Genomic DNA, 222,538 nt, shown 5'->3' with positions numbered 1-222,538 from the left:
GAAGGCCAGCACCACCGCCCTGCTGCTGGCTGCGGTGGTGAGCGCGGCCCAGGCAGGCCGCCCCTGCGAGGAAAAGCCGCTCACCCGGCCGCAGATCGAGCAGGGCATGGCGCTGGCCCAGCTCACGGCCCAGCGTCTGGACGCCAGCGGCGCGCAGGTGCTGGTGCTGGCCCGCGCGGGGCAGGACCTCTCCAAGTACGGCCTGCAGTGGTCCCACCTGGGCCTGGCCTACCGAAGCGAGCAGGCCGGCAAGCCCGTGTGGCGCGTGCTGCACAAGCTCAACCACTGCGGCACGGCCGACGCGGCCATCTACCGCCAGGGCCTGGGCGAGTTCTTCCTGGACCGGCCGCACCGGTACGAGGCCGCCTACGTCGTACTGAAGCCCGCGCTGCAGCAGGCCCTGCTGCCGCTGCTGCAGGATCCCCAGCGCCTGCTGGCGGTGCACGAGCACCGCTATTCCATGGTGGCCTACCCCTGGGCCACCCGCTACCAGCAGAGCAATCAGTGGGTACTGGAGTCCATCGCCCTGGCCACCGACCCCACCCTGCAGGGCCGCGCCCAGGCCCAGGCCTGGCTGCGCGCCCAAGGCTACCAGCCCAGCGACCTTCGCATCTCCACCCTTTCCCGGCTGGGGGCGCGCGTCGGCATGGCCAATGTGGCCTTCGACGACCACCCCAACGCCAAGCGCTTTGCCGGTCATATCGAGACCGTCACCGTCGATTCCATGTTCGCCTGGCTGCCCCGCGCGGGACTGGGCGAAGCCGCCGTCCTCATCAAGCCTTGAAGAAGTCCGCCATGTCAGACGCCCACGATCAAGCCCACGGCAACCAGTTCAGCCTGCTCGCCCAGCGCCGCTTCGCGCCCTTCTTCTGGACGCAGTTCCTGGGCGCGGGCAATGACAACCTCTTCAAGTTCGCCTTCACGATGCTGATCACCTACCAGCTGCAGCTCTCCTGGCTGCCGCCGGCGCAGGCGGGGCTGGCCATCGGGGCGCTGTTCATCCTGCCCTTCGTGCTCTTCTCGGCCACCAGCGGGCAGCTGGCCGACAAGCTCGAGAAGGCCGGCCTAATGCGCCGCATCAAGGAGCTGGAGATCGCCATCATGGCCCTGGCCGCCTGGGGCTTCTGGACGGCCAACGTACCCGTGCTGCTGGCCTGCGTGCTGCTGATGGGCCTGCATTCCACGCTCTTCGGCCCGGTCAAGTTCGCCTACATGCCCCAGCACCTGGACGAGCGCGAGATCACCGGCGGCAACGGCATGGTGGAGATGGGCACCTTCGTGGCCATCCTGCTGGGCAATGTGGCGGGCGGCCTGCTGATCGCCACGCCCGAGGTGGGCCGCCATCACGTGGCCCTCACCGCCCTGGGCCTGGCGGTGCTGGGCCGGCTCACGGCGCAGATGATTCCCCACAGCCCGTCCACGGACCCGAGCCTGAAGATCAACTGGAACCCCTTCACCGAGACCTGGCGCAACCTGGCCCTGGCGCGCGAGCAGCTGGCGGTGTTCCGCTCGCTGCTGGGCATCTCTTGGATGTGGTTCTTCGGCGCCGTCTTCCTGGCCAACTTCCCGGCCTTCGCCAAGGAGGTGCTGCACGGCAACGAGCAGGTGGCTTCGCTGCTGCTGGTGGTGTTCTCGGTGGGCATTGGCACGGGCTCGCTGCTGTGCGAGATGCTCTCGCGCCGCCATGTGGAGATCGGCCTGGTGCCGTTGGGCGCCATCGGCATGAGTGTCTTCGCGCTGGATCTCAGCGCGGCCTCGCAGGGCCTGCCGCCGGTCGCGCAAGCCCTGACCCTCTCCGAGTTCCTCGCCCAGCATGCGCACTGGCGCATCCTGATCGACCTGTGCCTGATGGCCCTCTTCGCCGGGCTGTACAGCGTGCCCATGTACGCCCTGATCCAGATGCGCTCGCAGCCCAGCCACCGGGCGCGCATCATCGCGGCCAACAACATCCTCAACGCCCTCTTCATGATCGCCAGCTCCCTGATCTGCGGCGTGCTGCTGGGCGCGGGCCTGAGTCTGCCCCAGCTCTTCGGCCTGTTGGGCCTGGCCAATGCGGTGGTGGCGCTGTACATCTTCCTGGTGGTGCCGGAGTACCTGCTGCGCTTCTTCGCCTTCTGCCTCTCGCGCCTGATCTACCGCTTCAAGCTCAAGGGTGACGAGCACATCCCGCTCAAGGGCGCGGCCGTGCTGGTGTGCAACCACGTCAGCTTCATCGACGCCGTGCTGGTGATGGCCGCCAGCCCCCGCCCCATCCGCTTCCTGATGGACCATCGCATCTTCCGCATGCCGGTGCTGGGCTGGCTGTTCCGCCTGGCCAAGTGCATCCCCATCGCCCCGCAGAAGGAGCACCCGGCCATCTACGAGGCGGCCTTCAAGGAAGCGCAGGCCGTGCTGGCCGACGGCGAGCTGCTGGGCATCTTCCCCGAGGGCGGCATCACCCGCGACGGCCAGCTGCAGCCCTTCAAGGGCGGCATCATGAAGATCCTGGAGGCCCAGCCCGTGCCCGTGGTGCCGCTGGCGCTGCAGAACCTGTGGGGCTCCTACTTCTCCCGCATCGAGCAGGGGCAGGCCATGGTGCGGCCCTTCCGTCGCGGGATCTTCAGCCGCGTCGGGCTGGTGGCCGGGCCGGCGCTGGCGCCTGAGAACGTGACGCCGGAGGGGCTGCAGGCGCAGGTGGAGCGGCTGCTGGCTGTCTGATGGCATCGGCTGGCCGCGGCGTCGAGACGATGCCCGACACCCGGCCAGGCAAGTCCTGATCTCAGACCTGTTTCAGGGAGACAAGAGCATGCGAACACTGGTGCTGGTACTGCTGTGGCTCGGCGTTGCCGGATTCGGCCTGATGACTCTGTGCAGCGGCGTCTTCCTGCCCATGGCCCCGGCCATCGCCCTGCCCTTCGGCCTGGTCGCCGCCGGGCTGGGCTGGGTCTGCTGGGCCAAGGCGAGCGCCCTGAGTCGGCGGGATCCGCCCGATCACGGCCCGGCGACGCCCCCTCCGCAACCGTGAGGCTGCTCGCCGAGTCCGCCGACGCTGCTGCCCGGCTGCACGGCCTGCTCGAGTTCACCGCCATGGCCCTGGGCGCCGCGCTGTACCGCCACGCCCGTCAACGCAGCGGCCTGCCCGCCATGACGGCCAAGGGCAGCTTCGCGCTGATGGTGGGGCTGCTGGTGGGCGCCGGGCTGGGCAACAAGCTGGTGTTCCTGGTCGAACGTCCCGACTACTGGCTCGCCTTCTGGCAGGGCGGCCAGCCGATGCGGCTGGGCCAGTCCCTGGTCGGCGGGCTGCTGGGCGGGCTGATCGGCATCGAGCTGGCCAAGGCGCTGACCCGCCAGCCGGCCTCCACGGGCGACCTGATGGTGGGGCCTCTGGCCATCGGCATTGCGCTGGGCCGGGTCGGCTGCTTCCTGGCGGGCCTGCATGACGACACCTACGGCCTGCCCAGCACCGTGCCGTGGGCGCTGGACCTGGGCGACGGCCTGCCGCGGCACCCGACGGCGCTGTACGAGATCGCCTTCGTGCTCACGCTGGCCGCCCTGCTGCACCGCTGGCGGAATCGCCTGGCGCTGGTGCCAGGTCTTGCCTTCAAGGGCTTCCTGGCCGGCTACCTGCTGTGGCGCTTGCTGATCGACGGACTCAAGCCGGTGCGCGTGCCTTATGCGCTGGGCCTGAGCGGCATCCAGTGGGTCTGCCTGCTGGCGCTGCTGTGCTATCTCCCCTTCGTGGCCCGCGCCGCCCTTCGGCTCCGCAAGACTTCGCGATGACACGCAAGACCCGACCCTACCTCTTCTACGACACCACCCAGTCCGTCTGCACCCAGTGCCTGCGGCCCGTGGAGGCCAAGATCCTGATCAAGGACGAGCAGGTCTTCATGGACAAATGGTGCCCCGCCCACGGCACCGAGCGCGTGCTGATGGCGGACGACGCCGCCTACTACCGCCTGTGCCGCGAGGTCTTCGTCAAGGCGCCCGAGATGCCGCAGCGCTTCGCCACGCCCATGCAGCACGGCTGCCCCTACGACTGCGGCCTGTGCCCGGACCATATGCAGCACAGCTGCCTGTCCGTGGTCGAGATCACCGACCACTGCAACCTGCGCTGCCCGACCTGCTATGCCGGCTCGGGCCCCGAGCGGCTGACGCACCGCAGCCTCGAGGAAGTGATCGCCATGCTGGACACCGTCGTGGCCAGCGAGGGCGAGGCGGACGTGGTGCAGATCTCCGGCGGCGAGCCCACCCTGCATCCGCAGCTCTTCGAGATCCTGGACGCCGCGCGCGCCCGGCCCATCCGCCACCTGATGCTCAACACCAACGGCCTGCGCATCGCCCAGGAGCCGGGCTTTGCCGAGCGCCTGGCGGCCTATGCGCCGGGCTTCGAGGTCTATCTGCAGTTCGACTCCCTGCAGCGCGATCCGCTCCTGGACCTGCGCGGCGCCGACCTGCGCCGCATCCGCGCCCAAGCCCTGGAGCGGCTGGAGGCCGTCGGCCTCTCGACCACGCTCGTCATGACGGTCAAGCGCGGGGTGAACGACGAGGAGATCGGCGACATCATCCGTCACGCCAGCACCTGGCGCTGCGTACGTGGCGTCACCCTGCAGCCGGTGCAGAACGCCGGCCGCGTCGAGGCCTACGAGGCGGCGCGCCACCGCCTGACGGTCAGCGAGATCCGCCGTCGCATCGTCGAGCAGTCCGGCGTGTTCACGGCCGCCGACGTGGTGCCCGTGCCCTGCAACCCGGACACCCTGGCCATGGCCTACGCCCTGCGCGGCCCCGGGGGCTCGCTGCAGCCCCTGACGCGCTTCCTGGACCCGCAGACCCTGGTCGAGGGTGCCGCCAACACCATCGTGTTCGAGCGCCAGCCGGATCTGAAGGCGCAGGTCTTCAAGCTCTTCTCGACCCAGCATTCACCGCAGTCCCAGGCCAGCTGCCTCAGCGAGCTGATGTGCTGCCTGCCGCAGATCTCGGCCCCCGCCGACCTGAGCTACCGCGACGTGTTCCGCGTGCTGATCGTGCAGTTCATGGACGCGCAGTCGCTGGACATCCGCGCCCTGAAGAAAAGCTGCATCCATATGGCGCAGCCGGACGGCCGCATGATTCCCTTCGAGAGCTACAACCTCTTCTACCGCGACGGGCTGGAGGCCGACCTGCTGGCGCCGATCCGGGCGGAGCTGGCGGTCCAGCACGCGCAGCGGCGCGCGACAGGGCTGCAGCCGGTGCAACCCCCTGCCCGGCGCCAGGCCTGAGCCTGCCGGCGGCAGACCTGCTGTTGCCCGGTGCGCACGGCCGCGGGGCTGCCGGGGCACATACTGCCCCGCGCCCTGGTCAGAAAAGTCGCGCTTTTAGGGGGCCGCGCCCTGGCGGCCGCACCGCTTTGACGCATCATGGCCCTCTCAAGAGCCGCCACCGAGGTGATGCATGCCCCGCGCCACGCTTCCTGATGCCTCCCGCCGCGCCCTGCTGCGCCAGCTGGGATCCACGATGAGCCTCGCTGCCCTGGGCGCGCCCGCCCTGGCCCAGGACAAGGTCTACAACTTCTCCCCCGTCAACCAGGCCGGCATCCCGCTGATGGCGGGCTACTGGAACCCCATCATTGCCTATGTGTCGGAGAAGAGCGGGGTGAAGCTGGTGCTGAAGCTGGGCCGTACCTCGGCAGACACCACCAGCTATGTGCTGGCCCAGGAGGTGGACTTCGTCTTCAGCAACCACCTCTTCAGCCCTGAGCGCGAGCAGCTGGGCTGGCGGGTCTTCGGCAGGCGCATGACACCGCCCATCCACGGCCAGATCATCGTGCCGGCCGATTCACCCATCAAGGACCTGGCCCAGCTGGAGGGCAAGGATGTCGCCTTCCCAGGGCCCGAGGCCCTGGTGGCCTACAAGTTTCCCTATGCCCAGTTGCTGAGCCGCAAGATCAATGTGCGCGTGGTCTTCGGCGGCAACATGGACGGCGCGCTGACCCAGCTCTACAGCGGCAAGGTGGCGGCCTGCGGCGCCAATTCCCAGCTGGCGGAGAGCCACGCCCGCCGCGAGGGCAAGGCCTACCGCGTGCTGTGGAGCTCGGACGCCCTGCACGACCTGGCCCTGATGGCCTCGGCCCGCGTGCCGGAAAAGGACATGCAGGCCGTGGCCCGCGCCTTCGTCAACATGCACAAGGACCCGCGCGGCCAGGCCATTCTGGAGCAGGGTTCGCAGGCCTTGGGCCTGACGGGCGATGCGCATTTCATTGCCTCCGATGGCAGCGAGTACGCCGCCTACCGCCGCTTCTACCAGACCGCCCCCGCCCAACTGCGCTGAGCCATGGCGTTTCGCCTCGGCGCCCTGCTGCCCCAGAGCCTGGTGGCTCGGGTCTTCCTCCTGCACTCGGCCGCCATGATGCTGTTCGTGGGCCTGGGCTTCGGCGGCTTCGTCTGGTACACCGCGCGCAGCAGCATGGGCCAGGCCATCATCGAGGTCGATGCGCTGGCCGCGGTGATCAGCCCGGCGGTCGGCGAGTCCGCGGTGATCGGGGACTACGACACCATCAAGCGCCAGCTGGAGCGCGCCATCGACCACCCGGCCCTGGACCGGGCCCGGTTCATCGACATGAAGGGCGCCCTCATCGACGTTCGTCGCCAGGAGCAACCTGGACTGGGCGCCCCGGCCTGGCTGATGCAGCGGGTGAACGAGGAGCTGGTAGATGCCAACCTGCCCATCAACGTGGGCGGGCGGGACTACGGCGTGCTGCGCCTGAGCTTCCACACCCGGCATGTGGCAGGCGAGATCTGGCATCAGGGCCTGCTCGCCCTGGCCCTGGCTCTCAGCGCCCTGGCCAGCGGCGTGGTGCTGGTGTGGTTCCCGCTCAAGCGCTGGCTGGGGAACCTGGGCCGCATCCAGGCCTTCGGCCAGCAGCTGCAGACCCAGGGCGGCGCGCTCGCCAGCATGGCGGACGACATCGCCGCGCCCCTGGAGTTCCGCCAGACCTTCGAGATCCTCAACAAGGCTGCCGCCTCCCTGCAGGCCGAGCGCGCGCAGGCGGCGGTGACGCTCTCCGCCATCGCCGACGGCATCGCCACCACCAATGCGCAAGGCGAGCTGGTGCTCGTGAACCCGGTGCTGGCGGACTGGTTGGGCAGCAGCCCGCAGACTCTGCTGGGCCGCAGCCTGCGTACCCTCTTGCCCCACCTGCACATCGAAGGCGACGACGGCAATGAGACCGGCGGCCTGATGGTGCTTCAGCGGCCGCAAGGCGAGCCGCTCATCGTGTCGGTCAGCCGGTCCTCGGTGCGAGCGGGCGACGGCCAGATCGCCGGCTGGGTCTACGCCCTGCGCGACGTCAGCGAGGAGCAGCGCCTGGCCGCGCAGCTGCAGGAGGAACTGGCCGCCCGCGCGGCCGCCATGCGCTCAATGCGCGAGCTGCTGGAGCAGCACCGCAGCCGCGGCAATCTCTCCCACCTGCTCCAGCTGCACGACGCGGCACCCTCTGAGATCGCCCATCTCTCGCACCTGGTGGCCGACCTGGTCCAGCAGCTCAGCAGCCAGTCAGCCCAGTTAGAGGCCATCTTCGCGCTGAGCCCGGACGCCTTCGTGGCCTTCGATGTCGATGGCACGGTGCACTACGCCAGCCCCGCCTTCGAGACGCTCACCGGCTGCGAGATCGCCGACATCCTCGGCCTGGATGCCGCCGGGCTGTCCCGCGCGCTGCAGTCGCGCTGCGTGGACACGCAGACCGCGCTGGCCATCGACCAGCTGGCGGACCGCCGCCAGTCCATCGAGCTGAGCCAGCCGCGCGACCGGGTGCTGGAGCTGGCCTTGCACCGCGGCAGCGGCAGCGCCATCCGCCAGGTGCTGCACATCCGCGACCTCAGCCACCAGGTCGCACTGGACCGGCTCAAGAGCGAGTTCGTCACCACGGCCGCCCACGAGCTGCGCACGCCCATGACCAGCATCTACGGATTCTCCGAGCTGCTGATGATGCGCACCCCCTCGCCGGACCGCCTGAAGGACATCCTGGGCCGCATCCACCGCCAGAGCGAGGCGATGATGCACATCCTCAACGAGCTGCTGGACCTCTCCCGCATGGAGTCGCGCCGCGGCAAGGACTTCCTGTACGAGCAGCTGGCCCTGGCCCCGGTGCTGGCCGAGCTGGTGCAGGACTTCCAGCCCGCCGATGGGCGCGAGCCGCCTCGCCTGGAGTTCGCTCCGGACATCACCGGCGCGCAGGTCCGCATCGACCGCGCCAAGCTGCTGCAGGCCCTGCGCAATGTGCTGTCCAACGCCTACAAATACTCGCCGGAGGGCGGCGAGGTGCGGGTGACGCTCTCACGCGCCGGACGCGAAGGCGGCAGGCCCTGGCTGGAGATCGCCGTCCAGGACCAGGGCATCGGCATGACGGCCGAGGAGCTGGCCCACGTCAGCGAACGCTTCTATCGCGCCGACAAGTCAGGGGCGATCCCGGGCACCGGCCTGGGCATGGCCATCGTCAAGGAAATCATCGAGCTGATGGAGGGCCACCTCTCGCTGAGCAGCGAGCCGGGCGTGGGCACCTGCGTGACACTGGCCCTGCCGGAACGCTCGCTCATCGCATGAGCCAGCTGGGCACCGCGCCCGCGGCATGACGACGCTCAGGACGAGGCGCCCCCATGCATCATGGCCCGCCACTGCTGGCGCCAGCGCTTGAAGTGCTGCTTCAGCTGGCGCTTGAGGGCCCGTGCCTGGCGCCACAGCAGCGTGGCGTGCAGCCAGTCCAGCACACCCTGCTTCCAGGCCGTCCAGCGGCTGTAGAGGCGGGCGAACCAGGGCAGAACCATCAACGCGGGCTGGGTCAGGTGGAAGAGGCGGGCCAGCAGGGCGGTGCCACCGAACTTGACCGACAGGATCAGCAGCAGGCCCAGCACCGCACGGCCCGAGGCCATCAGCCAGACCGCCAGGAGCTTGACGGGAATCGCCAGCAAGAAGGGCAGGGCCAGCACCACCAGGGCCGGCTTGGGCGGCAGGGCCCGGATGCGATCCTCCAGCCACCTCAGCGGCGGCCACTGGGCCAGCCAGGCCATGAAGCGCTGCAGGGGCACCCAGCCCCATTCCTCGAAGAGGATGATCACGGCCATCAGCAGACGGCCCAGCCAGCGCAGCGGTGCGATCAGCAGCTTGAGCATGGCCTCATGATGCGCCGCTGGGCGCCCTCTGCCAAAAGCCATGCGCGCATCGAGGAGAGACGCTCATGGTGGGCTGCCGGGCCGCTTCAGACGCCGCGCGCGCGATCCGCCGCGAAGCGGGCGCGGAAGCCGTCGAAGTCGCCGGCATCCAGCGCGTCGCGCACTTCCTGCATCAGGTTGAGGTAGTAGTGCAGGTTGTGGATGCTGGTGAGCATGGGGCCCAGCATCTCTCCGCAGCGGTCCAGGTGGTGCAGGTAGGCGCGGCTGAAGCCGCCGCTGACCGTGCCGTCGGCATTCCTCACGCCCTTGCAGGTGTAGCAGCTGCAGGTCTCATCCACCGGGCGCTCGTCGCTCTTGTAGCGGCTGTTGCGCAGGCGAAGGTCGCCGAAGCGTGTGAAAAGATGGCCGTTGCGTGCATTGCGGGTGGGCATCACGCAGTCGAACATGTCGATGCCCTGGCGCACGCCCTCGACCAGGTCTTCCGGCGTGCCCACACCCATCAGGTAGCGCGGCTTGTTCTCGGGCAGTTGGTGGCCGGTGTGGTCCAGCACGCGCAGCATGTCGGCCTTGGGCTCGCCCACCGATAGGCCGCCAATGGCATAGCCGGGCAGGTCCAGCTCGACCAGACCGGCCAGGGAGTGGTCGCGCAGGTTTTCGTACATGCCGCCCTGGACGATGCCGAACAGCGCGTTGGGGTTCTGCAGGCGGCTGAACTCGTCCTGGCAGCGCTTGGCCCAGCGCAGGCTCATCTCCATGGACTTGCGGGCCTCCAGCTCGGTGGTGATGTGGCCCTTGGTCTCATAGGGCGTGCACTCGTCGAACTGCATGACGATGTCGGAGTTGAGCACCGTCTGGATCTGCATGGAGATCTCGGGGGTCAGGAAGAGCTTGTCGCCGTTGACGGGCGAGGCGAACTTGACGCCTTCCTCGCTGATCTTGCGCATCTCGCCCAGTGACCAGACCTGGAAGCCGCCGGAGTCGGTGAGGATGGGCTTGTCCCAGCGCTCAAAGCGGTGCAGACCGCCGAACTGCTTCATGATGTCCAGGCCCGGCCGCATCCAGAGGTGGAAGGTGTTGCCCAGGATGATCTGCGCGCCCATCTCCTCCAGCGAGCGCGGCATCACGCCCTTGACGGTGCCGTAGGTGCCCACGGGCATGAAGATGGGAGTCTGGACCACGCCATGGTTGAGCGTCATGCGGCCGCGGCGGGCGCGGCCCTCGGTCTTGAGGAGTTCGAACTTCAGCATGGCGCGATTGTCGCAGGGGTGGTCCGGGGCGCGGCAAGCGCGGCCCGGACCGGGGTCACCCGCAAATGAACGGGGGTGACTATCCACACCCGGCCGCCGCTCCTACACTGCGTGAATCAGGGAGACACCCGGCGGCGACCTGCGGCTCGCGGCCCTCATGGCGGTGCGCGTTCATGTATCTGCTGTCCTTTTCTTCCCTGACTGCGCTGGCGCTGGCGACCCTGTCGGCCCTGCTGGCGCCCGGCGCATCGGCTGCAGCGCCCACGATGTCCACGACGGCCGCCCCACCCTGCGGCCCCTACACCCTGGCCTTCTACGAGCTGGGCCTGCTCTACCACCATGACGCGGCGGGCGGCTTCTCCGGCATCGACAAGGACGTGGTGCAAGCCCTGCAGGCACGAAGCCGGTGCAAGTTCAGGACGCTGCTGGATTCGCGGGTGCGCATCTGGGACCGCATGGCGGCCGGCAGCCTGGATCTCAGCGTGTCCGGCATCCCCACGCCGGAGCGCGAGCGCTTCGCAGACTTCGTGCCCTACTTCCAGACCCGCAACTTCGCCCTGATGCGCAAGGAGCTGGCTCAGCGCCTGCCAACGCCCGAAGCCTTCCTGGCGGACAGCACCCGCCGCGTTGTGGTGGTCAAGGCCTTCAAGCACGGCCCGGGCTTCGACAGCTTCATCGGCCAGCTGCGCGAGCAGGGCCGCCTGGTCGAGGCGGCGGACTTCGACACCGTGCTGCGCCTCTTCCTGGCCGGCCGGGCGGACCTGATGCTGGCCCTGCCGACCGCCTGGAGCCCCATGCTGCAAAAGCCTGCGCTGATGAGCCAGCTGAGCGTGCTGGACTGGGCGCCGCAGGACCGCGTCGTCCACGGCCTGATCATGTCGAGGGCACGGCTGCCCGAGACCGAGCGCCAGCACCTGCGCCAGGCGCTGGAATCGCTGGTCGCCGACGGCAGCATCGACGCCATCTTCCGCCGCCACGTGGGCGAGCGCATGGCCCTGGAGATGCGCCTGGACCTGCCGCCCCCAGGCGCGGGGATGCGCAAGGGCAAGGCCAGCGAGCCCGGCAGAGGGACAATGCCCTGATGCCCTTCAGCCTGGCCTCCACCGTCCACAGCGAACTGCTGATCAAGAAAAGCCGCTTCATCGGCTGTGTCGAACCCTGTGCCGACCGTGCCCTGGCTCTGGGCCGCGTGGCCGAGCTGAGGCAGCAGCATCCAGGCGCCGCCCATGTCTGCTGGGCCCTGTTGGCCGGAGGCCAGTCCGCGGCCAATGACGACGGCGAGCCCGGCGGCACCGCCGGCCGCCCCATGCTGGACGTGCTGCGCCACCAGGACCTGGAGGGCGTGCTGGCCACCGTGGTGCGCTACTTCGGCGGGGTCAAACTGGGCGCGGGCGGCCTGGTGCGGGCCTACACCGACAGCATCGCCCAGGCCCTGCTGCAGGCCCAGAAGATCCCCCGCGTGCGCCAGGCCCGCCTGCGCTGCACCCTGCCCTATGCGCTGGAAGGGCTGCTGCGCCGCGAGATCGAGCTGGCGCAGGCACAGCTGCTGGAGGTGCAGCACGGCGCCATGGTGGAAATGAAGCTGAGCCTGCCGGAGCCCCACGCCGCCGCCTTCCAGGCCCGGCTCAACGACGCCTGCCAGGGCCGCCTGGGCTGGCTGCAGCCGGACGACACGGCCTGAGCGGGCCGGCGCCCCGGTGCCCGCATGGTCCGGCGATCAGCCTTCGCGCCGCTCCAGCAGCATCGCGTCCCCGTAGCTGAAGAAGCGGTAGCCCTGGGCGATGGCATGGCGATAGAGCGCCATGACGGGCTCATAGCCCGCGAAGGCCGAGACCAGCATCATCAGCGTGCTCCTGGGCAGGTGGAAATTGGTCACCAGTCGGTCCACCACGCGAAACTGGAAGCCCGGCGTGATGAAGATGCTGGTCTCGCTGGCGCCCGGCTGCAGCGTGCCGCTGCGGGCGGCGGACTCCAGCGCGCGCAGCGTGGTCGTGCCCACGGCCACCACCTTGCCGCCGCGAGCGCGGGTCCGGGCGATGGCCTCCACCGTGTTCGGGGGCACCTCGAAGCACTCGCTGTGCATCTGGTGTTCGGCGATCTTCTCCACGCGCACCGGCTGGAAGGTGCCGGCGCCCACGTGCAGGGTCACATGGGCCGTGTCAACGCCACGGGCGGCCAGGGCAGCCAGCACGCCTTCGTCGAAATGCAGAGCTGCCGTCGGGGCGGCCACCGCGCCGGGCTGGCGGGCGAAGACGGTCTGGTAGCGGCGCACGTCGTCAGCGCTGTCCTCGTGGCTGATGTAGGGCGGCAGTGGCACGTGGCCGTGCTGCTCCAGCAGCTCGAAGGGATCGCCCGAGAGGCGCAGGTGGAAAAGCCCCTTGTCCGGGCCGCAGCGGCCCAGCACCTCGGCGTCGAAGGCCCCGGCGAAGCGCACCACGGCACCGGGCTTGGGGCTCTTGCTGGCCCGCATGTGGGCCCAGACTTCGCGGGTGCCGGGCAGCACGCGCTCGACCAGGGCCTCCACCGCGCCGCCGCTGGCCTTGGCGCCGTACAGCCTGGCCTTGATGACCTTGGTGTCGTTGAATACCAGCAGGTCGCCAGGATTCAGCAAACCAGGAAGCTCGCGGAACACGCGATCCACCGGGGGCAGGCAGCGCCCGTCCAGCAGGCGCGAGCCGCTGCGTTCGGACGCCGGATGCTGGGCGATGAGTTCAGGAGGGAGTTCGAAATCGAAGTCGCTGACGCTGAATTCGCGCGCCGCGGCGGGGGGGAGACTGCTCATGGACTTGAGGGCCGGACAGACCCGTACCAATCAGGTGACGAAGGCATGGATTGTTCCATGCCTTCAAGCAGGCACCGCACCGGATGGATGCAGCAGGATGCTCAGTAGCCGCCCGAGCCCGTCGCCAGCACAGCTCCATGGTGGCCCATGGCCCAGACCGTGCGGCTGTCCAGCACTTCCAGGCGGAACAGATGCTGCTTGGTGCCGGCATCCTGACGTTCCCAGGTCTTGCCACCATCGCGCGTCGATAGCAGCAGACCGTAACGGCCGGCCGCCCACCCGTGCAGGGCATCGGCGAAGCGGATGTCCAGCACCTCTTGATTGGCGTCCGCCGCCGTCAGGGCCGCCGACGATGTCCAGGTTTCGCCGCCATCAACGGAGACCAAGGCCACACCCGGGCCCGCGGCCCAGAACTGCTTGTCGTCGATCGCGTGGAAGGCCAGCAGCGAGCGCTTGACCGGCGCATTGCGCTCGACCCAGGTCTTGCCGCCGTCGTCCGACTGCAGCACACGGCCCTGTTCACCGATGGCGGTCAGGCGTCCGGCGGCGTTGCGGTGCAAGGCCGTCGGCTGGTTGAGAGGCAACTCCAGCGCCGCCCAGTGCTGACCGCCATCGACGCTGGTCAGCACCGTGGAGGTCTTGTTGCTGGGGCAGACGTACACATCGTCATAGAGATAGACCGCACAGGCAGGCGGAACGACCCACTGGAACCTGTCGTCCTGGACGCGAATCTGGCCCCAGCGCAGGGTCGGAATGCCGGTCGGCACCGCCCAGGACTGGCCACCGTCGGCACTGATCCACAACTGGCCGCCGCCATCCACCAGGCCCAGCCGCTGGCCACCCAGTCGTGCGAGGGAAGCGGGCGACATCGACGTACCCGACCGGATATCCGCGGTCGCCTTGGGCCGTGCAGACCAGCTCTGGCCACCATTGCCGCTGCTGTAGAAGAGCCCATCGGCACGGAACATCAAGCCCTGGCCAGCGTCGTCAAAGCTGACCGTGCTGATGGCGCTCGACCACGGCTTGGTTATCGTCCGGATCGAGCGGCCGTCCGCAGACAGCATCAGGCCAGTGGCGCCACTGCTGGAGACGAAGAGCAGGGCACCGTCCGGCAGGCGGTCAACGCGCGCGACGTCCCGGGTGTCCGTGAGACCGGCCTGGGCGATCGGTACCGGGAGGGTCTTCCAGGACGCCCCCTGGTCCTCGGAAACCAGATACTGCCCCTCGCTGCTGGAGGCGCATGCCAGGCGGACGCCGTTCGATCCGCAAGGGGGCTGAAGCAGGGGCTGCTGGCCGGCGGTACCGTCCCACTTCGCTGCCTGCCAGCTTTTGCCGCCGTCCACGCTCACGAGGGGCCTGCCGCCCGACGCCACGACCAGACGCTTGCCGGCATCGGACCCTGCCAGCAGAGTGGCGGGCCAGTCCTGCTCCTTCGATTCGGCGGGTGGCGCAGCGTCCAGCACCTGCCATGTCAGCCCGTCATCCACGCTGCGGTACAGCATGGGGCGCGGCACGATCTGACCAGGACCTCCGTAGGCGTAGCTCGTCGCCAGGACGACGCCACCGGCCGACGATATCCGCACCGAGGTGTTCAAGGCCGGGTCGCCGCCCAAGCGCGCGATCTGCAACACGCGCGTGCTGACCCCGCTCACCAGGTCCAGGCGCACGAGGAAGTCGCCGTCGAGGCCGAGGACAGTGCCCTGCTCGGTCACGAACTCATTCCGTCCAGCGAATGCCCTGGACCAGGTCTTGCCCGCGTCGCCGCTGTAGCGCAAACCACCGAATGCCGCGCGGACCAGCAGGCCGCCATTTCCGTAAAGGTGGGCAATTTGGAAATCAAGCCCATTGAGGCCGGCATAGCCGGTGAAGCCATTGCTGAACACGCGGCCCGTTTGGATCACTGCCCAGGTCTTGCCGCCGTCACCCGTGTGCAGCAGAACGTTTTCGTCTTTCGCCCACAGCAAGCCAAATGCCCACACATCGCTGGCGGACGCGGCCTTGACTGCCACCAGGCGCATCTCCCCGTTCATGAACTGGCGGGTCCACGTGGTGCCACCGTCAAGGGTCTTGTAGATTTCGCCGGACTCACCGACCCTCCAGCCGGTCTTTTCATCGGCGAAGGCCAGGCCGTAGCTGGGATTGCCGATCGACTGGGGTTGCTGCCAGCACCAGCCCTTCTCTTCGGCCTTGCTGCAGTCCAGCCCCTTGACGATGCCCGGGCGGCTCAGCGCAATGGAAGTCTTGTACTGGCGGGTCTGGCCGGCCTCGTTGCTGAGCGTCAGGCGGATTTCGTAGTCCCCCGCCTTGCCATAGTTGTGCCGGGGCGCCAGCTCGGTACTGGTGCTGCCGTCGCCAAACTCCCAGCTGGCCTTCAGGCCGCTGGCGATGGCGGCGCTGGTGCCCAGCGAGACCGCCTGCGCCACGTCCCCATTGGCAGGGGCGGTGATCGACAGCCCGGGCAGGGGCGTCACTGGCGCCGGGCCGGAATCCCCGCCACCGCCGCATCCGACCAGCACGAGGCCGGCGAACAGCGCAGCAACGATGGGGGTCCTGGATCGAACCGATGCTTCAACCAACATGCCTGCAATCCTCCTCTTTCTTGGAATATCCTCACCCGCATGGCGCAGGCACGATGGCTCTGCCGCTCGATCCGAGCTCGAAGTTGCGCGGATTCTATGAGGCAGCATCAGGCCGCCATCACCACACGTTGGGGGACAACAGCCCGACGTCTCGCGTCATCGCACACTTGACCCGCATCAACGCGCGCGCGCCCCGACAGTGCAACGATGGCCTCAAGGAGCCCTCACCATGAGCACATCCCTGACGCCTGGCCAGAAAGGCCTTCTCGAGACCACCCTGCTCGCGCAGCGCAGCCGCCTGGAGACGGAGCTCAAGCTCCAGCTGGGCGGCGAGGACCGCGTCACCCATGCCCGCGAGCAGCTGCTGCAGGACACCGACGGCGAGACCGCGCACGAGGCCGACCGCGAGGTGGACCTGGCCCGTAGCGATGCCACGCTGCAGGCCCTGCGCGAGGTCAATGCCGCCCTGCAACGCCTGCAGGAGCCGGACTTCGGCCACTGCGCGGACTGCGGTACCGCCATCGCCTTCGATCGCCTGCGCCTGAGCCCGCAGGTCACCCGCTGCATCGAGTGCCAGTCGGCCTCAGAGGCCCGCGGCGGCGGCGGCCACCACGCCACGCTCTGAGCTCAGTTCCCGTTTCTCTCCACTTCCATCCACAGGAGCCCCGCATGAGTCTTTTCCACGCCGTCGTCTGGTTGGACCACCACAGCGCCAACATCCTGCAGTTCGACGCCGAACACGTCCAGGCTGAGAAGGTCAAGGCGCACACGCACCACACCAAGCAGCACGGGAGCACAGTGCGCAGCGAGCATGAGTTCTATGCCGATGTCTGCACGGCGCTCGCCGGCATTGCGGAGGTCCTGATCGTCGGCTCGTCCACGGCACAGGCGGACTTCAGGCACTACGTGGAGAAGCACCGCGCCACGCTGCTGCCGTCCATCGTGGGCTACGAATCCGTCGATCATCCCAGCGACAAGCAGCTGGTCGCCCTGGCCCGCCAGTACTTCCTGAAGCACGACCGCATGGCTGGCGTGCCGACCCCGACCTGAACGCCCCGCGCCTCTCCCTTTGCAACGCCCTGGCCCGCCAGGGCGTTCTTCATGGCCGGGGGCCGGACAGCAATTCCATGCGCTGGCGCTGGCGAAGCCGCATCTGCTCGATGTCCAGCTCGCGCAGCTGGGCGCGCAGCTGCCGGCGCTCCTCGTCTGTCTTGGCTGCGGCCAGGTCGCGCTCCAGGCGCTGCATCTCTCGGTAGAGGCGATCCAGCTGCTGGCCCAGTTCATGCACGCTGCGGCCGGCGCCGTAATAGCGCTCGAAGTCCTCGCCCTCCGGCTGATCCGCGCAAACGCCCCGGTAGAACTCGCCCTTCAGGCCCAGCTCCCAGCCGCGGACGGGGCGGCAGTAGCGTCTCAGGCCCTCGGACCAGCCCGCCTGCCAGCGGGCGGCGTCGGGGCTGATGCCCACCTTGGCGCAGGCCTGCGTGTGGTCCTCGATGCGGTCGCGGACCTGGCCGTCCCGGCCGTCCTGCACCCCCTTCTGGTACCAGTCGGCGCGCTGGCATTCGCTCTCGCTCATGCTGGCGCAGCCGGCCAGCCCGGCCAGCAACAGTGAGGCCATCCCCCGTCCCACAGCGCGTGCTCCGTTCATTCCTCGGCTCCTGATCGTCCTGCGAATCCTGCAGCGACGCATCTTCGCCGATTCCCGGCCCGCTGCGGTCCTGCGGCTTAGGCAGAATGCCGGCCATGTCCACCGCGCCCGATCCCGCCCCCCCCTCGACCGCCGCCCCCCAGCCTGCGCCGGTCAAGTCCGGCCCTAAAAAGGCGATGGAGAAGCTGGGGCTCAAGCGCGACATCGATCTGGCCCTGCACCTGCCCCTGCGCTACGAGGACGAGACTCGCCTGGTCCCCATCGCGGAGGCCGGGGAAGGCCAGACCGTGCAATGCGAGGGCGTGGTGCGCGAGTGCCGGGTGGAGCTGCGCGGCCGCCGCCAGCTCATCGTGCGCCTGCAGGAAGATGCCGCCGAAGCATTCGGCCGGGCTCGCGCGGCCGAGCTGACTCTGCGCTTCCTTCACTTCTACCCTTCGCACCAGAAGAGCCTGGCCGTGGGCACGCGCTTGCGAGTGCGGGGGGAGGTCCGGGGCGGCTTCTTTGGCCGCGAGATGGTGCACCCCACGTTCCGGACGGTGGACGAGGACACGCCTCTGGCCACCGCGCTGACGCCCGTCTACCCCACCAGCGCCGGCCTGCCGCAGGCCTATCTGCGCAAGGCCATCGCTGCAGCGATGAAGCGCGCACCTCTGGAGGAGGTCCTGCCTGCCGGCACCGTGCCCAGGCCCCTGCCCTCGCTGCGGGAGGCGCTGGATTACTTGCACCACCCGCCGCCCCTGGCTCGCCTGGGCAGCCTGGAAGACCACAGCCACCCAGCCTGGCAGCGCCTCAAGTTCGAGGAGCTGCTGGCTCAGCAGCTGAGCCAGATGAAGGCCCAGCGCGAGCGCGCCCGGCTGCGCGCGCCCATGCTGCCCGCGCGTCCGGGCGGCCTGCAGGAACGCCTGCTGGCCGCCCTGCCCTTTGCGCTGACCGGGGCGCAGCGCCGGGTCTGCGAGGAGATCGCGCACGACTTGGCACGCCCCCAGCCCATGCACCGCCTGCTGCAGGGCGATGTGGGCTCCGGCAAAACCGTGGTGGCAGCCATGTCCGCCGCCATCTGCATCGCCGCGGGCTGGCAGTGCGCGCTGATGGCGCCCACCGAGATCCTGGCCGAGCAGCACTTCCGCAAGCTGATCGGCTGGCTGGAGCCGCTGGGCATTCAGGTCGCCTGGCTGACGGGCTCCGTGAAGGGCAAGGCGCGGCAGAAGATGCTGGACGCCGTGGCCGACGGCAGCGCGCAGCTGGTGGTGGGCACACATGCGGTGATCGAGGACAAGGTGCAGTTCCGCTTCCTGGGCCTGGCCATCGTGGACGAGCAACACCGCTTCGGTGTCGCCCAGCGCCTGGCCCTGCGCAAGAAGCTGGAGTCGTCCACCGGCGAAATGCCGCCCGGCTATGGCGACCACGTGCCGCACCTGCCCGCCCAGCGATCCGGCATCGAACCGCACATGCTGATGATGAGCGCCACGCCCATCCCGCGCACCCTGGCCATGACCTATTTCGCGGACCTGGACGTTTCCACCATCGACGAGCTGCCGCCGGGGCGCAGCCCCATCGTGACCCGCGTCTTCGCGGACGGCCGGCGCGACGAGGTCATTGCCAAGATCGCCGACGCCGTGGCCGAGGGGCGCCAAGCCTACTGGGTCTGCCCGCTGATCGAGGAGTCCGAGGCCCTGGACCTCAAGAACGCCACCGAGACCCACGCCGAGCTCAGCGCCGCGCTGCCCGGACGCATGATCGGCCTGCTGCACGGCCGCATGCCGCCGGCCGAGAAGGCTGCGGTGATGTCGCTGTTCGCCTCGGGCGAGATGCAGGTGCTGGTCGCCACCACCGTGATCGAAGTGGGCGTGGACGTGCCCAACGCCAGCTTGATGGTGATCGAGCATGCCGAGCGCTTCGGACTCTCTCAGCTGCACCAGCTGCGCGGCCGCGTGGGGCGGGGCTCGGTGGCCAGCGTCTGCGTCCTGATCTACACCGGGCCGCTGTCGCAGACCGGCAAGGAGCGCCTGCGCGCCATGGCCGAGACCACCGACGGCTTCGAGATCGCCCGGCGCGACCTCGACATCCGCGGCCCGGGCGAGTTCATGGGCGCGCGCCAGAGCGGTGCCGAGCTGCTGCGCTTCGCCGACCTCCAGGAGGACGCCCCGCTGCTGCAGGCCGCGCGGCGCCTGGCGCCCCAGTTGCTGGACGCGCATCCAGCCGCCGCAGCGAAGCATGTGGACCGCTGGCTGGGCAGCAAGGCGGAGTTCCTCAAGGCCTGACCCGCGCGTCGGAGGTCAAGACCTGACCCCGGACCTCGAACACCTCAGCGACAGGCCTCGCGCGACGGCGTGCCGATCCGGTGGCCGTCGCTGAGCGTTTCCAGGAAGCACTGCAGGTCCTGCAGGTCCGCGGAACTCATGCGCGGCGTGGCGCTGCCAAAGGGCGCCTGCCGGTTGACGTTGCCGCGCAGGGCTTCGGGCAGGTCGTCGAAGCGCTGGACCACGCCCTTGACGGTGGGATACCAGCGGGCCGGGTCGCTGTCCCGCGTGTTGTAGAACTCCAGCACCTGGGCCAGCGAGCTGAAGCGTCCGTTGTGGAAGAAGACCGGGCGCCGCGCGACGTTGCGCAGATTGGGCGTGCGGAAGGCGCCGCAGTAGGCCGGCACGTTCAAGTCCTGGCGCTGAGGGCCGCACAGACCCAGGTCGAAGTGAGCGGGATCGCGGTTGGCCGGCAGCTCGGCGTTGCGCGGCACGCCCAGCACCGCATAGCCGAAGTTGGTAAAGCGCGGCTGCTGGCCCGAGCTGGTCACGATCTCGTGGCAGCTCATGCAGTTGCCCTTTTCGGGATCGCGAAAGAGCTGCAAGCCGCGCTGCTCAGGCGGGCTCAGCACTTCAAGGCTCTGAAGGACGCGGTCGTACTTACTGTCAAAGGGATGGAACTGCGCGCTCTCGCGCTGGAAGGCAGCCAGGGCTTGCGTGGCCTGCGTCAGCTTGAGCTCATCGTCGGCCGTCTCGCCGAAGACCTGCACGAAGAGCGGCGCATAGGCGGCCCGACGCAGCTTGCCCGCCAGGATGGCAACGCTGCCGTTGTCCATCTCCAGCGGGTTCAGGAAAGGCAGGCGGGCCTGCGCCTCGAGGTTGGCGGCGCGCCCGTCGCTCATCAGGCCGCCCCGCAGACTGGCCAGGCTGCCGTCGGCCAGGCTGAAGGCGGGCACGCCGTCCAGGTAGCGCAGGGAGGGGGAGGCGCGCAGGCCGAACTCGGTCTCGAAGGCGCCGCCCACCTGAACGGCCTGCGCATTGGAGGGCCCGTGGCTGAAGGCGGGATCGTGGCAGGTGGCGCAGGACATGCGCCCCGAGCCGCTGAGATTGCGGTCGTTGAAGAGGCGTTCGCCCAGCTGGACCCTGGCCTGGGCCTGGGCCGCGGCGTCGGGCGGGCTGCCGCTGCCGGCGCTGCCACCACCCGCCCCGCCGCCGCCACAGGCCGACAAGACCGCCAAGGCGGCCGTCGCGCAGGCATGCAGGACCAGAGGCGGGATGCAAGGCCGGATGCGGTGGAGGTTGCGGGTTTGCATGGCGCGCATTGTGGTGCGGCTGTGCGCCGGCGGCTGCCTTCCTAGGGAAATTACTCAGCGTCCCTTCGCACCAGGCCGCGTCCAATCCGCGAAACCTGATGTACCTGTGTCCATCCGACCGAGCGAGAGGATCCCATGGCACGACAAGAACAGCGCCGCCGCCTGCTTCTGGGCGCCGGCATGGCCGGCCTGCTGCAGGCCTGCGGCGGCGGGGGTGGATCATCCAGCCCCTCACCCGCGCCCACGCCAAGCCCGACGCCTACGCCTACGCCCACACCGACACCGACGCCAACCCCCACGCCCACCAGCGATCCCGCCTGGGCCTTCTACGGCGGCAACGCCCAGCACACGGCGCAGGCGGGCGTCGCCACGCAGGCGCTGCAGCGCGTGCTCTGGACCCTGCCGGTGGACCGCCAGCCCCCCTACCGCGCCGGAGGCTTTCTGCTGATCCACTACGGCACGCCGGTGATCAGCGCCGCCAACACCGTGATCGTGCCGGTCAAGACCAGCACCGCAGGCGACTTCATCATCGACGCGCGCAAGGGCAGCGACGGCAGCAGCCTCTGGACCCTGGCCACCGACTACGTCCTGCCCGGCAGCAGTTGGACGCCGGCCTTCAACATCGCCCTGGATCGGCAGTCCCGGGTGTATGTGCCGGCCAAGGGAGGGCGGCTGCTGCTGCGCGACCAAGTGGACCAGGCCAGCGGCACCGTGCGCACCCTGGCCTTCTACGGCAATGCCGCCTATGACAGCGCCCCGGCCAGCTTCGACAGCACCGTGCTGATCAACACCCCGCTGACCCTGGGGCCGGACGGCGCGGTCTACTTCGGCTTCATCGCGCGCGCCGGGGCCCCGCTGGGCTTGCGCGGCGGCATCGCCCGCATTGCGGCCGACGGCTCTGGGAGCTGGAAGGCCGTGGCTGAGCTGTCGGGCAATGCCCTGATCGTGCAGCCCGCGATGAACGCGGCACCGGCGCTGTCGGCCGATGGCCGGACGCTCTATGTGGCGGCCAACACAGACCCCGCCCTGGGCAACCAGACGGGCTGCCTGCTCGCCCTGGATGCCACCACGCTGGCCCTGAAGAAGCACCTGCCTCTGCTCAACCCGGCCACCGGCCAGCCGGCGCGCGTCAGCGACAGCAGCACCGCCTCGCCCACCATCGGCCCCGATGGCGACGTCTTCTACGGCGTGCTGGAGAACTCCCGCCTGGAGCACAACGGCCGCGGCTGGCTGCTGCACTTCGACGCCACGCTCGCCCTGTCCAAGACGCCCGGCTCCTTCGGCTGGGACGACACCCCCTCCGTGGTGCCCGCCGCCGCCGTGCCCGGCTATGCGGGGGCCTCGTCCTACCTGCTGCTTGTCAAGTACAACAACTACTATGGCATCGGCTCCGGCGACGGCCAGAACCGCATGGCCCTGCTGGATCCGCAGGGCACGCGCGCCGATCCCATCACGCCTTCGGTGACGGTCATGAAAGAGGTGCTGAGCATCCTCAGCCCGACGGAGGACCCCGAGACCCCCGGCGGCGTGCGCGAATGGTGCGTGAACTCCGCGGCGGTGGACGTGGCCGGCCGCGCCGCCCTGGTCAACTGCGAGGACGGCTTCCTCTACCGCTGGGACTTCCGCAGCAATACCTTCAGCGAGTCCGTGCGCATGAACGCCGGCGTGGGGCAGGCCTACACGCCCACGCTCGTGGGGCCGGATGGGCGCGTGTACTCGATCAACAACGCGCAGCTGCACGCTGTCGGCCGCTGAGGGCCGCCCGGGCCACGCGGCTTCAGCGCAGGCGCTGCACCCAGTAGACCAGCACCTCCTGCTGCGGCTGGATGTCGGTGGCGCCGTAGTAGTAGGTCGGCTGGCCGTTGATGGCGTAGACCGTGCTCATGCCGGAGATCACGCGCCCGAAGACGGTGTAGCCGGGCTTGCTGGGGCTCTCGTAGTCCAGGGCTCTGCTGTTGTCGATCACGTTGATGAAGAACTGCGAGGTCGCGCTGTTGGGGTCGGTGCGGCGAGCCATGGCCACTGTGCCCACCAGATTGCTCAGGCCGTTGTTGGACTCGGAAACGATGGGCGCGTAGGTCGGGGATTTGACCCGCATGCCCGTGGTGTAGCCGCCGCCCTGGATGACGAAGTCCCGATCGACATGGTGGAACAGCGTGTTGCTGTAGAAGCCGTCGGACACATAGCGCAGGAAATTGTTGACCGTGACGGGTGCATAGCCCGGGTAGAGCTCGATCACCATCTCGCCACTGCTGGTGAGCATGCAGACGGTGGGATAGCTGCTCTGCGCCGCCGCGGCCAGGCCAGTGCTGCTGCAGCTCATGGTGGGCGGATAGGGCTGGGGATTGGGCCGCGGATAGGGGCTGCCGCCATTGCCGCCGCCGCTGTGGTACTCCGCGCCGCCGCCGCAGGCGCTCAGGATCAGGGCAGCGGCCGCCACGGCGGTGCGCAGGATCAGGGTGCTCATCGGTTCGTCCTCCTGGTTGGAAGGCTCAACGCGGCAGGCCGCCTGCCCGATGACCGCGCCCTGCCGCTGCTCGCACAACAGTCAGCGCTGCCGGCAAGGCTTGCTGACCGGCCCAGGGATCGCGGCCAGCCCTTCACCTTCCCGCTGGGAGCGGGCGAGGGCGTGCCGGGCACGTAGATCGACGGCAAGCGCACCCTGGTCATCCCGGCCAGCCAGGCCTATGGCAGCGCCGGCAGCCGCAACGGTGTGATCCCGCGCCGAATGCCGCGCTGGTGTTCGTGGGGGAGATGCTGGGCGTCCGTGATGCCCCGACTCGAGGCCTGACTCAGGCTTCGATGTTATCGATCAGGCGCGTGCTGCCCAGCCGGGCGGCCGCCAAGGCCACCAGAGGCTGACCTTCCTCGGGTGCGCCCAGGTCATGCTGACGGCGCAGCACTACGTAGTCGGGCTGCCAGCCGGCATCGCGCAAGGACTGCATCGCAGCGGCCTCCATCGCCGGCAGCTCGCGCTCGCCGGCCTGCCAGCGGGCGATCAAGGCCTTCAGCGTGCGAGACAGCAGCAGGGCGTCGGCCTTCTGCGCATCGCTGAGATAGCCGTTGCGTGAAGACAGGGCCAGGCCGGCCTCGCTGCGGCAGGTCTCACCGCCCAGGATGCTGATGGGCAACGCCATCTGCTGCACCATGCGGCGGATCACCATCAGCTGCTGGTAGTCCTTCTTGCCGAAGACGGCGAGCTGCGGCTGCACGATGTTGAAGAGCTTGGCGACCACCGTGCAGACGCCGGTGAAGAAGCCGGGCCGGAAATGGCCTTCCAGGATATCCGCCAGCTCGGCGGGCGGCTGGATCTTGTAACCCTGGGGCTCGGGGTAAAGCGCCTTCTCCGAGGGCGCGAACACCAGGTCGCAGCCCACGCCGGCCAGCAGCTCGCAGTCGCGCTGCAGGGTGCGGGGGTATTGGTCGAAGTCCTCGTGCGGCGCGAACTGCAGCCGGTTCACGAAGATGCTGGCCACCACCACGCCCTGCGGCCCCACGGCCTCGCGGGCCTGGCGCACCAGGGACAGATGCCCCTCGTGCAGATTGCCCATGGTGGGCACGAAGGCGACAGGGCCACGGCCCTGCAGGGCGGCGCGAAGGCCGGCGATGTCATGGTGGGTCTGCATGATCGGGAGCGTACTCGGGTCAGGCACCGGTTCAGAAACCGTGCACGGCGTCTTCCGGGAAGGTCCGGGCCTTCACCTCGGCGACATAGCGCTGCACGGCCTCCTGCACCGAGGCGGCGCCCTGCATGAAATTCTTGACGAAGCGGGGCTTGCGGCCCGGCGTGATGTTGAGCATGTCGTGCAGCACCAGGACCTGTCCCGAGCAGCCCACGCCGGCACCGATGCCGATCACGGGGATGGGCAGGCTCTGGGTGAGCTCGGCGGCCAGGACCGAGGGCACCATCTCCAGCACCAGCATCTGCGCGCCGGCCTCGACCAGCTCCTGCGCATGCGCGCGCAGGCGGGCGGCCGAGGCCTCGTCCCGGCCCTGCACCTTGAAGCCGCCCAGGGCGGTGACGGTCTGCGGCGTGAAGCCCAGGTGGGCGCAGACAGGGATGCCGCGCTCGACCAGGTAGCGCACCGCCGGGGCCGTCCAGCCGCCCCCTTCCAGCTTGACCATGTGGGCGCCCGCCTTCACGAGGGCTGCGGCGCTGTGCCAGGTCTCGGCCAGCGTGCCCTGGTAGCTGCCAAAGGGCAGGTCGCCGACGATGAAGGCTGTCCGGCGGCCGCGCGCGACGCAGCGCGTGTGATAGACCATCTCTTCCAGCTCGACCGGGGCGGTGGTGGGCTGGCCCTGCAGCACATTGCCCAGGGAGTCCCCCACCAGCATGACGTCCACACCGGCCTCATCCTGCAGATGGGCGAAAGCTGCGTCATAGCAGGTCAGCATGGCGATCTTCTCGCCGCTGGCGTGCATGTCCAGCAGGCGCTGCAGGCTGATGGGTTTGCGCTCGGTCGTCATGGCGTGAAGCCCTCACGGTTGAAAAAGCAGCGGCAGTGTAGCGGGGCGCTGCGGGTTTGCACCGAGCCCGGCAGAATGTAGGGCTCATACCCTAAGAGCCTCAGGAGATCGATAGCATGACCCTCACCGAGCTCCGCTACATCGTCGCCGTGGCCCGGGAGCGCCATTTCGGTCGTGCGGCCGAGGCCTGCTTCGTGTCCCAGCCCACCCTCTCGGTGGCCATCAAGAAGCTGGAAGAGGAGCTGGACGTTAAGATTTTCGAGCGCGGCGCCAGCGAGGTGACGGTCACCCCCCTGGGCGAGGACATTGTCCGGCAGGCTCAGTCGGTGATCGAGCAGGCCAGCGCCATCAAGGAGATCGCCAAGCGCGGCAAGGACCCGCTGGCCGGCGCCTTGCGCCTGGGCCTGATCTACACCATCGGCCCCTACCTGCTGCCCGAGCTGGTGCGCCACACCATCGAGCACTACCCGCAGATGCCCCTGATGCTGCAGGAGAACTTCACGGTGAAGCTGCTGGAGATGCTGCGCACCGGCGAGCTGGACTGCGCCATCATGGCCGAGCCCTTCCCCGACACCGGCCTGGCCCTGGCCCCGCTCTATGACGAGCCCTTCGTCATCGCCGTGCCCAGCAGCCACCCGCTGGCGCTACGCGAGTCCATCAGCGCCGAGGAGCTGAAGGCCGAGACCATGCTGCTGCTGGGCACCGGTCACTGCTTCCGTGACCACGTGCTGGAGGTCTGCCCCGAGTTCGCCCGCTTCTCCAGCGACGCCGAAGGCATACGCAAGAGCTTCGAGGGCAGCTCCCTGGAGACCATCAAGCACATGGTGGCCTCGGGCATGGGCATCACCGTGGTTCCGCTGCTGAGCCTGCCCAAGGAACCCAGCCCGCACCTGCGCTACGTTCCTTTCAGCGCACCAGTGCCCAGCCGGCGGGTGGTGCTGGCCTGGCGTCGCACCTTCACCCGCTACGAGGCCATCGCCGCGCTGCGCAATGCGGTCTACGCCTGCCAGCTGGAGGGTGTAGCGCGGCTGTCCTGAGCGCCGGGGCGGCGCAAGAAGCGGGTCGTCGGGCGGCGCCTCGCTGGCCAGAATGGGCCCATCGCCTGCCAGCCTTCCCTGCCATGGACACGCCCCTCCTGCCCCCACTGACCGCCCTGACCGAGCCCGCCGTGACGGATACCGACCCCCAACGCTACGCCCGCATCCGCCAGGCCATCGAGACCATCGCCAGCGGCGCCCAGGCACCCAGCCTGGAGGCGCTGGCCCGGGCGGCCGGCCAGAGCCCTTTCCATTTCCAGCGCAGCTTCGTGCAGCTGGCCGGCATCAGTCCCAAGGAGCTGGCTCAGGCCCTGAGCCTGGAACGTGCCAAGAGTGCCCTGCAGCAGGCCGCGCCGGTGCTGACGGCGGCGCTGGACGCCGGGCTCTCCGGGCCCTCGCGCCTGCATGACCTCTTCCTGAGCCTGGAGGGCCTCACGCCCGGCGAGTTCAAGGCAGCTGGCGCCGGGCTTGACATCCGCTGGACCTGCTTCGACAGCCTGCTGGGCCCGGTCTTCCTGGCAGCCTCCCCGCGCGGCGTGCTGCGCATGGCCTTTCTTCAGGACGAAGTCCCCCGACAGGCCCTGGCCCACGCGCAGGCCGAACTGCCGGCGGCCCGCTGGCAGCATGACGACGCCGGCCTGGCCGAGCTGGCGGCCGAGGTGCAGCGCCGCCTGTCCGGCGCCGCACCGCAACGGACCATCGGCCTGTTGATGAGCGGCAGCCCGCTGCGGCTGCAGGTCTGGCGTGCGCTGCTGCAGGTGCCGCAGGGCCAGGTCCGCTCCTACACCCAGCTCGCGCGAGCCGCTGGCGCCCCACATGCCGTGCGCGCGGTGGCCAGTTGCGTGGCGGCCAACGCCATCGCCTACCTGATTCCCTGCCATCGGGTGATCCGCGCCAACGCCCAGTTCGGCGAATACCGCTGGGGGTCACTGACCAAGCGGGCCTTGCTGGGACTGGAGCTGGCGCGCCACAGCGGCTGAGTCCGCCGGCGCCGAGTCGGCAAATTGGCGACAGGCGCTGGCCGCGCCCGGCTATGCTTGGCGCCATGAAAGGCCATTCTGGGGCTCCCCGGGCGACAGTGCAGGCACCATCCTCGCCACGGGAGCGACTGCAGCCTGCGCGCCGCCTGTGCCTGCTGGCGCCACTGGGCCTGTGGATGCCCCCCCTGGAGGGCTGGGCGCAGACGCCTGGAAGCGCGCTGCGCATGGCCTTCGGCGAGCGCATCCCGCCCTTTTGCTTTCCCCAGACGCAGTCCGGCATCGAGGTCGATGTCTTCCGCGAGGCCCTGGCTTACAAGGGCTTTCACCTGAAGCCGCTGTTCTATCCCTTCGCCCGGGTGCCTCGGGCCTTCAAGACGGGCGAAGTCGATGCCACCATGACCGACCTGGGCGAAGACCTCGGCGTCCACGGCGGTCACTACGGCGACAGCGCCGTGCTCTACGACAACGTGCTGATCAGCCTGCAGTCGCGCCGCCTGCGCATCCAAAAGCCCGAGGATCTCGCCGGGCTGAGCGTCATCTCCTTCCAGGGGGCCCTGCGACGCTTCCCGGACTGGCTGGAACCGGTCCACCATGCGGGTCGTCTGGTGGAAATCAACGACCAGGCCCTTCAGGTGCGCACCCTCATGCGCGGCCGCTATGACCTGGTCCTGTCGGATCGCAGCATCTTCCGCTACTTCAGCCTGCAACTGCAGCGCGAGGGCGAGACCCTGCTGCCGGTGACCGAACACGTTTTCACCGTGGCCAATCCCAACGACTACCGGCCGGTGTTCCGCAGCGCCCGGGTGCGGGACGGTTTCAATGAGGGCCTGCGCTGGCTGCGCAGCACCGGGCGCCACAAGGCCATCTACGAGCGCTATCTCAGCGAGTGAAGCCTGAATTGTGAGCTTGCGCTCACCTTCACTGCATCCCTTGATAAACTTGGGGCTGCCTGCGCACTCCGCTCAGAGAACTTGCACCGAACCGGCACGCACGCGGGCCTCGAACTGCACCTGCACGGCTTCCCATTCCTCATAGGTGGAGTCCGAGACCTCCAGGCCGTCAATGCCTTGGCCCGGACGCAGCGGCCGCGCCAGCAGGCTCAAGGCTTCGCGTCCGACCCGGGTCCAGCCCCAGCTTTCGCCGAAGGCGCCCTTGGTAGCGGGGGTCTGTTTCGTGACGGTAGCGAAGCGGGATGCAGTGGCGTGGAACATGGCGACCTCTCGTATTGCAGTGCACGAAGTGTCCGGTTCGAGGACTGTCATCCCCCATCCCACTGAAGTGGCCCCCAGCCCCCCCCATTGGGGGGAGATGTGCGATCCCGCATTCGCTTGTTGAACGAGGGTGAGGCGATGGGCTCGCGGCACACCGTTGTTTGCAGGTGCTTGCACGGGCAGCAATTTACTGTACATTCATACAGTACTCAAAAAGTCTAGGCAAGGAGTCGCGCCATGCATCTGGATCTCAACAATCCCCGCAGCATCGTCAGTTGGTGGCAGGTCTACCCGGAGCGCCACGGGCCTCAGCTGAGCGCCCTGGCCCGGCTGCAGCCGCAGTTTGCCGCCAGCATCCGCGAAGCCCGCCGCCTGATCGATGACGACCCTCTGCTGGCCGAGCGCCATGCCGCCGCCCGGCGCCAGCAGGCCCTGGCTCGAGGCTGGGTCCCCAGTGCCGAGGACCGCGAGCTGGACCAGGTGGCCGACAGTCAGTCTCTGGACGAGGAGGGGGCCCGCCTCGCCCCGCCCGGGGCCGAGGAACCGGCTGCGGCCGGTGCCTGGCACTGAAGCCAGATGCTGAAATCCGGCGGCGAGCCACTGGCCGATCCCCAGCCCGGCCGAATCAGGCCAGGTCGAAGCGGTCCAGATGCATCACCTTGGACCAGGCCGCTCCGAAGTCCCGCACGAACGCCGCCTGGGCGTCACTGCCGGCATAGACCTCGGCCAGAGCCCGCAGCTGGGCATTGGAACCGAAGACCAGATCCACGGCGGTGGCCGTCCAGCGCCGCTCGCCGCTGCGGCGGTCGCGACCTTCCAGCCGGTGGGGGTCGGCGGCCGAGCGGGCCCATTGCGTGCCCATGTCCAGCAGGTTCACGAAGAAGTCGTTGCTGAGCACGCCCGGCCGCGACGTCAGGACGCCGTCGGGACTCTGGCCATGGTTGGCACCCAGCACCCGCAGGCCGCCCAGCAGTACGGTCATCTCCGGCGCGCTGAGCGTCAGCAGCTGGGCCCTGTCGATCAGTAGCGCCGCCGCCGCCTCCTCCAGCCCCGGCCGGACGTAGTTGCGCCAGGCATCGGCGCGCGGCTCCAGCACGGCGAAGGAGGCGGCGTCGGTCTGCGCGGCGCTGGCATCGGTGCGGCCAGGACGGAAGGGCAGGCTCAGCGCCTGGCCTGCATCGGCGGCGGCCTTCTCAACGGCGGCGTCACCCGCCAGCACGATCAGGTCCGCCAGCGAGACCCGCTTGCCGCTGGCCTGCCGGGCATTGAAGCTTTCCTGGAGAGCACCCAGGGTGGCCAGCACGCGGGCCAGCCGTTCCGGCTGGTTGACGGCCCAGTCCTTCTGCGGCGCCAGGCGGATGCGGGCGCCGTTGGCCCCGCCGCGCTTGTCGCTTCCGCGGAAGGTGGCGGCCGAGGCCCAGGCGGTACCGACCAGTTCCGCCGTCGTGAGTCCGGAAGCCAGCACCTGGGCCTTGAGCGCGGCCACGTCCTGCGCATCGATGAGGGCATGGTCCACCGCGGGCACCGGGTCCTGCCAGATCAGCGTTTCCTGCGGCACCAGCTTGCCCAGGTAGCGGGCGCGCGGGCCCATGTCGCGGTGGGTGAGCTTGAACCAGGCGCGGGCGAAGGCGTCGGCAAAGGCCTGCGGGTCCCGATGGAAGCGGCGGGCGATCTTCTCGTAGGCCGGGTCGAAGCGCAGGGAAAGGTCCGCCGTGGTCATCATGGGTGGATGCTTGCGGCTGGGGTCGTGGGCGTCAGGGATCAGGTGCTCGGGCCTGACGTCCTTTGCCACCCACTGGTGCGCGCCGGCCGGGCTCTTGGTCAGGGCCCACTCGTAGCCGAAGAGCATCTCGAAGTAGCCCATGTCCCAGATGGTCGGATTGGGTTTCCAGGCGCCCTCGATGCCGCTGGTGGTGGCATGCACGCCCATGCCGGAGCCGAAGGCATTCTTCCAACCCAGGCCCATCTCCTCCAGGGCCGCGCCCTCCGGCTCCTTGCCCACCAGGCCCGGATCGCCCGCGCCGTGGGCCTTGCCGAAGGTGTGGCCGCCGGCGATCAGCGCCACGGTCTCCTCGTCGTTCATGGCCATGCGGGCGAAGGTCTCGCGCACGTCTCGACCGGAGGCCACGGGGTCGGGATGACCGTTGGGGCCCTCCGGGTTCACATAGATCAGGCCCATCTGCACGGCGGCGAGGGGATTGGCGAGCTCGCGCTCGCCGCTGTAGCGCTGCTCGGCCAGCCAGGTGGTCTCGGGGCCCCAGTCGATGTCCTGCTCGGGCTCCCAGATATCGGCTCGGCCGCCGCCGAAGCCCAGGGTCTTGAAGCCCATGGATTCCAGGGCGACGTTGCCGGTCAGCACCAGCAGGTCGGCCCAGGAGAGCTTGCGTCCGTACTTCTGCTTGACGGGCCACAGCAGGCGGCGGGCCTTGTCCAGGTTGCCGTTGTCCGGCCAGCTGTTGAGGGGGGCGAATCGCTGGGCGCCGGTGCCCGCGCCGCCGCGGCCGTCAGCGATGCGGTAGGTGCCTGCGGCATGCCAGGCCATGCGAACGAACAGCGGGCCATAGTGCCCCCAGTCCGCGGGCCACCAGTCCTGGGAATCGGTCATCAGGGCCTGGAGATCCGCCACAACGGCGTCCAGGTCCAGGCTCTTGAATTCGGTGGCGTAGTCGAAGTCCTCGCCCAAGGGGCTGGACTTGGTCGAGTGCTGGTGCAGGATGCCCAGCTGGAGCTGGTGCGGCCACCACTCGCGGTTGCCCTTGGCTCCGGCCAGGGACTGGGTGGCGCCGGCACGGGCGGCCGCGGCAAAGGGGCACTTCATTTCGCTCGACATATGCATCTCCTCGGTCATTCAGGCAGACCTGCAGTCTAGGAACGCCGATTGCACTGGGCAATTCAACGATGCCAATCGCCGTGATAGCGAGGTTCAACACGCCCTGTCCAACGCCGCAGCGCTGTTGCCTGATCGGCCGGGGCATGCTCGGTGCTGAAAGCGTCAATAACTGCGAGCGTCGATGACCTCGCGAACCAGACCCAGGGCCCGGCGCAGCTGCGGCAGGGCCACGGACCCCAGGGCCAGGCGGATGGCATGGGGCACAGCGGGGCCGGTCGCGTAGGGCTCGGCGGTCGATACTGAAACGCCCAGACGCAGCAGATCCATGGCCACCTGGTCGGCCCTCACGTCCTCGCCCAGGGGCAGCCAGACGAAGTAAGAGCTGGCATGCCCGCGGCGCTTCAGCGGCCCCAGCAACTCGGCCGCCAGCGCCTGGCGCTCGCAGGCGTCCTCGCGCTTGCGGGCTTCCAGGCGCGCCACGGTGCCGTCCTCCAGCCAGGCGCAGGCCAGAGCGCTGGTCAGGCCGGGCGTGCTCCAGCTGCAGGCGCGCAGGGCACGTTCCAGGCGCGGGACCAGCGCGGCCGGCAGAGCGACGAAGCCGGTCCGCAGCCCCGCGGCAACGCTCTTGGACAGGCCAGTGACGTAGACCGTCGCTTCCGGCGCCAGGGCCGCCAGCGGCGGCGGCGACTCGCCGGCCAGGTAGGCATAGGCGCCATCCTCGATCAGAAGCAGGCCCTCGCGCCGGGCCAGGGCGACCAGCTCGCGGCGGCGCGTGAGGCTCATCACCCAGCCCAGCGGGTTGTGCATCGTCGGCATGGTGTAGACGGCCCGCACGCGGCGGCGCTGGCAGGCCGCGGCGAGGGCGTCCAGGTCCGGCCCCATGCCTGCGGCCGGGATGGGCAGCAACTCCAGGCGCAGGGCTTCGGCGACCAGCTTGAAGCCTGGGTAGCTGAGGCAGTCCACGGCCACGACCTCGCCCGGCTGCAGCAGGGCCAGGCCTGTGAGCATCAGCCCGTGCTGGGCGCCTTCCACCCACAGCACCTCGGTCCCTGAGACCGAGAGTCCGCGCTCCGCCAGGTGACGGGCGGCGATCTCGCGCTCGTGGGGCCGCCCACCCAGGGGCTGGTAGCGCAGCAGGGCGTCCAGGTCCCCGCCCTGGGCCAGCTGGCGCAGGGCGCTGCGCAACATCTCCGCCTGGCCGGGCAGCGAGGGGTAGTTGAAGCTGAGATCGACCATGTCGGCCGCCGAGGCCAGCAGGTCCACGCCCTGGCCGGGCGGCAGGGCCATCTCCTTGACGAAGGTGCCGCGCCCCGTCTCGCCGCTGACCAGACCCATGGCCTCCAGTTCGGCATAGACGCGACTGGCCGTCACCAGGGCCAGGCCCTCGCGGGCAGCCAACTGGCGGTGCGTGGGCAGGCGGCTGCCCGGGGTCAGGCGACCGTCGCGGATGTCAGCGGCCAGTTGATCGACCAACTGCTTGTAGCGGGCGCGGGGCATAGGGCGGCGTATCCATGACAATTTTTTGATTGTATTGATTTGCCTGCCTAGCATGCGCGACAAACCCCGCCGGACGCTCCGGCGGATTCTGGAAAGCGGGCAGCAGGGAGTCATCCATGGCAGCACAGGGAACACAGGCCAGGTCGGGCAGCGGCTGGATCCACGGCTTCATCGGCATGCTGATCTTCAGCGGGTCGATGCCCGCCACGCGCGTGGCGGTGGCGGACTTCGACCCTGTGTTCCTCACCGTGGCGCGCGCCAGCCTGGCCGGCGCGCTGGCCCTGCTGGCGCTGCTGCTCACCCGATCAGCCCGGCCCACACGCCTGCAGTGGCGCGCGCTGGGCGTGGTATCTGGTGGCGTGGTGCTGGGCTTTCCGCTGCTGACGGCCCTGGCGCTGCAGCAGCTCAGCTCGGCCCATGCCCTGCTCTTCCTGGGCCTGCTGCCGCTATCGACCGCGGGCTTTGCCGTGCTGCGCGGCGGCGAGCGGCCCCGGCCGGCGTTCTGGCTCTGCGCCGTGCTGGGCAGCAGCCTGGTGGTGGGTCACGCCCTGAGCCGCGGCCCGGTGTTGCAGGGCTCGCTGATGGCGGACGGGCTGATGCTGGCGGCGGTGCTGGTCTGCGGCCTGGGCTATGCCGAGGGAGCCCGTCTGGCGCGCACCCTGGGCGGCTGGCAGGTGATCTGCTGGGCCTTGGTGCTGGCACTGCCCCTGAGCGCGCTGGGCGCCTGGCTGACGCAGCCGGCGAGCTTCAGCGGCGTCCGTCACAGCGCCTGGCTGGGCCTGGCCTACGTGAGCCTGTTCAGCATGCTGATCGGCTTCGTGTTCTGGTACCGCGGCCTGGCCCTGGGCGGCATTGCGGCCGTGGGCCAGTTGCAGTTGCTGCAGCCCCTGTTCGGCCTGGTGCTGGCGGCCTGGCTGCTGCAAGAGGCCGTCAGCGCGGGCATGCTGGGTGTGACGGTGGGCGTGCTTGCGTGCGTGGCCGTGGCGCGGCGGCTGGAGACCTGAGCGCGGCGCTCAGGTCTGGCGCGTCACTGCGCCGTACAGCGTGCCCAACGCCAGGCCAAGCAGGCACAGCCCCATCACGCCCGACAGCACGACGGCGCCTCGGCCCCCCCCCTCCCGCTGCCAACGCCGCGAGCCCAGGCAGGCCAGCAGCACGGTGCCATACACGACGATCTGGTTGCCGGCAATGATGCCGCCCAGCAGCAGTCCCTGGGCCGCCAGGCCGCGCTCGCTGCTGCGCAGGAAGCCTGGGAAGACGGCCAGCATGAAGGCATAGGCCTTGGGATTGAGCAGGCAGTTGGCCATGCCGCTGAGGAAGATGCGGCCGGGAGATTGCGCCGGCATCGGCGCCGGCACGGGCGCGGCAGCGGCTGCGGGCACCGCACGCCAGCCCAGCCAGGCGCCGCGCAGCATCTGCAGGCCGATCCAGCCCAGGTAGAGCGCCCCGGCCCACAGCAGAACCTCGAAGGCACCCGGCAGCAGCATCAGCAGGGCGGACAGGCCGCTGAGGTTCAGCAGCACGTGCACCACCCCGCCCGCCACGATGCCGCCCAGGGCCAGCAGGCCGGCCCGGGCGCCGGACTGGAGGGCGTGGCCGGCGATATAGGCCATGTCCATGCCTGGCAGCACGATGATGCCCAGGGTCAGAAGGAAGAAGAGCCAGAGGCTGTGCGAGGCATCCATGGGGGACTCCGGGGAAATCTGTGAGACGGTGCGGAAGGAATGACGCCACTGTAGAGTCGATACAGGACAGAGTTCACCCTGATTCAAAACGCTCGCTCCACATGCCTCGTGCCTCGATCCCTACGCCCCCCACCGGTCACCCCGCCGGCCGTCTGCTGAGCCTGCTGGAGCTGCTGCAGTCCCAGCGCCAGCGCAGCGGCCCCGAGCTGGCCGCGCTGCTGGGCGTGGACGCGCGCACGCTGCGGCGCTACATCGCCCAGCTGCAGGCCCTGGGCATCCCCGTCCACAGCCAGCGAGGCTGCGATGGCGGCTACGGTCTGCGCCCCGGCTACAAGCTGCCTCCGCTGACGTTCAGCGCCGACGAGGCCCTGGCCCTGGCCATTGGCCTGCGCGCGGCTCGCGAGCTGGGCCTTCAGGGTGCCCTGCCCGCCATCGCCAGCACCCAGGCCAAGCTGGACCGGGTGATGCCCGAAGCCCAGCGCCAGCGCATCCAGGCCGTCAACACCAGTGTGGCCCTGGACCTGGGCCGCGGCGGCAGCCAGGGCTCCGCGGGCCATGAGCTGCTGACGCTCAGCGCCGCCGCGGCCTCCGGCCAGCGCGTGGCCCTGCACTACCGCGACCGCGACGGCCAGGGCAGCGAACGTGAGCTGCACCCTTACGGCATCGCCTGGCGCAGCGGCACCTGGTACCTCGTGGCCTGGTGCCGTCTGCGCAAGGACCTGCGCAGCTTCCGCCTGGACCGTATCGAGCAGGTCCGCGCCCTGCCAGCCAGCTTCGCCCGGCCCGAGGGCTTTGACGTCCTGGCCTACCTGGACAGGACCCTGGCCCGCCTCCCCCGCCGTCATGCGGTGGACGTGCTGCTGGGCGGCCCCGGCGAGCCGCCGCCGACCATCGATGCCAGCCTGGGCGAAGCCGAGCCACTGCCCGAGGGCTGGCGCCTGCGCGCACAGGTCGATGACCTGGACTGGATGGCCCGCGAGCTGGCCCGTCAACCCTGCAGGGTGCGCGTGCTGGCCCCGCGCGCGCTGCGTGATCGGCTTGCCGCGCAGGCACGCCGCTTGCTCATCGATTGCACCGATCTGGGCCTCTGACCCCCCTCGCAGCCCCCCCATTTTCGGGCGTGCATTCGTGACATCCGCCACTGGCCCTGTCAGCCCCTGCGATTGACGCTGCACAGGGCCCGGACCTAACTTGTTTGGCACGCACGGGACGCTCCGTGCTGTGTCCAAGGGAGTCCGTCATGATTCAACTCGCCCACCTACAGATCGGCACCCGGCTGAGCATTGCCTTCGCCCTGGTGATTTCGCTGCTATTGCTGATTCTCGGCGTCGCCTACCAGGTGCTGTCCCGCTCGGGGCTGACCATGGAACGCCTGGTCGATGACCGCTATGCCCAGATCGCCCTGAGCAACGAGATCAAGGACGTCGGCGACAAGGGCATCATCACCGTCGGCCGCCTGCTGCTGACCGAGGAGCCCGAGCGCACGAAGCAGTACATGAGCGAGTACGCCGCCCTGCGCAGCCGCAACACCGAGAACTTCAAGAAGCTCGAGAGCCTGCTGAACAACGACACCAGCAAGGCGATCTTCAAGGAGCAGAGCGAGGCCCGCCAGGCCTATGGCGCCGCGCTGCGCAAGGTCTTCGACCTGCTTGCCGCGCGCCAGCGCGAGGCTGCGCTGAGCCTCTACCAGGGAGACCTGGTGGGGCTGCAGGTCCGCTACTACGCACTGATCGACAAGATGGTCGAGTACCAGGCCCACAGCATGGTGGCCGACGTGAACGAGGCCAAGAGCGACGCCGCCCGCGCCCGCCTGGAGATGGCAGGCATCACCCTGCTGGCCGTGCTCTTCGCTGGCGGCACGGCGGTGACCATCACCCGCTCCATTACCCGGCCCATCCGCCATGCCATTGAGCTGGCGGAGTCCGTGGCCGCTGGCAACCTGACCTACCACCTGCGCGTGGAGCGCAAGGACGAGGTGGGCCGCCTGATCGCCGCCCTGCAGCGCATGGTGGACAGCCTGCACCGCATCGTCTCCGAGGTGCGCAGCGGCGCAGACACCATCGCCACCGCCGCGCTGCAGGTGGCCGACGGCAACCAGGACCTCTCGGCCCGCACCGAGCAGCAGGCCAGCGCGCTGGAGCAGACCGCATCGGCCATGGAGCAGCTGACCTCGGCCGTCAAGCTCAGCGCCGACTCCGCCAGCCAGGCCGACCGCTCGGCCCACAGCGCCTCCGAGGTCGCTCTGCAGGGAGGGCAGGTGGTAGGCGAGGTCATCAGCACCATGAATCAGATCGCCGGGGCATCGCGCCGCATCGTCGAGATCATTGGCGTGATCGATGGCATCGCCTTCCAGACCAACATCCTCGCGCTCAACGCCGCCGTGGAGGCAGCGCGGGCGGGCGAGCATGGCCGAGGCTTCGCCGTGGTCGCCACCGAGGTGCGAAACCTGGCCCAACGCAGCGCCGTCGCGGCGCGCGAGATCAAGGGCCTGATCGACAACTCCGTCGAGCAGGTCGATCGGGGCAGCCGCATGGTCGAGCATGCCGGCCAGACCATGCAGCAGGTGGTGGACAGCATCCAGCAGGTCAGCCGCGTCGTCGCGGACATCAGCCGCAGCAGCCGCGAGCAGAGCCTGGGCATCGAGCAGGTCAACGATGCCATCGTGCAGATGGACGACAACACGCAGAAGAACGCCGCCATGGTCGAGCAGAGCACGGCCTCGGCCCGCTCGCTGCAGGACCAGGCCCACCAGCTCAACGACATGGTGCGGACCTTCGCCCTCTGAAGGCCGCTGAACAGGGAGAGAAAACCATGAGCACCACCCTGCCGCTGCCGCACCCCGAATGGGCGCGACGCAGCCGATTCCATCTCGCGGGCGAGGCCCTGCAATCCCGGTCGCAGCCGGCCGGACCGGCGGCTGATCCGCTGCGGGTGCAGGCCTATGTCGAGCAGGTGCGTCGCGAGGGCCACCGCCACGCCCCGCTGGATCCCCTGCAGGCCAGCCCGCCGCTGCCCGCCGAGACCCTGCATGCCGCCGCCTTCGGCCTGGAGGGCGCGCAAGACCTGCCCCCCGCGTTGGCCGCACAGTGGGGCTGCGCCCAGGTGGCCGGCCTGCAGCGTCGCCTGCTGTCCCTCTATACCGGCGCGCTGAGCCTGGACTGCTCCGCCCTGCGCGACGACACGCGGCGCCACTGGTTGCATTCACGCTTCGAGGCCGCGCCCCCGGCGACGGACCGTGCCCAGGGCCTGCAATGGCTGGAGCGCCTGATCGAGGTCCAGGCCTGGGAGCAGTTCCTGGCCCAGCGCCTGCCGGACGAAAAATGCTTCTCCATGGCTGGCTGCGAGGGCCTGGTCCTGCTGCTGGACGCCCTGTGCGAGCAGGCCGCGGCCCACGGCGTCCAGGCCCTGGAGATGGGCATGCCACACCGCGGCCGCCTGGCCGTGCTGGCCCTGCTGCTGGGCCAGCCCGTGGCCGAGATCCTGGAGGCGCTGGATCCCGCGAGCCGCCGCCCGCGGCCCGACCTGGCCTACCACCAGGGCGCCGAGACCCGCCTGGACACGCCACACGGCGCCCTCTCCCTGCGCCTGGCGCCCAATCCGTCTCACCTGCAGAGCATCCAGCCCGTGGTGCTGGGCCGCACGCGCGCCCGCCAGGACGAGTCTCAAGGCCTGCCCCGCGCCCAAGCCGCCCTGGCCCTGCTGCTGCATGGCGACGCCGCCTTCGATGGTCAGGGCATCGTGGGCGAGAGCCTGCTGCTGTCCCGCCATCCGGCCTACGAGGTCGGGGGCTGCATCCATGTGCTGATCAACAACCAGGTCGGCTTCACCACCCCCCATGCCGCCGACCCGCTGCACCAGCGCTATGCCAGCGACGCCAGCCGCGTGATCGATGCCCCGGTGCTGCGCGTGCGAGCTGACGCCCCCGAGCAACTGGCCCGCGCCGCCGAACTGGCCCTGGCCTACCGCATGGCCTTTGGCGCGGACATCGTGATCGATGTCATAGGCTTCCGCCGCCTGGGCCACTCGGAGCACGACCAGCCCATGCTGACCCGCCCACAGCTTCAGCGCCTGGCTGAGGCCCAGCCCACGGCCGCCGAGCAGTACGGCGCCGAACTGGTCGCCAGCGGTCGCTGCGAGCCACAGCAATGGCTGGCGTTGCGCTCGCAGGCGCCGCTGCGGGCCCTGGCCCGATTCGGGCGCCTGGCCCGCGAGCCCGTGCGCCCCCAACCGGCGGTCGCCGAGGCCAGGCCGCCGTATGACGCGCGGCCGGCCCTGCCCGCACTGGACTCCACCCAGCTGCAAGCGGCCCTCACCCGGCTGCGTACCGTGCCCGAGGGCTTCGCCCTGCACCCACAGCTGGCCCGCCTGCACCAGCGCTGGGAAAGCCTGGCGCGCCAGGAGGCTGGTGCGGTGGACTGGTGCCTGGCCGAAAACCTGGCGCACGCCACGGTGCTGGCCAGTGGCCAGCCCATGCGCCTGGCCGGCATGGACGTCGAACGCGGCACCTTCATGCACCGCCACGCCGTGTGGCATGCCCAGGGCGACCGCATGGACCGGCACGTGCCCCTGCAGTCGCCCAGCCGGGGGGCCGCACGTTTCGAGATCGTCAATTCGCCGCTCAGCGAGGCCGCGGTGCTTGGCTTCGAGTACGGCTACAGCCTGCAGCGCCCCGAGGTGCTGACGCTGTGGGAGGCGCAGTTCGGCGACTTCGTCAACGGCGCCCAGATCTATCTCGACCAGTACATCGCCTCCGGCGAGGCCAAGTGGGGCCTGGCCTCGGGCCTGACCCTGCTGCTGCCGCATGGGCACGAGGGCGTGGGACCCGAGCACTCCAACGCCCACCTGGGCCGCCTGCTGCAGCTGTGCGCCGAGCAGAACCTGCGCGTGGCCTGTCCGTCCGACAGCGCCCAGTGGTTCCACCTGCTGCGTGAGCAGGCGCGGGCGCAGCCGCGCCGGCCGCTGATCGTCTTCACGCCCAAGAGCCAGCTGCTGCAGGACCCGCTGAGCCACGCTCCGCTGGAGCGCCTCATGGAAGGTGGCTTCCGGCCGCTGCTGCGCGTGCTGGCGGCGCCCGAGCGCTGCCAACGTATCTGGCTCTGCAGCGGCAAGCTGCGCCACGAGCTGGCCCGCGCCCTGCGCGATGCCGGGGACCCGTACACGGCGCTTTGGAGCCTTGAGCAACTCTATCCCCTGCCCGACGAGGCGCTGCGCAGCGCCCTGGCCGAGCTGCCGGAAGTGGCCGAGCTGCTGTGGATCCAGGAAGAGCAGCGCGCCCAGGGCGCCTGGCCCTTGCTGCGCGAGGCGCTGGAGGGCGTCTGCCCGCCCGGCGTGGCGCTGCGCTGCATCAGCCGGCCGGACCGCGCCGCAGGGCCCTGCGCCTCGCCGCGCCAGCACCGGGCGGAGCAGCAGTGGCTGTGGACGCAGGCCCTGGTCCGCTGAGGGCGATCCTGGTTGGGCAAGACCTGACCCCAGCTTGTGCAAGACCTGGCTCCGGGCATCGAGCTTGCCTATGACGGCCATCAAGCGAGCCAACTGGCCCGCCGGCCTGCGCTGCGGTAGATTGCGACATCGCCCCCACAACAGACGCGCCCCAGCGACCACCAGGAGGACCCATGGCCAAGAAGCCCGCAGCTGCATCAAGCACAACACCCAGCCTCAACATCGGCATCTCCGACAAGGACCGCGCCGCCATCACCGCCGGCCTGTCCAAACTGCTGGCCGACACCTACACCCTGTACCTGACCACGCACAACTTCCACTGGAACGTGACCGGCCCCATGTTCAATTCGCTGCACGCGATGTTCATGGGCCAGTACACCGAGCTGTGGAACGCCGTGGACCCCATCGCCGAGCGCATCCGCTCCCTGGGCCACGTGGCACCGGGCAGCTACGCGCAGTTCGCCAAGCTCAGCAGCCTCAAGGACGCCCCCGCCACGCCGCCCAAGGCCCTGGCGATGGTGCGCATCCTGCAGGAGGGCCACGAGGCCGTGGCGCGTACGGCTCGCAGCCTGTTCCCGGCCGTCGAGAAGGCGTCGGATGAACCCACCGCTGACCTGCTCACCCAGCGCATCACCGTGCATGAGCAAGCCGCCTGGATGCTCCGCAGCCTGCTTGAAGACGCCTGAGCACGCGGCTCAGGCCTTGCCGGCCAGTTGCCACACGGCATGCAACTGCACCAGCCCCGCCCATCCGTGAGGAGACACCGCCTCCCGAGGGCGCGGGCGCCGGCCCGCCTGGATCCGGGACCGCCCCACCCCCACTGAATCCTGCCCCCAGGCCATCGTCGGCATCTGGCCGGTGCAAGCACGCGCGCCGCCCCCTGCGGGAGGCCTGACCCAGGCGCTCCTGCGCCCTCTCCGCGACGCCGTCAGGCCGTCTTTGATCGCCGGCATGGGCCAGTCGTTCCGCGGTGACGCCTGCGCCGCCCCTGCAGCCCTCCCCGGGCCCGGGCTTTCGGTCCGCGCCCGTGCTGAACCGCGCCCCGTGGCGCCAGCGCGCCGGTGCCAGGTCTGGCATCCCATCCGATCGCCCTGGCGAGCGCCAACGCGCAGGCCAAGGCTGGGTTGATTTATGTAAATGCGAATTAGACGCATTTCCTGTTACCATTTCTAGACACGGTCCCTGGCGAGCCCCATGGGCGCGCCTCATCCAAAGAGCCCCCCTCACGGAGCATTTCTTGAAGTCTCGAATCAATCCCGCCCCCGCACGGCTGCTGACGCTCACGACGCTGGCCATTGCCACCGGCGCGGTGTTTGCACAGGCGACACCGCCGGCCAAGGTGCCCGAAGCCGCCAGCGGGGGCTACCAGTTGCCCGCCATCCGCGTGGACGTCAAGCAGGGCAGCGAGTACGCGCCGGCGGCATCCAGCAGTGCCACCAAGACAGCCGCGGCCTTGCGCGACGTACCTCAGGCGGTGAACGTGGTCTCAGAGGAACTGATCCGCGACCAGGCCGCGCACTCGCTGCAAGACGTGCTGCAAAACGTGCCAGGCGTGGGCCTGAGCAGCGGCGACGGCCAGCGCGACCAGGTGACGATCCGCGGCTTCACCGCCATCTCCGACCAGTTCGTCGATGGCATCCGCGACGACGCCCTCTACTTCCGCGACTTGTCCAACATCGAGCGCGTCGAGGTCATCAAGGGCCCGGCGGCGGTGCTCTACGGCCGCGGTTCCTCGGGCGGCCTCATCAACCGCGTGACGAAGAAACCCCAGCCCGGCAACTTCGGTGAACTGACGCTGAACCTCGGCAGCAACGAGCTCAAGCGCGTCGCGCTGGACGCCAACGTCCAGGTTGGCGACGGCGTCGCGCTGCGCCTCACCGGCGCGCACGAGGACTCGGGCAGCTATCGCGACCAGGGCTTCGTGCGGCGCACGGCGGTCGCGCCTTCGCTGGCCGCCAAGCTCGGCGCAAGCACCCGGCTCCTGGTGCAGGCCGAGCACGCGACCGACAAGCGCATCACCGACTTCGGCATCCCCTCCTACAACGGCCGGCCCGTCGACGTCGCGCCGAGCACCTACTACGGCTCGGGCGACGCGCGCCGCGACGACACGAGCACCTCGCGCGTCTCTTCACTGACCGTCACGCTCGACCACCGCTTCAGCGAGTCCTTGTCGCTTCGCAACGTGACGCGCCGCTACACCTACGACCTCGATCGCAACAACACGCAGCCCAGCGGCACGGTCGATGCGACGACGATGACCGTCAGCCGCAGCCGCGGCCAGGTGTCGCGCGAAGAGAGCGGCTGGTTCAACCAAACCGAACTCAGCCTGCGCCAGACGCTGGCCGGCCTGCAGCACGACTGGCTGGCCGGCATCGAGATCGGCCGGCAGAACAAGGACCAGAACTTCATCAGCCAGAACAACATCGATCGCGTGCCCCTCTTCAACCCGGGCAGCGTGTTGCCGCCGGCGATGTCCGCGGCGACGCTGGCAGCGGCCAACCCAGCGCACAGCGTGTTCGACGTGGCAGGCGTCTACCTGCAGGACCAGCTCACGCTGTCGCCGCGGTGGAAAGCCCTGCTGGGCCTGCGCTACGACACCTTCGACCAATCGACCGCCTTTGCGCGCACCGGTGCGCCGCTGTCCCGCAAGGACAAAACCTGGAGTCCTCGCGCCGGCCTCCTGTGGCAGCCGAGCGACTGGGCCTCCCACTACCTGTCCGTCAGCAAGTCCTTCCAGCCCTCGGGCGAGAACTTCGCCCTGGCGGCCAACAATGCCAACAGCGACCCCGAGCAGACGCGCAACGTCGAGGTCGGCAGCAAGCTCGACCTCTTCGACGGTGCACTGGCTGTCACCGCTTCGCTGTTCAACCTTGAACGCACCGGCATCAAGACCAACGCCCCGGGCAACCCAGGCGTGCTGATCAACGTCGGCGAGCAGCGCACCCACGGCCTGGAGTTGACCGCCGCCGGCCGCCTGCCCCAGGGCTGGGACGTTTCGGCCGGCTATGCCTACCTCGACGGCCGCATCACCCGCTCCAACGCCAGCCAGGCGTCGCCGCAGACGCCCGTCGAGCAGATCCCGCTGCAGGGCAAGCGGCCCAGCCTGACGCCTCGCCACTCGGCTTCGCTGTGGGCCGTCAAGCAGCTGGGCGGCGGCTTCAGCGCCGGCGGCGGCCTGCGCTACTCGGCCGATCGCTACGCCTCGGCGAGCAACGCCGTCGTGCTGCCGGGCTACGTGACCGCGGACCTGGCCGCCTACTACCGATCGCGCGCCTTCGACATCGCCCTCCACCTGAAGAACGCCAGCAACCGCCGCTACATTGTGTCGGCCCATGGCGCCGTCGATAACCTGCTCGTGCCAGGCGCGCCGCGCGCGGTCGAGCTGTCGGCGACCTATCGCTTCTGAGCGAGGACGAGCCGGCACCCCGTGCACGGCAGCCCCAGCCCATGCATGGGGCGGTCTATCATGCCGCCCCCATGACGCTAGCAAATGACGCACTCGCGCCGCCCCACCCACCCGCGGGCGGCATCTGCCCGAACTGCCAGGATGCCTGGGCCTCTGCTCGGCCCCGTCACTGCCCGGGTTGCGGGCAGGAAACCGATCTGCGGGTGCCCACCTTGGCCGATTTCCTCCGGGAGTTCGGCGGTCATCTCCTCGCCTCGGACGGCGCCTTGCGGCGCACGCTGGGCGCCTTGTTCAGGCCTGGCCAACTGACGCTGGCCTACCTGAACGGGCAACGACGGCGCTACCTCACTCCGCTGCGCCTGTTCCTGAGCATCTCGCTGCTGAGCCTGTTCCTGTTGCATTGGCTGCGTCCCCCAGTGCCCGCCGCCCCTCAGACCTCTGCCGGTCACGGCACTGCCGCTGCGCCCGACAGCCACGTGCTGGAGGGCGTCGGCATCAAGCTGGGTGTCGTCAATGGCGAGATGGTCTGCGAGCAGATTCCCACCGAGCGTTGCAACTACTGGCGTCGACGCCTGGCTGCGGATCCGGAGCTGCTGCAGGACCTGGAGCGCACGAGCAGGTCCTACAGGCAGGCCACGCGCCAGACCATCTTCCTGGCGCTGGCGCCGTCTCTGGCCCTGCTGCTGCGGGCCGCGTACTGGCGCCGACGCCTCCCCTTTGGCGTCCATATGGTGACCGCCCTGCACGTGCACTGCGGCTGGCTGCCCGTGCTGACGGTACTGGTGCTTTTCAGCCGCTGGTGGCCGAGCATCGACCTCCCGGCGGGATTGCTGGCGGCGTTCACCGGCTTGGGGTTCACCGCTGTGTCATTGCAGCGCGTCTATGGCGGCCGTCGATGGGCCACCGGCCTGCGCATGGGCGTTCTTACCCTTGGCTACCTGCTGGCATTCGTGCTGCTTGCGGGTGCGGGTGCGACCTGGTCCCTCCGACAAACCTTGCTGTGAACCCAAGGCCTCGCTGGCCTGTCGCCCAAAAAGCAAGAAGGGGTCCTGTGGACCCCATTTTCCTGACGCAGACCGGCTTGTCTCAGAGCACGGCCAGCAGCCCGGCAACGCCCAGACCCAGCGCTGCCAGCGCGTCGCCCGCGATCAGACCGCCGCCGACCAGGGAGGTCGAGCTCATGTCGGACGGCAGCTCTTCCTCGCCCGGCTGGGGCCTGGGCTTGGGCGCGAAGGTGTTGATCGCGCTGGAGATCACGCCGCCCGCAGCGAACCAGGCCGAGGTGTGCAGGTTCACGAAACCACCGAAGGACGAGGCATAGGGGCTGGGCAGGACTACGGCATCCAGCATGAAGTCCGTGCCGAAGCCCAGACGCGAGCCGGCCGCGAAGCGCTGGTAGGCGCCGTTGGCCTTGATCCACTTGCGCAAGAACTCCGTCACCAGGCCGATGGCGATGCCGATCAGGATGGCGTCGGTCTGATAAGGCTTGGGATCGGTCAGGCTGCGCAGGGCGCCGACGAACTTGTAGGTCATGGCCGAGGTCCACTGGGCTGGGGCCTGGTCCTTGCTCATCACGGTCTGGTCCAGGTTCAGCACCGGGTAGGCCGTCATGAAAAGCTTGGCGATGGCCACCGCCATCACCGCGCCCAGCAGCAGGCCCACAACCTGGAAGCGGAACTGCAGGGTCCGGTTGGAGCCCAGGCGCCAGCCGGTGGAGCGGTCCTGCTGCATGTCGCCGGCCACACTGGCCGAGACGAAGACGACCATCGCCGCCATCAGGCCCAGCATCGGGTCCTTCAGGCCCAGGCTGGCCAGCACCAGCACCGTCACCACGAAGGAGGAGGAAATGGGGTTGGAGTCCGTCAGCCCCAGGGAGATGCCGCAGACGATGACGAAGAGGTAGCACAGGGCCACGGCAAGCAGCATGAAGCCCAGGGGCTCATGGAAGAACTGCACGCCGCAGATCACCGTGGCCACGGTCCAGACGCCCACCCAGGCGAGCAGGCGCGGCAGGCTGGCGCGCGGGCCAGTGCGCTGCTCGTCGGGCACGACCACGCGCTCGCCGGGCTGGGCCAGGCGGCGCACGACCCGGTAGAAGATCAAGGCCAGGTCGATGATGGCCGCGCCCAGGATCATGCCCAGCGCAATCAGGAAGGCGATCTTGCGGAAGGGCTCGCCCTCGTGCAGCCAGCCGATGCTGATGAAGTAGGGCGTCAGCGCCCAGAACACGGCGCCCGCCACGATGGCCGGGATGCCCACGCGGGCGCCCACGATCAGACCGGCGCCGAAGGTGGAGGTGGAGAGCTCGATAGCCCCCATCCAGGCCACCTTGACCGCCGCCACGCCCCCGAACAGGCCGGCGCCCATGCCGCCGAAGAGCCGGGACACGGACTGACGCAGCAGCACCGGATCAGTCAGCGCACGCAGGATATTGGCCACGGCCAGCCCGGAGGGGAAGGTCAGCTGCATGCGCTCGACCAGGATGGGCGTGTAGAGCATGCCGATGCCGGCGGCCATCATGCTGATGCACAGCATGTACAGCACCAGCTGCCAGTCGGGCACCTGGGGCATGCCCATCCAGGTCATGGCCTGGATCAGGGTGCTCATGGCCATCATGCCGGCGACGGACGCTGCGGTGGTCTGGATGTAGTTGGCGCCATGGCGGCCCTCGGGGCCGTAACCGTAGGTGATCACCGAGCCGAGGATGCCGGCCAGCACCTGGCCGCCGACGAAGAAGCCGATGGAGAAATTCATGAAGGCGGCCGTGATGCCGCCCAGAGGGCCAAGGATGAACATGCCGACCGCGGCCAGCAGGGTGTAGTAGCCCCAGCTGCCGACGGGCGGCAGCCAGGCCCAGCGCCGGGTGTCGGGCTGGATGAGAGAGGAATTGGACATGGTGCTTCCGGATTGGGGAATGGCCGCGACTGTAATCGCCATGTAAGCCCGTCACCATGGGTCTTCCACCCCCCCTGCTCCGGTCCGGAACGCCGCCCTGATCTGCCGCAAGAACCCGCCTGCCAGGCCGGCAGGCGGGCTCGGCAGCGGCTCGGATCAGGGGTAGCTCAAGGTCAGCGTGTAGCGCTGCGTGGTGCTGCTGCCCGAGTAGGAGATCACCTTGATGTAGACCGTCTGCGCGCTGCTGCCGTTCGTGTAGGTCACGCTCTCGCTGCTGCTGCTGCCTTCGGAGGCGACCAGCGTCGTGCCGCTTCCGTTGACGATGTAGAGGTCGTAGTCGGTCGTGGAGGGGCCGACCATGTCCACACGCAGCTTCTGGCCTGCGGCCAGGTTCAGCTTGAAGAAGTCCTTGTCGCTGCTGCTGCCCATGGTGCCGCTGAGAGTCGTCTGGCCGCTCACCACGTTGGCGCTGGCGATGGTGCCGTTGGACTCGGTCTCGTTGAGCGTGGCGCCGGCATTGCTGACGCTGAAGCTCACGCTGGAGGACGCACCGACATTGCCGGCCGCGTCATAGGCGCGGGCCACCAGGGTGTGGCTGCCGTTGCCCAGCGTCGTGGAGTCCAGCGCCAGGCTGTAGGGAGCGCTCGTGTCGCTGCCCTTGACGTTGCCGTCCACCACGAAGTCCACGCGGCTCACGCCGACGTTGTCGCTCGCGGTGGCGGATAGCGTGAGGGTGCCCGCCGTGCCGCTGACCGCTGCGCTGGCCGTCGGGGGCGTGGTGTCCGCCGTGCCGCCGCCGGAGGTCTGGGTGACCCAGATGGGCGCGGACCACAGAATCTTGCCGTCGTCCTGCGTCACCTTGGCGTAGTAGAAGTGCTCGCCCACGGCTGGCGTGACGGTGGCCGTGGCGGTGCTGGCCAGCGTGCTGACCGTGCCGTTGCGCCTGGGCACGCCTTCGATGATCTGGACGCTGGCCACGCTGCGGCCCGCGCTGTTGGCAAAGCCCACGCTCAGCTGCAGCGGTCCGCTGTTGCTGAAGCGCTCGCCCATCAGGTGGCCGTTGGCCTGGAGCACCAGCTGCGAGTTCTTGTCCATGGTGGCGAACACGCGGCGGGCCTTCAGCGCATCCAGAAAGGCCGTGCGGCCCAGGGTCGTGCCGTTGGGGATCAGCACACCGGTGCGGTTGGTGTAGGACTTGCCCCAATTCGCGCAGTGGTTGTCCTGGTTGCTCGCCGGCGCGACATGGAAGCCCCGCTCCAACAGCAGGTTGAAGGCATCTTCGTAGCTGCTGCGGCCGGTTTCGGTCTCGCTGGTATTGCTGGAAAAGGCCGAGGTGTTGAGGATCTCGGTCAGCACCATGACCTCGTCACCGTCGGCGCTGTAGGCCAGGGCCGTGCCGTTGATGGCGAACTGCCCGGAGGTCTCGGGATGGTTGAACTGGCCGATCAGCCCCTGGCTGCGCATCACCCCGTACAGCGCGGCGTAATCGCTCTTGGCAACGTAGCGGTCGCCGAAGAGCTCGTTGCTGCCGCTGTATTCCCAGGCCAGGAGCTCGTTGCTGTTGAAGATGTTGAGGTGGCCGCCATTGTTGATCACGCCCCACTCCATGCCGTACAGCGCCAGGAAGCCCGGATTGGCCGCGTTGAAGCTGCTGGCTGCCGAGAGGCCGGCCTGGTAGCGGCTGCGCGCGGTGGCGGGGCTGGCGGAGGTATTGGTACCGGAGGAGCCGTCGAAGTAGTGGTTGTGCTCCGAGGTCATCAGCACGTCCAGGCCCGCATTGCGGCCATAGACAAAGGCATCGGTCGGGCCGTAGGCACCGGTCTGTGCAGGCTGGGACGAGGTGCAGCTGCCCACCGCGCCGCCGCCGTCAGAGTCATTGGTCTGGCTGTGCAGGTTGGCGTAGTAGACGGTGAAGGGCAAGGCGCCGGTCGCCGCGACCGACTGGATGCGTGCCCGCTGCGACTCACCCGCCTCTGGTGCGGTGCGCAGGGGCGTGAAGGCCGGCATCTGCGGGCCGGCCGGACGCCCGACCTGGAAGCCCCAGCGCTGCTGCACCTCATGACCCTGGGCCCGAGCCCAGAGCGCAGCGCGGCGGGCCTCGCCGCTCGACGGCGCAGCCTGCGCCACCTCGCCAGGCACCGCGACGGCGGTCAGCCGCGCCTCGTAGCGGCCTTCAGGCAAGACCTGACCCTGGGCATCCATCCCATCCCAGGCCTGCACCAGCGTCAGGGGGCGACCACCCCAGACCGCCTCGCCGACCAGCACGCGGCGCTGCTGCTGGCGCTCGTCCACCAGGGCGATCTGCCAGGCAAACACCTGCCCGGGCGCCATGCCCGGGTAGCTGAGATTCACCGCCAGCTCGCGCGCCGCCTGGCCGTTGGCCGTGCGGTACGGCAGGTAGAGGCTGGCATCGAATTCGTGGTGATCCGGAAACTTGGCGGCCGGATTGACCAGGCCCTGGGCCTCCGCCTGCATCGCCGGCAGTGGCGTGCTGCCGCCCGGGGATTCGCCCGAGCAGGCACTCAGCAGGGCGGCCGCGAGGGTCACCGGCCACAGGGCAAAGCCCCGGATTTGAGAGGGCAAAGGTTTGCGCATACGTTTGCGCACGCAGGCGACCGCAGTCGCAGGGACGGATTTCATGGGAACCGGGCCTTCCGTTGTTGTCTAGGGTGGGTGCCGGCGTCCTCGGCGCCGACGGGCCGGACTGTGCGCGGAGCACGTACCGGGATCAATGAGGGTTTGCAGAGCCAGTGCATTCACCAATTCGTCAAGAAGTGAACGGCGTGCTGGTGCCGCCTTTCATGCGCCGCCCGCACTTAACCAAACTCAAGTTGCGCCTCCGGGGTTCCCCCTAGGCTGGTGACTGGTCGGGGTCGTGAGCCCGGCTCCGATGGAGGTCCCCGATGCGATTGAATGAACCCGTGACGCAGCGAGAGCACCTGTTCCAGGACGAGTTGCTGGTGTCCACCACCGACGCCCAGGGCCGCATCACCCACTGCAATGCCGCCTTTTGCAGAGTCAGCGGCTACAGCTACCAGGAGCTCATCGGCCAGCCGCACAACCTCGTGCGCCATCCGGACATGCCGGAGGAGGCCTTCAAGGACATGTGGTCCACCATCGGCCGCGGCCGCCCTTGGACCGGCATCGTGAAAAACCGGCGCAAGAACGGCGACCACTACTGGGTGCGCGCCAACGTGACGCCTATCGTGGAGCACGGCAAGCCGGTGGGCTATTTGTCGGTGCGCGAGGCGCCGACGCGACAGGAGATCCAGGACGCCGAGCAGCTCTACGCCCGACTGCGCGAACAGCAGCGCAGCGGCGTGCGGCGCATCCGGCTGCATGCCGGCCGGGTACGCCGCAACGGCCTGCGTGACATGCCTGCCCGCTGGCATCGGCTCAACATCACCCAGCGCCTGATCGCCGGGCTCACAGGCATCGGCCTGGGCACCGCGGCCGTGGCCTGGCTGCTGCCGTCCTGGGGGGCCTGGGCGCCGGCGAGCGCGGCCTTGCTGGGCAGCGTGTGGCTGGTGATCTGGTTCCAGATTGACATCCAGCGGCGCCTGGACGAGGCTGAGCAGGCCGCCAACCGCATCGCCAGTTGCAGTCTCATTGACCGGGTGGGCAATGTGCATCCGCATCCGCTGAGTGGCATCACCCGCGCATTGAGCCAGATCCAGATCAATCTGCGCGCCGTGATCGGCGACGCCCGCGAGGAGGTGCTGGGAACGGTGCAGACCACGACCGAGCTGGCGCGTGCGGGACAGGATCTGTCGGACCGCACCGAGAACCAGGCCAGCGCCGTGCAGCGCTCGGCGGCCAGCATGGAGCAGATCGCCACCACGGTGCGCCAGACGGCGGACACCGCCAGCCAGGTGGCCGAGCAATCCGCCTCGGCCTCCGGCGCGGCCCAGCGCAGCGGGGACGCCGTGGAGCGCGTCAACAGCGCGTTCACGGCCATCGAGGCCTCGTCCCAGCGCATCGGGGACATCGTCCAGGTCATCGAAGGCATCGCCTTCCAGACCAATATCCTGGCGCTCAATGCCGCCGTGGAGGCCGCCCGTGCGGGCGACACGGGCCGCGGCTTCGCGGTGGTCGCCAGCGAAGTGCGCGCCCTGGCCCAGCGCAGCGCCACCGCGGCCAAGGAGGTGCGCCAGGTGATCCAAGCCTCGGTCGAGCAGGTCTCGCAGAGCGCTCGGGAAATGGATGAGGTCAACGAGACCATCCGCCGCACCGTCGGCGAGGTGGACCGCGTGGGCACCATGATGAACGAGATCCGGCGCGCCACCATCGAGCAGTCCAGCGGCATTGCCGAGGTCAACACGGCGGTGTCCACGCTGGACCGCATGACCCAGGAGAACTCGGCCATGGTCGAGCAGACCACGGCTGCGGTGCAAGCCCTGCTCCAGCGCTCGGACTCGCTCAAGCGCTCGCTGGCCGTATTCAGGGCCTGAGAGTAGGCGGCCGGCGCGTCCTGGCACCTTTTGGCCGCGCGCATGTCGTCCTTGGTTTGGTGGCTTCGCCGGCGCAACGCTGTTGCATGGCGGCCGGACGCCAGGCGCCTGAGCCGCCCGCCTGCACCAGGAATGCCGTGCAGACACGACGCTTCTTCACCCTGCTCTGGCGGGTCAATGCCCTGATCATCCTCGTGGTCGGCCCCCTCGCGTCCGCCCTCCTGGCAGCCGCCGGCTATCTGCTGCTCAAGGACGCAACGCGGACACGGCATATCGACGATGTGGCCAGCACGGCGCTGGGCGACGTCCGGGACAGCCGGGCGGAGCTCGGTGCCTTCGGCCCCATCCACGGCAGTCCGCTGCTGCGCGCGCCCCTGACCGTGCAGCAGACCTATGCGCTGGGCTCGGGCTCCAAGGAAGCCGGCTCCGTGCGGAACTATCGCTACGTCGATCCATCCCGGCGCTCGGCCCACTGGCTGCTCCCGTCAATGGACAGCGTCATCCTCAGTTCGGAAGCGCTGCCGTCCAATGAGTACGAGAGCAAGACGCGGCAGGCCGTCGCCTATGTCGATGTCACCGTCAGCGCAGACAGCAGCGGCGACGATCGGCTCTCGGCCTCGGACGCCCAGCAGATCGCGATGTCGGCGCCGGACGGCAAGGGCTACCGACTGCTTGCCGACAAGGCAGACCGGCTTCTGGACGCCAGGCTCCTGGACAGAGGCCGGCTGTTCATCCTGCATGCCAAGGGCAAGAAGCTGACGGCCATCGAGCTGAATGCACGCGATCTCTCGTCGCAGGTGGTCAGCTACGAGCTGCCGGCCTCGATCAGGTAGCGGGCAGCCGCGCCTCAACCGCCTCTGAGAGCGCAGGCCGGGCCTTCACAGGCAAGACCTGACCCTCCGTGGATGGCTTGTGCGCATGAGCGCCGGAACCGGTGAAGTCCGCGGCTCACCGCAGCGGGCATCGCGGAGCGCCGCCCGCTTCAGCGCTCCGACACGCTCAATCGCCCGCCGGAGGCGTTCCGGGCCTGAGCCGCCGTTGCGCCTGCCGGCGCGGCAGTGCCAGCGCGGGCCCGCCGCAGCAGCGCGCAGGCCAGCTCGCCCACACGGGCCAGGGCCTGGGGATGACGGTCGGTCCAGTCGGCGCCCACACCGATGCGCAGGCAGTTCCGGAAGCGCTCATGGGCGCTGAAGAGCCGCCCGGGCGCGACGAGGATGCCCTCGGCCTGCGCCGCCTCGAACAGGGCCTGCGCATCCAGGCCCCGCGGCAGCTCCACCCACAGGAGAAAGCCGCCCGGCGGATCGCTGACCCGGGTGCCGGCCGGGAAGTGCTCGGCCAGCAGGCTGCGGGCCTCGCCCAGGCGGGCGGCGGCCCAGGTCCTCAGCTGGCGCATGGAGGCGGTGTAGCCGGCCTGAGCCAGCAGCTCGGCCACGGCCAGCTCCAGAACCGCCGTTTGGGCGCCCTGCACGCTCTTGAGCTCGCGCAGGCGCCCTGTCCAGCGCCCGGCCTCCACCCAGCCCAGGCGCAGGCCCGGCGCCACGGTCTTGGTGAAGGAGTCGCAGAGCATGACGTGGCCGGTGCTGTCGAAGCTCTTCACCGTGCGCCGGAGTTCGTCATGGAAGACCAGGTCGTTGTAGACCGCATCCTCGATGACGGCGAAGTCATGCTGGCTGGCCATCTGCGCCAGTCGCCGCCGCTCCGTCAGCGGCATGCAACTGCCCAGGGGGTTGCTCAGCGTAGGCACCACCAGCACGGCCTTGACCGGCTGGGTGTCCAGGGCCAGCTGCAGGGCGTCCAGCGACAGGCCGTGGCGCGGATGGGTGGGAATCTCCAGCGCCCGCAGGTGCAGGCTCTGCAGCAACTCCAGGAAGGAGTAGTGCGTGGGGGATTCGATGGCCACCACGTCACCGGGCTGGGCCACCGCGCGCAGGCACAGGCTGATGGCCTCCATGCAGCCGGAGGTGAGGGTGATGCGCTGCGGATCCAGGCTGCAGCCCAGGCCCAGTGCATAGCGGGCCAAGGCCTGGCGCGCCACCTCGTGGCCATTGGGCCCGGGGTAGTCGCACAGCAGATGGCGGTGACGCTGCACGGCGCGCACCAGGGTGCGCCGAACCCGCTCCATGTCGAGCATGGACGGGCCCGGCGTGCCGCTGCTGAAGCTCACCAGGCCCTGCCTGTCCGGGATGCCCAGCAAGCGCTGGCCCAGCACATCGACCTGCACCGCATGGGCCCGCCGCGGCACCCGGGCGACGGTGGGCTCGGGCAACTGCGCCGAGCGCTGCTGGGCCACGAAGAAGCCCGAGCGCGGCCGGGCGACGACCAGGCGCGCGTCCTCCAGCCAGTGGTAGGCCTGCACCGCGGTGCTGAGCGCCACGCCGTGCTGGCGTGCCGTCTCGCGCACCGAAGGCAGGCGCTGCCCGCGGGCCAGGCTGCCCTGGCGGATCGCCTCGGCCAGGGCCTGGGCGATGCGCAGGTAGAGGGCGCCCGCCTCCTGCGCGGCAGAGGCGGCCAGGGTGCCAGGCTTGGGCATCGCTGCAGCAGTCATCCGGCCATTTTGTACTGGCTTGCCCAGAATCGGGTAGTACAGATGTCTGCCGCCTCAGCCCATACAGATGGGCCGACGGGGGCGCTGTCCTGGTGGCACTGGGCCGCCCCTGTGTCTGGCGCCAGGGTCTGGCGAACGCGACAGTGAGGCCATGGACACCACCTTGCCTTCCCCCACCGCCCTGCCCTCGACCTCCCCGACTGCCGCCCCCCGGCCCGGCAGCCAGCTGCTGGTGCTGGACGCCAGCGGCCACAGCCAGGCCCTGGACTGCCCCTCCGGCGGCGAGCTCCGCATCCTGCAAGGGCGGGTGTGGATCAGCCGTGAAGGCCACGCCGAGGATCTGTTCCTGGACAGCGGCGAGCTGCTGCGCCTGAAGGACGCGGCCCGCCTGCACCTCAGCGCCGAGCGGGCGGCGCCGGCCTGGGTGCGCGTGTCGCCCGAGTGAAGCCGGCCCCTCGCCTGCGATAATCCGCGCCTTCCCCAAAAAAGGTCTGGCCGGCGCGCGGTGTCCTGCGCAGTGGGCACGGACTCCCGAACCCATGTCCACCGAGTTGTCGACCCGTATCGAGACGGAAGTGCGCCGCCGCCGCACCTTCGCCATCATTTCCCACCCTGACGCGGGCAAGACCACGCTGACGGAAAAGCTGCTGCTGTTCTCGGGCGCCATCCAGATCGCCGGCTCGGTGAAGGCGCGCAAGGCCAGCCGCCATGCGACCTCGGACTGGATGGAGATTGAAAAGCAGCGCGGCATCTCGGTGGCCTCCTCGGTCATGCAGATGGAATACCGCGACTGCGTGATCAACCTGCTGGACACCCCCGGCCACCAGGACTTTTCGGAAGACACCTACCGCGTGCTGACCGCCGTGGATGCGGCCCTGATGGTGATCGACGCGGCCAACGGCGTCGAGCCCCAGACCCGCCGCCTGCTGCAGGTCTGCCGCGCCCGCAACACGCCCATCCTCACCTTCGTGAACAAGATGGACCGCGAGGTCCAGGAGCCGCTGGCCCTGCTGGACGAGATCGAACGCGAGCTGGGCATGGCAGTTGTGCCCTTCACCTGGCCCGTAGGCATGGGCAAGCAGTTCCATGGCGTGATGGACCTGCGCCAGCAGCGCATGCGCGTCTTCGCCCCTGGCGAGGACCGCGTGGCGGGCGACGAGGAGGTGCTGGAAGGCCTGGACAACCCCGCCTACGCCGATCGCTTCGGCATGCAGTACGACAACGCCAAGGGCGAGATCGAACTGGTCAACGAGGCCGCACCGACCTTCGACCTGGAGCAGTTCCTCACCGGCAAGCAGACGCCCATGTTCTTCGGCTCCGCTGTCAACAACTTCGGCGTGCAGGAGGTGCTGGACGCGCTCGTGGAGCTGGCCCCGGCCCCCGGCGATCGCGGTGCCATGCAGCGCGTGGTCAAGCCCGAGGAGCCCAAGTTCAGCGGCGTGGTGTTCAAGATCCAGGCCAATATGGACCCGGCCCACCGCGACCGCATCGCCTTCCTGCGCGTGGCCTCGGGCCACTTCGAGCGCGGCATGCGGCTCAAGGTCGTGCGCTCGGGCAAGGAGCTGCGCCCCAACACCGTGGTGAGCTTCCTCTCTCAGCGCCGTGAGCTGCTGGACGAGGCCTTTGCCGGCGACATCATCGGCATCCCCAACCACGGCGTGCTGCAGCTCGGCGACACCATCACCGAAGGCGAGGCCCTGCAGTTCACCGGCCTGCCCTTCTTCGCGCCGGAAATGTTCCGCTCGGTGGAAGTGGCCGACCCGCTCAAGACCAAGCAGCTCAAGGCCGGCCTGCAACAGCTGGGCGAGGAGGGCGCGATCCAGGTCTTCCGCCCCGTGGCCGGCAGCGTGCTGCTGCTGGGCGCCGTGGGCCAGCTGCAGTTCGAGGTGGTTGCCCACCGCCTGGAGCACGAGTATGGCGTCAAGGCGCGCATCACGCCCAGCCGCTTCCAGGTGGCGCGCTGGGTGACCTGCGACGATGAAGCCGAACTCAAGCGCTTCATCAACGCCAACGACTTCCGCATGGCCCATGACGCCGTCGATGCGCCCACGGTGCTGGTGGAATACGCGCCGGAGCTGCGTGCCATCGAGGCCAACTGGCCCAAGATCAAGTTCCACGCCCTGCGCGAGCACGCGGGCCTGGTGTTCCAGCAGCGGCTGGACGGCTGAGCGCGTCGCGCCCGCCGGAGCAAGGGGCTGCCGTGGCAGCCCCTTTTGCATGGCGGCCTGCCGCCTCAGGCCTCAGAACTGGTATTGGAGGGCCAGGTAGTAGGCGTTGACCTTGCTCTTGCCATAGCGCTCGGCCCCCAACTTGAAGGCCCAGCCGCTGCCCAGGCCGTAGCGCAGGCCGGCACCCAGGGTCGGATCGGTCACGGTGTCCAGGCGGCGGCCGGTGGTGGAGCCCACCATCTTCGTGCGGCCGATGCCCGCGCGACCGAACACGCCCCAGCCCTCGCTCAGCGCCAAGGTGCCTTCCACGGCCAGGCCCACGTGCCGGTCTGGGATCTGGTAGGCGTCCGTACGGCCGAAGAGCTCGGGAAAGCGGATGAAGCTCAGCTCGCGCGTGAAGCCCTCCACCGCCAGCTGCTCGTTGACGCGCCAGCCCACGGCCAGGCCCAGCGACGGGTCGGCGCCCTCCTTGTAAGCCGGCCCGCTGCCATCGGCCTTGCCAATGGTCAGGCCGAGGTAGACGCCAGGCTCCGCCGCCTGCACGGCGCTCGACAGGCCCGCGCCGAAGGCCAGGCTGGCCACCGCCAGCAGCGGACGCCATGTTCTGCTCATCATTGTGCTCATCGTGAGTTTCTCCCCCTGTTGGATGCCGGTCGCGAGCATAGGGGCCTCCAGGCGATTGCGGGACCCATCCCTCTTTGGTCGGGCGCACAACGCACGGAAGGGGCGCCGCAGCGTCTGGCGCTCGCGTACCGACATGGCTTGGCGCGCGGGCCTCTCGCAGATTGAAGGGGCAGGCCCGGCCTTGCCAGCTAGGCGCGCGGGCGTGAGCCCTCAGTCCGCCTTCCAGTCCTGCTGCCCGTAGCGGGACAGGATGCGCGCCAGGCGCTTGCTGCGCCGCAGCTCGGCAATGCCCTGGTCGAAATGCTCGACCAACTGCGCGGCATTGGGCAGGCGCGGACTGAAACCCACATAGACCGGCGAGGCCTGCTGGCAGCCGGCCTCGCGGATCTTGTCCTGCAGGCGCAACTGCCGGATCAGCATGTGCATCACCGCCGCGCTCTCGATGACGCCGTCCAGGCGCCCTCGAGCCAGGTTGCGCGCATTGACCTCGGCAGGGTTGGCACCGCGGGTCATCACCACGCGGGCCTTGTTCTCGGGCCGATTGATCCACTCGCCCAGAGCAAACTCGTACTCATAGCCGGACACCACGGCTACCTGCCTGAGCCCGTCAAGGTCCGAGGCCTGGCTGAAGCGCAGGGGGTTGCCGGCGGCCACGTAGAGGCAGTCAGCGGGCTCGCCCACCGGCTCATGTCCGATCAGCAGGCCCAGACGCAGCGCCTGGTCGCGCGTCAGCTCCAGCGCGATGGCGGCCTGGCCTTCGCGCACCTGCTGCAGGGCGCGGTCCCAGGGCACGATCTGGTACATCAGCTGCCAGGAGGGCGGCGGGAAGACCTCGCGCAGCATCTCCACCACATAGCCCGGCTTGTCACTGTCAGGCTGGCAGTTGAAGGGGCACCAGGGGTCGGACAGTGCCAGCAAGACCTGGCCCCCCGCACTGGAGGCTCCGGGGGACGGCCCCGACGGCACGGCCTGCGCACAGGCGCCCGAGCTTCCGGCCAGCAGTGCGCCCAGCAGCCACAGACAACGCCCGACAGCACGCAGGTCCAAAAGCTTCTCCTTGGCCGACCCGGGAGGCCGACGCCGCCGCCCCATTCTTGATGACTCGCCCTGCGCAGGCAAGCGCAGCGCAGCGTCAGGCGGGCACTTTACTGGGCGATCGTGAATACAGCCATGAACACAACCGTTTGCAAGCACCCAGGGGACGGTCGCCCGCCCCCCTGGCCGAACTCAGAACTTGGAGCTGTAGTTCGCCGGCAGCCAGGTGTAGCCCTTGCCATCGGCGCGCAGCTTGCCAATGCCGGGGAAGCTCACATGGGCCACGGCCACGTAGTAGCCCTTGGCGGCAGCCTCGGCATAGGCCTTCTTGCGCTGGGGGGCGGCGGCCTTGGAGTCGGTGTCGAACTGGATGGTCACGCTGGGATCGGGGAACTGCACCGCGGCCACGTGCATCAGGTCGCCCCAGAAAGCCATCTGCTGGCCCTGGCTCTCGACGACGTAGATGCTGTGCCCAGGCGTGTGCCCAGGCGTGGGCACGGCGCGGATGCCCGGCAGCAGCTCGGTCGGGCCGCTGAAGGGCTTGAAGCGACCGGCCTCCACGTAGGGCTTCAGCGACATCTGAGCGCCCTCGAAGCCACTCTTGGCGTCAGCCGGGGCCTTGTCCATCCTTTCCTTGCTGAGCCAGTAGTCGGACTCATGCTGGTCCGCGCGCACGATGGCATTGGGGAAGGCCGCCTTGCCAGCCGAGAGCAGGCCGCCGACGTGGTCGCCATGGAAGTGGGTGATGTAGATCTCATCGACCTCCTCCGGCTGGTAGCCGGCCGCCTTCAGCTGGGCCAGCAGGCGGCCCAGAGTGGGGCCGAAGAGGCCGGCGGCACCGGTGTCGATCAGGACCAGCTTGCTGCCCGTGTTGACCAGGAAAGCGTTCACCGAGGTCTCCACCGGCGCCTTCAGGTAGGCGCGGCTGAGGGCCTTCTCGACCTGGCCGGGCTTGGCGCCGGTCAGCAGCTTGTCCACCGGCAGGTCCACCGTGCCGTCGTTGAGCGCGGTGACCTCGAAGTCACCCAGGGCCAGGCGGTAGTAGCCCGGTGCCTGGCTCTTCTGCTGAGGGGCGGCCGCCAGGGCCGGCAGCGTGACGGCCAGGGCCAGGCCCAGGCCCAGGCAGATGCGGGACAGTTGCGGGATGGTTGCGCGTGCGCTCATGAAGTACTCCGTTGTTGGATGCGGCCCGGGCCTCTCGCCCTCGCGGCAGGCCCGCGGACGGGTGCAGGCCGCTCTGCGGCGCCCGGCATGTCCTGGCGGTAGGGCAGCATAGCGGTGCCGCATGCCGCCCGCAGCGCCAGGGGCATTAGCCGTCGCCAGGCCGGGTGACAATGCCGGCATGAGTTCCGCCGTCCCTTCCCGACTGAGCATTTACCTGAACCTGATCCGCTGGGACCGGCCGGCCGGCTGGCTGTTGCTGCTGTGGCCCACGCTGGCCGCCCTGTGGATGGCGGCGGACGGCTTTCCCGGCTGGCACCTGCTGGCCGTGTTCACCGCCGGGACGGTGCTGATGCGCTCGGCAGGCTGCTGCGTCAACGACGTCGCCGACCGCGACTTCGACAGGCACGTCAAGCGCACCGCTCAGCGCCCGGTGACCAGCGGCGCGATCTCGGTGAAGGAGGCGCTGGGCGTGGGCGCCGTGCTGGCCCTGCTGGCCTTCGGCCTGGTGCTGACGACCAACGCGCCCACCATCCTGCTGTCCTTCGCGGCCCTGGCCGTGACTCTGCTCTACCCCTATGCCAAGCGCGTGGTGAACATGCCCCAGGCCGTGCTGGGTGTGGCCTTCAGCTTCGGCATCCCCATGGCCTTCTCGGCGGCCCTGGGCGGCAGCGAGTGGAGCCTGGGCGCGATCAACGCGGCGGTGCCGAAGTCGGCCTGGGCGCTGCTGGTGGCGAACCTGTTCTGGGTGCTGGCCTACGACACCGAATACGCCATGGTCGATCGCGACGACGACCTCAAGATCGGCATCAAGACCAGCGCCATCACCCTGGGCCGCTTCGACGTGGCGGGCGTGATGGCCTTCTACGCCGTCTTCCTGGCGGCCTGGGCCTTCCTGGGCCTGCGCCTGGGCCTGGGCCCGCTGTTCCTGATGGGCCTGGCCGTGGCGGCCGCCCAGGTGGCCTGGCACTACACGCTGATCCGCGAGCGCAGCCGCGAGGGCTGTTTCCGCGCCTTCCGAGCCAACCACTGGGTGGGCTTTGCGATCTTCGCCGGCACGGTGGCCGACCTCGGCATGCGCTGAGCGGCCCCGGGGTTCAGTCGAAGACCGAATTCAGCACCGCAGCCACCACCAGGGTGGTCACGGCCACCAGCACCAGGTCCTTGCCGCACACCTGCCACTCGTAGCCGGGGTAGTGCGGCAGGCGCTGCTGCAGGGCCGGCGGCGGCAGGCGCTTGGCAATGCCCGGAGGCAGGGGCTTGCCGCGCGCCAGGTTCTTGCGGATGCCCGGCGGCAGGTCCGCATAGCGCTCGCGCACGCCGGCCTCGCGCACCCACATGCGGGCATCGCCCACACTGATGTTGACGCTGACCAGGCCGCCGGCGTCGCCGCGCACGCTCACGCTCGTGCCGTCGGCGCGCTCGTCACGGTCCTCGTGCTTGCCGCGCCCCTTGCCATGACCGCGGCCCTCGGGCGGATTGGCGAGAGCGGGCAGGGTCAGGGTGGAGAGCAGCAGGGGCAGCAGGTGGCGACGTTGCATGGCGACTTCCTTTCTTGTGAAGCAAGAGCCCGGGGCCTTGGCACACCGGATGCGCGCATTGTGGCCTGCCGCAAGCCACCCGGCTGATCCAGCCCCGTCGCACGGCCTCGCCCGCGCGGCGACCGGCAGGAAGTGGCAGGAAGCGGCAAGACAAGCCACCCCCAGTCATGGCGCTGCAAGGCCCTTGTGGCACCATGAACTGCCCATGAACGCCCGCCCTGATCGCCCCTGCCCCCGTCCGGGCCTGAGCCCGCCACGCCGCCATGCGACCCGCTGGCGGGCCAGCGTCCTGACCGCGCTGGCCCTGGCGATGGGACAGCCCGCCGCGGCCGCGCGCGACGAGGCCCCAGCGGCGCCCAGCACCGTGCGCATCTGCGACGACGCCAATGAATGGCCGCCCTACACCTTCGCGGAACGCCGGGAGGGACAGCCCACGGGCCAACTGCTGGGTTACTCGGTCGAGCTGATCCGGCTGATCCTGGAGCGGCGCGGTGTCAGCTTCGCTATCGAGCTGCTGCCCTGGAAGCGCTGCCTCATGGAGGTCCGGGACGGCACCCGCTACCAGATGCTGCTCAACGCCTCGGCCACCCCCGAGCGAGAGCGCGATTACCTGATCTCCAGCGCCTATCACCAGACACACAGCTACGTGTTCTTTGACCGCAAGCGCCATCCCGGCGGCCTGGGCCTCCGGTCCAAGGCGGACCTTCAGCCCTTTGTGCTGGGCGGCATCCGCGGCTATGCCTATCCCATGCTGGACGATGCCCAGCGCGAGCGCATGCTGCGCACGGGCAGCTACCCTGCCCTCTTCCGCATGCTGCAACTGGGGCGGGTCGATGTCCTGGTGGAGGACTACGAAGCCATGCGCGGCCTGGAACGCACCGGCACTCTGGGCTCCCTGGCCGCCGCCGGCATTGCCAGCGAGCCCCTGCCCGGCACCGCGCCCCTGCAGTACCACATGATGTTCAGCCGCGATCCCCGTGGCAGCGCCCTGCACCAGTTGGTCAACGAGGAGCTGGCGCGCCTGCAGCAAAGCGGTGAGCTGCAGCGGCTGCAGCAGCGGCATCTGCCCAAGGTGCCGTGAGGCGCCGGACCCTCAGCGAGGCCGCTTCCCCGGCTTGAACCCCGCCACGCCCGGCACGAACAGCTCCATCACCCGCAGCGGCGCCCCGCCCCGGCGAAAGACGGAGTTGCGGGACCAGAGCATCTGCGCGGGTGGCGGCTCGCCCGTCGCGGCCAGCCATTGGCGTGCCATCTGGCGGCGGGTGTGCCCGAAGCGCGCCAGGCGCCGGGGCTGGAGTTCACTGCGCTGGATGCGCGGGTCCTCGTAGAGCAGGTGGGCCAGCGGTCGCGAGCCCAGACCCTTGAGCGCCTTCCAGGGGCCGGCCAGCGAGGACTGGTGAAGGGCCGAGCGGGCCCAGACCAGGGGCTGGCCATCGACACGCAGGAGCACCTCGCGCACCACCGTGCAGCCGCGCCGCGGCAGCCCCAAGGCCTGGCGCTCGGCCGTCCGCAGCGGCGTCACACCCTGACGCAGCACCTGCACCTCAAAGCGCTGGCCCAGTCGGGCCAGGCGGCGGCTGAGGCTGCCGGGCGCGCGCAACCAGTCGCGCAGGGAATGTCGGGAAGCAATGCCCATGTCAGACGGCAACAGGGTGCCGGGCGGGATCGGCCGACCGGCGGGAGAGTTCGGGATTGGAGCTCACGGCGCGTGAGTGTAGGGCCGCGCCAGACGTGACGACGGCGACGCGGCAGGCCTCAGCGCTGGCGAGACTCGATGAAGGCCAGCGTGGCGTCCACCATCTCGGCGTCCTGCCCCCAGAAACCGTGAGGCGAGCGGCCCTCGCAGGCGTCCGGGCCGCTGACCGGGCCGGCCCCGCCGCTGATCAGCTGCGTCCGGGCCGCGGCACCGATGCGCTGCGCCACCCGCGCCTGGCCGCTGGGCGGCGAACGTGGGCAGCTGTCATCGACATGGCCCAGCAGCAGGGTCGGCTGCCGGATGCGTTCCAGCGGCAGGTCGAAGACATGCTGCCTCGCCCAGGACCTGCGCGCCGTCACGCTGGCACCGACGCTGAGCACCGAGCTCAGCACCAGGCCGTCCGGCGCCGCTTCCCCCGCAAGGCGCGCGGCGGCGTTGACGGCCGAGATGCTCCCGCGGCTGGTCCCCAGCAGCCAGACCTCGCGGGCACCCTGGCCGCGCAGCCAGCGCACCACGCGGCCGATGTCCTCGGCATGCGCCGGCTCGATACGAAAGCCCGCCAGGCCCTCGTCGCCGCGGTAGTCGGCCGGCGCGTCCAGCGTCACCACCTCATAGCCGCGCGCCTGGAACAGCGGACGCGCCCGCAGCAGCGCGTTGCCCTTGAGTTGGGTGGCGCAGCCCGTTGCGTCCAGTCCCACATGGCCGTGGCCACCGGCCAGCAGGACGAGGCTGATGCCGCGTGCCGGCTCGGCCGGCGCACTGATGGCGATAGGCAAGACCTGACCCTCATGCCCGCCAAGCTGCTGCAGGCTGCCGCAGTCGGCCGCCGCCAGGAGCGGCAAGGCCAGCCCTGCCAGAACAAGCGATTTCATGCGCTGGCCTTCTCCCGAGATCAGGCCGCCCCCGTGGAGGCCGGCGCCGCTGGCAGGGAGGGGGCGAACTCTTCGCCAAGCTCGCGGGCACGCTGCTGCGCGGCCTTCACCGCCTGCACGATGGCCGGACCCACCCCGGCCGCCTGCATCGCGCTGAGCGCGGCATAGGTGGTGCCGCCCTTGGAGGTCACGCGCTCGCGCAACACGCTGGGCGATTCGCCCGACTGCAGGGCCAGGGCGGCGGCCCCGGCACAGGTGGCCAGGGCGAGCTCGCGGCCCTGGGCCTCGCTGAGGCCCATGTCCTGCGCGGCCTGCACCAGGGCCTCGACCACATAGAAGAAGTAAGCCGGTCCGGAGCCGGACAGGGCCGTCACCGCGTCCAGGTCGGACTCCTGCTCCACCCACACCGTCCGGCCCGTGGGCGCCAGCACGGTCTCGACCTGCTGGCGATCCTCGGCCGTCACCGCGGCCCGGGCGAAGAGGCCGGCGATGCCCTGGCCGATCAAGGCCGGCGTATTGGGCATGCTGCGCACCACGCGCTCGCTGCCGGTAGCGCGGGCGATGGCGTCGGAGCGGATACCCGCCATCACCGAGAGCTGCAGAGCGTGTCCCAGCAGGCCGGCGCAGGGCGCGGCCGCCTCGGCGAAGAGCTGGGGCTTGACCGCCCAGACCACGAGGCTGGCCCGGGCCAGCGAGGCATCCGGCGCCGCCAGGGCCTGCAGGCCCAGCTCGGCGGCCAGCTTCTGCCGCTGAGGCTCGTAGGGCTCGACGACAAGTAGGGATGCCGGCGTGCGCCCGGCACGCAACAGGCCGCCCAGGATGGCGCTGGCCATGTTGCCGCCGCCGATGAAGGCCAGTGTGTTGTTCATGGATGCGGTTTCAGCGAGTGGAGGAATGAAGAGACCCGGCGCCCTGCAGCGCTGCGCCGGGCCAGTGTAAGAGGAGCGTGGCAGGAGCCCGCAAGGGGGCCGCGGGGCGCAAGAAGCACTGCGCCCCTGGGGATAACGTCGGCTTGGCAGGGACGGGCCGCGTGCTTAAGCTCGCACCCGGAGTCACGAGAGGAGACCAAATGAAGACCAATCAAGCCCACCCCCCGCCCCTCATGGAAACCCTGGCGCACTACCGCGAGCTGCCAGCGGAGGAGATGAAGGCCCGCGCGCAGGCGCATTACGAACAGCAGAAGCGCCGCCGCACTGTGCGCGACTTCGACAGCCGCCCAGTGCCCCGCGAGGTCATCGAGGCCTGCCTGCTGGCCGCCGGCACCGCGCCGTCAGGCGCCAACCAGCAGCCCTGGCATTTCGCGGTGATCGGCGACCCCGCGCTCAAGCGCCAGATCCGCGAGGCTGCCGAGGAGGAGGAACGCGCCTTCTACAACGGCCGCGCCCCCGAGGAATGGCTGCGCGCCCTCGCCCCGCTGGGCACGGACCCGAACAAGCCCTTCCTGGAGGAGGCGCCGCTGCTGATCGCCATCTTTGCGCAGAAGTACGGCGTCGATGAACAGGGCGAGCGCTTCAGCCATTACTACGTGCCGGAATCGGTGGGCATCGCCACCGGCTTCCTGATCAGCGCCCTGCACGACGCCGGCCTGGCCACGCTGACGCACACGCCCAGCCCCATGGGCTTCCTGAACGGCCTGTGCCGGCGCCCGGACAGCGAGAAGCCGGTCATCCTGCTGGTGGTGGGCTATCCGAAGGCCGGCTGCCAGGTGCCGGTGCATGGCGGCCTCAAGAAGCCGCTGGCGCAGATCAGCACCTGGCTGTAAGCCCGGTCTGTCTGCCGGGGGCCGCGCCCCTGGCAGGAACAGGCAAGACCTGGCCCTGGCGGGCGCGCCTCAGTGCATGCCCGCCAGCAGCGCCGCGTTGCCGCCAGCGGCCGCGGTATTGATGGTGAGGGTCTGCTCGGCCGCGAAGCGGTACTGCTGGCGCGGGTTGGCGGCATCGGCGGCGGTGACCAGGGGCAGGATGGCGCCCTGGCGCTCGGCCAGACGGCGCAGCACGGCGCGGGCCAGGGCGATGTCGTTGGCAGCCACCACCACGCCGGCCAGGGCCGGTGCCCCCAGCAGGCCATGGGCCAGGTCCGCGGGCAGCACGGCCACGGCGGTGCCGGGCACGCCGGCCTGCACCAGGCGCTGGCGCAGGGCCTCGCAGCGGCCGTTGCCGACCAGTGCGACGGCATTGCCCGCCACCAGCGCGCCACCCAGGGCGGCGGCGATCTGGGCATCGTCCGCACCCTCGCTGAGCACGGCGAAGACGCCGCGGCCATGCAGGCGCAGCTCGTTGCTCTCACCCGTGGGGCCAGGCAGGATCTGGTCCCGCAGGCCATGCTCGGCCTGCTGAGCGTGGGCGCGCAGCACGGCGGCCACGGGGCCCTCGGCGCCGTCAGCGGCACGGCGCAGCACGGCCACGCGCTGGGTCAGATCCACCGAAGCCCAGGTGGCCTGCGCGGCCTGCAGGGCGGCCAGGCGGCTGCTGAGCAGGCTGGCGTCGGCACTGCCGGAGATCAGGCCACCGCCCACCGTCGGGGCCGTGCCGGCCTCAGCGCAGAAGCGGTGCAGGTAGTGCCGGCCGCCGGCCTTGGGACCGGTGCCGGACATGCCTTCGCCGCCGAAGGGCTGCACACCCACCACCGCGCCGATGATGTTGCGGTTGACGTAGACATTGCCCACGCGGGCCTTCTCGGCCAGGCGCAGGGCACGGCTGTCGATGCGGGTCTGGATGCCCATGGTCAGGCCGTAGCCCAGGGCGTTGATCTGCTCCAGCACGCCGTCAACCTCGCCGCTCCAGCGCAGCACATGCAGCACCGGGCCGAAGATCTCCTGGCCCAGGTCGGAAACCTTGGCAATCTCGAAGGCCACCGGGCGGATGATGCGCGGCAGCTTGTCGTGCACCGGCGCCTCGGCGATCAGGCGAGCCTCGCGCTTGAGGCGCTCGACATGGCCGGCGATGTTGACGAAGGCCTCGTCGTCGATCACCGGGCCCACGTCGGTGGCCAGCTCGGCAGGCTGGCCCACCCACAGCTCCTGCACCGCGCCCTTGATCATCTCGATCACGCCATCGGCGATGCTCTCGTGCACGCACAGCAGGCGCAAGGCAGAGCAGCGCTGGCCGGCGGAGCGGAAGGCGCTCTGCACCACGGCATCGACCACCTGCTCGGGCAGGGCGGTGGAGTCCACCAGCATGGCGTTGAGGCCGCCGGTCTCAGCGATCAGCGGGACGATCTCGCTGCCGTCCTTGGCGGCCAGGGTCTTGTTGATGATCTGGGCCACGACAGTGGAACCGGTGAAGCACACGCCTGCGGTCAGCGGATGGGCCACCAGACCGGCACCGACAGTCTCGCCGGCGCCGTGCAGCAGCAGCAGGGCATCGGCGGGCACGCCGGCCTCATGCAGCAGCTCGACGGCCTTGAGCGCGACATAGGGCGTCTGCTCGGCGGGCTTGGCCGCGACGGCATTGCCCGTCACCAGGGCCGCGACGACCTGGCCGGCGAAGATGGCCAGCGGGAAGTTCCAGGGCGAAATGCAGACGAAGACGCCCCGGCCCTGCATCTGCGGCGCTTGGGCCTCGGCCTCGTCGGCGTAGTAGCGCAGGAAGTCCACCGCCTCGCGGACCTCGGCCACGCAGTCGCCCTGGGTCTTGAAGGCTTCCTTGACCAGCAGGGCGCAGAACTCGGGCAGGCGCGCCTCCAGGGCGTCGGCGGCGCGGCGCAGGATGGCGGCACGCTGGGCCACGGGCGTGGCATTCCAGCCCTTGAAGCCGGCCTGCAGGCGCTCCATGGCCGCGGCGATGTCCGCCGGCGTGGCTTCGGCCACAGGGGCGATCGTGGTCCTCTCTAGCGCCGCCATCAGGGGCTGGCGCTGGTCCAGGGCGGTCAGATCCACGCCCTTGGAATTGGCACGGCCGCGGCCGGACTCATCGAGGTAGAGGTCCAGGGGCATGGGCAGCGCGCTGCGTTCCTGGACCTGCGCCAGCGGCGATCCCAGCAGTTCCTGCACGTTGACAGTGGGATCGGCCAGCTGGTGGACGAAGGAGCTGTTGGCGCCGTTCTCCAGCAAGCGGCGCACCAGGTAGGCCAGCAGATCGCGGTGCTCGCCCACGGGGGCGTAGACGCGGCAGGGGATGCTGGCATCCTTCAGCACTTCGCGGTAGATGCCCTCGCCCATGCCATGCAGGCGCTGCATCTCGAACTTGGCACCAGCCGTGCGGGCCATCCGCACGATGGCGGCGATGGTGCCGGCATTGTGGCTGGCGAACTGCGGGTAGATCACGTCGGCATGCTGGATCAGCGCCTGGGCGCAGGCCAGGTAGCTGACGTCGGTGTGCTGCTTGTGCGTGAAGACCGGGTAGGCGGCCAGGCCGTTTTCCTGGGCGCGCTTGATCTCGCCGTCCCAGTAGGCGCCCTTGACCAGGCGCACCATGAACTTCAGGCCGTGCTTGCGGGCAATGGCGGCCACCTCGTTGACCACGGCCAGAGCCCGTGTCTGGTAGGCCTGCACGGCCAGGCCGAAACCGCGCCACTGCGGGAAGTGCGTGGCGATGCGGGCGGACAGAGCGTCCAGCACGTCCAGCGAGAGCTCCAGGCGATCGACTTCCTCGGCGTCAATGGTGAGGTTGATGTTGGCCTGCGCGGCCTTTTCGATCAGCACCCACACGCGCGGCAGCAGCTCGGCGAACACGCGCTCGCGGTGCAGCACCTCGTAGCGCGAGAACAGGGCGCTGAGCTTGATGGAGATGCCGTCCGAGCTCTCCGGTGACTCGGCCTTGCGGCCTGCGGCGATGGCCTCGATGGCGTTGACATAGGCCGCGTGGTAGCGGCGAGCGTCGGCCTCGGTGCGGGCCCCCTCGCCCAGCATGTCATAGCTGAAGCGCAGCTGGGACTGCACGCGGCGGGCATCGTCCGCCTCCTTCATCGCTTCCTGGATGTTGCGGCCCAGCACGAACTGGCGGCCCAGCAGCTGGATGGCGCGCACGGTGGCAGCCACCACGGTCTGCGCACCCAGGCGGGTCAGCAGGCCGCCCTGGCCTTCGTTCTCAGGCAGGAACTTCTTGGACAGGGAGATGGCCGTGGCCGACAGGCTGGCCAGCATCTTGTGCGGGCCCTCGGAGCCGCCCTCGAAGCTGCCGCGGCCGAGCTGGTCAGCCGTCAGGGCGATGGCGGTGGGAGCGTCCGGCACGCGCAGCAGGGCCTCGGCCAGGCGCATCAGGGCCAAGCCCTCGCTGCTGGTGATGGGGTACTCGCGCAGCAGGGACTCCATGGCCCAGAAGGGTGCCGGGTTGTTGCGCACCTGGTCCACCCAGGGCGCGGCGGTGGCGATCACCGCGTTCCAGTCCAGGCCCTGCCCCAGGCTGGCCACCAGGGCCTTCACCACCGGGATTTCCTCGCGATAGGGATCCGGCAGGCGGGCGTGTTCGGGCAGAAGAGTGAAGGCGGTCATGGAGATCCCCTTTTAAACGCGGTCGAATTAGTGAAAGCCTGAACTTTATGCAGGTTGGAGCTGAATTAAATTCAGAACATCAACGCAGCTACAGTGGGAAATTCATATGGCCAGCACCGACACCGGTCTCGACACCATCGACGCCCGCATTCTGCGCGTGCTTCAGCAAGATGGGCGCATCTCGAATCTGAAGCTGGCCGAGACGGTGCACCTCTCCCCGACGGCCGTGCTGGAGCGCGTCAAGCGCCTCACCCGCGAGGGCTACATCCTGGGCTACGAGGCCCGCCTGAACCCGGCCAAGCTCGGGGCCTCGATGATGGTCTTCATCGAGATCCTGCTGGACCGCACGGTGCAGGACGTGATGGACAACTTCAAGGCTGCCGTCCAGGCCCGGCCCGAGATCCTGGAATGCCATCTGGTGGCCGGTGGCTTCGACTACCTGCTCAAGACCCGGGTGTCGGACATGAGCGCCTACCGCGAATTCATTGGCAGCGTGATCTGGACCCTGCCCGGCGTGCGCGAGACCCGCACCTACGCCGTGATGGAGGAGGTGAAGAACAGCACGGCCCTGCCGATCTGAAGCGCGCGCAAGCGCACAAGCCCCGGTCGGGCTGGCTATATTCAGGAAGCCCCGCCCGCCTGCTGCGGGGGGCAGGAGGCAAATAGGCATGCGTTGGGATCGCGCAGAAAGGCCTGGCCTCGCAGGCCGGGCATCGCTCATGGCCGCGGGCTTGATCAGCGTCTTTGCGCCGGGATCCGAGGGCGCCCGGGCCCAGGTGCCGGACGCCGGCAGCCCCGGCACGCTGCAGCTGTGCGCCGAAGACGAGAACTCCTACCCCTGGCTACTGCGCGACCGCAGCGGGCTCAACATGTTGATGGTGCGCCTGCTGGGCCAGCACCTGGGCCTGCGCTTCGAGGTCGCGCTGCTGCCCTGGCGGCGCTGCCTACTCTCCCTGCAGGAGGGCGGCGTGGACGGGGCCTTCAAGGCCAGTTTCCAGCCCGAGCGCCTGAAGGTCGGCCGCTACCCCATGCGGGGCGGGCAGGTGGACGCCGAACGCGCCATGCTGGAGGAGAGCTACCACCTCTACCGCCTCAAGGGCAGCGCCGTCAGCTGGGATGGGCAGCAGCTGAGCCAGCTGGACGGGGCCGTGGGCGCCCAGGCCGGCTTCTCCATCGTGGCCTGGCTGCGCCAGCAGCAGCTGCCCATCGAAGCCTCGGCCAAGGCGCCCGATGCCATCCTGGGCATGCTGCAGCGCCGCCGCCTGGGCGCCGCGGCGCTGCAGACCAGCCAGGGCGACTACGCCCTCAGCCGCAACCCACAGTTCGCCGCGCAGATCGAGCGCCAGGGCCCGCCCCTGGTCAGCAAGCCCTATTACCTGATGCTCTCGCATGCCTTCGTCAGGCAGCACCCGGCCCTGGCCGAAAGGATCTGGGACGGCGTGGCCGCGGTGCGCGAGTCCGCCGAGTACCGCCAGGCCCTGCAGCAGGCCCTGGCCAGCGGCACGCCGACGCCCTGAGCGCGGGAGCAAGCCGGCAGGCGGCGACCTCTTGACGCTTCACACCTAGCGCGTCGGGAGGGAGAAGCGGTAGTCCAGGCCCAGGGTCAGGTTGCTGGCGCTGAAATGCCCGCCAGTGTCTCCACGACCCAGGGTGCGCCCGAGCGAGGCGTTCAGGGCCAGGCGCTCGTCGATGATCCAGCGCAGGCCGGCGCTGGCCTTGGCCACCTTGCCGTGCACATTGGCGCCGGCCATCAGCTGGCCGAAGGCCTGGAAGCGGTCCTCGCGCGCGAGCGCCGTCTGCAGGCCCAGACCGGCCAGGATCTCGGCATAGCCGGGATAGCCCAGGTAGGCGTTGTAGGCGCCGGAGGCCTGCAGCGGCAGGTACCAGTGCGGATCCAGGGGCAGGTCCAGTTGCAGGCCCATCATCTGCAGCGCCGGGCGCGCCTGCTCCCGGTAGCTCAGGTGGAAGGCGGTGTGCTGGAAGACCGACAGCCGCAGGCCCTGGTAGCGCGCCGGCCCGACGGCATCGCCGGACTGCCCGGAGCGCAGGTGCCGGGTCAGGGCCAGGCCGAAGGTCTGGTTGCGCGAGCTGCCTCGGGGCGCCGTCATGTAGCCCAGCGTGAAGGCCAGGCCCAGATCGCGGTCCAGCGCGTACTCCAGGCCCAGCCGGGGGTAGACCAGCAGGCCAGAGGCCGTGTCAATGACATCCGGGGCATAACCTCCAGAGCCCAGGCCCAGCTGGCCGTAGAGTGTCAGCGCGGGCGAGAGCCGCCAGCGCTGGCCCGCACCGCCCAGCAACTGGTTGTACAGGGGCATGCCGCGCCAGCCCATGCCCAGGGAGGCGAACCAGTAGCTGTCCTGCGCAAAGAAGTGGGCGAACTGCAGCTCGCCCAGCCCCACCGTGTGCTTGTTCGAGCCCCGCGGGTCCTGCTGGCGGTAGTTGTCCAGCGACAGCGTCAGCATGCTCTCGCCCATCTCATGCCCAGCGCGCTGGTCGTCTTCCCTTGCCAATGACTGCCCGTGGCCTGCATAGGGGCCGGTGAGGTAGCGGAAGGGGAACTCGATGAAGACATTGGCCTGGCTGCCGTCGATCAGCGACTTGCGGAACTTCAGCCTCGACACGCTGGCCCCCACCGAGAAGTCACCGAAGTCGTAGCCCAGGCCCACATGGCCCTTGACGAAGCCGCCGCTGCCCGAGAGCAGCTTGCTGTGCTCGACGCTGCGCCCGCCCCCACCCCCGCCCGCGGACAGGCCTGCAGTGAGGTACCAGGGCCCCGCCAGCGGATAGCGGGCCAGCACGCCGAGATCGGCTGCGACAAAGCCGCCGTACTCGCCCTTGAGCAGCGGCGCGTAGAAACCCGCGCCCACCTTGACGCCCTCCATCACCTGCTGGTGGAAATGAAGGCCCATCAGGTCCAGGGGATGGTCGCCGGGCACGCTCACGCGCTGGTACTCCAGCCTCAGGGAAGCCTCGCTGGCCTGCAGGCTGCCGGACCCCGCGCGCTCGGCACGGGCCTCCCCGCACAGGCCGGCCAGGGCCATGCCGATGCAGCAAGCCAGCAGACAGGGTGACAGTGAGCGAGCCATGCAGTCCATCCGTGCTTCGGGACAGGCCGGCGGGCTGCTGCCCTGTCTGGGGGGCAGGTGGGGCCGGCTGTCGGGGATTCAATAAAATTTGCCCGCGATGGTAAGGGCTAGGCGACCACTTGCGCAGCCCGGTCTCACATCGCTTGGCGATGCCATCGGACGAGATAACTTTCATGATCAACGCCCTTATCACTTCAGGGGCGCACCGTGCAAGACGCCATGACAGACGGGACACCCGAGCCCCCGGGGCCACCCGGCGCGCGCGAGTGCGGCTGGTTCGGGTCCAGCCTCGAGTTGCTGGAGGGGCTGGAGGTGATGGAACTGGGTGTCGGGCTGCTGGCCGCAGCCTGGTTCGGCGCCGAGGCAGAGCCGGGCTGCGGTAAGGGCTGCGGTAAGGGCTGCGGTGACGGCTGAGGCGGCGGCGTTCTGGCGGGGTCTTCAGGGCTGTGGGCCGTAGACCAGGCGTGGCCAGTCCTGCCGCTGCAGGTCCTGCAGCACCTGGCGCGCCGCGGCCTCGGCGCGCTGGCGCTTGGCCTCGGTCAGCAGGTTCGCGCTGCGGTAATGGCCATAGACCGCACACTGGGTGCGGTCGAACAGGGCCACCTCCTCGGTGTTACCCAGCACTTCACGGAGGATCCAGGCGCTGGCATGCCAGGCCTGCAGATCGTTCAGGCCATGGCCTCGCTCAAGGACGTCACGAAGCCCCGGTCTGCCCAGATCGCGAACTCGGGCCCATTGGCCCTGGGATTGCCCACCACCCCGACCGCCACAGGTAACCGGCCGGCGAGCGGACGCTCAGGCAGGGCCAGCTCGAAGTACTCGATCGGCCGCGTGCCGGCCTCGCGCAGTGAGCGCGCCAGCTCGAAGCCTTCACCCGGCGCGCAACAGCCGCTGAGCTTCTGCAGCTCGACCCCTTGCTCCGGCGGCACTGCCTTCGCAGTGCGCATGTTCAGCTCGGCCAGCTCCTGCGCACTCACGCCGGGGGCCGAGGCGACGGCCGGCCTGCTGCTGGCCGTTCGCAGCGTCTCGAACGACGCCCTGGCCGACCGCACCTGCGCGCAAAGAACATTGATGCGCAAGGCGATGGTCCGATCCCGTACCGAAGCCGTCGGCACAAGGGCCGCCTGGTACCAGTCCAGGGCCGGACGAGCGCGGACGAGCGATCAGGCCACCGCCTGCCGTCCCCGACGCCTCCTGTCCCGCCTGCCGCGCCGGCTGCGGAGTGGATGCAGGCAGAGAGAGGAGAACACTCAGCGCCGGCCGCACGGTGCCCGCGACAGGCCCTGTGCCCAACGCCGGGGTACAACGGCGCGCTCGGGCGTGGCAATCATGCGCACGGCAAGAAAGCAGCCGCCTGCCGCGGCCAGCAGGGCCAGCCAAACGCCCCAGGGCGGACGTTGCTTCAGTTGGCCTTGCATGAGTCGATACCCAGCAGCACACCTTCGGCCTTCGCCTCAATGCCTGCGAGGCGGCAGGCCGCGGGTGGGATGGCGGGGTAGAGCCACGACATGGTGGGGAAGGTGCCCTTCACCGTGGCATGGCAGCAGCTGATCATCCGGGCAATGTAAACCTGCTCCGGTTCGACGCCCTTCGGGCACGGCAGTTCCAGACCTTTGGCACTCTTCAGCGCGTCCTGCTTGAAGCCGGCTTCTGTCGCACTGGAGCCGCCGCTGCCAGTACCGCCACCATTGCCTGTTCCATCCACCTCGACCGTACAGGCAAGCTTGCTCTGGCGATCCACCGGACCGTTGGGGCTCGGCGCGCCGCTGCCGGCGCCATGGCGGCTCCGGAGGCGCACCGGGACGAGTCGCTGATCAGCGGCAGGATTCTTTTCATGGAGTTCTCCCTCGAATGGTCATTGAGAGGGCAGAGCTGTGCGCATCCGACGGGCTGTTGGACTGGGGGTGCCAGGCTGGCGTCCAGAGAGAGCCCAGTGCCGGGCGATCTGTGCCCAAGATGGGCGCCCGGCCGGCTTCAAGACAGGGGGCCCGGCTCAGTTCGCCTTGCTGTAAATGAGGCACAGGCTATCCTGTGTGCGGGGCAGCACCGGAACGGTCTTCATCGGCGGGTCTCACGGCACCATGGAGCCGGACCGCTTGGAGGCGGGGGCGCCATGCGCCTCGGCCATCCTGGGGCTGCGGCTTCCGACTCTACTTTGAAAGGCCCGCAATCCTGGGAAACGGGGCGACGGCGACCTCTGCGTGCCATGACATGCGTCGCTGCCCAAGGGGGTGTCTTGCGCAAGACCTGACCCCAGCTGCCGCGCCCTCAAGCCCGCTGCAAGGCCTTCACCACCGCCAGCTTGGGCTCCGCGGCCACGGGCTGGGCCAACTCGAAGGCGTCGGCAGGCATGGGACGGCCGTAGTGCCAGCCCTGGGCCCAGTCGCAGCCCTCGCGGCGCAGCCATTCGGCCTGCTGGGCGGTCTCCACGCCCTCGGCCAGCACGTCCAGGTTCAGGCTGTGGGCCAGCACGATGACGGTGCGGGCGATGGCGGCGACGTTGTTGTCCTCGCCCAGTTCCTGCACGAAGCTGCGGTCGATCTTGAGGGTCTGCACCGGCATGCGCTTGAGGTAGGCGAGCGACGAGTAGCCTGTGCCGAAATCGTCGATGGCCACGCGCACGCCACGGTCGGCCAACTGATTGAGCAGGCGGATGGCCTGCTCGGCGTCCTCCAGCAGCAGGCTCTCGGTGACCTCCAGCTCCAGCGCCGTGGCCGGACAGCCGGTGCTCATGAGGATGAAGTCCAGGGCCAGGATGAAGTCCGGCTGGCGCAGCTGACGCGCCGAGACGTTCACCGCCACCTGCTGCGGCTTGCCGGGCTGGCCCTGCCAGCGCGCGGCCTGGGCGCAGGCCTGCTCCAGCACCCAGCGGCCGATGGGCACGATGAGGCCGGTGTCCTCGGCCAGGGGGATGAATTCGGCCGGTGAGATGGGGCCGCGGGTCGGATGGCGCCAGCGCAGCAGGGCCTCGGCGCCGATCAGCTGACCATCGGACAGCCGCACCTGGGGCTGGTACTCCAGGCGGAATTGCGCCGCCTCGTTGGCCAAGCGCAGGGCGTGCGTCAGCTCGAAGCGCTGCTGCACGGCCTGGGTCAGCTCGGGACGGTAGGACTGCACGCTGTTGCGCGCATGGACCTTGGCACGGCACATGGCGGCCTCGGCATTGCGCAGCAGCTCGTCGACCGTCTGACCGTCAGTGGGGAAGAGCGCCAGGCCGATGCTGGCGCCGATGTTGAAGCGCTGCAGGCCCACATGGATGGGCTCGTCCATGGCCTGGACCAGGCGGTCGCCCAGGCGCAGGGCGGCGGACTCGTCATCCAGGCCGCCCAGCACGATGGCGAATTCATCGGCCCCCACGCGGGCCACGGAGTCGCTGGCACGCACCACGTTGACGAAGCGCTCGGCCGCCGTGCGCAGCACCTGGTCGCCCGCGGCATGGCCGGCGATGTCGTTGACGTCGCGGAAGTCGTCGAGGTCAATGAAGAGCACCGCCACCTTGCCCTGCGCACGCTGGGCCTGGCCGATTTCGCGCTCGATGCGGTCGCGCATCAGGGCCGAGTTGGGCAGGCCGGTGAGGCGATCGTGCAGGGACTGGTGCAGCAGCTCGGCCTCGGTGGCCTTGATGCGGGAGATGTCGGTCAGCACGCTGAGGTACTGCAGGCCCTCGCCCCCTCCGGCATCGGAATCGACGCGAACGACGGTGGCCCAGACGGGCACGGGGTCGCCGCTCTTGTGGCGCACCAGCAGCTCGCCACTCCAGTGGCCCTGGCTCTCGACCTGGGCGTGCAGGGCCAGCAACTGCTCGGGGTCCTGCTCGCCGTCGCGCCAGAGCTGGGGCACCTCGCCCAGCAGCTCCTCGCGCTCGTAGCCGCAGATGCGGCTCAGCGCCGGGTTGAGGTCCAGCACCCGCAGTTCCTCGTCACAGACCACGATGCCCTCGCCACAATGGGCGAAGACGGTTTCGGCACGGCGTGCCTTCTCGCGCGCCAGCTGCAGTTCGGTGACGTCGCGGCCGATGGCCATGCGGCCGAGGAAGTCCTCGCCGTCGTGGATGTCCACCTGGACCACGTCCAGGCACTGGCGCTCGCCATTGGGCCGCTGGTACCAGCTCATCTGGCGATCGCGCTTGCGGGTCCATTCGACGCTGACCCCGGCTTCATCGTCGCGCCGGCCCAGCAGTTCGGCCTCGCTGCGCCCCACCGCTGCCTCGAAGGCGGGATTGCAACCCTCGTAGGCCCCCCAAGCGTTCTTGGAGAACATGGGGTCGGGCACGGCGTTGAGGAAGGCCCGCAGGCGGGCACGATCCTGGCGCAGGCGGCGCAGCTCCTCACGCCGACGCTGAAGGCGCTGGCGCTGATGCAGGAAGAGGGACAGCACGCCACCCAGGGCCAGGCCGCCGGCCACGCAGGCCAGGCCCAGCCACAGCACGGGGTCCCGGGCATTGAGATCGTTCCAGCTGGGCAGCAGGCCACCTTGCGCGTGGGCGCACAGCGGCAGGAGCAGCGGGCTCGCCATCAGTGGGCGGCGACGCAGAAAGCGCATGGAGCGGCAGACCTTTCGCGAGTTCCGTCAGCCCCTGGGCCGCGGATCGCTTTATTCATCGGATCGAGCGCCTTCTTAAAGCACGGGACGCCCCCTCTGGACGTGACTGTCAGGCCAAAGTGATCCGAACGGCACGCCGTTTAGGGTTTACCGGGAGCGCATCACTCCGGCATCAGCGAAAAGTTGCACGCTTGGCCGCGGGCGCTGGCCACCGCGGTCGCGGTCACAGCCGGGCAGCGAGCTCCACGCCCTGACGAATGGCACGCTTGGCGTCCAGTTCGCCAGCTTCCAGGGCGCCGCCGATCAGGTGCACGCGGCGGCCAGCGGCTTCCAGCGGCGCCTGCAGCTCGCGCACCGGCTCCTGGCCAGCGCACAGCACGATGGTATCGACTTCGATCAGCTGCAGATCCTCGCGCTTCTCGCCGTAGCTGACCCACAGGCCCTCGGGCGTGATGCGCTCGTAGTTGACGCCGGCCACCATCTCCACGTTCTTCATTTTCAGCGCGGCGCGGTGGATCCAGCCGGTGGTCTTGCCCAGCCCGGCGCCCAGCTTGCCCTTCTTGCGCTGCAGCAAAGTGATCTGGCGGGTCGGTGCCTCGGGCGCTGCGCGCAGCAGGCCGCCGCGCGTCTCGGCCGGATCGCCCACGCCCCAGTGGCGGCGCCAGGCCTGGGGGTCCAGGGCCAGCGAGTGGCCCGCCTCCAGCAGGAACTCCGACACATCGAAGCCGATGCCGCCCGCGCCGACCACGGCCACGCGCACGCCCACGGGCTTGCGCTGCAGCAGCACGTCCACATAGCTCAAGACCTGACCCCGTGCCTCGCCCTCGGCCTGGCCCTCGATGCGCGGATTGCGCGGCGCGACGCCGGTGGCGAGCAGGATCTCGTCGTATGCCTGCAGATCGTCCAGGCCCACGCGCCGGTTGAGGTGTAGCCGCACACCGGTGGTCTCGATGCGGCGGCGGAAGTAGCGCAGGGTTTCGTTGAACTCTTCCTTGCCGGGCACGCGGCGGGCCAGGTTGAACTGGCCGCCCAGTTCCGCCCCGGCCTCGAACAGATCGACCGCATGGCCGCGCTCGGCCAGGGTCGTGGCGGCGGCCATGCCGGCCGGGCCGCCGCCCACCACGGCCACGCGCTTGCGCGGCTGCTCCTTCTGCAGGGGGATCACGCGCAGCTCGGTCTCGTGGGCCGCGCGCGGATTGACGAGGCAGCTGGCGATCTTCTGCTGGAACGCATGGTCCAGGCAGGCCTGGTTGCAGGCGATGCAGGTGTTGATCTCGTCGGCGCGGTTCTGGCGGGCCTTGCGCACGAAGTCGGCATCGGCCAGGAAGGGGCGGGCCATGCTGACCATGTCGGCGCTGCCCTCGGCCAGCACCTGGTCGGCCACCTCGGGGGTGTTGATGCGGTTGCTGGTGACCAGGGGCGTAGTGATGCCCTCGGAGCGCAGCTGTTCGCGCAGCTTCTTCGTCACCCAGGCGAAGCCGGCACGCGGCACGCTGGTCGCGATGGTGGGCACACGGGCCTCGTGCCAGCCGATGCCGGTGTTGATGATGTCGGCGCCGGCGCCGGGCAGCTCGCGCGCCAGCTGCACCACCTCCTCCCAGCTGCTGCCGTCGGGGATCAGGTCCAGCATGGAGAGGCGGTAGATGATGATGAAGTCCCTGCCTACGGCCTCGCGCATGCGGCGCAGGATCTCCAGCGGCAGACGCATGCGGTTCTCGTAGGGCCCGCCCCAGCGGTCCTGGCGATGGTTGGTGTGGTTCACCAGGAACTGGTTGATGAAGTAGCCCTCCGAGCCCATCACCTCGACGCCGTCATAGCCGGCCTCTCGGGCCAGCTTCGCGCAGCGCACGAAGGCGCGGATCTGGCGCTCGATGCCCCGCTCACTCAGCTCCCGCGGCGTGAAGGGCGAGATGGGCGACTGGATGCGCGAGGGCGCCACGCACAGCGGGTGGTAGCCGTAGCGGCCGGTGTGCAGAATCTGCAGGGCGATCTTGCCGCCCTCGGCATGGACCGCATCCGTGATCACGCGGTGGCGACGCGCCGCGCCGCTGGTGGCCAGGGTACCGGCAAAGGGCTTGGCCCAGCCTTCGATGTTGGGGGCGAAGCCGCCGGTCACGATCAGGCCCACCTCGCCGCGCGCCCGCTCGGCGAAGTAGGTCGCCATGCGCTCGAAATGCTTGCGGGAATCCTCCAGGCCCGTGTGCATGCTGCCCATCAGCACCCGGTTCTTCAGCTGGGTGTGGCCCAGGTCCAGCGGGGCCAGCAGATGCTCGTAGGCCATGGCGGTCTCCTTCATGCTTGTTCTTGCGCAGGGGCGGGCCACCGCTGGCGGCCCGAGGTCGCGGCTGATGCTAGCAGCGGCCCCTGTGCGCCCCATGGCGGGCAACCCTGCTTTGGAGAGCCGGCTCTAGGCCCGGCACCCGGCTTGCCGCCGGACGTGCGAAGGCTGCAAATCTTTACGGAATGCCCCTCGCCCGGGCTCGCCGACAGCATCTGGCCATCTCATTACAATCGCCCGCAGTCGACGCCGGCAGCCCCGGGCTGTCGCATATTCGATTCATGCGTGCCCCTGGGGTGCGAACGGAGAACTGGAGCGTTTGATGAGATTCACTCGATGGGCGAGCGCGATCGCCATGATCGGCACCCTGGCGCTGAGCGCCTGCGGCAGCGGCGGCGGTGGCAACGACGGCAACACCAATGTGCGCCTGCTGAATGCCAGCGTGGGCTACTCCTCCCTGGACCTGAAGGTCAATGACACCAAGGTGAGCTCGGGCGTCAACTTCGGCACCGTGTCCAACTACGGCAGCATCAGCACCGGCAGCAACACCTCCGAGCTGCTGGTCGCGGGTTCCAGCACCCTGCTGTCCACTCCGGGCCTGAGCAACCTGATCAAGGACGGCCACTACACCCTGATCGCCTTCGGCAACACCGGCTCCATGTCGACCCGCCTGCTGAACGAGTCCGAGACCGAGCCGGCCTCCGGCAGCACCAAGCTGCTGACGCTGAACCTGGCAGCGGATTCCGGCACTGTGGACGTCTACGTGACCGCCCCGGGCGCCCCGCTGACGGACGCCACTCCGGTCGCCTCGAACCTGATCCCCGGCAACGGCGACGCCTACCGCACCATCACCTCGGGTACCTACCAGATCCGCGTCACCGCGACCGGCAGCAAGACCGACCTGCGCCTGGACATCCCCAGCGTCACGCTGGACTCGACCAAGGTCAACACCCTGGTGCTGACCAGCGCCGGTGGCGGCGTGATGGTCAATGGCCTGCTGCTGGCGCAGCAGGGCGCCGTGACCAAGTACACCAACGGCCTGGCCAAGGTGCGCGCGATCACCACGCTGCCCCGCGGCGTCACCGTGACCGCCAAGCTGAACGGCTTCGCCTCGCTGGACAACTACGGCTCGCCCTCCCAGTCCCCCGCCTACAGCGACATCACCGTGACCAACGGCGTCAAGGTCGATTGGATCGTCAATGGCGTGACCCAGCCCTCCAAGCAGATCGCGCTGGAGAACAGCGCCGTCTATGCCATGCTGATCTGGGGTGACACCTCGGCCCCGACGCTGACCGTGCTGAAGGAAGACAACTCGCTGCCCTCGACCGCCAACACCGCCAAGGTGCGCGTGCTCAACGGCGTGCCCGGCTTGACCAACGTGGCCCTCTACAACAACACGGCCCCCGTGATCTCCAATGTGGCGCCCGGTTCCCTCTCGGCCACCACCAACGTGAGCGCCGGAACCAACGGCACGGAGGTGCAGGTGGAGATCCGCGCAGGCGCACCGACGGTGTTCAGCGAAAAGAAGACCATGTCCGCCGGCAAGATCTACACCGTGATCCTGAGTGGCAAGCTCGGCGCGATCGAAGGCAACATCATCGAGCAGTGATCTGACACTCGGTCGCCAAAAAACCCCCTGCGCCTCCCGGCCAGGGGGTTTTTTCTTGGGCGATCGGCAGCGGCGAGGCGCGCTGCTGACAGCATCCGGCCGCCCGCGCTGGCAAGATGCCGGACATGCCCACCACCTCCCCGTCCTCCCGGCTGGCCCTGATCGCCGGGCTCCTGGTCATCCTGGCCTGGGGCCTCAACTTCCCCCTGCAGAAAGCCCTGCTGGCCGCCATGGGGCCGGGCGGCTTCCTGTGCCTGCGCTTCACCCTGATGCCCCTGCTGGTGACCGGCCTGCTGCTGTGCCGGCACGGGCTGCACTGGCCGCGGGTCTCGCGCCAGGACGCCTGGGCCCTGGCACGGCTCGGCCTGCTGGGCCAGGGCCTGCACCTGGTGCTCTCCAGCTTCGGCGTTCACTGGTCCACGCCCTTCTCCAGCTCGGTGCTGCTGGCCTGCGGGCCCATCTTCACGCTGCTGATCCTGCGGGCCTACGGCCTGGAGCGCCTGCGGCGGGCCCAGGTGGTGGGCATTGCCCTGGCCGTGACCGGGGCTGTGCTCTTCATGTCGGACAAGCTGCTGGCGGCCAACTGGCGGGCTGGCGGCGGGGACCTGGTGCTGCTCGTCGCCGCAGCGCTGTTCTCCTACTACACCGTGGCGGCCAAGCCCCTCATCGAGCGCCATGGCGCCGTGCTGGTGATGTGTTACGCCAGCCTGGCGGCCACGCCGCCAGTGCTGCTGTACGCCGTGCCGGCGGCGCTGCAGACCGACTGGAGCGCCGTCACCCCCGGGCTCTGGCTGGGCGCGCTGTGGGCCGTGGTGGGTATCGGCTTCGGCAGCTGGCTGGCCTGGGGCTGGGTCAATGCGCAGCGCGGCGTCGCCCGCACGGCCCCCCTGATCTACCTGATGCCGCCCATCGCGGGCCTGGCCGCCTGGGGTGCGGGAGGCGAGCACTTCGGTGCGGCCAAGCTGGTGGGCGCCGCCCTGACCCTGGCCGGCGTGGCCTGGGCCCAGTTCGCGCCGCAGGCCAGCGCCACGCGCCAGGCGGCCGACGCCCAGACCCCCGTGCTGGATTGAGACGGCCCGCATATGGCCCTGGGCACCCCGCATTGGCGCCGTCTGCGCGAGATCTGGCGCAGCGCCGGCTGGCCCTGCCAGGACCTGATCGAGGTCGAGCTGCTGGCGGCAGGGCTGCTGGAGCGCATCAGCGAAGGCCCGCGGGAGCGGCTGCGGGTCACCGACGCCGGCGTCCAGGCCCTGGCCACCTCGCTGGACCGCAATCGCCGGACCCGCGACGCCCATGAGCGGCTCGTCGGCCGCGTGGCCCTGGAGCTGCAGCGCGCAGGGCGTGTCGTCTGGCGCGGGCTGAGCCTGCGAGCCGGGCTGCCCGGCGAGGAAGCGCCGCCGGCCGAGGCCGGCACGCTGATCGACGCCGAGGCACCGGCGCGCGCGCCCCGGCCACGCTGGGTCAATGCCATGCCCGATGTCTTCTCCCTGCGCCACACCACGGTGCCGGACTACCTGGACGTGGCCGTGCACGAGATCAAGGTCAGCCGTGCCGACCTGCTGGGCGAGCTGCGGCGTCCGGCCAAGTCCCAGGCCTACCTGGCACTCAGCAGCCAGTGCTGGTTCGTGCTGAAGGCAGGCATCGCCGAGCCGCAGGAGATCCCGCCGGAGTTCGGCGTGCTGTTGGCCCATGCCCAGCACCTGGAACTGGCCCGGCCGGCACCGCGGCGCCCGCACCAGCCCGACTTCGCCACGTGGATGGCCCTGGCGCGCCATGCCTGCGAGCCGCCTCCCGAGGACGAGGCTCAGGGCCTCCTGGGCGAGCCCGAGCGCGAAGACCCTTAAGAAAACGCTCATCTGCCCCGCCCACCATGAGCCCATTGGAAGACACCGCTGGAGATCCTCATGGACATCACGCAGAACACGTCGCCGGGCGCCGGAACGCCGGCCGCGACGCCCCCGGCGCAGCGCCGGGTCATCGACGCCCCGACGCGCCTGGTGCACTGGGCCCTGGCCCTCAGCTTCGCAGGCGCCTATGTGACCGCCGAGCAGGAGGCCTGGCACGGCTTGCACATCAGCTTCGGCTACACCGCCCTGGGCCTGGCCCTGTGGCGGCTGTTGTGGGGCCTGCTGGGGCCGCGGCGCAGCCGGCTGGCCGCCCTGGCAAGCCGTGTCCGCGGGGCCTGGCAGGGGGGGCTTGAAGCCGGACGCCTGCTGGGAGCCGGCCAGGCTGCAGCCGCCCTGAGCCTGCTGGGCCTGGCCCTGCTGAGCGGGCTCAGCGGCCTGGCCCTGGACCAGGAATGGCTGGGCGAGGCCCTGGAGGAACTGCACGAGGCCAGCGGCGAGCTCATGCTCTTCGTCGTGCTGCTGCACCTGGGGCTGCTGGCGGGGCTGTCGCTGCTGCGCCAGCGCAATGCCTTCGCGCCCATGTTCAGCGGCCGCCAGGCGGGCTCCGGCCCCGACCTGGTCCGGCACAGCCTCTGGCCCCTGGCGCTGGGGATCTCGACGCTGATCGCTGCCTTCTGGGCCTGGCAATGGAACAGCGGTGCGCTCGCCCGCGGCGAGGAGCGGCACGGCGGCCATGAGCGGCATTCGGTGCATGATGGGCGGGATGGCCAGGGCGAGCACCACCGGGGCCGCTCGCACGATGACGACGACTGAGCACGCCACCCGCCGAGGACGCTGACGCCATGCGCATCCTGCTCGCCGAAGACGACACCCTGCTGGGCGACGGCCTGCGCGCCGGCCTGCGCCAGTTGGGCCTGCAGGTCGATTGGGTGCGGGACGGCGCCGCCGCCGAGCGCGAGCTGCGGGCTGAGCCCTATGCCGCGGCCGTGCTGGACCTGGGCCTGCCGCAGCTGGACGGCCTGGAGGTCCTGGCCCGCATCCGCGCCGCTGGCGTGCAGCTGCCGGTGCTGGTGCTGACCGCGCGCGATGCCGTGCCGGACCGCATCCGCGGCCTGGACCAGGGAGCCGACGACTACGTGGTCAAGCCCGTGGACCTGCACGAGCTCGCCGCCCGGCTGCGCGCCCTGGTTCGCCGTGCCCATGGCCAGCCGCAGGAACGCCTGCAGGTACAAGACCTGGTACTGGACCCCGCCGCGCGCAGCGTGCAGCGCGCCGGCCAGCCCGTCAGCCTGGCCACCCGCGAGTTCGACCTGCTACAGCTGCTGATGCTGTCGGCCGGGCGCGTGCTCTCGCGCGAGCAGCTGGAGCAGCAGCTCTACGCCTGGGGCTCCGAGGTGGAGAGCAACACCATCGAGGTCCACATCCACCACCTGCGAAAGAAGCTGGGCCCCGGCCTGATCCAGACGGTGCGCGGCGTGGGCTATCTGCTGAGCCGGGATCCGCTGCCCTGAAACCCATGAGGCCCCTGTTCCATCCCCGCTCCCTGCAGGCCCGGCTGCTGGCCCTGGTGCTGGCCCTGGTGCTGGGCCTGTGGGCCCTGAGCAGCCTCAGCACCGGCCTGGACGCCCGTCACGAGCTGGACGAGCTGCTGGATGCCCACCTGGCCCAGGCCGCCGCCCTGCTGGTGGCGCGCCAGTCCGGTGTGCCGCACGAGGACGGCCCCTCCGGGCACAGGGAGCTGCGGCCTGAGGCGCCCAGCCTGCACCGCTATGCCTCCAAGGTGGCCTTCCAGGTCTTCCACGAAGGTCAGTTGGTGCTGCGCTCTGCCAATGCGCCGACCACGCCCCTGCTGCCCCTGTCCGACGCCGCGGGCTTCCGCAACGTACAGCGCGAGGGCCGGACCTGGCGCGTCTTCGCGACCCAGGGGGCGGAGGGCGACATCCGCGTGCTCGTGGGCGAGCAGCTGCAGTCGCGGGCCGACATCCTGCGCGCCGTGCTGCGCGGCATGCTGTGGCCCCTGCTGCTGGCCCTGCCCCTGCTGGCCCTGGGCCTGTGGTGGGGCGTGCACCGTGGCATGAGCCCCCTGCGCGAGCTCGGCCGCCAGCTGCGCGCCCGCTCCGCCGCCGAACTCCAGCCCCTGCAGCTGCCGGCCGCGCCACTGGAGATGCAACCCCTGCTGGAGGCGCTCAACACCCTGTTCGCCCGCATCCAGGCCCTGATGGAGAGCGAGCGCCGCTTCACCGCCGACGCCGCGCACGAACTGCGCACCCCCATTGCCGCCATCCGCACCCAGGCCCAGGTGGCGCTTGCGGCCGGCGAGGACGAAGCCACCCGCACCCATGCCCTGCAGGCCACGCTGGCGGGCTGCGACCGCGCCTCGCGCCTGGTCGAGCAGCTGCTGACCCTGGCCCGCCTGGAGACCGGCCGGGCGCCCGCGCTGCAGCCCCTGGATCTATCGGCCCTGGCGCGCCAGTCCCTGGCCGAGCAGGTGCCGCGCGCCCTCCAGGCCCGCCAGCAGCTGGCCCTGGACGGCGCCGACACGCCTCACCTCGTCAAGGGCGACGGCACCCTGCTGGCCGCCCTGCTGCGCAATCTGCTGGACAACGCCCTGCGCTACAGCCCCAAGGGCGCCCGGATCCATCTGCGGCTGGCCCGGGAAGGTGGCGAGCTGCTGCTGTGCCTGGAGGACAGCGGCCCCGGCCTGGATGACGAAGCCCTGGCGCGCCTGGGCGAGCGCTTCTTCCGGCAGCTGGGCACCGGCCAGGACGGCAGTGGCCTGGGCTGGTCCATCGTGCGCCGCATCGCGGCCGTGCATGGGGCCCGCCTGGCGGTCGATCGCAGCCCGGCACTGGGCGGCCTGCGCGTGCGCCTGCAATTGCCCACCTCGCCCTGAGTGCGCTGAGCCCCCTGGACGTCGCAGCGCCCATGCCCTTTGGATGTGCTGCACCGGCTTGCCAGAATGAGTGGTCCCTGAAGTACGTTCCCGTGCCATGTCCCCCGTTTACACCCTGCTTCGGCAGACCCCCAGCGTCCAGACCTACCGCCACCTGCGCCAGCAGGCCGGCTTGAGTGACAAGAGTGACACCGCAGCGGCCCGCGGCCTGCGCCAGACCCTGTTCGCGGTACAGCTGCTCCTGGGTCAGGAGGTGGTGGCCATGGGCCGCGTCATCGGCGACGATGGCTGCTTCTACCAGGTGGTGGACATCGCCGTGCTGCCGGACCACCAGGGGCGCGGCCTGGGCAAGCGCGTCATGGCGGCCCTGTGCGAGTGGCTGCATGCACGCGCGCCGCGCACCGCCTACGTCAGCCTGATCGCCGACGGCGAGGCCCACCGCCTCTACGCCCAGTTCGGCTTCCAGCCCACGGCGCCGGTTTCGATCGGCATGGCGATGAAGCTCTGAGCCGGCCTGCCGGCGGGCGATATGCCCTTTGCGCAGATCGCCCGGACGAGCCCGCATAGGCAGGGCCCGAGGCTTGGGTTCACAATGCGCCCTTCTTCACCCGACAACGGCCCTCCACGAGGGGGCTGCATGAACGCATGAAGCTCACCGCCTCCCTGCGCCCCAGCGCCCTGGCCTGCGCCGCCCTGCTGAGCCTGGCCGTCTTCAGTTCCATTGCCACCCTGCCCGCCAGCGCCGCCGCGCCCACCGCCAGCAGCGTGGCCTGGCAGGAAGCCGCCGGCGACGCCGACATCGAGAAGGCCTTCGCCCAGGCCCGCAGCGAGAAGAAGCCCGTGCTGCTGTACTGGGGCGCCAAGTGGTGTCCGCCCTGCAACCAGCTCAAGGCCACGCTGTTCAACCGCCAGGACTTCATCGAGCAGACCCGCAGCATCGTCGCCGTACACCTGGACGGCGATGTCCCCGGCGCGCAGAAGCTGGGCACCCGCTTCAAGGTGCGCGGCTATCCCACCCTCATCCTCTTCAGCAATGACGGCCAGGAACTGACCCGCCTGCCCGGCGAGGCCGACGCCGTCCAAGTGATGAAGGTGTTGCAGCTGGGCCTGGCCGGCGGCCGCCCGATCAAGTCCGTGCTCGCCGACGCCCGTGCCGGCAAGAAGCTCAGCGCGAACGAGTGGAAGCTGCTGGGCTTCTATTCCTGGGAGACCGACGAGCAGCAGCTGGTGCCCGCCGCCCAGCGCCCGGCCCTGCTGGCCCAGTTGGCCGCCGCGGCGCAAGGCGTGGACGCCGAGACCGGCTCGCGCCTGTGGCTCAAGGCCCTGGCCGCGAATGAAGACGGCAAGAGCCTCAAGGTCGATGCCGCCCTGGCCGAGCGCGTGAGCAAGGTCCTGGCCACTGCCGCCGAGGCCCGTGCCCAGACCGATGCCCTGAGCTATGGCGCGCCCGAGATCGTGCGCAGCCTGGCTCCCAAGGCCGGCCCCGAGCGCCAGGCCCTGCTGGGCCAGTACGAGGCCGCGCTGAAGCGTCTGGAGACCGACGCCAGCCTCTCCCGCGCCGACCGCCTGGCCGCGCTGAGCGCCCGCGTGGAGCTGGCCCGTATCGACCTGCCCAAGGACGAGCGCCACCCCAAGCTGAATCCCGCCCTGCTGCAGGAAGTCCGCGACACCGCCGCCCGCCTCGACAAGGAGATCACCGACGGCTACGAGCGCCAGGCCGTGATCACTGAGGCCGCGGGCCTGCTGGGCCTCTCCGGCCAATGGGAGCAGAGCGATGCCCTGCTCAAGTCCAGCTTGTCCAAGAGCCACTCGCCCTACTACCTGATGAGCATGCTGGGCGGCAACGCAAAGAAGCAGGGCAGGAAGGACGAGGCCCTGCGCTGGTACGAGGAGGCCTTCAACAAGAGCGAGGGCCCCGCCACGCGCCTGCAGTGGGGTGCCAACTACCTGGCGGCCCTCGTGGAACTGGCACCTCAGGACGCCGCCCGCATTGAGAAAGTGGCCGGCCAGCTCTTCGCAGAAGCCGAGAAGGACAAGGGCGCCTTCTACGAGCGCAGCGCCCGCTCGCTGAAGAAGGTCGGCAATGACCTGCAGGCCTGGAACAAGGGCGGCCAGCACGAGGCCAGCCTGGGCAAGTTGCGTGGCCAGCTGGAGGGCGTGTGCGCCAAGGTCGATACCGCCGACCAGCAGCGCGCCACCTGCGAGGGCCTGCTGAAGCCTGCGAAGAAGGGCTGATCGTCCGGCATCCACCTGCAAGAAAGGCGCCTCGCAGGAGGCGCCTTTTTCATGCGCGCTGGATTACTTGAGCAGGCCCTCGGCCTTCATGGCCTCCTGCACGGCCGGGCGTGCCGCCATGCGGGCCCGGAAGGCGCCCAGCTGCTTCAGCCCGCTGATGTCCACGCCCACGTACTGGCCCCAGTTGCTGATCACGAACAGGTAGGCATCCGCCACGCTGAACTGGCTGCCCAGCAGGTAGTCACGCCCCTCCAGCTGGCTGTCCACCCAGGCCAGGCGCTTTTGCAGGGCCTCGCGGAACATGGGCTTGGCATCTTCGGGGGTGGCCGGGTTGAACAGGGGCGAGAAGCCCTTGTGCAGCTCGCTGGTGATGTAATTGAGCCATTCCTGCAGGCGGTAGCGGGCCCAGCTGCCATTGGCCGGAGCCAGCTGCTTTTCAGGCACCAGGTCGGCCAGGTACTGGACGATGGCCGGGCCTTCGGTCAGGCGCTCGCCGTTATCCAGTTCCAGCACAGGCACCGAGCCCTTGGGGTTGATGGTGAGGTAGTCCGTGCCATCGGCCAGCTTCTTGGTCTTGGTGCTGGCCAGCACGGCCTCGAAGGGCAGACCGGATTCGCGCAGCACGATGTGCGGGGACAGCGAGCAGGCGCCGGGGCTGTAGTAGAGCTTCATGCAGGTTTCCTTCTGTCAGGGAGTGCCGGCCACAGGCCTGGCACGGGAGGGAACGACAGGAACGATACGCCAACGTCCGGTCTCCGGCAGAAGGCCTGCTCCAGCAGGAATCGGCCAAACCTGCTACCCACACTCAGCGGCGCGCGCGCGAGTGCCCCGGCAAGGCGGATCAGTAGCTCCAGGACTTCATCACGGCCTGAAGATCGGCTTCGGTGAAGCAGCCCTGGCTCGTGTCGCCGGCAGACGATCGCAGCTGTACCACGTGCAAAGCCCGCAGGACTGGGACGGCCACTGCGAGCGGCAGCGCCGCACATCCCTCACCAGCAGGCTGGGGCTCATGACGGACTCGATCACCACCCTGCGCTGCGAATGCCGCAGCGGGGAGCGCACGGCCGATCTCAGCATCAGCGACGAATGGCGCCCCGCAGCCGGCCCGGTGCGGATCGATGGGCAATCCTGGCAGCTCGAGCTTCAGGAGGTGCCGGGCTACGAGGTCCTCGCCAGCCCCTCGCCCGGCTTCCTGATCCGGAGCCAGGACGAGGCGCTGGTTGCCGCCATCGAGACCCTGCATCCGGGACGCAGCTGGCACCATCCGGTGCTGCCGGCCTTCGCACGCGAGCCGCTGGCCTGCCGCGCAGCAGGCCTTCTCCTGAGCTACCCCGACTGAGCGCTCGGCAGGCCGGCCATCTGAGCTGGATTTCCGGCCAGTCAGCGCGCGGCTCCGCCATTCGCCGCACCGGCAGTGCCCTCTGCGTATCGTCTTCTGATAATCGCCTCCATGCAAACAGGGTCCCCAGGGACCTCGGAGGAAGACGATGACGATCTGCCGAACACGGCATGGGGGGCGAATCGCCGTGCTGGTCAGCCTGCTGGCGTTGCTGATGGGTGCCCACCACAAGGCCGAAGCGGCCACCACGGGCTGCCGCATCGAGGGCCTCCCCAACGAGTTGCAATGCGGCGTACTCAAGCGCCCCCTGGACCCGGCCCGCGCCGACGGCCCGCAGATCGAGATCCACTACCTCGTTGTGCCGGCCATGGCCCGCAACAAGCAGCCCGACCCGGTGCTGATGCTGGCGGGCGGCCCCGGCCAGAGTGCCATTGGCGTGGCCCCCATGGTGATGAACCGCCTGGCGCGGCTGAACAACCGGCGCGACCTGGTCTTCATCGACCAGCGCGGCACCGGCAAGTCCGCCCCCCTGCAATGTGCCGATGAATCCCGGCTTTCGCTGGCCGAGGTCGCCGACGAGGCGGCTAGCCTGCGCCGCATCGAGCAGTGCCGCGAGCAGCTGCAGAAGCTGCCCCATGGTGACCTGCGCTTCTACAGCACCACGCTCGCCATGCAGGACTTCGACGCCGTGCGCGCCGAGCTGGGCGCCGAGCGCTGGAACCTGATCGGTGGCTCTTACGGCACGCGAGCCGCCCTGGAGTACCAGCGGCAATTCCCGCAGCGGGTGCGCCGCACCGTGATCGACGGCGTCGCACCGCCGGATCTGGTCCTGCCCGAGAGCTTGTCCGCCGATGTCCAGGCCGCCCTGGACGCCGAACTCAAGGCCTGCGAGGACGAGCCCGCCTGTGCGAAGCGCTATCCCCAACTGCGCCAGCAATGGTCGCAGCTGCTGGCCTCGCTGCCGCGCACGGTGTCAGTGAGACATCCGCTGACGAACGAACCGGAGTCCTTCACCCTGACCCGTACCCAGATGCTGCGCACCATCCGCGGCCCGCTGTACGTGCCGTCCATGACCTCCCTGGTGCCGGCTGCCATCCAGGCCGCCACCAAGGGCCAGTTCGAGGCCCTGGCCGGCCTCGGCAGCATGATGGGCAGTAACAAGGGCACGCGGCTGGCCCTGGGTATGCATTTCTCGGTGATCTGCGCCGAGGATGCGCCTCGCATGGGCAAGGGCAGCGAGGCGCCGGGCCGGGACACCGGCCGCGTCGATGCCGAGCTGTACGAGCGCGTCTGCAAGACCTGGCCCCGCGCCGAGGTGCCGGCCGCCTTCTATCAGGTGCCGCCCGCCCAGACTCCGGTGCTGCTGCTTTCCGGTGGCGCCGACCCGGTGACCCCGCCGCGCCACGCCGAGCGCATCGCCAAGCTGCTGGGCGCCAAGACCCAGCACATCGTGGTGCCGCAGGCCGGCCATGGCGTGATGAGCCTGGGCTGCATGGGCGAGGTGCTGTACCGCTTCATCGACGCCAAGACAGACGCCGCCGCCCTGCCTCAGGACGCCGGCTGCGCTGTGAAGATCCCCAGGCCGCCCGCCTTCCAGCCCATCATCCGCACGGAGGTGCAGCCATGATCCGCATCGAACGACTTTCCAAACAGTTCATCGCCCAGGCCGGCGGCAAGACGCTCTTCAAGCGCCCGCCCAAGCGCGTGGTGAAGGCCGTGCATTCGCTGGGCTTTCATGCGCCGGACGGCCGCATCACCGGCCTGCTGGGCCCCAACGGCGCCGGCAAGACCACGACCCTGCGCATGCTGGCCGGCCTCTTCCCGCCTGACGAGGGCAGCCTGGAGGTCGATGGCATCGACGTGCTCAAGAACCCGCGCGCGGCCCTGGCCCGCATGGGTATCCTGGGCGACGCCCATGGTCTGTACCCCCGCCTGACGGCCCGCGAGAACATCATCTATTTCGGCCGCCTGCAGGGCATGGACGGCGAAGCCGCGAATGCCCGCGCCGATGCGCTGGCCGAGCTGCTGGACATGCGCCGCATCCTGGACCGCCGCACCGAGGGCTTCAGCCAGGGTGAGCGCATGAAGACCGCGCTGGCCCGCGCCCTGGTGCATGACCCGGCCAACATCGTGCTGGACGAGCCCACCAACGGCCTGGACGTGCTGGCCACGCGGGGCTTGCGCGATGCCCTGCGCCATCTGCGCTCCCCGAGCGGCGGCAGCAAGTGCATCGTCTTCTCCAGCCACATCATGCAAGAGGTAGAGCAGCTCTGCGACCACGTGGTGGTGATGGCACGCGGCCGCGCCGTGGCCCAGGGCAGCGTGCCCGAGCTGCTGGCACAGACCGGCGAGACTCGCTTCGAGGAGGCCTTCGTGAAGCTGGCCTTCAGCGACCACACCGCCGACGACACCACCGAGGAGGCCCTGGCATGAGCGAGAACCCGAGCCCCGTTTCCAAGGACCTGCTGATGAGCCCCACACGCCCTCCCCTGTCCTTCCTGGCCCATGCCCGCATCGTGCTGTTCAAGGAACTGGTCGATGCGGTCCGTGACCGCCGCACCCTGCTGCGCATGCTGGTGCCGGCTGTCCTGATGGGTCCGCTGATGCTGATGGCACTCTCCGGTCTGATCGCCTCCCTGGAGGAGCGCGCCGAGAAGCGTGAGCTGATGGTGGCCGGCCTGGAGAACGCCCCCACGCTGGAGAACTACCTGCAGCGACAAACCTACACGCTCAAGGCCGCCCCCTCGGACTATGAGAAGAAGCTGCGCGCGACCCAGTTGCTGGAGCCGGTGCTGGTCATCGGCAAGGACTTCGAGAAGCAACTGCTGGAGGGCGAGCGGCCCACGGTGGAGGTGGTCAGCGACAGCGCCAACCAGCGCGCCCAGGTGGCCGTGGGCAGCGTGCAGCGCCTTCTGCGCGGCTTCAACCAGGAGCGCGCGGGCCTGAACCTCGCCCTGCGCGGCATTTCCCCCGAACTGCTGCAGCCCGTGGCCATCGAGGAGCGCGACCTGGCCAGCACTCAGGCCCGTGCGACCCGCATCACCAGCATCGTGCCCATGTTCATCATCATGGCCGTGCTCTATGGCGCGCTGACTGCTGCGCTGGACAGCACGGCCGGCGAGCGCGAGCGCGGTTCGCTGGAGCCCTTGCTGATGAACCCGGCCTCGCCCCTGGCCCTGGTACTGGGCAAATGGGGCGCGGTGGCCCTGTCCGGGGTGGCCGTGGCAGCGCTGTCCAACCTGAGCTTCCTGCCGGCGCAGTACCTGATCCAGAGCGACAGCCTGCAGGCCATGTTCCAGTTCGGCTGGGGCGAAGCCCTGCGCTGCCTGGCCGTGCAGCTGCCGCTGGCCGCTGGCGTGGGCGCCCTGCTGATGGCCATGGCCGTACGCACCAAGACTTTCAAGGAAGCCCAGGCCAGCGCCACCCTGGCCATGACCCTGATCAGCCTGGCACCCATGGTGGGCCTGATGAACCCCGGCGGGGAAGCCGCTTGGTATTACTGGGTGCCCGGCCTGGCCCAGAACACCCTGATGCTGCAGGTTCTCAAGGGCGAAGGCCTAAGCCTGGCCAAGGTCCTGCCCTCGGTGCTGGTGTGCGGCGCCATGACCCTGGCCGGCCTGCTCTTCATCGCCCGCTCGATGCGGCTGGCCGTGGCCCGCTGAACCCCTTCAACCCAAAAAGCACAAGGCGCCTCGCTGGAGGCGCCATTTTTTATGGGGCGACGAATTGAATGATGCTCAGGATCAGTGCATCAGCCCGAGCGCCCGGTGCACTTCCTGCTGCCAGGGCAGGGCATGGACGATCTCGTTGAGCTGGCGTGCGGAATCGACCGGCGCCAGCACCTCGCCGCGCGGGTTCAGGAACTGCAGATTGGTCACCAGCGACATGGGATCCACCATGGCCACCACCCCGACCGGCAGGCGGACCCAGTCCCAGGCGACCCCGGCCGTGCCATGCTGCCACTCGCCTTTCCAGAGCGTCTGGCCCATGGCCGGATGATCGGCATCGCCCGGCACCAGAACACGGGTGCTCAGGTGGGCGAGTTGCAACTGCGGTGTGGCGTCCGTCGCGCACAGCAGGCGGGGCCAAGCGTAGACAATCCAGGCAGGTGTCATCGACAGGACTTGCTTGTTGTGGAGGATGACGGTCGGTGCTGCGCATCATCCTGTAAGCGCCGTCTTCTGGGACCTGCAAGTTGTTGCTAGCTGTAAACCCTAGCGGAACAGGCCCCTCTAGCGCTGACAATTCCCAGACAACTCCAATCTTCCCGAGGGATCCCCGGCCTCATGCTGCAAGGCAGTTTTCAATCGGTGCTGGAAGCCAAGAATCGCGACGAGTTCCGCGAGGAAATCGTGCGGTTTGCGCAGAACCTGGGGTTTGAGACCGTTACCGCGACCGTGGTCCTGGATCGCGGTCCTGGCAATGCCGAGTTCATGTCCATCGACAATGCGCCGGTCGGTTTCAACGAAATTGCATACGACCCCTCGCTTGGCAAGTTAGATCCGGTGATGCAGCACGTCAAGCGTCACAGCGTGCCCATCATCTGGAGCCAGTTCACCTACGTTCAGCATGGGCGCGGCGATCTGTGGGAAGAACAGGCCCGATTTGGATACTGCAGCGGCGTGTGCCTCGCCCTGCACCTGCCCGAAGGCCGCCACTTCATCATGGGCGTTGACCGGCGTGAATCTCTGCCCTCGGACCATCAGCAACTGACGCGCGTGGTGGCGGACCTCCAGCTGTTCGCTGTCCATGCCCAGGAAGCGGCCTGGAATGTGTTCCTTCCCGAAGGTGCCTCTCTGGACCAGCAGCTTCCCAGCCTCACGCCCCGCGAGCTGGAGTGCCTGCGCTGGACCATGGAAGGCAAGACGGCCTGGGAGGTCGGCGGCATCCTCGGTATCAGCGAGCGCACGGCGGTGCTGCATCTCAACAATGCAATGCACAAGATGGATTGCAACAACAAGCATCAAGCCGTTCTGAAAGCCCTGCGCCTGGGGTTGATCCGCTAAGTATCATCCCTAGGATGTAATGTGTGACAGTGGCCGCAGAAGGCTTCCAGTGATTCAATTGGCCAAACTAGCTTCCTATTGGAGCCAACTGGAGATTACTCATGAATACTTTCCAACAACTGAGCGCAAGCGAACTGGAGTGGGTTGCCGGTGGTGAAGACCCCTCGCCCAAGGGCACCTGGCTGACGACCGGGCAGGATCCTTCGCCCAAAGGCACCTGGCTGGTGGCCGAGCAAGACCCCTCGCCCAAGGGCACCTGGCAGACGTCTGAGGAAGACCCGTCGCCCAAGGGCACTTGGTAAGCCGCCCTATGAAGTCCCCCCTAGAGGCTGGCATTTGCCAGCCTCTCGTCTTTTTGCCTCCCTGCTGAACCATGTTCCCGAGTGCCCGCCGGCGCGGCGTGATCCGGCGCTGGGTGGCGAGTCGGCTCGGCCTGAGGCTTCTGGCAAAACCTGCCCCTTCCCGGCACAACGCCCTGGCCTATATCGCCGGCCACCATGGCCTTGCGGCCAAGGGCCTGATCGAGGCAATCCCGGACAGCGGTGGCCTCGAGGCGCTCTGCTTGCAGGCCCTGGGCCTGGGCCTGAGGAGTCGTGTCGTGCGCCTGGAAGCCGGCTCCCTGAACAGGCTTCAGCTGCCCTGCCTCGTCCAGCACGAGCAACTGGGCTGGATGCCTCTCGTCGCCGTTCACGAAGCGCACGTCACCGTGCAGCACCCGCTGCAGGGGCGCGTCAGCCTGCCGCGCGATGCCTGGGCCATGGCCTTCATGGGCCTGGCACTGGAGTTTCGCCCCGCTCCCTAGGCAAGCCTGGGCGTGGCGCCAGGACCGCCCTCCGGCCGGGCCGCATCCCTGAAAGCTCGAGCGATGGTCCGGCGGTGGGGCCGGATCAGCTCGTCGGCGGCAGAGGCGAGGTTTGTTCCTCCATCCAGCCCAGCCAGCGCATGGCCTGCTCGCGGCTTTCTCCGCACATCAGCTCGGAAGGCTGCAGGGAGCCACAGACCGCGGGCCGTTCCGGCTGGCCGAAGATCTTGCAACGGTCCTCTGCATCCAGTTGCACGCAACGCACCCCGGCTGGCTTGCTGATGCCATTCACCAGGGGCATGCCGGGAATGGGCGAGCTGATGGAAGGCGCGATGCAGCAGGCCGCGCAGCGAGAACGGCACTGCATCAGCCCTGCTCCGGCTGCAGGCGCAGCGGGCAGGCCCGCGCAAGCTGATCGGCCAGTTGGGCGCGCAGAGCGCGCAAGTCCTCGAGCCGAGCATCAATCTGAGCCAGCTTGCCCTGCAGCAGGGCCTGCACCTGGCCCGCGTCCAGCCCGCCGTCCTGCAGGGCATCCATCTGACCCAGGACCTCGCGAATCTCCACCAGGCTGAAGCCCAGCCCCTGGGCCAGGCGGATCAAGGTCAGGCGCGCCGCCGCTTCCGGACCATAGCGGCGGTAACCCTTGGCGGTACGCAGGGCATGGAGAAGGCCCTGGCGCTCGTAGAAGCGCAGGGTGTCGTGGCTGAGGCCGCTGAGTGCGGCAAGTTCGCCGATGAGCATGTCCGGGCAGAGGAAGCAATGAAGCGAAGGGCTTGACCCTGGAGTGTAGTCAAGGCCTGAGCATGGCGCTTTCCACTCCTGCATCCCCCGCCATGTCCACCCCCCTCCTCATCACGGGTGCCAGCGGCCAGATCGGTCGCTGGCTCCTTCATGCGCTGCTGCGGCTGGAGCCCGCCCGGCCCCTGGTTCTGGCCCTGCGTGATCCCGCCGTGCAGTTGGAAAGCCTCCGCCGCTGGCTATCCGGGCGCGGCATTGCCGGGCCAGGGCTGGCACGCCTTGCTGCGCATCCCTACCGGCTGGAAGACACCGCGAGCGCACGGGCGCTGGTGCGGGAGCTGCGCCCGGATACCCTGCTGCATTTGGCGGCCCGCTTCGAGTGGGGGCTGGATGCCAACGAGGCGCGACGCGCCCAACTCCAGGCCACCGAGGCCCTGTGGGAGGCCCAGACCGATCCCCAGGGCCATGCCGGTCGCTTCGTGGCCCTGGGCGGCTACATGACCCAGCACCGCCCACAGTTGGACAAGTTGGGCATCCATGTCGGGCGCCCGGTGGACTGGCAGCGCATCTACCGCCGCATCGGCGGCTATGAGGCCAGCAAGCTGGAGACACAGTTCCACATGAGCGCCCTGGCTAGGCGTCTGGGGCGTCCCTGGCTGTGCGTGCATCCCGCCACCGTCTGCGGGCATTCAGTCGAGGGCGAGTTGCCTGCGCATGCGGCGCTGTACGCCCTGTGTCGACAGTTGCTCCGCGGCCGCCTGCAGGCACTGCCGGGATCGCCCCGACACCAGCTGCCCCTGGTCAGCGTGGACCAGGTGGCGGGCTTCCTGGCTCGTCTGGCGCTGGACCCGCAGGTCCGGTCCGGTGACTTCCTGCTGATGGACCCAGCCTCGCCGCCCGTGCATGACTTGATCCGGAAGCTGGCGGGGGCGCTGGGCGTGCGAGCCCCTCGTCTGGCCCTGCCTCTTGCCGTGATGCAGGGCTTGCTGCGCGTGCCCGGCGTTGCCGCCTGGAGTGGCGCCTCTGCCGAAGGCCTGGATTTCCTGATCCAAGACCCGGACTTCAACACCGGGCCGGCCGAGGCGCTGAGCCAGCGCTGGGGCTTGCCCCCGACACCCCTGCCACAGGCCCTGGCCGCCACGGCGCGCTTCGTCGCCCGGGACTGCGCACGCCAGCCGCCCGGCACCCGGGTCGCCTGAGCTCAAGCTGTAGCATGGATCAGGTCGAGAGCTGCCGTCGGTCATCGGCTGCCGCGGCCCGGGGATGATGGCACCTCGCTCGCACTTATCCACAGGCGCCGGTAAAATCGCGGCCCTTCCTCGCTGCTGATCTCGGGCCCCACGCCACCAAGGCGGCTGCGGGCCCCTGCCCTTGCCATGCTGTATCCCAAAGAGTTCGACGTCATCGTGGTCGGTGGCGGTCACGCCGGTACCGAGGCTGCCCTGGCCGCAGCCCGCATGGGCGTGCGCACGCTGCTGCTGACCCACAATATCGAGACCCTGGGGCAGATGAGTTGCAACCCGTCCATCGGCGGGATCGGCAAAGGGCATCTGGTCAAGGAGGTGGATGCGCTGGGCGGTGCCATGGCCGCTGCCACGGATGAATCCGGCATCCAGTTCCGCATCCTCAACGGCTCCAAGGGGCCGGCCGTGCGGGCCACCCGCGCTCAGGCCGACCGTGTGCTCTACAAGGCTGCCATCCGCCATCGCCTGGAGAATCAGCCGAACCTCTGGCTGTTCCAGCAGGCAGTGGACGACCTCATGGTGGAGGGTGATCGCGTGGTCGGCGCCGTGACCCAGTCCGGCCTGCAGTTCCGCGCACGCGCCGTGGTACTCACGGCCGGCACCTTCCTGGACGGACGCATCCACATTGGCCTGGAGAACTACAGCGCCGGTCGCGCCGGTGATCCGCCGGCGGTGAGCCTGTCCGGTCGCCTGAAAGAGCTGAGGCTGCCGCAGGGCCGGCTCAAGACCGGCACCCCGCCGCGCATCGACGGCCGCAGCATCGACTTTTCCAAGTGCGCCGAACAGCCCGGCGACCTGGACCCCATCCCCGTGTTCAGCTTCATGGGCTCGGTGGACCAGCACCCGCGTCAGCTGCCTTGCTGGATCACCCACACCAACGAACGCACGCACGCCATCATTCGGTCGGGCTTTGCCCGCAGCCCCATGTTCACCGGCGTGATCGAAGGCGTGGGACCGCGCTACTGCCCCTCCATCGAGGACAAGATCAACCGTTTCGCCGACAAGGACTCGCACCAGATCTTCCTCGAACCCGAGGGCCTGAGCACGCACGAGTTCTATCCCAACGGCATCTCGACTTCCCTGCCCTTCGACATCCAGCTGGCGGCCGTCCAGTCCATACCAGGCCTGGAGAACGCGCACATCCTGCGCCCCGGCTATGCCATCGAGTACGACTACTTCGATCCGCGCGAGCTGAAATCCAGCTTCGAGACCCGGGCCATCCAGGGCCTGTTCTTCGCCGGCCAGATCAATGGCACCACCGGCTACGAGGAAGCAGCCGCCCAGGGCCTCTTCGCCGGCATGAATGCCGCCCTGCAGGTGCAGGGGCGCGAGGCCTGGCTGCCGGGTCGGGAGCAGGCCTACCTGGGCGTGCTGGTCGATGACCTGATCACCAAGGGCGTGACCGAGCCCTACCGCATGTTCACCAGCCGGGCCGAGTTCCGGCTCCAGCTGCGCGAAGACAATGCCGACATGCGTTTGACCGAAATGGGCCGCGAGCTGGGCCTGGTGGACGATGCACGCTGGAACGCCTTCAATCGCAAGCGCGACGCTGTTTCACGTGAAACAGAGAAGCTGAAGAGCACCTGGGTCCACCCCGGCATTCTTCCGGCCGCGGACGCCGAGCGTCTGGTCGGCAAGGCCCTGGAGCGTGAGTACAACCTGGTCGATCTGTTGCGCCGTCCTGGCGTGGGCTATGACACCGTGGTGAACGTCGCGGCGATTGCCCGACCCGAAGCGGGTGTTTCACGTGAAACGCTGACGGACGAGCTGGGCGTCACCCTGGCCGAGGCGGTGATCGAACAGGTAGAGACCAGCGTCAAGTACGCGGGCTACATCAGCAAGCAGAGCGAGGACGTCGCCCGAGCGGCCCATTTCGAACACCTGAAGCTGCCTGAGGACCTGGACTACGCCCAGGTCACCGCCCTCTCCTTCGAGGTGCGGCAGAAGCTCAACAAGCACCGACCCGAGACCTTGGGCCAGGCCTCGCGCATTTCGGGTGTGACGCCGGCCGCCATCTCCCTGCTGCTGGTCCACCTCAAGAAGGGCCGCTTCAAGGGCTTCGTGGACGAGGGCAAGGCCTGCGCATGAGCCCGTGGCAGTCACCTCGGACAAACCTCCTGCGCACAACGCCTCCGGGGGGGCGGCGGTGAATCGCACACCCCATCTGGCCCGGTCCGCCCAGCCGGTGCTCGACGTCCAGCAAGGGGCGTTTGATGACCGTCTGTGCGCCCCGATGCCAGAGGCCGAGGTTGTGCCCGCGGCCGGGCCCCAGGTGGTGGACGGGGTGGGACAGCGGGGCCTGCCGGTGCCGTGGGTCCAGCCTCTGGAGCCGGGCGGCCCCATGGATGGCCCGGGCGTCGAGATCGCAGCGAGCCTGGATCGGCGGCCCAATGAAGCCCGACTCCCTAAGGCCATGCCCAACGCCTCCGACGTGCCGGCCCTGGTGCAGACCCTTCAAGGGCTGGACCGCCGGCAGCCCATCCTGGCCGGACTGCAATCCAATTGCTGCATCGAAGCCACGGCCCTGGGCGCCCCCGCCCCTCCCTTGGGACTTCAACCCTGGGTGATCCAGGATGCCCATCACACGGGGCCGGGCCGAGGGCTCAGCACCACAGCCCCACGTCATCTGATCTCGGTCCAGCTGGCGCAGGCCGGCGCCCGCCTGGTCGATCTCCCCACCCTTCTCCAGGCCTGAGCCTGTCTTCGCATGAGTTCGAACGCCCTCCTTGCCCCCTTGCGCGATGCCGCCCAGACTCTGGAGCTGAACCTCAGCGAGACCCAGCTCCAGCAGTTGCTGGACTACCTGGGACTGATTCAGAAGTGGAACAAGGTCTACAACCTGACCGCCGTGCGCGATCCCCAAGCCATGCTGGTACAGCACCTGGTGGACAGCCTCAGCCTGGTCCCCGCCCTGCGTCGTCACCTGGCCGCGCAGCCGGGCCAACGCTTGATGGACGTCGGCAGCGGCGGCGGCCTGCCGGGAGTGGTGGTGGCCATTTGCGAACCCGGCCTGGACGTCAGTTGCGTGGACGCCGTGGCCAAGAAGGCCAGTTTCATCCAGCAGGTGGCGGCCGAGCTGCGCCTGCCGAATCTGCATGGCCTTCATTCCCGCGTGGAGGCCCTGAAGGCCCTGCCCTTTGACGTGATCACCTCACGGGCCTTCGCCTCGCTGCAGGACTTCACCACCCTCACACGCCAGCACCTCAAGACCGGCGCCATCTGGCTGGCCATGAAGGGCCAGCATCCGGACGAGGAGATCGCCGCCCTGCCCCAGGACCTCCGGGTGTTTCACGTGGAACAACTGCAGGTGCCCGGCCTGGACGCCCAGCGCTGTCTCATCTGGATCAAAACCGCCGCTTAAGCTCGGTGCCCGTCACCATCCCAAGTACGATAGCCACCCGAGCACAAAACCCCTGCCAACGCATCGTCAGCCCGGCAGCACGCGCGGATCCCGCGCAGCTCGCCGCGCGTCAAAAGGGGGGGGAGCCTTCATGAAGATTTTCTGCGTAGCCAATCAAAAAGGTGGGGTCGGCAAGACCACCACCACCGTCAATCTCGCCGCAGGCCTGGCCAAGGTCGGGCAGCGGGTGCTGGTGGTCGACCTGGACCCGCAGGGCAATGCCACCATGGGTTCCGGCGTGGACAAGCGGGCGCTGGAGCTGAGCGTCTATGACGTGCTGCTGGAGTCGGCCAGCATCGCCGAGGCACGGCAGCGCAATGAGCAGGTGGGCTACGACGTGCTGGGCGCCAATCGTGAGCTGGCCGGCGCCGAGGTCGAGCTGGTGGAGCTGGAGCGGCGCGAGCGCCGTCTCAAGGCCGCATTGAAGGCCGCCGAGGGCGACTACGACTTCGTGCTGATCGACTGCCCGCCCTCGCTGTCCATGCTGACGCTGAACGGCCTGTGCTCAGCCCACGGCGTGATCGTGCCCATGCAGTGCGAGTACTTCGCGCTGGAGGGACTGTCGGACTTGGTCAACACCATCAAGCAGGTCCATGCCAACCTGAACCCCGACCTGCAGATCATCGGCCTGCTGCGCGTCATGTTCGATCCCCGCATCACCCTGCAGAACCAGGTCAGCGAGCAGCTCAAGGCGCACTTCGGCGAGAAGGTCTTCGACACCGTCATCCCTCGCAACGTGCGCCTGGCCGAGGCGCCCAGCTATGGCCTGCCGGGGGTGGTCTTCGATCCCTCGTCCAAGGGTGCGCAGTCCTTCGTCGAGTTCGCCCGGGAAATGGTGCGCCGCATCTCGGCGATGTGACATGGACGCCGCCGAGCGGGCTGAACTGGGACGGCAGGCCGAGCAGGCCGGCCTCAACGCCACCTCGCCGCCGCAGGAATCGCGCATCGAGGGCTGGTTGATCCGGCTCTCGCCGGGACAGGCCAAACGCGCGCGCTGCATCAATGCCCTCGCCTCAGGCGAGCTACCCGTCGAGGACCTGCTGGCCCGCTGCGCAAGCAGCTTCCATGCCGCCGGCCTGCCTCTGATCGTCCGCATCACCCCTTTCACTCAACCGCCCGAGTTGGACGCTCTGCTGGCCGCCAAGGGCTGGCCCAGCTATGACGCCGCCGAGGTCCTGGTGCGGCCCCAGCTGGACGACGTCATGGGCTGGCCCCTGCCCGGGGGTCAGGTCTTGCATCCGGTGGACGCCCTGGACTTCGCCCGCCAGATGGGCGAGTTCAAGGGCAGCAGCGAGCGCGAGGTCCAGGCCCAGGCCGAGCGCCAGTCACAGTCCCCCGTGCCCTACCAGGGCTTCTGGCTGCGCCGCAACACCATCCGCGGCTGGGAGCTGCTGGCCTGCGGTCAGATCGCCCGCGAAGGGGACTGGGTGGGCCTCTACGACATCTACACCCCCGCGCCCTTTCGCGGCCAGGGCCATGCCCGCAGCCTGTGCCTGGCCCTGCTCCAGCAGGCCTGCGCACAGGGCGCACGCCGGGCCTATCTGCAGGTGGGCGAGGCCAATGCGCCAGCCCTGGCCCTGTACCGCGGCCTCGGCTTCCAGCACGCCTACCGCTACCACTTTCGCAGTCCGCCGCAAGACCTTGGCTGAGCCCCACGACCCAGGGGGGCTGCACATTCACATGGTTACATCATGTCGAAGTGTGCTGGGTAGCATGCCGCAGCATCGCCACCCCCACGAAAGACGCTGCCGATGCGCCTCCCCAGCCTTCCCCGCCCGACCGGCCTCGCTCTGCTTTTGGGCCTGGCCCTGAGCACCTCCCCGGCCCAGGCTGCTGCGCCCAGGGCTGACGTGCCCGGGTCCAAGGACCACCCGGTCCTGCAACGTTTCAGTGGCAGCCTGCTGGTGGGTTATGCCCAGCAGGACTGGGACCAGCGCCAGTTTCCGGACGCAAGAGGCGCCGCCAAGGACGACAACCGCTTCGCCAACCCGGTCAGCTTCGAAGGCAAGGTGACGCGGCTGTTCTACCTTGCGCCCCTGGGCAAGAGCCCGCTGGAGGTCTTCCGCAACTACCAGCAGGCCCTGACGGCCGCCGGATTCAAGACCACCTGGACCTGCGAGACCGAGGCCCAGGGCTGCGCCCGCGCCTACTTCGCGTTGGACGGCTACGAGCGCGCCAAGGGCATGCGCTGGGCCGAGGGCGACCTGCCCGGCACCGATGCCGACTACAAGGGCAGCAGCTGGAACCTGGAGATGTCGGTGAGCTACGAGCAGGGGCGCATGCTGGTGGGCTCGCTGTCCGCCGGCGGCCGCAGCCTGCAGGTTTTGCTCTACACCTCGGTGGCCGACAACGCCCATACCGGCCGCACCGCCACCTACATCGAGATCGTGGAGCCCAAGGCCATGCCCACGGGCCAGGTCACGGTGGACGCCAAGGCCCTTAGCCAGGGTCTGCAGGCCGAGGGCAGGATCGCGCTCTATGGCCTCCTCTTTGATACCGGCAAGACCGAGGTCAAGCCCGAGAGCCAGGCGCAGCTGGACCAGATGGTGGCGGCCCTGAAGGCGCAGCCCGCGCTCAGGGTGCTGATCGTCGGCCACACCGACAACGTCGGCGGCATCGACGCCAACCTCGCGCTGAGCCAGGGCCGGGCCCAGGCCGTCGTCGCGGCCCTGGTGCAGCGAGGCATCGCGGCCGGCCGCCTGCAGGCGCGCGGCGTCGCCAGCTTCGCACCGCTGGCCAGCAACACCAGCGAAGACGGCCGCGGCCGCAACCGCCGCGTGGAGATGGTGCTGCAGTAAGCAGCACACCGCACAAGTCCACCCCGCCACGGAGACCGGCCACGGGCTCCACGACACCCGATTGCAGGAGGAGACTCCCATGGCATCTATCCGCACCCTCAGCACCGGTGCCCTGCTTGTGCTGGGCACCGTCCTGTCACCCCTGCCCTCCCTGGCCGATGCGCCGACGGCCGACGCGCCGGGCAGCAGCGACCACCCCGTGCTGCGGCGCTTCGGCGGCAGCCTGCTCGTGGGCTTCTCCCAGCAAGACTGGGAGCAGCGCTTCTTCCCCGACGCCAGCGGCGTGGCCAGGACCGGCGACCTCTTTGCCAACCCGCAGCCCCTGGAGGGCAAGGTCACCCGCCTGTTCTACCTGGCCCCGCTGGACAAGGGCCCGCTGGAGGTCTTCCGCAACCACCAGCAGGCCCTGCAGGCCGCCGGCTTCAAGACCGTCTGGGCCTGCGAGAGCAAGGAGCAGGGCTGCGTGAAGGCCTATTTCGCGCTGAACAAGAACGACCGCCTGCGCGGCATGGTCTGGTCCAAGGGTGACCTGCCCAATATGACCAACCCTTCCGGTGGGCGCTTTTCCCTGGAGTCCAGCATCAGCCCCGAGGGCGGCCGCATGCTGGTGGGCCTGTTGAGCCAGGGCGGCCGGACCCTGCACCTGATGCTGTACAGCTCCATGGCCCAGAACGCCTACACGCACCGCACGGCCACCTATATCGAGATCGTCGAGCCCAAGGCCATGCCCAACGGGCAGGTCACGGTCGATGCCGGCGCCATCGGCCAGGGCCTGAAGACCGAGGGCAAGGTCGCGCTCTACGGCCTCTTCTTCGACACCGGCAAGAGCGAGGTCAAGCCCGAGTCCCAGGTCCAGCTGGCCGAGATGGCCCAGGTGCTCAAGGCCGATCCCAAGCTGCGGGTCTTCATCGTCGGCCATACCGACAACGTCGGCAGCTTCGAGGCCAACCTGCTGCTCTCGCTGGCCCGCGCGCAGGCCGTGGTCGCCGCCCTAGGCAAGCCGCCCTACGGCATCGAAGCCGGCCGGCTCAGCGCCAAGGGTGCGGCCAACATCGCACCCCTGGCGTCCAATGCCGATGAAGACGGCCGAGCCCGCAACCGGCGCGTGGAGATGGTGCTGCAGTAAAAGGGTTCATGCGGAGCGCTCAGGCATCCGCGGCGGCCAGCTGTCCTTTGCGGATGGCCTCCCGGTTGGCACGGACAAATGCCAGACGGTAATCCTTGTTGGTAAAGGCGAGATGCATGGCCTCGATCGTGCCATCGACGAATTGCCGCTTCAGCCGACGGATTCGCACCGGCTGGTAATAACTGCTCTGGGGCGCCTGTGCCCTGTGGCGCCGGAACCAGGCCCAGCTCAGGCCCAGTCCTGCCAGGGCGGAAACCAGGAAGGGATGATCGGCCAGGAAGCCCGTCTTGGTCGATCCCATCGATGCCCACATCAGCAAGACGGTGGCACAGGCGCCAGCCATCATGCCGGTGATCAGCGCCTTGTTGCCCAAGGACAGCGGCCGGCGATGAAGGCTGTCCACGCAATGCGTGCAACTTGACACGGGCAAGGCAAAGCTGATCTCGCTGCCACCCAGCAACAGGAAGCGGGTCACCTTGGTGTTCTGCTCGGCCACGAAGACCTCGCTGCGGGTGCCGCAATTGGCGCAGACATCCTCTGGAAACTGAAGGCTGAAGCCCTCCACAAAGGACACCGGGCCCAGATTCAAATTCATAGCTACTCCTGCGTTCAGGCAGCGGCATCGGCTCCCTTAGCGCCCTACTCGATGCACGGCCCGGCATCCGACTGGCCGGGCCAAGGCGTGAATTATCCGGAGATGCACCTCAACTGATACTGAGTGCTAACCCAAAATCCGAGAGCGGGCAGGCTCCGGACCTGGCCGACATCAGGGCAGGGCAAGCGGTGGCCGCAATGCGTGTCTCAATCGCGCGGACGCCAGACCTTCATCAGGATGTATCGAGTGAAGCCAGGAACGAAGTCGTGGATGTGGGCGATGCAGGCATAGCCCAGGTGCTCATAGATCGCGGCAGCGTCGTCCAACAGGGTCTCGATAAGGGCGTCCCGGCAGCCGCGCCGCAGGGCCTGGGCCTCCAGCCGGCGCAGGGTGTCGCCGCCCAGGCCCTCGCCCCGGTGGTCCGGGTGGACCCACAGGTAGTCGATGTAGAGCCGTTCGAACTCGGTGCGGCCGCAGGCGCCGGCCAGCAGTGCGCCCTGCCCGTCGTAAAGGACGCAGGCAATGTCCCGGGCATCGCTGCCTTGGGCCTGTTGCCTGCCGTGCAGAATCACGCCCTCGCGCAAGGCCTGCAGGTGCGCAGCCGGCACCTCGTCGTCGGTGCACCAGCGCATGGCGTTCTGGCTCAAACCAGCCCCAGGGTCTCGTCCACGCCCAGGTGCACGTTCATGCTCTGCACCGCGGCGCCGCTGGCGCCCTTGCCCAGGTTGTCCAGGCGGGCCATGACGAGGATTTGCGTGCCGCTGCCGAAGACGAAGAGGTCCACCCGGTTCGTGTCATTGCAGGCCTGGACATCGAAGAAGCCGCCGGCCAGGGTGTCGGCATCGCGCAGGGGCATCACGCGGACGAAGCGCTCGCCCTCGTAGTGCGCAGCCAGCGCCTCGTGCACCTGCTCAGGGCTGGTGTTCGCTCGCAGCTGCTGCAGGTGCAGGGGAACGGTGACGGCCAGGCCCTTGTAGAAATCGGCCACGATGGGCATGAACACGGGCGCCGTCTTCAGGCCGGTGTGGGCCATCATCTCGGGCAGGTGCTTGTGGGCCAGGCCCAGGGCATACGGACGCGGCGACTTCAGCTGCGCGTTGCCGCCGGCCTCGTACTCCGCAATCATGCCCTTGCCACCGCCGGAATAACCGGTAATGGAGGTGGCCGAGATCAGGGACTCAGGGGCCAGCAGGCCGGCGTCCACCAAGGGCCGCACGGCCAGGATGAAGGCACTGGCATGGCAGCCCGGGTTGGCAATGCGCTTGGCGCTGCGGATGGCTTCGCGCTGGCCCTTGCACAGCTCGGGCAGGCCGAAGGTCCAGCCCGGCACGGTGCGGTGGGCGGTGCTGGCATCGATCAGGCAGGTGTTGGCGTTGCTGATCATGGCCGCCGCCTCGCGCGAGGCGGCATCGGGCAGGCACAGGAAGGCCACGTCGGCGGCATTGAGCAGACGGGCGCGCTCGGTGGCGTCCTTGCGCTTGTCGGCATCAATGCGCAGCACCTCGATGTCGCTGCGCTGGGCCAGGTACTCATGGATGCGCAGCCCCGTGGTGCCTTCCTGTCCATCCACAAACACGGTGTACGTCATGAGATCTCCAGCACAATCAATGGGAACAATCCGACAGCATAAGGGATGACCCGGGCCCTCGTCCGCCAGGGACCGGCACCATCCTTCGCCCCTGATGATGCCCCTGCCCTCCTCCGGTGCCTGCTCCGGCACCACCCCTCCCGTCTACCTGCTGCCCGGCTGGCTCAATTCCGATCCCGACCATTGGCAGAGCCGCTGGGAGCGGCAGCTGGGCCATGTCCGCATCGAGCAGGCCGACTGGGAATGGCCGCGCCGCGGCGACTGGATGGCGCGACTGGACGAAGTGCTGCTGGCGGACCTTCGCCTGGCGCGGACGCCCGCCGTGCTCGTGGCCCACAGCCTGGGCTGTCAGTTGGTGGCCGCCTGGGCGGCGCATTCGCAGCACACGGACCGCGTGAGCGGCGCCCTGCTGGTGGCCCCGCCCGACACCGAGCGCGAGGACATGCCGCCCCAGCTCCACAACTGGCGGTCCATCCGCCGACCGCGGCTGCCCTTCCCCGCCATCGCCGTGGTCTCGACAGACGACCCCTACTGCTCAGCCGAGCGCGCCAGTCAGATGGCCGCCGACTGGGGCGCCCGCCTCGTGCTGGCAGGGCCCCGCGGTCATCTCAACACCGCCAGCGGCCTGGGCGACTGGGCCGAGGGGCAGGCCTTGCTGGCCACCTTGTGCAGCGAGGCACGCTGAGCAGCGCGGCCGCGATCAGCCGTCGCGCTCCGACCAGACCCAGCCGCTCACCCCGGCGCTGAGCCCCAACGCGCAGGCCAGCACGACGCCCAGCGCCGGCGTGAGCTGGCCTTGCGCCCCGCCCGCCAGGGCCTGGGGCAGCAACCCCGTGCCGACCAGCTGCCAGACCAGCAGACCGCCCCCCAGGCCAGCCCCCCACACAGGCGCCATGGACCGCCTGCGGTAGCGGGCTGGGTCGGGCAGGCGCTGCATCAACGCCGCACTGAAGCCCTCATCCGGCACCGGATCCAGCCAGGCACTGGCCAGCCAGGCCTCCAGCTCGGACTCGTCCTGTGCCGTCAGAGGAGGCAGGTCCTCGGCGGGCGTGTTGTCCGGTTTGTTCATGGCCTCGTCTCCTTCCAGTCCTGCAGCCAGGCGCGCAGGCGCTGTTTGCCGCGTTGTACATGCGATTTGAGCGTGCCCAGGGGCAGGCCCATCACCTGGGCCGCCTCCTCGTGGCTCAGCCCCAGCTCGGCGCAATGCATGAGGGCCTGGCGCTCTGGGCGAGGCAGGCGCTCCAGGGCCTGCTGCAGGTCCAGGCGCAGGGCCGGCGAGGGTCCGGGGTCTGAACCGGCCGCGCCTTCCAGGTCGGCCTCGTCATCCAGATCCAGTTGGTTCTTTCTGCGCGACTCCAGGAACACGGTGTAGGCCAGGCGGAACAGCCAGGTGGCGAAGCGGGCCTCGCCACGGTACTGGTCCAGCTTGCGCCACAGGCGGAGAAAGACCTCCTGCGCCAGCTCGTCCGCCTGGGCAGCATCGCCACGGAGCAAGCGGCGCAGCTGGGCACGCACCAGGCCCTGATGGCGCCGCAGCAGCTGCTCGAAGGCCTGCGGCTCCCCGGTGTCCAGCACCCGGCGCACCAGGAGCCGGTCCAGCCGGTCCAGCCGGTCCTCCGGGTCCAGGGGCTCAGCCATCGGCACGCTGGCCGCGCTGGCCCAGCCACCAGCTGGCGAGGTAGCCCAGGCCGACCATCAGGGGCAGGCAGGCCAGACCCCACAGTTCGCCCAGGCGGCGGCCCTCGCTGTACTCCAGCGGCAGCAGCTGCAGGCTCAGCCAGACACCCACGGCCGCACTCACCAGCACCAGGCCGCGGCGGCGGTCCGCCTCGGCCGGCGTGGGCTCCTTCAGCAGCTCAGGAGGCAGGGGCTGCTGGCGATCGGCCAAATCCAGGAGAAAGCGGTAGCGCTGCTCCTTCTGGCGGGTCTGGTGCCGCATCAGGCGAAGAAGCAGGATCACCGGGCCGATGATGGCGCCCAACGTCACCACAATCATCCCCAGGCCCATCAGCAACTCATTCACGTTGTCCATCGTCGGATTCCTTTTTCATGTCCAGGTCAGGCCCCTTCCGGCCAGACCGCGGGTTTGGGATCAGAGCCCCAGCAGTTGCAAGACTTTCTCCAGATCACCGAGGAGCTCTTCCCGCTCGCCCGGCATGGCAGACGGTGCCTTGGCCAGCACCAGATCCTTCAGCGCCCGGCCATAGGCCATGCGTCGCGCCTCAGGCGCCTTGACGCGCTCGTCGGGCTGGACGCCATCCCCTTCCCAATTGCCACCCGTGACCGGACTCACCGAGCGCGCCAGCGAGACCCAGAGCCTGAAATGCGGATGCACCGTACGGAAGGTGCCCGGATTGGCACCGCCGCCGCTGGGCTCGCCCACCACCTTGGCGCGGCCGGCCTGCTGCAGGTCATAGGCCAGATGCTCGCCGGCCGAGAAGGTCTTGCTGCTGGTGAGCACGTACAGCGGCACGCGGGCCAGGTCCGGCCCGGGCAGGCCGGCCTGGGTCATCAGGGCTTCGTGGCTGGCATCTCGGGCACGGACCATGGCACTCAAGGCCGTCTGCGGTGGCAGGAAGTGGCTGGCCAGCCATTGCACCATGGCCGGGCTACCGCCGCGGTTGCGACGCAGATCCAGAATCAGGGCATCGCTGTGGGCCAGCACCTGCAGTGCGGCCACCAGGGTGGGCGCGCAGGCTTCGGGCGGGGCCATGGCATCCACGCGCAGGTAGCCGATGTTGCCGGGGTAGTGCTCCACGCGCTCCACGCCGCAGTTCAGGTAGCGCATCACCTCGGGCGGCGGACCGGACGGGGCCTCGTCGGCCTCCTCGGCATCGGGCGGCAGGGCCTCGGGGCTGTAAACCAGCCGCGCATGGGCATCCTGCAGCTGGGTCTGCAGCAGCCGGGTCCAGCTCTCCGCCAGCGCGGGCCCTGTCAGCGCCCCGTCCTGCGGCTTTAGAGCTGCCAGCGCGGCTGGCACCCGGGACAGGTCGTGATAGTCCTGCTTCAGGCGCAGGCCGATCTGCTGGCCCAGGACCGCCTGCTCCGCGGGGGCCAGGACCAGGGGCGCACCGGCAGCCGGTGCGGCCATGCTCAGGGGACTCAGCATCAGCACGGCAGCCAGGGCCAGGCCTTGTAAACGGGTTTTCATCATGCAAGCGCTCCTCGCTCCAGGGCCCCGCCACATGGGGGCCTCATCTGCTTGGATGCAGGGAACATCGATCTGGATGCAGTCCGCCGAAAAAATTCCTCTCGGGGCGTCCCAGGAGCGGCAACGGCACTTTGCGACAATCCGCCCCATGGTCACGAAAAAACCCAAGGGCCTCGGCATGGGCCTGGAAGCCCTGCTCGGCCCCAAAGTCTCTGAAACGCCCGCCGCGCGCGAAGGCGTGCCCAGCACCCTGCGACTGGAGCAGATGCAGGCCGGCAAGTACCAGCCGCGCACGCGCATGGACGAGGGCTCGCTCTACGAGCTGGCCGAGAGCATCAAGGGGCAGGGCATCATGCAGCCCATCCTGGTACGCCCCATCAGCGCCGAAGCCTCCAAGGATGGCTTGGCCCGCTACGAGATCATCGCGGGTGAACGCCGCTTCCGGGCCGCCAAGCTGGCCGGTCTGCGCGACGTGCCGGTGCTGGTCAAGGCCGTGCCGGACGAAGCCGCCGCGGCCATGGCCCTGATCGAGAACATCCAGCGCGAGGACCTCAACCCGCTGGAGGAAGCCCAGGGCCTGAAGCGCCTCACTGACGAGTTTGGGCTCACTCACGAGCAGGCCGCTCAGGCGGTAGGCCGCTCGCGCAGCGCCGCCAGCAATCTGCTGCGCCTGCTCAACCTGGCCGAGCCGGTGCAGGCCATGCTGATGGCGGGTGACCTCGACATGGGCCATGCCCGCGCCCTGCTGGCCCTGGACGGCGCCCACCAGATCACCAGCGCCACCGAGATCGCCGCCAAGAAGCTCAGCGTGCGCGAGGCCGAGAAGCTGGTGCAGCGCCACCAGGGCGCCGGTCGCCAGGCACCCTTGCTGCGCGTCAAGGGTGACAAGAGCCGGGATGTGCTGCGCTTGGAGGAAGAGCTGTCCGATCTGCTGACCGCACAGGTGGAGATTCGCGTGAAGAAGAAGACGCGGCGCGGCGAGTCCGGCGAGATCGCCATCCAGTTCAGCTCGCTTGACGAGCTCAATGGCCTGATCGAGCGCCTGCGCGGTCCCCAGTGAGCGATCCCTACGACTGGTCGCGCCCATGCCCCCAAAGCCGTGCCCTATGCACGGCTTTTTTTCACGCCTTTCGGCACGCGACGCCCTGCCCGCGCATCATGCGGGGGTCTATGCTGTAAACGCGCCCCCGCAGGACGGCGTTGCGAAGTCATCGTGAAAGGACTACAAGTGAAACCGAGAGGGGTCAGGTCTTGTGTCCTTCCTTGCCGCGACAGGCGGCGTAGGATGGGAACAGACGCCCCGATTGCAGCAGGCAGGTACCGAGAAGCCGCCCCGCAAGCGCCTTTTTCGACGACTGCCGGATCCCCCGCTGCAGGAAGCTGCTGACCAGCGCTGATGCTCGGAAAGCTCTGATGACGCCTTGCCCCAGGACGTCACCAGAACTTCCCAGACGATGCCGGATGTCATATGCCCGGCATCGCCTCCAACGGACACAGGAGGTCAGCATGGACGTGATCAGCAACTACACCGCCCGCTACGAGCGCAGCCGGATCGAAGAGCTCTCGCTCGAAGAGTACCTGGCCGAGTGCAAGAACAATCCCCTCGCCTACGCGACCGCCGCCGAGCGCATGCTCAAGGCCATCGGCGAGCCGCAGATGGTCGATACGCGCAACGACCCTCGGCTCTCGCGCATCTTCGCCAACAAGACCATCAAGCTCTACCCCGCCTTCGCCGAGTTTTACGGCATGGAGGAGGCCATCGAGCAGGTCGTCAGCTATTTCCGCCACGCCGCGCAGGGCCTGGAGGAAAAAAAGCAGATCCTCTATCTGCTGGGCCCGGTGGGCGGCGGCAAGAGCTCCATCGCCGAGCGGCTCAAGCAGCTGATGGAGCAGGTGCCCTTCTACGCGCTGAAGGACTCGCCGGTGAACGAATCCCCGCTGGGCCTCTTTGACCCGGTGGAGGACGGCCCGCTGCTGGAGAAGGAATTCGGCATCCCCAGCCGCTACCTCAACCGCATCCTCTCACCCTGGGCCGTCAAGCGCCTGGACGAGTTCGGCGGCGACATCCGCAGGTTCCGCGTGATCAAGCGCTATCCAAGCGTGCTCAAGCAGATCGGCGTGGCCAAGACCGAGCCGGGTGACGAGAACAACCAGGACATCTCAAGCCTGGTCGGCAAGGTCGATATCCGCAAGCTGGAGACCTACGCGCAGGACGACCCCGATGCCTACAGCTACAGCGGCGGCCTGTGCCTGGCCAACCAGGGCCTGCTGGAGTTCGTCGAGATGTTCAAGGCGCCGATCAAGGTGCTGCACCCGCTGCTGACCGCCACGCAGGAAGGCAACTTCAAGGGCACGGAAGGCTTCGGTGCCATCCCCTTCGACGGCATCGTGCTGGCGCACAGCAACGAGAGCGAGTGGAAGACCTTCCGCAACAACAAGAACAACGAGGCCTTCCTCGACCGCATCTACATCGTCAAGGTGCCCTACTGCCTGCGCGTCAGCGAGGAGGTGAAGATCTACGAGAAGCTGATCCGCGGCTCCTCCCTCGCCGAGGCCAAGTGCGCCCCGGGCACGCTGAAGATGATGGCGCAGTTCGCCGTGCTGACCCGGCTGAAGGAGCCGGAGAACTCGACGCTGTACTCCAAGATGCAGGTCTACGACGGCGACAACCTCAAGGACACCGACCCGCGCGCCAAGAGCCTGCAGGAGTACCGTGACTACGCCGGCGTCGATGAGGGCATGAACGGCATCAGCACGCGCTTCGCCTATAAGATCCTTTCCAAGGTCTTCAACTTCGACCCCAGCGAAGTCGCGGCCAATCCAGTGCACCTGATGTACGTGCTGGAGCAGCAAATCGAGCGCGAGCAGTTTTCGGGCGAGCTGGAGCAGAAGTATGTCGGCTTCATCAAGGAACAGCTGGCGCCGCGCTATGCCGAATTCATCGGCAAGGAGATACAGACGGCCTACCTGGAGAGCTATTCCGAGTACGGCCAGAACATCTTCGACCGCTATGTCACCTACGCCGACTACTGGATCCAGGACCAGGAGTACCGCGACACCGACACCGGCGAGGTCTTCGACCGCTCGGCCCTCAATGCCGAGTTGGAGAAGATCGAGAAGCCCGCGGGCATCAGCAATCCCAAGGATTTCCGCAACGAGATTGTCAACTTCGTGCTGCGGGCCCGCGCCAACAACGCCGGCAAGAACCCGGCCTGGACCAGCTATGAGAAGCTGCGCACGGTGATCGAGAAGAAGATGTTCTCCAACACCGAGGAACTGCTGCCCGTGATCAGCTTCAACGCCAAGGCCAGTGCCGAAGAGGCCAAGAAGCATGAGAACTTTGTGCAACGCATGGTCGATAAGGGCTACACGGCCAAGCAAGTGCGCTTGCTTTGCGAGTGGTACCTGCGCGTCCGCAAGAGTAGCTGAAGGACCCCCCTACGCGCTGCGCGCGCCCCCTCGAGGGGGCGGGCCCGAAGGACCGGCGAAGCCGGATCCTCGGGCCCCACTCGGGAAGGCGGGCTGAGCGAAGCGAAGAAGGAAGCACATGCTGCAGCAGATCATCGATCGACGGCTTTCGGGCAAGAACAAGTCCATCGGCAATCGCGAGCGGTTTCTGCGTCGACACAAGGACCAGATCCGCGAGGCGGTGCGGCGGGCGGTGGATGGGCGCGGCATCCGGGACATGGAGCGCGGCGAAGACGTGCACATCCCCAAGAAGGACCTCAGCGAGCCCGTCTTCGGCCATGGCGAGGGTGGCACCCGCGAGGTGGTGAGGCCGGGCAACCGGGACCACGTCAAGGGCGATCGCGTGCCCAAGCCCCAAGGCGGTCAAGGCCAGGGCCAGGGCAGCCAAGCCAGCGACTCCGGCGAGGGCGAGGACGACTTCGTCTTCCACCTCAGCAAGGAAGAGTTCATGCAGGTCTTCTTCGACGACCTGGCCCTGCCCAATATGGCCCGCACCACCCTGGCCGAGACGCCGGAATGGAAAAGCCACCGTGCCGGCTTCACCAACGACGGCACGCCCACCAACCTGCACGTGGTGCGCTCCATGCGGGGCGCCCTGGGCCGCCGCATCGCCCTGGGCATGGGTAAGCGGCGCGAGCTGCATGAGCTGGAAGAGCGCCTGGCCCTGCTGCTGCGCGAGCTGCCCGAGCATCCCGAGAACAAGGCCCTCATCGAGGACACCGAGGCCCGCATCGCCCTTCTCAAGGGCCGCATCGAGGCCATCCCCTTCCTCGATCCCATCGACCTGCGCTTCCGTTCCCGCGTGAAAGTGCCGGTGCCCACCACGCGCGCGGTGATGTTCTGCCTGATGGACGTCTCCGGCTCCATGGACGAAGCCCGCAAGGACTTGGCCAAGCGCTTTTTCATCCTGCTCTACCTCTTCCTGACCCGGCACTACGAGAAGATCGAAGTGGTCTTCATCCGCCACCACACACAGGCCCAGGAGGTGGACGAGCAGAACTTCTTCCACGCCACCGAAACCGGCGGCACCGTGGTGTCCTCGGCCCTGGTGCTGATGGAGCAGATCATCCGCGAGCGCTACTCGCCCTCGGAATGGAACATCTACGGCGCCCAGGCCAGCGACGGCGACAACTGGCATCACGACAGTGGCCGCTGCCGCGAGCTGCTCACCGAGAAGATCCTGCCCCTGTGCCGCTACTTCGCCTATGTGCAAGTGGCTGAAGCCGAACAGAATCTCTGGGAGGAATACGCCAAGCTGACTGATGAGGTCCCGCAGTTCGCGATGCGCAAGGCCGTGGAGGTGAACCAGATCTACCCGGTCTTCCGCGACCTGTTCAAGAAGGAAGGAGCCTCCGCATGAACCGCTCTCCCGATCTTGAGAACCGTCGCAGCACCGGCCTGGCCGCCGACCGCCATGAGTGGGGCGGCCGCCGCTCTCCGCCCCCCCTGCGCCACATGAAACCTCTCGAAAAGCGACCGGACCACCCCCTGCCTGCGCCCAGCGACTGGACCTTCGAGCTGATCCACGACTACCACGAGGTGATCCGCCAGACCGCCGAGCGCTATGGCCTGGACACCTACGCTAACCAGCTGGAAATCATCACCGCCGAGCAGATGATGGATGCCTACGCCTCCGTGGGCATGCCGGTGAACTACCGCCACTGGAGCTATGGCAAGGAGTTCATCGCCACCGAGCGCAACTACAAGCGCGGCCAAATGGGCCTGGCCTACGAGATCGTCATCAACTCCGATCCCTGCATCGCCTACCTCATGGAGGAGAACACCATGGCCATGCAGGCCCTGGTGATCGCCCATGCCTGCTACGGCCACAACAGCTTCTTCAAGGGCAATTACCTCTTCCGCATGTGGACGGACGCCTCGTCCATCATCGACTACCTCGTCTACGCCAAGAACTACGTGGCCGAATGCGAGGAGCGCCATGGCCTGGATGCGGTGGAGGCCGTGCTGGACTCCTGCCATGCGCTGATGAACCACGGCGTGGACCGCTACCGGCGGCCTGCCAAGCTCTCGCTGGCCGAGGAGCGCAACCGCCTCAAGGACCGCGAGTCCTATGCCCAGCAGCAGATCAACGACCTCTGGCGCACCCTGCCCCGCCGGGCCGACAAGGACGCCGAGGCTCAGGCCGCCCGCCGCTTCCCCGAGGAGCCGCAGGAGAACCTGCTGTACTTCATCGAGAAGAACGCCCCCCTGCTGGAGCCCTGGCAGCGCGAGATCGTGCGCATCGTGCGCAAGATCGCCCAGTACTTCTATCCGCAGCGGCAGACCCAGGTGATGAACGAGGGCTGGGCCACCTTCTGGCACCACCGCCTGCTCAATCAGATGTACGACGACGGCTACCTCACCGACGGCATGATGATCGAGTGGCTTAAGTCGCACACCAACGTCATCGCGCAGCAGCCCATGGCCAACCTGAACCCCTACGCCCTGGGCTTTGCGATGTACACCGACCTCAAGCGCATCTGCGAAGCACCTACCGCCGAAGACCGGCAGTGGTTCCCCGACATCGCCGGCAGCGACTGGCTGCCCACGCTGCAGCACGCCATGCGCAACTTCAAGGACGAGAGCTTCATCGGCCAGTACCTGAGCCCCAAGCTGATGCGCGACTTCAAGCTCTTCGCCATCCTGGACGACGAGAAGGAGAAGGAATACCTGATCTCCGCCATCCACGACGAAAGCGGCTACCAGCATGTGCGCGAGGCCCTCTCCCGCCAGTACGACCTCTCCACCCGCGAGCCCAACATCCAGGTGTGGAACGTCAACCTGCGCGGCGACCGCTCCCTGACCCTGCGCCACACCCAGCACCTGGACCGCCCGCTGCACGAGGGCGCCCAAGAAGTGCTCAAGCACGTGGCCCGCTTGTGGGGCTTCGGCGTGCAGCTGGAAAGCGTCAACGGCAAGGGCGAGGTGAGCAAGCGCTGGACCGTGCCGGCGCCGGCACATTGAGCTGGGCCCGATCGCGCCTGGGCAGGGGCGCCCGGGCCGCGCGGGCCTGCACGCTGGCCTTGCTGGCCTGGAGCCTGCATGCCGGGGCGGCCGCGCCGCCTCTGCGCCTGCTGGTGACCACCGGCGCCAGCCTTCCGTTTGCAGACATCAGCCCCGGCAGTGCCGAGGCCCGCCTGCTGGGTGGCATCGTCCATGACTGGGGCCTGGCGCTGGCGCAGCGCCTGGGGCGGGAGCCCCGCTTCCTGCTGATGCCTGCTCGCCGCGTGGGTCAGCAGCTGCGCGAAGGCAGCTTCGATGTGCAGTGCTTCGAGAACCCCCAGTGGTACGGCCCACAGGACGAGGCCTGGATCGAATGGCTGCCGCGACCGCTGATGGAGGTGGTCGAAGAGCTGGTCAGCATGCCTGGCACGCCCCTGGTCCGGCATCTCGAGCAGTTGCAGGGCAAGACGGTGGGCGTCGTGACCGGCTACCGCTACCCACTGCTTGACCCGCTTTTCGAGGCGGGCCGCATGGAGCGCAGCCTGGCCCACAACGAGACCCGCCTGCTGCAGATGCAGCGCCTGGGACGGGCCGACTACAGCGTGATCAGCCGCCTACAGCTCGACTACGCCCGTGCCACTGACCCCAAGCTGCGCACATTGATCGCCTCGCCGCTGGTGGTGTCGCGCACGGCCCTGTACTGCCTGCGTCTGCGCAGCTCACCCATCCCGCTGTCCGAGCTGGCCGCGGCCCAGCAAGCCTTGCTGAACGAAGGGCGGCTGGAGGCGATCCTGCAGCGCTACCGCTAGCGGCTCGCCTGCCCGGAGAAGATCTTGCCCGGATTCATGATGTCCATCGGATCCATGGCCCGCTTGAGCGTGCGCATGAGGTCCACGGCCTCTGCCCCTGCCTCATCGAGCAGGAAGTCCTGCTTATGCAGGCCAATGCCGTGCTCGCCCGTGCAGGTGCCACCCAGGCGCAGGGCGCGGGCCACCATCTGTGCAGAGAGTCGCTCGGCAGTTTCGCGCTCGGCAGGCAGTTGCGGGTCGATCAGGTAGCCCATATGGAAGTTGCCATCGCCCACATGCCCAACGACGAAATAGGGCAGGCCCGAGGCCAGCACCTCGGCCACCGATTCGTTGATGCTCTCGGCCAGGCGCGAGATGGGCACGCAGGTGTCCGTGGTGACGCAGCGGCAGCCCGGCTTCATCTGCAAGGCCGACAGATAGGCATGGTGACGAGCCGTCCACAGCCGTGTGCGGTCTTCGGGCGTGCTGGCCCATTCGAAGTCCTCGCCGCCGAAGTCGCGGGCCATCTCCTGCACAGCGCCGGCCTGCTCAGCGACGCCGGCCGCCGAGCCATGGAACTCCATCAGCAGCATGGCGGATTCGCGCAGGCCCAGGTGGTCATGCGCATTGACGGCACGCACGGTGTTGGCGTCCAGCAGCTCGCAGCGGGCGATGGGCACACCCGTCTGGATGATCTGCATGGTGGTCTGCACGGCCGCATCGATACTTGGGAAGAAGCAGATGGCCGCTGACACCGCCTCCGGCAGCGGATACAGCCGCAGCGTCAGCTCCGTGATCACGCCCAGCGTGCCCTCGCTGCCCACGAAAAGCCGGGTGAGGTCATAGCCCGCGCTGCTCTTGCGCGCCCGCGAACCCGTACGCACAACACTCCCGCCCGGCGTGACCACGCGCAGGGCCAGCACGTTCTCGCGCAGCGTACCGTAGCGGACGGCATTGGTGCCGCTGGCCCGCGTGGCCGCCATGCCGCCCAAGGAGGCATCGGCGCCCGGGTCGATGGGGAAGAAGAGCCCCAGGTGGCGCAGCTCGTCGTTGAGCCGGTGGCGCGTGACGCCGGGCTGCACCGTCACCGTCAAGTCCTCGGCCTGCACGGCCAGGATGCGGTTCATGCGGGACAGGTCAAGGCTGATGCCGCCCTGCACCGCCAGCAGGTGCCCCTCCAGCGAGGTGCCCGCGCCGTAGGGGATCACCGGCACCGCATGCTGCTGGGCCTGGGCCAGCACAAAGGAGACCTCCTCCTCGCTCTCGGCAAAGAGGACCAGTTCCGGGGGCTCCACGTCGAAAGGGCTCTCGTCGCGTCCATGCTGCTGGCGCACGGCCAGCGATTCGACGCAGCGCACCCCGAAGCGTTCGCGGCAGGACTGCTTCAGCGCCTGCGGCACGGCGCGGCGCGGGCCCTCCAGGGCTGCGGGCAGTGAGGCGTGGGACATGGGCGGAACTCCGGCTTGGCGTCAGGGGTCATTCTAGGAAGCACTGCTGAACCCGGCCTGAACAGCCCGGCTGCCAGGATCGATGTGCGAGGGACCTGCGTTGGCGCAAGCGCGCGAGCTTGAAGCCCCGGCCCACCCGTGCCACCATGGTCGCACGCCACCTGCACGAGGAGCTTCCATGAGCACATCGAGTTGGATCCTGCTGATCGCTGTCGTGGCCCTGGCCCTGCTGGGCCTGTGGCGGCGGGACATGCTGGCCCTGCTGGTCCAGAACATCATGAACGCCTTCCGTGCGCCCGCCACCCCCGCGGCGCCGCCCGGCCATGAGCCCAAGCCCCACGGCGAGGGCGCTCATGGACATTCGGGCCGCCCCCAGCGACCCGACTTTCACCGCAGCGGACGCAGGGGCTAATCCAGGGCCGTCGCTGGACTGAGGCAAGATGCGGGCCTCATCAACAAGACTCGCCCGCTGTCATCATGGCCAACCGACTTTCCCAGATCGCCACCCGCACCGGAGATGACGGCACCACTGGCCTTGGCAACGGCGAGCGCGTGCCCAAGGACCATCTGCGTGTCCAGGCCATGGGTGATGTGGACGAGCTCAACTCCAACCTCGGCGTGCTGCTGGCCGAACCCCTGCCTGACGATGTCCGCGAGCTGCTGATCACCATCCAGCACGAGCTCTTCAACCTGGGCGGCGAGCTGTGCATGCCCGGCTACAGCCTGCTCAAGGACGACGCCGTACTGCGCCTGGACGAGGCCCTGGCCCACTACAACGCCGCCCTGCCCCGGCTCAAGGAATTCATCCTGCCCGCCGGCACCCGCGGCGCCGCCATCGCGCATGTGGCCCGCACCATCGCCCGCCGTGCGGAGCGGGCCGTGGTCCATGCCCTGCACCAGGGCGAGCAGATCGAGGCCGCGCCGCGCCAGTACCTCAACCGCCTCTCCGACCTGCTCTTCGTGCTGGCCCGCGTGCTCAACCGTGCCAATCTGGATGGCAAGGGCGGCGACGACATCTACTGGCACAGCGAGCGCCTGCAGCGCCAGCAGAACGAGCCCGAGCAGGCCTGAGCCTGGCGCTACCCCTCTACTTTCTGCTGCGAGGCAGGCGCTGAAGCGCCTGTCGCAGGCGTTCCTCGTAGGCCTCGGCCAGGGCAGCCGGGGCCGTCACCTGCACCTCGCCGGCATGGCGCAGGAGGTCCATCAGCAGCTCCGTGGCATCCACATAGGGCACGTCCAGCTCCCAGCGGCCATCTGCCAGCCAGCGGCTCTGCTGCGCGGGGTGCCATTCCTCGCTTGACACCCATTGCGCCGCCTCAGCGCTGAAGACCAGGCGAGCCTGCTGCGGCCGGCCGCCGGCGAAAATGCCGTAGCCCTGGTCCAGCTCGGCCTCCAGCTGTCGGACCGCAACGGCACGTGCCTTGTCCTGCGTGGCCTCGGCAGCCTCCACCGCATCCAGCGCAAAGCGGCGCAGGCCCTCGCTCTGGTGGCACCAGGCGTCCAGATACCAGGTGTTGCGATAGTGCACCAGGCGCTGGGGCGACACGACCCGCTCACCCAGCGAGCCCGCCTGCCCTCCACGCCCCCTCTTGCGGTAGGACAGGCGCAGGCGTTGACGCTTCACCAGGGCGCTGCCCACGGTCTCGAAATGCTCCGAGGGCACGCGCCGCCGGGCCGTGGAGATGAGCTTGACCCGCCGCGTCAGCTCGCGCGACTCGGCCTCATCGCTGCCCAGCATGCCGCTGAGCTTGTCCAGCATGGGCTGCAGGTGGCGCGTCAGCAGGCCGTTCTCGTCCAGGCTGGACAGCAGCTGATTCATGGTCAGCAGGGCATGCAGCTCCTTCTCGCTGAACCACACGCCCGGCAGCTCGTGCTTCTGGCCGCGCCAGTCCTGGCTGAAACGGTAGCCGTTGTCCAGGGCGTCGTACTCGATGGGCGCGTCCATGCGCTCGCGCAGGTACTGCAAGTCGCGCTTGAGTGTGGCCGGCGAGACCTCCAGCGCCTCCAGCAGCGTCGCGAAGCTGACGCACTCCTGGGCGCGGATCAGCATTTCGATCTTGTAGAAGCGTTCGGTGCGGTCCATGGCCTGCAGCCCTCCCTGTCGTGGTTTTCCCCCGGTCTCCACCAGGGATCCAGGTAGCTCATGCCTTGAGCTACCTGCACCGCACACTGTGCCACAAGGTCGCTGACAGATTTGTGGCGGCCAGCACTCCCAACCCTTGCAGGAGATGACCATGGCCCAGCTCAGCGTTTCGACCCTTCCCGCCGCCCCGGCCCAGCTCGACCTGGCCATGGACGAGGCTCCCGCACTGCCTGCCGGCAAGCAGGTGGGCTTCGAGCTCGGCTGGGACCATGCACGTCACGGCCTGGCGCCGGCGGTGGAGCACCTCTTCAGCGCCTCCCCCCTGCGCCAGGGCTGGCAGGCCGGCCAGGCCACCTTCGGACATCGCACGCTGAAGGCCGGCGGCCACACCCAGCGCTGGCTGCAGCTGCGCACCCACGCCTGGTCCCGTGGCCGCAGCTTCGAGACCACCCTGCTCACGCCCAACTACCTTCAGCAGCTGGACACCGGCCACTGCCCCATCAGCCGCCAGCCCCTCAACGACATCCCTGGCGACGCCTGCCAGCGCAGCCTGGACCGCGTGCGCGACGACGCCGGCTATGCCGCTGGCAACCTGGCCATGATGAGCCGCCAGGCCAATGCAGCCAAGGGTCGTCGGGACTTCGCCGCCCTGCAGGCCGCGGCACAGAGCTTGCAGCAGGGCCCCATCCGCCAGATGGGCGGGCTGGACGCGAAGGCCTGGCAACGTCTGGCCTTGCTGAGCAGCTTCGTGACGCCCCTGCCACATGAGCAGGCCGCCGCCCTGCCCCTGCACCTGCTGCCGCCCAACCGCCTGCGCCTCTTCAATCCCATCCAGGCCCTGCAGGCCCTGGTGACCCGCCAGTTCGCCACGCCCGGCTGGAGCCAGCGCCTGGCGCGCCTGGAAGCCCTGCTGCCTCAGTCGGATCTGCAGGCGGACTTCAACCGCTTCGTGCTGGCCTTCGTGCCGCGGGTGCTCCAGCAGCAGCAACTGCAGGCGCCGCAGGACATCCGTCAGGCCCTGGAAGACGCCTGGGACCACGAGCTGGTGCAGCGCCGCTGGACCCGCTTCGCCCTGCGCCTCACGGCCGCCCAGGCCGAGCAGCTGGTACAGCGCGCCGCCGCCAAGCGCCTGTGCCCGGTGCATGTCCAGCAGCATGAGGTGCCTGCGGCGACCGAAGGCTGGGGCCTGGCCTGAATCCGGCACCAGCCCCTGCCGACGAGCGCTCGCCTGAGCATTTCTTGCGCAGCGTCATTCCCATGTCATCCGATGCTGGCACAGTGCCGGCCGTCGACTCACCGGCCCCGTGCCGGTGCCAGACGGAGCAATACTCTCGCTCTTGCCTTATCGGCCCCGCCCGGCACATGCCCGGCGGGGCTGTTTTTTTATGTGCCGACATCGTCCCTGCTGCCCTCATGCCGGGGGGCCGCAGCGGTTGACGCCCGGCGCCGTCCCGCGAATGATGCGGCGTTGGCGCCCAAGCGCCCTGAGCATCACACCAGGAGACATCAGACATGCAAAGAGTGGCCATCGTGACAGGCGGCACCCGCGGCATCGGCGCCGCCATCGCCCTGGGCCTGCAGGCCGCGGGCTACCGCGTGGCCAGCGTCTATGCAGACAACGAGGCCGCCGCCGAGGCCTTCCATGCCCGCAGCGGCATCCCCGTCTTGCGCTGGGATGTCTCCGACTACGAAGCCTGCGAGCGCGGCGTGGCCCAGGTGGAGGCGCAGCTGGGACCGGTGGACGTGCTGGTCAACAACGCCGGCATCACCCGAGACGGCATGCTGCACAAGATGACCCTGGCACAGTGGCAGGCGGTGATCAACACCAACCTGAACTCAGTCTTCAACATGAGCCGCCAGGTGATCAACGGCATGCGCGAGCGCGGCTTCGGCCGAATCATCAACATCGCGTCCGTCAACGCCCAGAAGGGCCAGCTGGGCCAGACCAACTACTCGGCCGCCAAGGCCGGTGAAATCGGCTTCAGCAAGGCCCTGGCCCTGGAGAACGCCAGCAAGGGCATCACGGTGAACGTGATCTGCCCAGGCTATATCGCAACGGACATGGTCAAGTCCATGAAGCCCGAGGTGGTCAGCAGCATGATCCTGCCTCAGATCCCGGTGGGCCGGCTGGGCACGCCGGAGGAGATCGCACGCTGCGTATGCTTCCTGGTGGCTGACGAAGCCAGCTTCATCACGGGCGCCACGCTCAGCGCCAACGGCGGCCAGTACCTGGCCTGAGGCGTCGGTCAGCGGCACTCAGGCCGGCAGGCCCTTGCTGAAGCGTTCCAGCGAGCCCGCGGAATCCTGCAGGGCCACGTGGTAGCCCCGCTCCTGGAACCACAGGGCCCAGTTCCGGGCCAGCTGCCGGTCAGGCAGCCAGGGGCCGGTGCGGTCGATATGGACACGGTTCGCGCGGCGTTCGTAGAACACCACGCGCCACATGCTGCCGCCGGAACTGAAGTTGTAGCTGCTCATAAGCGGGCGTGAATCTATCAGATCGCACGGACCCGCATCGGCGCTCAGCTTCTCGATTCGTCAACCCATTCACGCAGCGTGAGCACGCGCAGTCCCGGGTAGCGCTCGGCCTGCCGCGCGACATGGCTTCGCAAGGCCGCTGATTCGCTCAGGAGCAGACCCGCGCCCGCCTCCGAGGCCAGGCTCAGCGCCAGCAGCGGCCCCTGCGGCAGGCGGGCGGCGACGCGCCCTTGCAGGGGCCTGCAGACCTGCGCATACGGCAGTACATCGGCCAGCAGCTCCTGCTGCTGCGCGGGCATGAGCTTCAGCATCGGTGCAGCCAGGCTCAGCATCAGCAGCCGGGCGGTTTCAGCACACACCAGCAAGGGCAGGCGGCCGTCCTGCCAGGCCTGGCGCAGCAGCGCGCCCTCGGCATCGTTGTGCAGCAGGGCCTGCAACAGCAGGGCTGTGTCCAGCACGGTGCCTGAGGGCCGGGTCTTGCGCGAACGCGCAGCGGGCTGGCCCCTGCCTGCCCTTCCCCCGCCCGCCTTCATGCGACGCGACGCGCACCCGCGCTGCTACGGGTGGCCCGGCTGCGCGAGGTGGCGGCCGCGACGGGCTTGCTGCGCTTGGCAGGAGCACTTGATGGTTTTGCAGCGGTCTTGCGGACAGGCTTGGCGACCGCACCCGACGCCCGGCGGGTACTCGATGGTTTTGCACGCAGTCCGGCGGCCGGCTTCTGGCCCGTCTCGATGGTTCTGGCGCCCGTGGAGGCCTGCGTCTTCCTTGCCCCCGTTTTCTTCGCCGCCGTTTTTTTCGGGGTGAGGGTACTCAATGGTTTTACCGCCTTGGCGCCGGCTGCCTTTTTGGGGGTCTCAATGGTTTTGGCAGCCCCCATCTGTGTTTCGGCCCAGCTCAGGGCGGCCTGCAGCGTTTTTGGCGAGAGGGCCAGTTCGGCCAGCTTGGCCCTCAGGGCGTCGCCTCGCTGGATTCGCACGGGGGTCAGCACGATCTGACCGCCCCGGGTCTGCACGTCGAAGTACTGCACCGGCCCCAGGGGCTCGGTCACGCTCTTTGGCAAAGTCAGTTGATTCTTGGCGGTAATCTTCGCGAGCACTTTATGGAAATTCTGAAAGTAAGGAACTCTTACTTTACCCTGGATCACGCACTGAGCCACTGAACTGACCATTCCATCAAGGAGCCTGGCAAGGACGATGAACACGGGGATCTCTCGACAAGACCTCGTTTTCCATGCTGTGACGACTCGCGCAGGAATAGGTGCAGCAATGACAGGGCAAGTCATCACGAAACGGGACGCCGACCGCAGGACGATCGCCATGGGAGAGAACAGGCCACGGTCTCTTGCCGTCCCTCCCGCCTGGGATGGGCTGCCCATGGACAGGCGCTGGGTCGCAACAGAAGTGAATCTCGCGCCAAGGACGCTGAACCATTGAGCTAGGCAGTGGCCGAGTCGCAGACCTGATCGTGCTCGAAGGGATTGAGGCTGGAGGCCGTCAATGGCCCGGGCAGGCCGTCGCTCATGCCTCGGGGGCACCGCGCGGGCATGCGGCAGCGCCATCGGCACAGGAAGGCGCGAGGGGCCAGGGAATCAGGGGAATCCTGCGCATCACGCGGGCTGCAGGCGGCAGCATCGAGAGGTCGGCCCCTGCAGCCTGTGCCTCAAAAGAAGCGCGCTGCTTCATCGTCAGATCATCGCCACTGCCGGCGATCTGCTGCAGCACCGACTCTCACGAGCAGGCGCTGCAGGCTTGTGTCTCAGACCAGGGAGCGGTGCAGGCGCAGCTCTTCCAGGCGCACGGAGCCCACTTCGGTGGTCTTGGTGGTGTTGAGCTCGCGCTTGAAGCCGGCCAGCTCGAAGAAGCGCAGGGCACGTTCATTGCGCAGATAGGTCCACAGCGTGACCTTGGTGCAGCCTTCTTCCTGCAGGCCGTCGCGGGCGGCATCCCACAGGGCCAGGCCCACGCCCTTCTCCCAGTGCTTGGGCGCCACGTAGAGGGCCCAGATCTCGCCGGTGCTGGAGGGCGTACCCTTGTCGCGCGAGCGGTCGAAGCCGACAAAGCCCATCATCTCGTTGTCGATGTGCGCGACCATCACCTGCGGCTCGCACAGGTCAATAGCTTCGCGCCAGAAGGCCTGGCGCTTCTGCACGGACCAACTGTCCAGCACGGACACCGGCAGCAAGTCCTTGTAGGCGTCCTGCGCAGCGGCAACGTGGATCTCAGCAATGGCCTTGGCGTCACGCAGTGTGGCCGGACGGACCTGAATACTCGACATACAAAGAAACCAGCGGCAAATGAAAGACGAAGGGCGGGATTGTGGCGGGGAAATCCCGAAATACGGCCGCTTGACAAGGCGATATTTTCAGGCGCGTTTTGGCGCAAAGTCCGCAGCCACGGGGCTTTGGCGTGGATCCGAGACCCTGCAAGCCGCTCAGGCCTGCAGCGGCAGGGCCAGCTGGGCCCGCTTGCGCCAGACGTTGGCGTAATCGCTCACGCAGCGCTTCAAGGCCGCCTTGTTGGCCTTCTGCAGCCGGGCCAGCAGCTCGTGGCGCACGGGAGCCAGGCCCAGCTCCAGCTCGAACTGCTGCTCGATGTCCCGCTCCATGCGGATCAGGAGGTGCGCCGTGGTCTTGGCATCGGCCAGGGCACGGTGGGCACGGCCCATGTCGGGCAGCTCGTGCCAGCGCGCCAGCTGACCCAGCTTGCAGGAAGGCGCCTCGGGGTACAGGCGCCGGGCCAGCAGCACGGTGCAGGCAAACTCGTGGGCCGGATCCGGATCGACCTCGGCCTTGCGCATCTCGAACTGCCAGAAGCCCCGGTCAAAGCCAGCGTTGTGCGCCACCATCGGGCAGCCGCGGGTGAAGGCGGCCACCTCTCGCATCACCTGCTCGGCCGGCGGCGCGCCTTCCAGCATCTCGTTGCTGATGCCGGTCAGCTGTTCGATGAAGGGCGGCACATGCACGCCCGTGTGCATGAGGCTCTGGTATTCGCCGACGATGCAGCCCCCCCGCACCAGCACGGCAGCGATCTCCGTGGCCCGCCCGCCATTGCCAGGGCCCAGGCCGGAGGTCTCGAAGTCAATGACCGCGACGGTCTCACTCACGCCCAGAATTCCGTTCACAAGCAGCGCTGCCTTCAATCGCCCGAGCCGGATGCCAGGGGCGGGTACTTCTGCGCATTGAGGGCCAGCTTGCGCTGCACCGCGGCGGGGATATCGACCTGGCAATGATCGGCGATCTGCAGCAGGTAGAGCATCACGTCGGCAATCTCCTCGCTCAGATGCACCCGCGTCGCCTCATCCAGGGCCTGGGACTCTTCGGCCGTCTTCCACTGGAAGATCTCCACCAGCTCGGCCGCCTCCACCACCATGGCCATGGCCAGGTTCTTGGGTGTCTGGTAGGGCTCCCAGCGGCGTTCGGCAGCAAAGGCTCGCAGGCGGGCCTGGAGATCGGCAATGTTCATCATGGGCCGCGAGTGTGCACGCTGGCTCCGCCTGCGCCAAGCCCGGCGGGCGGTTCAGGGAACGTCGTGCAACAGCTGATGATTTTTTGCCGGGCTGATATCAACAAGACAAGGAAGAAATCTTTACTTGGTAGTCTTAGTAGAGGGACGCATGTGCTGTGGATAAGTCAATATTTTTTTTGAAAATCAACATCTTGCGTTCTAAACAAGCTTGTGGTCGGCGCCCGGGTTTACCGCCGGACGGTTTGACAACAACTGCACCGACCCGGCCCGCTCCTGTGCATAAGCCCCGCCTTGCTAAAAAGTTGTCCACAGCCTTGTGCCTTTACAGCGGTCCGCCTCCTGCGCTAGGCCCCTCGAATCTGCAATTCCACGTACAGATTTGTGCGATTTAGGGGCGCACCATGAACGCATCAACCCGATTCACGAGGTGCTGCGATGGCGACCGTGTCCAAACCCCCCTTCTACAAGTCCCTGTACCTGCAGGTGATCCTGGCGATCCTTGTGGGTGTCTGCCTGGGACATTTCGCGCCCGAGACCGGCGCGGCCATGAAGCCGCTGGGCGACGGCTTCATCAAGCTGATCAAGATGCTGATTGCGCCCATCATCTTCTGCACGGTGGTGGTGGGCATTGCGGGCATGGAGGACATGAAGAAGGTCGGCAAGACCGGTGGTCTGGCCCTGCTGTACTTCGAGATCGTCTCGACCCTGGCCCTGGTCATCGGCCTGGTGGTGGTGAACGTGTTCCAGCCCGGCGTGGGCATGAACGTGGACCCGGCCCACCTGGACACCAAGGGCATCGCCGCCTACACGGGCCCGGGCAAGATGCAGAACACCACCGAGTTCCTGCTGGCCATCATCCCCAGCAGCATGTTCGACGCCTTCGCCAAGGGAGAGATGCTGCAAGTGCTGCTGGTGGCCGTGCTCTTCGGCTTCGCCCTGCACCGCTTTGGCGGCCGCGGCACCCTGGTGTTCGACTTCATCGAGAAGAGCTCGCACGTGCTCTTCGTGATCGTGGGCTACATCATGAAGCTGGCCCCCGTGGGTGCCTTCGGCGCCATGGCCTTCACCATCGGCAAGTACGGCCTGGGCTCGCTGGTGCAGCTGGCCAAGCTGATGGGCAGCTTCTACCTGACCTGCCTGCTGTTCATCTTCATCGTGCTGGGCAGCATCGCCCGCGCGCACGGCTTCTCGATCCTGAAGTTCATCAAGTACATCAAGGAGGAGCTGCTGATCGTGCTGGGCACGTCCTCGTCGGAATCGGTGCTGCCGCGCATGATGGCCAAGATGGAGAACCTGGGCGCCAAGAAGTCCACCGTCGGTCTGGTCATCCCCACGGGCTACTCCTTCAACCTGGACGGCACCTCGATCTACCTGACCATGGCCGCGGTCTTCATCGCGCAGGCCACCAACACGCCCATGAGTCTCACGCAGCAGCTGACCCTGCTGGCCGTGCTGCTGCTGACCTCCAAGGGCGCGGCCGGCGTGACGGGCTCGGGCTTCATCGTGCTGGCAGCCACGCTCTCGGCGGTGGGCGGCGTGCCGGTGGCCGGCCTGGCGCTGATCCTCGGGATCGACCGCTTCATGAGCGAGGCCCGCGCGCTGACCAACCTGATCGGCAACGGCGTGGCCACTGTGGTCGTTGCCAAGTGGACGGGTGACCTGGACACGGCGCAGCTGCAGGCCCGCCTCAATGCCGAGACCGAGCAGGAAGCCGAGTCTCCCGAGGCCGTGCTGGACCAGAAGACGGCACACCTCTCCGCCTGAGCAGAAGCGGCGTGCGCCGCACCATGCAAAAAGCCCCGGGCCATCGGCCGGGGCTTTTGTCGTTCTGGGCCTGCGCCCGCGCTGAATCGGCCGCGCAGGCGGGGTCTACGCGATGCCGACCACCTTGTGCATCTGTACCGACAGCCGCCACTGCGGGTGGCTCATGCAGTAAGCCACCGCCTCGCGCGTGTGCTGCTTCTGCAGGATGGAATCGAGGGGCTGCAGGAAGAAGTGCTGGAAGTCCAGCTGCTCGAAGCGCTCGGGCATGGCCAGGGGCTGCGGGTAGACCAGCTTCAGCTCATGCCCCTTCGTGAGCACGATCTCGGCATCGGCCTTGGGGCTCACGCAGATCCAGTCCAGGCCTTCCGGAGCGGGCTGCGTGCCGTTGGTCTCGACGGCGATCTCGAAGCCGCGCGCGTGCAGGGCCTCGATCAGGGGCGTGTCCAGCTGCAGCAGCGGCTCGCCGCCGGTGCACACCACGTAGGGTCGGCCCAGGCGCTGGCCTTGCGCGTCGCGCGGCCAGAGGCTGTCGATGGCATCGGCCAGGGACTCGGCGCTGGTGAACTTGCCGCCGCCCTCGCCATCAGTGCCCACGAAATCGGTGTCACAGAAATTGCAGACGGCGCTGGCGCGGTCCTGCTCGCGGCCGCTCCAGAGGTTGCAGCCCGCGAAGCGGCAGAACACGGCCGGGCGGCCGGCTTGCGCGCCTTCGCCCTGCAGGGTGTAGAAGCGTTCCTTGACGGCGTAGGTCATCGCAGCGGCCTCAGACGGGAATGAGCTCGTCGGCCGCGGCGGCGCTCACCAGCGCGCCCGAGCCCCGGGTCTCGTAGAGGTCCACGCGATCGATCTGGGGCAAGACCTGGCACCCCTCGCGCAGGATCCAGGCGGCCAGGGAGGCAGTATCGCTGTCGGCCAGCGAGGGGATCTCGTGCAGGGGGTGGTGGTCCAGGGCCTTGAACAGCGGATTGAACAGTGTCTTCACGTCGCCGAAGTCCACCGTCCAGCCCATCACCGCGTCCAGCGGCGCCGAGAGGTGCAGGCGCAGCGTGAAGGTGTGGCCATGGATGCCGCGCTGCGGATGGCCGTCCGGCGCGCGCTTGAGCTGCACGGCGCTGTCCAGGGTCATCTCCTTCCAGATGCGGTAGTTCGCGCCATCGAAGTTGGCGCCGCTGGAGCCCGTCTCGTAGACCGTCACCCAGGACAGCTCGGGCAGCTGCGGCCGGATGCGTGCCCACAGCCAGGCGGAGATCACCTCGCTGGTCGGGTTGTGCAGACCCTCGATCTCGTTGAGACAGTGGTAGTTGAGCTGGGCATGGAAGGGGGCCCAGATCTCGTCGAGGTGGTCGTAGTCGATGCTGAGGTCGCGCTCGCCCAGGTCCTGGTTGGCATGCAGGATGACCTCGAAGCCATGGCCGTGCATGCGACCGCACTTGTGGCCCAGGGGCACATTGGGCAGCTGGTGAGCGGCCTGGAAGCGGTAGCGTCGCCAGACATGGGCCTTGCCGGAGACATCCAGGTCCACGCCCGAATGCGTGGTGCTCTGAATGCCCACCTGCTGGATGCCCGGCACGCCGAACTCGGTTTCCAGACGCCGGCGGATCCAGCGGGCGATGTTCTCGTCCGTGGGGTTGTCGATCTGCTCGTTCAGGAGGCCGTGATCCAGGGGCGCCACGCAGGCGGCCAGGCGCTCGCGCAGCGCTTCCACCTCGCCGCCCGGGAAGGGCGCCCAGCCGGAGGGCAGATCGGCCCGCACGGTGGCGAAGTAGCTGTGGCCATGCAGGCCATGGGCGCGGTGCGAGGCCGGCAGGGCCGGGATGCGGCAGGCGGATTCAAAGCCCGCCGAGGCGCAGAAGAGCGAGGTGGTGTTCATCAGGAAGATGCCAGCGAGGTGGCAGGAAGCGGGCTAAAAGCGGGCCGGAAACGGTCTTGAGGCCCGCCGGAAGGCCAATCCCCGATTTTTTCACGTCCCGTCTTTCAACAACAGTAGTTAAAGATCTTTATCTGGTAGGAGTAGTAGAGGGCGGCAGTTTCTGTGGACAAGTTCTCAAAGCCCTTTTGCGACAAGCACTTGCATCGCCCCAAAGCCTGTGCGCGCCACCCTGGATTGCGTCCGCGCCGTTCGACAACAACTTCCGCATTCCGCCCCGGCCTGTGGATAAGCAGGGGCTTGTTCAAGAATTGTCCACAGCCTTGTGCCTTGACCCGCCTGCCCCGCCCGGGCATCGTGCCGCCCGGGGCAGCGCAGGGGAGGCGTGCAAAGCGAGGGGGTCAACGACATGGCCCTGGCCCCGTTCTCTTTCCCGAGCCTGGCCGCCTACGAGGCATACCGCCTGAAGTCCGCGGATGATTCTGGCTGCCAGGCGGCCTTTCGCTATGCCGAGGAGACGCGCTGCCTCCGAAGCTACGAGAGGACCTTCTTCAGGGCGGTGCTGGCCTGAAGAGGCAGCGCACCTCGCAGGCCGTGGCCTTTGGCGAGGCCTTCGCCGAGGACTACCGGGCGATCGATGTGCTACGCGAGCACTTCAGTGACCCCGAACGGGTGGAGCGGGTCGCCGTCGTGCGCTCAGCCGAGGCCGGTACCTTGCTGGCCCCGCGAGCACCCTGCTCATCGCCGCAGCCATGGGGCTGTGCGGCCTCTATGCCGCATCGGCGCTGGGCTGGCTGCGCCGTCTGCCCCTGCTGCGCACCGGCCTGGCTGCGATGGCGGCGGTGTGCCTGCTGCGCGCGCTGCTCCTGATTCCACTGGCCTGGTGGCATCCGGCCCTGCTGTCCACCTTCGAGGTGACGGCGGCATTGGTGTGGGGCCTGGCCGGGCTGGGCCTGGCCCAGGCTTTCCGGATCTCATGCTCATGCAAGACCTGACCCCAAGCCAAGGACCCGCCATGGCCGCGACGCCAGCCGGCGGCGGCTGTCACTGTGGTGCGGTCGTGCTGCAGATCCGGGGCACCCTGCGCCCCCCGATCAACTGCCATTGCGGCCTGTGCCGGCGGCTGAGCGGCGCCGCCTTCACCACCTGGCTCAGCGTGCCCGTGGAGGTCTTGCTGGTGCAGGGCGAGGCCGAGCTCGTCAGCTACCGGCCGACGCCGAATCTGCAGCGGCTCTTCTGCCGCCACTGCGGCACTCATGTGCTGACACGCGACGCACGCTGCCAACATATCGCCGGCCTGCCAGCCGGTGTGATGGCCGATGCAGACGTGCCGGCACCCAGCGGCGAGTACTTCACCAGCCACAAGGCGCCCTGGTACAGCCTGCCGGCCTCGGCGCCCTGTTTCGGGGGCAACACGGGTGTCGAGCCCCTCCCGCGCCCATTCGATGCCGGTGGCACCCGATCCCGGGACGATGATCATTGCCATGTACTGATGCCCTGACTGTCGGCACGACGCCTTCACCTGGTCCGACAAGTGGCAGGCCCGCAGGTCGCTGGCCTGCCCCGCCTGTGGGGCCTGCAGTTGGACGTCTGAGCCGCCCGCGGACGGCTGGCTTGTGCTGGCGATCCTGCTGGCCCTGTGCGCAGGCATGGCGGCCCTGGCCTTGCAGTCGGTGTTGCCCTGGATCGCGGGCCTGGGACGTGCATCGGCGACCCCTGCAGGCGAGGCCACCGCTGTCTGTCCCCCCTCCCAAACGCGCCGGCGCCTGGGGGGCATTGGATCTGCTGATCCTGCACATCTGGTGGCGTTGAGGCGCGATGCCTTCCGCGCTCTCCCACCCCGCGGTGCCCCTGGTGCTTGCCCTGGCCCTGGGGCCGGCCCGCGTGCCGCCCCGGCTACTGGTGGCGCATCGTTGCGGCCATCATTCCGGATGCCGATGCCCTGGGCCTTCGCCTGGGCATCGCCTACGAATCCGGCCTGGGCCATCGAGGGGCCAGTCATTCCCTGCTGATCGCTGCCTTGATGGGCCTGCTCGCGGCAGGAGTGGCACCTGGGCTGCGCTGCGGTCGCTGGGCCGCCGCGCTCTTCGTCGCCGCCTGCGCGGCCTTGCATGGCCTGCTGGACATGGCCACGAACGGCGGTCATGGCGTCGCGCTCTGGTGGCCCTTCAGCGAGGAGCGCCTGTGGTGGCCCGAGCGCCCCATCGAGGCCTCGCCTCAGAGCCTGCGCCGCTTCTTCACGTCGCAGGGCGGGGCGGTGATACTCAGCGAACTGCGCTGGTTCTGGGCGCCGGCCGCCCTGCTGGGCCTGTCCGGCTGGTGCTGGCGCCGGCGTGTTTCGAGGACCTCACGATGACATCGTTCCATCATCAGCGCCTGATTCCAGCCACGCCCGCGCAGGTCTTCGCTGCAGTTGCCGACCCTGCACGCCTGGCGCGCTGGTGGGGCCCGGCGGGCTTTCGCAACAGCTTCCAGCATTTCGACTTCCGCGTCGGCGGGCGCTGGCAGTTCACCATGCGCGGGCCGGACGGGCGGGACTATCCCAATGTGTCGGAGTTCCTGCACATCGCGCCTGACCTGGTGAAGCTGCGTCATGTCTGCGCGCCCTTCTTCGAGCTGAGCATGGGTCTGCAGCCGCAGGGCCAGGGCACACTGGTGGACTGGCTGCAGGTCATCGACGACCCCCAGGCGGCGGCGGCGGTGCGCGCCATCGTCGAACCGGCCAATGAACAGAACCTGGACCGCCTGGCCGCCGAGCTGGCGTCCGGTGCCGATCCTGCCTAGGATCCGGCCGATTCCTGCGTGAGCCCAGCGGCCACGCTACCCCTGACCCTGCAAAGGAGCATTGCGATGAAACGAGTGACCGGCCTCGGTGGCCTCTTCTTCAAGGCACAGGACCCCAAGGCCCTGGCGGCCTGGTATGAACGCCACCTGGGCATGAAGGTGGAGCCTTGGGGCGGCGTGGTGTTCCGCTGGTCCGACGATCCCGCCGGCGCCGAGGGCACCACCAACTGGAGCCCCTTCGCTGCCGATAGCGGCTATTTCGCCCCCAGCACCGCACCCTTCATGATGAACCTGCGCGTGGCCGACCTGCACGCCCTGCTGGCTGCCCTGCGCGCCGAGGGCTGCCAGGTGGAGGACAAGGTCGATGAGTCCGAGTACGGCAAGTTCGGCTGGGTGATGGACCCGGAGGGCAATAAGGTGGAGCTGTGGGAGCCGCCGGCGGGGTGCTAGGGCTCTCATCATTGATGAGTAAACCAGGGCAGGATGTCTGCTGCCCGTTTGTAACGCAAGAAGGGGCCCTGAATGCCTGATGTCTCCAGAATTCTCCTGCTGCTGCTCTTCAGCGTCATCTGCACCAGCAGCCAGGCCTTTCCACAACAACCGACAGACAGTCGTGCCGGCTGGCCCTGCGTGGCGGGGCCGGAGGGCAAGGTGCGCCGGGCCCGGGTCGAACAGGGTCTGCTGCCGTCCGTGGTGTTCGCCGGCGAGGGCAGGCCCGCGGAGGTGACGCAGCGCATGGCGGGGCATCGGGTGCCGGCTCTGTCCGTCGCGGTGATCCATCAGGGCCGCATGGACTGGAGTGCAGCTTGGGGCGAGCGCTGGCGCGGCGGGCCTGCCGTGGCCTGCAACACGTTGTTCCAGGCGGGATCGCTGGCCAAGCCGGTGACGGTGCTGGCCGCGCTGCGCATGAAGGAGCGCGGTCTGATCGACCTCGATGCCGACGTCAATGCCCTGCTGAAGTCCTACCACTTGCCGCCCGGCGCGCAGACCGAAGCCAATCCCGTCACGCTGCGCCACCTCCTGAGGCATACCGCTGGCATCACGCCCGGCGGCTATGACGGCTATGCGCAGGGTCAGGTCTTGCCCAGCGATCTGCAGACCGTGAACGGCACGCTGCCCAGCAATGCACGCAAGGTGGAGGTGCAGCTCGCACCAGGGACGGCCCTGCGCTACTCCGGTGGCGGTTATACCGTGGCGGAGATCGCGCTGCAGGACCGCCTGGGGCAGCCCTTCGAGCGCCTCATGCGCGAATGGCTGCTCGCACCGGCCGGTATGAGACAGGCGGACTTCACGCAGCCGCTGCCCAAGGCCGGCAAGGCCCGGGCGGCGCATGGGCATCGGTCCGACGGGAGCGAGGTGCCCGGCGCCTGGCACAACCATCCCGAACAGGCCGCTGCGGGCCTGTGGGCTACCCCCAGCGACATGGCGACCTTCCTGATCGAGATCGGCAAGGGCTATCGCGGCGAGAGCCGGGTCTTCAGTGCGGCTCTGGTCCGTGAGCTGATGTCCGAGCCCTCTGAGGGCCATGTCTATGGCTTTCGCTTGTCGAGCGAGGGGAACCAGCGCTTTATCACCCACTACGGCGGCACCTTGGGCTACCGCGTGGGCATGACCCTCAACCTGGATACCGGCGATGGCGCGGTATTCATGAGCAACGGCGATGGTGGCATGGACCTGGGTCTGGAGTTCCTGGGCGCCGTTTCGCGCACCTATGGCTGGCCAGTGTTCCGCGAGCTGCAGGTCGTCAGGGCCGTGCAGCCGGAGGCCACGCTGCGAGCTCTGGCGGGCCGCTATGTGTTTGCCGAGCAGGGATGGAGGATTTCTGTGGTCTACGAGAAGGACGCCTTGACCCTGGTGTTTCCCAATGGCGATCGCTATGCCATGGCGCCCGTCGAGGGCGGGCCCCGCGACTTCATCCATCCTGCGACCCGCGTGCGCGCCAGCTTCGAGGGCGAGCTCTCGGACCCGCAGCTGCAGCTCTATGGGCAGACCGGCCGCCGCGAGGCGCATTGAGCACGCCTTCGGCCCCTTCCCCTGCGAGACGCTGGAGCGAAGCCCATATGAACAGGACCCGTACCCCTCACCCAGACCCGCGTCCTGCTGGCCGCCCCCGAGCTGACCAGGTCCATGGACTTCTACCGCGAGGTAATGGGCCCTGCTGAGTCGGGACAGCTTCCAGCTGATTGATGGTACCCCTGGGCCGCCTACTGCTGGCGGCGCAGGCCTGGACGCTGGTGCTCAGCTGGGCGGCCCTGGGACTGTCGGTGCCGGCGCTGCTGTGGTTGGGAAGGCGGCTAGAGCGCCGGTCCTCCTGAAGCTGCGGACGCCCAAGGGGGAGCCGAGGGTCAGGTCTTGCCTGGCGACCCGGCCGGCGGACAGGTGTCGCTCAGACGTAAAGCGCCGCCTCCAGCCCCGGCTCGCACTGCGGCCACAGGGCCAGGCCGCCGGCCAGGGTGTAGGCGGCCTCGTGGCCCAGGCGCCGCAGGGCGCGGGCGGCCTGCTCGCTGCGGTTGCCGCTGCGGCAGAAGAAGACCACCGGCGTCTCGGCCGGCAGTGCCAGCCATTGCGGCAGGTGGTCCACGAGGATGGACAGCGGCACCGCCTGCAGCTGCACCTCGCCCAGCTCAGGCAGCAGGCTCAGGCGCTGCTCGTAGGGCTCGCGCACGTCCACCAGCAGGGCCTCGGGATGCTGGCGAAGCAGCTGGCGCAGGCCTCGGGCGTCCAGATCCGGCGCGGCCTCCGGGCCGCTGCAGACGCGGGCGCCGCAGGCCATGGTCTGGTATTCGGTCAGGCCAAGGCCGCGTTCGAACTCGGCCTTGGCGCAGGCCAGGCCCAGGGCGTCCATGCTGCCGTTGAGCGCGCCGGCCAGCAGGGGCTGGTGGGCGGCCTCGATGCCCAGCGTCGTGGCGAAACGATTCTCGTAGTCATGGCCCGGGGCCAGCAGGGTGCCGGGCTGCAGGGTGTCGGCCAGGCGGCGCAGGGAGTCGCGCAGGGCCAGGGGTTCGCTGACCGGGAAATCGGTGCGGCCCAGAGCTCCGGGCATGACGGTGTCGCCCACGAAGGCCACGCGCACCTGGCTGCCTTGGCCGAGCAGGTAGGCCGTGGAGTCCGCCGTGTGGCCGGGCAGGGACAGGCGGCGCAGGGTCTGGCTTCCCAGATGCAGGGTGTCGATGCCCAGCGGCCAGCCCAGGGCATCGATCTCGGCATGCAGCAGGCGGTCCGGCAGGGCCTCGCGCAGGGCCTGGCCGGAGGAGGCATGGTCGCCGTGGCTGTGGGTGTCCAGCACGGCCAGCAGGCGGTAGTCCTGGCAGCGCAGCAGGCGCTCCAGGCGCTCGTTCAGCTCGGGCAGGGGGTCGATGACGATGGCCGTGCGGCTCGCCGGATCGGCCAGCAGCCAGCAGCAGGCGCCATCCACCACATATCGGGTGATGGGGGTCAGCGGCGTGCCTTCGTGGGCCACGGTGCCGGTGAGGCAGCTCTCGCGCAGGGACTCGCCGCAGGCCTGGATGCGGGCGCAGGCCTCGACGATCAGCTGCTCATCCACCGCAGGGCCGAAGGACAGGCGAACCGCGGCTGCCGTCTGCCACTCAGGCAGGCCCATGGCCTGCAGCACGAAGCTGGGCTGGGCCTTGGCCGCGCTGCAGGCCGAGCCCCCGCTGACACGCACATCGGCCGCGTCGAAGAGGTCCAGCAGCAGCTTGGAGCTGAGGCCGGGCACGGCGAAATTCAGGGTGGTCGGCAGGCTCAGGTCCAGCGGGGCATTGAAGACCAGGCCGGGGAAGGCCTGCAGCAGGGTCTCGGCCAGGCGGTCGCGGTAGCGGGTGAGCGTGGCGCTGTCGCGGAAGGTCTGACCGTCTTCCAGGGCCGCGAGCACCGCGCCCAGGGCGGCGATGCCGCTCATGTTCTCGGTGCCAGAACGCAGCGCGCCTTCCTGGCCGCCGCCGGCCAGCAGGGGCGTTACCGGCGCGCCCTCACGCACATAGAGCAGGCCAATGCCCTTGGGCGCATAGAGCTTGTGGCCGCTGAAGGGGGCGTAGTCGATGCGGCGGCTGGCCAGGCGCATCTCCAGCTTGCCCAGACCCTGCACGCCGTCCACCATCCAGAAGGTCCGGCTGGTACCCAAGGCCTGCTCGATGCCGTCGAGGTCGCTGACCACGCCGGTCTCGTTGTTGGCGGCCATGGTGCAGACCAGGCCGGCGCGCGGCGCCTGCAGGCTGAGCCAGGCAAGGTCGTGGCGGCCGTTGCGGTCCACGGGGATGGCGCGCACCTCCAGGCCCAGGCCCAGCAGCTCGTTCCAGTGCTTGAGCGCCTCGGGCACAGCCTTGTGCTCGGTGGCGCCGTACAGCAGCAGGCTGCCGATGGTCTCGCCCGCCTCACGCCGGGTGCGCAAGGCACGCAGGGCCGACAGCACCGCCGTCTGGATGCCCTCGGTGGCGCCGCTGGTGAAGAGCAGTTGGCCGGCCCCGGCCCCCAGCAGGCGCTGGGCGCGGGCCCGCACGGCGTCCATCAGCGCACGCGCCTTGAGCCCGGTGCTGTGGATGCTGCTGGGATTGCCGAAATCCTCGCTCATGGCGGCCAGGGCGGCGGCACGGGCCTGAGGCAGGACGGGCGTGGTGGCGTTGGCGTCGAGATAGATTTCCATGGGCACGTGAGCAAGGCGGGGCCGGAGGCGATGGGCACCGATTCTCCGCGAAGCGCGGCCGGCTTGACATGGGTCAGTTGGCGGCAGGGTCACGCTACCGTCCTGGAGAGGGCTCTCCAGCGGGCCGCAGCCGGGTGGCGGGGCTCCTACAATCCGGCCCGCTCCCCGGCGCCGCGCCTGCTCTGCTCTTGCACTGTGGCGCACGAGGAGGTCCATACTCCCCCTGCCTTATTCACCGGAATCCGCCGTGTCCGACCGCCTAGCCATCTTGTTCCAGTACCTGCTGCCCAAGCAGGCCCTGACCTCCCTGGCCGGCCGTGCGGCCAACGCACGCTGGGGCGGGCTGACCACCGCGGTGATCCGCCGTTTCATCCAGCGCTATGGCGTGAACATGGCCGAGGCGGCCAATCCGGACCCGGCGGCCTATCCGACCTTCAACGAGTTCTTCACCCGCGCCCTGCGCCCGGGCGTCCGCCCGCTGGCCCTGGCCCAGCTTCTGTGCCCGGTGGACGGCGCGATCAGCCAGTTCGGCCGCATCGAGCGCGACCAGATCTTCCAGGCCAAGGGGCATCACTTCAGCACCACGGCCCTGGTGGGCGGCGACGCCGCCATGGCCGCGCGCTACGAGGACGGTCACTTTGCCAACATCTACCTGAGTCCCAAGGACTACCACCGCATCCACATGCCCTGCGCCGGCCGCCTGCTGCGCATGATCCATGTGCCGGGCGACCTGTTCTCGGTGAACCCCGTGACGGCGCGCGGCGTGCCGGGCCTGTTCGCCCGCAACGAGCGCGTGGTGTGCGAATTCGAGCGCCCCGACGGCGAACGCTTCGTGATGGTGCTGGTGGGTGCGACCATCGTCGGCTCCATGGCCACGGTCTGGCATGGTGTGGTCAATCCGCCGCGGCCCGGCCAGGTGCGCGAGTGGCGCTATGAAAACCAGCGCATCGAGCTGGCCCAGGGCGCCGAGATGGGCCGCTTCCTGCTGGGCTCCACGGTGGTGATGCTCTTCCCCAAGGGGCCGCTGAAGTTCAACCCCGCCTGGCTGCCGGCCGGCCCGGTGCGCCTGGGCGAGGTGATGGCCGACTGAGGTTCAGCGCTGCGGGGACTCGATGCCCACATAGCCCTGCGGCGTGTAGCGGGCGCCCTGCACGGCCTCGGGCGCGAACAGGGCGTCGAGCCGGGCCAGCTGAGCGGCGTCCAGTGTGCGGCGCGCGCCGTCCCAGTTGGCCTGCAGATGGGTCTCGCGGCGCATGCCGGGGATCACATGGGCATGGGGCTGGCGGCTCAGGATCCAGGCCAGGGCCACCTGCGCCGGCTTCATCTGCCAGCCCTCGGCCAGGGTTGAAAACTCGGCCACCAGCGCACGGTTGTGAGTGCCTGCTTCGCCGCTGAAGCGCGGCAGCTGGCGGCGGAAGTCCTTCGCGTCCAGCTGCTCGGTGGGCGGCAGCTCGGCGCTCAGCAAGGCCCGGCCCAGGGGGCTGTAGGCCACGAATGCCACGCCCAGGGCCTGGCACAGGGGCAGCATTTCCGCTTCTGCGCCACGCTCCCATAGCGAGTATTCGTTCTGCAGTGCCGCCACCGGGTGCACGGCGTGGGCACGGCGCAGGGTGTCCGCCGAGACCTCGGACAGCCCGATCGCGGCGATCTTCCCGGCCGTCTTGAGGGCCACCAGGGACTCCATCAGCGCCTCGATGGGCACGGCCGGCTCGCGGCGGTGCACGTAGAACAGGGGCAGGCAGTCCATGCCGAGGCGGCGCAGGCTGGCCTCGCAGGCGCTCTTCACGTAGTCCGGCGAGTTGTCGATGTGGCGCTCGTAGGTGCCCGGTGTGCGGCGGATGCCGAACTTGGTGGCCACGCAGACGCCGGCCCGTTCGCCGGGCGCCAGGCCGGCCAGGAAGCGGCCCAGCAGGGTCTCGTTGTGGCCTGAACCGTAGGTGTCGGCCGTGTCGAAGTGCCGCACGCCGCGATCGTAGGCCGCGCGCAGGGTGCGCAGCGACTGTTCGTCGTCGCTGGGGCCGTAGAACTCGCTCATGCCCATGCAACCCAGGCCCATGGCGGGCAGCTGAAATCCGGCGAGGGGGCGAAGCCATGTCATGGGGTGGTCCTTTGCAGATGTGGAGGTGAATAGAAGGGATGCCGGCATCTTCCCCGCTGGGCATTGTTCAGACAATCCACGCAGTGCTTCACGGGATGTGCATCTGTGATGAACAATCCGCCCATGAACACACACGCCCCGGACCTGGGTCAGATCCGTCTGCTGCTGGCCGTGGCCGATGCCCCGGGCTTTCGCCGGGCGGCCCTGCAGCTGGGCCTCAGCCCCTCGGCCCTGAGCCAGGCCATCAAGCGCCTGGAGGCCCGGCTGGGCCAGCCCCTGCTCCTGCGCAGCACCCGCAGCGTGCGGCTCACCGAGGCTGGCGAGCGCCTGTGCACCGCCGCCCGCGAGGCCCTGGGCCAGTTGGACCGTGCCTGGCAAGACCTGACCCCCACCGCCTTGGGCCCGGCAGGGCTGCAGGGCCGCCTGCGCCTTTCGGTGCCGCGCAGCGTGGCCCGGCTGATGATGGCGCCGCTGCTGGCTGCCTACTGCCGCCGCCATCCCGGCGTGCAGCTCGAACTCTGCACGGATGACGCCCTGCTGGACATCGTGGCGGCCGGCTTCGACGCCGGCGTTCGCTTCAGCGAGCGCCTGCCGCGCGGCATGGTGGCCCTGCCCCTCAGCGCACCGCAGCGCTTCGTGGTGGTGGGCCGCCCGGACCTCATCGCCATGGCCGCTCCGCCCAGGCAGCCGCAGGACCTGGCCCGCTGGCCCGGCATCCGACAGCGCTTTGCCAGCGGGGCCCTCTTTGAATGGGAGTTCCAGCAGGGTGGAGAGACACAGCGCTTCATGCCCGCCGGGCCCCTCACCGTTGACGACCAGGCCGTGGCGCTGGCGGCGGCGCTGGAGGGTGCGGGCCTGGCCTATGTCTACGAGCGGCTCGCCAGCGAGGCCCTGGCGCAGGGCCGCCTGCAATGTCTGCTGCCCGAGTACTGCCCGCCAGGGACGGCCGTGGAGCTTTACTACCCGGGGCGGCGCCAGGCCAGCCCGGCCTTGCGCGCCCTGATCGAGCTGGTGCGCGAGACGGCTCCGCGGTCCTGAGGAGGGCTGCGGACTCAGTGCAGGGCCGGGCTGTGCCGCGGGCTGTCCTTGCCGCTGGCCTGCAGCAGGGCCGTCGCCGCCGCGGGCTCCAGTGGCCGGCCCAGCAGGTAGCCCTGCAGATGGGTGGCGCCCAGGCGCTCCAGGGCGTCGGCCTGCTCTTGCGTCTCCACCCCTTCGGCCACGATCTCCAGATTGAGGCTGCGGCCCAGCGCGCAGGTGGCCTCGACGATGGCAGCGGCCTCGGGGCGCGGCAGGGGCTCGACCATGCTGCGGTCCAGCTTGAGCGTGCGGATGGGCAGCTTGCGCAGCATGGTCAGCGAGGACTGGCCGGTGCCGAAGTCGTCCATGGCACAGGGCACGCCGGCCGCGCCCAGCTGCTCCAGCTGGCGCAGCACCTCGTCCAGCTGCGTCATGGCGGCGGTCTCGGTGATCTCGATCTCCAGCAGGCCGCGCGGGAGGCCGCTGCGGGCCAGGCGCTCCAGCAGCCGGTCCGCGAAGCGCGGCTGGGTGAACTGCACCGGCGAGACATTGATGGCCACAGGCAAGACCTGACCCTGCTCGTGCCAGCGTTGCAGCTGCTGCAGGGCGATGTCGATGATCAGCTCGCCCAGCTGGAGGATCTGGCCGGTGCGCTCTGCCGCGGGGATGAAGTCGACCGGGCTGATGCGCTGGCCGTCCGGTCGCTGCCATCGCACCAGGGCCTCGAAGCCGCTGAGCCGCCGGCTGCCGCATCGGAACTTGGGCTGATAGACCAGCTGGAATTCGCGTTCGCGCAGGGCCTTGTCCAGCAACTGCTCGGCTTTCAGCATGGAACTGGCGCGGCGGTCCAGGGCCGGGTCGAAGAGGGCATGGGCGCTGCCGGGGATCTGTTTGGCGCGGTGCATGGCGGACTCCGCAGCGCGCAGCAGAGTCGCAGCGTCGCTGCCATCACGCGGGGACAGGGCCAAGCCCACGGACAGATGCACGGTCAGCTCCTGCTCGTCCAGCCTGAGCGGCTGGCGCGTGGCCTCCAGCAGCCGACGGGCCAGGGACTCGGCCTCGGCGGGCTGCTCCAGTCCCTCGACCAGCACCAGGAACTGGTCCTCGCCCAGGCGGCTGACGCTGGACGGCAGCGCGCACTGCTGCATGTGCTCCAGCAGGCGCTGCCCCAGGGCGTGCAGCAGGCGGTCACCGAACTCGGGACCCAGGGTCTCGTTGATCAGCTGGAAGCGGTCCACGTCGGCCGACATCAGCAGCAGGGGCGTGCCTGCCTGGGTCAGCCGGCCCAGGATCTCGACGGCATGGTTGCGGTTGGGCAGGCCGGTCAGCTCGTCGAAGTGGGCCTGGCGGCGCAGGGCCTCCAGGGCCTCGTGGCGCGCGGTCTCGTCCAGCATCACGATCAGCTCGGCCGGGGCGCCGTCCCAGACCAGCTGGCTGGAGAGCCCGCGCAGGTAGAGCGGGCGCCCGTCCTGGCTGAGGCGCGGACCTTCCCAGTCGATGCGGGCTTCAGGGTCGGCCAGCACGCGGGCATGTCGGCCCTGCGAGCCCTGGGTCTGCTCGGGCAGCGCCAGCTCCTGCAGCATGTCGCTCTGGCGTGCCTGGGCCAGGCTGGGGAAGCCGAACATCTGCAGGGCGGCTGGATTGGCATAGAGCAGGCGGTGCTCGCGCAGGACGGCCAGACCCTGCAGGGAATGCTCGGCCAGGCGCGAGAAGCGCAGGGCCTGGTCGCGGGCCTCCTTCTGCGCGCCCGCCGCGGCCACGATGATCAGCGTCAGGCACAGAAGGGTCTGGACGATCAGGCCGCTGGCATGGGTGACGGCAGACTGGCTCAGCGGATGCAGCAGAGGCCCGCTGGCATGCACGGCGGCCGAGGCCACGAAGAGCAGCATCATCACGCGCTCGGCGAGGCGCGGGGTCCAGCCTATCCAGGCCGCGCAGCACAGATTGCCCAGGCACAGCACCGCGGCCGCGAAGGCCACGCCCCAGGGCTTGTGCTGCAGCGCCAGGACGGCGATGCCCACGCTCATCACGATCAGCAGCCCGGCCCAGAAGCGCCCGGGCCAGGGGCGGTGGCGGTACAGCGCGCTGCCCTTCATCAGCAGGTACAGGGAGGTCATCACCGCGGCCGCGGCCAGGCTGGCCAGCAGATCCAGCGCGGGCCCGGGACCCACCACCGGCGCCAGGCCCACGCCCAACGCCAGGCCCATGCCCAGCAGCACCGCGCTGCGGCCCCACAGCAGCACATGCTCATGGCGCGGGTTGAGGCGCCACAGCACGATCAGGGTGACGCCCAGCATCAGCTCCAGGAATGAACTCAGCAGCACCAGCAAATTCATTGGCGCAGGCTCCCTGAGCCCCGCGTCGCGCAGGGCGGTCTTGCCGGATGCTACCGTTTGCAGTGAGGCCTTGAACACAGGGTTGAGGGGACTGTTGCACCAGGGAGCCAGGCCCCTGGGGGCCGGGCGATGGCCTTGTCGCGGCAAGCTGTGACAATAGCCCCCTCCCGGGGCCTTTGGCGCCCCCGCAAGACTGCAACAGCTGCCCACCATGACCCAGCGCGTCCTCACCGGTATCACCACCACCGGCACCCTGCACCTCGGCAACTACGTCGGTGCGGTGCGCCCAGCCATCGCGGCCAGCCGCGAGCCCGGCGCCGAGAGCTTCTTCTTCATGGCCGACTACCACGCGCTGATCAAGTGCGACGAGCCGGACCGCATCGAGCGCTCACGCCTGCAGATCGCCGCCACCTGGCTGGCCGCGGGCCTGGATACCCAGCGCGTGGTGTTCTACCGCCAGAGCGATGTCCCCGAGATCCCCGAGCTGACCTGGCTGCTGACCTGCGTCACTTCCAAGGGCCAGATGAACCGTGCCCATGCCTACAAGGCCTCGGTGGATGCCAACGTGGCCGCCGGCGAGGACCCGGACGCCGGCGTCACCATGGGCCTGTACAGCTATCCCATCCTGATGGCGGCGGACATCCTCATGTTCAACGCCCACCGCGTGCCCGTGGGCAAGGACCAGGTCCAGCACATCGAGATGGCGCGCGACGTCGCCCAGCGTTTCAACCATCTCTTCGGCAAGGGCCAGGACTTCTTCGTGCTGCCCGAAGCGCAGGTCGATGCCGAGATGGAGCTGCTGCCGGGCCTGGACGGCCGCAAGATGAGCAAGAGCTACGACAACGTGGTGCCGCTCTTCGAGGGTGGCGCCAAGGGTCTCAAGGAGGCCATCGCCCGCATCGTCACCGACTCCCGCCTGCCCGGCGAGCCCAAGGAGCCCGAGGGCACGGCCCTGGTCCAGCTCTTCGACGCCTTCGCCACGCCCGAGCAGCGCGCCGCCTTTCGCGCCGAGCTGCGCGCGGGCCTGGGCTGGGGTGAGGCCAAGCAGCGCCTCTTCGCCCAGATCGATGCCGAGATCGGCCCCATGCGCGAGCGCTACGAGCAGCTGATGGCCAATCCCGAGCGCATCGAGGAGATCCTGCAGGAGGGCGCCGCCAAGGCCCGGGCCATCGCCGCGCCGCTGCTGGCCCGGCTGCGCGAGGCCGTGGGCCTGCGCCGCTTCCAGCCCCTGCAGGCGGTGGCCGCGCCGGCGGCCAGGGTGAAGTCCGCCCTGCCCGTCTTCAAGCAGTACCGTGAAGCCGACGGCCAGTTCTACTTCAAGCTCAATGCCGCGGATGGCCAGCTGCTGCTGCAGAGCCAGGGCTTCGCCCAGGGCAAGGAGGCCGGCCAGTGGGTGGCCCGCCTCAAGCGCGAGGGCGCGGCGGCCCTGGCCGAGGCCCCGGTGCAGCGCGGCGAGGTGGACGAGGCCCTGCTGCAGGAGGCCCTGGCCGCCCTGCAGGCCGCTGACGCTGCCTGAGCCCGGCCCCAGAGCCTGTCCCTTGGGGCAGGCGTGCCACGATGTGCTGGCGTTGTGGCAGGTTTACCGCACGATGAGTGCGCCAGACACCACAAGCCTGCAGTTTCGAGCGGTGCGTCCAGAACAAGTGCGAGCAAACCCGCTAGGCTGTTCGAGGGCGGGTGGCTAGTCTTTGCTATCAAGCTCGACAAGTCGATCAATAGCAGGAGACAAACCCATGAGCGTCATTGCCCCCGACACCCTGGCCCTTCAGTGCCTCTACCGCTGGGAGCGCGAAGCCGCCACCCGCGTGGCGCTGACCCAGCCCATGGGTGCAGGCGAGCTGAAGGACTTCACCTGGGCCGAGGTGGCGGATCAGGTCCGTCGCATGGCCGCCCACCTGAAGTCGCAGGGCTGGCCCCAGGGCTCCAAGGTCGCCATCCTGTCCAAGAACTGCGCCTGGTGGCTGATGAGCGACCTGGCCATCTGGATGGCCGGCTACGTCTCCGTGCCCCTGTACCCCACGCTGGCGGCCGAGACCGTGCAGCAGATCCTCACCCACAGCGAGGCTCGCGCCTGCTTCATCGGCAAGCTGGACGGCTGGGAGGGCATGAAGCCCGGCGTGCCGGCCGGGATGCCGTGCATCAGCTATGCCCTGTCGCCGGACGACGCCCGCAAGAGCTACGAGGGCTGGGACGCCATTGTGGCGCGCACGGCACCGATGCAGGGTCAGGTCTTGCGCGACGCCAAGGAACTCGCGACCCTCATCTACACCTCCGGCACCACGGGCCAGCCCAAGGGCGTGATGCACAGCTTCGGCAACTTCGCCTGGGCGCTGACGGCGGCCCTGGGTCGCTTCCCGATGTCGGCCTCGGACCGCCTGCTGTCCTACCTGCCCCTGGCCCACGTGGTGGAGCGCGTGCTGGTGGAGCACGGCTGGCTGCGCACGGGCATGCACGTCTACTTCGCCGAGTCCCTGGACACCTTCAATGCCGACGTCTGCCGTGCGCGGCCGACCATCTTCTTCTCCGTGCCCCGCCTGTGGGTCAAGTTCCAGCAGGGCGTGCTGGCCAAGATGCCCGAGCAGAAGCTGGAGCGCCTGCTGCGCATCCCGCTGCTCAACGCCCTGGTGCGCAAGAAGATCCGAACGGCCTTGGGCCTGGATCAGTGCCGCATCGCCGCCGGCGGTGCCGCACCCATGCCGGTGGCCCTGCTGAACTGGTTCCGCCACATCGGCCTGCCGGTCAACGAGGGCTATGGCATGACCGAGAACCTCGCGATCAGCAACATCACCAAGCCCGGTATCGACATGACCGGTACCGTGGGGCCGGCCTATGACGGCGTGCAGCTGCGCATCGACCCGACCAATGGCGAGCTGCTGATGCGCAGCCCTGCCGTCATGCTGGGCTACTACAAGGAGCCGGCCATGACGGCCGACGTGCTGGACGCGGACGGCTGGCTGCACACCGGCGACAAGGCCAGCATTGATGCCCAGGGCCTGGTGCGCATCACCGGCCGGGTGAAGGACCTGTTCAAGACCAGCAAGGGCAAGTATGTGGCGCCGGCCCCCATCGAAGACCGCCTCACCATGCACCATGCCGTCGAGGCCTGCGCCGTCACTGGCGCCAACCTGGGCCAGCCGGTGGGCATCGTGATGCTCTCGCCGGACGCCGCCCAGCGCACCGGCAGCGAGGCCGACCGCCAGCAGCTGTTGGCCCAGCTGACCCAGCACCTGGACGACATCAACGCCCGCCTGGACCCGCATGAGCAGTTGGACTGCCTGATCCTGGTGAAGACGCCCTGGACGGTGGACAACGGCTTCATCACCCCGACCTTCAAGGTGCGCCGCAACCGCGTCGATGAGGTCTTCGGTCCCAAGCTGGAAGCCTGGGTCGAGGAACGTCGCAAGATCATCTTCGGCGACTGAAGGCCGCGGCTCTCACGCTGCCTGTGCCGCCGTAGGCGCGGCCGGCGTGAACTGGCCGGGCCAGCGCCGCTGGCGCCAGCGCATCAGCGGGCGTTCGATGGCGTGGTACAGCAGCCCGCCCAGGGCCACGCTGGCCAGCGCGGTGATCCCGAAGGCGGCCCAGTCCGGCAGCTCCTGCAGCAGCGGCTTCATCACATGGGCCAGTGGCTTGTGCGTCAGGTAGAGGGCATAGGACCACAAGGCCAGCGAGCGCGCGCCCGGCACGCCGCGCCGCGCCAGCGCATGCCCCGGTGCCAGGCAGGCCAGCAGCAGCAGGGCATAGGCCCAGGCCATGGCGCTGTAGCCGATGGCGGTCATGAACCAGCCCCAGCTGTCGTCCGGCAGCACGTAGTTGTGAACCGCCACGGTCCACATGAGGCCCACGGCGCTCAGGCCCAGGGCCAGCAGCAGGCGGCCATGACGCATCAGCCGTGCCCACAGCCGCGGATGGCCGTGCTGCAGCAGGGCCAGGGCCAGGCCCGGCAGGAACTCGTCGGCGCGGCCCAGGGTGGCGTAGTAGATGTTCTGGTAGTAGCCGACGATGTCCGCATCGCGGCGGCCGTAGATCGTCCATAGGTGGTGGCGCCAGGCGATGGCCGTCAGCGTGAGACCGGCGATGCCCAGCCAGATCTGGCGCCGGCTCAGGCGCAGCGCGCGGGCCACCAGCAGGGCCACGGGCAGGACCAGGTAGAACTGCTCCTCGACGCAAAGTGACCAGGCATGCGAGAAGGCCGTGCCTGGCGCCAGCTGGATGTTCTGCGTGAAGCTCAGGAAGCGCCACAGCGGCGGCAGCTCGCGCCCGCCGAGCTGGCCGGGCAGCAGGAAGAAGGCGGCCAGCACGAGCCAGTACAGCGGCCAGGTCCTCGTGGCGCGCCGGGCATAGAAGCTGGCCAGGGCGAGCTGCTCGCCCCGCGCCAGGCCCGCCATCAGCTGCTCGCCGATCAGGTACCCGCTCAGTACGAAGAACAGGTCCACCCCGCTCCAGCCGACATTGGAGAACCAGCCGAGGTCCGGCGCGCGGCTCACGAAGACGCGGTAGTGGAAGCAGAAGACGAGCACGATGGCCAGGGCACGCAAGGTGTCCAGGCCGGGGGCGCGTGGGTGGGTGCCAGGAGGGGCGCTCAGCTGGGTCATGAAGTGATCGAGAGGGGATGCGAGGCTGCGGATTGTGTGCAGCCCCGCCCCTTCAGGCGCGCCCTTGGCGCGTTACGCTTGTTGCAGCGCCGCCGTGGGTGCCGGCCGGGGTGCGCCGGGATAGCGCTGGTAAGCCAGGAAGACCTGGTCCAGCACCCAGCCCTCGGACTCGTACAGCGCCTGCGCCCGCGCATTGCTGCGGGCGGTGGTCAGGTCCAGGCGGGCCACGCCACGCTCCAGGGCCAGGTCTTCCGCCGCGCGCAGCAGGGCGCGGCCGATGCCAAGGCGCCGGGCCTCTGGGGGCACGAAGAGGTCGTAGAGGCTGAAGATGGGCTGGGCTTGCACCGAGCAGAAGGTGGGGTAGAGCTGGCACAAGCCCAGTCCCCGGCCCTCGGGACCTACGGCCAGCAGCAGCACGGACTCCCCGCGTCGCAGCCGCTCCTCGAGGAAGCCTCGGGCCAGGACCAGGTCGTCCGGCTGTTCGTAGAACTGCCTGTAGGCGTTGAACAGTGGCGCCAGGGTGTCCAGGTCCTCCAGGCCGGCGAGGCGGACGCGGGGCTCGCTCACGCAGCGCTCTCGGGCAGGTGGCAGACGGCCTCGATGTTGTGGCCGTCAGGGCAGCGCACGAAGGCGCCGTAGTAGTCCGGGTGGTAGTGCGGGCGCAGGCCCGGGGCGCCATTGTCAGTGCCGCCGGCGGCCAGGGCGGCCTGGTGGAAGGCGTCCACCTCGGCCCGCGTGCCCACCCGGAAGGCGATGTGGATGGGTGGCTGGTTGGGCGTGCCGCGGCTGATCCAGAAATCGGGCTTGGGTGGCTCGCCGAAGCCGGCGACATCGGTATGCCCGGTGACGTCGGCCGGGAACTCCAGCAGGAGTTGGTAGCCGATGGGGGCCAGGGCCTCGCGGTAGAAGGCCTTGCTGCGTTCAAAGTCGCTGACGACGACGCCGGTGTGGTCGATCATGGGGAACTCCCTTGTGGATGGATGGGGTCTAGAGCGGGCGCTGCATGAAGCGCCAGCCGGACTGCAGCGGGGCGGGCACCTCGGTGCCTGCATGGGGCGCACAGTCCTGGAAGCCCTGGCGGGCATAGAGCGCCTGGGCCTCCTGCATGAAGGGGGCCGAGTCCAGGCACAGCTGCCGGTAGCCGAAGGCGCGCGCATCCTCCACGAGCCGCTGCATCAGCAAGGTGCCCAGGCCCAGGCCGCGCAAGCCGGGGCGGAGGTAGATTCGTTTGAGCTCGGCCCGCTGCTCGTCCAGGCGACGCAGGCCGCCCATGCCGGCCATGCGCAGTGCATGCCCGCTCCCATCGGGCACGGTCAGCAGGTAGAAGCAGCCGGCGGGCGGGAGATCGCCGCAGACCTTGTCCAGCATCTCTGCCGCATAGTCGGCCACCGGGCGCTCGGACAGGGCCGCAGGCAAGGCGCCGAAGTGCTGCTCGATGCCGGTGAAGACCCAGCTCATGTATTCGGTGTTCAGCGCCAGCAGCTCGGCGGCATGCTGGTCCAGCCGGGCGGGAATGAGCCGGGGGGCGGCGGTGGAGGCTGGGCTGCTGCACATGGGCGCGCAGACTACGGCATGAGCCCGCCCCGGCGCAAGCACCGCGGCGTCCCGCGGCCGCAAAGCGCACGGGCGGGTCTGCGCCTGCCTGGGCGTGGCGCCTCAGGCCTCGCGCTGCGGCGCGCTCCGCCGCGCCAGGCGAAGGCCTAGCCAGCAGCTCAACGGCCAGCTCAGCAGCCAGGACAGCCAGTACCAGTGCGGCCAGCCCTTGCTCCAGTTGGGGATGGTGGCCGCAATGCCCATCAACTCCCCCAGCACCATGAACCACAGCACGTGGCGGCCCGGCAGCCTCGGCGCATGGCGGGCACACAGCCAGGCACAGAGGATGGAGATGCCGATGAAGAGGCCGGTGCTGGCCATCAGCGAGGTCTCGGAGGGGATGCGGCCCTGAACGAAGTCCCCCGGGAAGAGGGCCGACAGCAGGGGATCGGTGGCCAGGACCAGCAGCACCGACAGCACATAGCAGCCAAGGACCAGGGCCAGGGACTTCAGCATGGGATCTCCTCAGGCAGGCGGGACGCCTGCCCCGCAACGGGCCTGACGATAGCAAGCATCGCCAGGCCCGCACCCTCGGTGCTAACCCCCGCACGCCCTGCCTATGTTGGTCTTAGACTGGTATTTAATTGGCAATAACGGAGAGACTTCATGCAGAGGCGCCAGACCCTTGCCTGGGCCGCCGCTTCGGCCGCAGCCTTCATCCTGCCTGGCTGTGGCGGTGGCGCGAGCTCCCCCACCCCGGCCCCGCCACCGGGCCCCACGACCACGCCCATTCCGGCCGAATGGCAGGCCCTCAGCCGCCAGGTCCAGGGCCAGCTGCTGCTGCCCGGCCAGGCGGCCTACGAGCAGGGGCGGGTGGCGGCCAATGCCCGCTTCGACGATCGCCGGCCCCAGGGCCTGCTGCGCTGCGCCGTGGCGGCCGACGTGCAGGCGGGCCTGGCTCATGCGCTGAGCCAGCGCCTGCCCTTCGCTCTGCGCAGTGGTGGACACAGCTACGTGGGCAGCTCCGCGGGCAGCGGTCTGGTGATCGACCTGGGACCCATGAACAGCGTGCGCCTGGAGGGCGAGGTGGCCGTCGTGGGCGCGGGCGCCACCCTGGCCGATGTCTATGGCAACCTCATTCCCCTGGGCCGGTGCGTGGCGTCGGGCAGCTGCCTGAGCGTGGGCATCACCGGCATTGCGCTGGGCGGTGGTTTTGGCGTCATCGACCGTTCGCAGGGTCTGGCCTGCGATCAGCTCCTGGGCGCACAGCTGTTGACGGCCGATGGCCGCCTCCTGGACTGCGACGCGCAACACAACGCAGAGCTGTTCTGGGCCTTGCGCGGAGGCGGCGGCGGGCACTTCGGCGTGGTGACGCAGCTGCGCCTGCGCACCCATGCCACGGGACCGCTGCAGCTGTTCCTGGCCGACTTCCCGCTGGAGGCCCTGCCCGCTGCCCTGGCGGCCTGGCAGGGCTGGCCGGCCCAGGGGCTGCCGGACGCGATCTGGTCGCAGCTTGTGTTGCCGGCGGGCAGCCCCCAGTTCCGCATCTGGGGCGTGGCAGCAGGCGATGCGGCCCCGCTGCAGCCGTACTGGAGCGCCCTGCTGCAGCGCATCGGCCGCTCGCCGCAGGCCCAGCAATGGCAGGCCAGCAGCTATGGCTCGGTGATGATGGGTGCCTGCCAGAGCTACAGCCTGCCGCAATGCCATTTGCCCAGCCAGCGCGAGGGCGGCCTGCTGGGCCGGGTCTCGATGACGGCCAGCTCCGATTTCTTCGACAGGCCGCTGGACGCTGCCGGCATCGCGGCCCTGTCTGACGGCGTGGCGGCCCGCCAGGGCACGGGCGTGGCGGTGCTCAACCTGATGGGCGGCGCCATTGCGCGCGTGGCCCCGCAGGACACGGCCTTCGTCCATCGCCAGGCCCTGTTCAGCGCCCAGTACCTCTGCGAGTACCCCGCCGGCACGGCGGAAAGCACCCTGGCCGGCGCCGAGCAATGGGCCCAGGGCATGCGTGATCGCATGAAGGCCTGGAGCAGCGGCGGCGCCTATGTGAACTATCCCAATGCCCTGCAGACCCGGGCCGCCGAGGCCTGGTATGGCGCCAACCTGGCGCGGTTGCAGGCGCTCAAGGCGGCGGTCGATCCGCAGGGCGTGTTCGCGCCGCTGGAGCGGGCCTGATCGCACAGCGCCCAAGGCCGGGTGTGCGAATGGCGCCTGCATGACGAAGCTCCCCTGTAAAGTCTGTCATTGGTAGTCACTTGAACAGTTATTAGCCAGCGCCCGCTTGAGTGATCGACGCTGGGCGACAAGCCGCAGCAAGACCCGGCACCTGCATCAACCATCAAGGGGGAGAGGCATGGGCGAGGTCGCACCGCTACTGGATTTCCGCAGGCGAAAGGCACCGGCCTGGGATGTCGATTCGACAGACATCCACAAGCTGCAGGTCATTCTCAAGACCATCGAACGTTGCAACATCAACTGCAGCTACTGTTACTACTTCAACGGTGGAGACGATTCCTACAAGAGCCGACCCGCCGTCATCAGCAAGGACGTGGTGGAGCAGGTGGCGGCATTCCTTGCCCATGGCGTCACCGACCTCAGGATCCAGGTGATCGAGGCGGTCTTCCACGGCGGTGAGCCACTGATGCAAAGCCGTTCGCGCTTTGACCACATGTGCAGCAGCCTGCGCTCGGCCTTCAGCGGGCTCGACGCAGAGCTGAGGCTGGGCATCCAGACGAACGGCACACTGCTTGACGAGGCATGGTGCGAATTGCTCGCCCGGCATCGGGTGACCGTCGGCATCAGCATCGATGGTTCGAGGCTTGTCAATGACAGGCAGCGCGTCGATCACAAAGGCAGGGGTACCTATGACGATGTGGTCAAAGGCATCCGCTGCCTCCAGTCATACGCCGCCAGACATGGTGTGAGCTTCGGGCTGGGGAGCCTCACGGTCGTGGATCCCCGGCTGGACTGCGGGGAAATCTACCGGCATCTGGCCGGCGACCTGGGGTTCGACAACGTGAGCTTCCTGCTGCCGGACTGCTCGCATGACAGCTTTGACGAAGCAGGGGCTACGCCGGCGGAATTCGGCCAGGCCCTGACGGACATCTTCGATGCCTGGGTTCAGAACCCCTCGGCAGAAGTCAGGAACATCTCGACCTTCCTGGATTTCTTCAGAGCAGGCCCGAAAGCTGATCAGGCGCAGGGCGCGGAAGGGAGAAACGTGTCCGGTCGCGAACGATCCTACCTGGGCAACCAGATCATCGTGATCAATAGCGATGGATGCCTGTCCATCGACGATTCCCTGATGCCGGCCCTGCGCTGGTGGCAAAGGACACCGAAACAGGCCATCTCGCAGGTGTCGCTGCGCGAGTGGCTGGGCAATGCCGTTTTCGCCGAGTTGCAGGCCGGCGAGCGCAACCTGCCGGATGAACGCCAGGCCTGTGCCTGGAGAGGAGGACCCTGCCAGGGCGGTGATCTTGAAAACAGATTTTCAAGCGCCCTTGGATTTGACGCGCCCTCAGTATTCTGCGAAGGCATGAGTAAATATTATGAGCATGTCGCCGCCTATCTGGTTTCCAACGGATATCCGGCCCAGAAGATAAAAGAAAAGCTCATGCGGCAGTCGTTCTTGGGGGCGGCGTGGGAAATTCATCAACACGGAGGATTGATAGATGAAGAAGATTTCTGATCTGAGCCTGGGCCAGGAAGCAGATGCCGGCAGCGCCTTCGGTGGCGTTCTGGAGGCAAAGCTGCTCTCCCTGCCTGAAATTGAATGCGTCGCGGGCGGAGAAGGCACCGGGACCTGTGGTCCTGGCACCCCGAGCTATGGCTCCTCGGGCGGCAGCTTCGTCCAGGCCGGCGGCCAATTCCAGCAAACGGGTGGCTCGTACAACATGCGCTGCACCCCTGCGCCCAATGGATCGGGCGCGCTCTGACTCCATTGAACCTCCGGCCGGCGCGCATTGCCTGCTGGCCCGGGGATTTGTTCCGATTTTTAATCCAGTCAAGGGATTGTCAGATGGAAAAAGCAGAAGACTTGAATTGCCAGGACAAATCATCCCATCGCCAGACCTTCGGGGAATTTCTGGTCGCGGAACTCCTGACGGCGCCCGAAGTTGACCATGTTTCGGGTGCCGGATGGTATACCCAGGTCACCCCGACCTACTCGCAAAGTGGCCCTGTATATTCACAGGTCATTCGCCCCTGAATCCGGGTGCGCATATGCCATGGAAAGAGGCCCATGCCATCAGGTCCATGGGCGGCGGGGACCTGATGACCGAGTGGTACAGGACCTTTCTCGTCTGCATGCTCCTGGCGCTGCTCACAACAGCCGCCCGGGCTGACTGTGCGAGCCGCCATCTGGGCGACGTGCGTGTCAAGGTCGCGATGCGAGAGGGCGCCGTACAACTCGCCTTCGAGTTGCCGCAGGCCTCCTCCTGCCTGCGATTCAAGTCAGGAGGTCGGCTCCGCCTGCTCAACTGGCATATCCACGGTGCCGGGCGTCTGTCCAGCGCCGGGGACATCCTCCAGTGGGAGCAGCCCGTGCGATCCTTCGAGGTGCGCGTCTCCCCTTCTGCCCTGAAAGATGGACAGCTCGACCGGACCTACACGCCCGTGATGCCGCTGGGCGATGGCCGGGCGCTTGCGGTCTACAGCGACTACCTGCTGCTGGACCCCGCCTTTGGGCGGACGACGATCGAATTCGAGGGGCTGCCGGCCCGCCAGGGCCTGATGCAGGTCGGGCACCAGCGGCTGACTTCGGAAGATCCTCCCGGCTTCTTTCTGCTGGGATCACCGTCGGTCGAACGTTTCGGCGATGACGCCCTGATCGTGGACCAGTCGCTGCCCGCGCCGCTGATGAAGCAGATCCGGGCGCTGATGGACCAGGGCAGCCGGCAACTGGCCAGCCTGCCGCGACCCGGCGGCCCCATCAGCATCCTGGCCATGGGCGGTGGCGGGCAAGGCAAGCCTTCCTGGCGCGGGGATGTCAGTCCCGGCCTCATTCGGCTGGGTTTCTATGGCCAGGGTTGGGGCAGCGCGGACCCGGCACTTGCGCGCGTCGTCGCGAAGTTCGTCCTTCACGAGCGCTTCCATCTGCACAACATGCGACTGCGATCGGGGGCTCCGGCCGGTGTCTTCCTGCTGGAAGGCGGGGCGGACGCTGTAGCGCTGGGTCTGCAGCATCAGCAGGGGCAGCTGGATGATGCGGCCTACCTGGGCCAGCTGAACCTGTCGCTGCAGCAGTGTCAGTTGAGCACCGGCAGCACGCTGCGCGACAAGGAGTTCCTGGGTGGTGACCTGCCCTACCACTGCGGCCTGGTTCTGGTGTCCCTGGCCTCCTGGGCAGCCTCGGGCTCCGTGTTGGACAGCCGCCAGCCCGCCCGGCTGTGGCAGGCCACCCTCAAAGCGGTCGGAGACGGACCCTATGACTGGCATGACTTCCTGGCCGCCGCGCGCCAGACAGCGGTGCCCGGGCGGCAGGGCGTGATCGAGCTTCTGGAGCAGCTGGTGCACGACCGGCTCACCTTGCAGGATGCGCTGGCCGCGCCCGCCTGGCGGGGCCTCCTGCAGCCGGCCTCACAAGGTGAGCACGAGGTGCCGGCGCTGTCGTCCGAGTTTGCGAGCCGCACGCTGATGAGCCTGCTGGAGCGGCAGTGCACCGGCCCCTACGGTTTCCATCTGGAGGACGGCATCTTCACGCTGGATACGGCGCAGGCGCGCTGCAAGGCGGCATGGCCTGACCGCTTCCCGGTTGCCCGGCTGAACGGGCTCGACTTCGTCCGCCAGGGCTGGCAAGCAGCGCAATCGGTCTGGCAGTCCTGCAAGGAGAAGGGGGAGGTGCAGATTGCGGATGCGCAGCAGGCCCGGACCCTCACTCTGCCCTGCCCCGACATCGGCGCCGTGCCTCGCCTGTACCGGCTCGTTCCGCCCGAAGCGCCGGCCTCCGGCCCGACCTGAGGCAGGCCCCGTGGGCTCAGCCCTCCTGCCAGCGCGCCTTGCGCTCCGCCGTGTAGTCCCACCAGGGCCGCGGGTCCTCGCCATCCATGAAGCGGGTGACGGAGATGAAGACGTCGATCACGCAGGGGTCGTGGCGCTGGCCCGTGCGCTGGCACAGGGCGGTGTAGAGCTGGTAGGGGTCGCGGCCCTGCAGTTGCGCGGGCTGCTGGATGCCCAGCAGCAGCAGGTCGGCCGCCATGGCCGGCCCGACATTGGGCAGGTCGGTGAGGCGGCGCAGGCGCTGGCGATCGACTTTGGCGGGGTGCATGGCATGCTTCAGACGAGGGTGTCCGGATCACCCCACAGGGCCTTCTGGTAGGCCTTGATGCGCGGGGCCAGCAGCTCGGCGCGGGCCAGGCTGTCCGCGGGCCAGAACTTGCTGCGGTCATAGTACTCGGGCACGGCCACCGCGCCCGGCGGCAAGGTGAACCAGGGCTGCTTGCTGCTGGTGAAGATGTGGATGTCCGGCGGCAGGAGATCGGGCTCGTCCAGCGTGCCCACGCGCAGGAACTTCACCAGGGGGCCGGCGCCGGCATAGTGGCTCCAGACGGCGATGAGGCACTGGGGGCAGCGGGCGATCTGCTGGCCGGCGCCGCTTTCCGAGGGCGTGGCCACGAGCTCGGGCGCCAGGCCCAGGCTTTCAATGCGCTCCGCCTCGAGCAGGGCGTTGAGCGCGAAGGCGCTGCCGCTTTCGCGCTGGCACCAGCGGCAGTGGCAGCAGTGCACGAACAGTGGCGCGCCCAGCACCCGGTAGCGCACGGCGCGGCAGTCGCAGCCGCCTTCGAGGGGATAGGCAGTGGGGGGATTCAAGGGGCTGGCCTCCTGGTCCATTGCAGTACTGCTGCTGATATCGGCCTTGCGTGCCCGCAGTTCAGGGCTCGGCGGGCCAGTGCCGTTCGTAGATGGGCCGCACGGCGGGATGCTGCTCGACGCGCTGCCGCGGCTTCACGCGGGTCAGGGCCTCCAGCTCGGACTTCGGGTCCCAGGACGCGGAACCGGAGCCGGGGTATCCGAACAGGACGTGCATGGTCTCTCCTTGCCTGAGTCGCTCAGACGCCGCCGCCCTGTTCCCAGCCCCCGTCCTGGGGCCGGGAATGGCTGGCGGGCGCCTCCTGGCCGTCAACGGGGGCCACCCGCGGCAGCTCGATGACGAAGCGGGTGCCCTCGCCCATCACGCTCTGCACACGGATGCTGCCGCCCAGCAGGGTGTGGACGATGTTGTAGCAGATGTGCAGCCCCAGCCCCGAACCGCCCTGGCCCAGCCGGGTGGTGAAGAAGGGCTCAAAGATGCGGCGCAGGTGCTCGGGCGGGATGCCGCCGCCGTTGTCCGTGAACTCGATCAGCACGCGATCCGCGCCCTGGGCCTGGGTCAGCAGGCGCATGTGGCCGCCCTTGCGGCCCTCGAAGCCGTGCAGCATGGCATTGAGCACCAGATTGCTGACGACTTGCCCCAGCGGGCCGGGAAAGCTGTCCATGTCCAGACCGGGCTGCAGCTGCAGGCTGATCTCGTGCTCCTCGCGCCGGATGCGGGTGGACAGCGTCATCACCACCTCCTCGACGGTCTGGGCCAGGTCGAAGCGGCGGCGCTGGTCCGAGGTCTGGTCCACGGCCAGCTGCTTGAAGCTGGCGATCAGGTTGGCGGCCTGCTCCAGGCTGTGCAGCAGCAGGGTGGTGGACGCCTCGCTGCCTTCGCAGAACGCCTGCAGCTCGCTGCGGCGCAGGCCGCCGGCATCAACGCGCCGCAGGAAGCCCTTACTGGCATCGCGCAGGGTGCTGGCCATCAGCAGGCTGTTGCCGATGGGCGTGTTGAGCTCGTGCGCCACGCCGGCCACCAGCGAGCCCAGGGCCGCCAGCTTCTCCTGCTCCACAAGGCGGTCCTGCGCCAGCTGCAGCCGCCGGTAGGCCTCGGCGTTGTCGTAGGCCACCGCCGCGTAGGCGCCCAGGGTGCGCAGGATGTCCAGGTCGGCCAGGCCGAAGGCCTTGGGTACCTCACTGAGCACGGCGATCACGCCCATCACCCGACCCTTGAGCTGCATGGGCACGTAGAGGCCGGAGCGCGCCTTGCTGACCGGCCGCCCGTCGGCCAGGCGCGTGTCCTCCTGGCCGGTGATCTGGCGCACATGGCTGTCCAGGCGGCGGATGTCGTGCGGGAACTCGTCGATCATCAGCTCGCGGGCTTGCAGCACGCACTGGGTGGAAGGCTGGTCCAGGGCGCAGAGGCTGCGCTGGTAGGGCATGAAGGGCTGGCCGTCCTGCATGACGAAGTCGAAGTCGATCACGCCAGCGTCCCAGTTCACCCGGCCCACGCCGAACACGTTGGCGTTCATCAGCTCGCTGACGTGGGCGTAGAGCGTCTGCTGGATGGCGGGCAGCTCGCGGGTGGCGGTGATGTCGCGGCCGATCTCGCTGAGCAGGGTGATGCTGCGCCGTGCCTTCTCGGCGGCCTCGCGCTGGGCATCGGCCTGCTGCTTCTCGACCTGCAACTGGCGGCCCTGCTCCACCACTTCCTGGGTGCGCTGCGCCACCTTGGCCTCCAGGCTCTGGCGCGCGGCACGCAGCTTGGCAGTGCGCCAGTGGTAGGCCCAGGCCATCAGGGTCAGCAGGACCAGCAGCACAGAGGTGCGCCACCACCAGGTGCGCCAGAAAGGGGGCAGGACCTCGATCTCGATCAGGACCTGCGAAGGGCTCCAGACGCCGTCCGGATTGGCCGCCCGCGCCAGCAGTCGGTAGTGGCCCGGATCGAGGTTGGTATAGGTGGCCGTGGCCTGCTCGCCCCGGCCCTGGATCCAGTCGCGGTCGAAGCCCTCCAGGAACCAGGCATAGCGGTTGCGGCGGGGATCGGCGAAGTGCAGGGCCGAGAGCTCGAAGCTGACCATGGCCTCCTCATGGCCCAGGCGCATGTGGCGTGCGGCATGCAGGGGCCCGGCGATGCCCACGTCATGCAGGCTGAGGCTGGCGCTGGAGCCCACCTGCTGCGCACGGCTGGCGCCGCCCGCGTTGGCGCCGGGCAGCAGGCTCTGGTTGTAGAGCCGCAGGTCCGACAGCACCACGCCGGGCGCCTGCGGGTTGTCGCGCAGCTGGGCGGGATGGAAGCGGATCACGCCTGTGCTGCCGAAGAAGAGGCTGCCGTCGGGCCCGCGCGCCGCCGCGCCGAAGTTGATGCCACCGCCGAAGCGCGAGCGGCCCGGGTAGCGCCGGGCGCGCTGCTGGTCCGGCAGCAGCTGCACGAGGCCGTCGTCGGCGCCCAGCCAGATCTCGCCGTCCAGGCTGTCCTGTATGGCGTCGTAGGAGCCTGGGCCCAGGCCCGGCGTGGCGGACCAGTCCCGCAGGCGCCAGCCCCCGGCGTCCTGGCGCAGTTCGTGCACGCCCTGGTTGCTGCTCAGCCAGATGCGGCCCCGCACATCCTGGCGCAGGGCGTGCACGGCCAGCTTCTGGGGCTGGCTCAGGACCGCGTCGGGGGCGAGCACGAATGCGAAGTCATCGGTTTCAGGCCGGTACAGGTAGAGCCCGCCCTTGGTGCCTATCCACAGCCGCCCCTCGCGATCCTCGAGCAGGCAGTCGATGGTGTCGTGCTGCAGCGCGTGGGCCTGGCCGGGCCGGGCGCTGTAGCGGTGGGCGCGCAGCGTGCCGGGCTCGATGCGCAGCAGCCCCGACGCGCTGCTGGCCCACAGCCGGCCCTGGCGGTCCTGCACCAGGGCGCTGATGGAGGCGGCGGCCGGCGTGGCGGCCTCCAGGGCCACGGCCTGGCTGCGCCGCGCGCGGGTGTCGTAGCGCATCAGGCCGCCGTCGCCGCCTGCCCACAGCAGGCCGTCGCGGTCACGCAGCAGGGTCTTGATGTTGTGCAGGGGCAGCTGGGCGGGCGGGATGCGCTCCACCTCGCCACTGGCCAGGTGCAGGCGGTTGAGGCCGCCGCCGTAGATGCCCACCCAGATGTGCTCGGCATCGTCCGGTGCGAAGGCCATGGGCGAATCACCGCTGAGGCTGCGTTCGTCGCCGGGCACGTGGTGGTAGCGCAGGAAGCCGCCCGAGCGCAGGTCGGCCAGGCTCACGCCCTTGCCCCAGCTGCCCACCCACAGCACGCCGTCGCGGTCGATCATCAGCGAGGCCACGCTGTCCGAGGCCAGGCTGTCGGGCACGGCGGGCTGGTGGCGGTAGCGGCGCAGGCCCTGGCCGTCATCCCGCCACTGGAAGAGGCCCTGGTGGTCGCCCATGCCGATCCAGACACCGCCCTCGCGGTCTTGCACCAGTGCGAAGACGGTGCTGCGGGGCAGGTCCAGCGCGGACAGCCGGGGCTCGGGGTGCGCGGTGCGGCCGTCCGGGTCCAGGGTCCAGACCTGGATGCCGCCGGAGAGACCCACCCACAGGCGGCCGCCCTGGTCCATCAGCAGGCTGCGCGGCAGCAGCTCCGAGGCGGGACGGCCCTGCGCCATGGGATGCTTGCTCAGCTGCAGTCGCTGGCGCAGCTGGCCCTGTGCGTTCACATGCAGCAGCCAGTCTTCCTGCGCAAACCAGACACCGCCCTGGCCATCACCCAGGAAGGCCCGCACCCGGCCTGCGGGCAGGGGCAGCTCGGCGGGCGGTTCCCAGCGGCTGAGCTGCTCGCTCTGGCGGTCCAGGAGATAGAGACCGCCGACCAGGGCCGTCCACAGCTGCGAGCCCGTGCGCGGCGCGAAGCCCAGCACGCGGCGCTGCTGCAGGGCCAGGCCGGCCGGCAGGGCCAGGCGGTGGATCTTCTCGGTGGCCAGGTTCAGGCGGTCCACGCCGTCGCTGGTGCCGACCCACAGGCTGCCCTGGCCGTCGTCCAGCAGGGCATGGACGAAGGGGTGGCTGAGGGTGTCCGGCTGTTCCGGCCGGGCCGGGAAGGTCTGGACGTGGCGGCCGTCGAAGCGGGCCAGGCCGCTGGTGGTGCCCAGCCAGACGAAGCCGCGGTGGTCCTGGAGGCTGACGACGACCGCATCACTGGGCAGGCCGTTGCCGGAGTTGAGGGCGGTGAAGGGCAGCGCCTGCAAGGAAGCCGCCAACACCAGGGCGGGCAGCAGGGCGGCTGCCAGCCCGATCAGGGCGATCCGGGCCCCTGTCCTCTGAACAAGCCCAAGCCAAGACACCACAAGCCGACCCCTGCTGCGAGCAGCCCCCAGGGTAACGAATGCCCGCCCGGCTGACCAGCGGGCACAACACCGCCCCCATCGAATCGGTGGGTCGGCCGCCGACGCGAGCGTTGCCGGTCGCGGGTTCAGGGGCTGACCCAGTCCTGCGCCTGCCCGGCCGTCATGCCCTGGTGATGGCTCAGGTGGACCCGCCCCCGGAACCAGCGTTCCCAGCCGGCGGCGCGCAGGCGGTCCAGCACGGGGCCCTTGAGCTCGCTGAGGTCCAGGCGCAGGCCCTGGCGCAGCAGGCTCTCGTGCAGCTCGCGCAGCGCCTCCAGGCCGCTGTAGTCGATGCCGTTGACCGGCGACATCTGCAGCACCACGCGCCGCGTGCCCGGGTGCTGGGCGAGTTGGGCCTGGACAACGTCGGCCAGGCTGCGGGCATTGGTGAAGAGCAGGCTCTCATCGATGCGCAGGCCCATCACCTCGGGCAGGACCTCCACTTCGTGGCGATCGACATTGCGGTAGTGTTCCGTGCCGGGCACTCGCCCCACCAGCGCCACGTGGGGGCGCGCGGTGCGTTGCAGCAGCAGGGCGATGGAGCCCAGCACGCCCAGGCCCAGCGCGGCCGCCACGCTGACGTTGAGCACCAGCAGGGTCACGGCCAGCATCAGCAGGCCCTCGGCGCGGGCATAGCGCCAGGCCTCGAGATAGGGCCGCCACTGCAGGCCGGAGAGCACGGCCACGAGGATGGTGGCCGCCAGCACGCTGCGCGGCAGCCAGGCCAGGGCGGGCGCCAGGCTCAGGGCGGCGGTGCCCATCAGCAGGGCCGCCATGACGCTGCTCATGCGGCTGCGGCTGCCGGCGTCGTACAGCAGGGCGCTGCGCGAAAAGCTGCCGGCCACCGGCATGCCTGCGCTGAAGGCCGCGGCCAGGTTGGCGCCGGCCAGGCCCATCAGCTCGCGCCGCGCGTCCACGCGCTCGCCGCGGCGCCGCGCCAGGGCCTCGGCCACCACCAGGCTGCTGACGTAGGCGATCAGAGCGATCAGCAGAGCGCCCGGCAGCAGGGCCAGCCACAGGGCGGGATCCAGCGGTGGCCACTGCAGGTGCGGATGCAGGGCCGGCAGCGCGCCCACCAGGGGCACGCCCAGGCCTTGAGCCTGCACCAGCCAGGCCACGCCCAGGGTCAGCAGCAGGACCACCAGTGGCGCCAGCCGGGCCCAGAGCCCGCGCAGCAGATGCCGGCCCAGCAGCAGCAAGGCCACCGCCGCCAGGCCAAAGCCCAAGGTGGGTGCATGCCAGCGCCAGCCGCTGCCTGCTGCGCTGGCGAGCAGGGCTGGAAGCTCGGAGCCCTGGGCCGGGCTGCCCAGCAGGGCGGGCAGCTGGCTCAGCGCGATGGCCAGCGTGGCACCGGTCTCGAAGCCATGCAGCACGGGCACACTCATCAATGCGGCCAGCGCATCCAGGCGCAGCGCCGCAGCCGCGGCCATCAGCAGGGCCGATTCGGCGGCCAGCACCAGGGCCGCCTGGCTGGCGCTGTAGCCCGCCGGTGCGGCGGACGTGGCCTGCGCCACCATCAGCGCGACGATGGCCACCGGGCCCACGCCCAGGTAGGGGCTGGAGCCCAGCAGGGCATAGGCCAGCAGGGGCAGCAGGCTGGCGTAGATGCCCACCTCGGCAGGCAGTCCGGCCAGCAGGGCATAGGCCAGGCTCTGCGGGATCAGCAGCACGCTGACGACGGCAGCGGCGACCAGGTCTTCCCGCCAGGGGCCTCGGGCGTAGGCGCGCAGCGTCTCCAGCGGCTTCACAGGGCGTCGTTCACAGGGCGTTGAGGGGGATCTTCAGGTAATGGACGCCATTGGACTCGGCCGCGGGCAGCTGGCCGGCGCGCACGTTGACCTGCACGGAGGGCAGCAGCAGCAGGGGCATGGCGAGGTTGCGGTCGCGGGCCTGGCGCAGGGCGATGAAATCGGCCTCGTGGACGCCCTCATGCAGGTGCACGTTGTGGGCGCGCTGCTCGTCCACCGTGGTGATCCAGCAGGGTGGCCGGCTGTCGGGCGGGTAGTCGTGGCACAGATGCAGGCGTGTGTGGCCGGGCAGGCTCAGCAGGCGGCGCACGGAGCGGTAGAGCGTCGCGGCGTCCCCGCCAGGGAAGTCGCAGCGGGCGCTGCCGTAGTCGGGCATGAACAGGGTGTCGCCGATGAAGACGTCATCGCCCACGCGGTAGCTGATGCAGGCCGGGGTGTGGCCGGGCGTGTGCATCACCTCGACCTCCAGGCCGCCGATGGCGAAGCGCTGGCCGTCCTCGAAGAGCTGGTCGAAGGGGCTGCCATCGACGGGGATGCCGGGGTCGTTGAACAGGCGGCGGAAAACCTGCTGGACCTCGGTGATGCGGGCGCCGATGCCGATGCGCCCGCCCACGCGCTGCTGCAGCCAGGGCGCGGCGCTGAGGTGGTCGGCGTGGCAGTGGGTCTCCAGCAGCCAGTCCACCGTCAGCTGCTGCTCGCGCACCCAGGCGACGATGAGCTCGGCGCTGAGCGTGCTGCTGCGGCCGGCCTTGGGGTCATAGTCCAGCACCGGGTCGATGATGGCGCAGCGCCGGCTGTGCGGATCGGCCACCACATGGCTCACCGTGTGGGTGGCCGCGTCGTAGAAGGCGTGAATCTGGGCCTGGATCTGGGGTTGAGGCATGGCGGCTCCTGCAGGGCCCGGGCAGTATAGGTCGGGCCTCTGCGCGCAGGCCCCGCCCTGCCGCTCAAGTGCTGGCCGGGCCCAGCACCTGCAGCAGTTGCACGCGCGAGGAGATGCAGGCGGCGTCGAAGTCGGCCTGGATCTGGGTCAGGGCCTCGGTGTCGTGGGCGTCGATGGTGGCGATGCCGATGGCGCGGTTGCGGCCCTGGGCCTTGGCGGTGTAGAGCACCATGTCGGCCCAGTTGACCGCCTGTTCCCAGTGCAGGGACAGGCCCGTCGGCGGCAGCGGGAAATGCGCGAAGCCGACCGAGACCGTCACATGCAGGGGGCCGTCGGGCGTCTGCACGGTCTCGCCGCCCACGGCGAAGAGGATGCGCTCGGCCATCTGCTGCAGCTGGGCTGGCGGCACGCCGGGGATGAAGACCAGGAACTCCTCGCCGCCCCAGCGTACGACGAGATCCTCTTCGCGCACGGCCTGGCTGATGCGGCGCGACACCTCGCAGATGACCGCATCCCCGGCCGAGTGGCCGTGCTCGTCGTTGACGTGCTTGAAGTGGTCGATGTCCACCATCAGCAGTGCGCCGTTGAAGGTGTTGGCGGCGTGCTGCTCCATCACCGCCATGAAGTGGCGGCGGTTGGCGAGGTTGGTCAGCGGGTCGCGCTCGCTCTGGGCGCGCAGCAGGGCCTCGTTGGCCTTGAGCTGGCGGTTGGCCAGACGCACCTTTTTCAGCATCACCACCAGCAGGGGTAGCAGCAGGGCGGTCAGCAGGGCCAGGGCCATACCCACGCGCTGGGCCAGCACGCTGTTGGAGACCTGGCGGGCCTTGAGCTCGCCGTCGCGCTGCAGCAGGGTCAGCTCGGCGCTCTTGCGGTCGCTGTCGTAGCGCAGCTTGAGCTCCTCCAGCTGGGCCTTGCGGGAGGCTTCCTGCACCTGGCGGCTCTGCTCGCGTTCGGCGACCAGGGCCTTGAGCGCTTCGGCCCATTGGCCGCTCTCGGCCCAGGCATCGGCCAGCTCCTCCAGCTCTTGGCTGCGCACGGCGGCGCCGATCAGATCGGGGCGCATCGCGTCCAGACGCCGGCGCTCCTGGCGGGCCGCATCGAACTGATGCAGCTGGATCAGGGCCACGCTCATGTTGTGGCGCACGGTGCGCTCCATGCGGCGGTCCTGGAATTCCTCCAGCGCGGGCAGGGCCAGGCGGGCCGCGGCCAGGGCGCGCTCGGGCTGGCGGGCGCTCAGGTAGAAGTCGGCGAGGTTGCTGCGTACCACGGCCTCGACACGGCGGGCACCTGCGCTGTGAGCCAGGCTCACAGCTTCCTCAAGCGCGCGCAACTGGGCGCTGCGATCCTTGCGCGCGACGGCGATGCCGCCCTCGTAGACCTTGATGCGGGCCAGGGTCGGCAGGTCGGCCTGGGCGGCCTGCAGGGCCTGTGCCAGATGCTGGCGGCCGGCCTCGACCTGGTCCTGCTGGTGCTCGGCCACGGCCAGGCGGCCGAGGCTCAGGGCCAGCAGTCCCGGCAGCTTGAGCTGGCGGGCCACCGCGACGTGGCGCTCCAGCACCGTGACGGCGCTGGCGCCGGCACCGGTGGCCTCCTGGTTCAGGGCGAGCAGGCGCAGGCCCAGCCAGGTGGCGGTGGCATCGCAGCCCGCCTCCACGCTATCCCGCAGCTCGCTCTCTTTGCGGGACCACTGGCAGGGCGGATGCAGCAACTCCAGCCCCTTGCGCGCCAGCTCGCTGGCGGCCTGGGGATGATCCCGGCGCTCCGCCACCATGGCGCGGATCAGCTGGGCGTGGCCTGGGAAGTCCTGGTCCAGTTGGCGCGCGAGCCCCTCGGCCTCGCCGGCGCCCTGGCCCGAGGTCAGCGCGGCCGCCAGCGCGAGGGTCAGCTCCGCCTGCAGGGGCGCATCCCCCGCGGACTGGGCCTGCTGCACCATCGGTCGCAGCGAGCGTGCGGCCTCCACCGGGTGGTCGTAGGCCAGCAGGGTCAGCAGCAGGGCCTCGCGGCGCAGTTCGGCACGGCTGGAGGGCGCGGCGCTGGCGGGCGCCGGGGCTGCCAGGGGGCCGGTCGCCGGGACGATAGCCGGTCCGGGCGCCGTGCTGGCGGTGCCGGAGGCCAGGGCCAGCAGCAGGGGCAGCAGGCGCTTCATGTGCGGGGCTCCGTCCATTGGGCGGGGCCGGCCTGCGTCGAGAGCCGGACCTTGCCGTCATGCCAGGCGGCTTCCATCTGCTCGGCCAGGCGCAGCAGGCTCTCGCCGTCGCTGGCTTCGGCCCACTGCAGGCCGTAGGCCTTGTTGCGGCCATGGGCCTTGGCCATGTACATGAGGGTATCGACCATGTCGATGGCGCGCTCCCAGTGCAGGGACACGCCGTGCGGCTCGATGGGCAGGCTGGCGAAGCCGATGGAGGCCGTCACCGGCACGGTGTGGCGCTCATGGGTCACGGGCTGGCCGCCGATGGCCTCGAGCAGGCGCTGGCCCATATGCTGGGCGAAGATGGGGTCGCAGGACTTGATCACGATGAGGAATTCCTCGCCGCCCCAGCGCACCACGAGGTCGTCCTCGCGCAGGGCCTGGCGCAGGCGGCGGGAGACCTCCACCAGCACGGTGTCACCGGCGGCATGGCCGTACTGATCGTTGATGCGCTTGAAGTGGTCGATGTCAATCAGGAAGACGCTGCCACGCAGCAGGTCCCGCTCCTCGCGCTGGCGGATGGCGGCCTGGAAGTGGCGGCGGTTGGCCAGGCCGGTCAGCGGGTCGCGCTCGCTCTGCACCTTGAGCCGCTCGTTGGTGCTCTGCAGCGCCAGGTTGGTCCGGCGCACGCGGCGGTAGGCCACCAGCAGCAGCGTGCCGGCCGCCAGCACACAGCCGCCCATCAGCAGCCAAAGGCGGAACTCCAGCTGGCTGGCGCGCAGCTGCTCGTTCTTGAGGCTCATGTCGCGGTTGAGCAGCTCGAACTCGCGGCTGCGGCGGTCTGCCTCCAGGGCCTCCTGCGCCTCCAGCACGGTCTTGCGGAGGTCGTCGCGGTAGAGCTGGCGGCGGAACTGGCGTTCTTTCATGTAGGCCTGGACCGCCTCCTGCGTCAGGCCCACGTCCTGCAGGGCGCGGCCGTACTCCTCGTAAAGGGCGTCCAGCCCGGTCGCCGAGCCGGCGTCGGTGACCAGTTTGAAGCCGGTCTCAACCTCCTGCCGGCCCTGGGCCACCTGCCCGATGTGCATCAGCGCGATGCCCAGGTTGTGGCGCGCCAGCGATTCGGCGAACACGTCCTTGCGCTTCTGCGCCAGTCGCACGGCCTCGGTGGTCAGGGCGACGGCACCGTTCCACTCGCGCTTGCGCAGGAAGTCGTCGGCCCGGTTGGCCAGGGCGTTGGAGATCAGGTCCTCGAGGCCGGTCTCGCGCGCAGCCTCCAGCGCCGCCTGCGAGCTGCGCTCGGTGATGGCGCGGTCGCGGTCCTGGAAAATGGAGCCCCGGCTGACCTCGATGAAGTAGCGCAGCAGCGGGTTCTTGTCGTTGAGGGCGAGCTGCTCGGCCTCCTCCTGCGCCTTGACGGCCTGCTCGAACTGCTCGGCGGCCGCGTAGGTGCCGGCCAGCTGCAGGCGCGCGAAGATGCGGCGCGAGGGCGAAGCAGCGGGCCCGTCCGACAGCTCCAGGACCCGATGGGCGGCGCGCAGGGCGCGGTCGAACTCGCCTTGGTCGGTGAACATGCCGCCCTGCATGCCGTAGAGCGTCAGCAGCAGTCGGGGCGGCTGGCCACTCTCGTCCAGCTTGTCCATGACCGACAGAATCTTCTTGAGCTTCTGGCCCTGGCCCGACAGCGCCGCGCGGCGTGCCTCAATCACGGCCAGGGTCAGGCGCACCGTGGTGGCGACACGCGGGTCCTCGCGGCCCGGCCAATGCTCCAGCTGCTGGCGCAATTCCTCATAACGCTCGGCTTCATCGACCCGCGCCACGACCACCGCGCGCAGCCCCAGCACCTCCAGGCGGGCGGCGCTGCCTGGGGGCAGCTTGGCGGCCATCGCGCGGAGCTCGTCGTCCGTCTGGCGCGGATGCATGCGGATGGTCAGCTCCATCTCGTCCAGCCGGGCCAGCAGTTCGGGCGAGGGCGCATCGTCCCGGGCGCTGCTGTGGCCATCGGGTTGGCAGGCGGCCAGGCCGAGCACGAGGAGACCCATCGCCAGGCCAAGGCGCCAGCGTGGGGGGGCGGAGCGTGAGCGTGTTCTCATCGGCTGGGCGTTGAGCCGATTTAACGCTGAGAGCGGAGCTTGGACGAGGGCCGGCATCGCGTTTTAGTCAAAAAAATACGCAGACATCGACAATCAATGGTGCGGTCGGCGGGGTGCCAGCAGCAGGTTCAGCAGCAGGGCGCCGAAGGTGGCAGTGCCGATGCCGCCCAGGGCGAAGTCGCCCAGGCGCAGGGTGTAGTCCCCCGTGCCGATGATCAGGGTAATGGCCGCCAGCATCAGGTTGCGGTGCTGGCTGAAGTCCACCCGGTTGTCGATCCAGATCTTGGCGCCGGCCACGGCGATCAGGCCGAAGACCACGATGCTCACACCGCCCATCACCGGCAGCGGGATGGTCTGGATCAGGGCGCCGAACTTGGGCGAGAAGCCCAGCACGATGGCCAGCAGGCCGGCTACCACGAAGACGGCGGTGGAGTAGATGCGGTTGGCGGCCATCACGCCGATGTTCTCGGCATAGGTGGTGACGCCCGTGCCGCCGGCGGCGCCGCTGAGCATGGTGGCCAGGCCATCGCCCATGAAGGCGCGGCCCATGTCGCTGTCGATGTCGCGGCCGGTCATCGCGGCCACGGCCTTGAGGTGGCCCAGGTTCTCGGCCACCAGGATCAGGGCCACCGGGGCGATCAACAGCATCGCGCCCGCCTCCAAGCGCGGGCTGGCGAAATGAGGCAGGCCGAACCAGGCGGCTTGCGCCACGCCGCTGAAGTCCATGGGCTTGCCCAGGCCCAGGCCATTGGTCAGCAGGGCATACAGCACGCTGGCGACCAGCAGGCCCGCCAGGATCAGCAGGCGCTGCAGCAGGCCGCGGCTGCGCACGGCGACCAGGGCCACGCTGAGGAAGGTCAGGGCCTGCATCCAGGCATCGAAGGGCGTGGGCGCCATGTTCTTGATGGGCACGCTGGCCAGGTTCAGGCCGATCACGGCCACGATGGCGCCAGTCACCACCGGCGGCATCAGGCGCTCGATCCAGCCGGTGCCCAGCCACTGGACCAGCGCCCCGATCAGGAAGTACAGCGCTCCGCAGGCCACGATGCCGCCCAGAGCCAGGCCGATCTGGGCATTGGCCCCGCTGCCGCCGTATCCGGTGGCGCTGATCACCACGCCGATGAAGGCGAAGCTGGAGCCCAGGAAGCTGGGCACGCGGCCGCCCACCATGAAGAAGAAGATCAGGGTGCCGATGCCGCTCATCAGGATGGCGACATTGGGGTCGAAGCCCATGAGTAGGGGCGCCAGCACGGTGGCACCGAACATGGCCACCACATGCTGCAGGCCCAGGGCGATGGTTTGCGGCCAGGCCAGACGTTCATCCGGGGCGACGGCCTGCCCGTCCAGGGCAGCGACCTCACGCCATTGGGGGATCCAGCTCACAGCGCGCTCCTCTCAGGCTGCTTTTGACTTCTGAAGCTCGGAATTCCCCGGCCCCTTGAGTCAGGGGAGTGTGGCTTCCGGCACCTGTGCGCGCAGTGTAGTGAGCGGGGGCAGGGCCCCGGCTTGGGCTATATCCCTATATGGGGCGACCCCCGCCGCGGAATGTTGCACATTTTGTAACGATTTGCCGGTATTGCGGACGCGGCAATGCCGCGGATATATCGCCAGGGTCCCGGGAGGAGCCGACAGGGTCAGGTCTTGTCGGCTTGAGCCGCCTCGGCCAGCCAGGTGGCCACCTGGCGCTGCACGGCCGCGTCGTCCAGCAGGCGGCGGTGGCCCAGGCCGTCGGTGAGTTGCAGCCTTGCGCGAGGCAGGGCCGCGGCCAGGGCCTCGCTGCAGGCGGCTGGCGCGGCGCGGTCCTGGCGGTCGTGCACCAGCAGCACGGGCAGCTGCAGGTGCTGGCCCAGCCAGGCCGGCTCGAAGCCCGCCAGGCCGGGTCGGGCTCGTGCCTCCAGGGCCTGGCGCAGGCGATCGCGCACGGCCAGCCCCAGGCCGAAGCTGGCCACGAAGCCCTCCAGCAGCATTCGCGGCGGCGCGGAGCAGGCCAGCAGCGCCAGGCGCTGCACCGGCAGGCCGCGGGCCACGCCATGGGCGGCGGCCAGGGCGCCGATGGAATGCGCGGCGATGCCCAGCCAGGGGCCCTGCTCGACCGTCAGAACCTGCAGGGCGCGCTGCCACTGGGCGATGTCGGTCCGCGTGCCGCTGCTGCGGCCATGAGCCGGCCAGTCCAGCACATGGGGCGAGAGGCCCGCATCCCAGCAGGCCTGGGCCAGACCTCGCATCTGCGCAGCCTGGCCGCCCCAGCCGTGCAGCAGCAGCACGCGCGGGCGCTTCGCTCCGTCCGGCCGGTGCCACAGCTGAAGGCGGCGGGTCTCGAAAGGCAGGGTCAGGCCTTGCCAGGGCGCCATCGAGGGGCGGGGCTGCAGCAGGCGTGGCGGCAGGGGGGTGTCGAAGAGGCGCAGGGCCAGTCGCGCCGCCTGCAGGGGCGCGTGACGCTGCAGCAGGTCCAGGCCGGCGCGCAGGCCCTGAAGCACGCGGCCCTGGGCGTAGAAGCGCTCGACGGCAGGGCGGCTTTGATGGGGCGGGTGAGGCTGCTGGATCTGGCTCATGGGCTCACCCCAGAAAGAAGTCGCGGTTGCGGGAGGGAATCGCGCGCCAGAGGCGCAGCAGGCCTCGCCAGCCGCGCCACATGAGGCCGGCCAGCCCGCACAGGGCCAGGATCAGAAGGGGGCTGAACATGGTGTCGGCCTTTCAAAGTATTTCGCACGGTCGTGCGAAGTTTGGGAAAATGAAGCGCAGTGCATGGGGAGCGTCCGGCTCAGGTCCGGGGTGGGCGCAGGCCCTGCATGAGTCGCTGATAGGCGGTCCAGCCGCGCTCGGCGGCCAGCGGATTGCGCAGGAAACGGGTCTCGCGCACGACGGCGGTAAAGACGGCGTCAAGGTCGAAGACCAGCTGCTCGGGGTCGAGGTCCTCCTGCAGATGGCCGCACTCGACGGCTTGCAGCACGCTGCGCCTGAGCACCTGGCGCCAGCGCTTGACGCCGGACAGCAGCATGTCCCGCAGCGGGCCTTCGCGATCATCGAACTCGAAGGCGCCGGCGACGTAGAGGCAGCTGCCGCGGTGACCCGGTTGGCAGGCGCGGGCCAGCCAGGCGCGCATGATGGCGTCCAGGCGCGGCAGGCCGCGGGGCTCGCGCAGGGCGGGCACCAGGATGTCCTGCTGGAAGCGGCGGTCGAATTCGTCCAGCACCGCCTTCTGCAGGGCCTCGCGCGAGCCGATGCGCGAGAACACGCCGCTCTTGGACAGGTTCAGGCGCTTGGCGATCTCGCCGATGGACAGGCTCTCCAACCCTTCCAGCGCGGCCATCTCCAGCGCCACGTCCACGATGGCGGTCTGGGTCAGCTCGCTGCGTTCGGTCTTGGCTTCCATGTCTGCGAATTTAGCACGATCGTGCGAAATTGCAAGCGACCTCACCTCCTCCGGGGTTTTGCGACACTCGGGCCCTCCGTCCTTGCCCCCCGCCCTGCCATGCCTCTCCTGGCCGCCGCCGACTACCAGCCCGCCCTGAAGGCCCTGTTCGACCGCACGGCTGCCGCGCTGCAGGTCCTGCTGCCTGGCGCGCGGGTCGAGCATGTGGGCTCCTCCTCCATTCCCGGCGCCTGTTCCAAGGGGGACCTGGATCTCTGCGTGCTCGTGGCACCGGGGGCGCATGCGCAGGTCGTGGATCTGCTGTGCGGCCAGGGCTTCGAGATCAAGCAGGGCACCCTTCGCACGCCTGAGCTGTGCATGCTGCAGGCGCCACCGGAGTGGGCGCGGGGGCATGACCTGGCCCTGCAGATCGTGGCGCTGGGCTCGACCTTCGAGGACTTCCTGCGCTTTCGCGACGCCCTGCGCCGCGAGCCGGCCCTGGTCGCGGCCTACAACGCCCTCAAGCGGGCGCACTGGGACCAGGGTGAGGACGCTTATCGTGCGGCGAAGGCCCGATTCATTGAATCCGTGCTGGCGCGGCCGGGCGACTGCCTATAGTCCGCCCCGCGCCGACTGTTCGGCGGGATGGATGCCATGAGTGAAGCACAAGCGGTGGCGCCGCGCCAAGACTGGGCGGCCTTCGAGAAGCATGCCGGCGGCGTGGTGCTGGCCCTGCGCGAGCTGGGCCGCGCCGTGGACGCCTCGGGCCTGGACAAGCGCCTCAGCGAGCTGCTCAAGGTGCGTGTGTCCCAGCTCAACGGCTGCGCCTTCTGCCTGCAATACCACCTGAACCTGGGCCGCCAACTGGGCCTGGCTGGCCTGCAGCTGGACCAGCTGGCCTGCTGGCGGGATTCCCCGGCCTTCGCGCCCCGCGAGCGGGCCGCCCTGGCCTGGGCCGAGGTGCTGACGCTCCAGGCGGCGCATCCGGATGCCGAGGCGGCCTATGCCGCGCTGCAGGCGCAGTTCAGCGCCGTTGAGATCGCCAACCTGACGGCCGCCATCGGGCACATCAATGCTTGGAACCGCATCGCGGGCGGGCTGCGCTTCACGCCGCCGGCGCCCTGAGGGGCAGGCCGGGAAGTCAGGCCTGGCGATCAGGTGGGCGGCGCGGGCGGTGCGCCCTCGATGTCGATGAACTCCCACCAATGCAGCCAGAACAGCGGCCGGCGGTAGCCCTGCACCCAGGGCTGGGCGAGGTCGGTGACGTAGCGATGGCCGCGGTATTTGTAGGGCATGTAGGCCGTGGCCAGGCGCTTGCTTTCTTTGAACAGGGCCTGACGCTGCGGACCGTCGGGCAGGCCGCCGGCCTGGTCGAAGAGCCGGTCCATGGCTTCCAGACGGAAGCGAGCGAAGTTGGAGGCACCGATGTGGCCGCTGTGGAAGCTGGCCAGCGCGTCCTGCGCATCGGGCTTGGCGGCAGAGAGGGCCAGGCTCCAGATCATGTAGTGACCGGCACGCAGGGCCTTGAAGTTCTCAGGCCACTTGCCAGTGCGGAACTGCACACGCAGGCCCACGGCGGCGAGGTTCTTCTGCCAGATCTCGTCGATCTGGCGCTGGAAGCCGTCGGGCGTCGTGAGGCTTTCCAGGATCAGCTGGCGGCCGTCCGGGTCCTCGCGCCAGCCGTCGCCGTCACGGTCGCGGTAGCCGTACAGGTCCAGCAGGGCCTTGGCGCGGGCGGGGTCGAAGTCGCCCATCTCGCTCTTATAGTCGGCATCGAAGGCGGTGGTGTGGGGGATGTAGGGTGACTGTGCCGGGATGGCCTGGCCGCGGCGCGCCAGGTTGATCTCGCGCCGGCAGTCGGTGGCCAGGGCGATGGCGCGGCGCAGGGCCACGCGCGACGGCGTGTAGCCGCCCACCACCGGGTCGTCCATGTTGAAGACGGTGAACAGCACGTCGGCCAGCAGGGCGCGGTAGGCCTGGATGCCCTGGCGGGCCAGGTTGGGCGCGAGCCGGCCCTGGGGCAGGGCCTGCTGGATGAAGTCCTCCGGCGTGCGCTCCAGGAAGTCGAACTGCCGGTTGAGGAAGGACAGCCAGCGCGGCTGGTTCTCCTCGATGATGGCCACCTGGACCTGGTCGATCATGGGCAGACGCCGACCCTTGTAACGGGCCAGCAAGGCCTGACCCTCCTTGTCGTCCGGCGCAGGCTGGGCGTTGTAGTAGCGCTCGCGATAGCCCGGGTTGCGGTCCAGGGTGATCAGCGAGCTGCGCCGCCAGGCGCTCAGCACGAAGGGGCCGGTGCCCACCGGGTGCTCCATGGCCTGGCCCGGGTAGGCCTCGATCACTTCGCGGGCCACGGCGCCATAGGTGTCGATCTGGGCAAAGACCTCCATGAGCCGCGGCCGCGTCTCCTTCAGGCGCAGCTGCAGGGTGTAGCGGTCCAGGGCGCGCAGGCCCTCGATGGGCTTGTCGTAATCGAAGGCCGCCTTGCTCTTGAGCAGGGCGGCGCGGTACTCGGCCAGGCCCAGGATGCTCAGCTCCTCCACCTCCGACCAGGAGGGTGATGCCACCTCCGGATCGGCGAAGCGCTTCCAGCTGTAGACGAAGTCCTCGGCCACCAGTTCGCGGCGCTGGCCTTTGAAGGCGGGGTCGGCGGCGAAGTAGATGCCCGGGCGCACCCGCATGGTCCAGACCCGGAAGTCCTCGCTGACCTCGGGCATGCCCTCGGCCACCAGGGGCTTGAGGCGGGCCGGACGGGCCAGGTGGTCGTAGGTGTACAGGCCCTCGAAGATGTGGGCCGTAATGATGCGGGAGTAGATGTCGCTGATGCGGGCCGGGTCGAAGCCGGTCTCGGCGATGCGGAAGGCGTAGCGCAGGACCTTGGGCGGTGCGGCGCTGTTGGCGGCGGCATCGGCGGCCGGGGCGCCGATGCCCAGGCTGGCCAGGCTGCCCAGGGCCAGGAGTTCTCGGCGGGAGGGGCCGCCCGCTGGGGCGCGGAATGTCATGGGCGCAGTGTCGCGGAAGGCCCGGCTCCTAAGAGCACGTATTCACCCCTAGAGCGCTCCGGTCCGCGAGGAGGCAGGGGCCGCGGTTTGGCACGGGGTGCAGGGGTGTTGTGGGGCCGGCTCAGGGGCGGGCACGGGCCTGCTGCTCGACGTCGATGTCCACGAAGGCCCAGAAGTCGCGCATGTAGATGTTGCGGTCGTAGCCGATGACCCAGGGCTGGGCCATGTCGGTGTAGATGCGGTGCACCTCGGCCTTGAAGGGCATGTAGGCCACGAGCAGGCGCTGGGCCTCGGCCATCAGGGCCTGGCGCTCCGGTCCGTTGGGCAGGCGCTTCTGCTTGTCGTAGAGGGCGTTGTAGGCCGGCAGGTCGAAGCGCGACTTGTTGGACTGGCCCTTGTTGGGCCCGTAGGCCAGGCCCAGGAAGGAGTCTCCGTCGGGTGCCGTGGCGCTCCAGCCCAGGCCCCACATCTGCAGTTTGCCGGCATTGGAGGCCTTGAGGTTCTCCGGCCACTTGCCGAAGCGGAACTTGATCCGAACCTGAATGGCGTCCAGCGCCTTTTGCCACAGCTCGGCCAGGGCGCGCTTCTCGCCGTCGGGCTCGGTGGTGTACTCGATGACCAGGGGCGAGCCGTCGGGGAGGTCGCGCCAGCCGTCGCCGTCCTTGTCCAGGTAGCCGTAGAGGTCCAGCAGGGCGCGGGCGCGGCCGATGTCGTGCTGGCTCATCTCGGAACGGAAGGCCGGGTCGTAGCCAAAGGTGCCGGGCGGCACCGGCCCCTGCGCCGGGACGGCCTGGCCACGGCGGGGCAGGCGGATCACCTTGTCCAGGTCCACGGCCAGGGCGATGGCGCGGCGCAGGGCCACCTTCTCGGGCGTGTAGCCGCCCACCACCGGGTCGTCCATGTTGAAGTAGGAAAGGAAGAGGTCCGCCCGCGCATAGCGCACCGCCTGAATGCCGCGCTTGGCGAGGTTGGGCGCGAGCTTGTTCTTGGGCATCACTAGGGGCATGAACTCCTGCGGCACATCGTCCACCAGGTCGAACTCATTGCGCAGGAAGGACAGCCAGCGCGGCTGGTTCTCCTCGATCACCGAGATCTCCACCCGGTCCACCATGGGCAGCTTGCGACCTTTGAGGCGGGCGGCGGCCTCGACCATGCGGGTGTCCGCGGGGTCAGGTGTTTCCTCGTAGAAGACGTCCCGGAAATTGGGGTTCTTCTCCAGCACGATCAGGGAGCTGCGCCGCCAGTCGGCCAGGCGCCAGGGGCCGGTGCCCACGGGGTGTTCCATGGTCTTGCCGGGGTAGGCCTCGACCACCTCGCGCGCCACGGCGCCCAGCATGGCGTCGGCGAAGTTGTTGATGAAGCGAGGGTCTCCCAGCTCGGTGCGGACCTGGAAGGTGTAGCGGTCCAGCAGCTTGAGCGCGGGCACCTCGCGGTCATAGTCGAAGGGGGTCTTGTTCTTGAGCGCTTGCCTGCGCAGCTCGGACAGCCCCGGCAGCAGGGCGTTCTCCAGGACGTAGAGGTTGCTGCTCTTGTTGGCGGGGTCGTAGTGGCGCTTGATCGAATAGATGTAGTCGGCGGCGGTGAGTTCGCGCTTGCGGCCCTTGAAGGCGGGGTCGTCCGCGAAATGGATGCCGGGCTTGATGCGGAAGGTGAGGGTCTTGAAGTCGGCGCTGATCTGCGGCATTGCCTCGGCGGTGGCGGGCTTCAGCCGCACCGGGCGGGCCAGGTAGTCGAAGCGCAGCGGGGCGTCGAAGATGCCGGCGGTGATGGTGCGGGAGTAGAGGTCGGAGACCTGGGCGGGGTCGAAGCCGGTCTCGGCGACGCGGATGGCGTAGCGCAGCACCTTCATCGGGGCGGTGCCCTCCCAGGCGGTGGGCACGCCGGGCGCCGGGGCAGCGGAGGGCGCCGTCGGCTGGGCCTCCGCGGACGCGACCGAGCCCATGGCACCCATCAGCAGAGCAACAACAACTACAGCGCGCATTCTTGGCATCCCTCGAGAACCGGCGTGCGGGGCACGGCAAGCCCGGCACGGGCTGGCGATTGTGACGCGGAAAAGCCCGGCAAAGCCCTGGAATTCCCCTAGGAAAAATCCGGCATCGCCTCCGCATAAACCGGCATGGGCAGGGCGCGGGGCCTGCACTAGACTGCGCCCGAAGCCCGAGCGGCCAGCGCCCGCCGCCCGGTCCCCTAACGAGCTCTGGCCGCCGCCAGGGTTGGCAGTCCGATTTGGAGACCGACAGCCATGACGGCTTATCTCTTGCGGCGCCTGTGGCAAATGATCCCTACCCTGCTGGGGGTCGTGCTGCTGGTGTTTTTCCTGTTCCGCTGGTTCGGCGGCGACCCGGCCGAGATCCTGGGTGGCCAGAATGCGTCCGCCGATCAGATCCAGGCCATCCGCGAGCAGTTGGGTCTGAACCGGCCGGTGTGGGAGCAGCTGCTGATCTTCCTGAAGCAGATCGCCACCTTCAACTGGGGCCACAGCTGGGCCACGAACGAGTCGGTGGCCACGCTTTTCGCGACCCGCATGCCGGCCACGCTGACGGTGATGCTGCCCATCCTGTGCCTGGAGGTGCTGCTGGCCATCCCCTTCGCCCTGGCCGTGGCCGCCGTGCGCGGCTCGCTGACGGACCGCGCGGTGATGGTGCTCAGCACGGTGGCGGTGTCCATCTCGCTGTTGGTCTACGTGATTGTGGGCCAGTACTTCTTCGCCTTCCGCCTGGGGCTGTTCCCGGTGCAGGGCTGGAGCAACAGCACCTGGACCAATCTCACGACCTACGCGCCGCTGCCCGTCATGGTGGCCGTGGCCGTGGCCCTGGCGCCCTACACGCGGCTGTACCGCAGCTTCTTTCTGGACGAGATCGGCCACGACTACGTGCGCACCGCCCGTGCCAAGGGCCTGGCCGAGCGCCGCATCCTGCTGAAGCATGTGCTGCGCAACGCCATGATCCCCATCCTCACCAACATCTCCGTGGCCCTGCCCGGCGTTTTCGTGGGTTCCTTCCTGCTGGAGGTCTTCTTCTCCATCCCGGGCCTGGGCCGCGAGCTGCTGCTGGCGGTGAACCGCAGCGACTACCCCGTCATCCAGGCCTTCGCCATCTACCTGGCCATGCTGACCATGGTGATCAATCTCCTCACCGACCTGCTCTACAAGGCCGTTGATCCTCGGGTGGTCCTCAAATGAACGCCACTGTGAACGCATTGCCCGCGAATACGAGCGCGAGCGCCGGTTCGCGCGGCTCCCAGGGTGTCTGGTCCGCAGCCTGGCGGCGCCTGCGCGGCGACCGCCTGGGCATGGCCTGCTTGTGGGTGGTGGCCGTCTTCCTGGGCCTGGTGCTCGCCACCGGCCTGGGGCTGATCGCCTCGGGCTGGCAGAAGGAGGTCGGCGTGCCCAATGCGCCGCCCAGCTTCATGGGCCCGGCGCCCGCCGAGGCCAGCCAGGCCGCGCAGGGCCCCAGGGGGCCGAACGTGGACCTCTCTGACATCGACCCCCTCGCCCCGCGCTACGCCGAGTGGGAGGCCAAGGCCCGCAGCTTCAAGACCGAGGACCTGGTCAAGCAGGAGACCCTGCCCTTCGGCGGCGACCGCCTGGGCCGCGACGTGCTGTCCAAGGTGCTCAAGGGGGCCGAGGTGTCCATCATGGTGGGCGTGCTGGCGGCCCTGGTTGCCACCCTGATAGGCACGGTGCTGGGCGCCCTCTCCGGCTTCTTTGGCCGGCGCGTGGGTGACTTCCTGGAGTGGGTCTACAACGTCTTCACCGCGGTGCCCGACATCCTGCTGATCTTCGCCTTCGCGGCCATCTTCGGCCGCGGCGTGCTGCCGGTGGTGATGATCCTGGGCCTGGCGGGCTGGACCGGCGTCTACCGGCTGGTGCGGGCCGAGTTCATCAAGCATTCCAGCCGGGAGTACGTGCGCGCCGCCGAAGCCATCGGCGCCTCGCGGAGCTCGCGCATGTTCCGCCACATCCTGCCCAACGTGTCCCATGTGACCCTGGTGCAGCTGTCCCTGCTGGTGGTGCGCTTCATCAAGAGCGAGGTGATCCTGTCCTACCTGGGCCTGGGCGTGAGCGTGGACCAGGTCTCCTGGGGCACCATGCTGGCCGAGGCCCAGAGCGAGCTGATCCTGGGCTACTGGTGGCAGCTGACGGCGGTGGCTGTGTGCATGGCGGTGTTCGTGACGGCGTTTGCGCTGTTCACCGATGCCTTGCGCGATGCCCTCGACCCCAAACTTCGCGGTCTCGAGTGACCCGCTGGAACCACTGACATGCTACTGAGTATCCAAGACCTCCAGGTGGCCTTCCGCATGGGCAAGGTGCGCGGCGAGGTGCAGCGCCAGCAGGCGGTGAAGGGCATCAGCTTTGACGTGCCCGAGAACAGCACCGTGGCCCTGGTGGGCGAGTCGGGCTCGGGCAAGAGCGTCACGGCCATGTCCATCCTGAACCTGCTGCCGGACAACGCCGAGCGCAGCGGCCGCATCCTCTTCCAGGGGCGCGACCTGCTGCAGAGCTCGCAGCGCGAACTGCAGGCCCTGCGCGGCCGCGAGATCGCCTGCGTGTTCCAGGACCCCATGAGCTCGCTCAACCCGGTCTTCACCGTGGGCGACCAGATCATGGAGCCGCTGATGCTGCATCTGGGCATGAGCCGCAGGCAGGCGCTGGCCCGCGCCGAGGAGCTGCTCAACGAGGTGGGCATCCCCGACCCCAAGCGCCGCCTGGCGTCCTATCCGCACGAGATGTCCGGCGGGCAGCAGCAGCGCGTGATGATCGCCCTGGCTCTGTCCTGCGGGCCCAAGCTGCTGATCGCCGACGAGCCCACCACCGCACTGGACGTCACCATCCAGCGCCAGGTGATGGAGCTGCTGGCACGGCTCAAGGAGGCTCATCGCATGAGCCTGCTCTTCATCTCGCATGACCTGGGCGTGGTCGGCGAGATCGCGGACCGGGTGGTGGTGATGCGCCACGGCCAGATCCGCGAGCAGGCGCCGGTGGCGCAGATCTTCCAGTCTCCGCAGGACGCCTACACCCGCGCGCTGCTGGCCTGCCGCCCCTCGCTGCAGGACAACCCGGCCCGGCTGACCGTGATCGACGATCACATCGCCGGCCGCGCGGCGCGGCAGGTCGCCTCGATCAAGGACCCCGAGGCGCCCGTGATCCTGGAAGCGCGCGGCCTGCGCAAGAGCTTCTTCTTCCGCGAGGGCCTGTTCGGCCGCAAGGAGTTCCAGGCCGTCAAGGACGTCAGCTTCCGCCTGCGCAAGGGCCACACCCTGGGCGTGGTCGGTGAGTCCGGCTCGGGCAAGACCACCATGGGCCTGACACTGCTGCGCCTGCACGAGCCCACCGCCGGCGAGGTGTTCTTCGAAGGCCGCGACCTGCTCAAGCTGAGCGCCACCGACTGGCAGCAGATGCGCCGCCGCATCCAGGTCGTCTTCCAGAATCCCTATGCTTCGCTGAACCCGCGCTTCACCATCGCCCAGACGCTGGTGGAGCCCATGGAGATCCACGACATCGGCGCCGATCACGAGGAGCGCCTGGAGATCGCCGCCGGCCTTCTGAAGAAGGTGGGCCTGGACGACTCCGCCCTGCCCAAGTACCCGCACGAGTTCTCGGGCGGCCAGCGCCAGCGCATCGCCATCGCGCGCTGCCTGACGCTCAAGCCTGAGGTGCTGGTGCTGGACGAGGCGGTGTCGGCACTGGACGTCTCCGTGCAGGCTCAGGTGCTGAACCTGCTGAAGGACCTGCAGGACGAGTTCGGCCTCAGCTACATCTTCATCAGCCACGACCTGGCCGTGGTGCGCTTCATCTCGGACGAGGTGCTGGTGATGCAGCATGGGGACGTCGTCGAGCAGGCCGAGACCTCGCAGCTGCTGGCCGCGCCCAAGCAGGACTACACACGGCGCCTGCTGGGTGCGGTGCCGCGCGGCTACCAGGGGGCGGGGCAGAACGCCTGATCCTTCCGGCGGCGCGGTCTGTCCTGCCGTCGGGGCAGTTCGTCGCCTGGGCTGCCGTGCCGGGCCCCGCTGGCCCTACAGTCGCGTCCATTCCAAACAAACTTCCCCGAGGACATCCATGAAGCGCATTGCCACCCTGGCCACCGCCACCCTCGCCGCCCTGCTGTGCACGGCCTGCGTCATCGCCCCCAACAGCGAGCGCGTCATCAGCGACCGCGAGGCCCTGACCCAGATGAGCGAGCAGGCCATCAAGACCTGCGGTGCGGGCAACGTCAAGGACGTGACGCACAAGAGCTTCACCTGCAAGTAAGTCCTGCTCCCGAGCCTGTCACGAGCCAGGCCTATGATGCCCGCATGCAAAGCCATGTGAACGCCAACGGCCTGCGCATCGCAGTCGATGACCAGGGGCCCCGCGGGGCCCCTGCGCTCTTGATGATCATGGGACTGGGGATGCAGCTGATCGCTTGGCCCCAGGGCCTGATCGACGCCCTCACGGCGCGGGACCTGCGCGTGGTCCGCTTCGACAACCGCGACATCGGCCTCAGCCAGCACCTGGACCACCTGGGCCTGCCCCACGTCGGCTGGGCTTCCTTCAAGCACCTGCTGCACCTGCCCGTGCGCAGCCCCTACAGCCTGGCCGACATGGCCCGCGACGCCCTGGGCGTGATGGACGCCCTGGGCTTGCCCCGCGCCCATGTCTGGGGCGCCTCCATGGGCGGCATGATCGCCCAGCACCTGGCGGACCAGGCGCCGCAGCGCGTGCAAAGCCTGACCCTCATGATGACCACGGCCGGTGCCCGCCACCTGCCCGGCCCCACCTGGCCGGTGCGCCAGGCCCTGCTGGCCCGCCCGCCCCGGCGCGACGAGGCCACGCTGCAGGCCCATTTCGCGGCCCTGTACCGCCTGATCGGCAGCCCGGCCCACCCGCCGGCCGATGGCTGGCTGGAGGCGCGCGTGCTCGAGGCCCTGCGCCGCAGCGACCACCCCCAAGGCATGCTGCGCCAGCTGATGGCCGTGGTGGCCGATGAGGACCGCACGCCCCTCGTGACCCGAGTCCAGGCGCCGGCCCTGGTGATCCACGGCGATGCGGATCCCCTGGTGCCCGTCGCCGCAGGCCGCCATCTGGCCCGCCACCTACGCCATGTGGAGACTGACTTCATCCCCGGCATGGGCCACGACCTGCCCGAGGCCCTGTGGCCGCGCTATGCGGACCGGGTGGCGGCCCTGATCCACGGCGCAGGCGCGTCATGAGCGCCGAAGCCCCGGACCTGCGAGCCGCCTGGCTGGCCACCTGCGAGGCCCTGGCCGTCAGGCAAGACATGACCCTCTGTGAGCAGCTGCTGAAGGCCTGGAACGAGCCCCAGCGCCACTACCACAGCCTGCAGCACCTGCGCGAGTGCCTCGCGACCCTGGCGCGCTGCCGCCAGCTGGCTCGCGAGCCCGAGTTGCTGGCCCTGGCCCTGTGGTTCCATGATGCCGTCTATGACCCGCGGGCCCCGGACAACGAAGCCCGCAGCGCCGACTGGGCCCGTGCCGCCCTGCCCGCCCTGGGTTTGGCCGGCGAGGCCTGCGGGCGCGTGGCCCGGCTGGTCCTCGCCACGCGGGATCACCTGGCCAGCGACGCCGACATGGGCCTGCTGCTGGACATGGACCTCGCCATCCTTGCCGCCCCCGCCGAACGATTTGCCGAGTACGAGGGCCAGATCCGCGCCGAATTCGCCTTCGTGCCCGAGCCCGACTTTCGGGCCGGCCGCCGCCTCATCCTGCAAGGCTTCCTGGCGCGCGAGCGGCTCTTCGTCACCGAGGCCATGCACGCGGCCTGGGACGCCCGGGCGCGGGCCAACCTGCGCCAGGCCTGCGAGGCGCTGGGCGAAGGCTAGAGCTGCACCGCCACCGCCTGGCCGCCCCGCAGCTGCACGCGGGCCTCGCCGAAGCGGGCCAGGTCCTCGGGGTCATGGGTGATCATCAGCAGGGGGACCTGCACGCGGGCCAGCAGCCGCTCCAGCTCTTCGCGCAGGCGTTCGCGCAGCTCGGGGTCCAGGGCCGCGAAGGGCTCGTCCAGCAGCAGGGCGCGGGGCTCGGTGATCAGGGCGCGCGCCAGGGCCGTGCGCTGGCGCTGGCCGCCGGAGAGCTGGTGCGGCAGCAGGCCCGCCACGCCGTCCAGTTCCATCAGGGCCAGCCAGTGCGCCAGCTTCTCGTTCATGACGCTGCGCGCCGGATTGCGCCAGCCGCGCTGCAGGCCGAAGGCAACGTTCTGCCGCACGTTCATTTGCGGGAACAGGGCGTAGTCCTGGAACAGATAGCCCAGGCGCCGCTCACGGCTGGGGCGGTCCAGGCCGGCGTCGCTGTCGAACAGCGGCTCGCCGGCCACGCAGATGCGGCCGGTGTCGGGTCTGAGCAGGCCCGCCACCGCCTGCAGGGTCAGGCTCTTGCCGGCACCTGAGGGGCCGTGGATCACCAGGCTGCGCGCGGTGGTGCGCAGGTCCAGGTCCAAGGCAAAACCTGACCCCGTGCTGCCGGGCGCGGGTGGCAGCTGCTTGCGCAGGCGGATCTCGAAGCTCATCGCATCCCCCCTTGCATGGTGCGCCGTCATGCCCGCTCCCTGCTTGGCGGTGCCAGGCGGCTGGCGGCCACCAGCACGGCCACGCAGCTCAGCGAGGTGATCCAGACCAGCAGCTGGGCCGTCTCGTCCTGCCCGGCCTGCACGGCCTCGTAGATGGCGATGGAGAGGGTCTGCGTCTGCCCCGGGATGCTGCCGGCCACCATCAGCGTGGCGCCGAACTCGCCCAGGGCGCGGGCAAAGGCTAGCAGCAGGCCGGCCAGGATGCCGCGCCAGGCCAGGGGCAGGCTCACGCGGCAGAAGACCGCCCATTCGCTGAGGCCCAGCACCCGGCCGGCCTGCTCCAGCTGCGGATCGACCTGCTCGAAGGCGCTGCGGGCGGCTTTGAGCACCAGCGGGAAGGCCACCAGGGCCGCGGCGATGGTGGCGCCCTGCCAGGTGAAGATCAGGCGGATGCCGAAGGTGTCGAACAGCCAGGCGCCCAGCCAGCCCTTGCGGCCTACCAGCACCAGCAGGTAGTAGCCCAGCACGGTGGGCGGCAGGACCAGGGGCAGGGTGAGGATGGCGTCCAGCAGCTCGCGCCCTGGAAAGCGCCAGCGGGCCAGGGCATAGCCCAGGGCCGTGCCCAGCAGCAGGTCCAGGCCGCTGGCCCACAGCGCCACCTTCAGCGACAGGCCCAGCGCGATCAGGGCGTCAGGCATGCGGGCGCGGCAGCGGGCCGTTTGGGAGGGCGGTCATGGGGCGCACAGGGCGGGCAAGGCTCGGGGCTGGAGGATGGTACGCAATATACCCTCCAGCATAACGATCGATGCTGAGAAGGATCAGGCCAGCAGCTTCAGCAGGCGTTGGATGTCCGGCTTGCAGGCGGCCAGGGCCTGGGCCTCGATGCCGCGGTAGAGCTCCAGCAGCTGCCGGCCGCTCGGGCTCAGCTCGCTGCCGCCCCCCTGTGATCCGCCGGCCGCGCTGATCACCGCCGGTTCCTTCAGCGCGCGGTTGAGCTCGTCGATGAGGGTCCATGCCCGCCGGTAGGACATGCCCAGGGCCCTGGCCGCGGCGGTGATGGAGCGGGTCTCGTCCAGGGCCTGCAGCAGGGCGATCTTGCCGGGGCCGACGGCGATGGTGTCATCCACCATCACCCGCATGCGCAGTCGCAGCTGGGGCTTGGCGCTCATCTCAAGGCTTGCCGGTGAGCTTCTGCAGCGTCAGCACGGCTTCGTAGTCTGCCGGATTGGGGGGCTTGCGGGTGTTGGGGCGGGGCTCCAGGCTCTTGAGCTGCAAGCTGTAGCCACCCGCCCGGGCCGGCTCGGCGGCGGGCGCGTGCAGGGTCAGGACTTGCCCGGCACCCTCGGCGGGCTGCACCCAGAACAGGGCCTGGGCCGTGCCGGCGCTGATGCACTGCACATTGACTGGGCAGCGCTGGTCACGGTAGCCGATGAACTGGACCTGCAGGCTGCCCGCGGCATCGCTGCCGGAGGCCTGGAACTTGAGACGCAGCGTTTCTTCGGTGGGTGCGGCCAGGGCAGGGGCGGTCGCCAGGGCCAGGGTGGCCATGAGGGCAAGGGGGCGGGTCAGTCGTGAAGGCAGGGCAGTCATCAGGGCGTCCTTTCAGCAGACATGGGCGCATTCTGGCACCACCGCGAGCGGGCAGTCGGACTGCGGGCCTGCAGCCCGCTAAGCTGCAGAGTCCTCGACTCTTGCTTCCAGGCTGCAACATGGACCCCAGTGCCCAGTCCGCCCAAGTCTTCAATCAGTGGGCGGAGCATTACCAGAGCAAGTACATGGACCTCGATCTCTACGACGAGAGCTATGCCCTGCTGGCCCGCACGCTGCCGCCGCACGCGCGCGTGCTCGATGCCGCCTGCGGTCCCGGCACCGTGGCCCGCCGCCTGCTGGGTTGGCGGCCGGACCTGCAGCTGCTGGGCGTGGACCTCGCCCCACGCATGGTCGAACTTGCCCGCACGGCCGTGCCAGGCGCACGCTTCGAGGTGGGGGACTGCCGCCAGCTGCCGGGGGAAGCGGCCTCGTGGGACGCCATCGTCTGCGCCTTCGGCCTGCCCTACCTGGGTCGGGCCGACGCGCAGGCCTTCATCAACCAGGCCGCGCAGCGCCTGGCGGCGGGCGGCCTGCTCTACCTCAGCACCCAGGGCGGTCGCCTCGAGGACTCCGGCCCGCAGCGCAGCAGCCGGGGTGATGTAGTGCAGGTGTTCTTCCATGCGATGGAGGGGCCGGGCAGCGTGGGCGCCTGGCTGACCGAGGCCGGACTGCAGCGGCAGTCGCAGGCCCTGCTGCCCTGCCCGGCGAATGCGTCGGTGCAGACGGCGGACTGGTACTGCATCGCCCGCAAGCCATGAGCTTCCATGTCTACATCGCCCATGCCGGCTTCAAGGACAGCGCGGTGGACCGTGAGCAGTGGCTGGCCGCGGCCCGTGGCCGGCCGGAGCTGGTGCCCCTGGGCAAGCCGGAGGCGGCCTGCTTTGCGCTGGCCTCCGACAGCGCCCAGCGCCTCTCGCTCGACCCGCACGGGCTCGTTCACACGCAGAACCCCTCGCGAGAGCTGGTCGTGGTGATGTTCGAGCTGGCCGAGGTGCTCGGGGCGGGGGTGTACAGCGAGAAGCTCAAGCGCTACAGCTCCCCGCAGGATTGGGAAGCACGGACGCGCAGCCATCGGGCGCAGCACCAGCGCCATCGGGCCCAGCTGCAGCGCGCGCGTCGCAGGACGCAGCTCCTGTGGGCCGCCGGGGCCCTGGGCGTGCTGCTTGTGTGCTGGCTTCTCCCGGGTTAGGGCCCCGGCGCACCGTGGGCGGCGGCCGGGGCGGTGCCGCCGCCTCAGCGGGCGCGGCGACGCAGGGGCCTCAAGGCCAGTAGACGGTCACGTCCGCAATGCCGGCACCGCTGTTGTCAACACCGCCGACAAGGAACACCGCGCCGGTGTTGGCCAGCGTGGCCACGCCCCAGGCGCGCGCCTTGCGCAGAGTCGCCACGGTCCGGAAGGTGCCGCGGACGGGGTCGTAGCGCTCGATGGAGGGGATGACGGTGTCCGCACTGAGGCCGCCCAGCACCAGGGCACCGCCGTCGTAAAGGGCCGTGGAGGCCTCGTAGTCACGAGCCTTCAGGGGGCCGGGAAGCGCCTTGAAGGTCCTGGTGACGGGGTCGAAGAGATCAGCGCCCTGGTTGCTGAGGACCAGCACGCGGCGGGAGCTCAGCTTGAGGGCCTGCGGCGTCTCGTTCTTGTAGTTCAGCGGGGACTCCAGCTGCGTGAAGGTGTTCGCCACCGGGTCGTACAGTTCGGCCGAGTTGGGGGCGCGTGCCGTCTGCCAATCGGTGCCGCCGACGATCAGGACCTGTCCGGAGTCCAGCAACGTGGCGGCGTGATACGTGCGCGGTGCGACCAGGCGCTGCGGCGCCAGGCTCTCGAACTTGCCGGTGTTGGGGTCGAAAACCTCGGCAGAGAAGGAGACCATGCCTTGCCGCGCGCCCTGGCCGCCAGTGATCAGCACCTTGCCGTTCTTCAGCAGCGTGGCCGTGTGGCTGGAGCGCTCCAGCGTCATCGGCGTCGCCACCAGCTGGAAGGTCTTGGTCCGGGGATCGAAGAGCTCGGCCGAGTTCAGCGCCAGCACGCGGCCGTCGCCCAGGTTCCCGCCGGTCACCAGCACGCGGCCGTCGGCCAGCAGCGTGGCCGTGTGGCCCTCGCGCGCCTGGACCATGCTGCTCAGCTGCTCGACCCGGCCGGTGACGGGGTCGATGAGCTCGGCCGCCACGGTCGCGAGGCTGCCGCTCCTGCCGCCCAACACCAGCAGACGCCCATCGTTCAGCGCGGTCACGGTATGACCCTGGCTGCGGGCGATGTTCAGCCGGATGGGGGCGGCCATGCTGGCTGTACTGCTGCCAACAGCGGCCTGCTCAGCCGGGGTGGCGGCCACAGATGCGGTCGAGCCCAGCATGGCGCCGGCCAGCAGGCTCAGCACGAATCCCAGTCGAACAGCTTTTGATTGATTCTTCATGACTCAATGGCGGTGAAGCCAATTCCTTCGTGATTGCGAAAAGATCCCTTGTGGGGAGTTGATGGGCACGCACCCTGGATGTAGGCGTGTGCCGCTGCGCACTCTAGGGCCTGCTCAATAACAGATTAGTGAAGCCTGTGCGAGGGAAGTCGCCATCCGCACGGCTCGGGGCTTTGATGCGGTGGTGAAGTCAGGATGGGCGCTGACCGTCTCGGCGAGACCAGGCCGCGCACTGGAACACGGGCATCGCGGCCACGGCCTGGCGCGACTGGCCGGTGGCCCTTGAGGCCTGGCGGCGCGCCGGCGGCTGGCCACCGGATCAGGCCCGCCGTCGCTGCGGTGTCGAACCTGGTGTCGCCATGCGGCTTCTCCTGAGGTCTCGTGGCCGCTCGCCTTGAAGGCGTTTTCAAGCCACGCCCTTCAGTGGGCCGATCGGTCCTGCGCGTCGAGCCCGCAGGCCTGTCGGGGTGGCGCCGATCGATAATCCCCGCTTTCCGAGTTTTCCGAAAATAGTCGAAGGGAGAGAGGGATGGCGAAGGCAGGTTTTCGAGGCCTGTGTGCCAGCTTGGCGCTGGCATTGACGGCTTGTGGCGGGGGTGGCGCGGCGGACACGGGGAATGCCTCTTCAGCGCTGCCGTACCCGACGAGCGGCGTCTATGCGCCGGTCCTCAAGGTGATGGGCTCCACGGCCGAGCCGAGGCAAGGCCTGTCGCTCGTGCATCCAAGCGATCCCAGCGTGGAATATGTGATCGAGGACGGCAGCATGCCTGTCACCGACACCCTGACCCTCTATGCCGGCGTGATCAACCCTGCCGGCGGCCGCGTGGAGGGGATCGCACCGCACACGCTGCTGTACATCTCGAGGGAGACCGTCCGGGCCCTGCCGCTGACCGCGAACGGAGAGAAGCCGAGCAGCTTCTGGCGCAGCAACACTGGGCTGTCCATGACGGCCTGTCGTTTCATGCATGAAGCAGACGCCAACGACTTTGCGAACCCGGCGGCGACGCGCATCGGGGTCATTTCCAAGGGGCCGGACAACACCTGTGGCACGGCTGACGACGTGCGCCAGGCCTATGCCTACGACGCGGCCACCAACGTCGCGCAGGAGGTCAGCGGCATCGTAGGCAATGCGGTGCGGGACCCGAAGACCTACGCGCCGGCCTATCAGGTCCAGCCGGTGGGCGTCAGCACCGCGGACACCCTCTACGTTATGGTGCCGACCCAGGGCCCCCGATTCCGCCGCATGATCACGAGCTCGCCGGGCCTGGCGATCGTGGAACTGGGCACATCAGACCAGGACATCCAACTGGTCGCGCTGGACGTGGTTCGCCGCAGCTACGTGGAGCTGGGCCAGGCGGCCTCGGGTGCGAACTGGCAGGCCCTGGGCCATGACGCCACGGCCTACTACCTCTATCGCAACGTCGGTGCGGTGACCGGTTCAAACTGGACGGTGCTGCGGATCAGCAAGTCGCAGCCCCTGGCCACGCGCATCGCCACCGGCGCGGGCCAGATCCAGAATGCGGCGATGGGGCAGGGCCAGCTGTACCTGACCGTTCAGCAGCCGGCCGGCAACAAGCTCTACTCGATCGCCAAGGCCAGCCCCCATGCCCTGCAGCAGATGGAGGCCACGGGGCCGGACCGCATGAGCCTGGTCCTGGCTTCGGCGGGGCAGGTCCATCTGCTCCTGAGGGTCAGCGGTTCGGGAACGAATCCGGACACCCGCATCGATATGCTGGACGAGGCGGGTGTCGTGCGTGCGACGGCCGCCAACGCCCTCCCTCTGGCCCTGGTGGAAGCCAGCACCATCGACTTCTCGCGCAGCGAGAACCGCACCCGCTTTGTCTATGCCGCTGGCGTCGGTCTCCAGGGCTATGGCGATGCCAAGCTCCTGGCCTATGACGCCGACCAGGGCGCAAGCACCGGCCTTCAGATCGGCACGCTGCCCGGGGTATCGACGCTTGGCGGCAGTGCCGTGTTTGCCCACACCTCGGCGGCCTTGAGCACCGCGGTGGCCGGGCAGGTCGCGTCTTCGGCCAATGGCAGCTTCCTGGCCCATGGCAGCCGGGTGTTCTCGTTCAAGGCGGACACGCCGAACAGCCTGGTCTTCGCCCACCGGCTCCGGTGAGGCCTCAGCGGGTCAGGTGTCGAACACCACGGATCTCTGAACTCGACCTGCCGGTCGTTCAGGGGCTTGGGGCAGGTGTGCGCATTCATCTCTGAACCTGTACGGATCTCGTGGGTTCATCGCTGAGCTGTCGCGCTGCGCCTTGTCATCTCCGATAGGGCGGGATGAAATGCCCCTGTCCAGTGTCCCGATCGACAGCGAAACCGATCGGGATGAGAGGGCCGCCCCCCGATCCGAGTTCGCTTTGTTTCAGTCCATCGCCCGTTTTGATGTCGAATTGATCGACCCGCAGGCGGTAGGTCGTCCCCTTGATCTCGTTGATCGCATCGATGAAGGCCCCGGCCGTGTCGAGAAAGACGTGCTGATCGACCGTCAAGCCGGCCTGCTTCGCCGCGTCGCCGAGTTCTTCCTCGGTCAATCCATGCTGGCGAAAGGTGTCCCAGAAGCATTCGCCGAGGCTGCGGATGCTCGGATCGTTCACCGCGAAAGGCGTGCCGAAAGGGATGAACACATCGACGATCGGTGTCCTCGGTCTGTCGGTCGAGCGGCTAGATCCTTCCATACTGCCCAGTCCCGGCCCCAAGCCAAGGCTCGGCGCCTTCTCGCGGCCCGTGCCGCTCGTGGATGGCCCCAGGCCCCCCAGCCCCAAGATCAAGCCAGAAGTACCGGTCTGCTCCACATCGTCCAGATCAAAGGCACTGCCCACCACGGCGCCCGATTGCAGGTGTTTGACGGCCCTGCGGAAATTGTCGATCCCCACTTCAACGGCATCGACGAGTTTCCGAATGGAGAGCAAGCCACCGAAGACACCGGGATTGACCCTCAGGATGACCGGCGGCAGGTTGTTCTCCATGAGGAACTTGTTGAGGAGCAGCATGATGTTGATGCGCCCGTTCGCATCGGTGAAAAAGTGGCCAACATGGAGATTGCGGATCAGGCGAACGATCGCGGTCATCACCAGCTTGGGTTTCTTGTTCGCCTTGCCGACCTCGGCATAGTAGGTGGCCAATATTCTTTCGACGAGGACCGGCGCCTGCTTTGAGTCGTACTTGCAGGCGCACTCGTAAAGCCGGGCTCCGGTGTCGTCATCGAACATGATCTTGATGGCCACAAAAGCCCCCGGCTGCCGCGGTGGCAGGGCGTCCGGGAAGAGATGGGGGTTCTCAACGTAGGCAATGCCCTCGTTGATCAATTCGGCAAGGGCTTCGGTGTCGGGTTCCGGTTCGCCAACCCCGTTGGCGCCGAACGTGGTGCTCGTATTGCTCCAGCCGAAGTCGATCGTGGCGAAACGCGGTGAGCCCCCGGGCTGTGTGAGCACCTTTCGGCGCACGAGGTCGTGGTAATGCTGATACAGCTCGGGCGTTACTTCCTCCGGGCCGGCCGAAATGATCGAACTGAATCCCTCCGCGATCGACCCCATGAAGGCAGCAAAGCTGCTGCGCTGTGCGGGCTTGACCGGCGGTGCGCCGAAGACCTCTTCGAACGCGGCCATCATCGCGCTGAAGAAGCCTGGAGACTGCTGATAGTCGAACTTGAGCGGATTGCGCTCCTGGTGGTATCGCGCGTCGATGAACAAGCGCCACCACTCTGATTTCGGCAGCAGATAGATTTGCTGGTTGGGCGGGGCGGCATCGAGGGGGGGCTCCAGTTTCGCCAGCGCCAGCTTGGCGACGCTGAGAAGTCGAAAAGGTCTGGCGTCCTGGTAGTCCACAACGCTGAAATCGACAGCATCGATGAGCTTGCGCAATTCGTCGTGATAGTGGCGCAGTCTGCTGATGTCCCCCTTGCGCCCCATCTCCTCCAGTGCAAGCTTGAAGGCCTCTTCCTCGTCGGTGTCGTAATCTCCGATGACAACTCGCTGCACGGTGCCGTTGGATTGGGCCGCGTGGCTGCGTTGCGCCGCCGTTGCCGTGCTCGATGGCAGCTGGATCGCCTCGTGAGCGCTCACGCGACCGCACAAGCCCTCCAGCGCGCGCCGCTGTGCAACGATCCGTGGGGACCTGTCGATGGCCAGCTGCAGTGCGCCGCGCGAGTCGTCCGGCGCGCCGGCCGGGGCAAGCGCGGGCTGCCTGTCGTGCTCCGCAGATGCGGGCCGGTTTCGTTGGACAGGTTCTGCGCTGCCACGGATCTGCATGGACGGGCTCCTTCAGCCTGGCCGCCCAGGATAAGTGGCATCGCAGACGCCAGGCCATCGGAAGAATGCTGATATTGGGCTTGGCGATAGCCATTCGTCTCTGAATTGTTGAGCAACGCCATGTCGAGGCTTTGCTTGCCCGCGAGCGGGGTGGGTCGATGGGGCGTCGATGCGTCCGCCCGTTGAAGACCGTGCGACACCTGCATCCCCCTCCGGCCAAGACCCCCACGGCGCTCCCCTGACGTTCCTCACCTTGCCAATTGCCTCCAACTGTATTACTGTATTGATACACAACGCCTTCAACAATGTCCACCGTTCACCTCTTCCACATCCAGACGGGCTCCACGGAGCCCATCTACCGCCAGCTGCTGGAGCAGCTGCGGCGCCTCGTGGCGAGTGCCCAGCTGTCGGCGGGGCAGGAGCTGCCCTCGGTGCGGGAGCTGGCGGCGCATCTGGCGGTCAACCCGATGACCGTCTCCAAGGCCTACGGGCTGATGGAGGCGGAAGGGCTGGTGGAACGCCAGCGCGGCCTGCCCATGCGGGTGGCGGCCCAGCACGGGCGGCGCCAGCCGCTGGGGACTCGGGTCGAGCTGCTGCGCCCCACGCTGGAGAAGGCCGCCAGTGAAGCCCGCCAGCTGGAGCTCAAGCCCGCCCAGGCCCTGCAGCTGTTCCAGACCATTCTTGACGAGGGAGACTCCGCATGACCACCCAGATCCTGAGCGCCACCGGCCTGCAGATGGCCGCCCCGCTGTCCAGCCAGTCCGCCGCCCTGTCGCCCGCCCTGAGCCTGCGAGGCCTGAGCCTGCGCTACGGCTCGCAGACGGTGCTGGACGGCATCGACTGGCAGCTGATGCCCGGCCAGGTGGTGGGCCTGCTGGGCCGCAACGGCGCCGGCAAGACCAGTCTGCTGGAATGCCTGCTGGGCCTGCGCGACCCGCAGCAGGGCGAGGCACGGCTCTTCGGCTGCGATGTGCGCGCCCTGGACGACGCCACCCGCGCCCGCATCGGCTATGTGCCGCAGCAGTCCGACCTCTTCGAGCACTTCACCCCCGCCCAGCTGCTGGCCTACTTCCGCAGCTTCTATCCGCGCTGGAACGAGGGCCTCGTGGACGGCCTGATGTCGCGCTGGGAGCTGCCGCGGGACAAGCCCATCGCCAAGCTCTCCGGCGGGCAGCAGCAGCGCCTGTCCATCGTGCGCGCTCTGGCCCACGGGCCGGACCTGCTGGTGCTGGACGAGCCCGTGGCCGCCCTGGACCCCCTGGGCCGCCGCGACTTCCTGCGCGAGCTGGTCGAGCAGGTGCTGGACCGCGGCACCACCGTGGTCTTCTCCACCCACATCCTCTCGGACCTGGAACGCGTGGCCTTCAACGTGGCCTTCATGGCCCGCGGCCGCCTGGCCCTGCAGGCCCCGCTGGACGGACTGATGGACCAGTGCCGGATCGCGCAGGGACCGGTCCAGTCCCTGAACGCGGCAGCGGCCACAGGTGCCACGGTGCTGTCGCGCCGCGCCGTGGGCGATGGGCTGGAACGCTGGTTGCTGCAGTGGCCGGAGGGCCAGGTCTTGCCTGACACCTTTGGCGGCCTGCAGGGCGTGCAGCTGGAGGATCTGTTCGAGGAGCTGACCGCATGAACGGCTACCTTGCCCCCACGAGCCTGCTGCTGGCCGCCCCCTGGCGCTGGCGCCTCAACCAGACCCCGGCCCGCCTGCTGTGGGGTGGCGTGCTGGGCCTCGGCAGCTTGCTGGGCCTGCTGGCCTGGACCAAGGGCTGGCCCACGGCCCTCTTCGCCACCGGCCTGGCGGGCGCAGTGCTCTTGGTCGTCGGCTGGATGCTGACGCTGTCCGGCCTGCGCCGCCAGAACCATCCGCACCTGGCCCGCCTGGTGCCGGGGCACGTGCAGCGGCTGCGCCTGGCGGTGCTGCTTCTGTGGGGCCTGCCCGTACTGGCGGCCGGGGCCCTGGCCGCCTGGCTGCGGGTCGATGTCTGGACGACGGTGCTGCTCGCCGCCCTGGGCCTGAGCCTGCTGACGGCCCTGGTGCGCTGGCCGCTGAGCATCGTGCTGGTTGCCTTCGCGCCGCCGGCCCTGGTACCGCTGCTGCAGGGGAGCGCCTTGGCGCAGGGGCTGGTCCGGGCCTGGGTGGCCGTTTGGCAGGCCGGTCCCGCCTGGCTGTGCCTGCCCTTGCTGGCGGGGTTGGCCCTGTTCCAGATGGACCTGATGGGCAAGGGCGATGCGGCCCATGTCCGGCGCTACGAGCAGATGCTGCGCCTGCTGGCTTCCATGCAGGACGGCGCCGGCGGCTTCAACCCACGTCACCAGGGGCGCTGGGGCCTGCGCATGATGTGGCTGTTCTCGATGCTGAACCGCTGGTACATGGCCCGCCTGATCCGCCATTCCAGGCCCACGCTGCGTCATGTCCTGGCCCGCCTGGAGCTGCCGCTCTACGGCAGCGCGCACTGGACCCTCGTCGTGGGCAGCATGATGGTCGTGCTGCCGCTGATCGCGCTGGGCGCTGCCCTGCTACTCCTGCTGGTGCCGGACATGATCCCGCCGGGGCGGTCGTTGGGGCAGATCGCCTGGACTTGGCCTCTGATGGCCCTGGGCCAGCTGTGCATGGGAATGATGATGGGGACCCTGTTCAGCCTGGGCACCGCCCTGCAGCGCTCCAGGCGCGAGCAGGCGCTGCTGGTGCTGCTGCCGGGCCTGCCGCAGCAGCCGGGCCGCTTGCGGGCCCGCCTGCTCGCCCGCCAGGCCTGGCTGATGCTGGGTCTGGCCGTGCCGGGGCTGCTCCTGCTCAGCCAGGCGGCGCTGCCGCCGCCGGGCTCCTTCCTGCAGGGCCTGGGCGTGGGCGCCCTGCTGGCCAGCCTGCTGCTGCTGCGACGCTGGGACACCCGGACCTCGGCCGGCAGCACCGGCCTGCTGGTGGTGGCCGTGCTCGCTGCCCTGGCCTGGCAGCTCCTGCTGCCGGAGCACTGGGGCCTGCTGGAGCGCGGCAGCCTGAGCGGGCTGATACTGTTCCTCGTCGCCGGGGCCTGGATGCTGGCCCTGCGCCGGCTGCAGGGCGAGCCACTGCAGGCGCTGCCCTGGGGCCGCAATGCCTCACGGCCGCAGGCCTGAGGCGCGGGGCCGCCACCCTGATGCCATCCTGATGCGGGGCCTGCTACCGTAGCGCCCCATGACCCTCCCACCCCTGCTCAAGCGCTACCTGCCGCCCGCCCTCATCTGGGCGGCGAGCTGGGGCCTGATGCTGCGGGTGGACGCCCATGTGGAGTTGGCCAACCTGGTCCTGCTGCTGGTGCTGGCGGCCACGCTGAGCACGCTGTGGCTGCCCCTGCTGGCCTCCATGGGCCTGAGCCTGCTGGCGGTGCTGGCCTTCAACTGGCGCTTCGTCAGCCCCGAGCGCAGCATGGAGCTGCAGGGCTGGAGCCATCTGTGGCTGCTGGCGACCATGCTGGCGTTGTCTTGGCTGGTGGCCGTGCTGCTGAGCCGGCTGCGCCGCGAGGCCGACGCCGCGCGCCGGCATGCCGAACAGGCCGACCAGCTCCGGGCGCTGGGCCAGGCCTTGCGGGATAGCCAGTCACCCGTCGAGGCTGCCGCCCTGCTGCAGGGCCAGCTCGATGCCCTGCTGCCCACGCCCGCTCCCCTGCTGCTGGGCTCCGGCCCTCTGCCCAGGGAGAACCGTGTTGATGAGGGCCAGCTGCTGATCGGCGAGCCGGATGAAGACCAACTGGCCGGCCTCTGGGCCTGCTGGCGCCAGGGTGCGCCCTTCGGCCCCGGCACCGGGCGCCACCAGGAGCTGCGGGCCTGGTACCTGCCTCTGCGCGGCCGCAAGGCCAGCCACGGCGCAGCCCTGCTGATCCTGCCGGACGCCCTGCACCCCGACCCCGAGCTGCGCGCCCACGCCCAGTCCCTGTGCGACCAGATGGGCCTGGCCCTGGAGCGCCAGGCCGCCGAGCAGGCTGCGCGCCGCGCCCATGACGAGGCCGAGGGTCAGGCCACCCGCAATGCCCTGCTCGCGGCCATCTCCCACGACTACCGCACGCCCCTGGCCACCATCATGGGCGCCGCCAGCTCACTGCTCGAACAGGGCGAGCGCCAGACGCCCGCACAGCGCCAGAAGCTGCTGGCCACTGTGCTGGACGAGACCCGCCAGCTCTCCCGCATGACCGACAACACCCTGCAGCTCGCTCGCCTGGAGAGCGCCGGCTTGCAGCTGCGCATGGACTGGGAGGCGCCGGAGGAGGTGGTGGGCGCGGCCCTGCGCCGCGTGCGCCAACGCCAGGCCCAGGCCGCGCAGCGCGTGCGCCTGCGTGTGGCAAGCGCCCTGCCCCTGCTGCAGTGCGACGCCGTGCTGCTGGCTCAGCTGCTGGACAACCTGCTGGACAATGCCTTGCGCTATGCGCCGGAAGGGCCCATCGAGCTGCTGGTGCGCCAAGAGTCTGACGGGCTGCTCATGGCCGTGCGCGACCGCGGTCCCGGAGTGCCGCCGGCAGCGCGGGCGCGCATCTTCGAGCCCTTCCAGCGTCTCGAAGAGCTGGACCGTGAGCGGCCGGACGCCGCTGGCAGCCGTCGCGGCGCAGGCGTGGGCCTGGCGGCCTGCCGCGCCATTGCCGAGGTCCACGGCGGCAGCCTGCGCCTGCGGGCACGCAGCCATGGCGGCACGAGCTTTGAATGCCGGCTGCCCGTGCAGGCGCCGCCGGCCCTGGATTCAACGATGGAGAACACGCCATGAGCCTGCGCGTGATGCTGGTCGAGGACGACCGCGAGCTGCGCCGCACCCTGCGCGACGCCCTGGCCCTGGAGGGCTACGAGGTGCAGACCGCCGCGAGTCTGGCCGAGGGCCACGCCCTGCTGAGCCACGCCGAGCCACCCGATCTGGTGCTGCTGGACCTGGGCCTGCCCGACGGCGAGGGCGAGGAGCTGCTGCAACGCCTGCGCCGCGAGCGTGGCACGCCGCTGCTGGTGATCTCGGCACGCGAGCAGGACGGCGCCAAGGTGCGCCTGCTGGACGCGGGTGCGGATGACTACCTGGTCAAGCCCTTCTCCATCAGCGAGCTGCTGGCCCGCATGCGCGTGGCCCTGCGCCACCGCGGCGTGCACACCCGCGCGGCCGTCACCCGCTATGAGCAGGGCCGCCTGTGCGTGGACCTGGAGGCGCACCGCGTGAGCCTGGACGGCGAGGTCCTGCACCTCACGCCCACCGAATTCAAGCTGCTGGCCCGGCTGGTGCGCAGCGCCGGGCAGGTGGTCACGCATCGCGCCCTCCTGGCGGATGTGTGGGGCCCCGAATTCACCGAGCACACCCACTACCTGCGCCTCTACATGGGCCAGTTGCGCGCCAAGCTGGAGGCCGAGCCGGCTGATCCGCGCCTGCTGCTGACGGAGCCCGGCGTGGGCTATCGCCTGGCTGATGCCCGCTGATGGCCGCAGAGGTCTGAAGGCAGGGCGGCCCATATGCGTTCCTGATGGGGGAGGGCCGATGCTGCGCTGCGTGGCCCGCTCAGAGGCCTGAAGGACGACGATATGGTTCAGGCAAGCGCGGCGGGCGTGCGGCGCATGAAGGGCCAGGCAGGCAGGCGCCGGCCCGGTTGGGGCGCGGGTGCCCTCATCAGGCTCATGCGCCTGATGCTGCCCTGCGCAGGACTGGCGCTGCTGGGCGCCCTGTTGACGCTGCTGCCCCCGTCGGTCTGTTGGGGGCTTTGCCTGCTGCTCCTGCTGCGCCGCTGAGCGGCACGGCTGAGGACCCGTCCGGGGTCAGGTCTTGCCACCCAGCAGGGCGGGCTTGAGGCTGGTGTCCACGGGCTTCTCGCCCAGCCAGATCTTCAGCACGGCGTTGTAGAAGCCCACATCGGGCAGTGTCTCGCCCACGGTCTTGCCGTTGACGGCCATCACCATGCCGGTGCCGGGCACCCAGTCGGCCGTCAGTGTGTCGCCCTTCTTCATGGAGCCCACGTTGACGAAGACCTCGCCGAAGGCGCCCAACTGGTTGACGAACTTGGAGCGCTCGGCCTTGTCGGTGTTGGCGGTGATGCCGGCCATGAAGGCCTGGCCGAAGTCCTCGCCGGTGACCTCGCGCAGCATGGTGATGGAGAAGCGCCGCGGCCCCTGGGAGTCGAAGACGCCGGCCGGCGTGGTCTGCTTCTCGGTGAGGTAGAGGCCCATCACGTAGACCTTGACGATCACCCGCGTGCGGATGCCCGCGCCGTTGAGCTTGAGCTCCTTGCCGGCCACCTTGGCCGTAGGCTCGACATTGACACCGGCAATCTCCACCGCCTGCGCCGTCCATGGCAGCGCCGCGGCCAGCAGGGCGGCAGCGACGAGGCTGCGGCGGGAAAGACAAGAGGGACGAAGACTCATGGGCGCTCCTTGTGTCAAAGGGATGTCAGCGGCGCTCATCCAGCTGGAACAGGCTGACGACCTGCTCCAGGGAATCTGCCTGGCTCTTCATGGAATCCGCGGCCGCGGCGGCCTGCTCGACCAGGGCCGCGTTCTGCTGGGTGCTCTGATCCATCTCATGGATGGTACGCGTGACGCGCTCGATGCCCTCGGTCTGGGACTCGCTGGCCACGGAGATCTCGCCGATCACGGTGGTCATGCGCCGCACGCTGGCCACCACGCCGTCCATGGTCGAGCCCGCCTGCTGCACCAGTTGGCTGCCCTGGGCGACCTTCTCGACCGAGTCGCTGATCAGGCTCTTGATCTCCTTGGCGGCGCCGGCGCTGCGCTGGGCGAGGCTGCGCACTTCGGAGGCCACCACGGCAAAGCCGCGGCCCTGCTCGCCGGCACGGGCCGCTTCCACCGCGGCGTTCAGGGCCAGGATGTTGGTCTGGAAGGCGATGCCGTCAATGACGCTGATGATGTCCACGATCTTCTTTGACGAAGCGTCAATGGATCCCATGGTGCTCACCACGCGCGACACCACCTCGCCACCTTCATGCGCCACCTGCGAGGCCTGCTGGGCCAGTTCGTTGGCCTGGTGGGCGTTGCGGGCATTGCGGCGCACGGTCTCGGTGAGCTCGTTCATCGAATGCTTGGTCTGCTCCAGGGCTGCGGCCTGCGTCTCGGTGCGGGACGACAGGTCCATATTGCCGCTGGCGATCTCGGCGGAAGCCGAGGCGATGGACTCGGTGCCGTCGCGCACCTTGCCCACGATCTGCTTGAGGCCCTCATTCATCTCGGCCAGGGCCTCCAGCAGCTGGCTGGTCTCGTCCTGGCCGCGGACCTCGATGCTGCTGCTCAGATTGCCCGAGGCCACCTTGCGGGCCACGGCCACCGCGCCCTTGAGCGGGCCGACGATGCCGCGCGAGACCATCACGCTGATCAGCACACTGGCCACGGTGGCGCACGCCGCCAGCACGGCGATGACGGTGATGCTGCGGCTCGCCAGGGCCTGGGCATCGGCGCCGGCCTCGTGCATCTGCTTGTTCTGGGTCTCGACGAACTTGTCCATCAGCGCGAGGTACTTGACCTGCAGGGCGCGGACGGAGAACAGGAACTTCAGCGTGGCCTGGTCCTTGTCGCCCTCGGCCACCAGCTTCACGAAGCCGGCCTGGGCCGGCATGAACTTGCCGCGCACCTCGCTCATGGCCTTCAGCGCGGCCCGGCCCTCGTCGTCGCTGACCAGCTGCTCCAGCGCGGCCATGGACTTCTCATGCGACTGCAGCAGGCTCTCGACGGAGGCCAGCTCCTTCTTGACCTGCTCCTCGTTGGTCATGATCAACGTGCTCATCATGCCCCGCGAGGCATCGCCCAGCTCGGCCTTGGCCCGGTTGGCCAGGAAGGTCTTCTGGAAGCCCTGGCTGATGGCCTCGTTGACGTCCCGGCTGAGTTCGCGCGTGCCGGAGATGGCCATGCCGGCCATCAGCAGCAGCAGGACGATCACCACCCCGAAACCCAGGGTCAGACGTTGACCGATTCGCAGCGAATTGAACTTCATCACGGCACACCTTCGTGGAGGGAAGAGGCAAAGGCGCGGCATCGCGCGCGCTGCCAGCCCCCTGAACGAGGGGGTCTTTCAGTCTTCCACAAGTGGCTCGCGACGGCCTCCCGGGGACGTGACATATGGCGCTGTTTCGCTGCCTTCCGCGCCCGCTTGTGGCGCGATCGGCACTGGATGGGCGCCAGATCGGTACTTATGCGTTCCTGATGACGCCAAGGCGACAGTGCCGCCAGTCCCACAGCAGGCCTTCGCCCCATGGCATCTCTTCCACAAGCGCCGTCCACCGACGGCCATCCTCCCCAGGGCTTGGCGGCCCTCACCCTGGGCGCCATCGGCGTCGTCTACGGCGACATCGGCACCAGCCCGCTCTACACCGTCAAGGAGGTCTTCCTGCCGGCCACCGGCGTGGCGCTGGCGGCGCCCAACATCATCGGCGCGGTGTCCACCATCCTCTGGGCGCTGATGCTGGTGGTCTCGCTCAAGTACGTGCTGCTGATCCTGCGCGCGGACAACCGCGGCGAAGGCGGCGGGCTGGCGCTGACCGCCCTGGCTGCGCAAGCCGTGAAGGATCGCCACCGCCTGCGCGGCGTGCTGCTGTTGCTGGGCGTTTTCGGCGCCACCCTGTTCTATGGCGACAGCATCATCACGCCAGCCGTGTCGGTGATGGGCGCCATCGAGGGCCTGGAGGTGATCACGCCCTCGCTCAAGCCCCTGGTCCTGCCGCTCTCGCTGCTGATCCTGGTGGCCTTGTTCCTGATCCAGCGTTTCGGCACGGCCGTGGTCGGGCGCCTCTTCGGGCCGGTGATCACGCTGTGGTTCCTGGTGCTGGCCGGCATGGGCCTGTGGCACATTGCCCAGCAGCCCGGCATCCTGGCCGCGCTGAACCCCGTGCATGCCTGGCAGTTCCTGACCGAGCGCGGCTGGCACCTCTTCGCCACCGTGGGCGCCGTGGTGCTGGCCCTGACCGGCGCCGAGGCGCTTTATGCAGACATGGGCCACTTCGGCGCCCGCCCCATCCGCCTGGCCTGGACGGGCCTGGTCCTGCCCTCCCTGGCCCTGAACTACATGGGCCAGGGCGCTCTGCTGCTGCAGGACCCGTCCGCCATCGAGAACCCTTTCTACCGCCTGTTTCCGAGCAGCTGGCTGCTGCCGGCCGTGGTGCTGGCGGCATTGGCGGCGGTGATCGCCTCGCAGGCCGTGATCTCGGGGGCCTACTCCATGACCAAGCAGGCCATCCAGCTGGGCTTCCTGCCCCGCATGGAGGTGCGCAACACCTCGGCCCGCGAGGCCGGCCAGATCTACATGCCCGGCGTCAACTGGGCCCTGCTGGCAGGCGTGCTTGCCGCGGTGCTCTTCTTCGGCAGCTCCTCGGCCCTGGCCGGCGCCTACGGCATCGCCGTGACCCTGACCATGATGATCACCACGGTGCTGACCTTCTTCGTGGTGCGCCACGGCTGGGGTCTGCCGGCGCCGGTGGCCTTTGGCGCCACGCTGTTCTTCCTGGCCCTGGACGCCCTGCTGGTGGCCGGCTGCGCGATCAAGTTCCTGGACGGCGGCTGGTTCCCGCTGGCCATGGGCGGCCTGCTCTTCCTGATGATGAGCACCTGGGCGCGCGGGCGCAAACTGCTGATGCAGGGCATCCAGCGCGACGGTCTGGCCCTGCTGCCCTTCCTGCAGGGCATCTCCGTCAGCGACAGCGGCATCCACCGCGCCAGCCGCACCGCGGTCTATGCCGTTGCCAATCCGGACACCGTGCCCCAGGCCCTGCTGCACAACCTCAAGCACAACCAGGTGCTGCACGAGCAGAACCTGATCCTGACCGTGGTCTACGCCGAGCGGCCCCATGTGCCTGCAGGCGAGCGCGTGGAACTGGCGCCCCTGGTGCCTGGCTTCTGGCGCGTGACGCTGCATTTCGGCTTCATGGACGCGCCCGACGTGCCGGCCGCCCTGACCCTGTGCAGGCCCCTGGGCCTGGAGGTGCCGCCCTTCGAGACCAGCTATTTCCTCAGCCGAGAGACCGTGGTGCCCACGCCCGGCTCCGGCATGGCTCACTGGCGCGAGCGCCTCTTCGCCACGCTGAGCCGCAACGCCGGCAGCGCGGCTGAGTACTTCCGTCTGCCTGACAACGCTGTGGTGGAGCTGGGCACGCGGGTGCAGATTTGAGCGGGTGACGCAGGGCAAGGACCTCAGGGAGGAGGTCGCAGACGCCGGCCCGGCAGGACACCCTCACGCGGAGCCGGGCCGGCGGGGCTGTGCCGCGGCGATGCGGCGACTGCCTACAATCGCGGCCCGCAGAACCCGTTGTACCCGTCCCCGCGCCCGTCATGAACATCATCGTCAAGGAAGAACTCAAGGCCTATATCGACCCGCTGACGCCCGAGGAGCATGAGGCCCTGGAGCGCAGCATCCTGGCCGAGGGCTGCCGCGACGCGCTGGTGCTGTGGGGCGACGTGCTGGTGGACGGGCACAACCGCTACGGCATCTGCCAGAAGCACGGCCTGCCTTTCCAGACGATCCAGCATCCGCACTTCAAGTCCATGGAGGACGTGCACCTGTGGATGATCGACCAGCACCTGGGTCGCCGCAGCGTCTCGGACTTCCAGCGCGGTGTGCTCGCCCTGCGCAAGAAGGAGATCCTGACCGAGCGCCGCGCCCGCAAGCTGGCCGAGAGCGCCGAGCAGATGGCCGCCGCCCCGGGCGAGGCCGGCGTGGCCGAGCCCGCCGATGCGCCCTGGGACGGCCAGACCGAGCTGCCGCCCGTGCCCGCCTTGAACACCCGCGAGGCCGTGGCCCGCGCCGCGCGCATCAGCGCATCCCAGGTCCAGCAGATCGAGAAGATCCAGAAAAGCGCCGCCCCTGAGCTGGTGGCCGCCGTGCGCGCTGGCACCGTCTCGCTCAACACGGCGGCCACCGTGGCCGCCCTGCCGGTGGAGGAGCAGCAGGCTGTCGTGGCCGCCGGCAAGGACGAGATCAAGCAGGCCGCCAAGCGCGTGCGCCAGTCCAAGGCCAAGCCCAAGGAGGCAACGGTCGAGGGCAGCGAGGACAAGCTCAACAGCGCCGGCCTGCCCCCCGTGACCGCCGAATCCGCCACCGAGGCCCAGATCAAGGCCCTGCAGGCCCGCGTGGCCGAGCTGGAGGCCGAAAACGCCGCGCTGCGCGGCCAGCTGGCTGCGCTGCAGGCCTGAGCGGTGTGCCGAGGCCCACGGCGCCATCGTGTCGGCGGGCTGCCAGGCCGTAATCAATTGCAAGCGAGGTAATCACTCGCGCCAGTACTGGCAATGGCGGACGTGTCACGGGATCATGACGACCCTTGGCCCACTCCAGGAACCGCTCATGCCAGTCCTCCATCAGCTGCTGCAACCGCTTGCGCATGGGCGCGGGCTGGCCTGTCTGCTCGCGCTGAGTCTGTTGTATGGATGCGGTGGAGGAAGCGGGGCCAGTGGGGGGAGCTCGCCGGTGCCGACGCCTGCACCGGCGCCCACACCCACACCCACACCCGCGCCCGCGCCCGCGCCTTCACCTTCACCTTCACCAACACCAACACCAACACCAACACCAACGCCAACGCCAACGCCAACGCCAACGCCAAGCCCCGCCGCCTGGTTGCGGCTTGCGGTCGCGGGCATGGGGCATGTCGGCACGGCGGACCAGAAGCTCAGCTGCGGCACCGTGCCGGCAGGCGTGCAGGCGGTGGCGCACCGCTGCGCCCTGGCTGCCCCACAGCGGGCGCTGAGTCTCACCGCCCAGCCCTACAGCACGGCCTTCCGCTTCGTCGAATGGCGCGGCGCCTGCAGCGGTAGCCGCAGCACCTGCGAGCTGCCGGCGGGGCAGACATCGGCCGTGCTGGCGGTGTTCGCCCCCGTGTCGCCGCAGCAGGATGTCTGCTCGGCACTGGGCCTGCAGGGCGGGTTGGAGGTCCGCCCCTTGAACAACAACTTTCCCCGCCTGGCGCCGGGCGAGGCCTTGCGCGATCCCCAGTTCGGCACGACGTTGCGCCGCGTGACGGATGTGCAGGGTGACGGGCGGGGCAGCCACCGGGTGATCAAGACCCTGTACTCCACGGTGTCGGCCTGGAATGCGGACGAATCGCTGCTGCTGCTCTACCGCACCGACGGCGGGCCTGCCCGCCATGAGCTCTACGACGGCCACAGCTACACCTTTGTGCGCGCACTGGACGACATCCGGCCGGTGGACCTGGAGCAGGTCTACTGGGACACCCAGGATCCGGACCTGCTCTACTACAGCTCTCGCACGGACAACACCCTGTATCGCTACCGGGTCAGCCAGAAGCGCGCGGAAGCAGTCCGCGACTTCACGGCACAGTGCGGCTCGCTGGAGCTGCACGGGGGCAGCGATCCGCTCTTCAACGACTGGCAGTCCCGCTACTTCGGCTATGCCTGCACGCCTAATGGATCGCTGTTCAGCTACGACCTGCGGGACGACCGGGTGGGGCGCCTGGTGAGTGCGAAGCTCGACTACGGTGCCCCTCAGGTGGCGCCCAGCGGGCAGGTGTTCCTGGTCAACGAGAACAATGCCTCCAGCAGCAGCCGTTCCGCCACCGTGCGCGATGTCGGCATGCAGGTGCTGCGGACCCTCGACATGGCCAGCGGCAACGAGCACGGGGCCTTGAGCCTGAGGGCGGACGGGTTGGACACCTGGAATGCCGTGGCTTTCGACACCGGCCCGGCCGGCAGCGGGATCGGCACGGTGGTGAGCCATGTGCTGCAGACGGGGCAGTCGAGGGTGCTGGTCGGCCCCTCGCGCGGCTATCCCTACCCGCCCAGCGGCACGCACATCGGCGCGACGGCCTTCCACCGCCGGGGCCTGCTGGCCGTGTCCGTCAAGGACGACCAGCGGGGTGACAGCCTGCTGGACTCGGAGCTGCTGTTCATCGACAGCGACCCGCTCACCAACCCGGCGGCCTCAGTCTGCCGTGTCGGGCACCACCGCTCCATGTCGGACAGCTACTGGGCGGAGCCCCATCCCGCGATCAGCCCCAGCGGGACCCGCATTGCCTTCAGCAGCTCCTGGGGCGATGCCGGACGGGACCCGGTCGTCAACGTCTACGTGCTTGAGCTGCCGGGCTACCGACGCCCGGCGCCCTAGCCAGCGCCCTGATGCAGGGCACCGCCGGCATGCTCAGAGTGGCAGCTCGGTGTAGTAGCGCCCGCCGTGGAAGATCAGGGGCTGGGCCTGCGGCGTCACGCTGCAGCGCTCCACCTCGCCAACGAAGATGACGTGGTCGCCTTCCTCGTACTGGCTGCGGTTGGCGCATTCGAAGACCGCCGCGCAGCCCTGCAGCACCGGCACGCCGCCGGCCCCTTCGCTCCAGGCCAGGCCGGCGAAGCGGTCGATGTCCCGGGTGGCGAATCGCTGGGCCAGGGCCTTCTGGTCGGCCGCCAGGATGTGGATGGCATAGTGCGAGCCGCGGCTGAACACCGGCATGGAGCCGGCGCGGCGGGCCAGGCTCCACAGCACCAGGGGCGGGGACAGCGAGACACTGTTGAAGGAGTTGGCCGTCAGCCCCACCAGCGCGCCGTCCCCGGAGCGGGCGGTCACGATGCACACGCCGGTGGCGAACAGGCCCAGGGCGGCACGGAACTGCTGGGCATCGGCCGGGTCGGCCGCGGTGCCGGGGGCTTCGGCCGGGCTTGTCGGAAGCGCAGGTGGAATTGACATGCATCTATTGTCGCCGGCCTGCCATGCCTTCGGGGGCGCCGGGAAATGGGCGTCGTCCGGGCCGGACTTCGTCAAAGATTGCGCTGGCTCAGAGCGTTTCCGGCGCGATCCGGGTCCACTGCAGGCGTGGATACGCAGCGCCCTTCCCCCTCCAGCAGCACCGGCACCTGGCCGCTCCTGCCGCCCCTGCCCGTCGCCCTGACGCCGGCGGGGCCGACGGGCCTGTCCGGTCCCTGCGAGCTGTGGTTGCTGGACGGCAGCCAGCTGCAGGGCTGCCTGAGCGCCTTCCACGACGGCGACCTGGCCCTGGACCTGGTGCTGCCCGGCCAGCGCCGCCCCCTGTGCGTGCCGGTGGGCCGGCTGCAGTACCTTCATCTGGACACCCTGCCCGAGACCCAGGACGGCCTGGGCGAGCTTCACGGCCCGCGCGTGGCCGTGCACGGCCCGGCCTCGGAGCCCCTGCTGGCCGAGTGCCTGGGCGAGCGGACCGTCTCCGGCGGCCACTGGCTGCTGCTGCGCACCGCGCCGGGCCGCGTCGGCCAGTGGTTCCTGCCGCGGCACCGGGCGGTGAGCCTGCGCTGCGTGGACGACCCGAAGCTTTCCTAGGCCGCCAGGCACAGGCGATTGGCGGCGGGGGCTTCCCATTTCCTGGCGCCCTCGGGCCGGGCGCTGAAAAGGTCGTGCGAAGCCGGCGGGGGAAAGCCGCTGCATGCGCCCAGCTGGGCTTTCGCCTGTTTGCCTCAATCCCTGAAGTAACGTTTCAATTGGGTGACATCTGCCGTGTGCGAAGTGAAGACCGAGCACGGACAACGCCGTTGCCAGCCCCGGTGTTCCACAGCAGACTGCCGGGGGCGAATCTCCGCCTCCGCCGCCCGCCAAAGGGACTTTCGAGCCCGGCGGGCGGGTACATCAATATTTTCAAGATAACAGGGAGAACACATGGATAGAAAAGCATTCCTGCGCAATGTCGGCGTCGCAGGCGCCTTGGCGGGCGTTGGATCTGCAATGGCCGCGACCGCCAGGCAGGGGAGCGGCCAGCAGCTGGCGCTTGCCACGGACGTGAAGTCCTACGGGGTCAATGTCCTCAGCTATTTCAGCGCCGCGAATCTGTCGCTGTTCCAGAGTGACAGCAGCGGTGGAAACTATTCGGCGGATATTCAGGCGGCCATCAACGACTGCCTTGCAACGGGGCGCCGCGTGCTGTATTTCCCGGCGGGTCGCTACTGCATCGGGACGACGCTCACCATCCCTTCCGGCAGGCTTTCCCTCGTTGGTGAAGGGCGGGCTTCGGAAATCGACCGCAAGGGCGGATCCACCTTGCTGGCGACCGCCGGCCAGACCATTCTGAAGGTCGGGACGGGCACGCGCACATCGTCCAACTTCCTCTGCGAGGGCCTTCGTTTCGAGAGCAATGCGACCTCGGGCGCGCTGGTGGTCGTCGACCTGTGCCCGGCCACCGTGTTCCGCGACGTGGAATTTTTCAGCATCAAGGGGGCGGATGGCCTGGAGCTGCGCTCGGCGTATACCACCACCATCCAGAACGTGAGTTTCAACCCCAACAACTTCACGGCCACGCCCGATAACGGTTCCGCTGCCATCCGGACGAAAACGGTGAACGTCGGCGGTACCAACTATGCGGGCGGCCTGCTGAAGATCGCCGACGTCAATGTCGGCTCCGGGTTTTCCTACGGGATTCTGAACGAGGGCGCCTGGCAGCAGATCGCCGTCGAGAACTCGGAGATTCTCGGCAAGACCGTCGCCATCTACATGAAGTCGCCGATCGACCAGCTGCTGGTCAAGGGCTGCTATTTCGAGGGTGTCTGCGATGCCTATATCGCTGACTACTTCGACGGCGCTGCCAATGCAGGCATCCGGAATCTCTTCCTGGAGGGCTGCTTCTTCTTCGGCAGCGGGCTCAAGACGGCCTCGTCCTACACGGCTGCGATCCAGCTGAGCAATCCCAGCTCGGTTTCTTTGTCCGGGTATAGCGCGGTGGACCTGGCCAAGTCGCTCCTCAATATTGTCTCCAAGCCCTCCGGCTGGTATTCGGACTACAACGCGACGGCCTCATACGTGAATATCGGCGGCGTGGTGCAGTTTGGCGGCGCTGCGCCGGCCTTCCCGATTTTCCGCGGGATCAAGCCAGCGTTCGTGGCTGCGCCGTGCACCAAGGCCGGCGTGGTGCTGTGATGTGAGTCGGGCCATGGCGCGGTTTTCCCAGCCCTAGAATCCGCGCCATGCCCCTGTCTCCCGCCCCCGTGGCGCCTTCGGCAGCGCCCGGCCTGGCGGCGCGGCTGCAAAGCGTCTACCGCCTCGCCGTCGTCACCCTGCTGGGCTTTGCTTCGGGCCTGCCGCTGTCCCTGACCGGGCCCACGATGCAGGCCTGGCTGAGCGGGGAGGGGATCGATCTGGCCACCATCGGCGTGCTGAGCCTGGTGGGTCTGCCCTACACCTTCAAGTTCCTGTGGGCCCCCCTGATGGACCGCTTCGAGCTGCCGCTGCTGGGGCGGCGTCGCGGCTGGATGGTGCTGACCCAGCTGGCCCTGGCGGGCCTGATGATGGCCATGGCGGCGGTCTCGCCGTCCGCCAGCACCCACCTCTTCGCCTTGCTGGCGCTGGGCGTGGCCTTTGCCTCAGCGGCCCAGGACATCGTCATCGACGCCTACCGGACCGACGTGCTGCTGCCCGCCGAGCGCGGGCTGGGCGCCTCGCTCAATGTGGCGGGCTACCGCCTGGCCATGATCGTCTCCGGCGGCCTGACCTTCATCTGGGTGGACCCGCAGCAGGGCGGCGGCTGGACCTGGCCGCAGGTCTATCAGGCCATGGCCTGGCTCATGGTGGTGGCTGCCGCGGCCTCGGTGCTGCTGGTGCCCCGCCTGCGCCAGGCACAGGCGCCGCAGAGCGTGGCCCAGCATGATGTGCAGGGCTTCCTCGTCGTGCTGGTCACGGTGGCGGTCGGGGCCACGGCGGTCAACCAGTTGCTGGCCCCCGCACTGCGTCAGGCGCTGGCCCCGCTGTGGGCCACCACCAGCCTGCCCGCCGCCCTGGCTGGCAAGTGGACGGACTTCCTCACCCTGCTGCTGGGCATCGCCCTGATCGGCCCGGCGGCGCTGTGGGCCGCGCGCCGGGCGCGTTTCGAGACCCTGCTCAACAGCCTGGGCAACTACTTCGCTCAGCCGGGCGCCCTGGCCTTCCTGGGGCTGATCGTGCTCTACAAGTTGGGCGACGCTTTCGCCCAGGCCCTGCTGACGCCCTTCTTCCTCAAGGGCATGCACTTCAGCACGGCCGAGATCGGCGTGGCCTACAAGGTGATCGGCATGTGGCTGAGCATCCTGGGCGCGCTGCTGGGCGGGGCGCTGATGCTCAAGCTGCGGCTGTGGCGCTCCCTGCTGCTCTTCGGCAGCCTGCAGACCCTCAGCGCCCTGGGCCTGTGGTGGCTGGCGCAGGCCGGACCGGGGCAGCTCGGACGCATCGTCATGCCGGCTTTCGACTGGGGTTTTGTCAAGCTGGCTCAGGCCACGCCGGTGGACGTCAGCCTGATGCTGGCCGTGGCCAACGAGAACCTCTGCGGCGGCATGGCCACCGCGGCCCTGCTCGCCCTGCTGATGAGCCTGTGCAATCAGCGCTTCACGGCCACGCAGTTCGCCCTGCTCTCGGCCTTCGCCATGGTCGGGCGGGTCTGGGTGGGGCCGCTGGCAGGGGTGCTTGCGGAGTCCATCGGCTGGCCAGACTTCTTCATCGTGGCCTTCATGCTGGGCCTGCCGGCCCTGCTGATGCTGCTGGGGCCGCTGCGCCGGGCCATTGTGGCCCTTGAAGTGGCACCGGACGCCGCCACCTCAGGCGATTGAGCCGGGCGGCCCGAATTGCCTGAATCGGACTGGAACTGGCCGCAGATACCCGCGGGCGTCTCGGACGGCCTGTGGCCGCACAGACACGATGGCTGATGTCCAGCGCGGCCCGCAAGGCTTTGGCGGGCTGTGTACAGTCGGTGCCTGAGGTTCGGGCATGGACAAGAGCCGGCCTTCAGCGCCCTGACTTGCATGACCATGAACGATTTCAATCTCCACCACGAACTCACCCTGGATGGCGTGCCGGCCTACGGTTTCGGCCGCTGCGACTGCGCGGGCTGCGCGCCCAGCAAGCCCGGCCGGCGGCTCTTCACCGGTCTGGTGGGGCTGGGCGCCCTGGGCGCGGCCGCCCCGGCCCTGGCTCGCGAAGGGGTCGAAGTGGGGGAGAAGAGCTGGGCCACCAAGCTGGTCTCGGCCGAGCAGGTGGAGACCGCCGCGGCCCAGCAGTACACGCAGACCATGCGCCAGGCCGCCCAGCAGCGTGCCCTGGCGCCGGCCAACCATCCGCAGGTGATCCGCCTGCGCGCCATCGCCCAGCGCATCATTCCCTTCGCCCTGCCCTGGAACCCACGGGCCCAGCAATGGAAATGGGAGATCAACCTGATCGGCAGCGCCCAGCTCAATGCCTACTGCATGCCCGGCGGCAAGATCGCCTTCTACTACGGCATCCTGGAGAAGCTGCAGCTCAGCGACGACGAGGTCGCGATGATCATGGGCCACGAGGTGGCTCATGCCCTGCGTGAGCATGCCCGCGAGCGCATGGGCAAGGGCGCGGCCACGCGCCTGGGCGCCAACCTCATCTCCGGCCTGCTGGGCCTGGGCAATGTGGGGGATGCCGTGGTCAATATCGGTGCGCAGCTGGCCACGCTCAAGTTCGGTCGCGAGGACGAGACCGAGGCCGATCTGGTCGGCATGGAGCTGGCCGCCCGCGCAGGCTACAACCCGGCGGCTGGCGTCAGCCTCTGGCAGAAGATGGGCCAGGCTTCCAATGGGGCGCCGCCGCAGTGGTTGTCCACCCACCCGGCCGGCACCACGCGCATCAAGGACATCGAGGCCAACCTGCCCAAGGTGCAGGGCCTCTACGACCGTGCGCCCAAGCCCACCGAGCGCTTCGAGCCCGCACCGCCGCTGAAGAGCCGCAGCGCCAACTGATCCGGTCCTGCTGCACCGGGCCGCCTGCTTGGGGCGACTGCTTTGCCCAGGGGCCCGGGCCGGCGCCTCACTCCGCGCTGCTCACCACCGTGCCGGCAGGTTGCGAACCCGTTCGTAGCGGCCGCGCTCGGCCTTCACCAGGTAGCCGCCCAGCTCCAGGTCTTTGATCAGCTTGGAGATCATCTCGCGAGAGCAGCCCAGGCGCTGGGCCATGGCCTGGTGGGTGAGGCGCTGATGGGCGAGTTCCGGGTCCTCCAGCAGGTGCTTGAGCCGCCCGTAGACGTCGTTCAGCGCGAGCTGCTTGGTGGACAGCGTGGCCGCCCGGGCTCGCTGGATGATCTTGGTGATCAGCTCCAGCGCGAACTCGGGCTCGGCCCGGATGTGCTCCAGCAGGCTGGCGCGCGTCAGCAGCACGCAGCGGCAGGGAGACTCGGTGATGACGCTGGCACTGCGCGGGCCGCCGTCGAGACTCATCTCGCCCACGTACTCGCCGGCGCCATAGACGCCGTAGGTGATCTCGCGGCCGCGATGGTCGCAGCTGAAGACGCGCAGTTGCCCGCTGAGCACCAGGTAGAGGGTGTCACCCTGGCTGCCTTCCTCGATCAGCAGCGTGCCCTTGCGGTAGCTGCGCTCCACACCACGGGCTGCCAGACGCTGGAGCAGCACCGGCAGGCCGGGCCATTCGGTCGCGGGCGGGGCTTGGGAGGGGGGGGCTGCTGAGCTCATGAGGCGTATCGGGGGCGACACGGCAACGATCACGCCCGACGCGGTTCATGTTAGCGCGCTCGCTTCCGGGTGGCTGCTGTCTTTGAATGCAAGAAGCCGGGGCCGATCGGGCCTGCCAAGATGCGGCCGGATTGACCGGCCTGGCACGATGCGGCGGGCAGGATGCGCTGGAGATGGTACCGACTCGCGTACCCGCACTGGCACTGGCACTGGCACTGGCACTTTGCTTTGCTTTGCTTTGCTTTGCTTTGCTTTGCTTTGCTTTGCTTTGCTTGGCTTGGCTTGGCTTGGCTTGGCTTGGCTTGGCTTGGCTTGGCTTGGCTTGGCTTGGCGGGGTGGGGTGGGGCGGGGCTGAGTCAGCTGGGCTGACCCAGCCCTCCAGGTGCGGCGCGGCGGGTTGCAGCGCCCGGGGACCGGAAGCCGGCGAGCGGCAGGTGGGCTCGGCAGGTCAGTCCGGCAAGGAGGCTCAGGCCAGCTCCATGCGCAGCGCGGACATCAGTGGTGGCAGCACCGCCAGCTGGCGCAGCAGCTCGCCGATGCTCTGGGCGCCGGACTTGGCGCGGATGCTCTGGATCTGGGTGCGCACGGTGGAGATGGCCACCCCCTGCTCCTCCGCCACCTTGTTGGGCCGTGCACCTTCGCTGAGCAGCTTGAGGACCTCGGTCTCGGTGGGTGTCAGGCCGTAGCGCAGGGCGAACCACTGGGCGGCCAGGTCCGCACACAGCTGCAGGCGCTCCAGCACCAGCAGCACGGCGGCCTGCTCCACATTGCGATTGAGGGGCACTACCACGACGTTCGTGCGTTCACGGCCCTCGCCCAGGCGCAGCAGGCAGCGGCGGCCCTCGACCTCGGCCTTGCCCAGGGCCTCGAACAGCGGCCCGCTGTCGGCGTCCAGGCGGGTGCGCAGTTGGCCGCCATGCACCTGCAGCGGGAAGCTGGCGTCCAGGGTGCGGCGAGCGGCATGGTTGGTGTAGAGCAGCTGGCCCGAGCCGCTCACCAGGAGCACGCCGTAATCCAGTTCCTCCAGCACCAGATTCAGCCAGTGGGTACTGAGGGACACGGCGCGTCGCCGCTCCTGGGGCACGCTGCGGGGCAGCGGTTGGCGCAGCTCATGCAGCACCTGGTCGGTGATGCGCAAGGCGCTCACGCGCGACAGGGCTGCCGACTCCATCGACGGATTGCTTGACCACATATTCATCTCCCTGATGTGGCGGAGTCGCGACCTGCGCCCCGCACCTTGGATGCAACCGGACGGGACGAAGGCAGCGCCAGGTCTCGTGTCGGTTGCGGACACGGCGCAGACCTCGCGCCAATCGCCACGGAGCGCTCCCAGAGGCATCACTTCATGCCGGCCCTGCGGGTCCAGGCAGCTGGGGCGGGCCGGCGTGTCCTTGAGAGATGACAGGCCCCGTAACGAAGGTCATAGCCTAGGAGTGCAGCTGGCACATCGGCGGTAAATCTTCTGAAACGGAAATGTGAAAAATTCACCTTCGGCGGGCGGACTGTCCGGGGCGGTGTCCGCTGCCCTATGGCCTGTCCGGGCGGGCGTCCGCAGTGTCCGCGGACACCCGGCTGACCCGGGCATTCTTTTGCAAGTGATTGATGTGTATGGATTTTTGCGAAAGACCAGGCATGGCACGGTGATTGCAAGAAGAAGGCATCACAGCCGCTTATTCGTCCGCCATGATTCGAGATACCTCAGCCCAGGATCGTCCCCTCACCCGCAGTGCGCTGCCCCGGCGCCGCTGGTTGCAGGTGGGCCTGGCCCTTCTGGCCGTCACGGGCCTGAGCCTGGGCGCGCCCAGGCTGCTGCAGGGCCTGGGGGGCGCCGCCTCGGTGAGCCTGGCCCGGCTGACACTGTCCGAGGTAACGATGGGCCCCCTGACCCGCGATGTGGCTGGCGAGGGCAAAGTGGTGGCCGCCGTCAGCCCCACGCTCTATGCCGGCAATGCGGGCACAGTGAGCGTCAAGGTGCAGGCGGGGGATCAGGTCCGCAAGGGTCAGGTCTTGCTGGAGCTGCAGAGCGCCGAGCTGATGGCCCGCCTGGGCCAGGAGCGCTCCAACGCGGATGCCCTGCGCAGCGAACTGCTGCGCGCCGAGGCGGACGCCCGCCAGCAGCGCGCCCAGGCCCAGAGCAGTCTGGAGACCGCCCAGTTGGCCCGCCGCACCGCGCAGAACGATCTTGCCCGCCAGGAGCAGGCCTTCAAGGCCGGCGCGACCGCCAGCATGCAGGTCGATCAGGCCCGGGACGCCCTGGCCAAGGCCGAGATTGCGCTGAAGCAGGCCAGCGAGCTGCTGGACCTCAAGGACGACGCCACGAAGTTCGAGCTGCAGGCCAAGCGCCAGGCGCATGAGCGCCAGCAGCTGGTGGTGACCGACCTGAGCCGCCAGGAAGAGGAGCTGAAGGTCCGCTCGCCCGTGGACGGTCAGGTGGGCCAGCTCTTCGTCACTGACCGCATGAGTGTGGCCAAGGACGCCAGATTGCTGAGCGTGGTCGATCTCTCGGCCCTGGAGGTGCAGATGCAGGTGGCCGAGAGCTTCGCCCGCGAACTGCAGCCCGGCATGCCAGGCGAGATCCGCGGCCCCAGCCAGAGCTGGAAGGGCGTGCTGAGCTCGGTCTCGCCCGAGGTGGTCAACAACGAGGTCGCGGCCCGCCTGCGCTTCGAGGGCGCCCAGCCCGAGCAGCTGCGCCAGAACCAGCGCCTCTCGGTGCGCGTGCTGCTGGACCGCCGCGAGCAGGTCCTGCAGGTGGCGCGCGGCGCCTTCGTTGATGAGGGTGGCGGCCGCTTCTGCTACGTGGTGCAGGGCAACGAGGCCGTGCGCCGGCCCATCCGCCTGGGGGCCCAGAGCCTCAGCCAGGTCGAGGTGCTGGACGGCCTCAGGCCCGGCGAGCGCGTGGTCACCAACGGTGCCGATGCCTTCAAGGGTGCCGAGCGCGTCACCCTCAGCCAGTAAACCCCGCCCTCCGGATCCCAGGGACAAGAAAGGACTTCCCCATGTTGAAGATGCAATCACTCTCCAAGGTCTACCGCACCGAGATGGTCGAGACCTTCGCTCTGCGCCAGTTCAACCTGGACGTGAAGGCGGGCGAGTTCGTCGCCGTGACCGGTCCCTCGGGCTCGGGCAAGACCACCTTCCTGACCATCGCCGGCTTGCTGGAATCCTTCACCAGCGGCAGCTACCTGCTGGATGGCCAGGACGTCAGCGGCATGGACGACGACCAGCGTTCGCGCCTGCGCAACCAGAAGATCGGTTTCATCTTCCAGGCCTTCAACCTGATCCCCGATCTCAACGTGCTGGACAACATCGAGGTCCCGCTGCGCTATCGCGGCATGGGCCGCGAGGAACGCCAGCGCCGTGCCCGCGAGGCTCTGGCCCGCGTGGGCCTGGCCGCACGCGAGAAGCACTACCCGGCCGAGTTGTCCGGCGGCCAGCAGCAGCGCGTGGCCATTGCCCGCGCCCTGGCCGGCGAGCCCAAGCTGCTGCTGGCCGACGAGCCCACCGGCAACCTCGACAGCGCCATGGCCCGCAGCGTCATGGACCTGCTGGAGGAGCTCCACCGCGACGGCGCCACCATCGTCATGGTTACGCACGACATGCAGCTGGCCGCGCGCGCCCAGCGCAATGTGCATGTGATGGACGGCCAGGTGGTGGACATCGCCGCCGAGCTGCGCCTGGGCGAGCTGCTGCATCCGCAGGGCCAGGTCTTGCGCGAGACGGTCTGAGGGCGGTCCATGCAGCCACGTTTCCCTTCCCTGATGCGCCGGCGCCGTCCGGCCCCGGGCCTGGCCGTGGGCCTGGCTCTGGCCGCTCTGCTGGGCGCGGCCCGTGCGGATGACCTGCTTGGCATCTATGCCCAGGCTCGTGCGGCCGACCCGGTGCTGGCCCAGGCCCGCGCCCAGCGCGGCGTGCAGGCCGAACTGCTGGCCCAGAGTCGTGCGCCTCTGCTGCCGCAATGGTCCCTGAGCGCCGAAGAGGAGCGCAGCGAGGGCCAGCGCAGCCGCAGTGCCGCCAGCCACCTCAGCCAGGTGCTGGTGGACCTGAGCCAGCTGCGCAGCCTGGATGCCGCCCAGGCCCGCCTTGAGGCCGAGGACGCCCGCCTGCGCGCCGCCGAGCAACAGCTCTGCGCTCGCGTGGCCCAGGCCTATTTCCAGGTGCTTTCCGCGCAATCCGCCCTGGAGACGGCCGAGGCCAACGAGGCCGCCTTCGCTCAGCAGGTGTCCCAGGCGCAGACGCGCTACGAGGCGGGGCTCTCGGCGCTGGTCGATGTCGAGCAGGCGCGGGCCTATCACGGCCTTTCTCGCGGCCAGACACAGCAGTCCCGCCAGCAGCTGGCCGACGCGCGCCAGGCGCTCGCCGAGATCACCGGCCAGCTGCCGGGCTCGCTGCAGGCCCTGAGCAGCCAGCTGCCCACGCCACCCCTGCAGCCGCAGGACGCCGAAGCCTGGGTGGCTCGCGCTCTGAGCCAGCAGCCCTTGCTGCAGGCGGCCCAGGGCAGCCTGCGGGCCAGCGAGCGCCGCATCGACGCGGCCCGTGCCAGCCACCTGCCCACGCTGAGCCTGGGCCTGGACAGCCAGCGCCGCAGCGGCTTCGGTGTCCCTGCAGCGGATGCCGGCCGCAGGGTCAACACCGTCGCCGTGCGCCTGAGCGTGCCGCTCTTCGCGGGCGGTGCCACCCAGTCCCTTCAGCGCCAGGCCGTGCATGAGCGCGACCAGCAGCGCGAGCAGCTGGAGGCCACGCGCCGCGCGCTGGTGCGCGAGACGCAGGCCCAGGTGCTGGCCGTCAAGCTGGGCATCGAGCAGGTGGCCAGCAGCGCCGCCGCCGTGCAGGCCGCCGAGCGCGCCTTGGCCGCCACACGTGCGGGCCAGGCCCTTGGCACCCGTTCCCTGACCGACCTGCTGCTGGCCATCCAGACCCATGCCCAGGCCCGCAATGCCCACGCACAGGCCCGCCACGCCTATGTGCTGGCGACCCTGCAGCTGCAGGCTGCGGTGGGCCAACTGGGCGAGGCCGAACTCGCCCGCGTGAACCAACTCCTGCAAGGAGCAAGCTGATGTTTGCCTACTACATCGAACTGGCCCTGCGCAGCTTCAGGCGCAGCCGCGGCCTGACTGCACTGATGCTGCTGACCATCGCCATCGGCGTGGCGGCCTGCATGACCACGCTGACCATCTTCCACGTGCTCTCGCGCGACCCCATTCCGCACAAGAGCGACCGCCTTTTCAATGTGCAGCTGGACGCCGGGCGCATGCGGGACGGCTTCGTGCCGGGCGGCGAGCCCATCTACCAGCTCACGCGCTTCGACGCCGAGGCCCTGCTGCGCGAAGCCCGCGGCAAGCGCCAGGTGATGATGAGCGGCGGCGGCGTGGCGGTGACGCCGCCCGACGGCAAGGAGCGCCCCTTCCTGGCCACCGGCCGCTGGGCCAGCAGCGACTTCTTCGCGATGTTCGAGGCCCCCTTCCAGTACGGCGGCGGCTGGAGCCGCGAGGACGATGCCGGCGAGGCCCGCGTGGTGGTGCTCTCGCGCCGGCTCAATGACCGCCTCTTCGGTGGCGCCGACAGCCGCGGCAAGACGCTGCGCATGCGGGACAAGGAGCTGCGCATCATCGGCGTGCTGGACCACTGGCGCCCCGTGCCGCACTATTTCGACATCAGCCTGGGCGCCTATGCCGAGACGGCCGAGCTCTATGCGCCGCTGTCCACCGCCATCGCCCTGAAGTTCGGCAGCTCGGGCAACGTGAACTGCTGGGGCAATGTCAACGGCGACATGCGGGTGCTGCAGGCCCCGTGCTCGTGGCTGCAGTACTGGGTCGAGCTGGCGCAGCCGGGCGATGCGCCGGCCTACAAGGCCTATCTGGAGCAGTACTCCGACCAGCAGCGTCAGGCCGGCCGCTATGAGCGGCCCACCAACGTGCGTCTGCGCTCCGTGATGGACTGGCTGCAGTCCCAGCAGGTGGTGCCGCATGACGTGGGCCTGCAGCTGTGGTTGTCGTTCGGCTTCCTGGTGGTCTGCCTGGTCAATACCGTGGGCCTGCAGCTGGCCAAGGCGCTGCGCCGCTCGGGCGAGATCGGCGTGCGGCGGGCCCTGGGGGCGCCGCGGCGGCAGATTTTCCTGCAGTTCCTGATCGAGGCCGGCAGCCTGGGCCTGGCGGGCGGCGTGCTGGGTCTGCTGCTGACGGGCCTTGGCATCTGGGCCGTGCGACACGGAAGCAGCGACTACGCCTCCACCGTGCAGCTGGACCTGCCCATGCTCGCCACGACCCTCGGCGTGGCCCTCGTGGCCAGCCTGCTGGCCGGCCTGCTGCCCGCCTGGCGCGCCTGCCAGGTGCAGCCGGCCCTGCAACTCAAGACGCAATGAGGAGCTTCCGATCATGGAACTGATGCCCATCCTGGCGACCCTGAAGCGCCACAAGACCGCCGCCGGCCTCATCGTGCTGCAGGTGGCCCTGACCTGCACCATCGTGTGCAATGCCCTCTTCCTCATCGGCCAGCGCCTGGAACGCATCCAGGAGCCCAGCGGCATGGCCGACGAGGAGCTCATCACCCTGCGTGTGTCCGGCGTGACGCCCAATGAGAACCCCAAGGCCCAGACCGAGGTGGACCTGGCCGCGCTGCGCCAGCTGCCCGGCGTCAAGGGCGTCACGCTGATGAACCAGGTGCCCTATGGTCCGCAGTTCACGGTCAGCGGGCTGCGCCACAGCGACGACGAGAAGGCGCAGGGCACCGGCGTGCCCGAGTACCGCATGGGCGAGGGGGGCCTGGCCCTGCTGGGCCTGCGTCTGGCCGAGGGCCGTGACTTCACGCCGGAGGAGTTCCGCGACGGCAAGGCCTACGAAGAGGAGGACGGCGTCAACATCCCCGCCCTCATCGTCAGCAGGGTCACGGCCCGGCGCCTCTTCCCGGATGGGTCGGCCCTGGGCCAGAAGGTGTGGGGCGTGGGCTCCGGGCCCAGCACCATCGTGGGCGTGGTGGAGCGCATGATCTCGCCGCACCCCGGTGGCGCCGACGAGGACGCGCTCGCCATGATCCTGCCCATCAAGCAGAGCTTCCAGCGGGCGGAGTACGTACTGCGGGTCGACGCGGCTCAGCGGGAAGCCGCCCTGAAAGCGGCCATCGCGGCCCTGGATCGCGTGGGGCCGGACCGCATCCTGCGCGGCAGCCACACCTGGGCCGAGGCGCGTGCCCGCTACTACGCGCAGGACCGCAGCATGATCGGCCTGCTGATCGGCGTCTGCGTGGCCCTGATGGTGGTGACGGCCTTCGGCATCGTCGGCCTGGCCAGCTTCTGGGTGCAGCAGCGCACCCGCATGATCGGCACCCGGCGCGCCCTGGGCGCGACGCGTGGGCAGATCCTGCGCTACTTCCAGACCGAGAACTTCCTGCTGAGCACCCTGGGCATCGTGCTGGGCGTGCTGGGGGCGGCCGGGCTGAGCAGCGTGCTGGTGCACCAGTACGAGCTGCCGGGCCTGCCCTGGCACTACCTGCCGGCCGGCGCCGTGGCGCTGTGGATGCTGGGCCAGCTGGCCGTGCTGGGGCCGGCACGACGCGCCGCGGCCCTGCCGCCGGTGGCCGCGCTGCGCAGCTGAATGCCCTCTTGATGCCCGGCGCCACCCCGGGATGATCCGGCCCCGCGTGCCGCCGCCGCGGGGCCGTCTGCTTGCTATCCTCGCCCCCACATGCGAACCGTCCTGATCATCGATGACAACCCCGGCGTGCGCGAGGCCCTGGCCCTGCTGCTGTCCCTGCACGACATCCGCGCCCTCAGCGCTGCCGACCCCGCCGAGGGCCTGGCCCTGCTGGAGCGCGAGGCCGCCGACCTGGTCATCCAGGACATGAACTTCAGCGCCGACACCACCTCCGGCGAAGAGGGCCGCGTGCTGTTCCAGCGCCTGCGCCAGCGCCACCCCGACCTGCCCGTCATCCTGCTGACGGCCTGGACCCAGCTGGAGCAGGCCGTGGCCCTGGTCAAGGCCGGTGCGGCCGACTACCTCGCCAAGCCCTGGGACGACCTCAAGCTGCTGGCCACGGTGGAGAACCTGCTGGAGCTGGCCGAGTCCAACGAGGCCTTGAGCCAGACCCGCCGCCAGCGGCGCCAGCGCGTGGAGGCACTGCGCCAGCGTTACGCGCTGGGCGACATCGTCTTCGCCTCCGACGCCATGATCAGCACGCTGGAGATGGCCTGCCAGGTGGCCCGTGCGCCGCTGCCGGTGCTGGTCACCGGCCCCAACGGCAGCGGCAAGGAGCGCATCGCCCGCCTGCTGCACGCCAACTCCGCCGTTGCCCAGGGCCCGCTGGTGGCCCTCAACTGCGGAGCCCTGCCGGCGGACCTGATCGAGGCCGAGCTCTTCGGTGCCGAGAGCGGCGCCTTCACCGGCGCCGGCAAGGCGCGCGAGGGCCGCTTCGAGGCGGCCGATGGCGGCACGCTGTTCCTGGACGAGATCGGCAACCTGCCCCTGGCCGGCCAGATGAAGCTGCTGCGCGTGCTGGAGACCGGCCAGTTCGAGCGCCTCGGGTCCACGCGCACCCGCACGACCCGTGTCCGCGTGGTCAGCGCCACCAATGCCGACCTGCCCGCCATGGTGGCGGCCGGCAGCTTCCGCGAGGACCTCTTCTACCGGCTCAATGTGATCGAGCTGCGCCTGGCCCCCCTGGCCGAGCGCCGTGATGACATCCTGCCCCTGGCCGAGCAGGCCCTCGCCGAGCACGAGCGGCAGGCCGGCCAGGCCGTGCGCCTCAGCGAGGCCGCTCGCAGCGCGCTGCTGGCCCATGCCTGGCCCGGCAATGTGCGCGAGCTGCGCAATGCCCTGGCCCGCGCGGCCCTGCTGTGCCGCGAGGGCCTGATCCAGCCGGCGGACCTGGGCCTCGCCGCCGCGGCCTCCCTCGCACCCGCGGCGCTGGCCCACCGCAACCTGGACGAGCCCAGCCGCGAGGCCGTGCTGGCGGCCCTGCAGTCCGCCCAGGGCGTGGTGGCCCGCGCGGCGCAGCAGCTGGGCCTCTCGCGCCAGGCTCTGTACCGCCGCATGGACCGCTATGGCCTGCCGCGCGAAGGCGGCCTCTGAACAGCATGGGCGCCAACGGCCAGGATCCATTGCCTCCGGGTGACCTCGGGCAGGGGAACGCGGCGGGCGAGGCGCTGGCGCCTCGGGGGTCTGCTCGCTCCCGGCCTCTGCAGTACCTCGGTCTGCGCCTGCTGCTGAGCCTGCTGCTGATTGCCCTGCTGGCCCTGGGCCTGCAGGCTGCCTTCAGCATGGGGCCGCTGCCCCCGCTGCTGCGTGAGCTGGGATGGGGCGCGCTGACGGTTCGCAGCAATGCCTGGCTGCCGGTGCTCCTCCTGACGCTGCTGCTGCCGGTGGCGGGCTTGCTGGTGGTCTGGTGCCTGGCCCCGTTGCGGCGGGTTCTGCGGGCACTGGAGGGCGCGGTGCTGAGCTACCGCGACGGGGACTTCAGCACCGCGCTGGCCGTCGATGGGCAGGGCGAGCTGCACGCCCTGCTGAGCGCCCACCGCGAGTTGGCCACCACCCTGCGCGACCAGCGCCAGCATCTCGCCCAGCGGGAGCTGCTGCTGGACACCGTGGTGCAGAACACGCCGGTAGCGCTGCTGCTGGTCGATGCCCAGGGGCGGGTGGCCTATGCCAATATCGCCGCTCGCCAGTTGCTGGCCCAGGGGCGGCGCCTTGCGGGCCAGGCCTGGGAGACCGTGCTGGCGCCCCTGCCCGAAGCCCTGGCCGAGGCCCTGCGCCTGGGCGAGGACCAGCTGCTCACCCTGCCCGAGGCTTTGGACGGCGCCGCTGAGCCCGAGAGCTTCCACCTGTCCCAGCGCACGCTCAACCTGCTGGGCCAGGCCCACCGCCTGGTGCTGCTGCGCCGCATCACCCGCGAGCTGTCACGCCAGGAAGTGGCCAGCTGGAAGCGCGTGATCCGCGTGATCAGCCACGAACTCAATAACTCCCTGGCGCCCATCTCTTCGCTGGCCCACAGCGGCGCGGAGCTGGCACGGCGCGGCCAGACCGAGCGCCTGCCCCAGGTCTTCCAGAGCATCAGCGAGCGGGCCCGCCACCTGCATGAGTTCCTGGCCGGCTATGCCAGTGTGGCCAAGCTGCCCCTGCCCCGCCTGACCCCCGTGGCCTGGGCCGACTTCGTGGCTCAGCTGATGAGCCAGCAGCCCTTCGTGTTGGACGGCCCCCTGCCGGCCGGCACGGCCAGCTTCGATCGCGCCCAGGTGGAGCAGGCCCTGATCAATTTGCTGAAGAATGCCCATGAGGCTGGATTGGGGCCACGCGAGGCGCCCCGGGGGGCGGAGGATCCTGCCGCCGTGACTGTTCCCGCACTCGCAGGCGAGCGTCCGCTCGAAGTGCGCCTGTCAGTGCAGCGCCTGGGCGCCGAGTGGTGCCTGGCGGTCAGCGACCGCGGCCCCGGCATGAACGAGGCCGTGCTGTCCCAGGCACTGCTGCCTTTTTACTCGACCAAGCGCAGCGGCACCGGCCTGGGCCTGGCCCTGGCGCGCGAGATCGCGGAGGCCCATGGCGGCCGCATCCTGCTGGCCAACCGCGAGGGCGGCGGCCTGCGGGTGAGCCTGTTGCTGCCGGTGCGCTGAGCCTGCGCGAAGCCACGCCAGCGGCGCCCGGCGTGCTGCAAATGTGCTGGCGGGGTCAGGTCTTGCCTTTCCTCAGCCCCAGCGCGCGTGGCTGAGGAAGGGATTGCTGCGCCGCTCCTCGCCGAAGGTGGATTCGGGCCCGTGGCCTGGGATGAAGACCGTGTCGTCGCCCATGGGCCAGAGGCGCTCGGTGATGGAGCTGATCAGCTGCGCATGGTTGCCGCCGGGGAAGTCCGTGCGGCCGATGGAGCCGGCAAAGAGCACATCGCCCACGAAGCAGCGGCGGGCAGACACGCTGTGGAAGACCACATGGCCCGGCGTGTGGCCCGGGCAGTGGCGCACCGTGAGCGCCTCCTGGCCGATCTGTACCGTGTCGCCGTCGCGCAGCCAGCGCGTGGGCGTGAAGGTCTCCACCGCGGGGAAGCCGAACATGGCGCTCTGCTGCGGCAGCCCGTCAATCCAGAACTGGTCCCCCACATGCGGCCCGACGATGGGCAGCTGCTTCAAGCGCGCCAGCTCCGCCGTGCCGCCCGCGTGGTCGATGTGCGCATGCGTCAGCCAGATCGCCTTGAGCGTCAGCCCCAGGCGTTCCACCTCCTTCAGCAGCTTCGGCACTTCGCCCCCCGGATCCACCACCGCTGCCTCGCGGGTCTGGTCGCACCAGACGATGGAGCAGTTCTGCTGGAAGGGGGTGACGGGGACGGTGAGGTAGTGGAGGGGCATGGTGTTTCTTCTCAACAATGATTCAAAACTGTAAACACAGATAGAAAGACGGCCGCGCTTGGCCAATGAAGGCGCGCGCCCAGTGCACACAGGCCCGTTCAGTCTTCAGGCTGTAGTTCGCGACTGCGGGTCGAGCAGGCGCAGAGCGAGGCGGTAGAGGTGTGCGGACTGGCTTCGGACCTAGGGTTCCCCGGGGGCGCTTCGGGTGTGAGGTGATGGCAGCATGGCGCCAAGCCTTCTTCCTGGCGCGCGCCCAGACCCGACAGGACAGATGAAGCAGGCGCGGTTCATGTCCCAAAAATAGTACCGTGCAAACCATCAGTTAGACCTCAAACTCCCACAGCCAACGATCACCCCTTCTGCGCTCCATGACTGCCGACGAAGCTCAGCGCGATATGCGTCTTTCCTACCTTTCTGGTGCTCCCGGTATGCTGGCTTCCGCCCTTGCCTGGCTGGTTGCCGGCTTCTTCGCCCTTCGGGCATCCCCATCCAGCGCTGTCCTGGCGCTGTTTGCTGGCGGCATGTTCATCCATCCAGTCGGCGTCTTGCTCTGCAAAGCCATGGGGCGTCCGGGCCAACATGCCAAGGAAAATCCTCTCGGCGCTCTCGCGCTGGAGAACACCGGGTGGCTCCTTCTCTGCTTGCCCATCGCGTATGCAGTAGCCCAGTACAACATGCTGTGGTTCTTTCCGGCCATGCTGTTCGTCATTGGCGGCCGCTACCTCACGTTTCATACGTTGTTTGGTCTGCGCATCTATTGGGTATGTGGTGCCGTGCTTGCTTTTGCGGGTTACTTATTGGCGGCTTTCAAGTCACAGCCTCATGTGGCCGCATTCGCCGGCTCCGCCGTTGAGGCGGCGTTTGCATCAGCCATTCTCTTGAGAGCGCGTCGTGCGGCTATGGACTAACCCTGTCTTGCAGCCAGCCCGGGGTGGCTGAATGCCAACGCTAGACGACGGGAATATCAACAATTTCGCAAGGAGCAACACACATGGGTGCGCATCAAGGCCCTTTCATACGCGGCCATCGAGCAGCAGGAGGGCAAGCCTCGGCCAATGCGCCGATCAACCCGCAAGTACAACCCTAAGTACAAGGCGGACTATCAAAACCCCGCGCAGGCCAAACTTGGCCGGTTTAGCCGTCTTGCGTGGAAGATTCAATGGTGGCCGCTTGGTTGCCGTTAGCCGCATCGCAGCGGGTTCGGGACGGGGAAATCCATTTCATTCGTTAGGGCACAAGGGCGGAGCATGGCAAAGGAACGCACACGCTTGCCGGTCAACGAGCTGACTGCGCAAGACTTTGAATTCAGTCCTTGCTGGGCATACGCATCGGACGAAGAAGGCCAGCCAGACCAAGACGAATGCACGGTGCGCCCACTCGATATCGCCGTGCTGCGTTCAGTGAAGCATCAGGTCCTTGTTCAGGCCCTCTTCATATTCCCCAACGGCCGCGCCAGGCTGGGTATGGTTACGCTGAATGCCGGCCACGACGTGGAAAGTCATCAGCCGGCATTGTTCACTTCAAGCGGTTTGGCCAGTTTCTATGCGGGAGCGTCACCACCAAGTAGCGCTGAAGTCGCGGAAATGCGCTCGGTACTTCGGCAGGTCAGTCGTTCACCCTGGCCTGTTCGGTACATTTCGGTGCTGCACACCGAAGACGGTGAGCCGCTGGCGACTGGGTTACTGCAAGGAATCTATTGGCTAGCAAACTGGCGTACGGGGGAAATGAGAGTTAAAGCCTGAAATTTCATTTCACGTGACGTTCTCATGCTGTGCTTGGGTCCGTGCGTGAATTTTGGCGTTGGATAGAGAATCTATGGTTATGCTTTTGCTCGACAATGACTATTCAGAGCGGCAACTCTCTGAGAGCCTGGAGCTTGATCTCAGAAATATAGGAAGCAAGGTCTGGCACAAGGTCTTGTCAAATTGCAGGGCATCAAATCTTCGCCTTTATCACATTACATTGAGCGCCCTTGATGGAATTGAGTCCCTCACTGCAACAAGAACGCTAGAGCTTGAGTGGGCAACAAAAATTGAAACACTGCTCCCTGTATTTGCGATGCGAAGGCTTGAATCTCTTTCGATCTACGATTTTCCTAAATTAAGGGAGCTCGATGGTATCGAAGAGCTTTCAGAGCTGAAGGAGCTCAAGCTCTCAGGAAGTCGGGGAGCCCTGACGCCGAAACTGCGCCTTCAGTCAATCGCCCCCGTCTGCAAAATTCAAAACCTCACTTCTCTGGCCCTTACCAATCTAGCGTTAGGTGATGATGACGTCGCAAAGATCGCTAAATGCACGCAGCTGCGTCATCTCAAGCTATCCAATCAATTTGAGCGTGCGCAAGTTGCATATCTGGCGAAGCATCTCAATGAACAACTTGTTGAGCCGCTGACCTCACACGTTGTCAGTGGCATCAAGTGCAAAACATGCGACGGTAATCTAGCGATGTTCATTGGGCGCCGTGTGCCGATGCTCTGCCAAACCTGTAACAGAAAGCAGTTCACTAGGTACGTCGATGAATTTAGTCAACTCGTCGCAAGCGCCTAACAAGTTGAGCCATCGTCGTCCGCTTTCACAGCTCTCCAACGCCACGACCGTGATCCAGTCAAAAGTCTTTCGAGCCCTGCTTCTATTCGCCACGATTTCCCTTGGAGGCTGCGCAACGCCATATCAATCGTTTGAGCTGTTCGGTAGAGGCGGATATCAAGAGAAGAGGATTTCTGATGATTTTTATCAGGTCATCTACTACGGAAATGGCGCTACTTCAATGGACGCACTGAATTCCCTCCTCATGTACAGATCCGCAGACCTCACTCTGACGAACGGATACGACTACTTTGTGATTCAGTCTGGGAGGGCCCGTATGCCTCTCTCCACTCTTGGCGGATTCCGGACAGCAGAGCACACGATAAAGTTGTTTAAAGGGCAGCCAGACATGCAGGGCCCGCTCGCCCGTTTCACCTACGATGCCCGTTTGGTAAAGGAGCGATTCGGCCAACAGATTAGTCAGCAGAAGTAGAGCCATTGGCCCTGCTTGATGTCGGCAAATTGCCCGGAGCCCACGCTCCATGGCGCCGAACCTTTTATTGGGATTTCCAAGTTAACGAGCTGACTCGATCTTGGCGCCCACGGCAGGGCCGCTTTCATCCCTTGCGTGCACCGGAATGGCCTACTTGGCCGCATTCTCCCTGACTCGGGTAATTTCGTTCGCAGCCTTTCCCTTTCATAGAGCTACAGATTGATGACTTCGACCACCACCAAGCTTGCCGCACCGACGCCGTTTGCCCGAAGG

At 69.0% G+C, this 222,538-nt stretch carries 203 protein-coding genes and 1 pseudogene (2 of these 204 running past the window's edge); 119 read left to right on the top strand and 85 right to left on the bottom strand.

The genetic code is table 11. The features are described from left to right. Nucleotides 1-2, top strand: partial view of a hypothetical protein gene (locus tag H5407_RS01230; RefSeq protein ID WP_183102581.1) — a 2-nt sliver only. Its footprint begins 418 nt before the window's first position; a 2-nt sliver of its 420-nt coding sequence is all that appears in the window; its start codon lies off the left edge, out of view; only part of the stop codon is in view: it crosses the left edge, with 2 bases visible at nt 1-2. Beyond that, a protein-coding gene (locus tag H5407_RS01225) for a DUF2145 domain-containing protein (protein WP_310737595.1) crosses the window boundary here: on the top strand, nt 1-784 show its 3' portion. 2 nt of this gene lie to the left of the window's left edge; only the last 784 of its 786 coding nucleotides appear in the window; only part of the start codon is in view: it crosses the left edge, with 1 base visible at nt 1; it ends in the stop codon at nt 782-784. Before H5407_RS01230 ends, H5407_RS01225 begins: the two co-directional genes overlap by 4 nt. An 11-nt stretch (nt 785-795) precedes the next feature. Next, the gene (locus tag H5407_RS01220; protein ID WP_183102580.1) at nt 796-2,697 is read left to right on the top strand and encodes an MFS transporter; all 1,902 of its coding nucleotides are present in this window, start codon (nt 796-798) and stop codon (nt 2,695-2,697) included. A gap of 88 nt (nt 2,698-2,785) precedes the next feature. Next, the gene (locus H5407_RS01215) at nt 2,786-3,004 is read left to right on the top strand and encodes a hypothetical protein (RefSeq protein WP_183102579.1); all 219 of its coding nucleotides are present in this window, start codon (nt 2,786-2,788) and stop codon (nt 3,002-3,004) included. Further along, entirely contained in the window at nt 3,001-3,759 is a 759-nt protein-coding gene (locus H5407_RS01210) for a prolipoprotein diacylglyceryl transferase (RefSeq protein ID WP_220800391.1), read from the top strand. Before H5407_RS01215 ends, H5407_RS01210 begins: the two co-directional genes overlap by 4 nt. Further along, the gene (locus tag H5407_RS01205) at nt 3,756-5,234 is read left to right on the top strand and encodes a radical SAM protein (RefSeq protein ID WP_183102578.1); all 1,479 of its coding nucleotides are present in this window, start codon (nt 3,756-3,758) and stop codon (nt 5,232-5,234) included. The genes H5407_RS01210 and H5407_RS01205 overlap by 4 nt, the downstream gene beginning before the upstream one ends. A 172-nt stretch (nt 5,235-5,406) precedes the next feature. Beyond that, complete coding sequence (locus H5407_RS01200) at nt 5,407-6,282, top strand: phosphate/phosphite/phosphonate ABC transporter substrate-binding protein (protein WP_220800390.1); 876 nt, start codon at nt 5,407-5,409, stop codon at nt 6,280-6,282. A gap of 3 nt (nt 6,283-6,285) precedes the next feature. Continuing rightward, nucleotides 6,286-8,553, top strand: a complete 2,268-nt coding sequence (locus H5407_RS01195; RefSeq protein WP_183102577.1) for an ATP-binding protein — start codon at nt 6,286-6,288, stop codon at nt 8,551-8,553. 35 nt (nt 8,554-8,588) lie between these two features. Here the strand turns inward: H5407_RS01195 and H5407_RS01190 are convergent, their stop codons facing one another. Both H5407_RS01190 and tgt read right to left on the bottom strand, forming a co-directional pair. Continuing rightward, entirely contained in the window at nt 8,589-9,119 is a 531-nt protein-coding gene (locus H5407_RS01190; protein ID WP_183102576.1) for a hypothetical protein, read from the bottom strand. An 86-nt stretch (nt 9,120-9,205) separates the two neighbouring features. After that, the gene (gene tgt / locus H5407_RS01185) at nt 9,206-10,366 is read right to left on the bottom strand and encodes a tRNA guanosine(34) transglycosylase Tgt (protein ID WP_183102575.1); all 1,161 of its coding nucleotides are present in this window, start codon (nt 10,364-10,366) and stop codon (nt 9,206-9,208) included. 173 nt (nt 10,367-10,539) lie between these two features. Here tgt and H5407_RS01180 point away from each other — a divergent pair, with 173 nt between their 5' ends. Then, entirely contained in the window at nt 10,540-11,448 is a 909-nt protein-coding gene (locus H5407_RS01180; RefSeq protein ID WP_183102574.1) for an ABC transporter substrate-binding protein, read from the top strand. Beyond that, nucleotides 11,448-12,047 carry a YigZ family protein gene (locus tag H5407_RS01175; RefSeq protein ID WP_183102573.1) on the top strand — a complete coding sequence of 200 codons (600 nt, stop codon included), beginning with the start codon at nt 11,448-11,450 and terminating at the stop codon, nt 12,045-12,047. The genes H5407_RS01180 and H5407_RS01175 overlap by 1 nt, the downstream gene beginning before the upstream one ends. A 36-nt stretch (nt 12,048-12,083) precedes the next feature. Here H5407_RS01175 and queA read toward each other — a convergent pair whose 3' ends face one another. Together queA and H5407_RS01165 are read right to left on the bottom strand one after the other, a co-directional pair. Beyond that, nucleotides 12,084-13,148, bottom strand: coding sequence for a tRNA preQ1(34) S-adenosylmethionine ribosyltransferase-isomerase QueA (queA, locus tag H5407_RS01170; RefSeq protein WP_183102572.1), 1,065 nt, complete (start codon nt 13,146-13,148; stop codon nt 12,084-12,086). A gap of 101 nt (nt 13,149-13,249) precedes the next feature. Continuing rightward, nucleotides 13,250-15,727 (bottom strand): YCF48-related protein, encoded by a 2,478-nt coding sequence (locus H5407_RS01165; protein ID WP_183102571.1) that lies wholly within the window; start codon nt 15,725-15,727, stop codon nt 13,250-13,252. Between the two features lie 229 nt (nt 15,728-15,956). Here H5407_RS01165 and H5407_RS01160 point away from each other — a divergent pair, with 229 nt between their 5' ends. Together H5407_RS01160 and H5407_RS01155 are read left to right on the top strand one after the other, a co-directional pair. Then, on the top strand, nt 15,957-16,352 hold the full coding sequence (locus tag H5407_RS01160; protein ID WP_183102570.1) for a TraR/DksA family transcriptional regulator: 396 nt from the start codon (nt 15,957-15,959) through the stop codon (nt 16,350-16,352). A 44-nt stretch (nt 16,353-16,396) separates the two neighbouring features. Further along, nucleotides 16,397-16,777 (top strand): hypothetical protein, encoded by a 381-nt coding sequence (locus H5407_RS01155; RefSeq protein ID WP_183102569.1) that lies wholly within the window; start codon nt 16,397-16,399, stop codon nt 16,775-16,777. A 49-nt stretch (nt 16,778-16,826) separates the two neighbouring features. Here H5407_RS01155 and H5407_RS01150 read toward each other — a convergent pair whose 3' ends face one another. Then, nucleotides 16,827-17,375, bottom strand: a complete 549-nt coding sequence (locus H5407_RS01150; protein ID WP_183102568.1) for a DUF2799 domain-containing protein — start codon at nt 17,373-17,375, stop codon at nt 16,827-16,829. Between the two features lie 86 nt (nt 17,376-17,461). On the opposite strand from H5407_RS01150, the gene recG reads away from it, so the two are divergent. Further along, nucleotides 17,462-19,636 (top strand): ATP-dependent DNA helicase RecG, encoded by a 2,175-nt coding sequence (gene recG / locus H5407_RS01145; protein WP_183102567.1) that lies wholly within the window; start codon nt 17,462-17,464, stop codon nt 19,634-19,636. Between the two features lie 44 nt (nt 19,637-19,680). Here recG and H5407_RS01140 read toward each other — a convergent pair whose 3' ends face one another. Next, nucleotides 19,681-20,928: a cytochrome-c peroxidase gene (locus tag H5407_RS01140; RefSeq protein ID WP_183102566.1), complete on the bottom strand. Its 1,248-nt coding sequence runs from the start codon at nt 20,926-20,928 to the stop codon at nt 19,681-19,683. 135 nt (nt 20,929-21,063) lie between these two features. Between H5407_RS01140 and H5407_RS01135 the strand changes: the two genes are divergently transcribed. Further along, complete coding sequence (locus tag H5407_RS01135; protein ID WP_183102565.1) at nt 21,064-22,683, top strand: hypothetical protein; 1,620 nt, start codon at nt 21,064-21,066, stop codon at nt 22,681-22,683. A 22-nt stretch (nt 22,684-22,705) separates the two neighbouring features. Here the strand turns inward: H5407_RS01135 and H5407_RS01130 are convergent, their stop codons facing one another. The 3 genes from H5407_RS01130 to panB all read right to left on the bottom strand — a co-directional run bounded on the left by H5407_RS01130 (nt 22,706) and on the right by panB (nt 25,395). Further along, complete coding sequence (locus H5407_RS01130) at nt 22,706-23,395, bottom strand: peptidylprolyl isomerase (protein ID WP_183102564.1); 690 nt, start codon at nt 23,393-23,395, stop codon at nt 22,706-22,708. Nucleotides 23,396-23,720: 325 nt separating this feature from the next. Continuing rightward, complete coding sequence (panC, locus tag H5407_RS01125) at nt 23,721-24,554, bottom strand: pantoate--beta-alanine ligase (protein WP_183102563.1); 834 nt, start codon at nt 24,552-24,554, stop codon at nt 23,721-23,723. 31 nt (nt 24,555-24,585) lie between these two features. Continuing rightward, nucleotides 24,586-25,395: a 3-methyl-2-oxobutanoate hydroxymethyltransferase gene (gene panB / locus H5407_RS01120; protein WP_183102562.1), complete on the bottom strand. Its 810-nt coding sequence runs from the start codon at nt 25,393-25,395 to the stop codon at nt 24,586-24,588. A 116-nt stretch (nt 25,396-25,511) separates the two neighbouring features. On the opposite strand from panB, the gene H5407_RS01115 reads away from it, so the two are divergent. The 3 genes from H5407_RS01115 (at nt 25,512) to H5407_RS01105 (ending at nt 28,302) form a co-directional block, all read left to right on the top strand. Further along, a complete protein-coding gene (locus H5407_RS01115) occupies nt 25,512-26,432 on the top strand; it encodes a LysR substrate-binding domain-containing protein (protein WP_183102561.1) in 921 nt (306 codons plus the stop codon). 83 nt (nt 26,433-26,515) lie between these two features. Beyond that, entirely contained in the window at nt 26,516-27,412 is an 897-nt protein-coding gene (locus H5407_RS01110; RefSeq protein WP_183102560.1) for a methylated-DNA--[protein]-cysteine S-methyltransferase, read from the top strand. Between the two features lie 65 nt (nt 27,413-27,477). Beyond that, on the top strand, nt 27,478-28,302 hold the full coding sequence (locus H5407_RS01105) for an ABC transporter substrate-binding protein (protein WP_255501000.1): 825 nt from the start codon (nt 27,478-27,480) through the stop codon (nt 28,300-28,302). Between the two features lie 72 nt (nt 28,303-28,374). Here H5407_RS01105 and H5407_RS01100 read toward each other — a convergent pair whose 3' ends face one another. Beyond that, the gene (locus tag H5407_RS01100; RefSeq protein ID WP_183102559.1) at nt 28,375-28,623 is read right to left on the bottom strand and encodes a hypothetical protein; all 249 of its coding nucleotides are present in this window, start codon (nt 28,621-28,623) and stop codon (nt 28,375-28,377) included. A gap of 237 nt (nt 28,624-28,860) precedes the next feature. On the opposite strand from H5407_RS01100, the gene H5407_RS01095 reads away from it, so the two are divergent. Continuing rightward, a complete protein-coding gene (locus H5407_RS01095; protein ID WP_183102558.1) occupies nt 28,861-29,193 on the top strand; it encodes a hypothetical protein in 333 nt (110 codons plus the stop codon). A gap of 55 nt (nt 29,194-29,248) precedes the next feature. On the opposite strand, the gene katG is transcribed toward H5407_RS01095, so the two are convergent. Further along, entirely contained in the window at nt 29,249-31,453 is a 2,205-nt protein-coding gene (gene katG / locus H5407_RS01090; protein ID WP_183102557.1) for a catalase/peroxidase HPI, read from the bottom strand. A 162-nt stretch (nt 31,454-31,615) separates the two neighbouring features. Then, complete coding sequence (locus H5407_RS01085) at nt 31,616-32,950, bottom strand: PLP-dependent aminotransferase family protein (RefSeq protein WP_183102556.1); 1,335 nt, start codon at nt 32,948-32,950, stop codon at nt 31,616-31,618. A 116-nt stretch (nt 32,951-33,066) separates the two neighbouring features. On the opposite strand from H5407_RS01085, the gene H5407_RS01080 reads away from it, so the two are divergent. Beyond that, on the top strand, nt 33,067-33,954 hold the full coding sequence (locus H5407_RS01080; protein ID WP_183102555.1) for a DMT family transporter: 888 nt from the start codon (nt 33,067-33,069) through the stop codon (nt 33,952-33,954). A gap of 9 nt (nt 33,955-33,963) precedes the next feature. Here the strand turns inward: H5407_RS01080 and H5407_RS01075 are convergent, their stop codons facing one another. Further along, nucleotides 33,964-34,635, bottom strand: a complete 672-nt coding sequence (locus H5407_RS01075; RefSeq protein WP_183102554.1) for a LysE family translocator — start codon at nt 34,633-34,635, stop codon at nt 33,964-33,966. Between the two features lie 101 nt (nt 34,636-34,736). Here H5407_RS01075 and H5407_RS01070 point away from each other — a divergent pair, with 101 nt between their 5' ends. The 6 genes from H5407_RS01070 (at nt 34,737) to H5407_RS01045 (ending at nt 44,484) form a co-directional block, all read left to right on the top strand. After that, nucleotides 34,737-35,726: a YafY family protein gene (locus H5407_RS01070; protein WP_183102553.1), complete on the top strand. Its 990-nt coding sequence runs from the start codon at nt 34,737-34,739 to the stop codon at nt 35,724-35,726. 149 nt (nt 35,727-35,875) lie between these two features. Continuing rightward, nucleotides 35,876-37,420 carry a methyl-accepting chemotaxis protein gene (locus H5407_RS24600; protein ID WP_220800389.1) on the top strand — a complete coding sequence of 515 codons (1,545 nt, stop codon included), beginning with the start codon at nt 35,876-35,878 and terminating at the stop codon, nt 37,418-37,420. 26 nt (nt 37,421-37,446) lie between these two features. Then, nucleotides 37,447-40,074, top strand: coding sequence for a 2-oxoglutarate dehydrogenase E1 component (locus H5407_RS01060; protein WP_183102552.1), 2,628 nt, complete (start codon nt 37,447-37,449; stop codon nt 40,072-40,074). A 173-nt stretch (nt 40,075-40,247) separates the two neighbouring features. Next, complete coding sequence (locus H5407_RS01055) at nt 40,248-40,760, top strand: Dps family protein (protein WP_183102551.1); 513 nt, start codon at nt 40,248-40,250, stop codon at nt 40,758-40,760. A gap of 551 nt (nt 40,761-41,311) precedes the next feature. Then, the gene (locus tag H5407_RS01050) at nt 41,312-43,480 is read left to right on the top strand and encodes a TonB-dependent siderophore receptor (protein ID WP_183102550.1); all 2,169 of its coding nucleotides are present in this window, start codon (nt 41,312-41,314) and stop codon (nt 43,478-43,480) included. 212 nt (nt 43,481-43,692) lie between these two features. After that, nucleotides 43,693-44,484: a DUF3667 domain-containing protein gene (locus tag H5407_RS01045; RefSeq protein WP_183102549.1), complete on the top strand. Its 792-nt coding sequence runs from the start codon at nt 43,693-43,695 to the stop codon at nt 44,482-44,484. Nucleotides 44,485-44,566: 82 nt separating this feature from the next. On the opposite strand, the gene H5407_RS01040 is transcribed toward H5407_RS01045, so the two are convergent. Next, entirely contained in the window at nt 44,567-46,375 is a 1,809-nt protein-coding gene (locus tag H5407_RS01040) for an OPT/YSL family transporter (protein ID WP_220800388.1), read from the bottom strand. Between the two features lie 156 nt (nt 46,376-46,531). Continuing rightward, entirely contained in the window at nt 46,532-48,958 is a 2,427-nt protein-coding gene (locus tag H5407_RS01035) for a CehA/McbA family metallohydrolase (RefSeq protein WP_183102547.1), read from the bottom strand. Nucleotides 48,959-49,278: 320 nt separating this feature from the next. Here H5407_RS01035 and H5407_RS01030 point away from each other — a divergent pair, with 320 nt between their 5' ends. Next, nucleotides 49,279-50,826 carry a PAS domain-containing methyl-accepting chemotaxis protein gene (locus H5407_RS01030; protein ID WP_183102546.1) on the top strand — a complete coding sequence of 516 codons (1,548 nt, stop codon included), beginning with the start codon at nt 49,279-49,281 and terminating at the stop codon, nt 50,824-50,826. A 137-nt stretch (nt 50,827-50,963) separates the two neighbouring features. Then, a complete protein-coding gene (locus H5407_RS01025; RefSeq protein ID WP_183102545.1) occupies nt 50,964-51,659 on the top strand; it encodes a hypothetical protein in 696 nt (231 codons plus the stop codon). Between the two features lie 149 nt (nt 51,660-51,808). Here H5407_RS01025 and H5407_RS01020 read toward each other — a convergent pair whose 3' ends face one another. Next, on the bottom strand, nt 51,809-53,371 hold the full coding sequence (locus H5407_RS01020; protein WP_255500999.1) for a PLP-dependent aminotransferase family protein: 1,563 nt from the start codon (nt 53,369-53,371) through the stop codon (nt 51,809-51,811). 151 nt (nt 53,372-53,522) lie between these two features. On the opposite strand from H5407_RS01020, the gene H5407_RS01015 reads away from it, so the two are divergent. Further along, the gene (locus H5407_RS01015) at nt 53,523-53,816 is read left to right on the top strand and encodes a DUF2917 domain-containing protein (protein ID WP_183102544.1); all 294 of its coding nucleotides are present in this window, start codon (nt 53,523-53,525) and stop codon (nt 53,814-53,816) included. A 94-nt stretch (nt 53,817-53,910) separates the two neighbouring features. After that, nucleotides 53,911-55,539, top strand: a complete 1,629-nt coding sequence (locus H5407_RS01010) for a peptide chain release factor 3 (protein ID WP_183102543.1) — start codon at nt 53,911-53,913, stop codon at nt 55,537-55,539. Between the two features lie 72 nt (nt 55,540-55,611). On the opposite strand, the gene H5407_RS01005 is transcribed toward H5407_RS01010, so the two are convergent. The 3 genes from H5407_RS01005 to H5407_RS00995 form a co-directional block, all read right to left on the bottom strand. After that, nucleotides 55,612-56,151 carry a porin family protein gene (locus H5407_RS01005; RefSeq protein WP_183102542.1) on the bottom strand — a complete coding sequence of 180 codons (540 nt, stop codon included), beginning with the start codon at nt 56,149-56,151 and terminating at the stop codon, nt 55,612-55,614. A gap of 222 nt (nt 56,152-56,373) precedes the next feature. Beyond that, on the bottom strand, nt 56,374-57,210 hold the full coding sequence (locus H5407_RS01000) for an ABC transporter substrate-binding protein (protein WP_183102541.1): 837 nt from the start codon (nt 57,208-57,210) through the stop codon (nt 56,374-56,376). Nucleotides 57,211-57,390: 180 nt separating this feature from the next. Then, entirely contained in the window at nt 57,391-58,362 is a 972-nt protein-coding gene (locus H5407_RS00995) for an MBL fold metallo-hydrolase (RefSeq protein ID WP_183102540.1), read from the bottom strand. A gap of 178 nt (nt 58,363-58,540) precedes the next feature. Between H5407_RS00995 and ubiA the strand changes: the two genes are divergently transcribed. Next, entirely contained in the window at nt 58,541-59,443 is a 903-nt protein-coding gene (gene ubiA / locus H5407_RS00990) for a 4-hydroxybenzoate octaprenyltransferase (protein WP_183102539.1), read from the top strand. A gap of 13 nt (nt 59,444-59,456) precedes the next feature. Here ubiA and H5407_RS00985 read toward each other — a convergent pair whose 3' ends face one another. Then, nucleotides 59,457-59,900, bottom strand: coding sequence for an anti-virulence regulator CigR family protein (locus tag H5407_RS00985; protein WP_183102538.1), 444 nt, complete (start codon nt 59,898-59,900; stop codon nt 59,457-59,459). 205 nt (nt 59,901-60,105) lie between these two features. Between H5407_RS00985 and H5407_RS00980 the strand changes: the two genes are divergently transcribed. Then, entirely contained in the window at nt 60,106-60,981 is an 876-nt protein-coding gene (locus H5407_RS00980; RefSeq protein WP_183102537.1) for an ABC transporter substrate-binding protein, read from the top strand. 12 nt (nt 60,982-60,993) lie between these two features. Here the strand turns inward: H5407_RS00980 and H5407_RS00975 are convergent, their stop codons facing one another. The 3 genes from H5407_RS00975 to proC form a co-directional block, all read right to left on the bottom strand. Next, the gene (locus H5407_RS00975) at nt 60,994-61,536 is read right to left on the bottom strand and encodes a chorismate lyase (RefSeq protein WP_183102536.1); all 543 of its coding nucleotides are present in this window, start codon (nt 61,534-61,536) and stop codon (nt 60,994-60,996) included. 119 nt (nt 61,537-61,655) lie between these two features. Further along, a complete protein-coding gene (locus H5407_RS00970; protein ID WP_183102535.1) occupies nt 61,656-62,468 on the bottom strand; it encodes an alpha/beta hydrolase in 813 nt (270 codons plus the stop codon). Between the two features lie 20 nt (nt 62,469-62,488). Then, nucleotides 62,489-63,337 carry a pyrroline-5-carboxylate reductase gene (gene proC, locus H5407_RS00965; RefSeq protein WP_183102534.1) on the bottom strand — a complete coding sequence of 283 codons (849 nt, stop codon included), beginning with the start codon at nt 63,335-63,337 and terminating at the stop codon, nt 62,489-62,491. A gap of 200 nt (nt 63,338-63,537) precedes the next feature. Here proC and H5407_RS00960 point away from each other — a divergent pair, with 200 nt between their 5' ends. After that, nucleotides 63,538-64,230 carry a nitroreductase family protein gene (locus tag H5407_RS00960; protein ID WP_255500998.1) on the top strand — a complete coding sequence of 231 codons (693 nt, stop codon included), beginning with the start codon at nt 63,538-63,540 and terminating at the stop codon, nt 64,228-64,230. Nucleotides 64,231-64,299: 69 nt separating this feature from the next. Here H5407_RS00960 and H5407_RS00955 read toward each other — a convergent pair whose 3' ends face one another. After that, nucleotides 64,300-67,899, bottom strand: a complete 3,600-nt coding sequence (locus tag H5407_RS00955; RefSeq protein WP_183102533.1) for an L-glutamate gamma-semialdehyde dehydrogenase — start codon at nt 67,897-67,899, stop codon at nt 64,300-64,302. Nucleotides 67,900-68,005: 106 nt separating this feature from the next. Between H5407_RS00955 and H5407_RS00950 the strand changes: the two genes are divergently transcribed. Together H5407_RS00950 and H5407_RS00945 are read left to right on the top strand one after the other, a co-directional pair. Beyond that, entirely contained in the window at nt 68,006-68,479 is a 474-nt protein-coding gene (locus tag H5407_RS00950; RefSeq protein ID WP_183102532.1) for an Lrp/AsnC ligand binding domain-containing protein, read from the top strand. 139 nt (nt 68,480-68,618) lie between these two features. Further along, nucleotides 68,619-69,416: an ABC transporter substrate-binding protein gene (locus H5407_RS00945; protein ID WP_183102531.1), complete on the top strand. Its 798-nt coding sequence runs from the start codon at nt 68,619-68,621 to the stop codon at nt 69,414-69,416. A gap of 45 nt (nt 69,417-69,461) precedes the next feature. Here the strand turns inward: H5407_RS00945 and H5407_RS00940 are convergent, their stop codons facing one another. After that, nucleotides 69,462-70,985 (bottom strand): hypothetical protein, encoded by a 1,524-nt coding sequence (locus tag H5407_RS00940; protein ID WP_183102530.1) that lies wholly within the window; start codon nt 70,983-70,985, stop codon nt 69,462-69,464. Nucleotides 70,986-71,204: 219 nt separating this feature from the next. On the opposite strand from H5407_RS00940, the gene H5407_RS00935 reads away from it, so the two are divergent. Further along, on the top strand, nt 71,205-71,399 hold the full coding sequence (locus H5407_RS00935) for a hypothetical protein (protein WP_183102529.1): 195 nt from the start codon (nt 71,205-71,207) through the stop codon (nt 71,397-71,399). A 24-nt stretch (nt 71,400-71,423) separates the two neighbouring features. Here the strand turns inward: H5407_RS00935 and H5407_RS00930 are convergent, their stop codons facing one another. The 5 genes from H5407_RS00930 to H5407_RS00910 form a co-directional block, all read right to left on the bottom strand. Then, a complete protein-coding gene (locus tag H5407_RS00930; protein WP_183102528.1) occupies nt 71,424-71,609 on the bottom strand; it encodes a hypothetical protein in 186 nt (61 codons plus the stop codon). Nucleotides 71,610-71,653: 44 nt separating this feature from the next. After that, the gene (locus H5407_RS00925) at nt 71,654-71,932 is read right to left on the bottom strand and encodes a hypothetical protein (protein ID WP_183102527.1); all 279 of its coding nucleotides are present in this window, start codon (nt 71,930-71,932) and stop codon (nt 71,654-71,656) included. Nucleotides 71,933-72,387: 455 nt separating this feature from the next. Next, nucleotides 72,388-72,726, bottom strand: coding sequence for a hypothetical protein (locus H5407_RS00920; protein ID WP_183102526.1), 339 nt, complete (start codon nt 72,724-72,726; stop codon nt 72,388-72,390). A 527-nt stretch (nt 72,727-73,253) separates the two neighbouring features. Further along, nucleotides 73,254-75,527 carry a bifunctional diguanylate cyclase/phosphodiesterase gene (locus H5407_RS00915; RefSeq protein ID WP_183102525.1) on the bottom strand — a complete coding sequence of 758 codons (2,274 nt, stop codon included), beginning with the start codon at nt 75,525-75,527 and terminating at the stop codon, nt 73,254-73,256. Between the two features lie 223 nt (nt 75,528-75,750). Further along, nucleotides 75,751-77,823 carry an NADPH-dependent 2,4-dienoyl-CoA reductase gene (locus H5407_RS00910; RefSeq protein ID WP_310737594.1) on the bottom strand — a complete coding sequence of 691 codons (2,073 nt, stop codon included), beginning with the start codon at nt 77,821-77,823 and terminating at the stop codon, nt 75,751-75,753. A gap of 304 nt (nt 77,824-78,127) precedes the next feature. Between H5407_RS00910 and H5407_RS00905 the strand changes: the two genes are divergently transcribed. From H5407_RS00905 to H5407_RS00870, 8 genes are all read left to right on the top strand, one after another. After that, nucleotides 78,128-79,414 (top strand): DUF4397 domain-containing protein, encoded by a 1,287-nt coding sequence (locus H5407_RS00905; protein ID WP_183102524.1) that lies wholly within the window; start codon nt 78,128-78,130, stop codon nt 79,412-79,414. A gap of 125 nt (nt 79,415-79,539) precedes the next feature. Then, nucleotides 79,540-80,484 (top strand): DMT family transporter, encoded by a 945-nt coding sequence (locus tag H5407_RS00900; RefSeq protein WP_255500997.1) that lies wholly within the window; start codon nt 79,540-79,542, stop codon nt 80,482-80,484. 12 nt (nt 80,485-80,496) lie between these two features. Then, complete coding sequence (locus tag H5407_RS00895; protein ID WP_183102522.1) at nt 80,497-81,258, top strand: hypothetical protein; 762 nt, start codon at nt 80,497-80,499, stop codon at nt 81,256-81,258. Between the two features lie 60 nt (nt 81,259-81,318). Further along, the gene (locus H5407_RS00890; protein ID WP_183102521.1) at nt 81,319-82,074 is read left to right on the top strand and encodes a cytochrome b/b6 domain-containing protein; all 756 of its coding nucleotides are present in this window, start codon (nt 81,319-81,321) and stop codon (nt 82,072-82,074) included. 29 nt (nt 82,075-82,103) lie between these two features. After that, nucleotides 82,104-82,772: a winged helix-turn-helix domain-containing protein gene (locus H5407_RS00885; RefSeq protein ID WP_183102520.1), complete on the top strand. Its 669-nt coding sequence runs from the start codon at nt 82,104-82,106 to the stop codon at nt 82,770-82,772. A gap of 14 nt (nt 82,773-82,786) precedes the next feature. Continuing rightward, nucleotides 82,787-84,154, top strand: coding sequence for an ATP-binding protein (locus H5407_RS00880; RefSeq protein WP_183102664.1), 1,368 nt, complete (start codon nt 82,787-82,789; stop codon nt 84,152-84,154). Between the two features lie 97 nt (nt 84,155-84,251). Continuing rightward, complete coding sequence (locus H5407_RS00875; protein ID WP_183102519.1) at nt 84,252-84,662, top strand: GNAT family N-acetyltransferase; 411 nt, start codon at nt 84,252-84,254, stop codon at nt 84,660-84,662. Nucleotides 84,663-84,799: 137 nt separating this feature from the next. Continuing rightward, nucleotides 84,800-86,389, top strand: a complete 1,590-nt coding sequence (locus H5407_RS00870) for a thioredoxin family protein (RefSeq protein WP_183102518.1) — start codon at nt 84,800-84,802, stop codon at nt 86,387-86,389. A 63-nt stretch (nt 86,390-86,452) separates the two neighbouring features. On the opposite strand, the gene gstA is transcribed toward H5407_RS00870, so the two are convergent. Then, nucleotides 86,453-87,061, bottom strand: coding sequence for a glutathione transferase GstA (gstA, locus tag H5407_RS00865; RefSeq protein ID WP_183102517.1), 609 nt, complete (start codon nt 87,059-87,061; stop codon nt 86,453-86,455). 337 nt (nt 87,062-87,398) lie between these two features. On the opposite strand from gstA, the gene H5407_RS00860 reads away from it, so the two are divergent. From H5407_RS00860 to H5407_RS00845, 4 genes are all read left to right on the top strand, one after another. Continuing rightward, nucleotides 87,399-87,728, top strand: a complete 330-nt coding sequence (locus H5407_RS00860) for a hypothetical protein (protein WP_183102516.1) — start codon at nt 87,399-87,401, stop codon at nt 87,726-87,728. 148 nt (nt 87,729-87,876) lie between these two features. Further along, nucleotides 87,877-89,355, top strand: coding sequence for an alpha/beta hydrolase (locus H5407_RS00855; RefSeq protein ID WP_183102515.1), 1,479 nt, complete (start codon nt 87,877-87,879; stop codon nt 89,353-89,355). Continuing rightward, nucleotides 89,352-90,161 carry an ATP-binding cassette domain-containing protein gene (locus H5407_RS00850; protein WP_183102514.1) on the top strand — a complete coding sequence of 270 codons (810 nt, stop codon included), beginning with the start codon at nt 89,352-89,354 and terminating at the stop codon, nt 90,159-90,161. The genes H5407_RS00855 and H5407_RS00850 overlap by 4 nt, the downstream gene beginning before the upstream one ends. Further along, nucleotides 90,158-91,390 (top strand): ABC transporter permease, encoded by a 1,233-nt coding sequence (locus tag H5407_RS00845; protein ID WP_255500996.1) that lies wholly within the window; start codon nt 90,158-90,160, stop codon nt 91,388-91,390. The genes H5407_RS00850 and H5407_RS00845 overlap by 4 nt, the downstream gene beginning before the upstream one ends. Before the next feature lie 81 nt (nt 91,391-91,471). Here the strand turns inward: H5407_RS00845 and H5407_RS00840 are convergent, their stop codons facing one another. Continuing rightward, nucleotides 91,472-91,843: a hypothetical protein gene (locus H5407_RS00840; protein WP_183102513.1), complete on the bottom strand. Its 372-nt coding sequence runs from the start codon at nt 91,841-91,843 to the stop codon at nt 91,472-91,474. Nucleotides 91,844-92,014: 171 nt separating this feature from the next. On the opposite strand from H5407_RS00840, the gene H5407_RS00835 reads away from it, so the two are divergent. The 3 genes from H5407_RS00835 (at nt 92,015) to H5407_RS00825 (ending at nt 93,536) form a co-directional block, all read left to right on the top strand. Further along, complete coding sequence (locus H5407_RS00835; protein ID WP_183102512.1) at nt 92,015-92,734, top strand: helix-turn-helix transcriptional regulator; 720 nt, start codon at nt 92,015-92,017, stop codon at nt 92,732-92,734. 101 nt (nt 92,735-92,835) lie between these two features. Further along, the gene (locus tag H5407_RS00830; RefSeq protein ID WP_183102511.1) at nt 92,836-93,036 is read left to right on the top strand and encodes a hypothetical protein; all 201 of its coding nucleotides are present in this window, start codon (nt 92,836-92,838) and stop codon (nt 93,034-93,036) included. Between the two features lie 71 nt (nt 93,037-93,107). Continuing rightward, nucleotides 93,108-93,536 carry a cysteine peptidase family C39 domain-containing protein gene (locus tag H5407_RS00825; RefSeq protein WP_183102510.1) on the top strand — a complete coding sequence of 143 codons (429 nt, stop codon included), beginning with the start codon at nt 93,108-93,110 and terminating at the stop codon, nt 93,534-93,536. Between the two features lie 85 nt (nt 93,537-93,621). Here H5407_RS00825 and H5407_RS00820 read toward each other — a convergent pair whose 3' ends face one another. Together H5407_RS00820 and H5407_RS00815 are read right to left on the bottom strand one after the other, a co-directional pair. After that, the gene (locus H5407_RS00820; protein WP_183102509.1) at nt 93,622-93,903 is read right to left on the bottom strand and encodes a YkgJ family cysteine cluster protein; all 282 of its coding nucleotides are present in this window, start codon (nt 93,901-93,903) and stop codon (nt 93,622-93,624) included. Further along, nucleotides 93,903-94,277, bottom strand: a complete 375-nt coding sequence (locus H5407_RS00815; RefSeq protein WP_183102508.1) for a MerR family transcriptional regulator — start codon at nt 94,275-94,277, stop codon at nt 93,903-93,905. The genes H5407_RS00820 and H5407_RS00815 overlap by 1 nt, the downstream gene beginning before the upstream one ends. A 92-nt stretch (nt 94,278-94,369) precedes the next feature. On the opposite strand from H5407_RS00815, the gene H5407_RS00810 reads away from it, so the two are divergent. The 8 genes from H5407_RS00810 to H5407_RS00775 all read left to right on the top strand — a co-directional run bounded on the left by H5407_RS00810 (nt 94,370) and on the right by H5407_RS00775 (nt 102,842). After that, nucleotides 94,370-95,473, top strand: a complete 1,104-nt coding sequence (locus H5407_RS00810; RefSeq protein WP_183102507.1) for an NAD-dependent epimerase/dehydratase family protein — start codon at nt 94,370-94,372, stop codon at nt 95,471-95,473. A gap of 177 nt (nt 95,474-95,650) precedes the next feature. Continuing rightward, nucleotides 95,651-97,606 (top strand): tRNA uridine-5-carboxymethylaminomethyl(34) synthesis enzyme MnmG, encoded by a 1,956-nt coding sequence (gene mnmG, locus H5407_RS00805; protein WP_183102506.1) that lies wholly within the window; start codon nt 95,651-95,653, stop codon nt 97,604-97,606. Nucleotides 97,607-97,664: 58 nt separating this feature from the next. Further along, nucleotides 97,665-98,213: a cysteine hydrolase family protein gene (locus H5407_RS00800; protein WP_183102505.1), complete on the top strand. Its 549-nt coding sequence runs from the start codon at nt 97,665-97,667 to the stop codon at nt 98,211-98,213. Nucleotides 98,214-98,225: 12 nt separating this feature from the next. After that, complete coding sequence (rsmG, locus tag H5407_RS00795) at nt 98,226-98,879, top strand: 16S rRNA (guanine(527)-N(7))-methyltransferase RsmG (protein WP_183102504.1); 654 nt, start codon at nt 98,226-98,228, stop codon at nt 98,877-98,879. Nucleotides 98,880-99,009: 130 nt separating this feature from the next. Next, a complete protein-coding gene (locus H5407_RS00790; protein WP_183102503.1) occupies nt 99,010-99,777 on the top strand; it encodes a ParA family protein in 768 nt (255 codons plus the stop codon). Between the two features lies 1 nt (nt 99,778). Continuing rightward, nucleotides 99,779-100,567 (top strand): GNAT family N-acetyltransferase, encoded by a 789-nt coding sequence (locus H5407_RS00785; RefSeq protein ID WP_183102502.1) that lies wholly within the window; start codon nt 99,779-99,781, stop codon nt 100,565-100,567. 102 nt (nt 100,568-100,669) lie between these two features. Next, complete coding sequence (locus H5407_RS00780; protein ID WP_183102501.1) at nt 100,670-101,716, top strand: OmpA family protein; 1,047 nt, start codon at nt 100,670-100,672, stop codon at nt 101,714-101,716. A gap of 79 nt (nt 101,717-101,795) precedes the next feature. After that, nucleotides 101,796-102,842, top strand: coding sequence for an OmpA family protein (locus tag H5407_RS00775; RefSeq protein WP_183102500.1), 1,047 nt, complete (start codon nt 101,796-101,798; stop codon nt 102,840-102,842). 19 nt (nt 102,843-102,861) lie between these two features. Here H5407_RS00775 and H5407_RS00770 read toward each other — a convergent pair whose 3' ends face one another. The 3 genes from H5407_RS00770 to argC form a co-directional block, all read right to left on the bottom strand. Continuing rightward, complete coding sequence (locus H5407_RS00770; RefSeq protein WP_183102499.1) at nt 102,862-103,437, bottom strand: hypothetical protein; 576 nt, start codon at nt 103,435-103,437, stop codon at nt 102,862-102,864. A gap of 206 nt (nt 103,438-103,643) precedes the next feature. Continuing rightward, nucleotides 103,644-104,084 carry a GNAT family N-acetyltransferase gene (locus tag H5407_RS00765; protein ID WP_220800387.1) on the bottom strand — a complete coding sequence of 147 codons (441 nt, stop codon included), beginning with the start codon at nt 104,082-104,084 and terminating at the stop codon, nt 103,644-103,646. Continuing rightward, entirely contained in the window at nt 104,081-105,025 is a 945-nt protein-coding gene (argC, locus tag H5407_RS00760; RefSeq protein WP_183102498.1) for an N-acetyl-gamma-glutamyl-phosphate reductase, read from the bottom strand. Before argC ends, H5407_RS00765 begins: the two co-directional genes overlap by 4 nt. Before the next feature lie 94 nt (nt 105,026-105,119). Here argC and H5407_RS00755 point away from each other — a divergent pair, with 94 nt between their 5' ends. Next, a complete protein-coding gene (locus tag H5407_RS00755) occupies nt 105,120-105,710 on the top strand; it encodes an alpha/beta hydrolase (RefSeq protein ID WP_255500995.1) in 591 nt (196 codons plus the stop codon). 15 nt (nt 105,711-105,725) lie between these two features. Here H5407_RS00755 and H5407_RS00750 read toward each other — a convergent pair whose 3' ends face one another. From H5407_RS00750 to H5407_RS00735, 4 genes are read right to left on the bottom strand one after another with little or no spacing between them, the layout of a single operon-like run. Next, nucleotides 105,726-106,094, bottom strand: a complete 369-nt coding sequence (locus H5407_RS00750) for a hypothetical protein (protein WP_183102497.1) — start codon at nt 106,092-106,094, stop codon at nt 105,726-105,728. Next, nucleotides 106,091-106,663, bottom strand: a complete 573-nt coding sequence (locus H5407_RS00745; protein WP_183102496.1) for an RNA polymerase sigma factor — start codon at nt 106,661-106,663, stop codon at nt 106,091-106,093. Before H5407_RS00745 ends, H5407_RS00750 begins: the two co-directional genes overlap by 4 nt. Next, on the bottom strand, nt 106,656-107,057 hold the full coding sequence (locus H5407_RS00740) for a DUF6249 domain-containing protein (protein ID WP_183102495.1): 402 nt from the start codon (nt 107,055-107,057) through the stop codon (nt 106,656-106,658). The genes H5407_RS00745 and H5407_RS00740 overlap by 8 nt, the downstream gene beginning before the upstream one ends. Before the next feature lie 60 nt (nt 107,058-107,117). Next, nucleotides 107,118-108,179: a S41 family peptidase gene (locus tag H5407_RS00735; protein WP_183102494.1), complete on the bottom strand. Its 1,062-nt coding sequence runs from the start codon at nt 108,177-108,179 to the stop codon at nt 107,118-107,120. A gap of 145 nt (nt 108,180-108,324) precedes the next feature. Between H5407_RS00735 and H5407_RS00730 the strand changes: the two genes are divergently transcribed. From H5407_RS00730 to H5407_RS00710, 5 genes are all read left to right on the top strand, one after another. After that, nucleotides 108,325-109,236: a ParB/RepB/Spo0J family partition protein gene (locus tag H5407_RS00730; protein WP_183102493.1), complete on the top strand. Its 912-nt coding sequence runs from the start codon at nt 108,325-108,327 to the stop codon at nt 109,234-109,236. Nucleotides 109,237-109,682: 446 nt separating this feature from the next. Beyond that, a complete protein-coding gene (locus H5407_RS00725; RefSeq protein ID WP_183102492.1) occupies nt 109,683-111,605 on the top strand; it encodes a PrkA family serine protein kinase in 1,923 nt (640 codons plus the stop codon). A gap of 118 nt (nt 111,606-111,723) precedes the next feature. Continuing rightward, nucleotides 111,724-113,004, top strand: a complete 1,281-nt coding sequence (locus H5407_RS00720) for a YeaH/YhbH family protein (protein ID WP_220800385.1) — start codon at nt 111,724-111,726, stop codon at nt 113,002-113,004. A gap of 95 nt (nt 113,005-113,099) precedes the next feature. Continuing rightward, entirely contained in the window at nt 113,100-114,608 is a 1,509-nt protein-coding gene (locus tag H5407_RS00715; RefSeq protein ID WP_220800406.1) for a SpoVR family protein, read from the top strand. After that, a complete protein-coding gene (locus tag H5407_RS00710; RefSeq protein WP_183102490.1) occupies nt 114,605-115,396 on the top strand; it encodes an ABC transporter substrate-binding protein in 792 nt (263 codons plus the stop codon). The genes H5407_RS00715 and H5407_RS00710 overlap by 4 nt, the downstream gene beginning before the upstream one ends. On the opposite strand, the gene H5407_RS00705 is transcribed toward H5407_RS00710, so the two are convergent. Next, nucleotides 115,393-116,823, bottom strand: coding sequence for an FAD-binding oxidoreductase (locus tag H5407_RS00705; protein ID WP_183102489.1), 1,431 nt, complete (start codon nt 116,821-116,823; stop codon nt 115,393-115,395). The genes H5407_RS00710 and H5407_RS00705 overlap by 4 nt on opposite strands. A gap of 178 nt (nt 116,824-117,001) precedes the next feature. On the opposite strand from H5407_RS00705, the gene H5407_RS00700 reads away from it, so the two are divergent. Together H5407_RS00700 and H5407_RS00695 are read left to right on the top strand one after the other, a co-directional pair. Next, complete coding sequence (locus tag H5407_RS00700) at nt 117,002-117,235, top strand: hypothetical protein (RefSeq protein WP_183102488.1); 234 nt, start codon at nt 117,002-117,004, stop codon at nt 117,233-117,235. Nucleotides 117,236-117,300: 65 nt separating this feature from the next. Then, entirely contained in the window at nt 117,301-117,894 is a 594-nt protein-coding gene (locus tag H5407_RS00695) for a cob(I)yrinic acid a,c-diamide adenosyltransferase (RefSeq protein WP_183102487.1), read from the top strand. Between the two features lie 16 nt (nt 117,895-117,910). Here H5407_RS00695 and H5407_RS00690 read toward each other — a convergent pair whose 3' ends face one another. Continuing rightward, nucleotides 117,911-118,906: a YafY family protein gene (locus H5407_RS00690; RefSeq protein WP_183102486.1), complete on the bottom strand. Its 996-nt coding sequence runs from the start codon at nt 118,904-118,906 to the stop codon at nt 117,911-117,913. Nucleotides 118,907-119,057: 151 nt separating this feature from the next. On the opposite strand from H5407_RS00690, the gene H5407_RS00685 reads away from it, so the two are divergent. After that, nucleotides 119,058-120,101: a hypothetical protein gene (locus H5407_RS00685; protein ID WP_183102485.1), complete on the top strand. Its 1,044-nt coding sequence runs from the start codon at nt 119,058-119,060 to the stop codon at nt 120,099-120,101. A gap of 317 nt (nt 120,102-120,418) precedes the next feature. Further along, nucleotides 120,419-121,144: an acetoacetyl-CoA reductase gene (phbB, locus tag H5407_RS00680; protein ID WP_183102484.1), complete on the top strand. Its 726-nt coding sequence runs from the start codon at nt 120,419-120,421 to the stop codon at nt 121,142-121,144. A gap of 18 nt (nt 121,145-121,162) precedes the next feature. Here phbB and H5407_RS00675 read toward each other — a convergent pair whose 3' ends face one another. The 6 genes from H5407_RS00675 to H5407_RS00650 form a co-directional block, all read right to left on the bottom strand. After that, nucleotides 121,163-121,381, bottom strand: a complete 219-nt coding sequence (locus tag H5407_RS00675; RefSeq protein ID WP_183102483.1) for a hypothetical protein — start codon at nt 121,379-121,381, stop codon at nt 121,163-121,165. A gap of 44 nt (nt 121,382-121,425) precedes the next feature. Beyond that, nucleotides 121,426-121,839 (bottom strand): hypothetical protein, encoded by a 414-nt coding sequence (locus tag H5407_RS00670; RefSeq protein ID WP_183102482.1) that lies wholly within the window; start codon nt 121,837-121,839, stop codon nt 121,426-121,428. 71 nt (nt 121,840-121,910) lie between these two features. Continuing rightward, the gene (locus H5407_RS23975; RefSeq protein ID WP_220800383.1) at nt 121,911-122,582 is read right to left on the bottom strand and encodes an AbrB/MazE/SpoVT family DNA-binding domain-containing protein; all 672 of its coding nucleotides are present in this window, start codon (nt 122,580-122,582) and stop codon (nt 121,911-121,913) included. Nucleotides 122,583-123,136: 554 nt separating this feature from the next. Continuing rightward, nucleotides 123,137-123,655: a GNAT family N-acetyltransferase gene (locus tag H5407_RS00660; RefSeq protein WP_183102481.1), complete on the bottom strand. Its 519-nt coding sequence runs from the start codon at nt 123,653-123,655 to the stop codon at nt 123,137-123,139. Between the two features lie 156 nt (nt 123,656-123,811). After that, nucleotides 123,812-124,483, bottom strand: a complete 672-nt coding sequence (locus tag H5407_RS00655) for a PolC-type DNA polymerase III (protein ID WP_183102480.1) — start codon at nt 124,481-124,483, stop codon at nt 123,812-123,814. Nucleotides 124,484-124,515: 32 nt separating this feature from the next. Continuing rightward, the gene (locus H5407_RS00650; RefSeq protein WP_404935567.1) at nt 124,516-124,845 is read right to left on the bottom strand and encodes a nucleotide pyrophosphohydrolase; all 330 of its coding nucleotides are present in this window, start codon (nt 124,843-124,845) and stop codon (nt 124,516-124,518) included. Between the two features lie 435 nt (nt 124,846-125,280). On the opposite strand from H5407_RS00650, the gene H5407_RS00645 reads away from it, so the two are divergent. Continuing rightward, entirely contained in the window at nt 125,281-126,609 is a 1,329-nt protein-coding gene (locus tag H5407_RS00645; RefSeq protein WP_183102479.1) for a dicarboxylate/amino acid:cation symporter, read from the top strand. A 105-nt stretch (nt 126,610-126,714) separates the two neighbouring features. Here H5407_RS00645 and queE read toward each other — a convergent pair whose 3' ends face one another. Continuing rightward, nucleotides 126,715-127,362, bottom strand: a complete 648-nt coding sequence (gene queE / locus H5407_RS00640; RefSeq protein WP_183102478.1) for a 7-carboxy-7-deazaguanine synthase — start codon at nt 127,360-127,362, stop codon at nt 126,715-126,717. Between the two features lie 10 nt (nt 127,363-127,372). After that, nucleotides 127,373-128,479: a 6-carboxytetrahydropterin synthase gene (locus H5407_RS00635; protein ID WP_183102477.1), complete on the bottom strand. Its 1,107-nt coding sequence runs from the start codon at nt 128,477-128,479 to the stop codon at nt 127,373-127,375. A 388-nt stretch (nt 128,480-128,867) separates the two neighbouring features. Here H5407_RS00635 and H5407_RS00630 point away from each other — a divergent pair. The 7 genes and pseudogenes from H5407_RS00630 to H5407_RS00600 all read left to right on the top strand — a co-directional run. Next, a pseudogene (locus H5407_RS00630) lies at nt 128,868-129,047 on the top strand (NIPSNAP family protein); the annotation flags it as partial. 181 nt (nt 129,048-129,228) lie between these two features. Continuing rightward, on the top strand, nt 129,229-129,471 hold the full coding sequence (locus tag H5407_RS00625) for a hypothetical protein (RefSeq protein WP_183102476.1): 243 nt from the start codon (nt 129,229-129,231) through the stop codon (nt 129,469-129,471). Between the two features lie 20 nt (nt 129,472-129,491). After that, a complete protein-coding gene (locus H5407_RS00620) occupies nt 129,492-129,977 on the top strand; it encodes a GFA family protein (protein ID WP_183102475.1) in 486 nt (161 codons plus the stop codon). A gap of 357 nt (nt 129,978-130,334) precedes the next feature. Next, nucleotides 130,335-130,832: a metal-dependent hydrolase gene (locus H5407_RS00615; RefSeq protein ID WP_220800379.1), complete on the top strand. Its 498-nt coding sequence runs from the start codon at nt 130,335-130,337 to the stop codon at nt 130,830-130,832. Beyond that, the gene (locus H5407_RS00610) at nt 130,829-131,260 is read left to right on the top strand and encodes an SRPBCC domain-containing protein (RefSeq protein ID WP_183102474.1); all 432 of its coding nucleotides are present in this window, start codon (nt 130,829-130,831) and stop codon (nt 131,258-131,260) included. The genes H5407_RS00615 and H5407_RS00610 overlap by 4 nt, the downstream gene beginning before the upstream one ends. A gap of 66 nt (nt 131,261-131,326) precedes the next feature. Next, nucleotides 131,327-131,710, top strand: coding sequence for a VOC family protein (locus H5407_RS00605; protein ID WP_183102473.1), 384 nt, complete (start codon nt 131,327-131,329; stop codon nt 131,708-131,710). 72 nt (nt 131,711-131,782) lie between these two features. Continuing rightward, nucleotides 131,783-133,273, top strand: coding sequence for a serine hydrolase (locus H5407_RS00600; RefSeq protein WP_183102472.1), 1,491 nt, complete (start codon nt 131,783-131,785; stop codon nt 133,271-133,273). Between the two features lie 373 nt (nt 133,274-133,646). Here the strand turns inward: H5407_RS00600 and H5407_RS00595 are convergent, their stop codons facing one another. Beyond that, complete coding sequence (locus H5407_RS00595) at nt 133,647-135,902, bottom strand: aminotransferase class V-fold PLP-dependent enzyme (protein ID WP_183102471.1); 2,256 nt, start codon at nt 135,900-135,902, stop codon at nt 133,647-133,649. 247 nt (nt 135,903-136,149) lie between these two features. Between H5407_RS00595 and asd the strand changes: the two genes are divergently transcribed. Next, nucleotides 136,150-136,992, top strand: a complete 843-nt coding sequence (asd, locus tag H5407_RS00590; protein WP_183102470.1) for an archaetidylserine decarboxylase — start codon at nt 136,150-136,152, stop codon at nt 136,990-136,992. 3 nt (nt 136,993-136,995) lie between these two features. On the opposite strand, the gene H5407_RS00585 is transcribed toward asd, so the two are convergent. Then, entirely contained in the window at nt 136,996-138,000 is a 1,005-nt protein-coding gene (locus H5407_RS00585) for an aldo/keto reductase (protein ID WP_183102469.1), read from the bottom strand. A 123-nt stretch (nt 138,001-138,123) separates the two neighbouring features. Here H5407_RS00585 and H5407_RS00580 point away from each other — a divergent pair, with 123 nt between their 5' ends. Next, nucleotides 138,124-139,038, top strand: a complete 915-nt coding sequence (locus H5407_RS00580; RefSeq protein WP_183102468.1) for a LysR substrate-binding domain-containing protein — start codon at nt 138,124-138,126, stop codon at nt 139,036-139,038. Nucleotides 139,039-139,052: 14 nt separating this feature from the next. Here H5407_RS00580 and H5407_RS00575 read toward each other — a convergent pair whose 3' ends face one another. Further along, nucleotides 139,053-141,353, bottom strand: a complete 2,301-nt coding sequence (locus tag H5407_RS00575; RefSeq protein ID WP_183102467.1) for a bifunctional diguanylate cyclase/phosphodiesterase — start codon at nt 141,351-141,353, stop codon at nt 139,053-139,055. 211 nt (nt 141,354-141,564) lie between these two features. Here H5407_RS00575 and H5407_RS00570 point away from each other — a divergent pair, with 211 nt between their 5' ends. Both H5407_RS00570 and H5407_RS00565 read left to right on the top strand, forming a co-directional pair. Then, entirely contained in the window at nt 141,565-142,869 is a 1,305-nt protein-coding gene (locus H5407_RS00570) for a tryptophan--tRNA ligase (protein WP_183102466.1), read from the top strand. A 217-nt stretch (nt 142,870-143,086) separates the two neighbouring features. Beyond that, nucleotides 143,087-144,775 carry an AMP-binding protein gene (locus H5407_RS00565; RefSeq protein WP_183102465.1) on the top strand — a complete coding sequence of 563 codons (1,689 nt, stop codon included), beginning with the start codon at nt 143,087-143,089 and terminating at the stop codon, nt 144,773-144,775. A gap of 12 nt (nt 144,776-144,787) precedes the next feature. On the opposite strand, the gene H5407_RS00560 is transcribed toward H5407_RS00565, so the two are convergent. The 5 genes from H5407_RS00560 to H5407_RS00540 all read right to left on the bottom strand — a co-directional run bounded on the left by H5407_RS00560 (nt 144,788) and on the right by H5407_RS00540 (nt 147,997). Further along, the gene (locus H5407_RS00560; protein ID WP_183102464.1) at nt 144,788-145,948 is read right to left on the bottom strand and encodes an acyltransferase; all 1,161 of its coding nucleotides are present in this window, start codon (nt 145,946-145,948) and stop codon (nt 144,788-144,790) included. Nucleotides 145,949-146,020: 72 nt separating this feature from the next. Next, entirely contained in the window at nt 146,021-146,515 is a 495-nt protein-coding gene (locus H5407_RS00555; RefSeq protein WP_183102463.1) for a GNAT family N-acetyltransferase, read from the bottom strand. After that, nucleotides 146,512-146,907 carry a VOC family protein gene (locus H5407_RS00550; protein ID WP_183102462.1) on the bottom strand — a complete coding sequence of 132 codons (396 nt, stop codon included), beginning with the start codon at nt 146,905-146,907 and terminating at the stop codon, nt 146,512-146,514. Before H5407_RS00550 ends, H5407_RS00555 begins: the two co-directional genes overlap by 4 nt. Before the next feature lie 28 nt (nt 146,908-146,935). Next, nucleotides 146,936-147,502: a GNAT family N-acetyltransferase gene (locus H5407_RS00545; protein WP_183102461.1), complete on the bottom strand. Its 567-nt coding sequence runs from the start codon at nt 147,500-147,502 to the stop codon at nt 146,936-146,938. 102 nt (nt 147,503-147,604) lie between these two features. Beyond that, the gene (locus tag H5407_RS00540) at nt 147,605-147,997 is read right to left on the bottom strand and encodes a hypothetical protein (RefSeq protein WP_183102460.1); all 393 of its coding nucleotides are present in this window, start codon (nt 147,995-147,997) and stop codon (nt 147,605-147,607) included. Nucleotides 147,998-148,147: 150 nt separating this feature from the next. Between H5407_RS00540 and H5407_RS00535 the strand changes: the two genes are divergently transcribed. The 5 genes from H5407_RS00535 (at nt 148,148) to H5407_RS00515 (ending at nt 153,439) form a co-directional block, all read left to right on the top strand. Next, nucleotides 148,148-149,656, top strand: a complete 1,509-nt coding sequence (locus H5407_RS00535) for an FAD-binding oxidoreductase (RefSeq protein ID WP_183102459.1) — start codon at nt 148,148-148,150, stop codon at nt 149,654-149,656. Between the two features lie 178 nt (nt 149,657-149,834). After that, entirely contained in the window at nt 149,835-151,169 is a 1,335-nt protein-coding gene (locus H5407_RS00530; RefSeq protein WP_183102458.1) for a radical SAM protein, read from the top strand. Next, nucleotides 151,153-151,416 (top strand): hypothetical protein, encoded by a 264-nt coding sequence (locus H5407_RS00525; RefSeq protein WP_183102457.1) that lies wholly within the window; start codon nt 151,153-151,155, stop codon nt 151,414-151,416. The genes H5407_RS00530 and H5407_RS00525 overlap by 17 nt, the downstream gene beginning before the upstream one ends. An 83-nt stretch (nt 151,417-151,499) precedes the next feature. After that, entirely contained in the window at nt 151,500-151,688 is a 189-nt protein-coding gene (locus H5407_RS00520; RefSeq protein ID WP_183102456.1) for a hypothetical protein, read from the top strand. Between the two features lie 14 nt (nt 151,689-151,702). After that, the gene (locus H5407_RS00515; protein ID WP_183102455.1) at nt 151,703-153,439 is read left to right on the top strand and encodes a hypothetical protein; all 1,737 of its coding nucleotides are present in this window, start codon (nt 151,703-151,705) and stop codon (nt 153,437-153,439) included. A gap of 16 nt (nt 153,440-153,455) precedes the next feature. Here the strand turns inward: H5407_RS00515 and H5407_RS00510 are convergent, their stop codons facing one another. From H5407_RS00510 to H5407_RS00460, 12 genes are all read right to left on the bottom strand, one after another. Then, entirely contained in the window at nt 153,456-153,746 is a 291-nt protein-coding gene (locus tag H5407_RS00510; protein WP_183102454.1) for a helix-hairpin-helix domain-containing protein, read from the bottom strand. Nucleotides 153,747-153,754: 8 nt separating this feature from the next. Then, nucleotides 153,755-154,309 (bottom strand): GFA family protein, encoded by a 555-nt coding sequence (locus H5407_RS00505; protein WP_183102453.1) that lies wholly within the window; start codon nt 154,307-154,309, stop codon nt 153,755-153,757. A 40-nt stretch (nt 154,310-154,349) separates the two neighbouring features. Then, entirely contained in the window at nt 154,350-154,505 is a 156-nt protein-coding gene (locus tag H5407_RS00500; protein ID WP_183102452.1) for a hypothetical protein, read from the bottom strand. Nucleotides 154,506-154,527: 22 nt separating this feature from the next. Then, nucleotides 154,528-158,487, bottom strand: coding sequence for a two-component regulator propeller domain-containing protein (locus H5407_RS00495; RefSeq protein WP_183102451.1), 3,960 nt, complete (start codon nt 158,485-158,487; stop codon nt 154,528-154,530). A gap of 224 nt (nt 158,488-158,711) precedes the next feature. Next, a complete protein-coding gene (locus H5407_RS00490; RefSeq protein WP_183102450.1) occupies nt 158,712-160,373 on the bottom strand; it encodes a SulP family inorganic anion transporter in 1,662 nt (553 codons plus the stop codon). Between the two features lie 10 nt (nt 160,374-160,383). Then, a complete protein-coding gene (locus tag H5407_RS00485; RefSeq protein ID WP_404935571.1) occupies nt 160,384-161,241 on the bottom strand; it encodes an MBL fold metallo-hydrolase in 858 nt (285 codons plus the stop codon). Between the two features lie 79 nt (nt 161,242-161,320). After that, nucleotides 161,321-163,402 (bottom strand): diguanylate cyclase, encoded by a 2,082-nt coding sequence (locus tag H5407_RS00480; RefSeq protein ID WP_183102448.1) that lies wholly within the window; start codon nt 163,400-163,402, stop codon nt 161,321-161,323. Next, nucleotides 163,399-165,423, bottom strand: coding sequence for a diguanylate cyclase (locus H5407_RS00475; protein WP_183102447.1), 2,025 nt, complete (start codon nt 165,421-165,423; stop codon nt 163,399-163,401). The genes H5407_RS00480 and H5407_RS00475 overlap by 4 nt, the downstream gene beginning before the upstream one ends. A gap of 144 nt (nt 165,424-165,567) precedes the next feature. After that, on the bottom strand, nt 165,568-166,857 hold the full coding sequence (locus H5407_RS00470; RefSeq protein ID WP_183102446.1) for a solute carrier family 23 protein: 1,290 nt from the start codon (nt 166,855-166,857) through the stop codon (nt 165,568-165,570). A 251-nt stretch (nt 166,858-167,108) separates the two neighbouring features. Next, nucleotides 167,109-168,026: an alpha/beta hydrolase gene (locus tag H5407_RS00465; protein WP_183102445.1), complete on the bottom strand. Its 918-nt coding sequence runs from the start codon at nt 168,024-168,026 to the stop codon at nt 167,109-167,111. 4 nt (nt 168,027-168,030) lie between these two features. Beyond that, a complete protein-coding gene (locus H5407_RS24085) occupies nt 168,031-168,156 on the bottom strand; it encodes a hypothetical protein (protein WP_255500990.1) in 126 nt (41 codons plus the stop codon). 79 nt (nt 168,157-168,235) lie between these two features. Next, nucleotides 168,236-168,847 carry a TetR/AcrR family transcriptional regulator gene (locus H5407_RS00460; protein ID WP_183102444.1) on the bottom strand — a complete coding sequence of 204 codons (612 nt, stop codon included), beginning with the start codon at nt 168,845-168,847 and terminating at the stop codon, nt 168,236-168,238. A 99-nt stretch (nt 168,848-168,946) separates the two neighbouring features. On the opposite strand from H5407_RS00460, the gene H5407_RS00455 reads away from it, so the two are divergent. Then, nucleotides 168,947-169,444 (top strand): GrpB family protein, encoded by a 498-nt coding sequence (locus tag H5407_RS00455; protein WP_183102443.1) that lies wholly within the window; start codon nt 168,947-168,949, stop codon nt 169,442-169,444. Between the two features lie 36 nt (nt 169,445-169,480). Beyond that, nucleotides 169,481-169,951: a carboxymuconolactone decarboxylase family protein gene (locus H5407_RS00450; RefSeq protein WP_183102442.1), complete on the top strand. Its 471-nt coding sequence runs from the start codon at nt 169,481-169,483 to the stop codon at nt 169,949-169,951. 29 nt (nt 169,952-169,980) lie between these two features. Here H5407_RS00450 and H5407_RS00445 read toward each other — a convergent pair whose 3' ends face one another. Both H5407_RS00445 and H5407_RS00440 read right to left on the bottom strand, forming a co-directional pair. Then, nucleotides 169,981-171,828, bottom strand: a complete 1,848-nt coding sequence (locus H5407_RS00445; protein ID WP_183102441.1) for an ABC transporter substrate-binding protein — start codon at nt 171,826-171,828, stop codon at nt 169,981-169,983. A gap of 121 nt (nt 171,829-171,949) precedes the next feature. Next, the gene (locus tag H5407_RS00440) at nt 171,950-173,809 is read right to left on the bottom strand and encodes an ABC transporter substrate-binding protein (protein WP_255500988.1); all 1,860 of its coding nucleotides are present in this window, start codon (nt 173,807-173,809) and stop codon (nt 171,950-171,952) included. Between the two features lie 261 nt (nt 173,810-174,070). Here H5407_RS00440 and H5407_RS00435 point away from each other — a divergent pair, with 261 nt between their 5' ends. From H5407_RS00435 to H5407_RS00410, 6 genes are all read left to right on the top strand, one after another. Beyond that, a complete protein-coding gene (locus tag H5407_RS00435) occupies nt 174,071-175,009 on the top strand; it encodes an ABC transporter permease (RefSeq protein ID WP_183102440.1) in 939 nt (312 codons plus the stop codon). After that, nucleotides 175,006-176,070: an ABC transporter permease gene (locus tag H5407_RS00430; RefSeq protein WP_183102439.1), complete on the top strand. Its 1,065-nt coding sequence runs from the start codon at nt 175,006-175,008 to the stop codon at nt 176,068-176,070. The genes H5407_RS00435 and H5407_RS00430 overlap by 4 nt, the downstream gene beginning before the upstream one ends. 18 nt (nt 176,071-176,088) lie before the next feature. Next, a complete protein-coding gene (locus H5407_RS00425) occupies nt 176,089-177,771 on the top strand; it encodes an ABC transporter ATP-binding protein (protein ID WP_183102438.1) in 1,683 nt (560 codons plus the stop codon). A gap of 118 nt (nt 177,772-177,889) precedes the next feature. After that, on the top strand, nt 177,890-178,081 hold the full coding sequence (locus tag H5407_RS00420; protein WP_183102437.1) for a hypothetical protein: 192 nt from the start codon (nt 177,890-177,892) through the stop codon (nt 178,079-178,081). A gap of 44 nt (nt 178,082-178,125) precedes the next feature. Continuing rightward, nucleotides 178,126-179,022, top strand: coding sequence for an alpha/beta fold hydrolase (locus tag H5407_RS00415; RefSeq protein ID WP_183102436.1), 897 nt, complete (start codon nt 178,126-178,128; stop codon nt 179,020-179,022). Then, nucleotides 179,019-179,651 (top strand): N-methyl-D-aspartate receptor NMDAR2C subunit, encoded by a 633-nt coding sequence (locus H5407_RS00410; protein ID WP_183102435.1) that lies wholly within the window; start codon nt 179,019-179,021, stop codon nt 179,649-179,651. Before H5407_RS00415 ends, H5407_RS00410 begins: the two co-directional genes overlap by 4 nt. Here H5407_RS00410 and H5407_RS00405 read toward each other — a convergent pair. The 4 genes from H5407_RS00405 to H5407_RS00390 all read right to left on the bottom strand — a co-directional run bounded on the left by H5407_RS00405 (nt 179,648) and on the right by H5407_RS00390 (nt 181,924). Further along, the gene (locus H5407_RS00405) at nt 179,648-180,334 is read right to left on the bottom strand and encodes an ATP-binding cassette domain-containing protein (RefSeq protein ID WP_183102656.1); all 687 of its coding nucleotides are present in this window, start codon (nt 180,332-180,334) and stop codon (nt 179,648-179,650) included. The genes H5407_RS00410 and H5407_RS00405 overlap by 4 nt on opposite strands. Before the next feature lie 26 nt (nt 180,335-180,360). Continuing rightward, nucleotides 180,361-181,032, bottom strand: coding sequence for a molybdate ABC transporter permease subunit (modB, locus tag H5407_RS00400; RefSeq protein WP_183102434.1), 672 nt, complete (start codon nt 181,030-181,032; stop codon nt 180,361-180,363). 120 nt (nt 181,033-181,152) lie between these two features. After that, the gene (locus H5407_RS00395; protein WP_183102655.1) at nt 181,153-181,473 is read right to left on the bottom strand and encodes a winged helix-turn-helix domain-containing protein; all 321 of its coding nucleotides are present in this window, start codon (nt 181,471-181,473) and stop codon (nt 181,153-181,155) included. A gap of 31 nt (nt 181,474-181,504) precedes the next feature. Next, entirely contained in the window at nt 181,505-181,924 is a 420-nt protein-coding gene (locus H5407_RS00390; RefSeq protein WP_183102433.1) for a hypothetical protein, read from the bottom strand. Nucleotides 181,925-182,043: 119 nt separating this feature from the next. On the opposite strand from H5407_RS00390, the gene H5407_RS00385 reads away from it, so the two are divergent. Then, the gene (locus H5407_RS00385) at nt 182,044-182,682 is read left to right on the top strand and encodes a class I SAM-dependent methyltransferase (protein ID WP_183102432.1); all 639 of its coding nucleotides are present in this window, start codon (nt 182,044-182,046) and stop codon (nt 182,680-182,682) included. Further along, nucleotides 182,679-183,113 (top strand): hypothetical protein, encoded by a 435-nt coding sequence (locus H5407_RS00380; protein WP_183102431.1) that lies wholly within the window; start codon nt 182,679-182,681, stop codon nt 183,111-183,113. The genes H5407_RS00385 and H5407_RS00380 overlap by 4 nt, the downstream gene beginning before the upstream one ends. Before the next feature lie 70 nt (nt 183,114-183,183). On the opposite strand, the gene H5407_RS00375 is transcribed toward H5407_RS00380, so the two are convergent. Further along, the gene (locus tag H5407_RS00375) at nt 183,184-184,332 is read right to left on the bottom strand and encodes a kelch repeat-containing protein (protein ID WP_183102430.1); all 1,149 of its coding nucleotides are present in this window, start codon (nt 184,330-184,332) and stop codon (nt 183,184-183,186) included. A gap of 763 nt (nt 184,333-185,095) precedes the next feature. Here H5407_RS00375 and H5407_RS00370 point away from each other — a divergent pair. Further along, nucleotides 185,096-186,457, top strand: coding sequence for a hypothetical protein (locus H5407_RS00370; protein ID WP_183102429.1), 1,362 nt, complete (start codon nt 185,096-185,098; stop codon nt 186,455-186,457). Between the two features lie 145 nt (nt 186,458-186,602). On the opposite strand, the gene H5407_RS00365 is transcribed toward H5407_RS00370, so the two are convergent. After that, a complete protein-coding gene (locus H5407_RS00365; protein WP_183102428.1) occupies nt 186,603-188,591 on the bottom strand; it encodes a hypothetical protein in 1,989 nt (662 codons plus the stop codon). A gap of 305 nt (nt 188,592-188,896) precedes the next feature. Between H5407_RS00365 and H5407_RS00360 the strand changes: the two genes are divergently transcribed. Genes H5407_RS00360 through H5407_RS00340 form a run of 5 tightly spaced genes read left to right on the top strand, consistent with a single transcriptional unit; the run spans nt 188,897 to nt 194,009 of the window. After that, nucleotides 188,897-189,295, top strand: a complete 399-nt coding sequence (locus H5407_RS00360; RefSeq protein WP_183102427.1) for a GntR family transcriptional regulator — start codon at nt 188,897-188,899, stop codon at nt 189,293-189,295. Beyond that, nucleotides 189,292-190,221, top strand: coding sequence for an ABC transporter ATP-binding protein (locus tag H5407_RS00355; protein ID WP_255500986.1), 930 nt, complete (start codon nt 189,292-189,294; stop codon nt 190,219-190,221). Before H5407_RS00360 ends, H5407_RS00355 begins: the two co-directional genes overlap by 4 nt. Next, nucleotides 190,218-191,705: a hypothetical protein gene (locus tag H5407_RS00350; protein ID WP_183102426.1), complete on the top strand. Its 1,488-nt coding sequence runs from the start codon at nt 190,218-190,220 to the stop codon at nt 191,703-191,705. The genes H5407_RS00355 and H5407_RS00350 overlap by 4 nt, the downstream gene beginning before the upstream one ends. Nucleotides 191,706-191,763: 58 nt before the next feature. Next, nucleotides 191,764-193,320 (top strand): ATP-binding protein, encoded by a 1,557-nt coding sequence (locus H5407_RS00345; RefSeq protein ID WP_183102425.1) that lies wholly within the window; start codon nt 191,764-191,766, stop codon nt 193,318-193,320. Continuing rightward, nucleotides 193,317-194,009, top strand: a complete 693-nt coding sequence (locus H5407_RS00340; RefSeq protein ID WP_183102424.1) for a response regulator — start codon at nt 193,317-193,319, stop codon at nt 194,007-194,009. The genes H5407_RS00345 and H5407_RS00340 overlap by 4 nt, the downstream gene beginning before the upstream one ends. 333 nt (nt 194,010-194,342) lie before the next feature. Here the strand turns inward: H5407_RS00340 and H5407_RS00335 are convergent, their stop codons facing one another. Together H5407_RS00335 and H5407_RS24595 are read right to left on the bottom strand one after the other, a co-directional pair. After that, nucleotides 194,343-194,945, bottom strand: coding sequence for a chalcone isomerase family protein (locus H5407_RS00335; RefSeq protein ID WP_183102423.1), 603 nt, complete (start codon nt 194,943-194,945; stop codon nt 194,343-194,345). Between the two features lie 25 nt (nt 194,946-194,970). Then, a complete protein-coding gene (locus tag H5407_RS24595; RefSeq protein ID WP_183102422.1) occupies nt 194,971-196,524 on the bottom strand; it encodes a methyl-accepting chemotaxis protein in 1,554 nt (517 codons plus the stop codon). A gap of 258 nt (nt 196,525-196,782) precedes the next feature. On the opposite strand from H5407_RS24595, the gene H5407_RS00325 reads away from it, so the two are divergent. The 3 genes from H5407_RS00325 (at nt 196,783) to H5407_RS00315 (ending at nt 201,633) form a co-directional block, all read left to right on the top strand. Continuing rightward, nucleotides 196,783-198,690 (top strand): potassium transporter Kup, encoded by a 1,908-nt coding sequence (locus tag H5407_RS00325; protein WP_183102421.1) that lies wholly within the window; start codon nt 196,783-196,785, stop codon nt 198,688-198,690. 161 nt (nt 198,691-198,851) lie between these two features. Beyond that, entirely contained in the window at nt 198,852-199,712 is an 861-nt protein-coding gene (locus H5407_RS00320; RefSeq protein ID WP_183102420.1) for a plasmid replication/partition related protein, read from the top strand. A 439-nt stretch (nt 199,713-200,151) separates the two neighbouring features. Further along, on the top strand, nt 200,152-201,633 hold the full coding sequence (locus H5407_RS00315) for a hypothetical protein (RefSeq protein ID WP_183102419.1): 1,482 nt from the start codon (nt 200,152-200,154) through the stop codon (nt 201,631-201,633). Between the two features lie 33 nt (nt 201,634-201,666). Here H5407_RS00315 and H5407_RS00310 read toward each other — a convergent pair whose 3' ends face one another. Further along, entirely contained in the window at nt 201,667-202,206 is a 540-nt protein-coding gene (locus H5407_RS00310) for a flavin reductase family protein (RefSeq protein WP_183102418.1), read from the bottom strand. A gap of 126 nt (nt 202,207-202,332) precedes the next feature. Here H5407_RS00310 and H5407_RS00305 point away from each other — a divergent pair, with 126 nt between their 5' ends. The 4 genes from H5407_RS00305 to H5407_RS00290 all read left to right on the top strand — a co-directional run bounded on the left by H5407_RS00305 (nt 202,333) and on the right by H5407_RS00290 (nt 207,206). After that, the gene (locus tag H5407_RS00305; RefSeq protein WP_183102417.1) at nt 202,333-202,812 is read left to right on the top strand and encodes a hypothetical protein; all 480 of its coding nucleotides are present in this window, start codon (nt 202,333-202,335) and stop codon (nt 202,810-202,812) included. Nucleotides 202,813-203,145: 333 nt separating this feature from the next. Further along, nucleotides 203,146-204,396 (top strand): glycosyl hydrolase family 28-related protein, encoded by a 1,251-nt coding sequence (locus H5407_RS00300; RefSeq protein ID WP_183102416.1) that lies wholly within the window; start codon nt 203,146-203,148, stop codon nt 204,394-204,396. Nucleotides 204,397-204,443: 47 nt separating this feature from the next. Beyond that, nucleotides 204,444-206,054: an AmpG family muropeptide MFS transporter gene (locus H5407_RS00295; protein WP_183102415.1), complete on the top strand. Its 1,611-nt coding sequence runs from the start codon at nt 204,444-204,446 to the stop codon at nt 206,052-206,054. Between the two features lie 198 nt (nt 206,055-206,252). Then, complete coding sequence (locus tag H5407_RS00290; protein WP_183102414.1) at nt 206,253-207,206, top strand: M48 family metallopeptidase; 954 nt, start codon at nt 206,253-206,255, stop codon at nt 207,204-207,206. 81 nt (nt 207,207-207,287) lie between these two features. Here the strand turns inward: H5407_RS00290 and H5407_RS00285 are convergent, their stop codons facing one another. Together H5407_RS00285 and H5407_RS00280 are read right to left on the bottom strand one after the other, a co-directional pair. Continuing rightward, the gene (locus tag H5407_RS00285; RefSeq protein ID WP_183102413.1) at nt 207,288-207,932 is read right to left on the bottom strand and encodes a Crp/Fnr family transcriptional regulator; all 645 of its coding nucleotides are present in this window, start codon (nt 207,930-207,932) and stop codon (nt 207,288-207,290) included. Between the two features lie 466 nt (nt 207,933-208,398). Further along, nucleotides 208,399-209,124, bottom strand: coding sequence for a helix-turn-helix transcriptional regulator (locus tag H5407_RS00280; RefSeq protein WP_183102412.1), 726 nt, complete (start codon nt 209,122-209,124; stop codon nt 208,399-208,401). Between the two features lie 491 nt (nt 209,125-209,615). On the opposite strand from H5407_RS00280, the gene H5407_RS00275 reads away from it, so the two are divergent. The 7 genes from H5407_RS00275 (at nt 209,616) to H5407_RS00245 (ending at nt 218,526) form a co-directional block, all read left to right on the top strand. Then, nucleotides 209,616-210,887, top strand: a complete 1,272-nt coding sequence (locus tag H5407_RS00275; RefSeq protein ID WP_183102411.1) for an efflux RND transporter periplasmic adaptor subunit — start codon at nt 209,616-209,618, stop codon at nt 210,885-210,887. A gap of 41 nt (nt 210,888-210,928) precedes the next feature. After that, the gene (locus H5407_RS00270) at nt 210,929-211,657 is read left to right on the top strand and encodes an ABC transporter ATP-binding protein (protein WP_183102410.1); all 729 of its coding nucleotides are present in this window, start codon (nt 210,929-210,931) and stop codon (nt 211,655-211,657) included. Nucleotides 211,658-211,666: 9 nt separating this feature from the next. After that, on the top strand, nt 211,667-212,986 hold the full coding sequence (locus H5407_RS00265) for a TolC family outer membrane protein (protein ID WP_183102409.1): 1,320 nt from the start codon (nt 211,667-211,669) through the stop codon (nt 212,984-212,986). Continuing rightward, nucleotides 212,986-214,290 carry an ABC transporter permease gene (locus H5407_RS00260; RefSeq protein ID WP_183102408.1) on the top strand — a complete coding sequence of 435 codons (1,305 nt, stop codon included), beginning with the start codon at nt 212,986-212,988 and terminating at the stop codon, nt 214,288-214,290. The genes H5407_RS00265 and H5407_RS00260 overlap by 1 nt, the downstream gene beginning before the upstream one ends. Before the next feature lie 13 nt (nt 214,291-214,303). Continuing rightward, nucleotides 214,304-215,518 carry an ABC transporter permease gene (locus H5407_RS00255; protein ID WP_183102407.1) on the top strand — a complete coding sequence of 405 codons (1,215 nt, stop codon included), beginning with the start codon at nt 214,304-214,306 and terminating at the stop codon, nt 215,516-215,518. Between the two features lie 90 nt (nt 215,519-215,608). Continuing rightward, on the top strand, nt 215,609-216,991 hold the full coding sequence (locus H5407_RS00250) for a sigma-54 dependent transcriptional regulator (RefSeq protein ID WP_183102406.1): 1,383 nt from the start codon (nt 215,609-215,611) through the stop codon (nt 216,989-216,991). Nucleotides 216,992-216,996: 5 nt separating this feature from the next. Continuing rightward, the gene (locus tag H5407_RS00245) at nt 216,997-218,526 is read left to right on the top strand and encodes a PAS domain-containing sensor histidine kinase (RefSeq protein WP_183102405.1); all 1,530 of its coding nucleotides are present in this window, start codon (nt 216,997-216,999) and stop codon (nt 218,524-218,526) included. Between the two features lie 72 nt (nt 218,527-218,598). On the opposite strand, the gene H5407_RS00240 is transcribed toward H5407_RS00245, so the two are convergent. Further along, nucleotides 218,599-219,249, bottom strand: coding sequence for an MBL fold metallo-hydrolase (locus H5407_RS00240; RefSeq protein WP_183102404.1), 651 nt, complete (start codon nt 219,247-219,249; stop codon nt 218,599-218,601). A 368-nt stretch (nt 219,250-219,617) separates the two neighbouring features. Here H5407_RS00240 and H5407_RS00235 point away from each other — a divergent pair, with 368 nt between their 5' ends. From H5407_RS00235 to H5407_RS24810, 4 genes are all read left to right on the top strand, one after another. After that, on the top strand, nt 219,618-220,157 hold the full coding sequence (locus H5407_RS00235) for a DUF7010 family protein (RefSeq protein ID WP_183102403.1): 540 nt from the start codon (nt 219,618-219,620) through the stop codon (nt 220,155-220,157). Between the two features lie 339 nt (nt 220,158-220,496). Beyond that, on the top strand, nt 220,497-220,991 hold the full coding sequence (locus H5407_RS00230; RefSeq protein ID WP_183102402.1) for a hypothetical protein: 495 nt from the start codon (nt 220,497-220,499) through the stop codon (nt 220,989-220,991). A gap of 79 nt (nt 220,992-221,070) precedes the next feature. After that, nucleotides 221,071-221,793 carry a hypothetical protein gene (locus tag H5407_RS00225; protein ID WP_220800377.1) on the top strand — a complete coding sequence of 241 codons (723 nt, stop codon included), beginning with the start codon at nt 221,071-221,073 and terminating at the stop codon, nt 221,791-221,793. Next, a complete protein-coding gene (locus tag H5407_RS24810; RefSeq protein WP_404935566.1) occupies nt 221,762-222,265 on the top strand; it encodes a CC0125/CC1285 family lipoprotein in 504 nt (167 codons plus the stop codon). The genes H5407_RS00225 and H5407_RS24810 overlap by 32 nt, the downstream gene beginning before the upstream one ends. Nucleotides 222,266-222,538 lie beyond the last annotated feature (273 nt).

The organism is Mitsuaria sp. WAJ17, assembly GCF_014174515.1.
Lineage (GTDB): Bacteria > Pseudomonadota > Gammaproteobacteria > Burkholderiales > Burkholderiaceae_C > Roseateles_B.
This window is presented reverse-complemented; position numbering and strand designations above follow the sequence as displayed.

What these genes read in the sequence shown, in the direction of transcription:
- H5407_RS00465 (WP_183102445.1), bottom strand. Translation starts at nt 168,026, where the DNA reads ATGAGCCAGATCCAGCAGCCTCACCCGCCCCATCAAAGCCGCCCTGCC.
- H5407_RS01020 (WP_255500999.1), bottom strand. Translation starts at nt 53,371, where the DNA reads ATGACTGCTGCAGCGATGCCCAAGCCTGGCACCCTGGCCGCCTCTGCC.
- H5407_RS00895 (WP_183102522.1), top strand. Translation starts at nt 80,497, where the DNA reads ATGGCCCTGGGCACCCCGCATTGGCGCCGTCTGCGCGAGATCTGGCGC.
- katG (WP_183102557.1), bottom strand. Translation starts at nt 31,453, where the DNA reads ATGTCGAGCGAAATGAAGTGCCCCTTTGCCGCGGCCGCCCGTGCCGGC.
- panB (WP_183102562.1), bottom strand. Translation starts at nt 25,395, where the DNA reads ATGACGACCGAGCGCAAACCCATCAGCCTGCAGCGCCTGCTGGACATG.
- H5407_RS24595 (WP_183102422.1), bottom strand. Translation starts at nt 196,524, where the DNA reads ATGAAGTTCAATTCGCTGCGAATCGGTCAACGTCTGACCCTGGGTTTC.
- H5407_RS00635 (WP_183102477.1), bottom strand. Translation starts at nt 128,479, where the DNA reads ATGAACACCACCTCGCTCTTCTGCGCCTCGGCGGGCTTTGAATCCGCC.
- H5407_RS01220 (WP_183102580.1), top strand. Translation starts at nt 796, where the DNA reads ATGTCAGACGCCCACGATCAAGCCCACGGCAACCAGTTCAGCCTGCTC.
- H5407_RS00250 (WP_183102406.1), top strand. Translation starts at nt 215,609, where the DNA reads ATGCGAACCGTCCTGATCATCGATGACAACCCCGGCGTGCGCGAGGCC.
- H5407_RS01135 (WP_183102565.1), top strand. Translation starts at nt 21,064, where the DNA reads ATGGCACGACAAGAACAGCGCCGCCGCCTGCTTCTGGGCGCCGGCATG.
- H5407_RS00900 (WP_255500997.1), top strand. Translation starts at nt 79,540, where the DNA reads ATGCCCACCACCTCCCCGTCCTCCCGGCTGGCCCTGATCGCCGGGCTC.
- proC (WP_183102534.1), bottom strand. Translation starts at nt 63,337, where the DNA reads ATGAACAACACACTGGCCTTCATCGGCGGCGGCAACATGGCCAGCGCC.
- recG (WP_183102567.1), top strand. Translation starts at nt 17,462, where the DNA reads ATGCCGGCCATGTCCACCGCGCCCGATCCCGCCCCCCCCTCGACCGCC.
- H5407_RS00910 (WP_310737594.1), bottom strand. Translation starts at nt 77,823, where the DNA reads ATGAAGGAGACCGCCATGGCCTACGAGCATCTGCTGGCCCCGCTGGAC.
- H5407_RS01105 (WP_255501000.1), top strand. Translation starts at nt 27,478, where the DNA reads ATGAAAGGCCATTCTGGGGCTCCCCGGGCGACAGTGCAGGCACCATCC.
- H5407_RS00355 (WP_255500986.1), top strand. Translation starts at nt 189,292, where the DNA reads ATGACCACCCAGATCCTGAGCGCCACCGGCCTGCAGATGGCCGCCCCG.
- H5407_RS01205 (WP_183102578.1), top strand. Translation starts at nt 3,756, where the DNA reads ATGACACGCAAGACCCGACCCTACCTCTTCTACGACACCACCCAGTCC.
- H5407_RS00430 (WP_183102439.1), top strand. Translation starts at nt 175,006, where the DNA reads ATGAACGCCACTGTGAACGCATTGCCCGCGAATACGAGCGCGAGCGCC.
- H5407_RS00790 (WP_183102503.1), top strand. Translation starts at nt 99,010, where the DNA reads ATGAAGATTTTCTGCGTAGCCAATCAAAAAGGTGGGGTCGGCAAGACC.
- H5407_RS00440 (WP_255500988.1), bottom strand. Translation starts at nt 173,809, where the DNA reads ATGCGCGCTGTAGTTGTTGTTGCTCTGCTGATGGGTGCCATGGGCTCG.
- H5407_RS00720 (WP_220800385.1), top strand. Translation starts at nt 111,724, where the DNA reads ATGCTGCAGCAGATCATCGATCGACGGCTTTCGGGCAAGAACAAGTCC.
- H5407_RS00460 (WP_183102444.1), bottom strand. Translation starts at nt 168,847, where the DNA reads ATGGAAGCCAAGACCGAACGCAGCGAGCTGACCCAGACCGCCATCGTG.
- H5407_RS00575 (WP_183102467.1), bottom strand. Translation starts at nt 141,353, where the DNA reads ATGAATTTGCTGGTGCTGCTGAGTTCATTCCTGGAGCTGATGCTGGGC.
- H5407_RS00500 (WP_183102452.1), bottom strand. Translation starts at nt 154,505, where the DNA reads ATGCACGTCCTGTTCGGATACCCCGGCTCCGGTTCCGCGTCCTGGGAC.
- H5407_RS00280 (WP_183102412.1), bottom strand. Translation starts at nt 209,124, where the DNA reads ATGTGGTCAAGCAATCCGTCGATGGAGTCGGCAGCCCTGTCGCGCGTG.
- H5407_RS01075 (WP_183102554.1), bottom strand. Translation starts at nt 34,635, where the DNA reads ATGGATGCCTCGCACAGCCTCTGGCTCTTCTTCCTTCTGACCCTGGGC.
- H5407_RS00235 (WP_183102403.1), top strand. Translation starts at nt 219,618, where the DNA reads ATGACTGCCGACGAAGCTCAGCGCGATATGCGTCTTTCCTACCTTTCT.
- H5407_RS00320 (WP_183102420.1), top strand. Translation starts at nt 198,852, where the DNA reads ATGAACATCATCGTCAAGGAAGAACTCAAGGCCTATATCGACCCGCTG.
- H5407_RS00775 (WP_183102500.1), top strand. Translation starts at nt 101,796, where the DNA reads ATGGCATCTATCCGCACCCTCAGCACCGGTGCCCTGCTTGTGCTGGGC.
- H5407_RS00870 (WP_183102518.1), top strand. Translation starts at nt 84,800, where the DNA reads ATGAAGCTCACCGCCTCCCTGCGCCCCAGCGCCCTGGCCTGCGCCGCC.
- H5407_RS00230 (WP_183102402.1), top strand. Translation starts at nt 220,497, where the DNA reads ATGGCAAAGGAACGCACACGCTTGCCGGTCAACGAGCTGACTGCGCAA.
- H5407_RS00455 (WP_183102443.1), top strand. Translation starts at nt 168,947, where the DNA reads ATGCCTCTCCTGGCCGCCGCCGACTACCAGCCCGCCCTGAAGGCCCTG.
- H5407_RS00675 (WP_183102483.1), bottom strand. Translation starts at nt 121,381, where the DNA reads ATGAGCAGCTACAACTTCAGTTCCGGCGGCAGCATGTGGCGCGTGGTG.
- H5407_RS01005 (WP_183102542.1), bottom strand. Translation starts at nt 56,151, where the DNA reads ATGAGCAGAACATGGCGTCCGCTGCTGGCGGTGGCCAGCCTGGCCTTC.
- H5407_RS01140 (WP_183102566.1), bottom strand. Translation starts at nt 20,928, where the DNA reads ATGCAAACCCGCAACCTCCACCGCATCCGGCCTTGCATCCCGCCTCTG.
- H5407_RS00370 (WP_183102429.1), top strand. Translation starts at nt 185,096, where the DNA reads ATGCCTGTCACCGACACCCTGACCCTCTATGCCGGCGTGATCAACCCT.
- H5407_RS00390 (WP_183102433.1), bottom strand. Translation starts at nt 181,924, where the DNA reads ATGACTGCCCTGCCTTCACGACTGACCCGCCCCCTTGCCCTCATGGCC.
- H5407_RS01080 (WP_183102555.1), top strand. Translation starts at nt 33,067, where the DNA reads ATGGCAGCACAGGGAACACAGGCCAGGTCGGGCAGCGGCTGGATCCAC.
- H5407_RS01015 (WP_183102544.1), top strand. Translation starts at nt 53,523, where the DNA reads ATGGACACCACCTTGCCTTCCCCCACCGCCCTGCCCTCGACCTCCCCG.
- H5407_RS01195 (WP_183102577.1), top strand. Translation starts at nt 6,286, where the DNA reads ATGGCGTTTCGCCTCGGCGCCCTGCTGCCCCAGAGCCTGGTGGCTCGG.
- H5407_RS00255 (WP_183102407.1), top strand. Translation starts at nt 214,304, where the DNA reads ATGGAACTGATGCCCATCCTGGCGACCCTGAAGCGCCACAAGACCGCC.
- H5407_RS01130 (WP_183102564.1), bottom strand. Translation starts at nt 23,395, where the DNA reads ATGAGCACCCTGATCCTGCGCACCGCCGTGGCGGCCGCTGCCCTGATC.
- H5407_RS01175 (WP_183102573.1), top strand. Translation starts at nt 11,448, where the DNA reads ATGCCCTTCAGCCTGGCCTCCACCGTCCACAGCGAACTGCTGATCAAG.
- H5407_RS00850 (WP_183102514.1), top strand. Translation starts at nt 89,352, where the DNA reads ATGATCCGCATCGAACGACTTTCCAAACAGTTCATCGCCCAGGCCGGC.
- H5407_RS00335 (WP_183102423.1), bottom strand. Translation starts at nt 194,945, where the DNA reads ATGAGTCTTCGTCCCTCTTGTCTTTCCCGCCGCAGCCTCGTCGCTGCC.
- H5407_RS00270 (WP_183102410.1), top strand. Translation starts at nt 210,929, where the DNA reads ATGTTGAAGATGCAATCACTCTCCAAGGTCTACCGCACCGAGATGGTC.
- H5407_RS00905 (WP_183102524.1), top strand. Translation starts at nt 78,128, where the DNA reads ATGAGATTCACTCGATGGGCGAGCGCGATCGCCATGATCGGCACCCTG.
- H5407_RS01110 (WP_183102560.1), top strand. Translation starts at nt 26,516, where the DNA reads ATGGACACGCCCCTCCTGCCCCCACTGACCGCCCTGACCGAGCCCGCC.
- H5407_RS00825 (WP_183102510.1), top strand. Translation starts at nt 93,108, where the DNA reads ATGTTCCCGAGTGCCCGCCGGCGCGGCGTGATCCGGCGCTGGGTGGCG.
- H5407_RS00565 (WP_183102465.1), top strand. Translation starts at nt 143,087, where the DNA reads ATGAGCGTCATTGCCCCCGACACCCTGGCCCTTCAGTGCCTCTACCGC.
- H5407_RS01155 (WP_183102569.1), top strand. Translation starts at nt 16,397, where the DNA reads ATGAGTCTTTTCCACGCCGTCGTCTGGTTGGACCACCACAGCGCCAAC.
- H5407_RS00975 (WP_183102536.1), bottom strand. Translation starts at nt 61,536, where the DNA reads ATGGGCATTGCTTCCCGACATTCCCTGCGCGACTGGTTGCGCGCGCCC.
- H5407_RS00540 (WP_183102460.1), bottom strand. Translation starts at nt 147,997, where the DNA reads ATGCTGAAGTCCCTGGCCCTGGTCCTTGGCTGCTATGTGCTGTCGGTG.
- H5407_RS00580 (WP_183102468.1), top strand. Translation starts at nt 138,124, where the DNA reads ATGAACACACACGCCCCGGACCTGGGTCAGATCCGTCTGCTGCTGGCC.
- queA (WP_183102572.1), bottom strand. Translation starts at nt 13,148, where the DNA reads ATGAGCAGTCTCCCCCCCGCCGCGGCGCGCGAATTCAGCGTCAGCGAC.
- H5407_RS00695 (WP_183102487.1), top strand. Translation starts at nt 117,301, where the DNA reads ATGGCCAACCGACTTTCCCAGATCGCCACCCGCACCGGAGATGACGGC.
- H5407_RS00525 (WP_183102457.1), top strand. Translation starts at nt 151,153, where the DNA reads ATGAAGAAGATTTCTGATCTGAGCCTGGGCCAGGAAGCAGATGCCGGC.
- H5407_RS01165 (WP_183102571.1), bottom strand. Translation starts at nt 15,727, where the DNA reads ATGTTGGTTGAAGCATCGGTTCGATCCAGGACCCCCATCGTTGCTGCG.
- H5407_RS00450 (WP_183102442.1), top strand. Translation starts at nt 169,481, where the DNA reads ATGAGTGAAGCACAAGCGGTGGCGCCGCGCCAAGACTGGGCGGCCTTC.
- H5407_RS00890 (WP_183102521.1), top strand. Translation starts at nt 81,319, where the DNA reads ATGGACATCACGCAGAACACGTCGCCGGGCGCCGGAACGCCGGCCGCG.
- H5407_RS00650 (WP_404935567.1), bottom strand. Translation starts at nt 124,845, where the DNA reads ATGATGAACATTGCCGATCTCCAGGCCCGCCTGCGAGCCTTTGCTGCC.
- H5407_RS01030 (WP_183102546.1), top strand. Translation starts at nt 49,279, where the DNA reads ATGCGATTGAATGAACCCGTGACGCAGCGAGAGCACCTGTTCCAGGAC.
- H5407_RS01115 (WP_183102561.1), top strand. Translation starts at nt 25,512, where the DNA reads ATGACCCTCACCGAGCTCCGCTACATCGTCGCCGTGGCCCGGGAGCGC.
- H5407_RS00970 (WP_183102535.1), bottom strand. Translation starts at nt 62,468, where the DNA reads ATGAAATCGCTTGTTCTGGCAGGGCTGGCCTTGCCGCTCCTGGCGGCG.
- H5407_RS00860 (WP_183102516.1), top strand. Translation starts at nt 87,399, where the DNA reads ATGACGGACTCGATCACCACCCTGCGCTGCGAATGCCGCAGCGGGGAG.
- H5407_RS00785 (WP_183102502.1), top strand. Translation starts at nt 99,779, where the DNA reads ATGGACGCCGCCGAGCGGGCTGAACTGGGACGGCAGGCCGAGCAGGCC.
- H5407_RS00560 (WP_183102464.1), bottom strand. Translation starts at nt 145,948, where the DNA reads ATGACCCAGCTGAGCGCCCCTCCTGGCACCCACCCACGCGCCCCCGGC.
- H5407_RS00310 (WP_183102418.1), bottom strand. Translation starts at nt 202,206, where the DNA reads ATGTCAATTCCACCTGCGCTTCCGACAAGCCCGGCCGAAGCCCCCGGC.
- H5407_RS00445 (WP_183102441.1), bottom strand. Translation starts at nt 171,828, where the DNA reads ATGACATTCCGCGCCCCAGCGGGCGGCCCCTCCCGCCGAGAACTCCTG.
- H5407_RS00945 (WP_183102531.1), top strand. Translation starts at nt 68,619, where the DNA reads ATGGCCGCGGGCTTGATCAGCGTCTTTGCGCCGGGATCCGAGGGCGCC.
- H5407_RS00705 (WP_183102489.1), bottom strand. Translation starts at nt 116,823, where the DNA reads ATGTCCCACGCCTCACTGCCCGCAGCCCTGGAGGGCCCGCGCCGCGCC.
- H5407_RS00735 (WP_183102494.1), bottom strand. Translation starts at nt 108,179, where the DNA reads ATGATGAAAACCCGTTTACAAGGCCTGGCCCTGGCTGCCGTGCTGATG.
- H5407_RS00535 (WP_183102459.1), top strand. Translation starts at nt 148,148, where the DNA reads ATGCAGAGGCGCCAGACCCTTGCCTGGGCCGCCGCTTCGGCCGCAGCC.
- H5407_RS00240 (WP_183102404.1), bottom strand. Translation starts at nt 219,249, where the DNA reads ATGCCCCTCCACTACCTCACCGTCCCCGTCACCCCCTTCCAGCAGAAC.
- H5407_RS00545 (WP_183102461.1), bottom strand. Translation starts at nt 147,502, where the DNA reads ATGTGCAGCAGCCCAGCCTCCACCGCCGCCCCCCGGCTCATTCCCGCC.
- H5407_RS24600 (WP_220800389.1), top strand. Translation starts at nt 35,876, where the DNA reads ATGATTCAACTCGCCCACCTACAGATCGGCACCCGGCTGAGCATTGCC.
- H5407_RS00980 (WP_183102537.1), top strand. Translation starts at nt 60,106, where the DNA reads ATGAACGCCCGCCCTGATCGCCCCTGCCCCCGTCCGGGCCTGAGCCCG.
- queE (WP_183102478.1), bottom strand. Translation starts at nt 127,362, where the DNA reads ATGACCTACGCCGTCAAGGAACGCTTCTACACCCTGCAGGGCGAAGGC.
- H5407_RS24810 (WP_404935566.1), top strand. Translation starts at nt 221,762, where the DNA reads ATGAATTTAGTCAACTCGTCGCAAGCGCCTAACAAGTTGAGCCATCGT.
- H5407_RS00700 (WP_183102488.1), top strand. Translation starts at nt 117,002, where the DNA reads ATGAGCACATCGAGTTGGATCCTGCTGATCGCTGTCGTGGCCCTGGCC.
- gstA (WP_183102517.1), bottom strand. Translation starts at nt 87,061, where the DNA reads ATGAAGCTCTACTACAGCCCCGGCGCCTGCTCGCTGTCCCCGCACATC.
- H5407_RS24085 (WP_255500990.1), bottom strand. Translation starts at nt 168,156, where the DNA reads ATGTTCAGCCCCCTTCTGATCCTGGCCCTGTGCGGGCTGGCCGGCCTC.
- H5407_RS00345 (WP_183102425.1), top strand. Translation starts at nt 191,764, where the DNA reads ATGACCCTCCCACCCCTGCTCAAGCGCTACCTGCCGCCCGCCCTCATC.
- panC (WP_183102563.1), bottom strand. Translation starts at nt 24,554, where the DNA reads ATGCAGACCCACCATGACATCGCCGGCCTTCGCGCCGCCCTGCAGGGC.
- H5407_RS00935 (WP_183102529.1), top strand. Translation starts at nt 71,205, where the DNA reads ATGACAGACGGGACACCCGAGCCCCCGGGGCCACCCGGCGCGCGCGAG.
- H5407_RS00620 (WP_183102475.1), top strand. Translation starts at nt 129,492, where the DNA reads ATGGCCGCGACGCCAGCCGGCGGCGGCTGTCACTGTGGTGCGGTCGTG.
- H5407_RS00520 (WP_183102456.1), top strand. Translation starts at nt 151,500, where the DNA reads ATGGAAAAAGCAGAAGACTTGAATTGCCAGGACAAATCATCCCATCGC.
- H5407_RS00755 (WP_255500995.1), top strand. Translation starts at nt 105,120, where the DNA reads ATGATGCCCCTGCCCTCCTCCGGTGCCTGCTCCGGCACCACCCCTCCC.
- H5407_RS00885 (WP_183102520.1), top strand. Translation starts at nt 82,104, where the DNA reads ATGCGCATCCTGCTCGCCGAAGACGACACCCTGCTGGGCGACGGCCTG.
- H5407_RS00300 (WP_183102416.1), top strand. Translation starts at nt 203,146, where the DNA reads ATGGATAGAAAAGCATTCCTGCGCAATGTCGGCGTCGCAGGCGCCTTG.
- H5407_RS00730 (WP_183102493.1), top strand. Translation starts at nt 108,325, where the DNA reads ATGGTCACGAAAAAACCCAAGGGCCTCGGCATGGGCCTGGAAGCCCTG.
- H5407_RS00845 (WP_255500996.1), top strand. Translation starts at nt 90,158, where the DNA reads ATGAGCGAGAACCCGAGCCCCGTTTCCAAGGACCTGCTGATGAGCCCC.
- H5407_RS00660 (WP_183102481.1), bottom strand. Translation starts at nt 123,655, where the DNA reads ATGTCGAGTATTCAGGTCCGTCCGGCCACACTGCGTGACGCCAAGGCC.
- H5407_RS00295 (WP_183102415.1), top strand. Translation starts at nt 204,444, where the DNA reads ATGCCCCTGTCTCCCGCCCCCGTGGCGCCTTCGGCAGCGCCCGGCCTG.
- H5407_RS00830 (WP_183102511.1), top strand. Translation starts at nt 92,836, where the DNA reads ATGAATACTTTCCAACAACTGAGCGCAAGCGAACTGGAGTGGGTTGCC.
- H5407_RS00645 (WP_183102479.1), top strand. Translation starts at nt 125,281, where the DNA reads ATGGCGACCGTGTCCAAACCCCCCTTCTACAAGTCCCTGTACCTGCAG.
- H5407_RS00505 (WP_183102453.1), bottom strand. Translation starts at nt 154,309, where the DNA reads ATGGACCAGGAGGCCAGCCCCTTGAATCCCCCCACTGCCTATCCCCTC.
- tgt (WP_183102575.1), bottom strand. Translation starts at nt 10,366, where the DNA reads ATGCTGAAGTTCGAACTCCTCAAGACCGAGGGCCGCGCCCGCCGCGGC.
- H5407_RS00350 (WP_183102426.1), top strand. Translation starts at nt 190,218, where the DNA reads ATGAACGGCTACCTTGCCCCCACGAGCCTGCTGCTGGCCGCCCCCTGG.
- H5407_RS01150 (WP_183102568.1), bottom strand. Translation starts at nt 17,375, where the DNA reads ATGAACGGAGCACGCGCTGTGGGACGGGGGATGGCCTCACTGTTGCTG.
- H5407_RS00415 (WP_183102436.1), top strand. Translation starts at nt 178,126, where the DNA reads ATGCAAAGCCATGTGAACGCCAACGGCCTGCGCATCGCAGTCGATGAC.
- H5407_RS00715 (WP_220800406.1), top strand. Translation starts at nt 113,100, where the DNA reads ATGAAACCTCTCGAAAAGCGACCGGACCACCCCCTGCCTGCGCCCAGC.
- H5407_RS00275 (WP_183102411.1), top strand. Translation starts at nt 209,616, where the DNA reads ATGATTCGAGATACCTCAGCCCAGGATCGTCCCCTCACCCGCAGTGCG.
- H5407_RS01060 (WP_183102552.1), top strand. Translation starts at nt 37,447, where the DNA reads ATGAGCACCACCCTGCCGCTGCCGCACCCCGAATGGGCGCGACGCAGC.
- phbB (WP_183102484.1), top strand. Translation starts at nt 120,419, where the DNA reads ATGCAAAGAGTGGCCATCGTGACAGGCGGCACCCGCGGCATCGGCGCC.
- H5407_RS00405 (WP_183102656.1), bottom strand. Translation starts at nt 180,334, where the DNA reads ATGAGCTTCGAGATCCGCCTGCGCAAGCAGCTGCCACCCGCGCCCGGC.
- H5407_RS00425 (WP_183102438.1), top strand. Translation starts at nt 176,089, where the DNA reads ATGCTACTGAGTATCCAAGACCTCCAGGTGGCCTTCCGCATGGGCAAG.
- H5407_RS00285 (WP_183102413.1), bottom strand. Translation starts at nt 207,932, where the DNA reads ATGAGCTCAGCAGCCCCCCCCTCCCAAGCCCCGCCCGCGACCGAATGG.
- H5407_RS00340 (WP_183102424.1), top strand. Translation starts at nt 193,317, where the DNA reads ATGAGCCTGCGCGTGATGCTGGTCGAGGACGACCGCGAGCTGCGCCGC.
- H5407_RS00840 (WP_183102513.1), bottom strand. Translation starts at nt 91,843, where the DNA reads ATGACACCTGCCTGGATTGTCTACGCTTGGCCCCGCCTGCTGTGCGCG.
- H5407_RS00585 (WP_183102469.1), bottom strand. Translation starts at nt 138,000, where the DNA reads ATGACATGGCTTCGCCCCCTCGCCGGATTTCAGCTGCCCGCCATGGGC.
- H5407_RS00770 (WP_183102499.1), bottom strand. Translation starts at nt 103,437, where the DNA reads ATGAATTTGAATCTGGGCCCGGTGTCCTTTGTGGAGGGCTTCAGCCTT.
- H5407_RS01070 (WP_183102553.1), top strand. Translation starts at nt 34,737, where the DNA reads ATGCCTCGTGCCTCGATCCCTACGCCCCCCACCGGTCACCCCGCCGGC.
- H5407_RS00605 (WP_183102473.1), top strand. Translation starts at nt 131,327, where the DNA reads ATGAAACGAGTGACCGGCCTCGGTGGCCTCTTCTTCAAGGCACAGGAC.
- H5407_RS00610 (WP_183102474.1), top strand. Translation starts at nt 130,829, where the DNA reads ATGACATCGTTCCATCATCAGCGCCTGATTCCAGCCACGCCCGCGCAG.
- H5407_RS00955 (WP_183102533.1), bottom strand. Translation starts at nt 67,899, where the DNA reads ATGACCGCCTTCACTCTTCTGCCCGAACACGCCCGCCTGCCGGATCCC.
- H5407_RS00225 (WP_220800377.1), top strand. Translation starts at nt 221,071, where the DNA reads ATGCTTTTGCTCGACAATGACTATTCAGAGCGGCAACTCTCTGAGAGC.
- H5407_RS00365 (WP_183102428.1), bottom strand. Translation starts at nt 188,591, where the DNA reads ATGCAGATCCGTGGCAGCGCAGAACCTGTCCAACGAAACCGGCCCGCA.
- H5407_RS00985 (WP_183102538.1), bottom strand. Translation starts at nt 59,900, where the DNA reads ATGCAACGTCGCCACCTGCTGCCCCTGCTGCTCTCCACCCTGACCCTG.
- H5407_RS00915 (WP_183102525.1), bottom strand. Translation starts at nt 75,527, where the DNA reads ATGCGCTTTCTGCGTCGCCGCCCACTGATGGCGAGCCCGCTGCTCCTG.
- H5407_RS00925 (WP_183102527.1), bottom strand. Translation starts at nt 71,932, where the DNA reads ATGCGCACTGCGAAGGCAGTGCCGCCGGAGCAAGGGGTCGAGCTGCAG.
- H5407_RS00725 (WP_183102492.1), top strand. Translation starts at nt 109,683, where the DNA reads ATGGACGTGATCAGCAACTACACCGCCCGCTACGAGCGCAGCCGGATC.
- H5407_RS01215 (WP_183102579.1), top strand. Translation starts at nt 2,786, where the DNA reads ATGCGAACACTGGTGCTGGTACTGCTGTGGCTCGGCGTTGCCGGATTC.
- H5407_RS00995 (WP_183102540.1), bottom strand. Translation starts at nt 58,362, where the DNA reads ATGAGCGCACGCGCAACCATCCCGCAACTGTCCCGCATCTGCCTGGGC.
- H5407_RS01200 (WP_220800390.1), top strand. Translation starts at nt 5,407, where the DNA reads ATGCCCCGCGCCACGCTTCCTGATGCCTCCCGCCGCGCCCTGCTGCGC.
- H5407_RS00855 (WP_183102515.1), top strand. Translation starts at nt 87,877, where the DNA reads ATGACGATCTGCCGAACACGGCATGGGGGGCGAATCGCCGTGCTGGTC.
- H5407_RS00745 (WP_183102496.1), bottom strand. Translation starts at nt 106,663, where the DNA reads ATGGCTGAGCCCCTGGACCCGGAGGACCGGCTGGACCGGCTGGACCGG.
- H5407_RS00315 (WP_183102419.1), top strand. Translation starts at nt 200,152, where the DNA reads ATGGGGCATGTCGGCACGGCGGACCAGAAGCTCAGCTGCGGCACCGTG.
- H5407_RS01085 (WP_183102556.1), bottom strand. Translation starts at nt 32,950, where the DNA reads ATGCCCCGCGCCCGCTACAAGCAGTTGGTCGATCAACTGGCCGCTGAC.
- H5407_RS01095 (WP_183102558.1), top strand. Translation starts at nt 28,861, where the DNA reads ATGCATCTGGATCTCAACAATCCCCGCAGCATCGTCAGTTGGTGGCAG.
- H5407_RS01055 (WP_183102551.1), top strand. Translation starts at nt 40,248, where the DNA reads ATGGCCAAGAAGCCCGCAGCTGCATCAAGCACAACACCCAGCCTCAAC.
- H5407_RS00480 (WP_183102448.1), bottom strand. Translation starts at nt 163,402, where the DNA reads ATGAAGCGCCTGCTGCCCCTGCTGCTGGCCCTGGCCTCCGGCACCGCC.
- modB (WP_183102434.1), bottom strand. Translation starts at nt 181,032, where the DNA reads ATGCCTGACGCCCTGATCGCGCTGGGCCTGTCGCTGAAGGTGGCGCTG.
- H5407_RS00750 (WP_183102497.1), bottom strand. Translation starts at nt 106,094, where the DNA reads ATGAACAAACCGGACAACACGCCCGCCGAGGACCTGCCTCCTCTGACG.
- H5407_RS00960 (WP_255500998.1), top strand. Translation starts at nt 63,538, where the DNA reads ATGAAGACCAATCAAGCCCACCCCCCGCCCCTCATGGAAACCCTGGCG.
- H5407_RS00940 (WP_183102530.1), bottom strand. Translation starts at nt 70,985, where the DNA reads ATGGCTCGCTCACTGTCACCCTGTCTGCTGGCTTGCTGCATCGGCATG.
- H5407_RS00815 (WP_183102508.1), bottom strand. Translation starts at nt 94,277, where the DNA reads ATGCTCATCGGCGAACTTGCCGCACTCAGCGGCCTCAGCCACGACACC.
- H5407_RS00395 (WP_183102655.1), bottom strand. Translation starts at nt 181,473, where the DNA reads ATGCGGGTGATGGTGGATGACACCATCGCCGTCGGCCCCGGCAAGATC.
- H5407_RS01040 (WP_220800388.1), bottom strand. Translation starts at nt 46,375, where the DNA reads ATGTCCAATTCCTCTCTCATCCAGCCCGACACCCGGCGCTGGGCCTGG.
- H5407_RS00435 (WP_183102440.1), top strand. Translation starts at nt 174,071, where the DNA reads ATGACGGCTTATCTCTTGCGGCGCCTGTGGCAAATGATCCCTACCCTG.
- argC (WP_183102498.1), bottom strand. Translation starts at nt 105,025, where the DNA reads ATGACGTACACCGTGTTTGTGGATGGACAGGAAGGCACCACGGGGCTG.
- H5407_RS00385 (WP_183102432.1), top strand. Translation starts at nt 182,044, where the DNA reads ATGGACCCCAGTGCCCAGTCCGCCCAAGTCTTCAATCAGTGGGCGGAG.
- H5407_RS01010 (WP_183102543.1), top strand. Translation starts at nt 53,911, where the DNA reads ATGTCCACCGAGTTGTCGACCCGTATCGAGACGGAAGTGCGCCGCCGC.
- H5407_RS00375 (WP_183102430.1), bottom strand. Translation starts at nt 184,332, where the DNA reads ATGAAGAATCAATCAAAAGCTGTTCGACTGGGATTCGTGCTGAGCCTG.
- H5407_RS00530 (WP_183102458.1), top strand. Translation starts at nt 149,835, where the DNA reads ATGGGCGAGGTCGCACCGCTACTGGATTTCCGCAGGCGAAAGGCACCG.
- H5407_RS00820 (WP_183102509.1), bottom strand. Translation starts at nt 93,903, where the DNA reads ATGCAGTGCCGTTCTCGCTGCGCGGCCTGCTGCATCGCGCCTTCCATC.
- H5407_RS00950 (WP_183102532.1), top strand. Translation starts at nt 68,006, where the DNA reads ATGGCCAGCACCGACACCGGTCTCGACACCATCGACGCCCGCATTCTG.
- H5407_RS01180 (WP_183102574.1), top strand. Translation starts at nt 10,540, where the DNA reads ATGTATCTGCTGTCCTTTTCTTCCCTGACTGCGCTGGCGCTGGCGACC.
- H5407_RS00835 (WP_183102512.1), top strand. Translation starts at nt 92,015, where the DNA reads ATGCTGCAAGGCAGTTTTCAATCGGTGCTGGAAGCCAAGAATCGCGAC.
- H5407_RS00690 (WP_183102486.1), bottom strand. Translation starts at nt 118,906, where the DNA reads ATGGACCGCACCGAACGCTTCTACAAGATCGAAATGCTGATCCGCGCC.
- H5407_RS00325 (WP_183102421.1), top strand. Translation starts at nt 196,783, where the DNA reads ATGGCATCTCTTCCACAAGCGCCGTCCACCGACGGCCATCCTCCCCAG.
- H5407_RS00245 (WP_183102405.1), top strand. Translation starts at nt 216,997, where the DNA reads ATGGGCGCCAACGGCCAGGATCCATTGCCTCCGGGTGACCTCGGGCAG.
- H5407_RS00685 (WP_183102485.1), top strand. Translation starts at nt 119,058, where the DNA reads ATGGCCCAGCTCAGCGTTTCGACCCTTCCCGCCGCCCCGGCCCAGCTC.
- H5407_RS01190 (WP_183102576.1), bottom strand. Translation starts at nt 9,119, where the DNA reads ATGCTCAAGCTGCTGATCGCACCGCTGCGCTGGCTGGGCCGTCTGCTG.
- H5407_RS00360 (WP_183102427.1), top strand. Translation starts at nt 188,897, where the DNA reads ATGTCCACCGTTCACCTCTTCCACATCCAGACGGGCTCCACGGAGCCC.
- H5407_RS00740 (WP_183102495.1), bottom strand. Translation starts at nt 107,057, where the DNA reads ATGGACAACGTGAATGAGTTGCTGATGGGCCTGGGGATGATTGTGGTG.
- H5407_RS00570 (WP_183102466.1), top strand. Translation starts at nt 141,565, where the DNA reads ATGACCCAGCGCGTCCTCACCGGTATCACCACCACCGGCACCCTGCAC.
- H5407_RS00380 (WP_183102431.1), top strand. Translation starts at nt 182,679, where the DNA reads ATGAGCTTCCATGTCTACATCGCCCATGCCGGCTTCAAGGACAGCGCG.
- H5407_RS00290 (WP_183102414.1), top strand. Translation starts at nt 206,253, where the DNA reads ATGAACGATTTCAATCTCCACCACGAACTCACCCTGGATGGCGTGCCG.
- H5407_RS01160 (WP_183102570.1), top strand. Translation starts at nt 15,957, where the DNA reads ATGAGCACATCCCTGACGCCTGGCCAGAAAGGCCTTCTCGAGACCACC.
- H5407_RS00515 (WP_183102455.1), top strand. Translation starts at nt 151,703, where the DNA reads ATGCCATGGAAAGAGGCCCATGCCATCAGGTCCATGGGCGGCGGGGAC.
- H5407_RS00810 (WP_183102507.1), top strand. Translation starts at nt 94,370, where the DNA reads ATGTCCACCCCCCTCCTCATCACGGGTGCCAGCGGCCAGATCGGTCGC.
- ubiA (WP_183102539.1), top strand. Translation starts at nt 58,541, where the DNA reads ATGAGTTCCGCCGTCCCTTCCCGACTGAGCATTTACCTGAACCTGATC.
- H5407_RS00260 (WP_183102408.1), top strand. Translation starts at nt 212,986, where the DNA reads ATGTTTGCCTACTACATCGAACTGGCCCTGCGCAGCTTCAGGCGCAGC.
- H5407_RS00510 (WP_183102454.1), bottom strand. Translation starts at nt 153,746, where the DNA reads ATGCACCCCGCCAAAGTCGATCGCCAGCGCCTGCGCCGCCTCACCGAC.
- H5407_RS00420 (WP_183102437.1), top strand. Translation starts at nt 177,890, where the DNA reads ATGAAGCGCATTGCCACCCTGGCCACCGCCACCCTCGCCGCCCTGCTG.
- H5407_RS00875 (WP_183102519.1), top strand. Translation starts at nt 84,252, where the DNA reads ATGTCCCCCGTTTACACCCTGCTTCGGCAGACCCCCAGCGTCCAGACC.
- H5407_RS00550 (WP_183102462.1), bottom strand. Translation starts at nt 146,907, where the DNA reads ATGATCGACCACACCGGCGTCGTCGTCAGCGACTTTGAACGCAGCAAG.
- H5407_RS00780 (WP_183102501.1), top strand. Translation starts at nt 100,670, where the DNA reads ATGCGCCTCCCCAGCCTTCCCCGCCCGACCGGCCTCGCTCTGCTTTTG.
- H5407_RS00625 (WP_183102476.1), top strand. Translation starts at nt 129,229, where the DNA reads ATGGGGCTGTGCGGCCTCTATGCCGCATCGGCGCTGGGCTGGCTGCGC.
- H5407_RS00475 (WP_183102447.1), bottom strand. Translation starts at nt 165,423, where the DNA reads ATGGGTCTCCTCGTGCTCGGCCTGGCCGCCTGCCAACCCGATGGCCAC.
- H5407_RS00600 (WP_183102472.1), top strand. Translation starts at nt 131,783, where the DNA reads ATGCCTGATGTCTCCAGAATTCTCCTGCTGCTGCTCTTCAGCGTCATC.
- H5407_RS00410 (WP_183102435.1), top strand. Translation starts at nt 179,019, where the DNA reads ATGAGCGCCGAAGCCCCGGACCTGCGAGCCGCCTGGCTGGCCACCTGC.
- H5407_RS01100 (WP_183102559.1), bottom strand. Translation starts at nt 28,623, where the DNA reads ATGTTCCACGCCACTGCATCCCGCTTCGCTACCGTCACGAAACAGACC.
- H5407_RS00595 (WP_183102471.1), bottom strand. Translation starts at nt 135,902, where the DNA reads ATGGAAATCTATCTCGACGCCAACGCCACCACGCCCGTCCTGCCTCAG.
- H5407_RS00265 (WP_183102409.1), top strand. Translation starts at nt 211,667, where the DNA reads ATGCAGCCACGTTTCCCTTCCCTGATGCGCCGGCGCCGTCCGGCCCCG.
- rsmG (WP_183102504.1), top strand. Translation starts at nt 98,226, where the DNA reads ATGAGTTCGAACGCCCTCCTTGCCCCCTTGCGCGATGCCGCCCAGACT.
- mnmG (WP_183102506.1), top strand. Translation starts at nt 95,651, where the DNA reads ATGCTGTATCCCAAAGAGTTCGACGTCATCGTGGTCGGTGGCGGTCAC.